The 230686-nt window shown below is 68.0% G+C and carries 188 protein-coding genes, 1 tRNA gene and 1 other RNA gene (1 of these 190 running past the window's edge); 85 read left to right on the plus strand and 105 right to left on the minus strand.

The genetic code is table 11. The features are described 5' to 3' along the window. Window positions 1-112: 112 nt before the first annotated feature. The 4 genes from I2487_RS09745 to I2487_RS09760 all read left to right on the plus strand — a co-directional run bounded on the left by I2487_RS09745 (window position 113) and on the right by I2487_RS09760 (window position 3300). Window positions 113-547 carry an Hsp20/alpha crystallin family protein gene (locus I2487_RS09745; protein ID WP_207171898.1) on the plus strand — a complete coding sequence of 145 codons (435 nt, stop codon included), beginning with the start codon at window positions 113-115 and terminating at the stop codon, window positions 545-547. Then, on the plus strand, window positions 537-1538 hold the full coding sequence (locus tag I2487_RS09750) for a universal stress protein (RefSeq protein WP_207171896.1): 1002 nt from the start codon (window positions 537-539) through the stop codon (window positions 1536-1538). The genes I2487_RS09745 and I2487_RS09750 overlap by 11 nt, the downstream gene beginning before the upstream one ends. Before the next feature lie 290 nt (window positions 1539-1828). After that, a complete protein-coding gene (locus I2487_RS09755) occupies window positions 1829-2515 on the plus strand; it encodes a BON domain-containing protein (RefSeq protein ID WP_207171895.1) in 687 nt (228 codons plus the stop codon). 113 nt (window positions 2516-2628) lie between these two features. Beyond that, the gene (locus I2487_RS09760; RefSeq protein WP_345941392.1) at window positions 2629-3300 is read left to right on the plus strand and encodes a BON domain-containing protein; all 672 of its coding nucleotides are present in this window, start codon (window positions 2629-2631) and stop codon (window positions 3298-3300) included. A gap of 19 nt (window positions 3301-3319) precedes the next feature. On the opposite strand, the gene ppsA is transcribed toward I2487_RS09760, so the two are convergent. Together ppsA and I2487_RS09770 are read right to left on the minus strand one after the other, a co-directional pair. Next, window positions 3320-5698 carry a phosphoenolpyruvate synthase gene (gene ppsA / locus I2487_RS09765; RefSeq protein WP_207171893.1) on the minus strand — a complete coding sequence of 793 codons (2379 nt, stop codon included), beginning with the start codon at window positions 5696-5698 and terminating at the stop codon, window positions 3320-3322. Between the two features lie 172 nt (window positions 5699-5870). Further along, window positions 5871-6353 (minus strand): pyridoxamine 5'-phosphate oxidase family protein, encoded by a 483-nt coding sequence (locus I2487_RS09770; protein WP_207171891.1) that lies wholly within the window; start codon window positions 6351-6353, stop codon window positions 5871-5873. Window positions 6354-6642: 289 nt separating this feature from the next. Between I2487_RS09770 and I2487_RS09775 the strand changes: the two genes are divergently transcribed. From I2487_RS09775 to I2487_RS09810, 8 genes are all read left to right on the plus strand, one after another. Then, a complete protein-coding gene (locus tag I2487_RS09775; protein WP_207171889.1) occupies window positions 6643-7275 on the plus strand; it encodes an AmiS/UreI family transporter in 633 nt (210 codons plus the stop codon). Between the two features lie 9 nt (window positions 7276-7284). Then, window positions 7285-7575 carry an FmdB family zinc ribbon protein gene (locus I2487_RS09780; RefSeq protein ID WP_207171887.1) on the plus strand — a complete coding sequence of 97 codons (291 nt, stop codon included), beginning with the start codon at window positions 7285-7287 and terminating at the stop codon, window positions 7573-7575. A 55-nt stretch (window positions 7576-7630) separates the two neighbouring features. Further along, on the plus strand, window positions 7631-8887 hold the full coding sequence (fmdA, locus tag I2487_RS09785; protein WP_207171885.1) for a formamidase: 1257 nt from the start codon (window positions 7631-7633) through the stop codon (window positions 8885-8887). Window positions 8888-9059: 172 nt separating this feature from the next. Continuing rightward, on the plus strand, window positions 9060-11417 hold the full coding sequence (locus tag I2487_RS09790; RefSeq protein ID WP_207171883.1) for an FdhF/YdeP family oxidoreductase: 2358 nt from the start codon (window positions 9060-9062) through the stop codon (window positions 11415-11417). Between the two features lie 54 nt (window positions 11418-11471). Then, window positions 11472-12362: a putative RNA methyltransferase gene (locus I2487_RS09795; protein WP_207171881.1), complete on the plus strand. Its 891-nt coding sequence runs from the start codon at window positions 11472-11474 to the stop codon at window positions 12360-12362. A gap of 38 nt (window positions 12363-12400) precedes the next feature. Continuing rightward, complete coding sequence (locus tag I2487_RS09800) at window positions 12401-12916, plus strand: NfeD family protein (RefSeq protein ID WP_207171879.1); 516 nt, start codon at window positions 12401-12403, stop codon at window positions 12914-12916. A 38-nt stretch (window positions 12917-12954) separates the two neighbouring features. Then, window positions 12955-14187 (plus strand): SPFH domain-containing protein, encoded by a 1233-nt coding sequence (locus I2487_RS09805; protein WP_207171878.1) that lies wholly within the window; start codon window positions 12955-12957, stop codon window positions 14185-14187. 77 nt (window positions 14188-14264) lie between these two features. Next, the gene (locus tag I2487_RS09810) at window positions 14265-14606 is read left to right on the plus strand and encodes an RNA polymerase-binding protein RbpA (RefSeq protein WP_106121456.1); all 342 of its coding nucleotides are present in this window, start codon (window positions 14265-14267) and stop codon (window positions 14604-14606) included. Between the two features lie 168 nt (window positions 14607-14774). On the opposite strand, the gene I2487_RS09815 is transcribed toward I2487_RS09810, so the two are convergent. The 3 genes from I2487_RS09815 to I2487_RS09825 all read right to left on the minus strand — a co-directional run bounded on the left by I2487_RS09815 (window position 14775) and on the right by I2487_RS09825 (window position 19905). Continuing rightward, on the minus strand, window positions 14775-15509 hold the full coding sequence (locus tag I2487_RS09815) for a glycosyltransferase (RefSeq protein ID WP_207171877.1): 735 nt from the start codon (window positions 15507-15509) through the stop codon (window positions 14775-14777). Window positions 15510-15587: 78 nt separating this feature from the next. Continuing rightward, a complete protein-coding gene (locus tag I2487_RS09820; RefSeq protein WP_207171876.1) occupies window positions 15588-16862 on the minus strand; it encodes a hypothetical protein in 1275 nt (424 codons plus the stop codon). Beyond that, window positions 16855-19905 (minus strand): DEAD/DEAH box helicase, encoded by a 3051-nt coding sequence (locus I2487_RS09825; protein WP_207171875.1) that lies wholly within the window; start codon window positions 19903-19905, stop codon window positions 16855-16857. The genes I2487_RS09820 and I2487_RS09825 overlap by 8 nt, the downstream gene beginning before the upstream one ends. A gap of 174 nt (window positions 19906-20079) precedes the next feature. On the opposite strand from I2487_RS09825, the gene I2487_RS09830 reads away from it, so the two are divergent. Next, window positions 20080-21294, plus strand: a complete 1215-nt coding sequence (locus I2487_RS09830; protein WP_345941393.1) for an MFS transporter — start codon at window positions 20080-20082, stop codon at window positions 21292-21294. A gap of 62 nt (window positions 21295-21356) precedes the next feature. On the opposite strand, the gene I2487_RS09835 is transcribed toward I2487_RS09830, so the two are convergent. Further along, window positions 21357-22379, minus strand: coding sequence for a LacI family DNA-binding transcriptional regulator (locus tag I2487_RS09835; RefSeq protein ID WP_207171874.1), 1023 nt, complete (start codon window positions 22377-22379; stop codon window positions 21357-21359). Then, window positions 22379-24106, minus strand: coding sequence for a glycoside hydrolase family 13 protein (locus I2487_RS09840; protein ID WP_207171873.1), 1728 nt, complete (start codon window positions 24104-24106; stop codon window positions 22379-22381). The genes I2487_RS09835 and I2487_RS09840 overlap by 1 nt, the downstream gene beginning before the upstream one ends. Before the next feature lie 254 nt (window positions 24107-24360). Between I2487_RS09840 and I2487_RS09845 the strand changes: the two genes are divergently transcribed. The 4 genes from I2487_RS09845 to gdhA all read left to right on the plus strand — a co-directional run bounded on the left by I2487_RS09845 (window position 24361) and on the right by gdhA (window position 29681). Continuing rightward, on the plus strand, window positions 24361-25659 hold the full coding sequence (locus tag I2487_RS09845; RefSeq protein WP_207171871.1) for a sugar ABC transporter substrate-binding protein: 1299 nt from the start codon (window positions 24361-24363) through the stop codon (window positions 25657-25659). A 3-nt stretch (window positions 25660-25662) separates the two neighbouring features. Next, window positions 25663-27270, plus strand: coding sequence for an ABC transporter permease subunit (locus I2487_RS09850; RefSeq protein WP_207171870.1), 1608 nt, complete (start codon window positions 25663-25665; stop codon window positions 27268-27270). A 94-nt stretch (window positions 27271-27364) separates the two neighbouring features. Continuing rightward, a complete protein-coding gene (locus I2487_RS09855) occupies window positions 27365-28234 on the plus strand; it encodes a sugar ABC transporter permease (RefSeq protein ID WP_207171925.1) in 870 nt (289 codons plus the stop codon). Window positions 28235-28322: 88 nt separating this feature from the next. Further along, window positions 28323-29681: an NADP-specific glutamate dehydrogenase gene (gdhA, locus tag I2487_RS09860; RefSeq protein WP_207171868.1), complete on the plus strand. Its 1359-nt coding sequence runs from the start codon at window positions 28323-28325 to the stop codon at window positions 29679-29681. A gap of 92 nt (window positions 29682-29773) precedes the next feature. On the opposite strand, the gene I2487_RS09865 is transcribed toward gdhA, so the two are convergent. Both I2487_RS09865 and adh read right to left on the minus strand, forming a co-directional pair. After that, a complete protein-coding gene (locus I2487_RS09865; RefSeq protein ID WP_207171864.1) occupies window positions 29774-30163 on the minus strand; it encodes a DUF779 domain-containing protein in 390 nt (129 codons plus the stop codon). 37 nt (window positions 30164-30200) lie between these two features. Beyond that, window positions 30201-31724, minus strand: a complete 1524-nt coding sequence (adh, locus tag I2487_RS09870) for an aldehyde dehydrogenase (RefSeq protein WP_207171862.1) — start codon at window positions 31722-31724, stop codon at window positions 30201-30203. 213 nt (window positions 31725-31937) lie between these two features. Here adh and I2487_RS09875 point away from each other — a divergent pair, with 213 nt between their 5' ends. Together I2487_RS09875 and I2487_RS09880 are read left to right on the plus strand one after the other, a co-directional pair. After that, a complete protein-coding gene (locus I2487_RS09875) occupies window positions 31938-33128 on the plus strand; it encodes a sigma-54-dependent transcriptional regulator family protein (RefSeq protein ID WP_207171860.1) in 1191 nt (396 codons plus the stop codon). A 92-nt stretch (window positions 33129-33220) separates the two neighbouring features. Continuing rightward, entirely contained in the window at window positions 33221-33946 is a 726-nt protein-coding gene (locus I2487_RS09880; RefSeq protein ID WP_207171858.1) for an IMPACT family protein, read from the plus strand. 1 nt (window position 33947) lies between these two features. Here the strand turns inward: I2487_RS09880 and I2487_RS09885 are convergent, their stop codons facing one another. Further along, window positions 33948-34757 carry a GAF and ANTAR domain-containing protein gene (locus tag I2487_RS09885; RefSeq protein WP_207171856.1) on the minus strand — a complete coding sequence of 270 codons (810 nt, stop codon included), beginning with the start codon at window positions 34755-34757 and terminating at the stop codon, window positions 33948-33950. Window positions 34758-35057: 300 nt separating this feature from the next. On the opposite strand from I2487_RS09885, the gene I2487_RS09890 reads away from it, so the two are divergent. After that, window positions 35058-35477, plus strand: coding sequence for a hypothetical protein (locus I2487_RS09890; RefSeq protein WP_207171854.1), 420 nt, complete (start codon window positions 35058-35060; stop codon window positions 35475-35477). Here the strand turns inward: I2487_RS09890 and I2487_RS09895 are convergent. Together I2487_RS09895 and I2487_RS09900 are read right to left on the minus strand one after the other, a co-directional pair. Further along, window positions 35452-36435 (minus strand): heme o synthase, encoded by a 984-nt coding sequence (locus I2487_RS09895; protein WP_207171852.1) that lies wholly within the window; start codon window positions 36433-36435, stop codon window positions 35452-35454. The two genes, I2487_RS09890 and I2487_RS09895, sit on opposite strands and share 26 nt — an antisense overlap. A gap of 177 nt (window positions 36436-36612) precedes the next feature. Next, window positions 36613-38694: a DNA gyrase subunit B gene (locus I2487_RS09900; RefSeq protein ID WP_207171850.1), complete on the minus strand. Its 2082-nt coding sequence runs from the start codon at window positions 38692-38694 to the stop codon at window positions 36613-36615. A 230-nt stretch (window positions 38695-38924) separates the two neighbouring features. On the opposite strand from I2487_RS09900, the gene I2487_RS09905 reads away from it, so the two are divergent. After that, window positions 38925-39140: a DUF7455 domain-containing protein gene (locus I2487_RS09905; RefSeq protein ID WP_207171848.1), complete on the plus strand. Its 216-nt coding sequence runs from the start codon at window positions 38925-38927 to the stop codon at window positions 39138-39140. Window positions 39141-39313: 173 nt separating this feature from the next. Here the strand turns inward: I2487_RS09905 and I2487_RS15525 are convergent, their stop codons facing one another. The 3 genes from I2487_RS15525 to I2487_RS09920 form a co-directional block, all read right to left on the minus strand. After that, a complete protein-coding gene (locus I2487_RS15525) occupies window positions 39314-40822 on the minus strand; it encodes an RNA polymerase sigma factor (protein ID WP_345941406.1) in 1509 nt (502 codons plus the stop codon). Between the two features lie 180 nt (window positions 40823-41002). Next, window positions 41003-42313 (minus strand): DUF4192 family protein, encoded by a 1311-nt coding sequence (locus tag I2487_RS09915; RefSeq protein ID WP_207171844.1) that lies wholly within the window; start codon window positions 42311-42313, stop codon window positions 41003-41005. A 210-nt stretch (window positions 42314-42523) separates the two neighbouring features. Then, entirely contained in the window at window positions 42524-43765 is a 1242-nt protein-coding gene (locus I2487_RS09920) for a PAC2 family protein (RefSeq protein ID WP_207171842.1), read from the minus strand. A 197-nt stretch (window positions 43766-43962) separates the two neighbouring features. Here I2487_RS09920 and I2487_RS09925 point away from each other — a divergent pair, with 197 nt between their 5' ends. From I2487_RS09925 to sucB, 3 genes are all read left to right on the plus strand, one after another. Then, a complete protein-coding gene (locus I2487_RS09925; RefSeq protein WP_207171840.1) occupies window positions 43963-45552 on the plus strand; it encodes a leucyl aminopeptidase in 1590 nt (529 codons plus the stop codon). Window positions 45553-45702: 150 nt separating this feature from the next. Next, window positions 45703-47076, plus strand: coding sequence for a dihydrolipoyl dehydrogenase (gene lpdA, locus I2487_RS09930; protein ID WP_207171838.1), 1374 nt, complete (start codon window positions 45703-45705; stop codon window positions 47074-47076). Between the two features lie 104 nt (window positions 47077-47180). Continuing rightward, window positions 47181-49094, plus strand: coding sequence for a 2-oxoglutarate dehydrogenase, E2 component, dihydrolipoamide succinyltransferase (gene sucB / locus I2487_RS09935; RefSeq protein ID WP_207171836.1), 1914 nt, complete (start codon window positions 47181-47183; stop codon window positions 49092-49094). A gap of 48 nt (window positions 49095-49142) precedes the next feature. Here sucB and I2487_RS09940 read toward each other — a convergent pair whose 3' ends face one another. Then, window positions 49143-50993 carry a protein kinase domain-containing protein gene (locus I2487_RS09940; RefSeq protein WP_207171834.1) on the minus strand — a complete coding sequence of 617 codons (1851 nt, stop codon included), beginning with the start codon at window positions 50991-50993 and terminating at the stop codon, window positions 49143-49145. A gap of 102 nt (window positions 50994-51095) precedes the next feature. Between I2487_RS09940 and lipB the strand changes: the two genes are divergently transcribed. The 7 genes from lipB (at window position 51096) to I2487_RS09975 (ending at window position 58973) form a co-directional block, all read left to right on the plus strand. Continuing rightward, on the plus strand, window positions 51096-51839 hold the full coding sequence (gene lipB, locus I2487_RS09945) for a lipoyl(octanoyl) transferase LipB (protein WP_207171832.1): 744 nt from the start codon (window positions 51096-51098) through the stop codon (window positions 51837-51839). Continuing rightward, window positions 51836-52843, plus strand: a complete 1008-nt coding sequence (gene lipA, locus I2487_RS09950) for a lipoyl synthase (RefSeq protein WP_207171830.1) — start codon at window positions 51836-51838, stop codon at window positions 52841-52843. Before lipB ends, lipA begins: the two co-directional genes overlap by 4 nt. Window positions 52844-52866: 23 nt before the next feature. After that, entirely contained in the window at window positions 52867-53667 is an 801-nt protein-coding gene (locus I2487_RS09955) for a DUF4191 domain-containing protein (protein WP_207171828.1), read from the plus strand. A 309-nt stretch (window positions 53668-53976) separates the two neighbouring features. Next, window positions 53977-54609, plus strand: coding sequence for a 30S ribosomal protein S4 (rpsD, locus tag I2487_RS09960; RefSeq protein WP_133726351.1), 633 nt, complete (start codon window positions 53977-53979; stop codon window positions 54607-54609). Between the two features lie 183 nt (window positions 54610-54792). Beyond that, window positions 54793-57492 carry an alanine--tRNA ligase gene (gene alaS / locus I2487_RS09965; protein WP_207171826.1) on the plus strand — a complete coding sequence of 900 codons (2700 nt, stop codon included), beginning with the start codon at window positions 54793-54795 and terminating at the stop codon, window positions 57490-57492. Beyond that, on the plus strand, window positions 57485-58099 hold the full coding sequence (ruvX, locus tag I2487_RS09970) for a Holliday junction resolvase RuvX (protein WP_345941394.1): 615 nt from the start codon (window positions 57485-57487) through the stop codon (window positions 58097-58099). The genes alaS and ruvX overlap by 8 nt, the downstream gene beginning before the upstream one ends. A 142-nt stretch (window positions 58100-58241) precedes the next feature. Beyond that, the gene (locus I2487_RS09975) at window positions 58242-58973 is read left to right on the plus strand and encodes a hypothetical protein (protein WP_207171822.1); all 732 of its coding nucleotides are present in this window, start codon (window positions 58242-58244) and stop codon (window positions 58971-58973) included. 30 nt (window positions 58974-59003) lie between these two features. On the opposite strand, the gene I2487_RS09980 is transcribed toward I2487_RS09975, so the two are convergent. From I2487_RS09980 to I2487_RS10015, 8 genes are all read right to left on the minus strand, one after another. Beyond that, the gene (locus I2487_RS09980) at window positions 59004-61295 is read right to left on the minus strand and encodes a RelA/SpoT family protein (RefSeq protein WP_345941407.1); all 2292 of its coding nucleotides are present in this window, start codon (window positions 61293-61295) and stop codon (window positions 59004-59006) included. A gap of 158 nt (window positions 61296-61453) precedes the next feature. Continuing rightward, entirely contained in the window at window positions 61454-62581 is a 1128-nt protein-coding gene (secF, locus tag I2487_RS09985) for a protein translocase subunit SecF (RefSeq protein ID WP_207171818.1), read from the minus strand. After that, on the minus strand, window positions 62581-64551 hold the full coding sequence (secD, locus tag I2487_RS09990) for a protein translocase subunit SecD (RefSeq protein WP_207171817.1): 1971 nt from the start codon (window positions 64549-64551) through the stop codon (window positions 62581-62583). The genes secF and secD overlap by 1 nt, the downstream gene beginning before the upstream one ends. Window positions 64552-64561: 10 nt before the next feature. Beyond that, window positions 64562-64903, minus strand: a complete 342-nt coding sequence (locus I2487_RS09995) for a preprotein translocase subunit YajC (RefSeq protein WP_207171816.1) — start codon at window positions 64901-64903, stop codon at window positions 64562-64564. Window positions 64904-64980: 77 nt separating this feature from the next. Further along, window positions 64981-65973, minus strand: a complete 993-nt coding sequence (ruvB, locus tag I2487_RS10000) for a Holliday junction branch migration DNA helicase RuvB (RefSeq protein ID WP_207171866.1) — start codon at window positions 65971-65973, stop codon at window positions 64981-64983. A gap of 38 nt (window positions 65974-66011) precedes the next feature. Continuing rightward, entirely contained in the window at window positions 66012-66617 is a 606-nt protein-coding gene (gene ruvA / locus I2487_RS10005) for a Holliday junction branch migration protein RuvA (RefSeq protein WP_207171815.1), read from the minus strand. Window positions 66618-66697: 80 nt separating this feature from the next. Continuing rightward, entirely contained in the window at window positions 66698-67399 is a 702-nt protein-coding gene (gene ruvC, locus I2487_RS10010; RefSeq protein ID WP_207171813.1) for a crossover junction endodeoxyribonuclease RuvC, read from the minus strand. A gap of 48 nt (window positions 67400-67447) precedes the next feature. Further along, window positions 67448-68206, minus strand: coding sequence for a YebC/PmpR family DNA-binding transcriptional regulator (locus tag I2487_RS10015; protein ID WP_207171811.1), 759 nt, complete (start codon window positions 68204-68206; stop codon window positions 67448-67450). A gap of 103 nt (window positions 68207-68309) precedes the next feature. Here I2487_RS10015 and I2487_RS10020 point away from each other — a divergent pair, with 103 nt between their 5' ends. Beyond that, entirely contained in the window at window positions 68310-70454 is a 2145-nt protein-coding gene (locus I2487_RS10020) for a M3 family metallopeptidase (protein ID WP_207171809.1), read from the plus strand. Between the two features lie 130 nt (window positions 70455-70584). Here I2487_RS10020 and I2487_RS10025 read toward each other — a convergent pair whose 3' ends face one another. From I2487_RS10025 to I2487_RS10070, 10 genes are all read right to left on the minus strand, one after another. Continuing rightward, the gene (locus I2487_RS10025) at window positions 70585-71664 is read right to left on the minus strand and encodes a zinc-binding dehydrogenase (RefSeq protein WP_207171793.1); all 1080 of its coding nucleotides are present in this window, start codon (window positions 71662-71664) and stop codon (window positions 70585-70587) included. 3 nt (window positions 71665-71667) lie between these two features. Next, the gene (locus I2487_RS10030; RefSeq protein ID WP_207171792.1) at window positions 71668-72462 is read right to left on the minus strand and encodes an SDR family oxidoreductase; all 795 of its coding nucleotides are present in this window, start codon (window positions 72460-72462) and stop codon (window positions 71668-71670) included. Window positions 72463-72475: 13 nt separating this feature from the next. Beyond that, window positions 72476-73864 carry a GntP family permease gene (locus I2487_RS10035; protein WP_207171789.1) on the minus strand — a complete coding sequence of 463 codons (1389 nt, stop codon included), beginning with the start codon at window positions 73862-73864 and terminating at the stop codon, window positions 72476-72478. A 186-nt stretch (window positions 73865-74050) separates the two neighbouring features. Then, window positions 74051-75373 carry an MFS transporter gene (locus I2487_RS10040; protein WP_207171787.1) on the minus strand — a complete coding sequence of 441 codons (1323 nt, stop codon included), beginning with the start codon at window positions 75371-75373 and terminating at the stop codon, window positions 74051-74053. Continuing rightward, the gene (locus I2487_RS10045) at window positions 75370-76134 is read right to left on the minus strand and encodes a DUF429 domain-containing protein (protein ID WP_255546166.1); all 765 of its coding nucleotides are present in this window, start codon (window positions 76132-76134) and stop codon (window positions 75370-75372) included. The genes I2487_RS10040 and I2487_RS10045 overlap by 4 nt, the downstream gene beginning before the upstream one ends. A gap of 22 nt (window positions 76135-76156) precedes the next feature. Beyond that, entirely contained in the window at window positions 76157-76771 is a 615-nt protein-coding gene (pgsA, locus tag I2487_RS10050) for a phosphatidylinositol phosphate synthase (protein WP_207171786.1), read from the minus strand. Further along, on the minus strand, window positions 76772-77314 hold the full coding sequence (locus tag I2487_RS10055; RefSeq protein ID WP_345941395.1) for an HIT family protein: 543 nt from the start codon (window positions 77312-77314) through the stop codon (window positions 76772-76774). Between the two features lie 5 nt (window positions 77315-77319). Further along, window positions 77320-79407 carry a threonine--tRNA ligase gene (thrS, locus tag I2487_RS10060; RefSeq protein WP_207171784.1) on the minus strand — a complete coding sequence of 696 codons (2088 nt, stop codon included), beginning with the start codon at window positions 79405-79407 and terminating at the stop codon, window positions 77320-77322. Window positions 79408-79464: 57 nt separating this feature from the next. After that, a complete protein-coding gene (locus I2487_RS10065) occupies window positions 79465-80343 on the minus strand; it encodes an Fpg/Nei family DNA glycosylase (RefSeq protein ID WP_207171782.1) in 879 nt (292 codons plus the stop codon). 3 nt (window positions 80344-80346) lie between these two features. After that, window positions 80347-80820, minus strand: coding sequence for a ribose-5-phosphate isomerase (locus I2487_RS10070; protein ID WP_207171781.1), 474 nt, complete (start codon window positions 80818-80820; stop codon window positions 80347-80349). A gap of 365 nt (window positions 80821-81185) precedes the next feature. On the opposite strand from I2487_RS10070, the gene I2487_RS10075 reads away from it, so the two are divergent. Further along, window positions 81186-81611, plus strand: coding sequence for a globin (locus I2487_RS10075; protein ID WP_255546252.1), 426 nt, complete (start codon window positions 81186-81188; stop codon window positions 81609-81611). Window positions 81612-81675: 64 nt separating this feature from the next. Here the strand turns inward: I2487_RS10075 and I2487_RS10080 are convergent, their stop codons facing one another. Continuing rightward, window positions 81676-82389, minus strand: coding sequence for a DUF8185 domain-containing protein (locus I2487_RS10080; protein WP_255546168.1), 714 nt, complete (start codon window positions 82387-82389; stop codon window positions 81676-81678). A 5-nt stretch (window positions 82390-82394) separates the two neighbouring features. Next, a complete protein-coding gene (locus tag I2487_RS10085; protein WP_345941397.1) occupies window positions 82395-83093 on the minus strand; it encodes a FadR/GntR family transcriptional regulator in 699 nt (232 codons plus the stop codon). Window positions 83094-83218: 125 nt separating this feature from the next. Here I2487_RS10085 and I2487_RS10090 point away from each other — a divergent pair, with 125 nt between their 5' ends. Together I2487_RS10090 and I2487_RS10095 are read left to right on the plus strand one after the other, a co-directional pair. After that, on the plus strand, window positions 83219-83797 hold the full coding sequence (locus I2487_RS10090) for a gluconokinase (protein ID WP_207171774.1): 579 nt from the start codon (window positions 83219-83221) through the stop codon (window positions 83795-83797). 91 nt (window positions 83798-83888) lie between these two features. Then, on the plus strand, window positions 83889-84926 hold the full coding sequence (locus I2487_RS10095) for an acyl-CoA thioesterase (protein ID WP_207171773.1): 1038 nt from the start codon (window positions 83889-83891) through the stop codon (window positions 84924-84926). 11 nt (window positions 84927-84937) lie between these two features. On the opposite strand, the gene I2487_RS10100 is transcribed toward I2487_RS10095, so the two are convergent. The 3 genes from I2487_RS10100 to I2487_RS10110 all read right to left on the minus strand — a co-directional run bounded on the left by I2487_RS10100 (window position 84938) and on the right by I2487_RS10110 (window position 87828). Continuing rightward, on the minus strand, window positions 84938-86224 hold the full coding sequence (locus I2487_RS10100) for a glycosyltransferase (RefSeq protein WP_207171771.1): 1287 nt from the start codon (window positions 86222-86224) through the stop codon (window positions 84938-84940). A 72-nt stretch (window positions 86225-86296) separates the two neighbouring features. Beyond that, window positions 86297-87718 (minus strand): DUF2079 domain-containing protein, encoded by a 1422-nt coding sequence (locus I2487_RS10105; protein ID WP_207171769.1) that lies wholly within the window; start codon window positions 87716-87718, stop codon window positions 86297-86299. A gap of 37 nt (window positions 87719-87755) precedes the next feature. After that, window positions 87756-87828 (minus strand) — tRNA-Arg (locus I2487_RS10110). Window positions 87829-88081: 253 nt separating this feature from the next. On the opposite strand from I2487_RS10110, the gene I2487_RS10115 reads away from it, so the two are divergent. Continuing rightward, complete coding sequence (locus I2487_RS10115; RefSeq protein WP_207171767.1) at window positions 88082-88594, plus strand: single-stranded DNA-binding protein; 513 nt, start codon at window positions 88082-88084, stop codon at window positions 88592-88594. 233 nt (window positions 88595-88827) lie between these two features. Here I2487_RS10115 and ettA read toward each other — a convergent pair whose 3' ends face one another. Both ettA and I2487_RS10125 read right to left on the minus strand, forming a co-directional pair. Further along, entirely contained in the window at window positions 88828-90510 is a 1683-nt protein-coding gene (gene ettA, locus I2487_RS10120) for an energy-dependent translational throttle protein EttA (RefSeq protein WP_207171765.1), read from the minus strand. 78 nt (window positions 90511-90588) lie between these two features. Next, complete coding sequence (locus I2487_RS10125) at window positions 90589-91398, minus strand: peroxide stress protein YaaA (protein ID WP_207171763.1); 810 nt, start codon at window positions 91396-91398, stop codon at window positions 90589-90591. A gap of 154 nt (window positions 91399-91552) precedes the next feature. Between I2487_RS10125 and rnpB the strand changes: the two genes are divergently transcribed. Then, window positions 91553-91958: RNase P RNA component class A (rnpB, locus tag I2487_RS10130), an RNA gene on the plus strand. A 146-nt stretch (window positions 91959-92104) separates the two neighbouring features. Further along, window positions 92105-93634 (plus strand): glyceraldehyde-3-phosphate dehydrogenase, encoded by a 1530-nt coding sequence (locus I2487_RS10135; protein WP_207171762.1) that lies wholly within the window; start codon window positions 92105-92107, stop codon window positions 93632-93634. 309 nt (window positions 93635-93943) lie between these two features. Here the strand turns inward: I2487_RS10135 and I2487_RS10140 are convergent, their stop codons facing one another. The 3 genes from I2487_RS10140 to I2487_RS10150 form a co-directional block, all read right to left on the minus strand. Beyond that, window positions 93944-94168, minus strand: a complete 225-nt coding sequence (locus I2487_RS10140; protein ID WP_345941398.1) for a TM2 domain-containing protein — start codon at window positions 94166-94168, stop codon at window positions 93944-93946. A 395-nt stretch (window positions 94169-94563) separates the two neighbouring features. Further along, on the minus strand, window positions 94564-95016 hold the full coding sequence (locus tag I2487_RS10145) for a reverse transcriptase-like protein (protein ID WP_255546170.1): 453 nt from the start codon (window positions 95014-95016) through the stop codon (window positions 94564-94566). Between the two features lie 62 nt (window positions 95017-95078). Beyond that, window positions 95079-95966: a Nif3-like dinuclear metal center hexameric protein gene (locus I2487_RS10150; RefSeq protein WP_207171761.1), complete on the minus strand. Its 888-nt coding sequence runs from the start codon at window positions 95964-95966 to the stop codon at window positions 95079-95081. Window positions 95967-96028: 62 nt separating this feature from the next. Here I2487_RS10150 and msrA point away from each other — a divergent pair, with 62 nt between their 5' ends. From msrA to epsC, 3 genes are read left to right on the plus strand one after another with little or no spacing between them, the layout of a single operon-like run. Then, entirely contained in the window at window positions 96029-96583 is a 555-nt protein-coding gene (msrA, locus tag I2487_RS10155) for a peptide-methionine (S)-S-oxide reductase MsrA (RefSeq protein WP_207171756.1), read from the plus strand. A gap of 1 nt (window position 96584) precedes the next feature. Then, window positions 96585-97520, plus strand: coding sequence for a cysteine synthase A (gene cysK / locus I2487_RS10160; RefSeq protein WP_207171754.1), 936 nt, complete (start codon window positions 96585-96587; stop codon window positions 97518-97520). Window positions 97521-97569: 49 nt separating this feature from the next. Then, on the plus strand, window positions 97570-98157 hold the full coding sequence (gene epsC, locus I2487_RS10165) for a serine O-acetyltransferase EpsC (RefSeq protein WP_207171752.1): 588 nt from the start codon (window positions 97570-97572) through the stop codon (window positions 98155-98157). A gap of 30 nt (window positions 98158-98187) precedes the next feature. Here epsC and I2487_RS10170 read toward each other — a convergent pair whose 3' ends face one another. The 4 genes from I2487_RS10170 to zapE form a co-directional block, all read right to left on the minus strand. Next, the gene (locus tag I2487_RS10170; RefSeq protein ID WP_207171749.1) at window positions 98188-99336 is read right to left on the minus strand and encodes a nitronate monooxygenase; all 1149 of its coding nucleotides are present in this window, start codon (window positions 99334-99336) and stop codon (window positions 98188-98190) included. Between the two features lie 44 nt (window positions 99337-99380). Further along, window positions 99381-100841 carry an NADP-dependent phosphogluconate dehydrogenase gene (gnd, locus tag I2487_RS10175; RefSeq protein WP_207171747.1) on the minus strand — a complete coding sequence of 487 codons (1461 nt, stop codon included), beginning with the start codon at window positions 100839-100841 and terminating at the stop codon, window positions 99381-99383. 305 nt (window positions 100842-101146) lie between these two features. Beyond that, window positions 101147-102070 (minus strand): polyphosphate kinase 2, encoded by a 924-nt coding sequence (ppk2, locus tag I2487_RS10180; protein ID WP_207171745.1) that lies wholly within the window; start codon window positions 102068-102070, stop codon window positions 101147-101149. A 110-nt stretch (window positions 102071-102180) separates the two neighbouring features. Then, a complete protein-coding gene (gene zapE / locus I2487_RS10185) occupies window positions 102181-103236 on the minus strand; it encodes a cell division protein ZapE (RefSeq protein ID WP_207171743.1) in 1056 nt (351 codons plus the stop codon). Between the two features lie 88 nt (window positions 103237-103324). Between zapE and I2487_RS10190 the strand changes: the two genes are divergently transcribed. After that, a complete protein-coding gene (locus tag I2487_RS10190; RefSeq protein WP_207171741.1) occupies window positions 103325-104215 on the plus strand; it encodes a sulfurtransferase in 891 nt (296 codons plus the stop codon). Continuing rightward, the gene (locus I2487_RS10195) at window positions 104212-104685 is read left to right on the plus strand and encodes a SufE family protein (RefSeq protein ID WP_207171739.1); all 474 of its coding nucleotides are present in this window, start codon (window positions 104212-104214) and stop codon (window positions 104683-104685) included. The genes I2487_RS10190 and I2487_RS10195 overlap by 4 nt, the downstream gene beginning before the upstream one ends. Here the strand turns inward: I2487_RS10195 and I2487_RS10200 are convergent. Beyond that, complete coding sequence (locus I2487_RS10200; protein ID WP_207171737.1) at window positions 104630-106048, minus strand: alpha/beta hydrolase family protein; 1419 nt, start codon at window positions 106046-106048, stop codon at window positions 104630-104632. The two genes, I2487_RS10195 and I2487_RS10200, sit on opposite strands and share 56 nt — an antisense overlap. 45 nt (window positions 106049-106093) lie before the next feature. Between I2487_RS10200 and msrB the strand changes: the two genes are divergently transcribed. From msrB to I2487_RS10230, 6 genes are all read left to right on the plus strand, one after another. Continuing rightward, a complete protein-coding gene (gene msrB, locus I2487_RS10205; protein WP_207171735.1) occupies window positions 106094-106510 on the plus strand; it encodes a peptide-methionine (R)-S-oxide reductase MsrB in 417 nt (138 codons plus the stop codon). 3 nt (window positions 106511-106513) lie between these two features. Next, window positions 106514-107572, plus strand: a complete 1059-nt coding sequence (locus I2487_RS10210; RefSeq protein WP_345941399.1) for a threonine aldolase family protein — start codon at window positions 106514-106516, stop codon at window positions 107570-107572. Between the two features lie 128 nt (window positions 107573-107700). Beyond that, window positions 107701-108309, plus strand: a complete 609-nt coding sequence (locus tag I2487_RS10215) for a DUF3000 domain-containing protein (protein ID WP_207171797.1) — start codon at window positions 107701-107703, stop codon at window positions 108307-108309. A gap of 19 nt (window positions 108310-108328) precedes the next feature. Then, the gene (locus tag I2487_RS10220; RefSeq protein WP_207171795.1) at window positions 108329-109558 is read left to right on the plus strand and encodes a ribonuclease D; all 1230 of its coding nucleotides are present in this window, start codon (window positions 108329-108331) and stop codon (window positions 109556-109558) included. A gap of 107 nt (window positions 109559-109665) precedes the next feature. After that, a complete protein-coding gene (locus I2487_RS10225; protein WP_207171733.1) occupies window positions 109666-111837 on the plus strand; it encodes a 3-hydroxyacyl-CoA dehydrogenase NAD-binding domain-containing protein in 2172 nt (723 codons plus the stop codon). 116 nt (window positions 111838-111953) lie between these two features. Next, window positions 111954-112385 carry a Rieske (2Fe-2S) protein gene (locus tag I2487_RS10230; protein ID WP_207171731.1) on the plus strand — a complete coding sequence of 144 codons (432 nt, stop codon included), beginning with the start codon at window positions 111954-111956 and terminating at the stop codon, window positions 112383-112385. A gap of 7 nt (window positions 112386-112392) precedes the next feature. Here the strand turns inward: I2487_RS10230 and I2487_RS10235 are convergent, their stop codons facing one another. From I2487_RS10235 to dut, 7 genes are all read right to left on the minus strand, one after another. Further along, window positions 112393-112884 (minus strand): hypothetical protein, encoded by a 492-nt coding sequence (locus I2487_RS10235; protein ID WP_207171728.1) that lies wholly within the window; start codon window positions 112882-112884, stop codon window positions 112393-112395. Window positions 112885-112886: 2 nt separating this feature from the next. Next, window positions 112887-114890: a 1-deoxy-D-xylulose-5-phosphate synthase gene (gene dxs / locus I2487_RS10240; protein WP_207171726.1), complete on the minus strand. Its 2004-nt coding sequence runs from the start codon at window positions 114888-114890 to the stop codon at window positions 112887-112889. 166 nt (window positions 114891-115056) lie between these two features. Continuing rightward, a complete protein-coding gene (locus I2487_RS10245) occupies window positions 115057-117876 on the minus strand; it encodes an aconitate hydratase AcnA (protein ID WP_207171724.1) in 2820 nt (939 codons plus the stop codon). Window positions 117877-118003: 127 nt separating this feature from the next. After that, window positions 118004-119530: a class I SAM-dependent RNA methyltransferase gene (locus I2487_RS10250; protein ID WP_207171722.1), complete on the minus strand. Its 1527-nt coding sequence runs from the start codon at window positions 119528-119530 to the stop codon at window positions 118004-118006. Window positions 119531-119537: 7 nt separating this feature from the next. Beyond that, on the minus strand, window positions 119538-120344 hold the full coding sequence (locus tag I2487_RS10255) for a DUF3159 domain-containing protein (protein WP_207171720.1): 807 nt from the start codon (window positions 120342-120344) through the stop codon (window positions 119538-119540). Continuing rightward, window positions 120334-121230 carry a DUF3710 domain-containing protein gene (locus I2487_RS10260; RefSeq protein WP_207171718.1) on the minus strand — a complete coding sequence of 299 codons (897 nt, stop codon included), beginning with the start codon at window positions 121228-121230 and terminating at the stop codon, window positions 120334-120336. The genes I2487_RS10255 and I2487_RS10260 overlap by 11 nt, the downstream gene beginning before the upstream one ends. 31 nt (window positions 121231-121261) lie before the next feature. Continuing rightward, window positions 121262-121702, minus strand: coding sequence for a dUTP diphosphatase (gene dut / locus I2487_RS10265; protein ID WP_345941400.1), 441 nt, complete (start codon window positions 121700-121702; stop codon window positions 121262-121264). Between the two features lie 61 nt (window positions 121703-121763). Between dut and I2487_RS10270 the strand changes: the two genes are divergently transcribed. Further along, entirely contained in the window at window positions 121764-122291 is a 528-nt protein-coding gene (locus I2487_RS10270; protein WP_207171714.1) for a DUF3093 domain-containing protein, read from the plus strand. Window positions 122292-122400: 109 nt separating this feature from the next. Here the strand turns inward: I2487_RS10270 and I2487_RS10275 are convergent, their stop codons facing one another. Then, the gene (locus I2487_RS10275; protein WP_182494956.1) at window positions 122401-122700 is read right to left on the minus strand and encodes a DUF4193 domain-containing protein; all 300 of its coding nucleotides are present in this window, start codon (window positions 122698-122700) and stop codon (window positions 122401-122403) included. Window positions 122701-123087: 387 nt separating this feature from the next. Here I2487_RS10275 and sepH point away from each other — a divergent pair, with 387 nt between their 5' ends. Next, a complete protein-coding gene (gene sepH / locus I2487_RS10280; protein WP_207171712.1) occupies window positions 123088-124638 on the plus strand; it encodes a septation protein SepH in 1551 nt (516 codons plus the stop codon). 91 nt (window positions 124639-124729) lie between these two features. Here sepH and I2487_RS10285 read toward each other — a convergent pair whose 3' ends face one another. Both I2487_RS10285 and I2487_RS10290 read right to left on the minus strand, forming a co-directional pair. Continuing rightward, on the minus strand, window positions 124730-125926 hold the full coding sequence (locus I2487_RS10285) for an alkaline phosphatase family protein (protein WP_207171710.1): 1197 nt from the start codon (window positions 125924-125926) through the stop codon (window positions 124730-124732). A 13-nt stretch (window positions 125927-125939) separates the two neighbouring features. After that, a complete protein-coding gene (locus I2487_RS10290) occupies window positions 125940-126599 on the minus strand; it encodes a DUF5998 family protein (protein ID WP_207171708.1) in 660 nt (219 codons plus the stop codon). A 62-nt stretch (window positions 126600-126661) separates the two neighbouring features. Here I2487_RS10290 and I2487_RS10295 point away from each other — a divergent pair, with 62 nt between their 5' ends. From I2487_RS10295 to I2487_RS10310, 4 genes are all read left to right on the plus strand, one after another. Continuing rightward, entirely contained in the window at window positions 126662-127690 is a 1029-nt protein-coding gene (locus I2487_RS10295; RefSeq protein ID WP_207171706.1) for a 3-oxoacyl-ACP synthase III, read from the plus strand. Beyond that, window positions 127684-130470 carry an alpha/beta fold hydrolase gene (locus I2487_RS10300; protein WP_207171704.1) on the plus strand — a complete coding sequence of 929 codons (2787 nt, stop codon included), beginning with the start codon at window positions 127684-127686 and terminating at the stop codon, window positions 130468-130470. The genes I2487_RS10295 and I2487_RS10300 overlap by 7 nt, the downstream gene beginning before the upstream one ends. Then, window positions 130467-131489 (plus strand): NAD-dependent epimerase/dehydratase family protein, encoded by a 1023-nt coding sequence (locus I2487_RS10305; RefSeq protein WP_207171702.1) that lies wholly within the window; start codon window positions 130467-130469, stop codon window positions 131487-131489. Before I2487_RS10300 ends, I2487_RS10305 begins: the two co-directional genes overlap by 4 nt. Before the next feature lie 137 nt (window positions 131490-131626). Beyond that, window positions 131627-132931, plus strand: a complete 1305-nt coding sequence (locus I2487_RS10310) for a hypothetical protein (protein WP_207171700.1) — start codon at window positions 131627-131629, stop codon at window positions 132929-132931. Here the strand turns inward: I2487_RS10310 and I2487_RS10315 are convergent. Continuing rightward, window positions 132918-135653 carry a bifunctional GNAT family N-acetyltransferase/acetate--CoA ligase family protein gene (locus tag I2487_RS10315; RefSeq protein WP_207171698.1) on the minus strand — a complete coding sequence of 912 codons (2736 nt, stop codon included), beginning with the start codon at window positions 135651-135653 and terminating at the stop codon, window positions 132918-132920. The two genes, I2487_RS10310 and I2487_RS10315, sit on opposite strands and share 14 nt — an antisense overlap. A gap of 161 nt (window positions 135654-135814) precedes the next feature. On the opposite strand from I2487_RS10315, the gene I2487_RS10320 reads away from it, so the two are divergent. From I2487_RS10320 to I2487_RS10330, 3 genes are all read left to right on the plus strand, one after another. Next, window positions 135815-138355: a DNA gyrase/topoisomerase IV subunit A gene (locus I2487_RS10320; protein ID WP_207171696.1), complete on the plus strand. Its 2541-nt coding sequence runs from the start codon at window positions 135815-135817 to the stop codon at window positions 138353-138355. A 135-nt stretch (window positions 138356-138490) separates the two neighbouring features. Continuing rightward, a complete protein-coding gene (locus I2487_RS10325; RefSeq protein ID WP_036476298.1) occupies window positions 138491-138832 on the plus strand; it encodes a BlaI/MecI/CopY family transcriptional regulator in 342 nt (113 codons plus the stop codon). 92 nt (window positions 138833-138924) lie between these two features. Next, window positions 138925-139950, plus strand: a complete 1026-nt coding sequence (locus I2487_RS10330) for a M48 family metalloprotease (RefSeq protein WP_207171694.1) — start codon at window positions 138925-138927, stop codon at window positions 139948-139950. Between the two features lie 39 nt (window positions 139951-139989). Here I2487_RS10330 and I2487_RS10335 read toward each other — a convergent pair whose 3' ends face one another. Both I2487_RS10335 and I2487_RS10340 read right to left on the minus strand, forming a co-directional pair. Then, the gene (locus I2487_RS10335) at window positions 139990-140751 is read right to left on the minus strand and encodes an SDR family oxidoreductase (protein ID WP_207171692.1); all 762 of its coding nucleotides are present in this window, start codon (window positions 140749-140751) and stop codon (window positions 139990-139992) included. A 75-nt stretch (window positions 140752-140826) separates the two neighbouring features. Further along, on the minus strand, window positions 140827-141534 hold the full coding sequence (locus I2487_RS10340; RefSeq protein ID WP_207171690.1) for a beta-ketoacyl-ACP reductase: 708 nt from the start codon (window positions 141532-141534) through the stop codon (window positions 140827-140829). Between the two features lie 157 nt (window positions 141535-141691). On the opposite strand from I2487_RS10340, the gene I2487_RS10345 reads away from it, so the two are divergent. From I2487_RS10345 to I2487_RS10355, 3 genes are read left to right on the plus strand one after another with little or no spacing between them, the layout of a single operon-like run. Then, the gene (locus I2487_RS10345; RefSeq protein ID WP_207171688.1) at window positions 141692-142198 is read left to right on the plus strand and encodes a DUF3099 domain-containing protein; all 507 of its coding nucleotides are present in this window, start codon (window positions 141692-141694) and stop codon (window positions 142196-142198) included. Beyond that, on the plus strand, window positions 142198-142485 hold the full coding sequence (locus I2487_RS10350) for an acetone carboxylase (protein WP_207171686.1): 288 nt from the start codon (window positions 142198-142200) through the stop codon (window positions 142483-142485). Before I2487_RS10345 ends, I2487_RS10350 begins: the two co-directional genes overlap by 1 nt. Then, window positions 142482-143414, plus strand: coding sequence for an SURF1 family cytochrome oxidase biogenesis protein (locus I2487_RS10355; protein ID WP_207171684.1), 933 nt, complete (start codon window positions 142482-142484; stop codon window positions 143412-143414). Before I2487_RS10350 ends, I2487_RS10355 begins: the two co-directional genes overlap by 4 nt. A 3-nt stretch (window positions 143415-143417) precedes the next feature. Here I2487_RS10355 and I2487_RS10360 read toward each other — a convergent pair whose 3' ends face one another. Continuing rightward, complete coding sequence (locus I2487_RS10360; RefSeq protein ID WP_207173038.1) at window positions 143418-144596, minus strand: hypothetical protein; 1179 nt, start codon at window positions 144594-144596, stop codon at window positions 143418-143420. 115 nt (window positions 144597-144711) lie between these two features. Continuing rightward, the gene (locus I2487_RS10365) at window positions 144712-146310 is read right to left on the minus strand and encodes an ABC-F family ATP-binding cassette domain-containing protein (protein ID WP_207171676.1); all 1599 of its coding nucleotides are present in this window, start codon (window positions 146308-146310) and stop codon (window positions 144712-144714) included. A gap of 65 nt (window positions 146311-146375) precedes the next feature. Between I2487_RS10365 and I2487_RS10370 the strand changes: the two genes are divergently transcribed. Next, window positions 146376-147065, plus strand: coding sequence for an ATP-binding cassette domain-containing protein (locus tag I2487_RS10370; RefSeq protein ID WP_207171674.1), 690 nt, complete (start codon window positions 146376-146378; stop codon window positions 147063-147065). Window positions 147066-147153: 88 nt separating this feature from the next. On the opposite strand, the gene I2487_RS10375 is transcribed toward I2487_RS10370, so the two are convergent. The 15 genes from I2487_RS10375 to I2487_RS10445 all read right to left on the minus strand — a co-directional run bounded on the left by I2487_RS10375 (window position 147154) and on the right by I2487_RS10445 (window position 165970). Continuing rightward, a complete protein-coding gene (locus tag I2487_RS10375) occupies window positions 147154-148614 on the minus strand; it encodes a sugar transferase (protein WP_255546175.1) in 1461 nt (486 codons plus the stop codon). Further along, window positions 148611-149570, minus strand: a complete 960-nt coding sequence (locus tag I2487_RS10380) for an ATP-grasp fold amidoligase family protein (protein WP_207171672.1) — start codon at window positions 149568-149570, stop codon at window positions 148611-148613. The genes I2487_RS10375 and I2487_RS10380 overlap by 4 nt, the downstream gene beginning before the upstream one ends. Window positions 149571-149575: 5 nt before the next feature. Further along, on the minus strand, window positions 149576-150673 hold the full coding sequence (locus I2487_RS10385) for an ATP-grasp fold amidoligase family protein (protein ID WP_207171670.1): 1098 nt from the start codon (window positions 150671-150673) through the stop codon (window positions 149576-149578). Between the two features lie 5 nt (window positions 150674-150678). Further along, entirely contained in the window at window positions 150679-152301 is a 1623-nt protein-coding gene (locus tag I2487_RS10390; protein ID WP_207173039.1) for an oligosaccharide flippase family protein, read from the minus strand. Beyond that, the gene (locus I2487_RS10395) at window positions 152294-153250 is read right to left on the minus strand and encodes a glycosyltransferase family 2 protein (RefSeq protein ID WP_207171660.1); all 957 of its coding nucleotides are present in this window, start codon (window positions 153248-153250) and stop codon (window positions 152294-152296) included. Before I2487_RS10395 ends, I2487_RS10390 begins: the two co-directional genes overlap by 8 nt. After that, window positions 153250-153993, minus strand: a complete 744-nt coding sequence (locus I2487_RS10400) for a WecB/TagA/CpsF family glycosyltransferase (RefSeq protein WP_207171658.1) — start codon at window positions 153991-153993, stop codon at window positions 153250-153252. The genes I2487_RS10395 and I2487_RS10400 overlap by 1 nt, the downstream gene beginning before the upstream one ends. Window positions 153994-154140: 147 nt before the next feature. Continuing rightward, on the minus strand, window positions 154141-155709 hold the full coding sequence (locus tag I2487_RS10405) for a tyrosine-protein kinase domain-containing protein (protein WP_207171656.1): 1569 nt from the start codon (window positions 155707-155709) through the stop codon (window positions 154141-154143). 257 nt (window positions 155710-155966) lie between these two features. Further along, window positions 155967-158909 (minus strand): helix-turn-helix transcriptional regulator, encoded by a 2943-nt coding sequence (locus I2487_RS10410; protein ID WP_207171654.1) that lies wholly within the window; start codon window positions 158907-158909, stop codon window positions 155967-155969. Between the two features lie 127 nt (window positions 158910-159036). Continuing rightward, the gene (locus I2487_RS10415; RefSeq protein WP_036476317.1) at window positions 159037-159369 is read right to left on the minus strand and encodes a metal-sulfur cluster assembly factor; all 333 of its coding nucleotides are present in this window, start codon (window positions 159367-159369) and stop codon (window positions 159037-159039) included. Between the two features lie 88 nt (window positions 159370-159457). Beyond that, a complete protein-coding gene (sufU, locus tag I2487_RS10420) occupies window positions 159458-159916 on the minus strand; it encodes a Fe-S cluster assembly sulfur transfer protein SufU (RefSeq protein WP_207171652.1) in 459 nt (152 codons plus the stop codon). Then, window positions 159916-161232, minus strand: a complete 1317-nt coding sequence (locus I2487_RS10425; protein WP_207171650.1) for a SufS family cysteine desulfurase — start codon at window positions 161230-161232, stop codon at window positions 159916-159918. The genes sufU and I2487_RS10425 overlap by 1 nt, the downstream gene beginning before the upstream one ends. A gap of 7 nt (window positions 161233-161239) precedes the next feature. Then, window positions 161240-162001: a Fe-S cluster assembly ATPase SufC gene (gene sufC, locus I2487_RS10430; RefSeq protein WP_207171648.1), complete on the minus strand. Its 762-nt coding sequence runs from the start codon at window positions 161999-162001 to the stop codon at window positions 161240-161242. Between the two features lie 108 nt (window positions 162002-162109). Next, window positions 162110-163399, minus strand: coding sequence for a Fe-S cluster assembly protein SufD (gene sufD / locus I2487_RS10435; protein ID WP_207171646.1), 1290 nt, complete (start codon window positions 163397-163399; stop codon window positions 162110-162112). Window positions 163400-163553: 154 nt separating this feature from the next. Then, window positions 163554-165011, minus strand: a complete 1458-nt coding sequence (sufB, locus tag I2487_RS10440; RefSeq protein ID WP_255546177.1) for a Fe-S cluster assembly protein SufB — start codon at window positions 165009-165011, stop codon at window positions 163554-163556. Beyond that, the gene (locus tag I2487_RS10445; RefSeq protein WP_207171644.1) at window positions 165008-165970 is read right to left on the minus strand and encodes a helix-turn-helix transcriptional regulator; all 963 of its coding nucleotides are present in this window, start codon (window positions 165968-165970) and stop codon (window positions 165008-165010) included. Before I2487_RS10445 ends, sufB begins: the two co-directional genes overlap by 4 nt. 203 nt (window positions 165971-166173) lie before the next feature. Between I2487_RS10445 and I2487_RS10450 the strand changes: the two genes are divergently transcribed. From I2487_RS10450 to I2487_RS10460, 3 genes are read left to right on the plus strand one after another with little or no spacing between them, the layout of a single operon-like run. Continuing rightward, window positions 166174-167148, plus strand: a complete 975-nt coding sequence (locus I2487_RS10450) for an ABC transporter ATP-binding protein (RefSeq protein WP_345941401.1) — start codon at window positions 166174-166176, stop codon at window positions 167146-167148. Further along, a complete protein-coding gene (locus I2487_RS10455) occupies window positions 167145-167906 on the plus strand; it encodes an ABC transporter permease (RefSeq protein ID WP_207171642.1) in 762 nt (253 codons plus the stop codon). Before I2487_RS10450 ends, I2487_RS10455 begins: the two co-directional genes overlap by 4 nt. A gap of 8 nt (window positions 167907-167914) precedes the next feature. Next, the gene (locus tag I2487_RS10460; protein ID WP_255546179.1) at window positions 167915-169006 is read left to right on the plus strand and encodes a COX15/CtaA family protein; all 1092 of its coding nucleotides are present in this window, start codon (window positions 167915-167917) and stop codon (window positions 169004-169006) included. A 9-nt stretch (window positions 169007-169015) separates the two neighbouring features. Here the strand turns inward: I2487_RS10460 and I2487_RS10465 are convergent, their stop codons facing one another. Together I2487_RS10465 and I2487_RS10470 are read right to left on the minus strand one after the other, a co-directional pair. Beyond that, complete coding sequence (locus tag I2487_RS10465; RefSeq protein ID WP_207171638.1) at window positions 169016-169516, minus strand: redoxin domain-containing protein; 501 nt, start codon at window positions 169514-169516, stop codon at window positions 169016-169018. After that, entirely contained in the window at window positions 169513-169989 is a 477-nt protein-coding gene (locus I2487_RS10470) for a DUF3052 family protein (protein ID WP_345941402.1), read from the minus strand. The genes I2487_RS10465 and I2487_RS10470 overlap by 4 nt, the downstream gene beginning before the upstream one ends. 244 nt (window positions 169990-170233) lie before the next feature. Here I2487_RS10470 and aceE point away from each other — a divergent pair, with 244 nt between their 5' ends. The 6 genes from aceE (at window position 170234) to fabF (ending at window position 178209) form a co-directional block, all read left to right on the plus strand. Then, the gene (aceE, locus tag I2487_RS10475) at window positions 170234-172975 is read left to right on the plus strand and encodes a pyruvate dehydrogenase (acetyl-transferring), homodimeric type (protein WP_207171634.1); all 2742 of its coding nucleotides are present in this window, start codon (window positions 170234-170236) and stop codon (window positions 172973-172975) included. A gap of 194 nt (window positions 172976-173169) precedes the next feature. Then, window positions 173170-174345 carry a PucR family transcriptional regulator gene (locus I2487_RS10480; protein WP_207171633.1) on the plus strand — a complete coding sequence of 392 codons (1176 nt, stop codon included), beginning with the start codon at window positions 173170-173172 and terminating at the stop codon, window positions 174343-174345. Window positions 174346-174436: 91 nt separating this feature from the next. Continuing rightward, entirely contained in the window at window positions 174437-175360 is a 924-nt protein-coding gene (locus I2487_RS10485) for an acyltransferase domain-containing protein (protein ID WP_207171631.1), read from the plus strand. 143 nt (window positions 175361-175503) lie between these two features. After that, window positions 175504-176508 (plus strand): beta-ketoacyl-ACP synthase III, encoded by a 1005-nt coding sequence (locus I2487_RS10490; RefSeq protein ID WP_051501329.1) that lies wholly within the window; start codon window positions 175504-175506, stop codon window positions 176506-176508. A gap of 101 nt (window positions 176509-176609) precedes the next feature. Next, window positions 176610-176855: an acyl carrier protein gene (locus tag I2487_RS10495; protein ID WP_207171629.1), complete on the plus strand. Its 246-nt coding sequence runs from the start codon at window positions 176610-176612 to the stop codon at window positions 176853-176855. Window positions 176856-176949: 94 nt separating this feature from the next. After that, a complete protein-coding gene (fabF, locus tag I2487_RS10500) occupies window positions 176950-178209 on the plus strand; it encodes a beta-ketoacyl-ACP synthase II (RefSeq protein WP_207171627.1) in 1260 nt (419 codons plus the stop codon). Between the two features lie 239 nt (window positions 178210-178448). On the opposite strand, the gene I2487_RS10505 is transcribed toward fabF, so the two are convergent. The 14 genes from I2487_RS10505 to ffh all read right to left on the minus strand — a co-directional run bounded on the left by I2487_RS10505 (window position 178449) and on the right by ffh (window position 190405). Beyond that, window positions 178449-178955, minus strand: a complete 507-nt coding sequence (locus I2487_RS10505; RefSeq protein WP_207171625.1) for a DUF3145 domain-containing protein — start codon at window positions 178953-178955, stop codon at window positions 178449-178451. A 148-nt stretch (window positions 178956-179103) separates the two neighbouring features. After that, window positions 179104-180105 (minus strand): tyrosine recombinase XerC, encoded by a 1002-nt coding sequence (locus I2487_RS10510; protein ID WP_207173040.1) that lies wholly within the window; start codon window positions 180103-180105, stop codon window positions 179104-179106. Between the two features lie 48 nt (window positions 180106-180153). Continuing rightward, window positions 180154-181554, minus strand: coding sequence for a DNA-processing protein DprA (locus tag I2487_RS10515; RefSeq protein WP_207171617.1), 1401 nt, complete (start codon window positions 181552-181554; stop codon window positions 180154-180156). A gap of 32 nt (window positions 181555-181586) precedes the next feature. Beyond that, window positions 181587-183173 carry a YifB family Mg chelatase-like AAA ATPase gene (locus I2487_RS10520; RefSeq protein ID WP_207171615.1) on the minus strand — a complete coding sequence of 529 codons (1587 nt, stop codon included), beginning with the start codon at window positions 183171-183173 and terminating at the stop codon, window positions 181587-181589. Beyond that, complete coding sequence (locus I2487_RS10525) at window positions 183173-183553, minus strand: YraN family protein (RefSeq protein ID WP_207171613.1); 381 nt, start codon at window positions 183551-183553, stop codon at window positions 183173-183175. The genes I2487_RS10520 and I2487_RS10525 overlap by 1 nt, the downstream gene beginning before the upstream one ends. Window positions 183554-183721: 168 nt before the next feature. Then, window positions 183722-184390, minus strand: coding sequence for a ribonuclease HII (gene rnhB / locus I2487_RS10530; protein ID WP_207171611.1), 669 nt, complete (start codon window positions 184388-184390; stop codon window positions 183722-183724). Between the two features lie 73 nt (window positions 184391-184463). Next, the gene (gene lepB, locus I2487_RS10535) at window positions 184464-185228 is read right to left on the minus strand and encodes a signal peptidase I (protein WP_207171609.1); all 765 of its coding nucleotides are present in this window, start codon (window positions 185226-185228) and stop codon (window positions 184464-184466) included. Continuing rightward, on the minus strand, window positions 185185-185829 hold the full coding sequence (gene lepB / locus I2487_RS10540; RefSeq protein ID WP_207171607.1) for a signal peptidase I: 645 nt from the start codon (window positions 185827-185829) through the stop codon (window positions 185185-185187). The genes lepB (I2487_RS10535) and lepB (I2487_RS10540) overlap by 44 nt, the downstream gene beginning before the upstream one ends. Window positions 185830-185954: 125 nt before the next feature. Then, window positions 185955-186350: a 50S ribosomal protein L19 gene (gene rplS, locus I2487_RS10545; protein ID WP_036476351.1), complete on the minus strand. Its 396-nt coding sequence runs from the start codon at window positions 186348-186350 to the stop codon at window positions 185955-185957. A gap of 206 nt (window positions 186351-186556) precedes the next feature. Further along, window positions 186557-187300, minus strand: a complete 744-nt coding sequence (gene trmD / locus I2487_RS10550; protein ID WP_207171605.1) for a tRNA (guanosine(37)-N1)-methyltransferase TrmD — start codon at window positions 187298-187300, stop codon at window positions 186557-186559. 14 nt (window positions 187301-187314) lie between these two features. Beyond that, window positions 187315-187899 carry a ribosome maturation factor RimM gene (gene rimM, locus I2487_RS10555; protein ID WP_207171603.1) on the minus strand — a complete coding sequence of 195 codons (585 nt, stop codon included), beginning with the start codon at window positions 187897-187899 and terminating at the stop codon, window positions 187315-187317. Between the two features lie 19 nt (window positions 187900-187918). Continuing rightward, window positions 187919-188161: an RNA-binding protein gene (locus I2487_RS10560; protein ID WP_207171621.1), complete on the minus strand. Its 243-nt coding sequence runs from the start codon at window positions 188159-188161 to the stop codon at window positions 187919-187921. Between the two features lie 20 nt (window positions 188162-188181). After that, on the minus strand, window positions 188182-188586 hold the full coding sequence (gene rpsP / locus I2487_RS10565; RefSeq protein ID WP_207171601.1) for a 30S ribosomal protein S16: 405 nt from the start codon (window positions 188584-188586) through the stop codon (window positions 188182-188184). A 214-nt stretch (window positions 188587-188800) separates the two neighbouring features. Further along, window positions 188801-190405: a signal recognition particle protein gene (gene ffh, locus I2487_RS10570; protein WP_207171599.1), complete on the minus strand. Its 1605-nt coding sequence runs from the start codon at window positions 190403-190405 to the stop codon at window positions 188801-188803. 97 nt (window positions 190406-190502) lie between these two features. Between ffh and I2487_RS15745 the strand changes: the two genes are divergently transcribed. Genes I2487_RS15745 through I2487_RS15750 form a run of 3 tightly spaced genes read left to right on the plus strand, consistent with a single transcriptional unit; the run spans window position 190503 to window position 196857 of the window. After that, a complete protein-coding gene (locus tag I2487_RS15745) occupies window positions 190503-193439 on the plus strand; it encodes a glycosyltransferase (RefSeq protein ID WP_207171597.1) in 2937 nt (978 codons plus the stop codon). Next, window positions 193436-193966 carry a hypothetical protein gene (locus I2487_RS10580; RefSeq protein ID WP_207171595.1) on the plus strand — a complete coding sequence of 177 codons (531 nt, stop codon included), beginning with the start codon at window positions 193436-193438 and terminating at the stop codon, window positions 193964-193966. Before I2487_RS15745 ends, I2487_RS10580 begins: the two co-directional genes overlap by 4 nt. Then, window positions 193963-196857, plus strand: a complete 2895-nt coding sequence (locus I2487_RS15750) for a glycosyltransferase (protein ID WP_207171593.1) — start codon at window positions 193963-193965, stop codon at window positions 196855-196857. Before I2487_RS10580 ends, I2487_RS15750 begins: the two co-directional genes overlap by 4 nt. Before the next feature lie 37 nt (window positions 196858-196894). Here the strand turns inward: I2487_RS15750 and I2487_RS10590 are convergent, their stop codons facing one another. Beyond that, window positions 196895-199090: an acyltransferase family protein gene (locus tag I2487_RS10590; RefSeq protein WP_207171591.1), complete on the minus strand. Its 2196-nt coding sequence runs from the start codon at window positions 199088-199090 to the stop codon at window positions 196895-196897. Between the two features lie 201 nt (window positions 199091-199291). Between I2487_RS10590 and wecC the strand changes: the two genes are divergently transcribed. Continuing rightward, window positions 199292-200527 (plus strand): UDP-N-acetyl-D-mannosamine dehydrogenase, encoded by a 1236-nt coding sequence (wecC, locus tag I2487_RS10595; RefSeq protein WP_207171589.1) that lies wholly within the window; start codon window positions 199292-199294, stop codon window positions 200525-200527. 67 nt (window positions 200528-200594) lie between these two features. On the opposite strand, the gene I2487_RS10600 is transcribed toward wecC, so the two are convergent. Next, window positions 200595-202766 (minus strand): acyltransferase family protein, encoded by a 2172-nt coding sequence (locus I2487_RS10600; protein WP_207171587.1) that lies wholly within the window; start codon window positions 202764-202766, stop codon window positions 200595-200597. 201 nt (window positions 202767-202967) lie between these two features. On the opposite strand from I2487_RS10600, the gene ftsY reads away from it, so the two are divergent. Beyond that, window positions 202968-204167 (plus strand): signal recognition particle-docking protein FtsY, encoded by a 1200-nt coding sequence (ftsY, locus tag I2487_RS10605; RefSeq protein ID WP_207171585.1) that lies wholly within the window; start codon window positions 202968-202970, stop codon window positions 204165-204167. A 132-nt stretch (window positions 204168-204299) separates the two neighbouring features. Here ftsY and I2487_RS10610 read toward each other — a convergent pair whose 3' ends face one another. Continuing rightward, window positions 204300-205016, minus strand: coding sequence for a FadR/GntR family transcriptional regulator (locus I2487_RS10610; RefSeq protein ID WP_207171583.1), 717 nt, complete (start codon window positions 205014-205016; stop codon window positions 204300-204302). Between the two features lie 175 nt (window positions 205017-205191). Between I2487_RS10610 and eat the strand changes: the two genes are divergently transcribed. From eat to I2487_RS10640, 6 genes are all read left to right on the plus strand, one after another. After that, complete coding sequence (gene eat, locus I2487_RS10615; protein WP_207171581.1) at window positions 205192-206625, plus strand: ethanolamine permease; 1434 nt, start codon at window positions 205192-205194, stop codon at window positions 206623-206625. 136 nt (window positions 206626-206761) lie between these two features. Continuing rightward, the gene (locus I2487_RS10620) at window positions 206762-208108 is read left to right on the plus strand and encodes a glutamine synthetase family protein (RefSeq protein WP_207171579.1); all 1347 of its coding nucleotides are present in this window, start codon (window positions 206762-206764) and stop codon (window positions 208106-208108) included. Next, window positions 208089-208928, plus strand: a complete 840-nt coding sequence (locus I2487_RS10625) for a gamma-glutamyl-gamma-aminobutyrate hydrolase family protein (protein ID WP_345941403.1) — start codon at window positions 208089-208091, stop codon at window positions 208926-208928. The genes I2487_RS10620 and I2487_RS10625 overlap by 20 nt, the downstream gene beginning before the upstream one ends. Beyond that, the gene (locus I2487_RS10630) at window positions 208925-210283 is read left to right on the plus strand and encodes an aldehyde dehydrogenase family protein (protein WP_207171575.1); all 1359 of its coding nucleotides are present in this window, start codon (window positions 208925-208927) and stop codon (window positions 210281-210283) included. Before I2487_RS10625 ends, I2487_RS10630 begins: the two co-directional genes overlap by 4 nt. A gap of 48 nt (window positions 210284-210331) precedes the next feature. After that, complete coding sequence (locus tag I2487_RS10635; RefSeq protein ID WP_207171573.1) at window positions 210332-211108, plus strand: 3-oxoacyl-ACP reductase; 777 nt, start codon at window positions 210332-210334, stop codon at window positions 211106-211108. A gap of 169 nt (window positions 211109-211277) precedes the next feature. After that, entirely contained in the window at window positions 211278-212558 is a 1281-nt protein-coding gene (locus tag I2487_RS10640; protein ID WP_207171571.1) for an ammonium transporter, read from the plus strand. 107 nt (window positions 212559-212665) lie between these two features. Here the strand turns inward: I2487_RS10640 and I2487_RS10645 are convergent, their stop codons facing one another. Continuing rightward, window positions 212666-213898, minus strand: coding sequence for an MFS transporter (locus I2487_RS10645; RefSeq protein WP_207171569.1), 1233 nt, complete (start codon window positions 213896-213898; stop codon window positions 212666-212668). Window positions 213899-214028: 130 nt separating this feature from the next. Here I2487_RS10645 and I2487_RS10650 point away from each other — a divergent pair, with 130 nt between their 5' ends. Beyond that, window positions 214029-214421 (plus strand): DUF1801 domain-containing protein, encoded by a 393-nt coding sequence (locus I2487_RS10650; protein WP_207171567.1) that lies wholly within the window; start codon window positions 214029-214031, stop codon window positions 214419-214421. Here I2487_RS10650 and smc read toward each other — a convergent pair. Beyond that, a complete protein-coding gene (gene smc / locus I2487_RS10655) occupies window positions 214408-218070 on the minus strand; it encodes a chromosome segregation protein SMC (RefSeq protein WP_207171565.1) in 3663 nt (1220 codons plus the stop codon). The genes I2487_RS10650 and smc overlap by 14 nt on opposite strands. A 10-nt stretch (window positions 218071-218080) precedes the next feature. Beyond that, window positions 218081-219247: a non-hydrolyzing UDP-N-acetylglucosamine 2-epimerase gene (gene wecB, locus I2487_RS10660; protein ID WP_207173041.1), complete on the minus strand. Its 1167-nt coding sequence runs from the start codon at window positions 219245-219247 to the stop codon at window positions 218081-218083. Between the two features lie 193 nt (window positions 219248-219440). Here wecB and I2487_RS10665 point away from each other — a divergent pair, with 193 nt between their 5' ends. Then, entirely contained in the window at window positions 219441-222260 is a 2820-nt protein-coding gene (locus tag I2487_RS10665) for a glycosyltransferase (RefSeq protein ID WP_207171561.1), read from the plus strand. A gap of 25 nt (window positions 222261-222285) precedes the next feature. Next, window positions 222286-224361 carry an acyltransferase family protein gene (locus tag I2487_RS10670; protein WP_255546265.1) on the plus strand — a complete coding sequence of 692 codons (2076 nt, stop codon included), beginning with the start codon at window positions 222286-222288 and terminating at the stop codon, window positions 224359-224361. 288 nt (window positions 224362-224649) lie between these two features. Here I2487_RS10670 and I2487_RS10675 read toward each other — a convergent pair whose 3' ends face one another. The 4 genes from I2487_RS10675 to I2487_RS10690 form a co-directional block, all read right to left on the minus strand. After that, window positions 224650-225756 (minus strand): O-methyltransferase, encoded by a 1107-nt coding sequence (locus I2487_RS10675; RefSeq protein WP_207173042.1) that lies wholly within the window; start codon window positions 225754-225756, stop codon window positions 224650-224652. Further along, window positions 225749-228238: a glycosyltransferase family 2 protein gene (locus tag I2487_RS10680; RefSeq protein WP_207171555.1), complete on the minus strand. Its 2490-nt coding sequence runs from the start codon at window positions 228236-228238 to the stop codon at window positions 225749-225751. Before I2487_RS10680 ends, I2487_RS10675 begins: the two co-directional genes overlap by 8 nt. A gap of 97 nt (window positions 228239-228335) precedes the next feature. Then, a complete protein-coding gene (locus tag I2487_RS10685) occupies window positions 228336-229613 on the minus strand; it encodes a nucleotide sugar dehydrogenase (RefSeq protein ID WP_207171553.1) in 1278 nt (425 codons plus the stop codon). A gap of 135 nt (window positions 229614-229748) precedes the next feature. After that, window positions 229749-230686: the 3' portion of an ATP-grasp fold amidoligase family protein gene (locus tag I2487_RS10690; protein ID WP_207171551.1), read on the minus strand. 316 nt of this gene lie beyond the right edge of the window; the window shows 938 of its 1254 coding nt (coding positions 317-1254); its start codon lies beyond the right edge, outside the window; the stop codon is at window positions 229749-229751.

The raw sequence follows: 230686 nt of genomic DNA on the forward strand, positions 1-230686 counted from the left end.
GCGGTTCACGCCGGCGCATCCACCAACCGGCCAAGCATGCATCGGGCCCACCAGCTTGGCGCTCGTCCAAGACGGTGGAGATCGTCCCACTGTGAAGACTAAGGAAACCTCCATGGCAGAGACACTCGTGCGACGTGATCCCATCACGGGCGCCGAAGTACCGCGCTGCGACCTACCAGAAGACGTCATTCTCCGTGCCCTGCGCGGAAAGCTGCACAGCATTCACATCCACGAGGAACCCGGTGAAGGACTCGTCATTGAGGCGATGCTGCCCAACTTCGACTCCCCCGACATCACCATCGACGTCCACCAGGGAGATCTTCTGATCCGAGCAGAACACCATGCCGACGGCGAGGACACGCAGTACCTGGTCCGGGGCAGCAGCAGTTTCTACCGCAGGGTCACCTTGCCCGCCGGCGCCCAGCAAGACTTCATCTGCGCGGACTTCCATGACGGGACTCTGCGAGTGACCATCCCCTTGGGCGAGCCCGACAGCGTCACCCCTCGCCCATCACCCGCCGCTCTGGAGGAATTCTATGAACATTGATCCGCACGCCCCACCCCGCCCCATCGTCTTCGACCCGGCAGCCCGGGACCTGGATGTGATCGTCGGCTTCGACGGATCCGCCCAATCTATGCAGGCACTGGACTATGGCGCGCTGGAGGCGCAACGAAGCGGACGCGTGCTGACCGTGGTCACCGCATCAGGCACCTCGCTCCCGGTCTCCACCGCTCCCCTGCCGCCGAAGCTCAAAGACGAGGTCCCCGGCGATGCGGCCAAGAAGGTTCTCAGCGATGCCCGGGATCACTTACAGGGCTATCCAGGACGAGTGAACTTCCGAATCGAGCGCGGAGACGCCACTGTCGTGTTGCGGGAGCTGTCCACCGTGGCGCAGCTGGTGATCGTCGGAGCCCGCGGACGGGGCGGGTTTCTCGGCAAGATCAGAGGGTCGGTGGCCACAGGGCTGCCCGCCCATGCCCAGTGCCCCGTCATCGTGGTCTCCGGAGAGTCCGCGCCGAACGACACGGAGGGGGCCGCGCGTTTCACCCCCCGGGAAGACCCACGACCGGTAGTGGTCGGCATCGATGGCTCTGAGCACAGCAGAGTCGCCGCCCTGCACGCGGCCCGAGCGGCGCAGGACCGTGATGCGACGCTGCATCTGCTCATGACGCTGCCCTCACTGGAGGGCTGGTTGGACTGGTACCCAGAGCTGGACCCCATCGACCAGGGGGTGATCAACCGCAGGCAGTCCCAGCTGGAGCAGTCTCTCCGTGCAGAGGTTGCATGGTTGCTTGGCCACTACCCCCGATTGGATGTCACCGCCGCGGTGAAGCCCGGTGACGCCGTGGCGCAGCTGACCAAGGCCACCAACGACGCCCAGCTTGTGGTGGTCGGCACCAGAGGGCACGGCGTGTTCACCGGCGTGCTCTTGGGGTCCGTCTCCCGCGGGGTGCTCCTGCGGGCCGCCGGTCCGGTCATGGTTGTTCCGGACCTCCAGGACGACCGGCTCAGCGACCAGCCAGAACCCATCCGGTAGACCTGCCAGCACCTGACCGATCTCACGCTGATCACCTGGGTTCTCGGAATCCACGAGAGGGGTGCGAGGACTGTATGTGAAGAGGAGGCAGAATTCCGAACCACTGGTCGACCCTGCGTGCCGCCTCGGTCGTCCTGGCTCTCGCCTCCCCTGTCCCGACCCGTCCTGACCCGTCCGGGAAACACAGCCCACCAGACGTGAGTGAGACCTGTGGCCCTACCCGGCTCGGAGGTCCCCGCCCACACTGAAGTTTGCTTCGCCCCAGCGACACAGATTCGAGGAGTTCGTCCATGCAACGCGTTTCACCCATATCGGCCATGAAGGTTCCCACAGACCGCGCGCTGAAACCTGCGGTACAAGCGGAACTTTCGTGGTCCCCGGACCTGGATGCCTCGGGGATAGAGATCCACGTAGAACACTCAGCGGTGACGGCCTCGGGAGTCGTCGGTTCCTACGCCGAATTGCTCGCCGTGGGCCGTGCCATGACGCGCGTCCGCGGAGTCACCTCGGCGATCAACAAAGTGATGGTGCAAGCCGAGAACTCCCGTTGGGTGACCGATGCCGACATCCGAAGAATTGTGGATCACGCTCTGACGTGGTCCACAACCGTCCCGAGAACGGTCAGGTCTCGGGTGCTGAACCGTCACGTCACCCTCACGGGAGAGGTGGACTGGGATTTCCAGCGTCGAGCAGCCCATCGAGCGGTCCAGGACCTCAGGGGCGTGGAATCGGTGGAGAACCTAATCCACCTCACCACACGCACTCCGGTCGAGAACGCTGAGCAGCAGCTGCGGGACGCCATGGAGCGTCATCCACAGCTCGACGCAGGCCGCATCACCGCGACGGTCATCGACCATACGGCGGTGCTCACGGGTTATGTCTCCTCCCTGGCCGCATCGGAGCAAGCTGGTTCAGCGACCTGGGGATGCCCAAGCGTGACACAGGTCGATAACCGCCTGGTGGTTCGTCCCTCCTGACTGAAGCATCAGCCAGAGCAGCGGCCGCCTCGCTCACAACACATCCCTGCACCACCGGGGTTGCTGGACCTTCGACATGGTGCAATTCTCGGTTTCACGAAAGGACTGCTCCCGTGCGCATCGCCAAGACTCCGGACCGCGATCTGGACCTGCAGAACGCCGTTCGAGAAGAACTCCAGTGGACTCGCGATCTTGACGCCGCCGGCATCGGGGTCGCCGTCCAGGATGGGACCGTCACGCTGTCCGGAGAAGTCGACACCTACTCGGAGTTCCTCGCCGCGAAACGGGCCGCTCTGCGGGTCCACAGCGTGACAACCCTGGTCGACGAGCTCACCGTACGCTCTCAGGCGCCCCTGGATCTCACCGAGACAGATCTCGCTCGGGACATCGAACGCGCCCTGTCCTGGTCCAGCAATGTGCCTAACGCCGTGAAGGCTGAGATCAAGGGGGCCAACGTCACCCTCACGGGGGAAGTCGACTGGCACTTCCAGCGCGAAGCCGCCCAAAGGTCGATCCAGTACCTTCGAGGCGTGGAACACGTGGAGAACCGCGTCAGACTGGCCGCACGGCCTTCCTCGGAAGACGCAGCCGAACGCATCCAACGAGCGCTGGTGCGCAATGCTCAACTCGACGCGCAACACATCACGGTCACCGTTCAGGGCAACACGGTCACACTGACCGGAAAGGTGCGGTCCTGGGCGGAGAAGAAGCAGGCTCTCGCAGCGGCATGGTCCTCTCCCCATGTGACTGAAGTCGAGAACTATCTCGAGGTCCACCCCTCCTGACCCCACTCCCGGTGACCGGCTATCGATCAGCCTTCCGGGTCAGATCGACCCAGGTCTGCACCACCGTGTCAGGTGTCAGCGATATCGACTCGATGCCTTGGGCGACCAGCCACCGCGCAAGGTCCGGATGGTCTGAGGGGCCCTGCCCACAGATCCCCACATACTTACCCTGCGACCGACATGCGTCGATCACGCTGGTGAGCATCTTGAGCACTGCTGGATCGCGCTCATCGAAGAGATAGGACACCAGATCCGAACCGCGGTCCACCCCGAGCACCAATTGAGTCAGATCATTCGACCCTATGGAGAACCCGTCAAAGTGTTCCAGGAACTCGTCGGCGAGCAGAACATTGCTGGGCACCTCGCACATCATCATGACCTCTAAGCCGTCTTCTCCACGACGAAGCCCGTGACTGGCCAGAAGCTCGACGACCCCTCGGGCCTCTTCGACGGTCCTGACGAAGGGAACCATGACGGCGACGTTCTGCAGGCCCATCTCTTCGCGAACGAACCGCAGCGCCTGGCACTCCATGGCGAAACATTCGCGGAAGTCCTCGGAGAGGTATCGGGAAGCACCGCGGTAACCCAGCATCGGGTTCTCCTCCTGCGGCTCATAGAGTTCACCGCCGAGGAGCCTGGCATACTCATTCGTCTTGAAGTCGCTGAAGCGCACGATGACCCGTTCCGGAGCGAAGCTTGCGGCGATGGTCGAAACCCCCTCGGCGACCCTGCGCACGAAGAACTCCCTGGGTGACCCATAGGCCTGGACCCGCCGATCAATCTCCTTGCCCAGCTGATCCGGTAAGGCGTCACGTGCCAGCAGGGCGCGTGGATGCACACCGATCTGGTGGTTGATGATGAACTCCATGCGAGCCAGTCCGACCCCGTGGTGCGGAAGCTGGGAGAATGAGAACGCCCTGTCGGGGGTCCCGACGTTCATCATGATCTTCACCGGAGGCACCGGAAGCTGGTCCAAGTCTGTGACGACCTCCTCGAAGGGAAGGGCCCCGGCGTAGACCATGCCGTTGTCTCCCTCCGTGCAGGAGACCGTCACATGATGACCATCGGCCAGGATCGTCGTGGCATCGCCGGTCCCGACCACGGCGGGCAGTCCCAGCTCGCGCGCGAGGATCGCTGCGTGGCAGGTGCGACCTCCACGTTCGGTGACGATCGCCGATGCTCGCTTCATGATGGGTTCCCAGTCGGGGTCTGTGACCTCGGCAACGAGCACCTCACCGGGTTGGAAGAGGTGCATGTCCGCAGGGGAACGGAGAACCCGCACCGGGCCGGCTCCGATGCGCTGTCCGATCGCGCGCCCGCTGGTCAGAACCTTCCCCCGGCCATGCAGGACAAAACGCCGCAGCTGCTGTCGCGTCGTGTGGGACACCACGGTCTCCGGGCGCGCCTGAAGAATGTAGATGCGTCCATCGACTCCATCGCGCGCCCACTCGACGTCCATGGGCCGACCGTAGTGATCCTCAATCGCCAGGGCGCAGCGGCCCAGCTCCATGACCTCCGCATCCGTGATCGAGAACCGGGAGCGATCGGCAGACGGCACGTCTTCGAGCACCGTGCTGCTCTCCAGGCTCAACCCCGAGGAATACCGCATGGCCACCGCCTTCTCGCCGAGTGTTCTGCTCAGAATGGCCTCGTCTCCGCGCCGCAGACCAGGCTTGTAGACGTAGAACTCATCAGGATTCACCACTCCCTGAACCACAGCTTCACCGAGTCCATAAGCGCTGGTGATGAACACCGCTTCCTCGAATCCGGTCTCGGTGTCCACAGTGAACATCACTCCGGAGGTTCCGATATCGGAACGGACCATGCGTTGGATCCCGGCCGAGAGTGCCACCTCGTGGTGGGCGAATCCGTGGTGCACCCTGTAGGCGATCGCGCGGTCGTTGTAGAGCGAGGCGAACACCCTCCGAATCGCGGAGAGCAGGTTCTCCACCCCACCGATGTTGAGATAGGTCTCCTGCTGGCCTGCGAAGGACGCGTCCGGCAGATCCTCTGCTGTCGCGCTGGAACGAATCGCCCAGGTCACACCCTCCGGGTCGGGATCTCGAGCGATCAGCCTGGTGTACGCCGCGCGGATGTCGTGCTCCAGCCCTTCCGAGAGAGGCTGGTCCTGGATCCACGCACCAATCTGGGCGCCGACGCGAGCAAGTTCTCCCACATCGTCGATCTCCAGTGCCTCCAGGGCAGACCAGATCCTCTGGTCGAGCCCGCCCTCAGCAAGAAAAGTCCGGTAGGCATCGGCTGTGGTGACGAAGCCTCCTGGCACCCGAACCCTCGCGGCAGAAAGATGACTCACCATCTCTCCCAATGAGGCATTCTTCCCGCCCACAGCGGCCATATCGGCGAGGGTGATGTCCTCGAACCAGAGAATATTGACCATCAGCTGCTCCCGCTTGAAGGTATGCCCGGCCTACGACGATCTTCCGCACTGCGGATGATCGCCTCCGAGAAGAGCCCCTCGACGACTCCACTCGCATGCTGGTGCAGCCGTCGACCGATGAAAGACCCTCAGATACCGGACGCCTCAGAGCCAGGGACAGCTGACCACCGGCTCAATCCAGGCCCGAACGGGTCGCGTCATCGAGTGAGATCTCCCAACCATGAGCAGGAACCACCGTGAACCGCCGACCTGTCACAACTTCTGGGGTGATGCGTACAAAGTGGTCCTTGGTCCCGGGTTGCCAGGAGATGAGTCTGTGCGCACGACTGCTACTGGACTCCAGAGGTGGCGGCATCGCGTCTGCTCTGCCTTGAACCATGACGCTCCAGGCCATATTAGTGCCGGCGTTGACGCCATCGATCTCGAAGGCCACCGGTGCAGACCCCAGCGCTGCATCTAGCTTCTTTCCTGGACCGGTGCGGAACAGGACGGTCTCTCCCTCCGTGACATATGTCAGTGGAAATATCTCGGGATGATCTACTGACCATACGGCCAACCGACCCATCGGGTTCTCTCGGAGCAACTCCCAGCAGTCGCGAGTCTCCAAGGCCTCTGTCCTCGGTGGCGGCGTAGTCCCTGACATGAAAGGGACCATACTCCGGTCGCTGGTCGGGCTCTAGTGTTGCCAGCAGCGTGAGGCGGCGTTTCGGTGAACAGCTCGACGCCCAGCCGAAGGGCCAGTGCCTGCCGCAGCAGCCAGGTCTCGTCATCGTCGGCTGCCTGACCACCGTCGAGACCGGACCGAGGATCGGGCGGCTTGGAACCGATGCTGACGCCCTGAGGCCGCGCGCCGCCAGGCGAGTAGGACCTTAGGCCCTACCGGCCCTCGCACCGCTGGACCATGGTGGGAAGAGGTCGAAGGCCACCTGGGAGGCGACCACATCATGGGCAACGTCGGACTTTTATACGTCGGTGCGGTTCTGTTCATCAACGGGCTCATGCTGATCGGGGTGATCCCCGGCAAGTCCGCCGCCATACTCAACTTCTTCGTCGGTGGCATGCAGGTGATCTTCCCGACCATCATCCTGATCCAGGCGAACAACGACCCGGGGATCATCCTTGGAGCCGCAGGCCTCTACCTCTTCGGGTTCACCTACCTCTACGTGGGCATTCTGCAGCTCACCGGTCTGAGCGGAGAGGGCCTCGGCTGGTTCTCGCTGTTCGTCTCGGTATGCGCAGTCGTGATCGGGTTCATCCAACTCACCCTCGATGACCCCGTGTTCGCCGTCATCTGGTGGATCTGGGCCGTCCTGTGGTTCCTCTTCTTCCTGCTGCTGGGACTGAACATGGACTCCCTGACCCTCACCACCGGCTGGTTCACGATCCTGATCAGCCACCTCACCGGCACGATCCCAGCCTTCGTGCTGCTGCTCGGCCGATACGAGTCCAACGCGACCCTCGCACTGGCCCTTGCGGCCCTTGGAGCTCTGGCGCTTGCCATCGCGGTGACCATCGGACGCCGCAGCAGGGCCGCAGCAGAGTCCGAGGAATCAACCACTGCCCCCGTCGTCACCTGAGAGCTGATCATGCCGACCTACGAGTTCAGATGTCCAGAATGCACCGACTTTGACCTGATCTTCGATATGCGTTCGGTGTCCGACACCGCGCGTTGCCCCAGCTGTGGGGGTTCCTCCAGGCGCCGGGTCAGCGCGCCCCGGCTCTCTCGGGGTGGTTCAGCGGCAGCTCGACTCATCGAAGCCACTCAGCGCAGTGCACATGAACCAGACGTCGTCGACTCTCCCGCTCCGGGCCGCCGCTCTGGGCCTGCCCAGAGGTACACCGCGAACCCGCTGCACCAGAAGCTCCCCCGCCCATGACTGCCCAGAACTGCCAGAACTGACGTATCCGAGGTACCCGACGAAGGAGAACACCATGCCCGAGCTGCTATTTCCACTCGATTCCTCCAAGAAGTTCGAGGATCAGGAGAAAGTAGGACACAACCGCTGGCACCCGGAGATTCCGCCGGTCGCCTCGGTGAAGCCTGGTACGTCATTCCGAGTGGACTGTCGCGAATGGTTCGACGGCGCCATCGTCAACGATGACTCCGCGGAGGACATCCTCAACGCTCCGCTGCTGACCGTCCACAAGCTCAGCGGTCCCTTCGCCGTGGAAGGCGCTCAGCCGGGGGACCTCCTGGTCGTGGACATCCTTGACGTGGGACCCATTCCCATGGAGGACTCCGGTCCCCTCGCTGGTCAAGGCTGGGGCTACACCGGGATCTTCTCGCGCAATAATGGTGGTGGTTTCCTGACAGATCAGTTCCCCGACGCCTACAAGGCGATCTGGGATTTCAGCGGTCAGACAGCCACGTCCCGCCATATCCCCCACGTGTCCTTCACCGGTCTCATCCATCCGGGGCTGATGGGCACAGCGCCGTCGGCGAAGCTCCTGGCTCGGTGGAACAAGCGAGAAGGCGACCTGATCGCCACCGACCCACACCGAGTACCTCCCCTGGCGCTGCCTCCAGAGGCCGATCACGCGGTTCTCGGTTCCCTGGCCGCGGAGGACTTCGATCGAGTCGCCCATGAGGCCGCCCGGACTGCACCACCCCGCGAGAACGGCGGAAACCAGGACATCAAGAACCTCTCGAAGGGCACTCGGATCTTCTACCCGGTATTCGTCGACGGCGCCAACCTCTCCCTTGGTGATCTGCACTTCTCTCAGGGTGACGGTGAGATCACGTTCTGTGGGGCGATCGAAATGGGTGGTTTCATCGACCTGCATGTCGATGTGATCAAGGGCGGCATGGAGACCTATGGGGTCAGTGAGAACGCCATCTTCATGCCCGGCAACGTGGAGCCCCAGTTCAGCCAGTGGCTGGCGTTCTCCGGAACCTCCGTGACCCTCGACGGCGAACAGCGCTACCTCGACTCGCACCTCTCCTACCAGCGAGCCTGCCTCCACGCCATCGACTACCTCGCCAAGTTCGGGTACTCCCCCGAACAGGCCTACCTGCTGCTGGGTGCGGCGCCGATTGAAGGCCGGCTCTCCGGAGTGGTGGACATTCCGAACTCCTGCTCGACGGTATACATTCCTACGTCGATCTTCGATTTCGACGTGCAGCCCTCCGCCGATGGCCCGTTCCAGATCACTCCTGGGATGGGTGCTCCGCGAGCCGCCAACCAGTGAACCGCGTCTGCCGAGGACCCTCACCGCGCTTCGCGGTGAGGGCGGCATCCCTGCGACGGCGTCCCTTCCCGTGGAGAGCAGGACGTCACCCAGGGACTCGGACGCGATTTGTGCGTCACAATGGCACGAGCAGGACCACTGAACACTGAGACGCGGTCTAGAAGGGATGCGCATGACTCGCTCCAACCCACCCGTCGAGGAAGCTGACGAGAACAACCTCGAAGTCGACAAGCCCAAGGACTGGGCGGCCGGCGTACCAGGGGTTTACCACTCGATGCAGCCAGCACTCAAACACATGGGGGCCACGCGAAGCGCACGGACTCTGCTTGCGATGAACCAGAAACAAGGGTTCGACTGCATGAGCTGCGCCTGGCCAGACCCATCCGGGCACCGGAGCAAGTTCGAGTACTGCGAGAACGGCGCCAAGGCAGTCACCTGGGAGGCCACCCCGGTGACGGTAGCCTCCGACTTCTGGGCCGAACACCCGATCAGCGAGCTGCGTGAGCGCTCCGAGTACTGGCTGGGGATGCAGGGCCGACTCACCGAACCCGTCTACAAGGCTGCCGGTGACGAACACTACCGACCCATCGACTGGGACACCGCCATCGCCATCGTGGCGGGCAAGCTCAAGGGCCTCTCATCGCCCGATGAAGCCGCGTTCTACACCAGCGGCCGCGCGTCGAACGAAGCGGCGTTCATCTACCAGCTGTTCATCCGTGGATTCGGCACCAACAACATGCCCGACTGCTCAAACATGTGCCACGAATCCTCCGGGGTGGCGATGGGCGAGACCATCGGGGTCGGCAAGGCCACGGTCGCATACGACGACTTCCTCAGCACGGACCTGATGATCGTGATCGGGCAGAATCCAGGAACCAACCATCCCCGCATGCTCAGCGCCATGGAGCAGCAGAAGGAGAACGGCGGCCAGATCGTCGCAGTCAACCCCCTGCCCGAGGCCGGACTGCGCAGATTCAAGAACCCCCAGAAGCCCAAGGGTGTCGTGGGCCGCGGAACCCAGCTCGCCGACCAGTTCCTCCAGATCCGCGCCGGAGGAGACATGGCCCTGCTCCAGGCAGTGTCCAAGCGCGTGCTCGACGCGGAGGACAGAAGCCCCGGCGCAGTGCTCGACCACGCCTTCATCGCCGAGCACTGTGACGGTCTGACAGAGCTGCGCGAACACCTCTCGCACCTGGATGAACAGACCGTGTTGGAAGCCACAGGTCTGCGATCGGAAGAGATCGACGAACTCACCGAGCGCTATATCAACGCTGAATCGGTCATCATCACCTGGGCGATGGGCGTCACCCAGCAGAAGAACGGCGTCGGCACCATCAAGGAGATCATCAACCTGCTCCTGCTGAGGGGAAACTTCGGCCGGCCAGGGGCTGGTGCCTCCCCGATCCGTGGACACTCCAATGTCCAAGGTGACCGCACGATGGGCATCTGGGAGCAGATGCCGGCGTCTTTCCTGGACGCGCTCGGCAAAGAGTTCGCGTTCGAACCTCCCCGTGAGCACGGTGTCGATTCGGTCGACGCGGTGCGAGGCATGCGCGACGGCAAGATCAAATTCTTCCTCGCCCTGGGGGGAAACTTCGTGGCCGCAATGTCTGACACCGCAGCCACCGAGGCGGCGATGCAGAACCTCGAGATGAACGTGCAGATCTCCACCAAGCTGAACCGATCCCACACCGTGGTGGGCCAGGAAGCACTCATCCTGCCGACCCTGGGCCGCACCGAGATCGATGTGCAGGCATCCGGGCCGCAGTTCGTCTCGGTGGAGGACACCGTCAGCGCCGTCCACTCCTCCGAAGGCCGGGTGGAACCGGTGGCGCCGAACCTGCTCTCCGAGATCGCCATCGTCAGCCGCATCGCCCACGCGACCCTGGGCAGTCGCATCGCAGCCGACTGGCAGGGGTTCGAGGGCGACTACGATCTGATCCGCGACCACATCTCGCACGTGGTCCCAGGGTGTGAGAACTATAACCAGCGCATCCGCGAGAAGGACGGCTTCCTGCTGGCAAACGGACCACGGGACTCCCGGACCTTCAACACCCCCAGCGGCAAGGCCAAGATGACCGTGAACGAGCTGGACCCCATGGACTGCCCGCCGGGTCGACTCATTCTGCAGACCATGCGCTCGCATGACCAGTTCAACACCACCATCTACGGCTATAACGACCGCTACCGAGGAATCAAGAAGGGTCGACACGTGCTCTTCGTGAACCCTGAGGACCTCGAGCAGCTCGGCTTCAGTGATGGTGACCTGGTGGACGTGCACGGAGAATACGCAGACGGCAAGGACCGCGTGCTGCGGAAGTTCCGCGCGGTGTCCTATCCCACCGCCCGCGGCTGCGCGGCGGTGTATTACCCGGAAGGAAACGTTCTGGTGCCGCTCGACGACACGGTTCAGGGCAGCAATACGCCGGTGTCCAAAGGCGTGATCATCAGACTCGAGCCGGCCGGAAATGGTCCCGCCGGGGGCAGCGGCGAGGAGAACAAGCAGGCGGACATGCCAGCGACCGTGTGACACCTCACCCGGTCGCGTCCGGGGGCACCGGTCCCGGGCGATAGCCTGGACCACGTGACCCCACCCTGGCCTCTGACCTGCCCCGCCTGCGCCGCACCGCTGGAGACGACCCCGCTGGAGACGACCCCGCGGCCGAGCGCAGCGTCACCCGTGGGGCTGCAGGCGCTGCGCTGCCCCTCCGGCCATCGCTTCGACGCCGCACGCCAGGGCTATGTCAACCTGCTCTCGGGCCGCGGCACCCGGTTCACCGCCGATTCTGCGCAGATGATCATGGCCCGGGAACGCGTGCAGGACGCCGGGGTCTTCGCTGCTCTCAGCGAGGAACTGGCACGGATCCTGATCCAGGACCTGCCCCAGCGCGGAACCGCCTGGGCCGCTGAATCTGCGCTGCTGCTGGACTGCGGTGCCGGCACCGGACACTATCTGCACCAGCTGCTCGAGGTCATCCCCTCAGCCCACGGGATAGCCCTGGATCTCTCCACCGCTGGACTCAAGCGCGCGGCCCGCCACCCGCGAACCCTCGCGCTGGCCTGGGACCTGTGGCAGCCACTCCCCCTGGCCTCGGATTCGGTGGACCTGTTGCTCGACGTCTTCGCCCCCCGCAACGTGGCCGAGTACGCACGCGTGCTTCGCCCGGGCGGCCTCGCTGTGGTGGTCACCCCCGGTGACTCACACCTGATCGAGCTGCGCTCAGCCGGGATGCTCGAGGTGCAGGGCCAGAAGCTGCATCAGCTGCAGGAACAGATGGCACCGTCCTTCGGGGCCCCCGAGCAGAGCACACAGGTGACCACGGCGGTCCCCGTGGACGCCGGACTCGCCGCTGACCTGGTCTTCATGGGTCCCGCCGGACATCACCACGACCATGACACGCTGCGTGAGAGTCTTCTGGCGCGGGAGGTGTCACAAGTCACCGTCCACCTCGACGTGAGCCTGTGGCGCGGATAGGCTGAAGGCACGCGAATATGGGTTGATGAGGAGCTGAGATGATCGAATGGTTCGGCGACAACCTCTGGGCGCCCTGGTTGGCACTGGCCCTGGGGCTCCTGGTGCTGGAAGCCATCACGCTCGATCTGCTCTTCCTGATGCTCGCCGTCGGAGCCGGCGCGGCCACCACGGTGGCCCTCGCCGGAGGCGAACCCTGGCTGCAGGTGCTGGTCGGCTGCGCCACCGCGCTGCTGATGCTCGGCGCGGTCCGGCCCATCGCGCTCAAACATCTCAAGAAGGGTCCGGCGAACCAGCTGACCAACATCGACCGGATGGCCGGCATGGAAGCACGCGCCCTGGAGGCCATCACGGGAGACTCCGGACTCGCCGAGGTCGACGGCGACACCTGGACGGCCCGCACCCTCGACGACGTGCGCATCGAACCCGGAATGACCGCCGTCGTCGACTCGGTGGACGGCGCGACCGTCTACCTTCGGCCGGCGCGAGACATCAAATGGGATGACGCGGGACCTGACACCCTCGGGCCCCGCACTCCCCGACCGGAAGGCGCCTGAGCGATCATCAGGCGCTCCACTGAAAAGAACGGAACGTCATGGAAGTCACTGCACTTGTAGTTCTCCTGGTCCTGGTCGCTCTGGTGGTGATCGTCATCGCCCGCAGCGTGCGCATCGTGCCGCAGGCTCGCGCGGGCCTGATCGAGCGTCTGGGCAAGTACCAGCGCACCCAGGGACCGGGACTGACCCTGCTCGTCCCCTTCGTCGATCGGCTGCTGCCGATGCTGGACATGCGCGAGCAGGTCGTGTCCTTCCCTCCCCAGCCGGTGATCACCGAAGACAACCTGGTGGTCTCCATCGACACCGTGGTGTACTTCCAGATCACCGACCCGAAGGCTGCGACCTACGAGATCCAGAACTACATCATCGCGGTGGAACAGCTCACCACGACCACCCTGCGCAACGTGGTCGGCGGACTGAACCTGGAAGAGGCGCTGACCTCGCGAGACCGGATCAACGGACAGCTCCGCGGAGAACTGGACAAGGTCACCGGACGCTGGGGCATCCGCGTGGCCCGAGTGGAGCTCAAGGCCATCGAGCCGCCGCACTCCATCCAGGACTCGATGGAGAAGCAGATGCGCGCCGAGCGTGAACGTCGCGCCGCGATCCTCACCGCGGAGGGCACCAAGCAGGCCGCGATCCTCACCGCAGAAGGTGAGCGCCAGGCCTCGATCCTCGCCGCCGAGGGTGACGCGCAGGCACGAATCCTGGGCGCCAACGCCGAGGCGCAGGCTATCGAGACCGTGTTCAACGCGGTCCACGACTCCGAGCCCGGCCCAGAGCTGCTCTCCTACCAGTACCTGCAGATCCTCCCGGAGATCGCCAAGTCCGAGTCCAACACCATGTGGATGATCCCCGGCGAGTTCAGCGACGCGCTGAAGAACCTCTCCGGCGCGTTCGGCGGCCCCGAGTCAGCTCAGCAGTCCGGAATCAGCCTCGAGGACCGGGAAGCCGAACGCGCGGCCCGCACGGAGCGGCTGAAGCAGCGTCGCCAGGAGAAGGCCAAGGAGAACGCACAGAACCAGGGCAAGCCCTCCATCTCCTCGGCCATCGCGGATATGGCCGAGTCGGCCCGCAGCACCTCGGTCACCGATGAGAATCCGCACTACACGAGCCGCCAGGAGATCGAGCAGGAGGCCCGCAAGGCGCAGGTCGGCAACGCCACGGTGGCCGACACCCGCACCGAGGCCCCCGCCGAGGAGGCCACCGAGCTCACCGAGCAGCCGGTCTTCCAGCAGCAGCCGGAGCCCATGGAGGACCCCCAACGCTGACCAAGATGGGAATAACACCGCGGTGCTCTAGAGTTATAGGTAAGAATGACTCTGCCCATCACACTGGAGGATAATCGATGAGTGATCGCAGTCTGCGCGGAATGCGCCTCGGTGCGCAGTCCATGGAAACCGAGCAGGGCGTCGAGCCGGCGCCCCGCCAGGAGATCGAGTACCTCACGGAGGACGGCGAGCGGATGCGGGTGATGTTCTCCGCTGAGGCCGATGTCCCGGCCACCTGGGTCTCCCCCACCGGCAAGGAAGGTCTGCGCGTTGATGTGGACCGGCCCGAGGCCGAGCCGGTGAAGCCGGTCAGGTCCCACTGGGACATGCTGCTGGAAAGACGTTCTACAGAGGACCTCGAGGTGATCCTGCAGGACCGCCTGAAGCTGCTCAAGGAGCGTCGCGGCGAGGCCGCCTGAGACTCTCGAAGCGGATCCCCGGCTGAGCTGAGAAGCTTGCCGAGCATACAGCGACGGCGTCCCTCCCGAATTCTCGGGACGGACGCCGTCGCTGTATGCATCTGCTGTTCCGGAGTCCTTCTTCCGGTCCGTCTTCCATGGTCACGGCTGGCTGCCAGGGGCGGATCCTCAGCGCTGGCGCAGCTTCTGCCCCAGCGTCCTCGCCCGAGCACGCAGCCCCCAGCGCGTGACGTTGACCATCGCCTCGACCACGATGTTGGAACTCATCTTGGATTCACCCTGGGTGCGCTCGACGAAGGTGATGGGCACCTCGGCAATGGTCTTGCCCATGCTCGCCACCCGGAAGGTCATATCGACCTGGAAGCCATAGCCCACCGACTCGATGCTGCCCAGATCGATCTCTTCGAGCACCGAACGCCGGAACACCCGGAATCCGGCCGTGATGTCTCGGACCTTCAGACCCAGCAGGGTCCGGGAGTAGAGGCTCCCCGCCCGGGAGATCGCCACCCGGTGCAGCGGCCAGTTGACCACCGAACCTCCCGGCACCCAGCGCGACCCGATGACCAGGTCAGCCTCATCGATCTTGGCCAGCAGCTTCGGCAGCTGTTCGGGCTGGTGTGAGCCGTCGGCGTCGAGCTCCACGAGCACGTCGTAGCCGCGTTCGAGTCCCCAGTGGAATCCCGCGATATAGGCGCCGCCGAGCCCGTTCTTGGCCTTGCGGTGCAGCACATTGATCTGCGGGTCCTGGTCGGCGAGCTCCTCGGCGAAGTCCCCCGTCCCGTCGGGGCTGTTGTCATCGACGATGAGCACATCTGAGGTCGGCACTGCCGCCCGCAGACGTTCCACCGTGCCCGGCAGGGCATCGATCTCGTCATAGGTCGGGATGATCGTCAGGATCTTCACGAGTCGCTTCGCGTCCTTCTGGGGGTCGTGGGGCTGGGTGCAGTGGGTCGGGGACAGTCTACGGTCACCTGCTGGCAGCTACGTCTGGGAGGCCCTCGCGGAGCCGGCGCCCGATCCAGCGGTCACCTCGACGCCGTCGATCACCGTGGCGATCAGCGTGGGCAGCGTCTCCCCGTCGAGGTAGGGCAGCAGCGGCGTGCGGGCCCGCACGTCGGTGCTCCACGCGGCGGTGCGCGAATCCGGCGTCTGGACTGCCAGGGAATCCACCTCCCAGACCGCGTAGGTCGCACGGGCGCCCGGATCCAGCTGGGCTGAGGTGGCCGGGGTCCCGCTGGACTCGGGCAGAGAGCGGTAGGCGCCGCGGGTCTGGGCGTTGAAGGCCGCCCGCACCGACACCGGATCGTCCTGATGATGGACATGCGCACTCACCGCGGCCCAGGGACTGTGCCCGGCCTCCGCCACGGCGCTGACCGGCACACCCACGCTCAGCGCAGTGGCCAGGTGACCTCGACCGCGCAGGACCACCTGCACACCGGTGTTCAGCAGCGATTCCCAGTCCTCGCGGGCGGCGGAATCGAAGCCGTGGAGCACCGTGGGCAGCCCGCCGGGTGAACTCTGACGTTTGGCCCGCATCTCGGCGGTGGACTCCACCAGGGCGGCGACCACGAGGCCAGGCTCGCTGGGCTGCTCCACATGCAGGATGAGCTGACGCTGCGCCAGTGCCGCCGCGAGCCGGATGCTCAGCAGGTGTTCCAGCACATCCCCGGCGGGGAGCTGAAGGGCCGCCGGGCGGCCGATGATCGCGTCCACGGTGCGAAGCAGCTCGGCGGCGCCCCGCACCGCGTCGAGCCGGTCTGCCACGCCTGAGTCGCCGAGACCGATCAGCGTGAGCACCGGATAGGCCCGCACCCGGTGACCGGCGGCGGCGCGGAACGCGGCGTTCAGCGTGGCCTGCACCGCCTCGGCATCGCTAAGCGCACTCACCGGCAGCTCGATGTTCAGCCGCGCCGCGCCACATCCCTGCGCCGCGACCCCGTCCAGCTCGGCGGTGATCCGGTCCTCCCAGGAGCGGGTCTCCCCAGCGTCGGAGCTGGGCTCCTGTGTTCCGGAGCCCTCCTGCGCATGGGGGGCAGCCACATCCTCCCAGCCCACGAAGGCCGGCGCCACCAGGGCGCGGTCCAGATCCTGGATCACCAGGTCGGGGTCTCTGCGCTCCGCGGCGGTCTCATCCGAGCCGACCCAGGCGATGAGCCCGTCCTCGAGCAGCATCGCGTCGGCGTAGGGCTCGGACGGGGAATGGATCGTGCCGTTGGTCAGCATCCGCGGCGGGTGCGCGGCACCGGTGCTAGTCATCAGCGGGTTCCTCCAGGTTCTGATAGGCCACCGAGGAGTATGCCACCACTCCCCTGCCGATCAGCTGCACCGCTTCATGACAGCGCGCCGAGAGCTTGGCCGGGGTGTGCGGGATCTTGCTCAGCTGGTCCAAGGTGTCGATGCACTGCTTGGTCCACCGCACGAAGTCCCCTGCGGCGAGCGGCGAGTCGTCCAGGGCGCTGCGCAGGCTCTGGCCCCCTGCCCAGGCGTACATGGGCAGCACCAGGCCCAGCTCGGGTGCCGCAGTAGGCTCCAGGTGGTGCCGCTTCTCCAGACCCTCGAGCTCGGCGTGGATCTCGATCCCGGTGCGCGTCGCCTGGGCCAGGCGCTTGGTCGGCATCACCGGCATGGCCCCCTCATCCTCACGCTTGGCCTGGTAGACCAGCACGGTGACGAACGCGGCGAGCTCCTGCGCCGTGAGCCCGGAGAGGACCCCGCGCTCCATGAGCAGCCCGGTGAACAGGTCTCGTTCCCCGTAGATGCGGCGCAGCTGCTGTCCGCGATCGGTCACCGCGAATTCAGTGGCGAACCACTCCTCTGCGGTGAATCCCGGACGCTGCGCCGCCGGTTCAGCGGCGCTGAGCTGCTGCGGGTCGGCAGGTGGGACGTGGGGCATCAGCTCCGGATCCACCGCTTCCAGATGTCCGAGTTCATGCAGCACCCCGCAGACCCGGTCGAAGATCTTCGCGATCGAGCCGGTGCGCCGGTCGATCTTGAGCTTGAGCTGGTCGATCTCACGCTGGAGCTTCCAGGCGCGTTCGGCCCAGCGCGCGTGATCCTCCCGCTCGCTGCAGCCGTGACAGGGGTGGCGCTGCAGGGCGTTCTGCAGCTGCTCCAGCGACTCCGACTCGGTGTCCTCCTCGCGGAATCCGAATCCGGCGGTCGGTGCCCCGGCTCGGGGAGGCACCCGCTCATGCATCGCGGCGCGCATCGAGGACGCGAGATCTCGGCGAATCTTGGGCACCTTGACCTGGGGCTTGCGCGGGAGCCGGATGCTCGCGATCACCTCCGGGGGCTGCGCGAAGTCTTCGGCGGTGATATTGCGGAACTTGCCGTCGGCGGTGATCACTCCGGGCCGAGGATCATGCTCTGGCGCACTGTGCACCACCAGGGACTCGCCGAAGCCACGCTTGCCACCGACCTCGATGACGTCGCCGGGCTGCAGCGCCGCCAGGACTCGGATGATCTCGCGGCGGCGCTGCCGGTGGCGCGCCTTGGCCTGGTCCTTCTCGGCCTCGTTGAGCCTCCGGCGCAGCGCCGCGTACTCGCGGAAGTCCCCGAGATGACAGGCCATCGCCTCCTCGTAGCCGGCCATGGAGGACTCGCGCTTCGCCACATCCCGAGCGACGCCGACCACCGAACGGTCGGCCTGGAACTGCGCGAAGGAAGATTCCAGGATGGTGCGCGCGCGTCGTCGTCCGAACTGCGCGGTGAGGTTGACCGCCATGTTGTAGGAGGGCTTGAAGCTGGAGTTCAACGGATAGGTCCGCTTGGAGGCCAGCCCCGCGACCTGGCGCGGGTCCATTCCGGGCTGCCAGACGACGACGGCGTGGCCCTCAACGTCGATGCCTCGCCGGCCAGCCCGCCCGGTGAGCTGGGTGTACTCCCCCGGCGTGATGTCCACGTGGGACTCGCCGTTGAACTTGTCCAGCTTCTCCAGCACCACGGTGCGCGCGGGCATGTTGATCCCCAGCGCGAGGGTCTCGGTGGCGAAGACCACCTTGAGCAGCCCCTCGGCGTAGAGCTGCTCGACGAGCTCCTTGAACGGCGGGAGCATGCCCGCGTGATGTGCCGCGACCCCGTTGATCAGAGCCTCGCGGAAGCTCTCGAAGCCCAGGATTGCGAGGTCCTCGGCCGGAAGATCCCAGCCCACCTGCTCGACCCGGGAGGTGATCTCGGCAGCCTCCTCGCGGGTGGTCAGCACGATGCCGGCCTGCAGGCACTGCTCCACCGCGGCCTCGCAGCCGACGCGGGAGAAGATGAAGCCGATGCAGGGCAGCAGCCCGTCGCGGTCCAGGGCGCGGATCATCTTGGGCCGATTCAGTCGTGGTCGTCCTGCCCCGGACCCGGAGATCCCAGAGGCGCCGGAGGGTCCGGCTCCCCTGCGCCCGCCCGCGCCGCCCCGGCTGGAGGAGGCGCTGCTGCGCAGCTCCTGGCGGGGGCCGCCCTGGCCTGGGCCACCCCTGCCCGGGCCTCCCCTGCCGGGGCCACGGCCCCGACCGGGTCCTCGCCCGTTGCCGCGTGATCGGTTGCCGCCGCTGCGCCGGGACCCAGGCGCCTCGCCCTGGTGCGCCAGACGCTGCAGCTCCGGGTTGACCAGGGTCGGGGCGTCATCGTCCTCCTCGTAGATGAAGAGGTCGTGCAGCTCGTTCTCGACGAACATGTGCTGCCACAGCGGCACGGGGCGGTGCTCCGAGACCACCACGGAGGTCTCCCCGCGCACCGTGTCCAGCCAGGCGCCGAACTCCTCGGCATTGGAGACCGTGGCGGAGAGCGCGGCGACCTGGACATGTTCCGGGAGGTGGATGATCACCTCTTCCCAGACGGCCCCGCGGAACCGGTCGGCCAGGTAGTGGACCTCGTCCATCACCACGTAGCCCAGGTCGCGCAGCGTCGCGGAGTCCTGGTAGAGCATGTTGCGCAGCACCTCGGTGGTCATCACCACGACCTGCGCTTCGGAGTTGATCGAGGTGTCCCCGGTGAGCAGGCCCACCTTGTCCGTGCCGTGGACCTCGACCAGTTCCTGGTACTTCTGGTTCGACAAGGCTTTGATCGGGGTGGTGTAGAACGTCTTCGTCCCGAAGGCCAGGCCGAGGTGGACGGCGAACTCACCGACGATGGTCTTGCCCGCGCCGGTGGGTGCCGCGACCAGAACGGCCCGTCCCGCTTCCAGATGCTGACAGGCCTCGACCTGGAAGTCATCGAGGTCGAAGGCCTGAGCCTTGCGGAAGACCCCGAGCTGAGTCTTGGCCTCCGCCGCTCGTCGACGTGACTGTGCGTAGCGCTCGGCCGGTGAACTCATGCTTCCAGCCTATGACATCCCCGCCGGAGGGATCTCACCGGGCGATCCTGCTCGGCCCGGGGTCTTGATGACCCAGGCCATCCTGCCGCCTCCTGCCAGGCCGACCTGGAGGCGAGCGTGCTGACCTGGAGGCGTGCGTGCTGACCTGGGATCGGAGCTGGTTAGACTGCAGCGGTGACCACGGCTCCCTCCCCCCGACGACAGATCCTGCTCGGGGCGCTGCTGCCGGCGTTCATCTTCAGCCTCGGTGCCGGGGCCATGATCCCGATTCTGGCTCCCTTCGCCGTGGAGCGCGGTGCCACGCTGGCGGTGGCCGGCATAATCGCCGCGATGCTCCCGCTGGGTCAGATCCTCGCGGATCTGCCCGCCGGAGCTCTGGCGGCACGTGTGGGTGACCGTCGGGCGATGCTGTTCGCCGCCGGTGCCGCTGCGCTCGGCTTCCTCGCCGCGGGGCTGGCGCCTTCGTTGATCACGCTGGGGGCCGCCGTCGCCCTGGTCGGTGCCGCGAATGCGGTCTTCCATCTGGCACGGCACTCCTATCTGACCGAGGTGACCCCGGTGCATCAGCGTGCTCGCGTGCTCTCCACGCTGGGCGGGGTGCATCGGATCGGGCAGTTCATCGGACCGTTCCTCGGCGCCGGAGTGATCGTGCTGGGGGACCTGCGCGCGGTGTTCCTGCTGGCGCTGCTGACTGCGATCGCCGCGGGTGTCACGGTGCTGCTGGCCCCGGAGATCGACACTCGCCCAGCGCGAGCACCGGGCATCGCCCAGGCCGGGTTTGCCCAGGTGATCGCCACCCACCGGAGGCTGCTGCTGACCTTGGGCGTGGCCTCGATGCTGGTCGGCACGATCCGTGGGGCACGTCAGCAGGTGCTGCCGCTCTGGGGCGAGCACATCGGGCTGGACCCCACCACCATCTCGCTGCTCTTCGGCCTCGCCGGAGGCATCGACATGCTGCTGTTCTATCCGGCCGGCAAGATCATGGACCATCTCGGCCGGCTCTGGATCGGAGTGCCCTCCATGGTCTGCCTCGGCGTGGCGATGGCGCTGGTGCCCCTGGCCCACTCGGTGCCCGTGCTCGCCGGAGTGGCGGTGCTGCTGGGCATCAGCAACGGTCTGGGCTCGGGGGTCATGATGACCATCGCCTCAGACATCGCCCCGGCCGATGCGCGCCCGCAGTTCCTCGGGGCATGGCGGCTGATGCAGGATCTCGGGATCGCCGCCGGACCGCTGACCCTGGCCGCCGGCGCCGCTCTGGGCTCCCTGGCGGGAGGCATCTGGGTGGCCTCGGCCATGGGCCCGCTGGCCAGTGCAGGGCTGCTGCGCTGGCTCCCGCGCTACTCGGTCCACGCCAGTCGTCGGACCCGCAGGGCCGCCGGGCTGGACTGACCCGCAGGGCCGCCGGGCTGGACTGACCCGCAGGGCCGGGAGTGCCAGCAGGCGCGAGGCGTTCAGGCGGATGACTCCCGGGGAACCCGGGCGGTGCTGCGCCGGACCAGCAGGTCGAAGCTGCGCTGCAGGCTCTTCGGGTGCGTTCCATCGGACTCCACGGTGGCGAGGATGAGCTTCGCCGCCGTCGCCCCCTGGTTCTGGGCGTGCTGGTCGACCGTGGTGAGCTCGAAGAGGGCACCGAGCTCGTGACCATCGACCCCGACCACCGAGAGGTCCTCCGGGACCCTGATCCCGAGCTCCCGCGCGGCGAGGATCGCGCCGATCGCCATCTCGTCCGAGGCTGCGACCAGTCCGGTCATCCCGGTTCCCGGGGTGCCCAGCAGCTGTCGCGCCGCATGGAAGCCTCCAGGGATGGTGAAGTCTGCCTCCCCGATCAGGGCCGGCTCGGAGGCGATGTGGCGGTCGCGCAGCGCTCGGTCGAAGCCGGCTCGTCGCTGACTCGGCACCTTATAGTCGGCGTCGAACTGTTCGGCGCCTCCGATGAAGCCCACTACCTCGTGGCCGAGCTCGAGCAGGTGCGCGGTGGCGAGCTCGGTGACGGCTGCATCATCCATGGAGACCCCCGGCAGGGTGCCGGAGCTGCCGCCGATGATGACCACCGGGATGCCGAGCCGCGCCAGCTCCAGCTCCTCCCAGTCGCTGAGCTCCAGCGCCACGACGATGACGGCGTCGACCCGGCGTCGTCGAAGGAAGGCGGTGAAGATCTCCTGCCGGACCTCCGGGTCCGCGGTGACGTTGTAAAGCGTCACGTCATACCCGGCGCGGGTCGCTTCGGCTGAGATCCCGGTGAGCACGGTGTTGAAGAACCATCGGTGCAGCTCAGGCATGATCACCCCGAGGTTGCGCATCCGACCGGACGCCAGGCTGGAGGCCGCGGAGGAGGCCACGTAATCGAGCTCCGCGGCGACCTCCAGGATCTTCGCCCGCGTGGCCTTCGAGACGTTGCCTCGGCCGCTCAGGGCGCGGGAGACCGTGGCGGCGGACACCCCTGCGGCCTTGGCGACATCATCGAGGCTGGTCATCAGCCCGCCTGCCTCCGCAGCCACACGGTGCAGTCAGCGGGCACCTGGGAGCCTTCCAGCGGCGCGGTGGCGAGGAGCACCTGGTGCCCCGCGGGCAGCGCCGCCGGCTTCGTGCCGGTGTTGGCGAGAACGGTCAGGTCCTGGTTGCTGAACATCAGCACAGCCTCCTCGGCTCCCGGGAGCCAGCGCAGCTCTCCGAGGCCCAGGTCGTGTTCGGCGCGCAGAGCAAGCATCTGCCGGTAGAGGCTCAGTGTGGAGTCGGGATCGCCGCGCTGCACATCCCGGGAGAGGTCCTTCCAGCGTTCGGGCTGCGGCAGCCATGGTGTCGCGCCTGAGCTGAAGCCGAAGTTCTCGGACTCCCCCGCCCAGGGAAGCGGCACCCGACATCCGTCGCGACCGAATCGCTCGCCAGCGGTGCGGAACCAGGTGGGGTCCTGACGGGCCGTATCGGGCAGGTCGTGGACCTCGTCCAGACCAAGCTCCTCGCCCTGGTAGATATACGCGGAGCCCGGCAGCGCCAACATCAGGGCGGTCGCGGCGCGGGCACGTGCCAGGCCGGTCTCGCGGTCGGGCAGACCCGGATGCGCGGGGCCGATCCCGGTCCCCTGCGGGTTCTCCCCGGTGAGCGAGAGCCTGGTGGCGTGCCGCACCACGTCGTGGTTGGACAGGACCCAGGTGCTCGGAGCGCCCACGGCGTTGAAGGCATGCAGGGAATCGTCGATGACTCCGCGCAGCGCTTCCGCCTCCCAGGGGGCCTCCAGGTACTGGAAGTTGAAGGTCTGGTGCATCTCGTCCGGGCGCACCCAGAGCGCCGCCTTCGCCACGGAGGACACCCAGGCCTCACCACACAGCGCCCGATCCCCCGCGTACTCTTCCAGGACGAGCCGCCAGTCGCGGTAGATCTCGTGGACGGCGGTCTGTTCGAAGTAGGGCGCCGGAGTCTCCTCCCCGCCCATCGAGGCGGCGTCGACATCCGGGGTGTAGTCCGGGAAGTCCTGGTCTTTGACCAGACCGTGGGCAACATCGACGCGGAAGCCGTCGACCCCGCGGTCGAGCCAGAAGCGCAGGATGCGCCGGAACTCCTCCTTGACCTCCTCCTTTGACCAGTCGAAGTCCGGCTGGCTCGAGTCGAAGAGGTGCAGGTACCACTGACCCGGGGTGCCGTCGGGCTCGGTGATGCGGGTCCAGGCGGGGCCGCCGAAGATCGACTGCCAGTTGTTCGGCGGCTGTTCTCCCTGCTCCCCGCGGCCCTCGCGGAAGATGTACCGGGCGCGCTCGGGGCTGCCCGGTGCGGCGGCCAAGGCCTGCTGGAACCACGCGTGCTGGTCCGAGGAGTGATTGGGCACCAGGTCCACGATGACCCGGATGCCGAACTCGTGGGCCCGCTGCAGGAGGGTGTCGAAGTCGGCCAGCGTGCCGAAGAGCGGGTCCACATCGCAGTAGTCCGCCACGTCATAGCCGGCGTCCTTCTGCGGTGAGGTCATGAAGGGGCTCAACCAGATCGCGTCCACGCCGAGCTCCTGGAGCGCCTCGAGCCGGGCCGTGATCCCCGGCAGGTCTCCGACGCCGTCGCCGGTGGAGTCCTGGAAGGAGCGGGGGTAGATCTGGTAGATCACCGCGCTGCGCCACCACTGGGCCGGCATCCCCGGCCTCGGGGGCGTGCCGGCTTCGCGAGGGACGACGTCGGAGGTGTCGGTGGAACTGCGCAGGTCCTGTTGAGCGGTCATGTCACCAGCATATATGCAAGCGCTTCCACGTAAAGCGCCCACCGGCACAACCGCTTGCACCGCACCACGCGAGCAGCGATCCGTTGAATAACGCCCTACCGGAAGGCATTAATACTGGTCAGCGGGCACACGGTCACCCGCGACACTGCCAGACTCCAAGAGTTGCGTGGATCACATTCTGTCTCCATACTGGAAGCGCTTGCACTCAGGATGGCGGGGCGATCGCCTCCGCTTCTTCACAGAGAGGGACACCGATGACGGTGAACACCGGAAGACTCACGACGATGACCGCGCTCCTGGGACTGGGAGCACTGGCGCTGACCTCCTGCGGCTCGGGAGACGGTTCCGGCGACGCAGGCGCCGCCGAACCTGCCGGTTCGGAGACCACAGAGTCAGAGACCACAGAGTCCGAAGGCGGCGAAGATGCCGCCTCCGGCAGTCTGACCATCTGGGCCGACGCCAACCGGGCCGAGGTGCTCACCGATGTGGCGGAGGACTTCGAGTCCGACACCGGCATCACGGTGGAGATCGTCCAGCAGGACTTCGAGGAGATCCGCGACCAGTTCGTCTCTCAGGTCCCCACGGGCGAGGGCCCGGACATCGCCGTCGGTGCTCATGACTGGCTGGGGGTCCTGGTGAACAACGGCGTGGTCGCCCCGGTCGAGCTCGGGGACGCTGCGGCGGAGTTCGAGGAGATCGCGGTGGACGCCTGGACCTATGAGGGCCAGACCTACGGGCTGCCCTACTCGATCGAGAACATCGCGCTGCTGCGCAACACCGAGCTGGCCCCCGAGGCTCCTGCGGACTTCGAGGAGATGATCCAGATGGGCGAGGAGGCCGGGACCGAGTATCCGTTCCTGGTCGGCCTGGACCCCAACGAGAGCGACCCCTACCACCTCTACCCGTTCCAGACCTCCTTCGGCGCCCCAGTCTTCGGCACCGCCGAGGACGGCAGCTACGACCCCTCGCAGCTGGCCATGGCCGAGGCCGGCGGGGAAGAGTTCGCCGGCTGGCTGGCGGAACAGGGCGAGGCCGGCGTGCTGAACCTCAACATCGACGGTGACCTGGCCCTGGAGAGCTTCAACGACGGCAATTCGCCGTTCTTCCTCACCGGCCCGTGGAACGTGACCGGTGCCCAGGACGCGGGGATCGACGTCGCCGTGGATCCGATCCCGGCCGCAGGAGATCAGGACGCGCAGCCCTTCGCCGGAGTCCAGGGGTTCTTCCTCTCCTCGCAGAGCGAGAACGTCCTGGCCGCCAGCAACTTCCTGATCAACTACGTCGGCACCGCTGAGGTCCAGACCGCGCTCTATGAGACCGGTGGACGCGCCCCTGCGCTGACCGAGTCCTTCGAGCAGGCCCTGAGCGAGGACGAGATCGTCGCCGGGTTCGGCGAGGTCGGGGCAGAGGCCGTGCCGATGCCCGCCATCCCGGAGATGGGCGCGGTCTGGGACGACTGGGGTTCCAGCCAGGCCGCCATCATCAAGGGCGACGGCGATCCGGCGGAACTCTGGCAGAAGATGTCCCAGGACATCTCCTCGGCGATCGACTGATCCATGCGCCCACTGACCACCACCAGAACCGAAGACCGCACCGCCGACCGACGTCGCGCCCGGCGCACCGCCGAGACCGCCGGCATCGGGTGGAAGCTGCTGCTGCTGAAGATCACCGTGCTGGGGCTGCTCAACGCCGTCTGCGTATATGCCGCCATGGTGCTCTTCTTCAACGAACAGTGGCTCATCGGCACTCTGGTGGTGGTCAGCGGCGCCCTCCTGACCTGGATCTACTTTCAGCGCGGAGCACTGCCGGCGAAGTATCTGGCCCCGGGAGTGGTGTTCCTGCTGATCTTCCAGGTCTTCGTCATCTTCTACTCCGGCTACGTGGCGTTCACCAACTACGGGACCGGGCACAACAGCACCAAGGATCACGCGATCCACGCGATCATGCTCCAGACCCAGGACCGGGTGCCGGATTCACCGACGTACCAGCTCACCGTGATCGAACGCTCCGGGGAGCTGGGATTCGCGGTCACCACGGAGGCCGGCGAGGTGCTTCTCGGATCCGCCGAGGAACCTCTGGAGGCTGCGCCGGGTGCGGTCGTGGAGGACGGTCGCGTCACCGAGGTGCCCGATCATGAGGTGCTGAGCTTCGCGGAACTGGTGGAGCGTCAGCAAGAGCTGACCACCCTGGCGGTGCCGCTCTCGGAGGACCCCAATGCCGGAGCCCTGCGCACCCAGGACGGGCAGCGGGCCTACGTCTACACCTCGCGCTTCGTCTACGACGAGTCCGCCGACACCTTGACCAACTCCGCGAGCGGGGAGATCTACACCGACGGCGGCGAGGGCGCCTTCGTCACCGCCGAGGGCGAGGAGGTGATGCCCGGCTGGCGGGTCAACGTGGGGCTGGAGAACTTCGTGCGCGCCATCACCGAGGAATCCATCCGCGGCCCGCTGCTCTACGTCACGGCCTGGACCTTCGGGTTCGCGTTCCTCTCGGTGGCGACCACCTTCATCCTGGGTCTGTTCCTGGCCGTGGTCTTCAACGATGCTCGGATGAAGTCCCGCAAGTACTACCGGCTGGTCATGATCCTTCCCTACGCCTTCCCGGGGTTCCTCTCCGCGCTGGTCTGGGCCGGGATGATGAACCAGGAGTTCGGGTTCATCAACAACGTGCTCTTCGGCGGGGCCTCGATCCCCTGGCTCAGCGACCCCTGGCTGGCGAAGCTGAGCATCCTGATCGTGAATCTCTGGCTGGGCTTCCCCTACATGTTCCTGGTCTGCACCGGAGCGCTACAGTCGATCCCCGAGGAGCTCACCGAGGCCGCTCAGATGGACGGGGCCAGACCGTTCCAGGCCTTCCGACAGATCAAGTTCCCGCTGCTGCTGGTCTCGATCGCTCCGCTGCTGATCTCCTCCTTCGCCTTCAACTTCAACAACTTCAACCTGGTGTACATGCTCACCGGAGGCGGACCGCGAGACATCGAGGCCGGGATCAATGTGGGGTCCACCGACATCCTGATCTCCATGGTCTACAAGGTGGCGTTCGTGGGATCCCAGAGCGACTACGGCCTGGCCAGCGCGTTCTCGATCCTGATCTTCTTCATCGTCGGCACCATCTCGGTGATCGCCTTCCGGCGCACTCGAGCTCTAGAGGAGTTGAACTGAGATGGCCCAGTCCCTGCGCCCCGCCGTGCACCGCACCGCCACGCACCGCACACCCCACCCAGGCGCGGCCGAGCCCCGCTCGGACTCCGCTCGCATGCCCACCCGTCGTCGGCCCTTCCGCCGCTGGTTCTCCCAGACCGGCTGGCGTCACCTGGTCGGCATCGCCGTGGTCATCTTCGCCGCCTTCCCGCTGGTCTACGTGTTCTCCGCCTCGCTGAACCCCGGTGGGACGCTGATCACGGCCAACACGCTGTTCGGGAATCTGAGCCTGAGCAGCTACGTGGACCTGTTCAACCTGCCGCGACAGCCCTTCGCCGCCTGGTACGTCAACACCTTGTTCATCGGGTTCAGCGCCTCCGCCGGCAGCGTGATGCTGGGCGCGCTGGCCGCCTATGCGTTCTCCCGGATGCGGTTCACCGGACGCCGGTTCGGTCTGATCACCATCCTGCTGGTGCAGATGTTCCCGCAGCTGCTCGCCATGGTGGCGATCTTCCTGCTGATGCTCTCGATCGGGGAGATCTTCCCGGCGATCGGACTCAACAGCCAGATCGGCCTCATCATGGTCTACCTCGGGGGTGCCCTCGGCGTGAACACCTACCTGATGTACGGGTTCTTCAACACCATCCCGGTCTCCATCGATGAGGCGGCCAGGATCGACGGGGCCGGCCACGCCCGAATCTTCTTCACCATCATCCTGCCGCTGGTCTCCCCGATCCTCGCCGTGGTCGCGCTGCTGTCCCTGGTGGCGACGCTGAGCGAGTTCGTCATCGCCTCGGTGCTGCTGCGGGATCCGGAGAAGCAGACGCTGGCCGTCGGGCTCTACCAGTTCATCTCCCAGGAGACCTCACAGAACTGGTCGATCTTCGCCGCCGGCGCAGTCCTCGCCGCGATCATCCCGGTGGCCCTGTTCCTGGGGCTGCAGCGCTACATCGTCTCGGGTCTGGTCGCCGGCAGCGTGAAGTGAGGCCCTTGGCTGCGGGGTCGCACATCGCCGTCCACTAGGCTGGGCTGCGCCGTCCGGACCGGACGCGTGAGTATTCGAGGAGTCGACCATGAGCCCTAGCAGCCAGCGCATCGCCACGGTGTATGACCAGGTCATCGCGCGAAATCCTGGGGAGCATGAGTTTCACCAGGCCGTCAAGGAGGTCTTCGACTCGCTGGACCGGGTGCTCACGAAGTTCCCGGAATACGTGGAGGAATCGATCCTGGAACGGATCTGTGAGCCCGAGCGGCAGATCATCTTCCGGATCCCGTGGACCGATGACACCGGTCGGGTGCATATCAATCGCGGCTTCCGGGTCCAGTTCAACTCGGCACTGGGCCCCTATAAGGGCGGACTGCGCTTTGATCCCACGGTCATGCTCGGCACCGTGAAGTTCCTGGGATTCGAACAGATCTTCAAGAACGCGCTCACCGGGCTGCCCATCGGCGGCGGCAAGGGCGGCAGCGACTTCGACCCCAAGGGCCGCAGCGACGGCGAGGTCATGCGGTTCTGCCAGTCCTTCATGACCGAGGCCTACCGGCATATCGGGTCCTCGGTGGACGTGCCGGCCGGAGACATCGGCGTGGGGCGCCGGGAGATCGGCTATCTCTTCGGCCAGTACAAGCGCATCGCGAACCGCTATGAGGCCGGGGTCATCACCGGGAAGGGAACCTCCTGGGGCGGATCCCTGGTGCGCACCGAGGCCACCGGCTATGGGGCGGCATTCTTCACCGAGCACATGCTCGGCGCCACCGGCCGCACCCTGGACGGATCCAGGGTGCTGGTCTCGGGCTCCGGCAACGTCGCGTTCTACGCGATCGAGAAGATCCACGCGCTGGGCGGCCTCGTCGTCGGCGCCTCCGACTCCTCCGGCGCCGTGCATGACCCTGAAGGCATCGACCTGGAACTGATGCGCGAGATCAAGCAGGTCCAGCGCGGACGGATCAGCGAGTACGCCGAGCAGCGCGGCTCCGCCGAGTTCATCGAGGCCCGACCGGTCTGGGCGGTGGCGGAGAAGCACGACATCGACGTCGCCCTGCCCTGCGCCACCCAGAACGAGCTCGACGACGACGACGCACGGATCCTGCTCAAGGCCGGGGTCAAGGCGGTGGTCGAGGGCGCGAACATGCCCACCACTCCGGCAGCCATCGATCGGCTCCGCGACGCGGGGGCGCTCTTCGGACCCGGCAAGGCAGCCAACGCCGGGGGTGTGGCGACCTCGGCTCTGGAGATGCAGCAGAACTCGATCCGCGACTCCTGGAGCTTCGAATACACCGAGGCCCGGCTTGCCGAGATCATGGAGAACATCCACGCCCGCTGCGCCGGCACCGCCGAGGAGTACGGGGTCCCCGGGGACTATGTCGCCGGCGCGAACATCGCAGGGTTCACCCAGGTCGCGGACGCGATGATCGCCCAGGGCGTCATCTGAGTCAGCCCGGAACGGGAAAGCTCGGGTCCGATCGGTGACCACCGCCGGTGCGGCAGGTGGTCACCGATCGAGCCCGAGGCCCCGAGCGAGGTTCAGCCGGTGGTCACCGGCGCGAGCGCCTCGGTCTCTGCGTCGGTGAACAGCCGGGAGCGGATGATGAACCGCTGACCGGTCGGACCCTCGATGCTGAAACCGGCTCCGCGGCCCGGCGCCACATCTATGGTGATGTGGGTATGGGACCAGTACTGGAACTGCACCTGGGAGATCCAGACCGGCACCGGCTCCGGGGTCCCGGGCTCCAGCTGACCCAGCAGCACGTCGGAGGGCCCGGTGATGAAGGTTCCCTGCGTGAAGCACATCGGCGCCGATCCGTCGCAGCAGCCTCCCGACTGGTGAAACATCAGCGGCTGCCCGTGACTCTCTCGCAGCTGGACCAGAAACGCTGCGGCCGCATCGGAGACCGCGATCCGTGAAATGCTCATACCTTGATCATGCTCCTCTCCGCCCGAGGCATCCAGCCTAGAAGAACCCGAGCTTGTCCTCGCTGTAGCTGACCAGCATGTTCTTGGTCTGCTGGTAGTGCGAGAGCATCATCAGGTGGTTCTCCCGGCCGATGCCGGAATTCTTGTAGCCGCCGAACGCGGCATGTGCCGGGTACTGGTGGTAGCAGTTGGTCCAGACCCGTCCGGCCTGGATGTCCCGACCGGCGCGATACGCGATGTTCGCCTCGCGGGACCAGACTCCGGCGCCCAGACCGTAGAGCGTGTCGTTGGCGATCTCGATGCCCTCGGCGTAGTCCTTGAACTCGGTGACCGAGACGACCGGACCGAAGATCTCCTCCTGGAAGATTCGCATCGAGTTCTGGCCCTTGAAGATGGTGGGCTCCACGTAGTAGCCCTCCGCGAGATCTCCACCGAGGTCCACCCGGCTACCACCGGTGAGCACCTCGGCGCCCTCCTGCTTGCCGATGTCGATGTAGCTCAGGATCTTCTCCAGCTGATCGTTGCTGGCCTGGGCCCCGACCTGAGTATCGGTGTCCAGCGGGTTGCCCTGCTTGACCAGCTTGGTCCGCGCCACGGCCTTCTCGAGGAACTCCTCGTAGATGCTGGACTGGATCAGAGCACGCGAGGGACAGGTGCAGACCTCGCCCTGATTCAGCGCGAACATCGTGAAGCCCTCGAGCGCCTTGTCATAGAAGGCGTCGTCGGCCCGGGCAACGTCTTCGAAGAAGAGGTTCGGGCTCTTGCCGCCGAGCTCCAGGGTCATCGGAATGAGGTTCTGCGAGGCGTACTGCATGATCAGTCGCCCGGTGGTGGTCTCCCCGGTGAAGGCGATCTTGCGGATCCGCGGACTGGAGGCCAGCGGGGCGCCGGCCTCAGCACCGAAGCCGTTGACCACGTTGAGCACCCCGGCCGGCAGCAGGTCCCCGATGACCTCCATGAGCATCAGGATCGAGGCAGGGGTCTGTTCTGCGGGCTTGAGCACCACGGCGTTGCCTGCCGAGAGCGCCGGCGCGAGCTTCCACACCGCCATCAGAATCGGGAAGTTCCACGGAATGATCTGTCCGACCACGCCGAGCGGCTCGTTGAAGTGGTAGGCCACCGTGTCACCGTCGATCTCGCTGATTCCGCCCTCCTGGGCCCGGATGGCTCCGGCGAAGTAGCGGAAGTGATCCACCGCCAGGGGCAGATCCGCGGCGAGGGTCTCCCGGACCGGCTTGCCGTTCTCCCAGGTCTCGGCCACGGCCAGCATCTCGAGGTTCTCCTCGATCCGGTCCGCGATCTTGTTCAGCACCACGGCGCGCTCGGCCACCGAGGTCTTGCCCCAGGCCGGCGCGGCGCGGTGGGCGGCGTCGAGCGCCAGTTCGATGTCAGCGGCCTTGGAGCGAGGGATCTCGGTGAAGCTCTTGCCGGTGACCGGCGAGGGATTCTCGAAGTACTCGCCGTCTACCGGCGCGACCCACTCCCCGCCGATGTAGTTCTCGTAGCGGGACTTGTAGCTCACCAGTGCGCCGTCGGTACCGGGCTGGGCGTAGATGGTCATATTGGGCTCCTTCTCTTGGCCTTGCGCCGGACGATGCTCCCGAATTGCGAGAGTCCACGCTCGGTGCTGTGATGTGCCTCACATAAAAGAATCCTAGATCTCTTCAGGTTGCAGCACCGTTGCATGGCTAGACTGTGAGCAAGCACACACGCAGTTGTGGTGCGCTGCAGCAGCACGCAGCTCCCGGGCACCTCAAAGCGTCGAAGGAGTGTCATGGAGGCTTTCTCCACCGAGCCGAAGACCTGGGCCGCACTGCCCCACGCGCTGCGGGAGTCCTGGCTGCGTTCCGCCGGAGATGTGCGAGACCCGATGAGCGCGCTGCCGCCCATCGAGCTCGACGAGCTCCAGCTGCGGGAGTACCGGAGGAACCACCCGCTGCGGCTGGTGCTGCCGGTGCTGCAGCGCCTGCTGATCGAACCCGCCGCCGAGGCGGGACTCATCGTGGCGATCGGTGACGCCGCCGGGCGGCTGCTCTGGGTCGAGGGAGCGCGTGAGACGCTGCGCCAGGCGGAGCGCTCTGCCTTCCAGCCGGGGGCGAACTGGTCCGAGCGGGCCATCGGCACCTCGGCCCCGGGCCTCGCCCTGGCCACCGGACGCGGCGCACAGGTGCACCGGGAGCAGCATTTCTCCTACACCGCACACCGTTTCTCCTGTTCGGCGGTGCCGGTGCGCGACCCTGCCACCGGAACGCTGCTGGGCGTGGTGGACCTGACCGGAGATGCTCAGGCCGTGGCAGTCCATTCGCTGCCGCTGCTACGCGCCGCGGTATCCGCCGCGGAGGCGGAGCTCAGGCTGGTTCCCGCCGTGCCGGCGCAGGCCACGCTGACCACGCTCGGGGCCGGTCCGGCCGTGCTGGGCACCTTGGATGCGCACCAGCCGCTCGGTCTGCGGCACGCGGAGATCCTGTTCCTGCTGGGGTGGCACTCGGACCCCGGATCGGAGCGCGGGCTCACCGCTGAGGAACTGGCCGTGCTGCTCTATGGCGAAGCTGACCATGAGGTGACGGTCCGCGCCGAGCTGGTCCGGCTGCGCCGCCTGCTGGCAGAGCACCACTCCCCCAGCATCGACCTGCTCTCGCGCCCCTACCGGCTCAGCGCCCCGCTGCGAGTGGACGCCCGAGACGCCCACGCTGCTCTCACCGCGGGTGACCGGCAGGGTGCGCTGGACCTCTATCGGGGTGAGCTGCTGCCCGGCAGCGAGGCGCCGGGAGTCTTGAGGGTGCGCCGGGAACTCTCGGCGCTGCTGCGTGAGGCGGTCCTCTCCGACGGCTCCGCCGAGGAGCTGTGGCGTTATCTGCAGCTCACCGAGGCCGCCGATGACCAGGACGCCGTGCGGACCGCGCTGCGCGTGATGCCGGCCTACTCGCCGCGCCGGGCGGTCCTGGTGGCGCGCAGCACGCCTTAGGCTTCACCCCCGCTCCGGCCACCCCTGCTGGTGAGCCGGTGAGCGAGCGAGCGACCCACGAGCCGGCGGGCGGCATCGTAGACTGCTCAGTCATGTCCGCATTCTCCGCCGATCCCACCGGGGCAGATCTCCCGCAGCCCGCTCGGCCCTACACCGTGATGAGCTCCGCCGCGGAGATCTCCCACGAGATCGAGCGTCGACGCTCGAGGTTCCGGGCCCTGATCCGCCGGGTCGAGCACGACGCCGAGGCACAGTCCTGGGTCGAGCAGCTGCGCCGGGCCCACCCCGACGCGCGGCACCACTGCAGCGCCTGGGTCATCGGCCCGGACCGGCGGATCCAGCGGTCCCACGACGACGGCGAGCCCTCCGGCACCGCAGGCGCACCGATCCTGGCTGCGCTGCAGAAGACCGAGATGCCCGGCGGAGAAGCCGACCTCAGTGATGTCGTGGCCGTGGTGCTGCGCTGGTTCGGTGGAACGCTGCTCGGTCCCGGCGGATTGGTGAGCGCCTATTCAGATGCGGTGACCGGCGCGCTGAACCTCGCCCGGGAACAGGGTCAGCTCCGGAGCCGGACCTCCATGCGGGTCTTCGACGTTCAGGCACCCATCGTTGAGGCAGGCCGCTGGGAGAACGAGCTCCGCGCCGCCGGGGTGGTGGTGACCGCGACCCAGTACAGCACCGACGGTGCACTGGCCCAGATCCGGCTCTCGGTGCCAGACACCGAGGCGCAGACCCAGGAGCTGCATCGCAGGGTCGCTGCGCTCAGTGCCGGAACGGCGATTCCGAGGCCGGCGGGCCAGAGCTGGGTGGACCGGTGACTCAGGTGTCGAAGACCGTCGAGGCCGACTGGCGTCCCACCGTGGCCACCAGCTCTTCGGCGAGCGTGCGCAGCTTGATGTTGCGGTGGCTCGAGGCCTTGCGCAGAATCGCGAAGGCCTCCTCCTGAGTGCAGCGGTTCTGCGCCATGACCACGCCGATGGCGATGTCGATCGCGGTGCGTGATTCCATCGCGGCGCGCAGGTGCTCGACGTTCTCGGAGTAGGCCGCCAGCCGCAGCGCGATCACACCCACCTTGGAGGCGAGCTCCGCGTAACGTCGGGCCGCCTCGATCTCGGCGGGGCCGAACGCCTCCGGCGTGCTGGTGTAGAGGTTCATCGCGGCGGCGGATTCCGACTGCAGAGTCAGCGGCAGCGCAAGCACGCTGCGCATGCCGAACTCCCGCACCGCGGCCATATACCCGGGCCAGCGTCGCTCGGAGCGCACGTCGGACACGCTGATCACGGTGTTGGTGCGCTGGGCCTCCAGGCAGGGTCCCTCATCGAAGCCTGCCTGGACCTCGTCCAGCCGTGCCGCCTCCGGACTGCTGGCGGCGACCACGACGTTGCGCTTAGTCCGGTCGAGGATGATGCTGCACAGCACCGGCTGGGTTCCGCTGAACCGCTCGGAGGAGACCTGGGCCAGACCCTGCAGGAAGCTGGAGATGTCGGTGTCCTGTTCGAGCAGAACCTGCAGGTCCGCTGAGGCGTCGAGGCCCGCGGCCTCGGTGTCGATGGCATCCAGGACCGCGTCGTCCACGGTCTGGGTGTCGGTCTCCAGAATGTGATCGCTCAGCTTTGACTCTGTGCTCATGGTGATCTCCGCTCCGAACGTATGCGCCGCCCTCGGCGACGGCATAAGTTTACTTGAATCCTTGAGCGTCATCCGCTGTGTCCAGAGGTCATTCTCCACGGGTTCCCGGCGGGGAGGTCCGTGGTTAGACTGGGAAACGAGTTCAGCAGTGGGCTCAGCTCATCACTCATAGGAGCAGATATGATCCGCCCACTGCTAGGCGCGCCGCAAGACGTCGCGGCTTCCGCATCGAACGCTCTGCGCACGCCGGTTGCGTCGGGGTCAGACAGGGCACGCCGCAACCCCGAGAGGACGGTGGGCATGACCGCCATCGAAGACATCATGGCACCCCTGGGTGCCACCATTCTCGGCACAAGGTCGATGGCGGACGCGGCGCAGGTCCTCGAAGAGTCTGACCCGGTCGTGGTGTTGAACCTCTCCTACCGAGCCATCGGACTCATCACCCGCGCAGATCTCGAGGCCCTGCGAGAGCGGCAGCCGCACGGCTGGTCCAAGCGCCGCTGCGCGGGTCTGGTCCGGACCACCGATCAGGCACTGCAGCGCAGCACCCCGATCCGTGAGCTGCTGGTCAGCCCGATTCTGGACACCACCCGGCCCCTGCTGGTCCTGGATCAGGACCAGGCCGCCGGCATCCTGCTGCCCGGGAGCATCAGCGCCTGGCGTCGAGACCAGGAGTCCACCGGAGCTGCGAGCATCAGCCCATCAAGGGAGTCCCGATGAACGGGTCGATCCAGAGCCCGATGAAGAGCAGGGTGAGGTAGAGGATCGAGAGATGGAAGACCTTCATGGCCTTCTTGTCCGTGAGGGTGCCGTTCTCCGCCTGCCGGTGCAGCACATGGGCCTCGTAGATGAACCATGCACCCGAGGCCAGGGCGAACGCCGTGTAGGTGATGCCGGCCCATCCCATGGGGATCAGCAGCAGCGAGCACATCACGGTGGCCCAGGCGTAGAGCACCACCTGGACTGAGACGGTGCGTGCCGTGGCGATGGCGCCGAGCATCGGCACGTGCGCCGTCTGGTAGTCGGTCCGGTACTTCATCGACAACGGCCAGTAGTGCGGCGGAGTCCACAGGAAGATGATCACGAACAGCACCACTGCGGGCCATTCCAGCGTCTCGCGCACCGCGGCCCAGGCGATCACCACCGGGAAGCACCCGGCGATGCCGCCCCAGATGATGTTCTGCTCGGTGCGGCGCTTGAGGATCATCGTGTAGACCACGACGTAGAAGAAGATCGCGGCCGCGCCGAGACCCGCGGCCAGCGGGTTGGTTCCGAACCAGAGGACCGCGATCGCGGCGGCGCCCAGCACCGAGGCGAAGATCAGCGCCTCACGGGGACTGAGCTCCCCGGTGACCAGCGGACGCTTCTTGGTCCGGTTCATCAGCTTGTCCATATCGCGATCGATATAGCAGTTGAAGGCTCCCGCGGATCCAGCGGCCATGGCCCCACCGACCAGCGTGGCCAGTGCCAGCCAGAAGTCAGGCACACCCCGCTGCGCGAAGAACATGGTGGGCAGCGTGGTGACCAGGAGCAGCTCGATGACGCGCGGCTTGGTCAGGGACCAGTAGGCGGCCACCTTGCGTCGCCATCGAGGCGGCGCAGCCTCCGCACCGGGGGCAGCGGAAGCTGCTCGGGATGCGGAATCGCCGGTCGGGGCGACAGAAGTCTGTTGGGTCACGTCTCAGCTCACAGGGGGTCGAGGTGCACTCGTCGTCGTCGTTCAGTGTACCGGTCACGCGTGGCCTCGGGAGAGCCGACCGGCCTGTGCACTGAATTATTTCTACAGGTCGTAGAAATAGCGCGGTGCTGGTCGGCGCCGGCCAGGGCCGGTCGGCCTTGGCCCTCCGACGTCGGCTCAGGCGTCGATCCGGTCGCGGTCCAGCGCCTGGGATCCCTCGATGATGAACTCCTTGCGGGGCGCGACCACCGAACCCATGAGCAGGTCGAAGACCCGTTCGGCGGCTTCGGCGTCCTGCACCCTGATCCGGCGCAGCGCCCGGTGCTGCGGGTCCATGGTGGTCTCGGAGAGCTGATCGGCATCCATCTCACCCAGACCCTTGTAGCGCTGGATCGGCTCTTTATAGTTCAGCCCGTCCTGCTCCAGCTGGGCCAGGAGCTGGTTGAGCTCCGCCTCGGAGTAGGTGTACCTGACCTCGTTCGCCCGGCGGCCCTGGTGGATGATCTCCACCCGGTGCAGCGGAGGCACGGCGGCGAAGACGCGGCCCGCCTCGATCAGTGGGCGCATGTAGCGGAAGAACAGGGTCAGCAGCAGGGTGCGGATGTGAGCGCCGTCGACGTCGGCATCGGTCATCAGCACCACCTTGCCATAGCGGGCGGCGTCGAGGTCGAAGGAGCGGCCGGAGCCGGCCCCGATGACCTGCAGCAGAGCCGCGCACTCGGTGTTGGAGAGCATGTCGGCCACCGAGGCCTTCTGGACGTTGAGAATCTTTCCGCGGATCGGCAACAGCGCCTGGAAGTCCGAAGAGCGGGCGAGCTTCGCGGTGCCCAGCGCGGAGTCGCCCTCGACGATGAACAGCTCGGTCTCGGCCACGCCCTTGGAGCGGCACTCCACCAGCTTGGCCGGCATCGAGGAGGTCTCCAGGGCGTTCTTGCGCCGCTGGGTCTCCTTGTGCATCCGGGCGGAGATGCGTGACTTCATCTCCGCGACGACCTTCTCCAGCACCGCGGTGGCCTGCTGCTTATCGCCCCGCTTGGTGGAGCTCAGCCGGGTCTCGAGCTCCTTGCTGACCACCTTGGAGACGATCTGGCGAGCTGCGGGTGTACCCAGGATCTCCTTGGTCTGCCCCTCGAACTGGGGCTCGGCGATGCGCACGGTGACCACAGCGGTGAGCCCGGCCAGCACGTCATCCTTTTCAAGCTTGTCGCTCCCGGCCTTGAGCTTGCGCGCGTTGGCCTCCACCGTCTTGCGCAGGGACTTCAACAGGGCCTGTTCAAAGCCGGTCAGGTGGGTGCCGCCCTTGGGAGTGGCGATGATGTTCACGAAGCTGCGCACGGTGGTCTCGTAGCCGATCCCCCAGCGCAGCGCGATGTCCACCTCGCAGTCGCGCTCCACGTCCTCCATATGGCTGCGTCCGTCGGCCGCGAGCACCGGGATCCGTTCGGTGAACTTCCCGTGGCCCTGGATGCGCCAGATATCGGTGACCGAGGTGTCCGCAGAGAGGTGCTCGGCGAACTCGCTGATGCCGCCGTCGTATTGGAAGACCTCCTCGAGGGGCTCCGGGCCGCGTTCGTCGCGCACGGTGATGCGCAGCCCCGGCACCAGGAACGCCGTCTGCCGGGCGCGGTTGGCGATCTCGATATCGTTGAAACCGGCGTCGGAGGTGAAGATCTGTCGATCCGACCAGTAGCGGATCGTCGTTCCGGTGACCCCCCGCTTGGCCTTGCCGATGATGTCGAGCGGCGAGCCGTCCAGGGCCGGGGTGAACGCCGCGTCGGGGTCGGGCCGGGGGCCGGAGAAGACGCCGGGTTCGCCGCGGCGGAAGGAGAGCTGATGGACCTTCCCACCCCGGGTGACCTGGGCGTCGAGTCGGGCCGAGAGCGCGTTGACCACCGAGGCGCCCACTCCGTGGAGCCCGCCCACGGCGTTGTAGGAGCCGCCGCCGAACTTTCCGCCGGCGTGGAGCTTGGTGAAGACCACTTCCAGGCCGGAGAGTCCGGTGCGGGGCTCGATGTCCACCGGGATTCCGCGACCGTCGTCACTGACCTCCACGGAATCATCCCGGTGCAGGGTGATGCTGATGGTGGAGGCATGGCCAGCCAGTGCCTCGTCCACGGAGTTGTCGATGATCTCCCAGAGGCAGTGCATGAGCCCGCGAGAGTCTGTGGAACCGATATACATCCCGGGACGCTTGCGAACAGCTTCCAGACCTTCGAGCACCGACAGATGCCGGGCGTCATACTCCGAGCGCTTGGCCACGCAGTGTCCTCCTGTGGTGGTGGTGAATCATTGCCATCGTAGTGCGCGGCGACCCCGGGGCCCCGCAGAAGCGCCGCAGTCGGTACGCGCACAGCGAAAGCACGGCGGTTTATGGCTGCCGCTGCGAATGAAACCGCCGAGTCCGTGGTTCTATGGAACACCAAGAGATCCTGAGTCAGGCCTTCCCGGCTGCAGGATCTCTGGAGCATTGACCTGAGGAGGCGAAGAGCATGACCGGCACAACTGGCACCGTGGAAAACCAGCCCACTACCTTGACTGCCCTTGACCGTTGCGACCGCTGTGGAGCGCAGGCGTACGTGCGAGCAGCGCTCACATCCGGTGTTCTGCTCTTCTGCAATCACCACGGCCGGCAGGTCGAGGATTCGCTGCGGCCCAAGACCGTCGAGTGGATCGACGAGTCGGATCGCCTCGCGACCGCCAAGTAGCAGCAGCACCACACAGAAGCAAGTGGCGCAGCACCATACAGAAGAAGGGTGCGGACCAGAGAAATCCGGTCCGCACCCTTCTTCTGTGTCCGCTGAGCTACAGCGGGGGCTGAGCTTCAGCGGGAGCCCGCCAGGCTCAGCTCCCGCGGGTCTGAGCCTGGCGGAGCTGAAACTCAGTCGAGGTAGTCGCGCAGGACCTGCGAGCGGCTCGGGTGACGCAGCTTCGACATGGTCTTGGACTCTATCTGCCGGATCCGCTCGCGCGTGACGCCGTAGACCTTGCCGATCTCATCGAGGGTCTTCGGCTGACCGTCGGTGAGGCCGAAGCGCATCGCGACCACGCCGGCTTCGCGCTCGGCGAGCGTGTCCAGCACCGAGTGGAGCTGCTCCTGGAGCAGGGTGAAGCTCACTGCGTCGGAGGGCACCACGGCTTCGGAGTCCTCGATGAGGTCGCCGAACTCGGAGTCACCGTCCTCACCCAGCGGGGTATGCAGCGAGATCGGCTCGCGGCCGTATTTCTGGACTTCGACGACCTTCTCCGGGGTCATGTCGAGTTCCTGTGCCAGCTCCTCCGGTGTGGGCTCGCGGCCCAGATCCTGGAGCATCTGCCGCTGGACCCGGGCCAGCTTGTTGATGACCTCCACCATGTGCACCGGGATGCGGATGGTGCGTGCCTGGTCCGCCATCGCGCGGGTGATCGCCTGGCGGATCCACCAGGTGGCATAGGTCGAGAACTTGAAGCCCTTGGTGTAGTCGAACTTCTCGACCGCGCGGATCAGTCCCAGGTTGCCTTCCTGGATCAGGTCCAGGAAGAGCATGCCGCGCCCGGTGTACCGCTTGGCCAGCGAGACCACCAGGCGGAGGTTCGCCTCCAGCAGGTGGTTCTTGGCGCGCTTGCCATCGGCGACCACGAGCTCGAGATCGCGCCGGAGCCGGCGGTCGGTGATCTTCTGCTTGTTCAGCTTGTGCTCGGCGAAGAGTCCGGCCTCGATGCGCAGCGCGAGGTCCACCTCCTGCTCGGCGTTCAGGAGGGCGACCTTGCCGATCTGCTTGAGGTAGTCCTTGACCGGGTCCGCGGTGGCACCGGCGGAGACCACCTGGATCGCGGGGGCGTCGTCCTCATCGGCGTTGGAGATGACGAAGCCGCGACCCTTGGACTCCTCCTCCTCACCCTCCTTGGCCTTGACCGAGGCCTCAGTGATGGCTTCAGGGTCCTCCCCGTCGGCCACGGCCTTCGCGACGGCCTTCTCCAGGGCCGCGGTGGGGGCTGCCTTCTCCTCGGCGTCCGCCTCGGCCAGGACCTCGTCCACCGGATCCGCGGCGCGCTTGCGGCCTCCGGTCTTCTTGGCGGGAGCCTTGGCCGAGGAAGCGGCGGCGCTCTTCGTCTCCGCAGCGGACTTCGCGGCGCCAGTCTTGGCCGCAGTCGACTTGGCCGCAGTGGACTTCGCGGTGGTTGACTTGGCGGCGCTGGACTTCGCGGCGGGCGCCTTGGCGCTGGACTTCGCGGCTGAGGAGGCCGGGCTCTTCTTCGCCGCAGTGGACTTCGCGGCGGTGCTGCGAGCTGCAGTGCTCTTCTTGGCGGGCGTCTTCTTCTCAGCCTCTGCAGCGGCCGCGTTCTCTTCGGTGGACTTGGACGCAGTAGTGGGCACGGTGACCTTCCGACTTAGACATAGGGTGCAGATGCGATGAACTTGTCGGTCAACACACCTATGACCCTGTCAAGGCCATTATAAGAACCGCACTCCTCTGAGGAGCTGTCAACAGCCCCTCAGGTGGGTGGGATCCTACGATGGTTGCAGGGTCTCAATGGTTGACAACATAGCGTGTTCCGCCCGCATTCCCAATCTGAGAGTTTTTCCGGGCTAATCCGGGCTCGGCGCGGTGGTCCTGGTCCAGGACCAGCTGTGCTGCTTGGTCCGGGCCCAGAGGCACACACCCTTGAGCTGCATCAGCCGCTCGATGATCCGGCTCAGCTCGTTGTCCGGGAACTCGCTCAAGCATTGGTCGATGAAGGATCCGGCAGCGGTGCCTCGGCCTCTGGCCCATTCGATCCACGCCATCAGGCAGAGCAGGTGCTCGCGTTCGACGCCTCGGGCGTAGGGCACCAGAGTGTTGAGCACATCCTCGAGCCCGTCGACTCGTTCCCAGTCTGGCCGTGACCGGGTCTCGCCGAGGAACGACGCCGCATAGAGCTGCAGCATCGCCGCCTCCGCGCGTTCAGGCGGTGACCCGGTGAGGCACTCCCTGTGGCGCACCCCCGCCATGGCGTGATCAAGCCCCAAGGTGGCCAGCGGAATGAGCAGATCCCGGTCGAACCCGGTGCGAAGCTGGGTCAGGAGCTCGATGAGGTTCCGAGCCTGAGCGAATGGCTCCTCGGAAGTGGCTCGCTGATCTTCGCTGCGCGGGGCCACGGCATCGATGCGGCGCCCCTGCTGCGGCGCGGCGGCCCGAGCCAGTGCGAGGTTCCAGGCGTGGAGCCGACGTCGCAGCTGGCGCGTCTCGGGCAGCGGGTGTGTGGCGCTGCCCGTGCGCAGGTCGGCCAGGAGCGCCTCGATCCTGGGGTCCGCGACCGGGGCTCGTTGAAGAAATGCGGCGGCGGCCTTCTCCAGCGGCGCCGGATCACCGCCGGGGAGCCCGTTCTGGAGGCCTCCCAGGGTGGGGATTCGAAGTTCGCCGATGCCCAGGCCCGGCAGCCCGCAACAGGCCGGGTCCGCGCAGAGCGGGTCGCGCACGTTCTCGGCAGCGAGGAACCAGGTCTGGACGATGCGCACGCAGTACTCGGCCTCGAGCACGATCCGCAGCGCCTCCAGGCAGCATCTCCAGGTCTCGTGCTGGCTCGGCGAAGCAGCCTCGTCTCCGATCAGCATCACCATGGCCGCCTCGGGAGCCGGGGAGGACCCCTCCCCAGCCAGGCAGTCCGCGACCATCCGGGCGCAGGTGAACGGCTCCTGCAGCGCCGGCTTCAGGTCGAGCCGCATATGGCCTCCGGTGCAGCCGTCGAGCAGCCCTATGACGATGAGTGACTCCGGCGGGAGCCGCCCGAAGGTGTGCCGCACCAGGGCGAGGCAGTCTGCGGGGTTCGTGATGTCCAGCGGCCCCGGAGGAGGATCCGAGGCGTAGCGCCTGTGGGCCGGGCTGGGAAGCCGGTGCCGTGCGTGCGGGTGTGCGTCCATAGAGCCAGAGTGCGTCAAGTCCAGGGAACCCCGGCGCTGCCGGGGTGGACTGTGGACAACTCCGCGGACGGGCTCCACCGCGCGGCGCTGTGGAGAACCCCACGGCCCCCAGCAGGGCCGTGGGAGGGCTCCGGGGCGGCAGCAGCTGCTCGGGGCGTCGGCTACTCGGGACGGTCGGCTGCCCGGCACGGCGGCTACCCGGGGCGGCGGCTACTCGGGACGGTCGTGATCCTCTGGCTCGGCGTCCGGGCCGTGCCGGTCCTCCCCCGAGGTCGTGCCGGGATTCTCCCGTGCCGCATCGTCGTCCTTCGGGCCAGGCTTCGCCGGGCCAGGCTCCTCTGGGCGAGGTTCCGCCGGGCCGGCATCTCCGGGGGCAGGCGTCCTGCGATCCGGCGACGCCTCGTCGAGCAGGCCCTCGATCGAGCCCGCGCGGGCTGCTTCGGCGTCGGCGGCTGGATCGTGGTGGCGCAGATAGGCCTCCACCGCCGCGCCCAGCTCCTCGGCGTCGGGCACTGCGTCGTCGTCCTTGACCAGCAGCGAGCGCTGCTGCGGGGTGGCGTACTCGTCGAAGTTGCGCTCGAGTCGGTCCACCATCCCCTGGATCTCGGAGTTCTGCGCCACCTGCCGAGAGATGTCCTGCTCCACCATCCGCGAGGACTCGCGCAGCTCATCGGTGGGCAGCATCAGCTCGAGCGCCGCACCGGCGTATTCCAGGGCGGCCACCGCCACATGCGGGAAGCGCCCACCGGCGAGGTAGTGCGGGACATGCAGCGTGTAACCCACCACATCCCGGTCCGCCTCGGCGACCCGCAGCTCCAGGAACTGACTCAGCCCGGCCTCGATCTGCGCACTGGGCCCCCAGGTGGAGATGCCGTCGATGAGATCTGGACGGTTGCCGTGGGCCGTGACACCGATCGGGCGGGTGTGCGGGGTCGGCAGACCCAGCGCGTCCACCAGCACGACGAGCTTCACATCGAGCCGGTCCACCAGTGCAAGCACCGCCTGGGACACGCGGTCCCACTGATAGTCAGGCTCGTCGCCGGTCAGGAAGAGAAACGGCCGACCGAGGGCGTCGCGCACCTCGTAGAGCTCCAGCGAGGGCGCCTCGAAGTTGCTGAACCGGTTGTCGGTGAAGGTGATCTGTGGCCGGCGCGACCGGTAGTCGAAGAGTTCATCCACCTCGAAGCTGGCGAGCCGCCGGTGGGGCAGCGTGCCGAGCAGGGATTCCGAGAGCTGCTCGCTGAGGCTGCCGGCGTCGGTGTGGCCGGACCAGGAGACCAGCAGGCTCAGTCGATCGGCGGGCGGCGCAGCCTCGCGCAGCACCAGAGCGCCGCCCTCGGCGCTCACGCTGGACTCGTGCCCGTCCTGGGCACCGAGGTTGATGGAGGAGTCCGACTCCTCTTCTCCATCGGCTGCGGGATGGACATGCAGCAGATCCAGGGGGTCCTTCACCTGAGGGGTCCTCTTTCCGGTATGGGGTTCGAGCGGGGCCCGGCGTATGAAACGCCGCCGGTCCGACTCCTAGGGTCGTCAGTACAACAGGATGCCAGCTGCGGGCATTCCCGCCTGGAAGTTGGTTAGGATCGAACACAGGAAGAACCACGACGACATAACCGATTCCAACACCCCAGGAATCAGACAGGACCACAGTGATCCACGATTTCCAGCCCAGCCTTTCCGCCGTCTCCACCTCTGTTGAGAAGACCGACACCGATGCTCTGGTGCTCGGCGTCGCCAAGGGGCCGCAGGGTCCGATCCTGCTGCCCAACCCGCTGGCCGACGACGCCGCCAAGGGTGTCGCAGACTCGCTGAAGGCCCTCGGGGCCACCGGCGCGGCGGATCAGCTGCTGCGTCTGCCCGGGATGGACGGCTTCGCCTCTGAGACGCTCGTGCTCATCGGTGTGGGACCGCTGACCGGTGAGGTCACCGGGGGAATCAGCCTGGAGGCGCTGCGTCGTGCGGCCGGCTCCGCGGTGCGTCAGCTCGGCAGCATCGGGTCCGTGGCGCTGGCGCTGCCCGCGTCCTCGGTGGAACAGGTCGGGGCCATCGCGGAGGGTGCCGCGATCGGCGCCTACTCCTTCAACCACTTCCGCAGCTCCGAGGAAGCCCGCACCTCCAGCCCGGTCAGCAACATCCAGGTGCTGACCGCGCTCAAGGAGAAGCAGACCCGGCCCGCGATCGACCGGGCCGCCGTCGTCGGCTCTGCGGTGCGCGCCACCCGTGACCTGGTGAACACTCCGCCGAGCCACCTCTACCCCGAGAGCTTCGCCGAGCTGGTCTCCACGCTCGGTGAGCGCACCAAGGCCCCGGCCCAGCAGGGCGGCACCGCGCGGGCGGCCAAGCTCAAGATCAAGGTCTGGGGCGAGAAGGAACTCGCCCGCGACGGCTTCGGCGGCATCCTCGGCGTGGGCGGCGGCTCCTCCCGGAAGCCCCGGCTGGTCCGCATGGAGCACTCCCCTGCCAAGCCGGTGGCGCATATCGCGCTGGTCGGCAAGGGCATCACCTTTGACTCCGGCGGGCTCTCACTCAAGCCCGCCGCCGCGATGACCACGATGAAGCTGGACATGGGCGGCGCCGCCACGGTGGCCGCCGTCGTCCGGGCGGTCGCGGACCTGAACCTGCCGGTCAAGGTCACCGGCTGGCTGTGCCTGGCCGAGAACATGCCCTCCGACACCGCGCAGCGACCCGAGGATGTCATCACCATCCATGGCGGGAAGACCGTGGAGGTGCTCAACACCGACGCCGAGGGTCGACTGGTCCTGGCCGACGGTCTCGTCGCGGCCTCGGCCGAGCAGCCCGACGCGATCATCGACGTGGCCACGCTCACCGGGGCGCAGATGATCGCCCTGGGCACGCGCACCTCCGGCGTGATGGGCAATGAGGAGCTGCGCGAAGCACTGGTGATGGCCTCGAAGGCCGCCGGGGAGAGCCTCTGGCCGATGCCGATCCTCGAGGAGGGACGCTCCGGGTTCGACTCCGAGGTCGCCGATCTCACGAACCTCGGCGACCGCTTCGGCGGCATGCTGAACGCCGCCGCCTTCCTGCGCGAGTTCGTCGGCGACCGCACCGGCGCCGCGGCTGACCCGCTGGACCCCGAGACCTCCCGCATCCCGTGGGCGCACCTGGACATCGCCGGTCCGGCGTTCAACGAGAAGGGCGCCTACGGCTACACCCCGAAATCGGGCACCGGCGTGATGGTCCGCACCCTGATCAGCTACCTCGAGGGCCTGAGCCGCTGATCCAGTGGCTGATGCCTGCGCACAAGCGATAGGCTGGCCGCAGGAAACACCCTGGGAACGGCTCCCCGACGCGCCCCACGGCCCGCCGGGGAGCCGACTCAGACCGAATCATGATCTTCACGTCTCACCCAATGCAAGGGAGCAACGACCGTGGCCGACCAGCCTCAGGAATTCGACGTACTCGTCCTTGGAGGGGGCAGCGCCGGCTATGCCGCAGCGCTTCGCTCAGTCCAGCACGGACTGACCGTGGGCCTCATCGAGAAGGACAAGCTGGGCGGGACCTGCCTGCACTGGGGCTGCATCCCGACCAAGGCGTACCTGCACTCCGCCGAGCTCGCCGATGAGGCACGGACCTCTGAGAAGTACGGCGTGAAGATGAACTTCGAAGGCGTGGACATGGCCAAGGTCCGCGAGTACAAGGACGGGATTGTCGCCGGCAAGTACAAGGGTCTGACCGGTCTGCTGAAGATGCGCAAGGTCACCGTGATCTCCGGGGAGGGCAAGCTGGTCTCGGAGAACGAGATCGAGGTCGACGGCACCCGCTACACCGGCAAGAACATCGTGCTCGCCACCGGCTCGACCTCGAAGACCTTCGGTTTGCCGCTGAGCAAGAAGATCATCACCTCCACCGAAGCCCTCGAGCTGGACTACACCCCGAAGTCGGCCATCGTGCTCGGCGGCGGCGTGATCGGCTGCGAGTTCGCCTCGGCGTGGACCTCCTTCGGCACCGAGGTCACCATCATCGAGGGGCTCCCCTCGCTGGTGCCCAACGAGGACCCGGCGATCATCAAGCAGCTGGAGCGCACCTTCAAGAAGCGCGGCATCACCTTCAACACCGGCACCTTCTTCAACGAGGTCAAGGAGACCGAGGACGGCGTCAAGGTCACCCTCGAAGACGGCAAGACCTTCGAGGCGGAGATCTGCCTGGTCGCCGTCGGCCGCGGACCCGTCACCGAGGGCTTCGGCTTCGAGGACGCCGGGATCACCCTGGACCGCGGGTTCGTCATCACCGACGAGCGGCTGCACACCGGGGTCGGCAACATCTTCGCGATCGGCGACATCGTCCCAGGTCTGCAGCTGGCACACCGCGGCTACCAGCAGGGCATCTTCGTCGCCGAGGAGATCGCAGGCAACAACCCGGTCGTCGTGGAGGACATCAACATCCCCAAGGTCACCTACTGTGAGCCGGAGATCATGTCCGTGGGCTACACCCAGCCCGCTGCCGAGGAGAAGTACGGCAAGGACCAGATCGAGATCACCGAGTACAACCTCGCGGGCAACGGCAAGTCCTCCATCCTGGGCACCGGCGGCCTGATCAAGATGGTCGGCGTCAAGGGTGGCCCGATCGTCGGAGTCCACGGCATCGGCACCCGCATCGGCGAGCAGGTGGGCGAGGCCCAGCTGATCGTGAACTGGGAGGCCTACCCCGAGGACGTCGCGACCCTGCTCCACGCGCACCCCACGCAGAACGAAGCCATGGGCGAGGCCGCGATGGCGCTCTTCGGCCACCCGCTGCACGGCTGACCCGCATATCCCGGATTCCCGGGGCCACTTTCCAGAACTGCCCGTTGAGATAAATGTTCCAGCCGTGAGGCTGCGTCGAACTTTGAGAGTAGGAGTCGGACACCATGTCTGAAACCGTGAACCTTCCAGCCCTAGGTGAGTCAGTCACCGAAGGCACCGTGACCCGCTGGCTCGTTGAGGTCGGTGACACCGTCGAGGTCGACCAGCCGCTGCTGGAGGTCTCCACCGACAAGGTCGACACCGAGGTCCCCTCCCCGGCCGCCGGCACCATCGAAGAGCTCCTGGTCGCCGAGGACGAGACCATCGAAGTTGGCGCCCCGCTGGTGCGGATCGGCGACGGCTCCGGCGGCGATGACTCCGGATCCTCGGAGGACTCGGCTGATTCGGAAGAGTCCGCCGAGCCCGAACAGTCCGACGACGAGTCCGGCACCTCCACCGAAGAGGCCGAGGATGCGGCCACCGAGGCGGCCCAGCCCGAGGCCACCGAGCAGGCCGCAGAGGAGAACACCTCCGATGAGGGCTCCTCTGAATCCTCGGACGAGTCCTCCCAGGGCGGCGAGTCCGGTGGCGGCGAGACCCAGGAGATCACCCTTCCGGCGCTCGGCGAGTCCGTCACCGAGGGCACCGTAACCCGCTGGCTGGTCGAAGTCGGCGACACCGTCGAGGTCGACCAGCCCCTTCTGGAGGTCTCCACCGACAAGGTCGACACCGAGGTCCCCTCCCCCGTGGCCGGCACCATCCAGGAGATCAAGGTCTCCGAGGATGAGACCATCGAGGTCGGCGCGGTCCTGGCCCTCGTCGGTTCCGGCTCAGGCTCAGGCTCGAGCGGGTCCAGCGAGTCTGCCGATTCCGAACAGGAGTCGGACGCCGAGGCCGAGCAGGCACCCGAGCCCGCCACCGAGGAGTCGGCGCCGGAGCAGTCCGAGCCCGAGCAGTCCGAGCCCGAGCGGTCCGAGCCCGAGCAGTCGGAGCCGGAGCGGGAGCCCGCTCCGCAGGAGCGGACCAAGCAGGAGGCCCCGGCTCAGAGCGAGCAGAAGTCCGAGTCCAAGCGCGAGACTAAGAGCGAGTCCTCGGATTCCTCCGCCGAGGGTTATGTGACTCCGCTGGTGCGCCGTCTGGCCAAGAACGAGGGTGTGGACCTGGCCGACGTCAAGGGCACCGGGGTCGGTGGACGCATCCGCAAGCAGGACGTCGTCGACGCCGCTGAGGCGAGCAAGTCCCAGTCCCGGTCCGAGGCCCCCGCCGAGGCTCCTGCGGCCGCGAAGTCCGCACCCAAGGTCGAGGTGGACAAGACCAAGCGCGGCTCCACGGAGAAGGCTCCACGGATCCGTCAGGTGATCGCTCAGCGGATGAACGAGTCGCTGGACATCTCCGCGCAGCTGACCCAGGTCCACGAGATCGACATGACCCGGATCGTGAACCTGCGTGCGAAGGCCAAGGCCTCCTTCAAGGAGCAGAACGGGGTGAACCTCACCTACCTGCCCTTCATCGGCACCGCCGTCACCGAGGCGCTGAAGCAGCACCCGAAGCTCAACGCCGAGTACGACGAGGCCAACCAGCAGATCACCTACCACGACAGCGAGCATCTCGCGCTGGCCGTGGACACCGAGAAGGGCCTGCTGGTTCCGGTGATCAACGACGCCGGAGATCTCAGCATCGCCGGGCTCTCGAAGAAGATTGCCGATGTGGCCGAGCGGACCCGCCAGTCCAAGATCGGTCCGGGAGAGCTCTCCGGAGGCACCTTCACGATCACGAACTTCGGCTCGGTCGGGGCCCTGTTCGACACCCCGATCATCAACCAGCCGCAGGTCGCGATCCTGGGCACCGGCACCATCGTCAAGCGCCCGATGGTCGTGACCGACGGCGACGGCAACGAGTCCATCGGCATCAGGCACATGATGTACCTCTCGCTGACCTACGATCACCGACTGGTCGACGGCGCCGACGCCGGTCGCTTCATGCAGACCCTGAAGGCTCGTCTGGAAGAGGGCAACTTCGAGGCGCAGCTGGGCCTCTAGACCCGGCCGAGGCGTCCAGCCTCGACACACAGAGCAGGGCCCGTCCGTTCATTCGGACGGGCCCTGCTCTGCGTCTGCGCCCGGCACGAGGGCGCCCTGTTCGACAGCTGTGCCAGGCTCACGCACGCGATAGAGCAGCCACTGTCCCTCCTGCCGGTGCATCACCAGCACCACGTCCTGGGACTCAGCCACCCCGGTGTCCAGCCCGCCAGCGATCACCGAGGCGTGCAGCTCAGCAGTCGTGGGCGACCCGGCCCCTGGCTCCCAGGGCGGCGTCCTCCCCGGAACTGACTCCGTGGGCGAGGGCACGTCCTGGCCCGGATCGGTCACCCGGATCTTGAGAGTCTCACCCTGGTAGCTCGTGCCACCATCGATGAGTCGCTGGATCAGCGCAGCATCTGCCACCTGGGCCGGGCTCTCAGGCACCGTATAGCGGCCGACCGCCTCCTGGGAGGTCTCTCGCAGCGCCTGCGTCCGCAGCGCTGCGAGCCCCTGCACCGCTCGCACCGGGTCCCGATCCCGCAGCTGTTCCCCGGGACTGGGTGGCCTGGGGCTGGCTGCGCCAGTGCTGGGTGCGCCGGACCGGTCGGCGTCGGATGCTGGCGGCTCCTGGCTGACCTGCGCACCTCCGGGGTCGCTGCCCTCTTCCGTCTCCGCCTGCCCCGCTTCCGCCTGCCCCGCTTCCGCCTGCCCCGTCTCCGCCTGCCCCACCTCCGCATGCTGCACGGCCGGCCCGAGCGGCGTCGTCGGGCCGGGGGTCAGGATCTCGGAGGAGAACCAGAGCCCCGCGAGCACCACGGCAGCCACGGCGAACGCCCTGAGGCGAGGGACCCAGCGCCGGACGCCCGTGCCGGGACCGGTCAGGGTCGGCAGTTCCGGCACCACCTCCTCGTGGACATGCGGGGTCAGATCCAACGCCCTGGGAGCGGCGCAGCGGAAGAGCTGCACGGCGAAGTCCTGAGCGTCGGGCCGCAGCGCGGGATCGTCGTGCAGTCCCGACTCCAGCAGCCGGGTGATGGAGAGCGGCAGCTCCGGGCGCAGACTCTGCAGCGGTGCCCGGTGGCGGTCTCGGGCCGGCATCGACCCGGTCAGTGCGAACCAGGCGACTGCAGCCAGGGAATAGACGTCGGCCTCAGGGGCCAGTCCCGCGCGGGCGGCTCTTCGGGTGGCCGAATCCGCACCGGAAGGAAGGCGCCCCTCCAACTCCCGTTCCGGGGCGGCAAACCCGGGAGTGCCGGTGTCTGAACGCGGGGTCCCGAGGATCGGGGCGTCCGCGAGATCTCCCAGCGCAGGTTTTCCATCTGCGGCGAGCAGGATGTTGCCTGGCGAGACGTCCCCGTGGGCGACCCCGCCCTGATGCAGCGCCCCCAGTGCGGTGGCGATGGGAGTCAGCACCGTGACCACCTCACCCAGCCCGAGCCGGCCCACGCCGCGCAGCAGCTGGGCCAGAGATCCCGCGCTGTAGGGCTCCAGCATCAGCCCGATGCCCTGGGAGGTCTCCAGCGCCCCGTAGGCCCGGACCAGGTGTTCATGACGCAACATGTCCAGCGCCTGAAGTTCCGCGGTGACGTGGTGCAGCGGGGGCCGGCCCGCGAGGTGGGCGCGCGGAACCTTCAGCGCGAACGCCGCGGGCGGGCAGCCGTCGACAAGGTGCCAGTCCGGTTCCGCGGGGGAATCCCACCACACCAGCCAGACCAGTGCGCTGCTGCCACCGCCCAGCAGCCGCTCCACCGTGATGCCGGGGGCCTCCGGGGGCTCCCAGCCCTGGTGACCCGCAGCGTCGAAGCTCCGCATGACCCGCTCCAGCGGGGTCGCCCGGTCCGTGCGCTCTGCAGTCAGATCCTCCCGGATGGGCGCTGCCCGGGCTCCGGTGGTGCCTGCGGTGATGTCACCGTCCATGACCTCCATTCTGCTCGCCCGATTCCCGCCCGCGGGGTTATCCACAGGTCATCATCTGTCCGCGGTTCTCAGCGCAGGACCAACTCGGTCTAGGCTGGTGTCATGGAGCTCACCTTCACGAAGCTGGGATTCGATCCGCAGCTCCTCGACTACTCCGAGGGTCTCCGCGTCCAGCGGCGGCTGCATGACGCGGTGCAGCAGGGTTCGGCACCCTCCACCGTGCTGCTGCTCGAACATGCCGACGTCTACACCGCAGGGCGTCGGACCGAGCCCGCAGACCTCCCCGAGGACGGCACCCCCGTGGTGGAGGTGGATCGCGGCGGAAAGCTCACCTGGCACGGACGCGGCCAACTCGTCGGCTACCCGATCCTTCACCTGCGCGACCGATCCCTGGTCAAGGACTACGTCTGCGTGCTGGAAAAGACGCTGATCCGGATACTCGTCGCCGACTTCGGCATCACCGGCACCCAGGTGCCGGGACGCTCCGGCGTCTGGATCACCGGGGACGGCCCCGACCGCAAGATCGCCGCCATCGGGCTGCGCGTGCACCACTCGGTCACCATGCACGGGTTCGCCCTGAACTGCTCGAACGACCTGGCGCCCTTCGAGAACATCATCGCGTGCGGGATCACGGACGCGAAGACCACCAGCATCAGCGCCGAGCTGGGCCGTGAGGTCACCCCGGAGGCGGTGGCCGACCGGGTCGCGGAAGAGCTGCGCCAGGCGCTGCCTCCGCTGCTGCACCACGCCGACGACGACGCGCCCGCCACACCCGTGGCTTCCGGGCTCGGCGCAGACCAGGGCACCTGTGAGATGTCCCGAACTACAGAAGGAGCACCACAGTGACTGTGGCACCTGAAGGCCGACGCATGCTGCGCGTCGAAGCACGCAACGCCTCGATCCCCGTGGAGCGCAAGCCCGAGTGGATGCGCACCAAGGTCAAGATCGGCACCGAGTTCACCGAGATGAAGAAGCGGGTCGGCGAGAAGGGCCTGCACACCGTCTGCGAAGAGGCCGGCTGCCCCAACATCTTCGAATGCTGGGAGGACCGGGAGGCCACGTTCCTCATCGGCGGCTCCGCCTGCACCCGACGGTGTGACTTCTGCGAGATCGACACCGGCCGGCCGGGCGCCGTGGACGAGTCTGAGCCGCTGCAGGTCGCCCAGTCGGTCCAAGAGATGCAGCTGCGCTATGCGACCGTCACCGGTGTGGCTCGCGACGACCTCCCCGATGAGGGCGTGTGGCTCTACGCCGAGACCATCCGCAAGATCCATGAGCTCAACCCCGGGACCGGGGTCGAGATCCTGATCCCCGACTTCTCCGGCCGCGAGGAGAACATCGCCGGGATCTGCGAGGCCGCGCCCGAGGTGTTCGCGCACAACGTCGAGACGGTCCCGAGGATCTTCCGCCGGATCCGCCCGGCGTTCCGCTACGAACGCTCCCTGGACGTGCTGACCCAGGGACGCAGCCACGGCATGATCACCAAGTCCAACCTGATCCTCGGAATGGGTGAGACCCGCGAGGAGGTCTCGGAGGCGCTGCGCGACCTCCACGACGCCGGCTGCGACCTGCTTACGATCACCCAGTACCTGCGGCCCACCCCGCGGCACCTCCCGGTGGACCGCTGGGTCAAGCCCCAGGAGTTCCTCGACATCTCCCAGGAGGCCGAAGGGATCGGATTCCTCGGCGTCATGTCCGGGCCGCTGGTCCGCTCCTCCTACCGGGCCGGATCCCTGTGGGCCAAGGCGATGCAGAAGAAGGGCTGGGAGATCCCCGCCGCACTGGCACACATCGAACCCTCGGGTGCGACCAAGCAGGAGGCCTCCACGCTGGTCGCCGCGGGCTTCTGAGCCTGCGGTAGACTGGGCGCACTATGGCACCAGCAGACTCCACTCCTCCCAAGGCTTCCTCCAAGGCAGAGGCAAAGGCCGCGCTCAAGAACCTCAAGGCCGAGCAGAAGGCCGAGCAGCGCAACCGCAAGGCCCGCAAGAAGGCCAATAAGCAGGAAGGGTTCTTCTCGCGGATCAAGCAGGTCTTCACGATGACCCGCTCCTATGATCCCAACATCGGGTGGTGGATGGCACTGGCCTTCTTCGCCACCTTCGGCGTGTTCTTCCTGCTGTTCACCCTGCTGATGAACTGGGTCACCGGCCTGCTGATCGGTCTGCCCTTCGGCCTGCTCGCCGCGATGATCGTGATGAACCGGCGCGCCGAGAAGGCCGCGTTCTCAAGGATCGAGGGGCGCCCGGGCGCCGCCGCCGCGGCGTTGAGCACGCTCAAGCGCGGCTGGATCGTCACCGAGGAACCGGTGGCCATGGACCCCAAGACCCAGGACGCGATCTTCCGGGTGCTCGGCAAGCCGGGCCTGGTGCTGGTCACCGAGGGACCCGCCGGCCGGGTGAACAAGCTGGTGGAGAAGACCCGCAAGCGGTTCAGCCCGATCCTGCGCGACACCGGAGTGCCGATCCACGTGATCCAGTCCGGCCGCGGGGATCAGCAGGTCCCGCTGCAGAAGCTGGCCAAGACCATCAAGAAGCTCGACAAGAAGCTCACCAAGCACGAGGTCAACGCGGTGGACCGCAGGCTCACGGCGCTTCCGATCTCCCGGCCGCCGATCCCCAAGGGCGTGGATCCCTACCGCACCCGCCCCGACCGCAAGGCGCTGCGCGGCTGATCCTGACCCGCCGCTGAACCACCTGCCTGACCGAACCCCGATCATCCACGAGATGATTGGGGTTCTGTCATCCCCGATGCTAGGCTGTTGTGCTGTCTGGCAGGCTTCGCATCTCTACCGAAGATCCCCTGCACACCGGCTTCCCGCAGATCACTCTGACGGGGTATCCGTGTGCCGGTGCGAAGTCGCAGTGCCGTGAGCCTTCGGCGGCTCACACTCTCCGAACCACGGATCTCGGAGGCCAGGTACCTGAACGTTTGTCGCGGTCAGGAATAAACATCATTCGCCGACAAGACAGAAAGGCATTCAATGCCCACATCACCATTGCGCAGTCGTCGTACTGTGAAGGCCTCGCGAGCCCTTGGCATCGCGCTGACCCCCAAGGCCCAGAAGTACCTGGATCGCCGCCCCTACGGCCCGGGCCAGCACGGCCGGACCCGCCGTCGCACCGACTCGGACTACGCGGTGCGCCTGAAGGAGAAGCAGCGTCTCCGCGCTCAGTACGGCATCCGCGAGGCGCAGATGCTGCGCTACTACGAAGAGGCCAAGCGCATGCACGAGGGCCTGACCGGTGAGAACCTGGTCGAGCTGCTCGAGTCCCGGCTTGACGCCCTGGTTCTGCGTTCGGGCTTCGCCCGCACCATCGCCCAGGCCCGCCAGTTCGTGGTCCACCGCCACATCATGGTCAACGGCAAGCGCGTGGACCGCCCGTCCTTCCGCGTGAAGCCCGGCCAGATGATCCACGTGCACGAGCGCTCCGAGGTCTTCGAGCCCTTCCAGGTGGCCGCCGCAGGCACCCACCAGGATGCGCTCCCCACGGTTCCCGGCTACCTCACCGTCGAGATCGAGAAGCTTCAGGCGACTCTGTCCCGCAAGCCCAAGCGCGAAGAGGTCCCGGTCACCTGCGAAGAGCAGCTCGTGGTCGAGTTCTACGCACGCTGATCCCCAGAGGATCTCTCAGAACCTCGTTCTGAAACCCACAGAGCCCGCTGCCCTCCCCACCGGAGGCCGCAGCGGGCTCTGTGTTTCCACTAAGCTGGTCCCGGCGCAGATCCGGAGGGGTCGCAGATATGAGACCTCCCCGGCCGACTCGCAGCGACCATCAGCAGGAGGACCCGAAAGCCCATGAAGACCGAGGACATCGCCCGGACGTGGTACGACTACTTCGCCGCCAAGGGGCATGAGCGCGTCCCCTCAGCATCACTGATCTCACCGGATCCCTCGGTGCTGTTCACCATCGCCGGCATGGTGCCGTTCATCCCCTACTTCATGGGCACCGAGACACCCCCCTACTCCCGCGCGGTCTCCGTGCAGAAGTGCATCCGCACCGCCGACATCGAAGAGGTCGGCAAGACCGCCCGCCACGGCACCTTCTTCCAGATGTGCGGGAACTTCTCCTTCGGCGACTACTTCAAGGAGACCGCCATCCCGATGGCCTGGGAGCTGCTGACCCACCCGCGGGAGGCCGACCCGGTCACGGGTCTGCGCGGCTACGGGCTGGACCCGGAGCGGCTCTGGATCACCGTCTACCAGGACGACGACGAGGCGTACGCGATCTGGCGCGATCAGGTCGGTGTCCCCGAGGCCCGGATCCAGCGCTTCGGCCCCGAGGACAACTACTGGAACACCGGACAGCCCGGCCCGGGCGGTCCCTGCTCCGAGATCTACTACGACCGCGGCCCCGCCTACGGCATTGAGGGCGGACCCGCCGCCGACGAGACCCGTTACGTGGAGATCTGGAACCTGGTCTTCATGCAGTACCGGCTCTCTGCGGTGCATTCCAAGACCGAGTTCGAGGTGGCGGGCCCGCTGCAGAACAAGAGCATCGACACCGGCTTGGGCCTCGAGCGTCTCGCCATGGTGCTCCAGGGCGTGGAGAACATGTACGAGACCGATCAGGTCCGCCCGGTGCTCGACCGCGCCGCCGAACTCGCCGGCATCGAATACACCTCCACCGAGGATCCCGCCGACCCGCACCACGCCAATGATGTGCGGCTGCGGATGATCGCCGACCACGTGCGCAGCTCGCTGATGCTGATCTCCGACGGCGTCCGCCCCTCCAACGAGGGCGGCGGCTTCGTGCTGCGCCGCCTGATCCGCCGGGTGATCCTCGCGATGCGCCTCATGGGTGTGGAGCAGCCGGTGTTCGGCGAACTCGTCGGCGTGTCCAAGGAGGCCATGAAGGGCACCTACCCCGAGGTCGAGTCCGGCTTCGAGAAGATCCACCAGGTCGCGGTCAAGGAGGAGCAGGCCTTCCTGCGGACCATCTCCGCCGGCACCGCCAAGCTGCGCTCCGCAGTGAGCTCCGCGCAGAGCGCCGGGGCTGCGGTCACCGGCGCCGACGCGTTCGCGCTGCACGACACCTACGGCTTCCCAATCGACCTGACCCTGGAGATGGCCGCCGAGGCCGGGGTCGGGGTCGACGAGACCCAATTCCGGGCCTTGATGACCGAGCAGCGCGAACGCGCCCGGGCCGACGCGAAGGGCAAGAAGTCCGGCCACGCCGATACCCAGGTGTATCAGGAGCTGCGCGCCGACTCCCCCACCCATTTCACCGGCTACACCGAGCACACCACCGAATCTCGGATCCGCGGTCTGCTGGTGGGCGGAGAGGCCCGCAGCAGCGCCTCCGCCGGGGAGGACATCGAGCTGGTCCTCGACGCCACCCCGTTCTACGCCGAGGCCGGCGGTCAGGCTCCGGACACCGGTCGGATCACCGGTGACGGCTTCGAGCTCGAGGTCCTCGACGTGCAGTCACCGATCAAGGGACTCTCGGTCCACCGCGCCCGGGTCCTCTCCGGCGAGGTGCCCGCCGGCGCCGAGGCGCTGGGCGCCATCGATGTGCGCCGCCGGCTCGACGCCGAGAAGGCCCACACCGGCACACACCTGATCCATGCCGCGCTGCACGACGTGCTGGGCCCGGAGGCCGTGCAGGCCGGCTCCTTCAACAAGGAGGGCTACCTGCGCTTCGACTTCACCTCCGAGGCCGCGATGAGCACCGCCGCCCGGCAGGAGCTCGAGGCCGTCGCCAACCTTGCGATCCGGGACAACTACGAGGTCCTGACCCGGGTGACCTCGTTGGAAGAGGCACAGGCGCAGGGTGCGATGATGCTCTTCGGTGAGAAGTACGGCAACGAGGTCCGCATGGTCGAGATCAACGGGGCCTGGTCCCGCGAACTCTGCGGCGGCACCCACGTGGACGCCACCGCCGAGATCGGCACCCTGGCCCTGATGTCTGAGGCCTCCGTGGGATCCGGCAACCGGCGCGTCGAGGCCCTGGTCGGCCTCGACGCCTTCCACCACTTCGCCGCTGAGCGGACCCTGGTCAACCAGCTCACCGAGATGCTCAAGGTCCCCGCCGATCAGGTCCCGGACCGCATCGCCGCGACCCTGGCCAAGCTCAAGGAGGTCGAGCGTGAGCTGGAGAAGCTGCGCAGCGCCGCGCTGCGGGCCAAGGCCGGCGAGCTGCTCTCGCAGGCGGTGGACGCCGGTGGCGTCGAGGTGCTGGCACACAACGCCGGGGCCGTGGACGGCGCCGATGATCTCCGAGCCCTCGCACTGGACCTGCGCGGACGCTTCGGCTCCCGTGCGGCAGCAGTCGCGGTGGCCGGTGAATCCAAGGGCCGACCGGTGATCGTGGTGGCGACCACCGAGACCGCCCGGGACCAGGGTGTCTCCGCGGGAGACCTGGTCAAGCGCGCCTGCGCGGTGCTCGGCGGCGGAGGCGGCGGCAAGCCCGACCTCGCCCAGGGCGGCGGCCAGGATGCCTCGAAGATCCCCGCTGCCCTGCAGGAAGTCACCTCTGCGGTGGGCCAGCGTGGCTGATCACTCCGAGCAGCCCGCTCCGGGCGCCGCTGACGCTTCGGGTGCCGCAGACGCGGCGAGTGCTGCGGGTGCCGCGAACGCTGCGGGTGCCGCGGCCACCCCCGCCACCGGCGACACCCCGGCACCGAACGTGCGGGCCGGGGTGCGCCTGGGCATCGACGTGGGTGAGGCCCGCGTCGGACTCGCCGCATCAGATCCCGACGCGCTGATCGCCACCCCGGTGATGACCCTGCGCCGAGACGCCAACCGGTTCTCCGATCTGTCCATGCTGATCACCATCATCCGGGACCGGCAGGCCCGCGCGGTCTATGTCGGTCTGCCGCTATCGCTCTCGGGACGCGAGACCCCCTCGACTCAGAAGGCCCGCGACTACGCGGGGCAGCTCGCCGGGATGATCGCGACCGCCGGTCTGCAGACCGAGGTGTACCTCATCGATGAGCGGCTCTCCACGGTCTCGGCCGCGACCAAGATGCGCGCCTCCGGGGTTGCATCGAAGGATCAGCGGACTCGCATCGACCAGGCGGCGGCCGTGGAGATCCTCACCCACGCCCTGGACCTGCGGCAGTCCTGGGGCCGGGAACCCGGAGCGCCAGTCTCCGCAGCGTAGAGACAGGCGGCGCAAGAGCGCTCGAACCTCCCGGAGTACGGCTCTCTCCACAGCGGCGCGCCGCGCCCGGTCTGGTGCCACGCTCCTCCACAGCCGTGACCGGGGCCCTGGCAATACGGTGATGATCGGGCAGGCTGGAGGTATGCCACCCCAGACCGCGCCGAGCCTTCCTCCGGGCCTCTACCGCTCCGGCTCCGGCTTCTCCGCGGGAGAGCTCCAGGTCATGGTCCACGAGGGCGCCGTGCGTCCGCTGTTGGGCGACCTCTACGCCTGCAGCGCCCTGCCCGACGCCCCCTCGCTGCGCGCCCAAGCCTGCCGAGCACTGCTCAGCGGCTCCCTGCACGCCCACGCGGTGCTCTGCGGGCAGTCCGCCGCCTGGGTGCACCTGGGCGTCGGGTCAGCCCCGGAGCGGATCACCGTGATCACCGCCGGGGTATACCGGCGCCGCACCGCAGGGGCGATCCCCTGGCAGGTCCATCAGGTGCCGCTGGGAGCACACGAGCAGCTTCAGCTCCAAGGAGTCCCGGTCACCACCGCGCTGCGCACCGCAACGGACCTGTTCCTGGGCATCGGCACGGTTCAGAGCCGCCGGGCCCTGGATGCACCGTCCATCGCACGCAGCACGGAACCCACGCCGCACCCAGGACCAGTGCAGCGAGCGGGTTCGGCGCAGCTGCCCGGCGCACCCGAGAGTGCCGGCTGCGCGGAACGGTGGGCGCTGATCCGGGAACTGCGCCGCGCGGCTCCGGAGCAGATCCAGCTGATCACCCTGCTCCGGGCGATCGACACTCGGCGCGGCGGCCGAGACACCGGCCGACGCCGAGGCCAGGAGCAGCTCGAGGCGCTGCTCCAGGCCCGGATCTTCGACCGGTGAACGCTTCAGGTGCGCGGGTCCGCGCCAGGCTCAGTGTTCCCGGCGTTTGCCCACCGTGCGGTAGACGTCGTAGACCCCGTCGATCCGGCGCACGGAGTTCAGCACGTGGTTCAGATAGCGGGGGTCGCCCATCTCGAAGGAGAACCGGGAGATCGCCACCCGGTCCCGCGAGGTCTGCACGCTCGCGGAGAGGATGTTGACCTGGGATTCGGCGAGGACCCGCGTGACGTCCGAGAGCAGCGACTTGCGGTCCAGCGCTTCGACCTGGATCTCGACCAGGAACACCGAGGACTTCGTGGGGGCCCACTCGACCTCCACCAGGCGTCCGGGCTGTTCGCGCAGCTGCTGGACGTTGCGGCAGTCTCCACGGTGCACCGAGACCCCCTGGCCGCGCGTGACGAAGCCTTCGATCTCATCCGGCGGCACCGGGGTGCAGCAGCGGGCCAGCTTCACCAGCACGTTCCCGGCACCCTTGACGATCACCCCGGCGTCGGAATACTGGTTGGCCGGAGTGCCTGGGGAGGTGATCGGGGTGGTGTCGTGTTCCTCGGACTCCTCCTCCTCGGGCTCGAAGAGCGCGGTCAGGTGGTCGATGACGTTCTGGGTGGAGACGTGCTCCTCCCCCACTCCGGCGTAGAGCCCGGCGACCTCGGTGTAGTGCAGCTGCTTGGCGACGGTGTCGAGCACCTCGGGGTTCATCACCTTCTGCAGCGGCAGCGCGGACTTCCGGATGGCCTTGGTGAGACTCTCCTTGCCGCGCTCGATGGACTCCTCGCGGCGCTCCTTGGAGAACCAGTGCCGGATCTTGTTCCGGGCCCGCGGGCTCTTGACGAACATCAGCCAGTCGTTGCTGGGCCCGGCGGTCTCGGACTTGGAGGTGAAGATCTCCACCCAGTCCCCGTGCTGGAGCTCGGAGTTCAGCGGCACCAGCTTCCCGTTGACCCGAGCCCCGATGGTCTTGTGCCCGACGTCGGTATGGATCGCATAGGCGAAGTCCACCGGGGTGGAGCCCGCCGGCAGCGCCATGACCTCACCCTTGGGGGTGTAGACGAAGACTTCCTTGGCGTTGATCTCGAAGCGCAGCGAATCCAGGAACTCGTCGGGGTCCTTGGTCTCGGACTGCCAGTCCACCAGGGAGCGCAGCCAGCCGATGTCCTCGGTGGCCTGGGACTGCTGGGTCGCGGTCCCGGCCAGGGATCCGCCGGTGGGCTGGTTCACCGCAGAGTGCGGCGCGGTGGCGGAGGAGTCCTGCTTGTACTTCCAGTGCGCGGCCACGCCATACTCGGCGCGTCGGTGCATCTCATGGGTGCGGATCTGGATCTCGACGGGCTTGCCGGCCGGACCGAGCACCGTGGTGTGCAGCGACTGGTACATGTTGTACTTCGGCATCGCGATGTAGTCCTTGAACCGACCGGGCAGCGGGTTCCAGCGGGCATGCAGCGCGCCGAGGACCGCGTAGCAGTCCCGGATGGTGTCCACCAGCACCCGGACGCCCATCAGGTCATGGATGTCGTCGAACTCTTTGCCGCGCACGATCATCTTCTGATAGATCGAGTAGTAGTGCTTGGGCCGCCCCGTGATGGTCGCTGAGATGGCCGACTCGTTGAGGTCATCGGCGATGGTCTCGCGCACCTCGGAGAGGAACTTCTCGCGCTGCGGAGTGCGATCCCCGACCAGCCGGACGATCTCCTCGTAGACCTTGGGGTACAGGGCAGCGAAGGAGAGGTCCTCGAGCTCCCATTTGATGGTGTTCATCCCCAGCCGATGGGCCAGCGGGGAGAAGATCTCCAGGGTCTCCTTGGCCTTGCGGGCACTGGACTCGGCGGCCACATAGCGCCAGGTGCGTGCGTTGTGCAGCCGGTCGGCGAGCTTGATCATCAGCACCCGGATGTCCTTGGCCATGGCCAGGACCATCTTGCGCACGGTCTCGGCCTGCGCGGCGTCGCCGAACTTGAGCTTGTCCAGCTTGGTGACCCCGTCGACCAGCAGCGCGATCTCAGCGCCGAACTCCTCGGTGAGCTGTTCCAGCGAATAGCTGGTGTCCTCGACCGTGTCGTGCAGCAGCGCGGCGGCGAGGGTCGATCCGGTCAGGCCCAGTTCCGCCAGGATGGTGGCGACTGCCACCGGGTGGGTGATGTAGGGATCACCGCTCTTGCGCTTCTGGTCCCGGTGGTGATGGTTCGCCACCTCGAAGGCGCGCTGCACCAGGGGAAAGTCCTGCTGCGAATCATTGGCCCGCATGGCGCGCAGGAGCGGCTCGAGCAGCGGCGAGGAGGCCGCCTCATCACTGACCACCCCGACGGCGCGAGCCCGTCGAACCACGGGCGGTGAGGCTGCGCTCGCTGCGGCGAGCTGCGTGGTGCCCTCGACTGCCGGGCGTTCCTCGTTCACCAGTGCGGACCTGCTTTCCCTAGGACTGAGCCGGGATGCTGAAGACGGCGTGTCGGCAATTGTAGCCCCATTTCAGCCGCTGCTGAGACTCAGTGCTCGTGCGGGGTCTGAATGATGACCTGGTACTCGTCTTCGGCTTCCAGGTCCTCCTCCGGCTCCGGCTCTGGAAGCGGCGGGAACTTCACCGGTCGTCCGGATTCATCCAGCGCCGTGCCGGACCAGGTGACCGCGTGCACCCCACGGAGCTCGCGCAGCCGCAGGACCTCTTCGGTGTGAGCCTTGATCTCGGCGTCGTTTCGGCGCATCCGGGCGTAGAGCGGGGCCTGGATGAAGATCGTGGCCAGTGTGCCCACGATGATGCCCACGAAGAGCGAGAGTGAGATGTCGCGCAGCGTGCCGGCGCCGAGCAGCAGCGAGCCGATGAACAGGATCGAGCCCACCGGCAGGATGCCCACCACCGAGGTGTTCAGCGAACGGACCAGGGTCTGATTCACCGCCAGGTTAACCCGTTCGGTGAACGTCTGGTCCTTCTGCTCCCTCAGCGGCTCCAGGTTCTCGCGGATCTTGTCGAAGACCACCATGGTGTCGTAGAGCGCATAGGAGAGGATCGTGAGGAATCCGATGATCGCACTGGGGGTCACCTCGAATCCGGTCAGCGAATAGATGCCGACCGTGGTGATCACCACGAAGCCCAGCCCCAGCATGGCCGCCAGGGACATGGTCCAGGTGCGGAAGTAGAACGCCATGTACAGCGCCACGAGCACCACGAAGATCACCAGGCCGAGCAGCATCTGTTGCGAGATCTGCTCGCCCCAGACCGGGCCGATGAAGGTGGAGCTGACCTGTTCCCCGGTCACACCGTAGCCCTGCTGGAGCGCCTCGGCGACCTCCAGGGTCTCGGTGTCGCTGAGCTCAGCGGTCTGCACGCGCACCGTGTTGGGTGCCACGTTGGTGACCACAGCCTCCTGCCCGGAGATCTCCGACACGGCGTCCTCACCGACCGCGATGTCGGTGTTCTCGGTCTGCGAGACCGTGAACTCCGAACCGCCGGTGAACTCGATCCCGAGGTTGAAGCCGCCACGGAAGAACGGCAGGGCGATCGAGGCGAGCACCAGGATCCCGGCGATCAGGAACCAGAGGTTGGATCGCTGGATGAACGGGTAGGACCGTTCACCGGTGTAGAGCTGGTTGCCGGTCTTGGCGAATCCTGCAGCCATCAGCGGTCCTCCTCGATCTCACTAGTTCTCAGGCGCCGTTCCGAGGCCTCTGCGTCATGCGGTGCGTCCTCGGAGCTGCGCTGACGGGCCGCAGCGGCCCGCGCGCGGCGCCGTTCGGCGATCGTCATCTGGCTCCATTCGAGATCTGAGATCTCGGGAAGCTCCTGGATCCGGGCCTCCCGCGCGTCGTCGGGGGTTCCCGCCGAGCGTGGCAGCGGACTGCTCGGCGGCCGGGGGTCCCCGCCGGGGTCTGCGGTGGAGTCGCTCGGCGTCATCGGCCCCGCCGGTCCTTCGGCGACCACGGTGCTGCGTGCGAACCGCCCGCGACCGCGGTAGAGCACATCGACCCCAAGCTCCTTCTCGGAGAGCCCGGAGAAGGGCTTGCCGGCGGCGAAGAACTTCCGACGGGCGATCAGCTGCATCAACGGGTGGGTGAAGAGGAACACCAGGATGATGTCGATGATGGCGGTCAGGCCCAGGGTGAACGCGAATCCGCGCACATTGCCCACGGCCACGAGGTAGAGCACCACAGAGGCGATGATGTTCACGGCCTTGGAGGCCAGGATGGTGCGCCGGGCTCGGGCCCAGCCGGCCTCCACCGCTCCGGGCAGGGATCTCCCCTCGCGCAGCTCGTCCTTGACGCGTTCGAAGTACACGATGAAGGAGTCTGCGGTCAGACCGATCGAGACGATCAGCCCGGCGATGCCGGCGAGCGAAAGCCGGTAGCCGTCGCTCCAGCCCAGCAGGGCGATGGCCCACCAGGTCATCACGCCGGCGACCACCAGCGAGGCGATGGTGACCAGGCCCAGGGCGCGGTATTGGAACATCGCGTAGCCGGCGACCAGGACCAGGCCGATGATGCCGGCGATCAGGCCGAGCCGCAGCTGCTCCTCGCCCAGGGTGGCGGAGATCTGCTGCTCGGACTCGATCTCGAAGCTGATCGGCAGCGAGCCATAGCGCAGCTGCTCGGAGAGCCCGCGGGCCTCGTCCTCGGTGAAGTCACCGGTGATCTGCGGGCGCCCGTCCACGATCGCTGCCTGTGTGGTCGGTGCCGAGATGACCTGGCCGTCGAGCATGATGGCGAACTGGTTGCGCGGGGCCTCCAGGTTGACCAGGCGGGTGGTGGTGTCGCGGAACGCCTCGGTTCCCTCGCCGTCGAAGTTGATGGTCACCGCCCAGCGTCCGGTGGACTGCCCACTGGGAGACTGCTCCATGCCGAAGCTGGAGTCGGCGATGTTGGTGCCGGGGACCTCCACGGGTCCCAGCAGGTACTTCACACCAGAGTTGGGGTCGCAGGAGATCAGCGGCTCCTCATCCGAGGCTTCGGCGCGCTCTTCGAGACTGATCTCGGTGCTGCAGGTGAAGTTCGCGAACTCCGCGGCCAGCTCAGGGGTGATCCAGTTCGGGTCGGAGCCGTTCTCCGGCTCCGCCGTGGGCTCCTCGAAGTCCTCGGGCTCCGCCGCGGGGGTCTCCTCGTCCTCCTCCGCGGTGGCCGCGAGCTCCTCCTCGAGCGCCTCGGCCTCCTCCTCGGAGAGGTCCTCGTCCTCGAGCAGCGTCTGCTGCAGGAAGTCCAGGTCCTGCTCCACCTGGATGACCGGGCGGAACTCCATGTTCGCCGACGCCTGGATCAGTTCTCGGGTCTCTGCGTCGGGCACGCCGGGCATGCCGACGACGACGTTCTCCCCACCCTGAGTGGCGATCTCCGATTCGGTGACGCCGGAGCCGTCGACGCGCTGGCGGATGATCTCCACCGCCTGCTCAAGCTGTTCGGCGTCGATCTGTTCGTCGCCCTCGACCTGGGGCGAGAGGACCATCTGGGTGCCGCCTTCGAGGTCCAGGGCAAGCAGCGGCGCCCACTGGGCGCGGCCGTCCTGGACCGCGAATGCAAGAAGTCCGCCCATGCCCAGGAGCAGCACGAGCAGACCGATCAGGGCGCCGCGGGCACTCGCGACGGGGGTGCGTGGAGCCATAGGAGGCGGATCAGTCCTCGGTGGTGGCGGCGGGTTCAACCACCTGCTGGATGGCGCCGATCAGGAAGTCCACGCGGTCCCCGGAGCTGAACTCCAGGGTCACCCGCTGGGCCTCCTCGTCGCGGGACACCACGGTGCCGACCATGCCGCCCGCGGTGACCACCTGGGCGCCGACCACGGCACCGCCGCGGGCCTTGGTCTGCTCATCGCGCATCTTCTTGCCGCGGCGGAAGGTCAGCACCATGAAGATCACCAGGATGGCGATCATGATCAGCAGGAACGGGTCCAGCGCGGGACCGGTCCCGCCGCCTTCAGTGGCTAGAAGCTGGGCGTGGTAGAGCGAAGCGTTCACAGATCGGGCCAATCTCTCGTCGCGGGATGTTCGAGGCCAGCGGGCGGATCTTCACCCGAAAGAAGCTGGCCGGGCATTCAACCCGACAGACTATCAGGGTGACGCTCCGGTGGAGTCAGCCCCAGGTGCCGCCAGGCCTGGTCAGTGGCGACGCGCCCTCGAGGGGTCCGGGCGAGCAGGCCCTCTCGGACCAGGTAGGGCTCGGCGACCGTCTCCACGGTCTCGGTCTCCTCCCCCACCAGCACGGCCAGTGTGGAGAGTCCGACCGGGCCGCCGTTGAACTTCAGGCACAGCGCCTCGAGCACGGACCGGTCCAACCGGTCCAGACCACGCTCGTCGACCTCGTACATCTCCAGCGCCGCAGCGGCGGTCGCCCGGTCCACCTGCGGCACCCTATGCACCAGTGCCCAGTCCCGGACCCGGCGCAGCAGCCGGTTGGCGATCCGCGGGGTGCCGCGGGAGCGCGTGGCGATCTCCGCGAAGCCCTGCCCGGCGACGTCCATGTCCAGCATCGCCGAGGAGCGGCGCAGCACCAGCTCCAGCTCGTCGGTGCTGTAGAACTCGAGCTGAGCGGTGAAGCCGAACCGATCGCGCAGCGGCCCGGGCAGCAGGCCCGCGCGGGTGGTCGCCCCCACCAGGGTGAAGGGTGGCAGCTCCAGGGGGATCGACGTCGCCCCGGCACCCTTGCCCACGATCACATCGACCCGGAAGTCCTCCATCGCCATGTAGAGCAGCTCCTCCGCGGGCCGGGACATCCGGTGGATCTCATCGACGAAGAGCACCTCGCCCTCGGTCAGCGAGGACAGGATCGCCGCGAGGTCCCCGGCATGCTGGATCGCGGGCCCGGAGCTGATCCGCAGCGGGGCGTTCATCTCGGCGGCGATGATCATCGCCAGCGTGGTCTTGCCCAGCCCGGGAGGCCCGGAGAGCAGCACGTGGTCCGAGGCGGTGCCGCGGATCCGGGAGGACTCCAGCACCAGGGAGAGCTGACGGCGGACCGTCTGCTGCCCGACGAAGTCGCTCAGCGCCTTCGGTCGCAGCGCCGCCTCCATGGCGCGCTCCTCGGTCATCGAGTTCCCGCCCACCAGCTCGCGGGGAGCCTCTGCGCTCACCGGGCACCTCCGAGGCTGCGCAGCGCCTGGCGCAGCACGGTGGAGACATCGGCGGTGAGCAGCTCCGGCTGGGCGGCCAGCAGCTTCTCCACGGCGGTGCGGGCGTCCTTCTCGGTCCAGCCCAGAGAGACCAGGGCCTCGCGGACCTGGACGGCGACCTCGGGCTCGGCCGGGGCGGCGGCGGTCGGTGTCGGCGGATCGATCACGAGTTTGCCGGCGAGTTCCAGCAGGATCCGCTGCGCGGTCTTCTTCCCGATGCCCGGAACCCGGGTGAATGCGTCGGTGTCAGACTCGGCGATGGCCTGGTGGACCTCGTGCGGGGTGTGCACCGCGAGCACCGCCAGCGCCATCTTCGGCCCGATCCCGGAGATCGAGACCAGGGTGGTGAAGATGACCCGCTCGGAGAGTTCGGAGAAGCCGAAGAGCAGCGGCGCATCGTCCTGGCGCGGCACGAAGCTGGTGTGCAGCCGCGCCTCGGTGCCGCGGTGCAGATCTGCCAGGGTCTTCGGAGTGGCCGAGACATGCAGCCCGAAGCCGGAGACCTCGACCACCGCATGGTCGATGCCGACGTGGAGCACGTCGCCACGGATGGAAGAGATCATTCCTCACCTCACCGTCGCCGCTGGCGACTGGTCGCGGACCAGGGATGCCCCGGCGCCATTAGAACATGTATTCGAACACTCTAGCGCGCCCGCTTCGCGGCTTCCATCCAGGCGCGCTGTGCGGGGGTCAGCCCGGCTCCGGACGCCGCTCGTGTCGATCCACCAGGCGTGGAGCCTGCCGCCTGCTGAGCCCGCTGCAGCCCGGTCGTGGCGCCCTGGTGGGTCTGCGTGGATCCCGACATGTTGAATCGCGCACCGATCCCGGAGCGCCAGCCATGACAGATCGCCACCGCATAGGCATCGGTGGCGTCTACCGGAGTCGGCAGGCCCGGCAGCTTCAGGATCCGCTGCACCATCCGGGCCACCGCCTGCTTATCGGCGTTTCCATCGTCGGTCACCGCGGCCTTGACCTCCGAGGGGGTGTGCCAGGCCACCGGAATGCCGCGGGCGGCCGCGGCCGCGATGATCACTCCCGAGGCCTGGGCGGTGGCCACCACCGTGGGTGCGTTGTTCTGCGCGAAGACCCGTTCGATGGCCAGCACATCCGGGGCGAATCGATCCAGCAGCGCCTCGGCAGCGCGCTGGATGCTGAGGATCCGCTCGGCCAGGTCCTGCGCCGCCTTGGTGCCGGTGACCTCCACGTGCAGGGACTCCCCCGTGCGATTGAGGTTCATCTCCACCACCGCGAACCCGCAGCGGGTCAGCCCGGGGTCGACCCCCAGGATCCGCTGTGCGGTCCGCGAAGTCCCGGCGGTGCCGGAGACGACTCCCGCCGGGCTCATCGCGACACCGGGCTCATCGTGTGCTGCGGCATCGGGACTGCGCCTGCCTCAGTCCTCGGCCTCGAGGGCCGCCAGCGTCTCGGCGCTGAGGTCGGCGTTGGTGTGCACGTTCTGCACGTCGTCGAGGTCCTCCAGGGCGTCGTGCAGCTTGAAGAACTTCTTGGCGGCGTCCACATCGAGATCCACGGTGACATCGGAGACGAACTCCACCTCATCGCTGTCCCAGCTCAGGCCAGCTTCCTCCAGGCCCTTGAGCACCGCGTGCAGGTCCTGCGGCTCGGCGCGGATCTCGAAGCTGGCTTCGTGTTCGATGAGGTCCTCGACCCCGGCCTCGAGCACTGCGGCCAGCACATCGTCCTCGCTCAGCTCGGCCTTGGGCAGCTGCACCACGGCCTTGCGCTGGAACATATAGGCCACGGAACCGGGATCCGCGACAGTGCCGCCGGATCGGGTCACCGCGATGCGGACCTCCGAGGCGGCACGGTTGCGGTTGTCCGTGAGGCACTCCACCAGAAGCGCCGAGCCCTGCGGGCCGCGCACCTCATAGGTGATCTCCTCGTACTCCACGCTGTCGCCGGAGAGTCCGGCGCCGCGCTTGATGGCGCGGTCGATGTTGTCGTTGGGCACGGAGTTCTTCTTCGCCTTGGAGACCGCGAGCTCGAGCCCGGGGTTGCCGGCGAGGTCGGGGCCTCCGTTGCGCGCGGCCACTTCGATCTGTTTGATGTAGCGCCCGTTGAGCTTGGCGCGCTTGGCATCCACAGCAGCCTTGCGGTGCTTGGTGTTGGCCCATTTGGAATGGCCGGCCATGGTTCTCCTCGTGAATGACGTCCGGATGATCACAATCAACAGTTGCATGAAGCAACCGTCCTATAGTCTTGCCACCAGCCTATCGGAGAGGACCTTGAGTCTCATGGAGCACACCGAGCGCCCGGGCGCCACAGAGCGCCCGACGACGCACCAGCCGCCCTCGCAGAATCCGCTGCTGGAAGACGGCCCCCTGGACTATGGGCTGGTCGACCTTTCGCGCATCCACGATGAGCACTGGCTCCCCGCGCTTCACGCCGGGATCACCGCTCAGCGCGAAGCGGTGGAGGTGATCGCCGCCGATGACTCCCCCGCGAGCGTCGCCACCGTGCTGCACCCGCTGGGACTCTCCCACCGGCTGCTCTCCCGGGTGGAGCGGGCGTTCTCCTGCATGTCATCGGTGCACGCCACCCCGCAGCGGCAGCAGGTCCAGCAGGAGCTGGCCCAAGAACTGGCCGGGCACCGAGATTGGCTCACCCTGCACCCGGGGCTCTTCCGCCGACTCTCTGCGCTGGAGTCTGCGCTGGCGCAGGGCCAGACCAGCGCCACCCCGGAACAGCTGCGGATGCTGCACAAGACGCTGGACGCCGCCCGCGCCGCCGGGGCTGGACTCGCGGAGACCACCCAGGCGCAGCTGCGCGCGATCAACCTTGAGCTCACCGCCGCCGAGACTGCCTATGAGCAGCTGCAGCGGCGCGAGGCGGCCGCCCACGCGGTCCACTTCACCGACCTCTCGGAGCTGGCCGGACTCGGTGAGCAGGAGCTGGCCGCTGCGGAGGCGGCGGCCCGGGAGGCCGGGCACGGCGGCGGAGCGCTGCTGCCCCTGAATCTGCCCGTCCAGCAGGGCCCTCTGGAGCGGATGACCCTCCGCGAGTCCCGGCGCCGGCTGCACCAGGCCTCCACGGCGCGCGGCACCCTGACCGACGAGGCGGGCAGGACCACCGGTGCGATCGGAGCGCAGATCGCCCTGCTGCGTGCCCGTCGCGCGCGGATGTTGGGCTTCGAGCATCACCTAGACACGGTGCTGCCTTCGCGCACGGCCGAGGACCGCGCCAGCATCGAGACGATGCTGCGCACCATCGCCGACGGCGCCTCGGCCCGGCTCGAGGCCGAGATCCAGACGCTGCGGGAGGCCGGGGTCGTTGCGAACGGCGCGTCTGGCCCCGGTGCCTCGAGCAGCAGCGCAGAGCTTGACCCCTGGGACATCAGCTTCGGCTTCGCAGCGGTGGCGAAGCAGCGGTCCACCGATGAGGCCCCGGGCGAGGGCCAGGACGTGCCCCTGCAGGAGGCGCTGGACCGGGTCTTCGCCGCGGCGTCCCGGCTCTACGGGATCACGGTGGTCGAACGTGATGACCTGCCCGGTTTCGCCCCCGGAGCTCGCAGCTTCGAGGTCTTCGAGGACTCCGCCGAGCAGCGGCCGGGTGCGGGCATCGGTCTGTTCCTGCTCGATCTCTTCGCCCGGCCGAGCAAGTCCGGCGGGGCATGGATGAACTCCTTCTCGGTGGCCTCCACGTTGACCGGATCCTCACCGGTGGTGATCAACGCGTTGAACATCACCGCCCCGGCGCCGGGGGAAGAGCCGGCGTTGACGCCCTCGGCGATGCGCACGCTCTTCCACGAGTTCGGCCACGCCCTGCATGGCCTGCTGGCCGAGGCGGAGTTCGAGGAGCTCTCCGCCACTGCGGTGCCTCGGGACAACGTCGAGTTCCCCTCCCAGGTCAATGAGATCTTCCAGGAGCTGTTCACCGGAGGCCTCGCCGAAGCCGGTCAGGCGCCCGCGGCGGAGCAGCTCTGGGGCAAGGGATTGAGCACCTTCGAACACATCGCCGCCGTCGTCCTGGACCTGGCCTGGCACACGCTCTCCGTCGAGGAGGCCGAGGCCGCCGCGGAGGATCCTGAGGCGTTCTCCGCCCAGGCGCTGGCTGCATGGGGGCTGGATCACCCGTTGGTGCCGCCGCGGTATGGCACCGGATTCTTCAAGCACATCTTCGCCGGATCCGGCTACGCCGCCGGGTACTACTCCTACCTGTGGGCCCAGGTGCTCGCCGCCGACGCCTCACAGTGGTACCGCGAACAGCTGGGTACCCTCGAGGACACCGAGCAGCTGGACCGGGCCCTCGCCGCGGCGGGGTTTCAGGTGCGCCGCGAGCTGCTGGCCCGCGGGAACACCCGGGATCCGCTGGAGTCCTACCGAATCACCTTCGGCCGGGACCCCGCCATGGGGGCCCTGCTGCACCAGCTGGGACTCTAGGACGGTCGGATCGGCGGCACGCCGGGGGAATCAGATTCACCCGGCGTGCCGCCGATCCGCCTGTGGGGTGAGAGCGCACCCCACAGCGCAATCCGCAGTGCACCCCACGGCGCACCCCACAGCGCACCCTTCAGAGCCGTGGCGTACCAGTGACTCCGACGATGACCTTCCCGGAGAGTCTGGGATCCGCCGCGGTCGCGAACAAGGTCGCCGGATCTTCGGGGTCGAGCTCATGGGTGATGACGTCTTCGATCTCCGAGTGCGACTCGAGGAGCCTGATGGCGTCATCGATCTCGTGGACGAAGCGGAATGCCCCGACGATGCGTATCTCCCCGGAGATGACGCGCGAGAGTCCGATGGGGCTCGACGTCGGCGCGACCATCCCCACCTGGACGTGGACGCCTCCTGACCGTAGAGCGCGCGAGGTCGACGAAGCGATGGCCGCATCGACTCCCGAACACTCGAAGACCAGGTCGTAGGAGTGCTCCGGGACGCTGTCCTTGGACACATCCAGGCACACGGTGGCCCCTTGGCGCTCAGCGCGTTCCAGAGCCTGAGGAACCACATCTGTCGCGGTGATGTGGGCCGCTCCGGCAGCCTTCAGGGCCGCCACGGTCAGCAGCCCGATGGGGCCCACACCTGAGACGAGAATCCGTGCGGTTTCCGGATGAGCACCGACCGAGCGGGCCTGCTCAACCGCGTGAAGCGCGACCGCGAGTGGTTCGGCGAGGACCGCGCGACGGATCGGCAGCTGTCCCGGCAGAACCCGCACCATGGTGCGGTCGACCACGATGAATTCTGCCAAGGCCCCCTGCGTATGCGGCCAGGTCGAGGCGCTGCCGAGGTAGGACCCGCCAGGCCAGAGGTTCGGGGCATCCTCCAGGCCGGGCTGAGGCGTGCCCCATCGCGCTGGATGCACGGTCACCGGGGTCCCCGCAGGCAGCTCACCCGTTGGATCCTCAGCCACCGTGCCTGAGAGCTCATGGCCCGGGATCAAGGGTTCACGGACCTTGAAGTCGCCGTTGGCGCCATCCTGGTAGTAGTGCAGATCCGAGCCGCAGATCCCGACGTAGGCCACCCGAAGCAGCACCTGGTGCTCTTCCGGGACCGGCATGGGCACTGGCTCCCAGTAACAGCTCTGCGCGCCATGGATCACCAGTGCGTGATTCGTCTCCTGCGGGGCTGCCGAGGGGCTGTTCACGGTATCCATGCGTCACACCACCGAGGTCATGCCGCCGTCGACGAACAGGTTCTGTCCGGAGACGAAGCTGGACGCCGAGGAGCTGAAGAAGAGCAGTGCACCCGAGAGCTCGTCGAGCGAGCCCCATCGTCCCGCCGGGGTGCGCTTGCAGACCCATTGGTTGAAATCTTCGTCTGCCACCAGGGCTCGATTCATGTCGGTGGCGAAGTATCCGGGCGAAATGGTGTTCACCTGGATCCCGTGACGGGCCAGATCTGCGGCCATCCCCTTGGAGAGCTGAGCGACCGCGCCCTTGGTGGCGGAGTACGGCGCGATCGTCTCCCGAGCCAGCATCGATTGCACCGACCCGATATTGATGATCTTGCCGGAGCCGCGCTGGATCATGCTCGGCACCAGCGCGCGAGAGACGTAGAAGACGCTGCTGAGGTTCGAGCCGACGACGTCGTCCCAGTCCTGGGTCTCGAAGTCCTGGAAAGGCGCCCGGCGCTGGAGGCCTGCGTTGTTGACCAGAATGTCGGGAGTCCCGCGTTCTTCGACCAGCCGGTCCAACTCTCGACGGACCTGATCTGCATCCGTCACGTCGAAGGTGACGCTGTGGGCGGGCCGGCCGGAGACGGACTCCACCTCCAGCCGAGCCTCTTCCAGCGCCGCGGCATCGCGACCATGCAGGGTGACCTCAGCGCCAGCCCCCGCCAGGGCCAGGGCCAGTTGCCGCCCCAGCCCTCGCGAGGAACCGGTGATCAGCGCATGGTGACCGGTGATGTCGAAGAGATTCTGTGCGCGGCTCTCGGTGTTGCTGTGTGTCACGGTGCGGTTCCTTTCAGAGCAGCGAGGCGGCCAGGTAGACGATGACCACCAGGATGAACCCGAGCATCGACTGCAGCGCCTGCTGCACGGTCCAGGTCTTCAGCGTCTCCTTGACATCCATGCCCATGAGTCGGCCGACGAGCCAGAAGCCCGAGTCGTTGACGTGTCCGGCGAACACCGAGCCAGCGGCGGTCGCCAGGACGATGGCCGCGACCTGGATCGAGTTGAAGTCTCCCGCCAGCACCGCCGGCGCGGCCAGACCTGCGGCGGTGACCAGGGCGACCGTCGCCGAACCCTGAGCCAGGCGAATCGCCACTGCGATGAGGTACGCGGCAGCGATCACCGGCAGCCCGAGGTCACTGAGCGAATCGGCCAGTGCATCGCCGATGCCGGAGGCGCGCAGCACGCCGCCGAACATGCCGCCGGCGCCGGTGATCAGGATGACCGAGCAGACCGGGCCCAGAGCGGAGTCCAGGAGCTTCTCCAGGGCTGTGCCGGATTCACCGCGACGGTAGCCCAGCACGATGGACGCGACGATGACCGTGATCAACAGCGCCATCATGGTGGTGCCGAGGAAGGACAGCGCCTGGACCCAGGTGCTCTCCGCGTCGAAGATCCCCACCGAGGTCAGGCTGCTGAGGCCGGTGTTGAAGAGGATGAGCGTCATGGGCAGGAGCAGCAGGAAGATGATGGTGCTGACCCGGGGCGGATTCGTCGGCTGATCGTCGTCGATCTCACCGAAGATCGTGGGAACCGGGACCATCAGGCGCTGCCCGACGAAGAGACCCCACAGGTAACCGGAGACGTACCAGAGGGGGTACGCGATGATGAGTCCGACGAGCAGCACGATGCCGAGGTTGGCCTCATAGAGTTCAGAGGCTGCCACTGGGCCCGGATGTGGCGGCAGGAACACGTGCATGACGGAGAACGCCGCCGCCGTGGGCAGACCGAACAGCAGAACGTTCTTGCCGGAGACCCGTCGTGCCACCGCGAAGACGATCGGGAGCATCATCACGAGGCCCGCGTCGAAGAACATCGGGAAGCCCAGGATCAGCGAAGCGATGCCGAGGGCGAACGGAGCTCGGCGTTCACCGAAGCGGGAGATCAGAGCCTCGGCGAGGGCCTTGGCGCCGCCTGAGTGCTCCACGAGGCGGCCCAACATGGCGCCGAGGGCGACCAGAATCGCGACACTGGCGAGCGTGGCTCCGAATCCGTCCGTCAAGGTCTCAGAGAGGGCCGAGAGTGGAACGCCCGCAACGACGGCGGTGAGGGTCGAGACCACGATCAACGTGATGAACGCGTGGACCTTGAATCGAATGATGAGCAGCAGGATCAGCGCGATCGCGCCGACCGCAATGGACAACAAGGGGCCTGTGCCCAGTGTCTGAGTCCAATCTTCCATGGGTGTCTCCGTTGCAAAGTCTGAGTGGGAGCGCGCGGTCTGGGGCGTCAACGTCGAAGCCTCATCGTGACCGCACAGAGTCACTGGGATGTGTTTCCAGTCACATGGTGGCAGACAGGTAGTACTTTTGGCAAAAAAGGTAGTACCTGTGGGTTTCTGGGCTCCGGGGCCCGCGGTGGAGGTCCCTCAGGCAAGCGCCTCGTCGTCGGTGAGTTGGTCCTGTTCGACCGTCGCGTCGCGGAATCCCGAGCTGACCAGCGCCAGGACTGCCAGCAGCATGACCCCGGCGGCAGAGAGCAGCGCGATGGATGAGCTGGTGGCGATGGCCAGGGCGCCCCCGAGCGGCGCGCCGAGCACGATCATTCCTCGGTTGATCGATCGCCGGGTGGCGCTCATGCGTGCCAGGAGCCGGTCTGGGGTCACGGCCTGCCAGTACCCCATCTCCAGCGGCCCCTCGATCCCCATCGCCACCCAGAACACGAATTGACCTGCGGCGATCACCGCGAAGGCCGACCAGTGCGCGGCCGGCCAGTCTGCCGGGGACGCATAGGTGCCCTCGACCAGCGGGGTCCCCAGCGCCGCCGCGGCCGCAAGTGGGGCGAGAGCCACCAGCGCCAACGCCGCCGGCTGGATGAACCTGGCGATCACCATGGTCCGGCCAGTCCCCCACCGTGCCCCGAGCCGGACCGAGAGCAGCGAGCCGAGGACCGAGCCGATGCCGGCGGCGGTGAGCACCAGCCCCAGTCCCAGTGATCCAAGTCCCAGATCGTTGAGGACCAGGGCGGGCAGCACGGCGCCCATCATCGCTGAGCCGATGAACCAGGCGTGGCTGGACCAGGCCAGGGGCCCGAGCCGTGGGTGCCGGTAGATCCAGCGCAGACCCTCCCGCACCTTCCGGCTCAGCGGTTCCGGGGCGGGCACGGGCGGCTTCTCGGTGGCGACATGCCTGAGCGTGAGCAGGACGGCCGCAGAGATGAAGTGGGTGATCGCGCCGAGCAGCAGCGCGAAGGGGGCCGTGACCAGGGCGACCAGGCCGCCCGCCACGGCGCTTCCGGTGGTCTGGGCCACGGTGTCGCTCTGCTGGAGCCGGGCGTTGGCCCGCGTGAGCAGAGGTCGCGGGACGAGCTTCGGCAGGAGAGACTGATAGGCCGCGTCGCTCATCAGCGCCAGGGTCCCGAAGCAGAAGATCAACACCATCACGGTTGCCACGTCCAGGAGCCCCAGCACGCCCAGCAGGCATAGGGACGCCAGCACCAGCCCCCGGCCGAGATCGCTCGCGATGAGCACCGTGCGTCGCCTCAATCGGTCGACCCAGATGCCGGCGAGCAGCCCGAAGAGCAGGTACGGCGCCCAGCGTGCCGCGTTGACCAGCCCCTGATCAAGCGCTGTGCCGCTCAGAGTCACCAGGACCAGCACCGAGAGCGCCACCGTGGTGATGTAGGTGCCGAAGTCGGAGACGGTCGAGGCGAACCAGAACCGCAGGAAGGCCGAGTTGTGTCGCAGCTTCATGGCTGAGCAGGACCGAGATCTGCGAGCGAACAAGACGGCAGCACGATCCAGCCCTCCCGCTCGGCTCGCGCCTGGTGCTCGGCAGGCGGCGGCTCATACCGACCCAGGGCGGCGGCCCGCGCGGCAAGGGCCGCCACCACGGCGTCGAAGGCATCGGTGGAGGCCACCATGAGCGGCGCATGCGGTCCCAGAGCCAACCAGGGGGCGTCGCGCTGCATCCGCTGCACCAGTGCCCGGCGCACCTGCGGGTCCGTCCGGTATCCACGAACCTCCCACTCCCAGGTTCGCAGCGTGGCGCCGGGGTAGACCTCCACGACGACGCCGGTCCGGCCGGACCGGTCGACCAGAAGCCCGCTGGCGGCGAGTCTGCCGAGGAGACCGGCGCAGCGCATGGCGGTCAGACCGATCCGATCCGTCGAGACGCTCAACGGCCAGCGTCCGATCTTCTCGCGGATCCACCGATCGGTCTCCCGGTAGGCCAGGGTCCGGCGCCATGGCATGCGCCCATCCGGTCGCTGCTGGGCTGCGAGGTTCGCGTGTTCGGCGAGGAAGCTGACGAACTCATCGGGCCAGCCGAAGGCGCAATCGATGCCGATCCTGGTGATCCCTGCGGCGGCCTCGATGATCTCCGCGTCCTCGACGCCAAGACTCAGCCGTTCCAGGTGGGCGCCGCCGGGTCCCCACTCGATGGTGGCCAGGGCTGTTCCCTTGCTCTCGGCGGCCAGGTCGACCCCGGCGGTGCGCATCGGGACATCAGTCATGACCCTGACGCTACCTAATGAGTCAGTCGGTGGCGGCGGCGGTCTGGGCGATCACGGTGCGGAAGCGCTGGACGATGGTGACCACCGAGGCGATCCCGAGCAGGGTCAGCACCACCAGCAGCACCGAGGAGTGCAGACCCAGGCCCGTGAATCCGGTGAACACCAGGGTCAGCACCATGCGCTCGGAGCGTTCGGCGATCCCGACGTCGGCGGTGTAGCCCAGCGCCTCAGCCTTGGCCCGCACATAGGAGACCAGGTTGCCCGCCAGCAGGCAGAACGCCGAGGCGATCCCGAGCCAGATGTGGTCTCCCCCGGTGAAGAACCAGATCAGCAGGCCCAGGAACACCGCGCCGTCCTGGACCCGGTCCAGGCAGGAGTCCAGGAAGCCGCCCAGCACCGACCCCTGACCGCTGATCCTGGCCATCAGCCCATCGACGAGATCGGAGAAGACGAAGACGGTGATGAACACCGTGCCCCAGAACAGCTCTCCCATCGGATAGAACACCAGCGCACCCAGGCAGACACCGATCGTGCCGATCACCGTGACCATGTTCGGGGTCATCCCGATCCCCAGCAGCGCCTTGGCGATCGGGGTGAACAGCCCGCCGAAGAAGGCGCGCGCGTAGCGGTTGAGCATCTAGCGGTTCGCCTCCCAGGCCTCGGCCACCAGGGCGCGGGTCTCGCCCAGGGTCTGTGAGAGGTTCTTCGTCTGCGCGATGATCGGCATGAAGTTGGTGTCCCCGTTCCAGCGCGGGATCACGTGCTGGTGCAGGTGCACGGCGATGCCCGCCCCGCCGACCTTGCCCTGGTTCACCCCGAGATTGAACCCTCCCGGGTTCGCCGTGGCGCGCAGCACGCGCATGCACTCCTGGGTCAGCGTGATGAACTCCGAGGCCTCCTCGGCGTCGAGATCGGTGAGGTCCGGGACGTGCCGGTAGGGGCAGACCATCAGGTGGCCGGGGTTATAGGGGTAGAGGTTCAGCAGCACGAAGCAGCGTTCACCGCGGTGCACGATCAGCGACTCCTCGTCGCTGCGCTTCGGCCCCTGGCAGAACGGGCAGTCGCTTGACCCTCTGACCTGGTCCTGGCCGCGCTGGTGGTAGGCAGCACGGTGTGGGGTCCAGAGGCGCTGGAAGGCATCGGGCACGCCTGCCAGTTCAAACTCGTCGCCGGACCCCACTCGGCTCAGCCTTCCTTGGATTCGATGGCCGCGAGGATCCGGGCCACCGCCGCGTCCACCGGCACCTGGTTGTCCTGGCTGCCGTCGCGGAACCGGAAGGAGACCGCTCCGGCGTCGACGTCGTCGCCCCCGGCGATCAGCACGAACGGGATCTTGTCCTTCGACGCCGTGCGGATCTTCTTCGGGAAGCGGTCGCTGCTGTCCTCGAGCTCGGCACGCACACCGGCGGCCTGCAGCTTCGCGACGACCTCGGTGAGGTAGTCGTTGAATGGCTCGGCGACCGGGATCGCGCGGACCTGGACCGGTGAGAGCCAGACCGGGAACGCACCTGCATAGTGTTCGGTGAGCACGCCGAGGAAGCGTTCGATGGAGCCGAACTTCGCGGCGTGGATCATCACCGGTTCCTGGCGGGTGCCGTCGGCGGCCTGGTATTCCAGGCCGAAGCGCGCGGGCTGGTTGAAGTCGTACTGCACCGTGGACATCTGCCAGGTCCGCCCGATGGCGTCGCGGGCCTGCACGGAGATCTTCGGTCCGTAGTAGGCCGCGCCGCCGGGATCGGCGACCAGCTCCAGGCCGGTCTCGTTGGCGACGTCCTCGAGCACCTTGGTGGCCTCGGCCCACTGCTCGGCGCTGCCGATGAACTTCTCGGAGTCCTCATCCCGGGTGGAGAGCTCCAGGTAGAAGTCATCGAGTCCGAAGTCACGCAGCAGCGAGAGCACGAAGCTGAGCAGGTGGCGGACCTCGTCGGGGGCCTGTTCCTTGGTGACATAGGAGTGCGAGTCGTCCTGGGCGAAGCCGCGCACCCGGGTCAGGCCGTGGATCACGCCGGACTTCTCGTAGCGGTAGACCGAGCCGAACTCGAAGAGTCGCATCGGCAGCTCCCGGTAGGAGCGTCCGCGGGAGCGGTAGATCAGGTTGTGCATCGGGCAGTTCATCGCCTTGAGCCGGTAGTCCTGGCCCTGTTTGGTGATGTTGCCCTCGGCGTCGCGCTCCTCATCCACGTGCAGCGGCGGGAACATGGTGTCGGCGTAGTAGGGCAGGTGTCCCGAGGTGTGGAACAGGCCGTCCTTGGAGATGTGCGGGGTGCCCACGTACTGGAATCCGGCCTCGATGTGCCGGGTCCGGACGTAGTCCTCCATCTCGCGCTTGATGATGCCGCCCTTGGGGTGGAACAGCGGCAGACCCGATCCCAGCTCGTCGGGGAAGCTGAAGAGGTCCAGCTCGGAGCCCAGCCGGCGGTGGTCGCGGCGCTCGGCCTCGGCCAGCCGCTCCTTATAGGCCTTGAGGTCCTCCTTGGTGGGCCAGGCGGTGCCGTAGAGCCGCTGCAGCTGAGGGTTGGTCTCCTTGCCGCGCCAGTAGGCGGCGGCGGAGCGCATCACGGCGTAGGCGTTGGCGATCAGCTTGGTGTTGGGCAGGTGCGGGCCGCGGCACAGGTCGGACCAGATTCGCTCGCCGTGGCGATCGACGTTGTGGTAGATCGTGATCTCCCCGCCACCGACCTCGATGTTGGCGCCCTCGGCGGCCTCTGCGGCACCGTTGGATCCCGCGGCGGCGCTGGCGACGCCGAGCAGCTCGAGCTTATACGGCTCATCCGCCATCGCGGCCTTGGCCTGCTCCTCGCTGACCACCTCGCGCTCGAACTGCTGGGTCTGGTTGATCAGCTTCTGCATGGCCTTCTCGATCTTCTTGAGATCCTCAGGCGTGAAGGGCTCGGCGACGTCGAAGTCGAAGTAGAACCCGTCGGTGATGTAGGGGCCGATGCCGAGCTTGGCCTCGGGGTAGAGCTGCTGGACCGCCTGGGCCATCACGTGGGCGGTGGAGTGGCGCAGCACGTTGAGCCCGTCGGGGCTGGAGATGTCCACAGCCTCGACGACGGCGCCGGCCGGGATCTCGCGGGAGAGGTCCCAGAGCTCGCCGTCCACCCGCATGACCACGGTGGTCTTCTGCGCGGCGAAGAGCGTGGTGCCCGTGGTGCCGCGTTCGATGCTCGCCGTCTCGCCGTCGCGGGTGATGCTGATGGATTCAGCCGGCGCTGACGCCTGGGACGGGGCTTCCGATGCTGCGTTTTCGGACACGTGGGATGTACTCCTCATCAATGATCTGCGGACCCAGGTGATTCTACGGGAACCCCGGCGGAACTGACGCGGGGCTCAGTCGCGCTGGCACCCTGGACACCAGTAGAGCCGTCGGCCCTGCAGCTCGGCGGCCTCGATGAGCGTCGCGCAGCGTGGACAGGCGGTGCCCTGGTGCTTATAGACCCAGTGCCGACGCGAGCCGCCGGAGCGCACGGTACGGATCCGACCCTCCGCGACCCCGTCGCGCAGCTGCTCGGTGAGCCGATCCCACAGCCTCGCCGCACGATCCGGGTCCAGCTGGTTGCTGGGAGTGTGCGGGTCGAGACGCTCGAGGAAGAGCGACTCCGCGCGGTAGATGTTGCCCACCCCGGCGATGACCGCCTGGTCCATCAGGGCCGCGGCGATGCTGATCCGACGTCGGCGCAGGTTGTGCAGGAAGCGCTCACGCAGCTGCGCATCGGCCCGGGCGTCCTGGCTGAGCCCCTGGCGCAGCGGATCCGGCCCCAGCCGATCCACGACGGCCTGGTACTCGGAGAGGTCCAACACCGCGCAGGTGGTCGGGCCGCGCAGGTCCGCCCAGCCGTGCCGGGCGCTCACCCGGGCGCGCACCGCCCCCTTGGGCGGCTCGGGGATCAGCCAGCCGTCCTCGGCGTAGCGCGGTTCGAGGGTGCCCACCGCGGCGCGCGGGGCACCGACCGTGGCCTCCGCCGCGAACTCCGCGTCGCCGCGGAAGCTGAACGCGCCGTAGAGGCCCAGGTGGACCTGCCACACCTCGGGGCCGAGGTGCACGAACAGGTGCTTGCCCCAGGCCTCGGCATGCTCGGGCACCTGCCCGTCCAGACGCTGCGCACCAGCGCTGAACCGGCCCTGCGGGGAGCTGACCCGCCACGGATGACCGGCGAAGACCGTGTTGATCTGCGCGGCGAGCCGGTGGAGGGTGTGGCCTTCAGGCATGGATCAGTCGAGGATCTCGCCGGTGAGCTCATAGTGGGAGATCTTCCCGATCCGGCGGGCGTGGCGCTCATCCCCGGTGAACTCGGCACCCAGGAAGGCCTCCACGATCCCAGTGGCCTCCGCGAGGCTGTGCTGACGACCGCCGAGGGCGACGACGTTGGCGTCGTTGTGCTCCCGGGCGAGGACCGCGGTGTCGTGGTTCCAGGCCAGCGCGGCCCGGACCCCGGTGACCTTGTTCGCCGCGATCTGCTCGCCGTTGCCGGACCCGCCCAGCACGATCCCCAGCGCACGCCGTCCCGCACCCTGGGCGGCGACCACCGCCTCGGCGGCACGGATGCAGAACGCGGGGTAGTCATCCAGCGCGTCGTATTCCCGCGGTCCGTGATCGATGAGGGTATGGCCGAGGCCGCGCAGATGATCCACCAGGTGGGCCGAGAGCTCCATCCCGGCGTGATCGGTGGCGATGTGGACTTCCATGCTGTCTACCATGATCTCTTCTCAGACCTTTCGGGACGAGGGCGCGGGTGGCCCGAGGGCCGGGTCAATCCTACGCCGCGCGGGGAGGTGTCGGCGCTGGCGGCCGGGCAGCGCGGCCGACGGGAACAGGGGCTGAGCGAGTATCGTTGCACCCTGCACCGCGCAACAGGAGGAACATGTCCGAGAAAGAGTCCCAGCCCGCCCGCGAGCTTCCGAAGTTCTCGAACCGCCTGGGGGCACCGATCGCCACCGTGCGTCCGGTCGGCAAGCCTCCCTCGCAGGTCTCGGGCCTGCCCGGCCGCCCCGCCGCAGACCAGTCCGTCCAGCCAGGCGATGCACGGCCGAGCCCGGCCGAGGGAATCCCGCTGAGCCCCGCGCTCCCCCATCCCGGGCAGTCGGGCGCCGAGCAGTCCGGCGCCGAGCAGCAGAGCTTCTACGACGCCGTCGGAGGCCGCAAGACCTTCGAGACCATCGTCGAGGTCTTCTACGCGCATGTGGCCGAGGATGAGGACTTCCGGGAGATGTACCCGGAGGCGGACTTGGAACCTGCCAAGGAGCGCCTGCTGACGTTCCTGGAGCAGTACTGGGGCGGACCGCGCACCTACCAGGAGCAGCGCGGGCACCCCCGGCTCCGGATGCGGCACATGCCCTTCGCCGTGGACGCGCAGGCCCGGGACAAGTGGCTGAGGTTCATGCGCGCCGGAGTCGACGCCGCGGAGCTCTCCCCGCTGCACGATCAGATCCTCTGGGACTACCTGGAGCGCGCCGCGCACTCGATGGTCAACAGCTGAGCCGGAGCGGGTCACCCCGCTTCAGCGTGAGACATCGTCCGGGCCGGGCCTGAGGGCGCGCGGCTCAGAGACTCGGCTCCCGGGTGCTGCGGCACAGGATGTGGCCGCCCTGCGAGCTGAGCCGGACCCAGCGGCCCCGACGGTGGATCGCGGTGGAGCCGCCGGCGCCCTCGGAGGCGAGGAAGTTCAGCGCGTGGGCCCCGAAGGCCGCGCCCGCCGGGATGGCGGCCTCGCTCAACGTCTGCGTCTGGGCTTGTTGCCCAGCGTCGGCTGAAGCATCGGTCTCCAGATCCCGGCCCCAGACCTGCTCCCGAACCTGCTCGACGACGGCGGCGCCCGCGGTGGTCGGCACCGCTTCGGTGATCTGGGCGATGCCTGATGCGGCCTGGGATCGCAGCTGGTCATCGGGAACGCTTCCCAGCGGCTCCCACCCCGAGCGTGGTGGCGTCACGGCCGCCCAGGGCACGCTGAGCCGGCTCGGCGGCAGCGAGAGCTCGGTCTCGGCCGGGTTCATCCGGGCGATGCGCTCGCTGATCGAGCTGAGCTCCGCGGTGACATCGGCCCGGGACTCCTCGGCCAGGGCGACGGTGCGCAGTCCCAGCACCGCCGGCAATTGACTGGTCAGCGATCCCGGGGTCATCACCGGCACCCAGGCGGCGAGCACCCGGCCCACGGCCTGGAGCCGGATCCCCTGTTCCTGGATCCGCCGGGCTCGTTTGATGTAGGTGGAGAGGTCCTGGAGCGAGACGGCTTCAGCGAATCGCAGCGAGTCAGTCATGGCGCTCATTCTTCCAGAGCAGAGCGCACCTCAGCGACCAGCACCTCCATATAGCGCCGCGCCTCGCGGGGGTCCTGGTCCGCGATCGCTCGGGCCACGCCGTCGTGGGCGTCCAGCGCCTCGGGCATCGGTCGGGTCGGCATCAGGCCATGCTTGGTGCGTCCGGTGAGGACCTCGGCGACGACGTCGGCCAGGGCCGCGAACATCGAGTTCCCGCCCGCTTCGAGCATCAGCCGGTGAAAGGCGATGTCCGCCGTGATGAACTCCGTGAGCTGTTCGGACTCCCCCAGCCGGCGCATGGTGGCGGCCAGATCCAGCATCTGATGCGCCTGGACCTCGGTCCTTCGTGCAGCCGCCAGCGCGGCGGCCTCGGTCTCGACGGCGATGCGCAGCTGGGTCAGCTCGAAGAACGCGCCGCGCGCGTCGGCTGAGGCCAGGCGCCAGGCGATCACCGAGGGCGACATCACGTCCCAGTGCTTCGCGGCGGTCACCACGAGCCCGATGCGTCGCTTGGAGTAGAGCAGACCATGGGACTCCAGGACCTTGACGCTGTCTCGGGCCACGGTGCGCGAGACCCCGAAGCGCTGCTGCAGTGACTCCAGGGTCAGCACGGCCCCAGGTTGATGCACCCCATCGACGATCTCGCGTCCGAGGGTCTCGGAGATCGTGTCACGGCCCACTCGGGCCACGGCAGGGTTCGCCACGGAGTCTCCTTTCGTCGATGCAGAGCCAAACATCACACCTTTAGTCCTTAAAGGTGCTATCTTAATTGACACGTGGTCCCCGTCACAGGGGGCTCGAGAACCAGCCCTCAGCACAAAGGAATTCGATGTCGAATCCCCCCGCACAGCCTAGCCCGGCTGAACCCGCACCCCCTCGTCACCTTGTGGTGATGGGCGTCTCCGGCTCCGGAAAGTCCACGCTGGCAGCCGCGCTTGCGGCAGATCTCGGCCTGCCGATGGCTGAAGCCGATGAGTTCCATCCGCCAGAGAACATCGCGAAGATGGCCTCCCAGACGCCGCTCACCGACGAGGATCGCTGGCCCTGGCTGGAGTCTCTGCGCGATTGGATGTCCACCCAGGCGACCACCGGCAGCGTGATCACCTGCTCGGCGCTGCGGCGCAGCTACCGCGATGTGCTGCGCACGGCCGCCGGACGGGTGGTGTTCCTCCACGTGGATGTCGAGATTCCGCGACTGAACACCCGGCTGGCCCACCGCAGCGGACATTTCATGCCCCCGGCGCTCTTGGAGTCCCAGCTGAGCACCCTGGAAGCCCTCGACCCTGAAGAGGACGGCGTGGTGCTCGCAAATGACACCACGGTCGAGGACCTGCTGGAGTCGGCCCGAGCCTGGCTCCGCAGCAATGTCTGTGCTTCTGACTCCACCGAGGAGCAGAATCCCTCGTGACACCCGAAGCGTGATCCCCTCCCCCGGAACGGGGCAGAAGGGCCGTTAGAGTGGAGGCACCTGACTCCGTCCACGCTCGAAAGGACCTCGCATGCCTGATCGCCGTTATGAGGTGCCCGACGCCGCCGATTCGGTGCAGCAGCTCGTGGACATGCTGCAGCTGAAGCACCTGGATCCCAGCGATGATGAGGCGGCCGCCGGACGCGGCGGGGAGGACCATTTCCTCGGGCCGGTGTTCAAGCAGGCCTATTGGCGGGTCTTCGGCGGGCAGGTGCTCGCCCAGGCCGCGACCGCGGCGATGACCACGGTGGACCCCGACCGGCTGATCCATTCGGTGCACGGCTACTTCCTTCGCCCCGGTGACGCGAGCAAGCCGATCCAGGTCTCGGTGGAGCGGCTGCGCGACGGCGGCTCCTTCTCTGCGCGCCGCAGCCAGGCCTATCAGGACGGGACCCCGATCCTGTCCATGATCGCGTCCTTCCAGCGGCCCTCGGCCGGGGTGTCGCATCAGCGCACGATGCCCGAAGGGGTCCCGGACCCTGAGGATCTGGCGCCTCCCCAGGAGCTGGTCGGCCACGTGAAGCACCCGATCGTGCATGAGTGGGCGCATGGCCGCCCGTTCGACATCCGCCACGTGGACCGTCCGATCTACCTCGAGGCCGACCAGAACCCGCATGCCACCAGCGCGGTATGGCTCAAGACCAAGGCCGCGCTGCCCGATGATCCCAATCTCCACCGGGCCGCGATCCTCTACGCCTCGGACTACACGCTGCTGGAACCGGTGCTGCGCCGGCACGGTCTGTACTGGGCCAAGCCGGAGATGAAGGTCGCCTCGCTGGACCACGCCATGTGGTGGCACCGCGAGGCCCGGGCCGACGAGTGGCTGCTCTATGTCCAGCAGAGCCCGAGCGCGCAGAACGCCCGCGGGCTTGCCCAGGGATCCATCTACAGCCGCAACGGCGCGCTGGTCGCCTCGGTGGCCCAGGAGGGCATGGTGCGGCCTCCGGAGGGTCTGCGCCCGATGCTTTCCGAAAAGATGCAGCAGACCCTGGTCAACAGCTCGCGCGCCACCCGGGCGATCAACAAGAAGTACTCCCAGACCTGGTCCTCGCGCTACCTGGAGACCTGAGCCGCGCGGGTTCAGCGACTCGTGATCAGCGCCACGCTGCGGTATGCCTGCAGCGACGCGGTCGCCGTCGCCTCCCAGGAGTAGGAGCGCGCCAGCGTGGCCGCGGTCGCGCTGTAGCGGCTCCAGGCCCTGCGGTGCAGCACCAGCCAGCGCAGCTGCTCGGCCCACAGCTCAGGGTCCAGGCTGGGGATCAGCCGGCCACTGCGCCGGTGAGTGATCAGCGAGGACAGCCCGCCGACGTCGTGGGCGATCACCGGGGTGCCGCAGGCCATGGCTTCGAGCGCGACCAGCCCGAAGGATTCGCTGAACGAGGGCACCAGGACCGCGTCGCTGCCTCGAAAGAGCTCCGCCAGCTCCTCATGCGGCAGCGGGGGCAGCTCCTGGACCGAATCGGCGACGCCGGCTCGGGCTGCGAGGGTCTGCAGGTCCAGCACGTCGTCCCCGCTCTGGCTGCCGGCGACCACGAGCTGCACCGGCACCTCGGGCATCATCCGGCGCAGCGCGCCGAGGGCCTCCACGGCGACCTGAGGACCCTTATGTGGCTGCAGCCGCCCGGCGAAGGCCAGGCGCAACGCGCGCCCGGCCAGAGGGCCGGAGCGCGGGTCCCTGCCCGCCGGCGGGTGGAAGATCTCCAGGTCCACCCCGGGCCGGACCAGCGCGATAGAGGAGTCGGCGAGGCCGAAGAGCCGTTTCAGGTCGGCGACCTCGCGCTCGGTGTTGGCGGTGACCAGATCCGCGGCGCGGGCGATCTCGGCCTCGGCCAGGCTGCGCCGCGGGCTCGCTGAGGCCGTGGGGTCCAGCTCCTGCTTCACCGCAGCGATCGTGTGCATGGTGTGCACCAGGGGCGCCGAGAGCGCCCGGGCCAGCTGGATCCCGGCCAGCCCGGAGATCCAATAGTGCGAATGGACCGTGGTGACCGGGCTGATGTCGGTGGATTCCAGGCTGCGCAGCGCCCGGGCGGCGAGCATGTCGACGCGTTCGGGCAGCAGTGACTTCTCGGCGCGCGCCTGCTCGCCCACGGCGAGGGTGTGGATCCGCCTGCCGTCGTCGAGGACTGTGACGCTGTCCGTGCCAGCGGAGGTCTCGGCGTCGACGTCGCTGGTGACGATGTCCACGGTGAGACCCGCCTGGGCGAGCGCCGCGCTGAGCGCGTTGACGTAGACGTTGAGCCCTCCGGCGTCCCGGTTCCCGGCCTGCGCCAAGGGTGAGGTGTGCAGGCTGACCATGACCACGCGGGCCGATTCCGGGTCGGTCTGCGAGGCTCGGCAGACCCCCGCAGGGACGCAGTCGGTGGACATGTGGCTCTCCATGACGCCGCGCGGCGGCGCGGCTGAGGGGTGTGGTGGTTCGGTCCTTATGCTACAGCGCGGTCATCGCCGGAGGTATTCCGCGCAGTCGCTCGCCGCCTCGGGGTCCCCGGGGGTCTCCCGGTGGAAGAGCCACAGCCCCTCAGCATCCTCGATGACCGGTTCGAAGCCGAGCCGCTCGGCCCGCTCGAAGGCCTCCTCGGGGCTCAACGGGTTCGAGCCGCCCAGCTCCTCCACGGTGTCGTCGATGATGAGCCAGGTCAGCGCGTCCTCGTCGGTGGTGCCGTGCAGTCCCACCGAGGTGCGGTCCACCAGGTGCGGCACTGCGGTGTCCGCGGCCTCCACGCAGACGTCGTCGGGAACGGCCTCGGTGACCTGCTGATGCGCCAGCGCCCGCTCCCCCATGCTCCAGTTGTCCGCGGTCACGGTGCGCTGCAGCGGAAAGACTCCCGGGAACGCCAGGGTGCCGACCAGTCCGACGGCGATGACGGTGCCGGGCAGGCCGACGGCGAGGGGTTTGAGCCGAGGCCAGCGTGCGATGAGCCGACGGGCGACGTCGAAGCCGGCGAGCAGGAAGATCGGGGCGAGGATCGCGTCGTACTGATAGATCACCGACCAGACGTTTGCTCGGTCGTTGAACAGCCGCGAGAGCAGGATCGGGGCGCCGAGGAGCACATAGGGCGAGGCGAAGGGCAGCAGCAGCAGCGGCAGGAAGTGCAGCGCCCAGAGTCCAACCTTGGTCGGGTGATCGAAGAGGATCACCACGGCGTTCCAGGGCTGGGTGAGCAGGAAGACGATGGCGGCACCAGCGCTGGGCCCCAGTGCGGTGAACTCCCAGTAGCCGAATTCCCCGGCGGCGGAGAAGTGCGGGATCACCAGCTCCACGGCGAACCAGTAGCCGAAGACCCCGAGGGCGGCGGTCACCAGGGCGGGCAGCCAGGCGCGCTTGATCGCGAGGACCATCGCGAGGGCGATGAGGGTGACTCCCATATCCTCGCGCACCAGCAGCAGCGCCGCGCCGAGCCCCACGGCGAGCCACATCCGGCGCCGCTCGATGGCCCAGATCACCCAGGCGATCAGCGGGACGCCGAAGGCGATCTCGTGGAAGTCCCAGTTCACCAGGGCTTGGAAAGGCCAGAAGAGCAGCAGCGCGACGGCGGCCAGCAGGGCCGGAAGGTGGCTGAACCAGCCGCGCACCACCAGATAGACCGGGATCGCCGTGGAGACCAGCAGCGCGATCATGCCGATGTTGAGCACCCGGGGGTCGTCCCAGATCCAATACAGCGGGGCGAAGGCGGCGATGATCGGGTGGAAGTGGTCCCCCAGCAGGTGGAAGTCCTCGCCCTTGATCGGCACGATCGGCGCCTTGAACAGCGAGTATTGGCGCACCGCCTGGTCGAAGATGCCCAGATCGTAGCCCTTGGCCTCGAAGTTGCGGAACCGCAGCAGGGAGTGGGCGAGATACAGCAGAGCGGCCGCCGTCATGACGGCGGCCAGCTGGAGTCTATGCGATATGGACAAGTGCCCCGGGAGGGATTCGAACCCCCGACCGGCGGATTAGAAGGCCGCTGCTCTATCCCCTGAGCTACCGAGGCGTGGACACGCAGAGGCTCAGCATCCTGAGCAGGTCCAGGCAGAGAGTCTACCTGCTTCGCACCGCACCGGTTTTCCCCAGCCTCCCTCCCGTGCCGCCGAGGCGCCGGTCATCCACACACGCCGCACATGACCGCGTCACGCCGGCAGGACCGCGAACACTGGGTGGACCCCGTCTCCGACTGCCACGGCCTGCGGCGGGGCCAGGCACACCGTGCCGTTCCTTGGCGGCCGTGACAGAGATGGAGGAGAGCAATGAGCGAAACGATCACCGTCCGCGGTTTCTTAGGCGGCGAGGTGGAGGAGTTCACCACGCTCCAAGGGCTGCCGATCTCGAACTTCCGGCTCGGCTGCACGCCACGGCGCTTCGACCGCAAGACCGAGCAGTGGGTCAACGGGGAGACGAACTGGTACACCGTCTCGGCCTTCCGCCAGCTCGCGCAGAACGTCAAGAGCAGCCTGCACAAGGGCGACCCGGTGTTGGTCACCGGACGGCTGCGGGTGCGTCAGTGGGAGAACGAGAAGGGTCAGCGCGGGACCTCGGTGGAGATCGACGCCGAGGCCATCGGCTATGACCTCACCTTCGGCTCGGGGTCCTTCACCCGGCTCGGCGGTGCAGGCTCCGGGGAAGACAGCGCGCGCAGCATGACGGAGTCGAACTCGCAGTCCTTCAACGGTGCTTCCAGCTCCGCCGCGGAGTCTGCCTGGGGCACGGAGAATGCTGAGGCCCAGGAGTCGGCCGAGGAGAAGGAGGCGGCCCCCTTCTGATCGGCACGACGCCGATCGAGGGGCGATGCTGACCGGGGGACTATGTCGAGCGAGGGGCAGTGTCGAGCGAGGGGCAGTGTCGAGCGAAGGACAGTGTCGAGCGAGGGAGAACATGGGGACATGACTCGGCCCGCCCGCGGTCACCGAGGTGGTGAGAGCGGGCGGGCCGGGTCAGCCTCGCAGGTTCCTCTGCGGGTTGATCGAGCAGATCAGTCGGTGACTGGGCTTCTGGATCAGTCGCGGGTGAGCCTGCGGTGGGTCACGCGGTGCGGACGGGCCGCATCGGCGCCGAGTCGCTCCACCTTGTTCTGCTCGTAGGACTCGAAGTTGCCCTCGAACCAGTACCAGTCGGCAGGCTTCTCGTCGGTGCCCTCCCAGGCCAGGATGTGGGTCGCCACTCGGTCCAGGAACCAACGGTCGTGCGAGATAACCACGGCGCAGCCGGGGAAGTCCAGCAGAGCGTTCTCCAGGGAACCGAGGGTCTCCACGTCGAGGTCGTTCGTGGGCTCATCGAGCAGCAACAGGTTACCGCCCTGCTTCAGCGTCAGAGCCAGGTTCAGACGGTTGCGCTCACCGCCGGAGAGCACACCTGCCTTCTTCTGCTGGTCCGGGCCCTTGAAGCCGAAGGCCGAGACATAGGCGCGCGAGGACATCTCGACGGCACCCACGTGGATGAAGTCCAGCCCATCGGAGACGACCTCCCAGAGGCTCTTCTCCGAATCGATGCCGGCGCGCGACTGGTCGACGTAGGAGAGCTTCACGGAGTCGCCCACGGCGAGCTTGCCGCCGTCGAGCTCTTCCATGCCCACGATGGTCTTGAACAGCGTGGACTTGCCGACACCGTTGGGACCGATGACCCCGACGATGCCGTTGCGCGGCAGCGAGAAGGAGAGCCCTTCGATGAGCTGGCGGTCGCCGAAGCCCTTCTGAAGGTTCTCGGCCTCGATGACCTGGGTGCCCAGGCGCGGGCCCGGCGGGATCTGGATCTCGTCCATGTCGAGCTTCTTGGTGCGCTCGGCCTCGGCGGCCATCTCCTCGTAGCGGTTCAGACGGGCCTTGGACTTGGTCTGGCGCCCCTTGGCGTTGGAGCGCACCCACTCCAGCTCGTCGGAGAGTCGCTTGGCCATCTTGACGTCTTTCTTGCCCTGAACCTTCAGGCGGGCCTGCTTCTTCTCCAGGTAGGTGGAGTAGTTGCCCTCGTAGGGGTATAGCCGACCGCGGTCGACCTCACAGATCCACTGGGCGACGTGGTCGAGGAAGTAGCGATCGTGCGTCACGGCCAGCACGGCGCCCTCGTAGGCGGCCAGGTGCTGCTCGAGCCAGAGCACGGACTCGGCGTCGAGGTGGTTCGTGGGCTCATCGAGCAGCAGCAGGTCCGGCTTGGAGAGCAGCAGCTTGCACAGTGCCACGCGGCGGCGCTCACCGCCGGAGAGCACGCTGACGTCCGCCTCGGGTGGCGGGCAGCGCAGCGCGTCCATGGCCTGCTCCAGCTGGGAGTCGAGGTCCCAGGCGTTGGCGGCGTCGATAGCCTCCTGCAGGGTGCCCATCTCGGCCATCAGAGCGTCGAAGTCCGCGTCGGGGTTGGACATCTCCTCGGAGATCTGGTTGAACCGCTGCAGCTGCTGGTAGATCTCGCCGACGCCCTCTTGGACGTTGCCGAGCACGGTCTTGTCCTCGTTGAGCGCGGGCTCCTGCATCAGGATGCCCACGGAGTATCCCGGGGAGAGACGTGCCTCGCCATTGGAGGGCTCATCGAGGCCCGCCATGATCTTGAGGATGGTGGACTTGCCCGAACCGTTGGGTCCGACCACGCCGATCTTGGCACCGGGGTAGAAGGACATGGTGACGTCATCGAGGATGACCTTGTCGCCCACTTTTTTGCGGGCGCTGATCATGGTGTAAATAAACTCTGCCATGCTCCCCAGGCTAGTCGGCGGGGCAGAGAATCTGCTAATGACCCGCTGGGGCGGCCAGCTTGGCAGGGACGGCGCGACTCAGTCGATCAGGTCCAGCTGATGCGGAGTCCTCGCGGTGGCCGGGCGCAGCTCCACCCGCCACTGCTGGGAGGCCAGCTCGGCGACGTCGTCAATGGTTTCAGGCGCTGCGCCCTCGGCGCGCAGCAGCATCCCCGCGAGCAGTCCGCGGGCGTGCTTGGCGAAGTGCGTGACCACCTTCCGCTGCCCGTCACGCTCGGTGAAGCTGTTGACCATCAGGGTCTGTTCCGGTGCCGGGCGGTGGGCTTGGGCGTAGGAGCTGGAGCGGCAGTCCACAACCAGCTGATCCCCGATGTGCTCGGTGAGCGGCTCGGCCAGTGCGGTCTTCCAGAAGCTGCCCAGTCGCCCGGGAGCCGTCTGAGCCCGCGCCGCACCGGGGCCCTGCCCGGTGCCCGGGGCGCTGAGGCGCACGCCCATGGAGAGGCGGTAGGCCGGGATCCGATCGGTGAGTGACGTCACGCCGAAGAGTCCGGAGAAGATCAGCACCTGCCGAGCGGCACGATCCAGCTGCTCGGGGGTCAGGGATGCGGGGTCCAGGGCTTCGAAGAGCACCCCGGTGTAGATCTCGTGCGCCGGCGCTGTGGGGGCGGTGCCGAGCTGGGCGTTGGCGCGCACCTCGGGCATCACGGTCTTGCCCACATTGAGGATCTGCTGCGCGTCTTCCTGCGCACTGACCTGGACCAGCGCCTCCATCACGGTGCTGCGTGCCTGGTCCAGCTCGGGCAGGGTCAGGCTGCGCAGGTCCACCGCGGGTGCACTGGGGTCGGTCGGGGGTGTCTTGCCCTCGGAGGGCGGCAGGAAGATCAGCACCGGGCAAGGCTAGCAAGCCGCCCGGGGACGGATCGCGTCAGCGCTCCTCCGGCCTCGGGTCCGGCAGTGTGCCCGACCTCGGGCCCGGCAGTGTGCCCGGCCTCACCGTCGAACCGGGGGTGGTGGCTGGATCCCGTAGCATGGTGAGCCGGGACGGGTCGGTCAGACCATCGCGGCTCGAGACTGAGGCCCGCCGGAGACGGCGGATAACTGCCTCGGGCCGAGGAAAGTCCGGGCTCCACAGGGCAGGATGGTGGGTAACGCCCACTCGGGGAGACCCGCAGGCCAGTGCCACAGAAAACAGACCGCCCGCGGCGCTCGTCGTCGCAGGTAAGGGTGAAACGGTGGTGTAAGAGACCACCAGCGCCCCAGGTGACTGGGGCGGCTAGGCAAACCCCATCCGGTGCAAGGTCGAACAGGATGTGCTTGAGGGCTGCCCGCCCGAGCATCCGGGTTGACCGCTTGAGGTCCGTGGCAACACGAGGCCCAGATGGATGATGGTCCGCTTCGGTGAGCAATCACCGCGGCGACAGAACCCGGCTTATCGACCGACCCGTCCCCCACCCGCTCCCCCGCGCCCTCGGGCGCCGGGCCAACCGGGTTCGGCTAGACTCACCTACGGACACATCGCGGTGTTCGCCAGAACCGAGCACCCGATGGGTCCACGTAGACAATGACGTCTAGACGAGTGAGGACACGTCCAATAATGACCACTGAAGCAGACGAACAACTGCGCAGCTGGATCGACCGAGAGTCCCAGGCCGAGGCCATGATCCCTCTGCTGGGCAAGCTCTACCGTGAGAATAACGTGGTCACCGGGATCTACGGCCGCCGACTGGTCAACCGGTCCGCCATCGAGATCCTGAAGGCGCACCGCTTCGCCCGCCAGGTCGACGAGACCGAGCTTCCGGTCTCCCAGACCCTGCCCCTGGTGCAGGCGCTGACCACCCTGGATCTCGGTGCCGCGAGCATCGACGTCGCCCGGCTGAACTCCCGCTACCGAGCTTCTGCGTACGCGGCCTCCGAGGACATGGACGGCTTCCTGCGAGAGGAGCTGGCCGAGGTCATCGGCCGCGGCGGCGAGGGCATGATCGAGCCCCGCAACGTGGTGCTCTACGGCTTCGGCAGGATCGGCCGGCTGCTGGCCCGGATCATCGTGGGCAATGCCTCCTCGGCCTCGGGGCTGCGGCTGCGCGCCATCGTGGTGCGCCAGGGCGCCGAGCACGATCTCGCCAAGCGCGCCTCGCTGCTGCGCCGCGATTCGGTCCACGGGCCCTTCGAAGGCTCCATCCGGGTGGACCAGGAGAACCAGGCGATCATCGCCAACGGCACCTTCATCAAGGTCATCTACGCCTCGGACCCCGCAGCGGTGGACTACACCGCCCACGGGATCAGCAATGCGGTGGTGGTGGACAACACCGGCCGCTGGCGCGACGAGGCGGGGCTCAGCCAGCACCTCAAGGCCAAGGGCGTCTCCCGGGTGCTGCTGACCGCGCCGGGCAAGGGGGACCTGAAGAACATCGTCTTCGGGGTCAACCACGAGCAGATCACCGACGAGGACACGATCATCTCCGCGGCGTCCTGCACCACCAACGCGATCACCCCGGTGGCCAAGCTCATGGATGAGGCTTACGGGATCGACCACGGGCACGTGGAGACGGTGCACTCCTACACCAACGACCAGAACCTAATCGATAACTTCCATCCCGGTGAGCGGCGCGGCCGCTCGGCGGCGCTGAACATGGTGATCAGCGAGACCGGTGCCGCGAAGGCGGTGGCCAAGGCGCTGCCCCAGCTTGCTGGGAAGCTCTCCGGCAACGCCATCCGCGTCCCGACACCGGACGTCTCGATGGCAATCCTGAACCTGGAGCTGGAGCGGGAGACCACCAAGGAGGAGCTCAACCGCTTCCTCCGCCGTGAATCCCTGGAGGGCCCGCTGCACAAGCAGGTCGACTACATCGACTCCGCGGAGGTGGTCTCCACCGACTTCGTGGGCACCCGGGCGGCAGGGATCGTGGACGGTCTCGCGACTATCGTCAACGGCAAGCAGGCGATCCTCTACGTCTGGTACGACAACGAGTTCGGCTACTCCGCCCAGGTGGTCCGGGTGCTGGAGCACATGACGGGCAGCGCCCCGGTGAAGTACCCCAAGGTGCAACCGCGCGATGCCTCCCGCCACGGGGCGGCAGAGGTATCTTCGGCCTACGAGACCAGGTCTGCGGTGCCCACGAGCTGAACCGCGGAGACATTCGAGGCTTCACCCAAAGACGACTGCGGCGGCTCCTTCCCTGGAGGCCGGCCGCCGTAGTCGTGCAGGTGCACTGCGGCATACAGGATCCCACCCAGTCGGCAACTCGGGCGCCCGGCAGTGAACCGCTCGTCGACGAGTCTCGCCTGACCGGTCGCGTGCTGAACCCATCAGATAGCACGTGGGTTCCGCATCGCACGTGGGTTCAGAACGGGCCGGCGGAGGTCGTCCAAGACTCCACCGCAGGACCAAGCCAAGACTGACAAGGTAACTGGATCAGCGGCAATCGGGAAACATTTAGCGCCTGGCACGATCAACAGGAAGACCATGTCTCCGGTAGACGCTGACAAAGATATCTTCGTTCACCTTTCGCAGTCTTGACGGCAGGAAGAATCCGTCGATCAAGGCCCATACGCCGAGGCCGCCCAAGGTCAACACCATGGCGATCCCCACGCCCCTTTGGCCCAGGTAGAACCGATGGGCTCCGAAGAGGCCGAGACAAAGCCATAGGACGAAGGCCACCCTCGGAGACCTGGACTCGTTGTCGTAGCGATGCTGTGCACGGGCAATGGCCGCTTGGTCAGGTTGCGAAGGTGTTGTGATATTTTCCCCTCAGAAAGTGAACACCGATAAAGTGTAACTCACAGATGGTACTTATCTATTATTTGTTTGCACTTAATTTTCAAATTTCTGAAAGACTATTTTCGCTGAGCGATCGAAGCTTCTGCCCCATGCGGCGGATTCACGCAATCCTCCGGCGGGAACACCGCGATCTGAGGGAACGTCTAGGTCCAAGTCGACCAGACCCTCCCGAGCTCAACCCGGCGAGGACTCGTGGCACCCAAGAGCAGCCGTGCCGGCGTCATTCATGCGTGCACCACCTGGATCCACTCTGCTTCGAACCCAGACCCGGAGGTTTAGCCCACCGGGCGGATGCGGCTGCGGCTCGGATCCCAGGGAGTCCCAGCCGCGGAGGCGTCCATGGCCTCGTTGCTCAGCGCGTCGGCGTCGCCGTTGTCCTTGCGCGGGATCCACGTGTAGCGAACCTGCATCGGCGGCAGGATGGTGGAGGCCTCTGCCGCAAGGCGCTTCATGTCCTCGTGCTTGATCTTCCAGCGCCCGCTCATCTGCTCCACCACCAGCTTGGAGTCCAGCTTGACCTCTACGAAAGCCTCCGGGTCCAGGTCGCGGGCCAGCCGCAGACCCTCGATGAGCCCGGTGTACTCGGCGACGTTGTTACTCGCCTTCCCCAGCGGGGTGGCCTTGGTGGCGAGGATCTGACCCGCCTCGTTGCGGACCAGGGCGCCGGAGCCGGCGATTCCAGGATTGCCGCGGCTTCCGCCGTCGGCCTCGACGAACAGAGTGGTCATGGCTCACGCACCTTCAGGTCAGTACAGGTCTTGAATCAGGGACGTCGGGAGCCATGGCCGGCTCAGTGTCCGGGTGTCAGCACGAAGTCCCAGGGGTCGGTGTTGATGCCGCTCACGGCAACCTCCACATCGTAGCCGCGATCGGTCAGCGCCTGGTGGAGCGCCTGCGCCGCGGTGGGCAGCCAGAGCCACTCCGAGGCGAAGTGCGAGACATCGATCAGACCCGGGCGTCCCCCCACGGCCGCCTCACGGGCCTCCGAGGCTGGATGGTGGCGCAGATCCGCGGTGAGGAACACGTCGGCCCCCGCCTCGGCAGCGGCGCCCAACAGAGAATCACCAGCACCACCGCACAGCGCCACGCGCTGCACCAACCCGTCCCGGTCACCGGCTACCCGCACACCACCCGCGACAGCAGGCAGCACCGAGAACACCCGGGCGGCGAACTCCCCGAGCGTCATAGGCTCGGGGAGCATGCCGATCCGGCCGAGGCCTTCCTCGACCAGTCCCTCTGCGGAAGGAGCCAGCGGCGCGGTGTCCTCGAGCCCCAGCGCACCGGCGAGGACATCATTGACCCCGCCGATCGCGGAATCCCCATTGGTGTGCGCGGTCAGCAGGGCGCAGCCGGATTCGATCAGCCGGTGGACCATCTCCCCCTTGAACTGCCCCGCCTCCACCGAGGTGACCCCGCGCAGCAGCAGCGGGTGATGGGTGATCAGCAGATCGGTCCCGGAGCTCGCCGCCTCCTCGATGACCGCTCGCACCGGGTCCACCGCGAAGTGGATCCGGCGCACCAGTGCCTCGCGCCGCCCGGTGACCAGCCCGACGGCGTCCCAGGACTCAGCCAGGGAGCGCGGCCAGAGCTCCTCGGCGGCATCGAGCACCTCATCGAGGGTCGGGACCTGGGAGTCGGTGGTGGTCTCATCCGGGCGCGGAGCGGGGCTGGGCGACATGTCTCTTTTCTACAGGCCATAGATCAGGAATACAGTCCGGGACACGAACGGTTGTGCAGGGCATGGACAACTCTCTCAAGACCGTGGTGCTCGCGGCCGGCTGTTTCTGGTGCTTGGATTCCCTCGCACGGCGCCTGCGCGGGGTGCATCACGTGCGCAGCGTCTACACCGGCGGCTCCGGCCCCGCCATCTACGAAGCGGTCGCCTCCGGCGGCACGGGACACGCAGAAGCCGTGGAGATCGGCTACGACCCGAACGTGCTCCCGGACCAGGTGCTCTACAACGTGTTCTTTTCCAGCCACGACCCGACCACGCTGAACCGGCAGGGCTACGACGTCGGCACCCAGTACCGCTCCGCCATGTTCTACACCGACGAGGCCCAGCACGATGAGTTCGCCGCCGCGATCGCCCACGCGCAGAACTCCTTCGACCGGCCCATCGTGACCACCCTGGAACCCCTGGGCCGGGTCTTCGAGGCCGAGGCGGTCCACCAGGACTTCCACGCCCAGCGTCCCGATGTCGGATACTGTCAGGTCATCATCGACCCCAAGGTCGCCAAGCTCCGCAGAGACTATGCTTCATGGTTGAAACCCGAGGAAGAAAGGTCCACACACTGACATGGCCAAGATTCTTGACAACATCACTCAGGCAGTCGGAAACACCCCCCTGGTCCGGCTGAATCGTCTGGGTGCGGACCTTCCGGGCAACATCGCGATGAAGCTGGAGTTCTACTCCCCCGCCAGCTCGATCAAGGACCGCATCGGCGCCGCCATTGTCGACGCCGCCGAAGAGTCCGGGATGCTCAAGCCCGGCGGAACCATCGTGGAGGGCACCTCGGGCAACACCGGGATCGCGCTGGCCATGGTCGGTGCCGCCCGCGGCTACCGGGTGGTGCTGACCATGCCGGAGACCATGTCCACCGAGCGTCGCGTGATGCTGCGTGCCTACGGCGCCGAGATCGTGCTGACCCCCGGAGCCGAAGGCATGCGCGGCGCCGTGGAGCGGGCCAAGGCCATCGTGGCGGACACCGAGAACTCCATCTGGGCCCGGCAGTTCGCTAACGAGGCCAACCCCGCCGCCCACTACCGGACCACCGGCGAAGAGGTCTGGCGCGACACCGACGGAGAGGTCGACATCTTCATCGCCGGCATCGGCACCGGAGGCACCATCACCGGCGCCGGACGCCGACTCAAGGAATACAAGCCCAGCATCCACCTGGTCGCCGTGGAACCCGAGGACTCCCCGATCCTCTCCGGCGGCACCGCAGGTCCGCACAAGATCCAGGGCATCGGGCCGAACTTCATCCCCGACATCCTGGACCAGGAGATCTACGACGAGGTCTACCAGGCCAACCTCGAGAAGGCCGTGAGCTGCGCCCGCGACCTCGGCATCCAGGAGGGCATCCTCGGCGGCATCTCCACCGGAGCCAACGTCGCCGCCGCCCTGGAGCTGGCCTCCCGCGAGGAGAACCGTGACAAGCTCATCGTGACCTTCGCGTGTGACTTCGGAGAGCGCTACATCTCCACGCTGCTCTACGAAGACATCCGCGGCTGATCCGCCCACCAGCCGTGAAGTTCAATCCCTGTGAAAGGTGGGTTCCCCGTTGGGACCTCTGAAGCGTCTGCGCGAGGACATCAAGGCCGCGCGTGAACATGATCCGGCCGCGCGCAGCACCGCGGAGGTGGTGCTGGTCTACTCCGGTCTGCACGCGGTCTGGTCCTACCGGGTCGCCCACAAGATGTGGCAGCGCCGGCCGCTGAAGACCCCGGCCCGGGCGCTGTCCCAGCTGACCCGCGGGCTCACCGGGATCGAGATCCACCCGGGGGCCGAGATCGGGCGTCGGTTCTTCATCGATCACGGCATGGGCGTGGTGATCGGCGAGACCGCCGAGATCGGTGACGACTGCATGCTCTATCAGGGCGTCACCCTGGGCGGACGATCCCTGGAACAGACCAAGCGCCACCCGACCCTGCGCGACGGCGTCGTCGTGGGCGCCGGGGCGAAGGTGATCGGGCCCGTGGAGATCGGCGCCGGCTCAGCCGTGGGCGCCAACGCCGTGGTGGTGAAGTCCTCGCCGCCCAACTCGATCCTCACCGGAGTTCCGGCCAAGGCGCGTCAGCGCGGAGTCGCCGAGCGGAAGCCTCACGTGGATCCGGCGGAGTACGCGTTGGATCCTGCGATCTTCATCTAGAGGCTGTGTGCGCCTAGAGGCCGTGTGCGTCTAGAGGCTGCTCGACTCAAGCCGGTGGCTTCCCGCCAGGCGGCGTATGACCTCGACGGCGGGGTCCTGGGTCGCCGCGGCGAATCCGGTGCCGGCCCAGAGGTTCAGCCCGTGCGGGTCGCAGGCGGCGCCGGCTGCTCGGCGCAGTCCCGCGCTGAGCTGATGCAGTGCCGGGAATCCCGACGGCGCAGACGCGGTCAGCGCCTCGGTGAAGCTGTTGCCCAGCGCCCGCGCCGGCCGACCGGAGAACGCGGTGGTCACGATGGTCTCGGGCACTCCTGGTGGAGCGGCCAGGGCCTGCTGATGGGCCGGATGCGTTCCGCTCTCGGGACAGCGCAGCAGCGCGGTGCCCAGCACTGCGGCCTCCGCACCTGCTTTCAGTGCGGCGCTGACTCCGGCGTCGTCGGCGATCCCGCCGGCGGCCCAGAGCGGCAGTTCGGTGCGGCCCGAGATGGCCTCAAGCAGCTCGAAGAGCTCGATCTCCTCGGGCGGATCCAGCGGAGTCCAGGTCCCGGAGTGACCCCCGGCGGAGGAGCCCTGGACGATCAGCCCGTCGATGCCGGCGGCGGTGGCGCTCACAGCCTCCGCGACGGAGGTCACGGTCTGCAGCACCTTGGCCCCGGTGGCCTGCATCCGCTCGATGTCCTGGGTGGCGGGCAGCCCGAAGGTCAGGCTGATCAGCGGCACCGGGTCCGCCTCGAGCACCTCGAGCTTCTGTTCCCAGAAGTCGTCCCAGGCCTCGCCGGGCGCTGGGGTGACTCCTGGCCCCCCGGTGACTCCCGTGACTCCTGCGAGGCTGCTGATCTCCGGCAGCTCCACATCCGCCGCCCACTCTGCCCCAGCCCGGGCATGATCGCCCAGCCACGCCTGCAGCGCAGCGCGGTGCCCCTCGAGCTCCTCCGGCCGGATCGGGACCGGGTTCGGCACGAAGAGGTTCACGCCGAAGCGCGCCGTGGAGCGCCGCACCTGGGCGATCTGGATGGCCAGGTCTTGGGGGCTCTTGTACCCGGCGGCGAGGAAGCCGACTCCCCCGGCTGCGGCGGCGGCCAGAACGAGCTCAGGACGGCTCGGACCGCCGGCCATCGGGGCGGCCACCACGGGAAGGGTGGCGCCCGATGAGGCCAGCAGACCGGCCGTCCTGGTGCTCATGCGTTCAGCTCCGCACGTTCGGAGTCAGTCCTTGGACCCGAGGGTCAGGCGTCGATCTCGTTGCGGTCCCCGGACCACAGGGTGTGGAAGGTGCCTTCCTTGTCCACGCGCTGGTAGGTGTGCGCGCCGAAGTAGTCGCGCAGTCCCTGGGTCAGCGCAGCGGGGAGCCGGTCCCGGCGCAGGCTGTCGTAGTAGGACAGCGAGGAGGAGAACACCGGTGCGGGCACGCCGTAGGTCGCGGCGGCCGCGACCACGCGGCGCCAGGCCGGGAGGCATTCGTTGATGGCCTCGTTGAACTCCGGAGCCAGCAGCAGGTTCTTCGGCTGCTGGTCGCGGGGGGCGTCGTAGGCCTTCATGATGGTGTCCAGCAGGTCGGCCCGGATGATGCAGCCGGCGCGCCACAGCGAGGCGATGGCCTTGAGGTCCAGCTCCCAGCCGTACTCCTCGCCGGCGGCGACAAGCATGTCCAGGCCCTGGGCGTAGGCGACGAGCTTGGAGGCGTAGAGCGCCTTGCGCACGTCCTCGACGAAGTCTTGACGGTCCTCGGGGCTGCCGTACTTCTCGGTGGCGGAGAGGGTCTCGTCGATGCCGGCGTGGAAGGTGGCGTTGGTGACGGCGCGCAGCTCACGCTGGGAGGAGATCGAGCGGGCGAAGACGGACTCGGCGATCGCGGTGACCGGTGAGCCGACCTCGAGGCCTGAGATCGCGGTCCAGCGGCCGGTGCCCTTCTGGCCGGCGGAGTCCACGACCACGTCCACCAGCGGACGGCCGGTGGTCTCGTCCTCCTGCTCGAGCACCTCGGAGGTGATCTCGATCAGGTAGGAGGCCAGGTCTGTGGTGTTCCACTCGCGGAACACTCCGGCCTGCTCGCGGGGTTCGATGCCGGCCAGGGAGCGCATCAGGTCGAAGGCCTCGCCGATGACCTGCATGTCGGCGTACTCGATGCCGTTGTGGACCATCTTGACGTAGTGGCCGGCGCCGTCGGTGCCGACCCAGGCGCAGCAGGGCTCGCCGTTGTACTTCGCGGAGATCTTCTCCAGCATCGGGCCCAGCGAGTCGTAGGACTCCTTGGAGCCGCCGGGCATGATCGAGGGGCCGTTGAGCGCTCCCTCTTCGCCGCCGGAGACGCCGACCCCGACGAAGTGCAGGTTCTGCGCGCGCAGGCTCTCTTCCCGGCGTCGGGTCTCCTCGTAGAAGGAGTTGCCGCCGTCTATGATGATGTCGCCCTCGTCCAGCAGCGGCACCAGGTCCGCGATCACGGAGTCCACCGGGGCTCCGGCCTGGACCATGATCAGCACGCGACGGGGGCGCTCCAGAGATTCCACGAGCTCGGCCAGAGTCTCGGTGCGCACGAAGTCGCCGTCGCCGCCGTGGGCTGCCAGAAGGGCGTCCGTGCGGGCGACCGAGCGGTTGTGCAGCGCGACCGTGTAGCCGTTGCGCGCCAGGTTGCGAGCCAGATTGGCTCCCATGACGGCCAGGCCGGTCACTCCGATATGGGCACTCATGCATTCTCCTTCGTCGAGGTCAGTCAGACATTCTCACAGCGCAGCATCTTCTCCGTCTGCACGCGCGGACCGCGGTGGCGGGCCGGGATCACCGTGCACACAGCAGCCGCCCTGGAGGTCGGACATGGGATCCCGCCGTCGTGAACCTCGGTGTCCCCGGGGCGAGCACTGCAACTCTACCGCTTCGCCTCGCGCACCGGCCCAGGAGCCCTGAGCCCGCGTGGCCCGCCCGGGCTCAGCGAGGGTCAGCCGTCCGCGGCGTCGCTCAGTCCCCCGCAGCGACGCTCAGTCACCCGCAGCGATGCTCAGTCACCCACGGCGTCGCGGCCGCGCTGCACGATCAGCGGATCGGGCTCCCCGACGATCTCATGGTCCTTGCCCTCGTATTCGAACTGGGCCAGGAAGCACTTCATCGCGTTGAGCCTGGCTCGCTTCTTATCGTTGGACTTGATCGTCATCCACGGCGCGTGGTCGGTGTCGGTGCGCAGGAACATCTCTTCCTTGGCCTCGGTGTAGGCCTCCCAGCGGTCCAGGGACTCCAAGTCCATGGGTGAGAGCTTCCACTGCCGGACCGGATCGATCTGGCGGATCGCGAAGCGGGTGCGCTGCTCCTGCTGGGTCACGGAGAACCAGAACTTGGTCAGGTGGATCCCGGCGTCGACCAGCATCTGCTCAAACTGCGGGGCCTGGCGCATGAAGAGCTCGTACTCCTGATCGGAGGAGAACCCCATCACCCGTTCGACCCCGGCCCGGTTGTACCAGGAGCGGTCGAAGAGCACCATCTCTCCGGCGGTGGGCAGGTGGTCCACATACCGCTGGAAGTACCACTGGCCCAGCTCACGGTCTGAGGGCCGGTTCAGCGCCACCACCCGCGCGGTGCGTGGGTTCAGGTGTTCGGTGAACCGCTTGATGGTGCCGCCCTTGCCGGCGGCGTCGCGGCCCTCGAAGACGATCACGTGCTTGAGCCCGTAGTCCTCGGCCCAGTACTGGAACTTCAGCAGCTCCACCTGCAGGTGATATTTCTCGATCTCGTAGACGTCTCGGGAGAGACGGTTCTCATACGGGTAGTTCTCGTGCCAGGTCTCCACGGCGCGGCCCTGCGGGTCGATCAGGTCCGGGTCAGGGGTATGACCGTCCAAGACCGTGTATCCGCCCTCGCGGAGCTCGTCGATGAACTCACGGAGGTTCTTGCGGGCGGTGCCGTCGACCTGGAAGATCGGGTCATTCATCAGATCAGCCTTTCTCGGGTTGCGGCTGCTGCCAGCTCATCAGATGTCCATGGACACATTGTCGACCGTCTCGGCCCGATCGGGAAGCATCGCGGCCGACTACAGCTGGGTCAGAGCGCGACCTCACCCATCTGCCCGGCGCGGGCGAGCGCGGTGAGCCGGGAGACCGTGCGGTGATACTTCTTCATATACCCGCCAGCCATCATCTCTTCGGTGAAGAGCTGATCGAAGGGCTTCCCGGAGGCCACGATCTTGATGTCCTGATCGTAGAGCCGGTCGGCGAGCACCACGAAGCGCAGCGCCAGCGCCTGGGCCTCGATGGTCTCGACATCTTTGAGCACCAGCACGTCCATATCGGTGACCAGCTGCCGGTAGCGGCTGGGATGGACCCCGGTGATGTGGTTGCAGAGCGCGTCGAAGTCGTCCACCGCGATGCGCGCCTCGGGGTACTGCCGGGTGGCGAAGTCCTCGATCTCCTCGGAGCCCAGCGGCGCGGGCGCCTCGGGAAGCCCACGGTGGCGATAGTCCTCGCCGTCGACCTTGATCACGGTGAACTGATCCGAGAGCACCTGGATCTCGCGCTGGAAGTCCGCGGCGGCGAAGCGTCCCTCGCCCAGCGAGCCGGGAATGGTGTTCGAGGTCGCGGCGAGCTTGACCCCGGCGTCGGCCAGTTCCCGCATCAGCCGGGACATCAGCACGGTGTCCCCCGGGTCGTCGAGCTCGAACTCGTCGATGCAGACCAGCGCGTAGTCACTGAGCACGTCCACGGTGCGGCGGAAGGACAGCGCGCCGACCAGGTTGGTGTATTCCACGAAGGTGCCGAAGGCCCGCTGGCCTTCGACCGAGTGGTAGAGCGAGGCCAGCAGGTGGGTCTTGCCCACTCCGAAGCCGCCGTCGAGGTAGATCCCGGCGGGCACCTTGGGGCGGGCCGGGGCCCGGCCGAAGAGCTTGCCGAGGAAGCCGCCGCCGCCCTGACTCGCGCCCACGCTCGCGGAGAACTCGCGCAGCGCGGTGACCGCCTTCTCCTGGGAGGGGTGCGCGGGGTCCGGGATATAGGAGTCGAAGGAGACCTCGGCGAAACGGAAGGACGGCCGCAGGCCTTCCAACAGCTGACCGACTCCGAGCTGAGGGGTCCGCTGGCTCAGCGGAGTGGCGTTGGACGGCATATGACCACTCTACCCACGACTGCGCGTTTCACCGGCGGATTCCCTATCCTGGAAGGTGACCCAGTGACGACGGAAGGTTCTGTTCACCATGACCGAAGACAAAGACTTCTCCCAGTACGCCCACCCCGACGCCCTGGTCTCCACCGATTGGGTGGCCCAGCACCAGGACGACCCCTCCGTGGTGCTGCTGGAATCGAACGAAGATGTGCTGCTCTACGAGGTCGGGCACATCCCGGGCGCGCAGAAGATCGACTGGCACACCGACCTCAATGACCCGGTGACCCGAGACTTCCTGGGCCCGGAGCAGTTCGCGGCCTTCGCCGCCGCGAAGGGGATCACCCCTGAGACCACCGTGGTCTTCTACGGAGACAAGTCGAACTGGTGGGCCGCCTACGCCCTCTGGGTCTTCACGCTCTTCGGCCATGCGGACCTGCGCCTGATGGACGGTGGCCGGCAGAAGTGGGCCGCCGAGGGCCGCGAGCTGGTCACCGAGGTGCAGGCCCCGGCCGCCGCGGAGTACCCCACCCCGGCGCAGCGCGACGATTTCACCTTCCGTGCCTTCCGCGAGGATGTCCTCGCCCACTTCGGCAAGCCGATGATCGATGTGCGCTCCCCCCTGGAGTACTCCGGTGAGCGCACCCACATGGAGGGCTACGAGCAGGAGGGCGCCCTGCGCGGCGGCCACATCCCCTCCGCCGCCTCGGTCCCGTGGGCCAAGGCCGCCAACGAGGACGGCACCTTCCGCTCCCGCGCCGAGCTGGAGGCGATCTACACCGAACAGGCGGGGCTCGGGACCGCCGAGGAGGTCATCGCCTACTGCCGGATCGGTGAGCGCTCCTCGCACACCTGGTTCGTGCTGCAGCACCTGCTCGGCTACGACAACGTCCGCAACTACGACGGCTCCTGGACCGAGTGGGGCAATGCGGTCCGGCTGCCGATCGCCACCGGTGATCAGCCCGGTGCGGTGCCCGGCGCATGAGCCAGACCCCGAACCCCACGCTGCCCGCGCAGCTGACCGAGGTCATCGAGGAGTTCGCCGAACTCGAAGACCGGCAGAAGCTGGAGCTGCTGCTGGAGTTCTCCCGAGAACTCCCGGAGCTGCCCGAGCGCTACCGCAACAGCTACGACCAGATGGAGGAGGTGGTGGAGTGTCAGTCTCCGCTGTTTCTGACCCTGGAGTACGACGACGCCGCCGGGACCGCTGCGATCTTCTTCGCCGCTCCCCCGGAGGCGCCCACCACACGGGGCTTCGCGGCGATCCTGCATGAGGGCCTCAGCGGTCTGCGCTTCGAGGAGATCCTCGCGGTGCCGGAGGACCTCTCGGAGCGCCTGGGCCTGTCCAAGGCGATCACACCGCTGCGGCTGCGCGGGATGACCGCGATGCTGGGCCGGATCAAGCGGAATATCCGGGTTCACCAGGCCGGGTCTGCCCCGGGGCAGCCCGGCTGAACAGGTCGGTGACCCAGTCGATGACCGTCTCGTCCCAGCGCTGCGGATCGTGGTTCCACTCCTTGACGTGGCGTGCCTGGGCGAAGGAGACATAGGTGACCTTCGGGTTCTTCCGGGCGAGATCCCGGGAGGGCCCGTAGGGCACGATGTTGTCATCGACGCTGTGCATGATCAGCACGTGGTCGCGCAGCTGATCGGCCCGGTCGATCCAGTTCATCGCCTGCAGGTCCACCGGGGCGGCGAGCCCGGTGACCCGACGGCCGCCCGGGTTGGAGATGAACCACTGGCCCATCCGGCCCACCACGTCGGGGATCCGGTTGGCCTTGGCCTGGTGGGCCAACACGTCCATCCAGTCGATCACCGGGCCGGTGAGCACCAGGCCGCGGATATAGGCGGCGTAGCGGGACCGGTCGGCGGTCTGCAGGCTGATCGCCCCACCCATGGACCAGCCGAAGAGCAGGATGTCCTGCGCCCCGCGCTCCAGCGCGAACTCGATGGCGGCCTCCACGTCCTCCCATTCGGTGACTCCCAGGCCGTAGCGACCGTCGGCGGCGGCCGGGGCCTCGCCGTCGTTGCGGTAGGAGATCAGCAGCGTCTCGGCTCCCAGTGCCGAGGTGGCCGCCAGCGCCCGGATGCCCTCGGTGCGGTTGCTGCCCCGGCCGTGGACCCCGATGGCCCAGACGTTGCGCCCGGTCAGCGGGCCCTGATGATCTGCGGGCAGGCCGGCGGGGTTCGGCTGCGGCGCCACGTGCCAGGCCGGTGAGGGCCCGCCGGGCAGCGTGATGACCACCTCCTCGCTGGCGAAGCCGGCGTCGGCCGGGTTCAGGTAGACCACCGAGGTCCACCAGCCGCGCACCGCGGTGCGCAGGTCACCGCCGTAGACCTTCTGCACCGGGCGGGTCACCGTCCCGCCCTTGGGCTCCAGCGCGATGATCGGCCCGATCCGGGCCAGGGAGCGCCCGCCGTGGAAGAACAATCCGTAGGTGCCCTCCACCACGGTCTCCGCGGTGATCGGCAGAATCACCTCATCGCCCTCGGGACCGCGGGTGACCGCGAGGATCTGGAGGTCCTCGGCACGCTCGCGCACCGGGGTGACCACGGCGCGGGCGAAATACCCGGCGAGCCCGGAGGCCGCGGCGGCCAGGGTCATCCCGGCTGCGAGCCCGGTGCCCACCCCCAGGGTCGTGGCGCGGATCCATGGGGTGTGCGCCCGGCTGTGCGCCGGCGTGCGCTCCGGGAGGCGCTTCGGGGTGTGCCCCACCGCCCCGCGCCGAATCCGACTGGTCGCGGCGCGTGCCGCCCGTGGGACCAGCGCCTTCGCCTGAGTCGCTGCAGCACCGGGTTCATTCAACCGTGACGTCATGCGGCTCAGCTTACGCGGGCGCGCGGAACGTGATGAGATAGAGGCATGAGTGAGAACCAGAACACCGGAACCAGCGCCGATCAGTGGCGCGAGAAGCTCAGCCCGGAGGAGTTCCAGGTGCTGCGTCAGGGCGGCACCGAACGCGCCTATACCGGGGAGTACTGGGACAACAAGGCGGCGGGAACCTACTCCTGCCGAGCCTGCGGGGCGGCGCTGTTCGCCTCCACCGAGAAGTTCGACTCGCGCTGCGGCTGGCCCAGCTTCTTCGAGCCCGCCGCCGACGCGAACATCCGGTACCTCAGCGACACCTCCATGGGCATGGAGCGCACCGAGGTGCGCTGCGGCTCCTGCGACTCCCACCTCGGACATCTCTTCACCGGTGAGGGCTTCGACACCCCCACCGACCAGCGCTACTGCATCAACTCCATCTCGATGGACTTCACCGAAGCCACCGAGAGCTGAGCGGTGACGGCCACCGAGACGCAGCCGCGGCTGCTGGATGCCTCCTTCGCCTCGGACAACGTCGCCGGGGTCTCCCCTGAGATCCTGCAGGCGCTGAGCCGGGTCAACGAGGACGCGGCGCTGCCCTACGGCGCCGACCCGGTGACCGCGCAGCTGCGCGAGGTGATCAAGGAGACCTTCGGGGCGCGCGCGGAGATCCTGCCGGTCTTCAACGGCACCGGAGCCAACGTGGTGGCGCTGCAGGCGCTGCTGCCCCGCTGGGGCGCCGCGATCTGCTCCGCGCAGGCCCACGTGAACAACGACGAGGGCGCCGCACCGGAGCGCCTCGGCGCGCTCAAGCTGCTGCCCCGCCCGACGACGACCGGGAAGCTCACACCGGCCGACATCTCCGCAGAGGCCAAGGCTCTGGGCTTCGTCCACGCCGCGCAGCCGCTGGCCGTCACGCTGACCCAGTCCACCGAGCTCGGCACGGTCTACACCGCGCAGGAGATCGCCGCGGTCGCCGAGGCGGCCCACGCCCAGGGCCTCGGGGTCCACCTCGACGGTGCCCGGATCTCCAATGCCGCCGCCGCCCTGGGATGCTCGCTGGCCGAGATCACCACCGCGGCCGGGGTGGATGTGCTCAGCCTCGGCGGGACCAAGAACGGCGCCATGGCGGCCGAGGCCGTGGTGGTGATCGACCCGGACCGGGTGGCGGGCACCGATTTCATCCAGAAGTTCTCGATGCAGCTGGCCAGCAAGCAGCGCTTCGTCTCGGCGCAGCTGCTGGAGCTCTTCGGCACCGACCTCTGGCGGCGCAACGCGACCCACGCCAATGCACAGGCCGCAAAGCTCGACGAGGCGCTGGCCCAGGTGCCGGGGGTCACGCTGTCACGGCCCACCGAGGTCAACGCCACCTTCCCGGAGGTGCCGGTCCGGGTGGCCGAGGCGCTGCGTGAGCGATACCTGATCCACGTCTGGGACACCGCGGCCAGCGGTGACCCGGTGCTGCGGATCATGTGCTCCTTCCAGACCACCGACGCGCAGATCGAGGCACTGGTGGAGTGTGCGCGGCGCGCCTAGCACGGCAGGCTGATGGTTGTTCCTAATCTGGGGGCGTGACAGCTTTCGGTCCTATCGGAGGACCCGACCAGCAGAGCGCAGCCGGTGGCTCCCCCCAGCCGCCCCATGGTGCCACCGGCATCGAGGGTCTGCCGGAGGCATTCCTGCGAGCACTGGGCAGTCTGCGCCACGCCTCACCGCGCCTGGAGGCGCTGGTCCAAGAGGTTCCGGCGCCCTCCAGGCTGGCGCCCTTCGCCGTGGCGCTGCGCGCCGAGGTCCATTCCGACGGCGGCGTCGCACTGAGCTCCCACCCGGTCACCCGGCTGCGCCCGCAGCCCGAGGACACCGAGGTGCTGGCCACCGGTCGCTTCATCCTGCTCCATGACCCGGCAGGCCAGCAGGCCTGGGGCGGGACCTTCCGGGTGGTGATCTATATCCGCGCCGAACTCGACGCCGAGATGGGCAACGATCCGCTGCTGGCCTCCGTGGCCTGGACCTGGCTCTGCGATTCCCTGGCCCAGCACGGGGTGGAGTACAGTCATGCGGGCGGCACGGCCACCCGGATCCTCTCCGAGAGCTTCGGCAGCATGGAGAACCGGCTGCCGAGCAACGATGTTGAGCTCCGCGCCTCGTGGAGCCCCACCGGACACGGGTTCGGGTCCCACCTGCAGGCGTGGGCCGATATGGTCTGTTCCTTCGCGGGACTGCCGCCGCTGCCCGATGGAGTGATCGCCCTGCCACATATCAGGAGGAACTGACGCAGTGCCGGAGACCTCGATGGAGTCCCCCGACGAGGGGCCGCCGCCGCTGCTGACCGAGCCCGAGGACGGGGTCCCCTTCGTCATCGACACCGACCGAGGCCTGCAGCGCTGCGCCGATGCGCTGGCCGCCGGCACCGGCCCGGTCGCGGTGGACGCCGAACGCGCCTCGGGCTTCCGCTACGGCCAGCGCGCCTTCCTGGTGCAGCTCAAACGCGAAGGCTCCGGGCTCTGGCTGATCGACCCGGAACCGTTCACCACCCTGGCCCCGGTGCAGGAGGCCCTCGACGGCGTGGAGTGGATCCTGCATGCCGCCACCCAGGACCTCCCCTGCCTCGCCGAGCTGGGCATGCACCCGCACAGCCTCTTCGACACAGAGCTCGCCGCCCGGCTGGGCGGACTGCCAAGGGTCAGCCTCGGCGCCGTGGTGGAATCACTGCTCGGCGTCCGCCTGGCCAAGGAACACTCGGCGGCAGACTGGTCGCGACGTCCGCTGCCGCAGGACTGGCTGCGCTACGCCGCCCTCGACGTGGAGCTGCTGATCCCGCTGCGCGCGAGCCTCACCGAGCTGCTGGACGAGCAGGACAAGCTGGACTGGGCCGAGCAGGAGTTCGAACACCTGCGCACCCACCGGCCGGTCACGGTCCCGCGCAGCGAACGCTGGCGCAAGGCCACCGGGGTCAACCGGCTGAAGTCCCCGCGCAAGCTCTCGGTGCTGCGCGAGCTCTGGGCCGCCCGGGAGAACATGGCCGAGTCCAAGGACATCGCCCCCGGACATATCCTGCCCGACTCCGCGCTGGTCGCCGCGGCCGACGCGGTGCCGCGCACCGTGCCCCAGCTGCTCTCGATCAAGGGCTTCTACGGCAGGGCGGCCAAGCGCGAGGCGCCCAAATGGCTGCGCGCCATCGAATCCGGGACCAAGAACCCCGAGGCCCCGGAGTCCAAGCGCCGTGCCGCCGGCCCGCCGCCGCCGCGAACCTGGAAGGACCGCAACCCGCTGGCCTTCCGGCGCTACCGCACCGCCCGGGACTGGTTGAACCACCGCGCCGAGGAGCTCGACCTCATGCCCGAGACCCTGCTGACCCCCGCGGTGCTCAAGCAGCTCTGCTGGACCCCGCCGAAGGTCCTGGACCTCGACGGCGTCAGCGCCGCGCTGGCCGAACTCGGCGCCAGGCCCTGGCAGATCGAGCAGTGCGCCGCCATCGTCACGGTGGCCCTGCTGGACCCGGAGCCGCTGGAGAGCTTCTGAACGCCGCGGCGTGGGTTTCCCCGTTGGTTACTCATGGGTAGGATGTGAGCTGAGACTCACCCCGAGGCGCGGTTGCCCCGCGCCGACCCACGTCACGGAGGCAACACATGACATCAGCGCACCCACCCGAGGCACCGGCCGAGATCCCCGCAGCGGCGCTGGAATTCTCCCGCTTCGCAGACCTCGCGGAGGCCTTCAGCGATGAGGTGATCACCCACTCCCGCGCCGAGGACGTCGCCCTGCCCGAAGGCGCCGGAACGCTGGTGCTGATCCGTCTGGACAACGACCACCCGAAACGCCCCTCCACCCTGGGCCCGAGCAGCCTGATCCAGTTCGGTGAGGTCCTCGCCGCACAGCTGCCGCGAGCTCGGGCCGGAGAGATCGCCGGCATCGCGGTGATCGGCAAGCCCGGGGTGCTCGCCGCCGGAGCCGACCTGGGTGCCGCCGAACGCGTGGAGTCTCGGGACCACTCCACCGCGATGGCTGATCTGGGCCATCACGCCTACCGGCTCCTGGAGGACTTCCCGGTGCCCAGCTTCGCGTTCATCAACGGGACCGCGCTGGGCGGTGGACTCGAGATCGCGCTGGCCGCGCAGCATCGCACGGTCTCCACCGCGGCCAAGGGCATCGGCCTGCCCGAGGCGTTCTTGGGCCTGGTGCCAGGCTGGGGCGGGATCTACCGTCTCCCCCGGCTGATCGGCCCCGAGGCCGCCGCGGAGGTCATCTTCAGCAACGCGTTGAACAACAACCGCACGCTCACCGGGGACAAGGTCCACGCTCTGGGCATCGCCGATGCGCTCTTCGAGGCAGAGGACTTCGAGGCGCAGAGCCTCGACTATGCCGCACGGATCATCAGCGGCGACCCCGCCACCGCACAGCAGCTCACCGCGCACCGCAACCACGACTTCTCCGCCGAAGCCTGGGCCCGCGCCGTCGACGCGGCCGAGCGCACCGTGGCCACCAAGCTGGGCCCCTCCGCGCCGGCTCCGCGCCGCGCACTGGACCTGTTCATCCAGGTGCCCGAGCGCACACGGGAGCAGAGCCGGGCCGCCGAGTGCGAGGCGCTGGGCGATCTGATGCTCACCGATGAGTTCCGCAACACCGTCTACGCCTTCCTGAACCTGCTCCAGAAGCGCGCCAAGCGTCCGGCCGGGGTGCCCGAGGTCGCGCCGCGCAGCGTGACCAAGGTCGGCGTCGTGGGGGCCGGACTCATGGCGTCGCAGCTGGCCATGGTCTTCGCGGCCCAGCTGCAGGTCCCGGTGGTGCTCACCGACATCGATCAGTCCCGGGTGGACAAGGGGCTGGCCCATATCGCGGCCCAGCTCGAGAAGCAGGCGAGCCGGGGCCGGCTCACCCAGGAGCAGGCCGCAGGGCTGCGCGGGCTGATCACCGGCTCCACGGACAAGTCCGTCTACGCCGACGCCGACTTCGTCATCGAGGCGGTGTTCGAGGAGATCGGTGTCAAGAAGCAGGTCTTCGCCGAGCTGGAGGCGATCGTGCCGGCCGAGACCATATTGGCGACCAACACCTCCTCGCTCTCGGTCACCGAGATGGCCGCTGACCTGCAGCACCCGGAGCGGGTGATCGGCTTCCACTTCTTCAACCCGGTGGCCGCCATGCCGCTGATCGAGATCGCCCGGGCCCCGCAGACCGCCGATGAGCCGATCGCCACGGCCTTCGCCCTCGCCGCGGGGCTGCGCAAGACCCCGGTGCTGACCAGCGACTCCACCGCATTCGTGGTCAACCGGGTGCTGCTGCGGCTGATGAGCGAGGTGCAGCGAGCCTTCGACGAGGGCACCGATGCCGCCACCGCGGACGCCGCGCTGAAACCAATCGGGCTGCCGATGAGCCCGTTCACCCTGCTGGCGATGGTGGGCATCCCGGTAGCCCAGCACGTCACCGAATCGCTGCACACCAGCTTCGGGGATCGCTTCCACGTCTCGGCCAACCTGCAGCATCTCATCGACGCGGGAGTCACCGAGATCTGGAGCACCGACGACGCCGGCCGGCCCTTCATCAAGGACAGCACCCTCGCGCTGATGAGCTTCGGAAGCTCCGCGCGCAGCTCGGAGCAGCTGCTGCGCACCGTGGAAGATGCACTGGCCGAGGAGATCGGGATGATGCTCGAGGAGGGCGTCGTCGCCTCCCGTCAGGACGTGGACCTCTGCATGATCCTGGGCGCCGGCTGGCCGCTGCACCGCGGTGGGATCACTCCCTACCTGGACCAGGTGGGCGCCAGCGAACGGGTCAACGGCCGGGCGTTCAACACCCGGGACTGATCCCCCGCCGGCCTCCGGGCTCAGGCCCGGCTCCGGGCTCAGGCCCTGGGTCAGTCCCCGCACAGGGGGCTGACCCAGGGCCCGGCCCGGGTCCGATTCCTCATAGACTTGGCACCATGACTTCGCCCTGCTGTGATCGCCGTCGTTTCCTGCGCGCCTCGGCCCTGACCGCGGGCTCTGCGGCGCTGCTGAGCGCCTGTGGCGCGGATCAGGCGCCAGATCCCGCGGCGCCGAGCGTCGCCGAGGGCGGCACCTGGACCGAGGTCATGGCGCTTGCCGAGCTTCAGGTGGGGACGAGCAGCACCGCCGAGGTCGGCGAGACCCAGCTGCTGCTGCACCGCAGCGACGAGACCACGGTCCACGCGTTCTCTGCGGTGTGCACCCACCAGGGATGCGCGGTGGGCACCGAGCCGGAACGCTTTGCCTGCCCCTGCCACGGCTCGATCTTCAACCTGGAGACCGGCGCCGCCGAGGGCGGGCCGGCACGGCAGCCGCTGACCCGCTACCCCGCCGAGATCGACGGAGAGTCCATCCGGGTCCAGGTCTGAGCAGGGCTCAGCCGACGCGCAGCTCGATCTTTGAGGCCGGGACGTCTCCGGCGCGGATCGCGGCCTTGACCGCCTCGCGGGCCTTGCCCTGGTGCAGGGTCTGGATCCGCATCACCGAGGCGTGGCCGCCGTGGTGCGGTTCGATCACCGGGTCACTGAGCAGGCCCAGGCCGCGCCAGGCCAGGGTGGCGAGCACCTCGCGGTGCACCGCGCCGATGTTGCGCTGCTCCGAGGCGCTGGGCTGCTCTCCCTTGAGCGGGTAGAGCAGGCGCAGCTCGATCTGGTCCTCGGGGGCGGGTTCGGCGAAGCCGTCTTCCCGGCACTGGGCGGTGAAGCTCTCGAGCAGCTGCTCGGCCTCGGGTGCGCTGACCTTCTCGGAGGTGAGCTTGCCGTTGGCGCCCAGCGCCCCGTGGTGGATCACAAACTCTCCGGTTGCTTCGTCGTACCAGGCTTCACGGTAGTGCCAGGCCTGCTCGTCGCGGCGGTAGAGAGTGATCAATGTCAGACCTTTCGGGTACGGAGACTGGGGATCTGGCCGGTGGGAGCCGGTTCACCGGGCAAAGGACGGGCGTAGGGCACCTTGGTGCCGAGCACCTGTCCGACGGCGTCCTGGGTGATCTTCTGGGCGGTGAGGCCCACACGTTCGAGGACCTCGCCGCGGGTGCCGTGGGCGAGAAACTCCACCGGGAGTCCCACCTCGTTGAGGCCGGTGTCCACACCGGCCTCGCGCATGCTCTGCCGGATGCGTGAGCCGACGCCGCCGGCCTTGACGCCGTCCTCGATGCAGATGACGGTACGGTGCCGCGCGGCCAGGGAGATCACCGAGTCCGGCACCGGGAGCACCCAGCGCGGGTCCACCACGGTGGCGCTGATCCCCTGATCCGCGAGCCGCTGCGCGACGTCGAGCGAGAGCTCGGCCATGGTGCCCACGGAGACGATCAGCACGTCATGCGCGTAGGGCTTCGGCGTCTTGGAGGTCGCGGCGGAGCTCCAGAGCACGTCCACGCCGTCCTCGAGGCGTTCGAGCGCGTCGATCTCACCGTTGACCGAGCCCTTGGAGAAGCGCAGCACGGTCGGGGCGTCGTCCACGGCCACGGCCTCGCGCAGCTCCTCGCGCAGCCGGGTGGAGTCTCGTGGGGCCGCGATCCGCAGCCCCGGGACGATCTGCAGCAGCGAGAGGTCCCACATGCCGTGGTGGCTGGGGCCGTCGGGTCCGGTGACGCCGGCCCGGTCCAGGACCACGGTGACCCCGGCGCGGTGCAGCGCGACATCCATCAGCAGCTGGTCGAAGGCCCGGTTGAGGAAGGTCGCGTAGATCGCCACCACCGGGTGCAGGCCGCCGTAGGCGAGACCGGCGGCGGAGGTGAGCGCGTGCTGTTCGGCGATGCCGACGTCGAAGACTCGCTCCGGGTGCTTCTGCGCGAAGCTGCGCAGCCCCACCGGGATCATCATCGCCCCGGTGAGCGCAACGATGTCCTCGCGCTCATCGGCGATGGCGGTGATCTCCTCCTCGAACACCGAGGTCCAGGAGCGGGCGCCGCCGCGGTGCACCGGTTCCCCGGTCTCCGGGTCGATGACGCCCACGGCGTGGAACTGGTCGTTCTCATCGGCACGGGCGGGGGCGTATCCCTTGCCCTTCTCGGTGAGTGCATGCACGATCACCGGTCCGCCGTAGTTCTTGGCGTCGGTGAGCGCTTCTTCCAGGGCGCGCTGGTCGTGGCCGTCCACCGGCCCGATGTACTTCATGCCGAGGTCCTCGAAGAGTCCCTGGGGTGCCCAGAAGTCCTTGGCGCCCTTCTTCGCGGCGTGCAGGCTGCGGTAGACCATCTGGCCCATCGGTCCGCCGTTCTGCAGCTTCTGCTTGGTGCCGTCCATGACGCGCTCGTAGGTGCGGTGGGTGCGGACCTTGTCCAGGAAGTTCCGCCGCAGCCGCCCCAGCTGCTCGGCGAGTCCCCCGACGGTGGGCGCGTAGGAGCGGCCGTTGTCGTTGACCACGATGATCACGCGGCGGTCCTTGTCGGCGGCGATGTTGTTCAGCGCCTCCCAGGCCATGCCGCCGGTGAGCGCGCCGTCGCCGATCACCGGGATCACACAGCGGTCGGATTCCCCGGCGAGCACACGGGCCTTGGAGATGCCGTCCGCCCAGGAGAGCGAGGAGGAGGCGTGGGAGGATTCCACGATGTCGTGCACCGATTCGGCCCGATCCGGGTATCCGGCGATGCCGCCGGTCTGGCGCAGCGTGGAGAAGTCCTGACGCCCGGTGACCAGCTTGTGCACATAGGACTGGTGGCCGGTGTCGAAGATGATGGAGTCCCGCGGGGAGTCGAAGACCCGGTGGATCGCCAGGGTCAGCTCCACCACCCCGAGGTTGGGCCCCATATGACCGCCGGTCTTGGAGACGTTGGCGATGAGGAACTGCCGGATCTCCGCCGACAGCCGCTCCATCTGCTCTTCGCTGAGCTTGGACAGCTCCTGCGGAGACGTGATTGTCTGCAGAATACTCATTGCCGCAGTCTACCTGTCACGGCCTGCGCGGGCGGACTTTGACGGGGCCCTGACACGTTTGAAGACATGTGCCGCAGAACGAAGGAGGGGCGCCCGATCCGAAGATCGAAGCGCCCCTCCTGCTATTCACCGATCGCAGCCGCTCGGCGGTCTGGGATCAGGCTGTTTACTTCTTCACCAGCTGACGCAGCACGTACTGCAGGATGCCGCCGTTGCGGTAGTAGTCGGCCTCGCCGGGGGTGTCGATGCGCAGCACGGCGTCGAAGCTGACCTCTGCGCCGTCCTCCTTCACGGCAGTGACCTTCAGCGTCTTCGGGGTGGTGCCGTTGTTCAGCTCGGTCACTCCCGAGATGGAGAAGGTCTCCAGGCCCGTCAGGCCGAGCGTGTCGGCGGACTCGCCCTCGGGGAACTGCAGGGGCAGCACGCCCATCCCGATCAGGTTGGAGCGGTGGATCCGCTCGAAGGACTGCGTGATGACCGCCCGGACGCCCAGCAGGCTGGTGCCCTTGGCCGCCCAGTCACGCGAGGACCCGGAGCCGTATTCCTTGCCGCCGAGGACCACCAGCGGTGTGCCGGCCGCCTGGTAGTTGACCGCCGCGTCGTAGACCGCGGCCTGCGGACCGCCCTCCTGGGTGAAGTCGCGGGTGTAACCGCCCTCCACGCCGTCGAGCAGCTCGTTCTTGATCCGGATGTTCGCGAAGGTGCCGCGGATCATGACCTCGTGGTTGCCGCGCCGGGAGCCGTAGGAGTTGAAGTCCTTCCGGGCCACGCCGTTCTCCAGCAGGTAGCGACCGGCCGGGGTGTCGGACTTGAAGGAGCCCGCCGGGGAGATGTGGTCGGTGGTGACCGAGTCGCCCAGCTTCAGCAGCACCCGGGCGCCCTCGATGTCGGTGACCGCCGAAGGCTCGAGCTTCATGCCCTCGAAGTACGGGGGCTTCCGCACGTAGGTGGAGTCCTCGTCCCAGGCGAAGGTGGAGCCCTCAGGGGTCTCCAGCTCCTGCCAGCGGTGATCGCCGTCGAAGACGGTGGCGTACTTGGAGGTGAACATCTCGGTGTCGATGGACGCGTCGATGATCTCCTGGACCTCCACCGGGTCCGGCCAGATGTCTCCAAGGAAGATCGCCTTGCCGGACTCATCGTGGCCCAGCGGCTCGTTCTCGAAGTCGAAGTCCATGGAACCGGCCAGGGCGTAGGCGACCACCAGCGGCGGGGAGGCCAGGTAGTTCATCTTCACGTCCGGGTTGATCCGGCCCTCGAAGTTGCGGTTGCCCGAGAGCACCGAGGTCACGGCGAGGTCCTGCTCCTGGATCTTCTGTGAGATCTCCTCCTCCAGCGGACCGGAGTTGCCGATGCAGGTGGTGCAGCCGTAGCCGACCAGGTAGAAGCCGATCTTCTCCAGGTATTCGGTCAGGCCCGACTTCTCGTAGTAGTCGGTGACCACCTTGGAGCCCGGCGCCAGCGAGGTCTTGACCCAGGGCTTGCTGGTCAGGCCCTTCTCGGAGGCGTTGCGGGCCAGCACACCGGCGGCCATCATGACGTTCGGGTTCGAGGTGTTGGTGCAGGAGGTGATCGAGGCGATCGAGACCGCGCCGTGGTCGAGGTGGAACTCGCGACCGTCGGGCATGGTGACCGGGGTCGGATTCGAGGGCCGTCCCTCCACCGGGGCACCGGAGGTGTCGCGGGGCTTGTCGGCCGCGGTCTGCTCATCGGTGGCATCGTGGGAGGGCGCGTCGGAGGCCGGGAAGGACTCCTCGGAGGCGTCGTCGACGACTCCGTTGGTGACCGAGCCGTCCTTGGCGTAGTTGTGGATGTCCTTGCGGAACTGCTCCTTGGCGTCGGTGAGCTCGATCCGGTCCTGCGGGCGCTTCGGCCCGGCGATGGAGGGGACCACGGTGGAGAGATCCAGCTCGAGGAACTCCGAGAAGCGCAGCTCCCGGGAGGGGTCGTGCCACATGCCCTGTTCCTTGGCGTAGGCCTCGACCAGCTTCAGCTGCTCCTCGGTGCGTCCGGTCAGCCGCAGGTAGCCCATGGTGACCTCGTCGATCGGGAACATCGCCGCGGTGGAGCCGAACTCCGGGGACATGTTGCCGATGGTGGCGCGGTTGGCCAGCGGCACTGCCGCCACACCTTCGCCGTAGAACTCCACGAACTTGCCCACCACACCGTGCTGGCGCAGCATCTGGGTGATGGTGAGCACCACGTCTGTGGCGGTGGCGCCGGCGGGGATGGACCCGCTGAGCTTGAAGCCGACCACGCGCGGGATCAGCATGGAGATCGGCTGGCCGAGCATCGCTGCCTCGGCCTCGATGCCGCCCACGCCCCAGCCGAGCACGCCCAGGCCGTTCTCCATGGTGGTGTGCGAGTCGGTGCCGACACAGGTGTCGGGGTAGGCGCGCAGGGTGCCCTCGACCTCGCGGGTCATCACGGTGCGGGCCAGGTTCTCGATGTTGACCTGGTGCACGATGCCCATGCCCGGGGGGACGACCTTGAAGTCGTCGAACGCGGTCTGGCCCCAGCGCAGGAACTGGTAACGCTCGCCGTTGCGCTGGTACTCCATGTCCATGTTGCGTTCCATGGCGTCGGCGTTGCCGAAGGAGTCGATCTGGACGGAGTGATCGATCACCATCTCGGCGGGAGCCAGCGGGTTGATCTGCTCGGGCTTGCCGCCGAGCTCCTTGACTGCCTCACGCATGGTCGCCAGGTCCACCACGCAGGGCACACCGGTGAAGTCCTGCATCAGGACTCGGGCGGGGGTGAACTGGATCTCGGTGTCGGGCTGCGCGTTCTCGTCCCACTGCGCCAGCGCCTTGATGTGATCGGCGGTGACGTTGGCACCATCTTCGGTGCGCAGGAGATTCTCGAGCAGGACCTTCAGGCTGTAGGGCAGGGTGTCGTATCCCTCCACAGCGTTGAGTCGGAAGATTTCGTAGTCGGTGCCGTCGACGTTGAGGACGCCTTTGGCCCCATAGCTGTCCGCATTATTCACTCGGGACTCCTTGTTAGTTGCCAGTCGTGCCAGCCCGCGCAGAGGAAAAGCGGGGCCGATGGATCGATGTTCAGTCTACTCTTTCAGATTTCTTCAGACGCCCGTCATAGGGCCTCTGGCGCGCCGTTCACCTGCGACGCGGTGCGCGGAACAACGCCACTGATTCCATGTGGTGGGTGTTGGGATAGAGGTCGAAGACCTTCAGGTCCGCGAGCTCCCAGCCCCGGCTCAGCAGCGACTTCGCGTCCCGGGCGAAGGAGGAGGGCTCGCAGGAGACGTAGAGGACCTCGCGCGCCGCGGCGGCGTCGATCCCGGCGATCACGCGCTCCCCCGCTCCGGTGCGCGGGGGATCCAGCAGGATCAGATCGCGCCGGGTGAGCCGGTCGAGGACCGCCTCCACCGGGGCCTGAAGCACCTCCACCTGAGGGGTGTCCGCGAAGAGCTGTGCCGCGCTGGCGCTGGAGCCGGGCGCGCCCTCGACGCTGAGCACCGATCCCTCGGCACCCGCGAGCTGGGCGGCCCAGGCGGTGAAGAGACCCGCACCGGCGTAGAGGTCCGCCACCGAGGCGCCCGGGGGCACCTGGGTCATCGTGTTGACCGCCTCGATGAGGCAGGAGGGAGCATTGCGGTGGATCTGCCAGAAGTCCTCGGGCTGGACCTCCACCGTGGTGAGCCTCGGCGCAGCCGCGTCGGCGCCTGCTCCGGTGAGCGCCGGCAGCGGGAGCGGTTCGGTGATGGTGCGGGAGCCGGCGAGCACGGTGTAGCTGATCCGCTCCGGACGCGGCGCGGACTGGTTCGCGCCGCGCGAGCCCGGACCGGAACGCTGGGTGCGGCCCTGTCTTGCGGCGCCGCGGGCGCCCCCACGACCACGACTCGGGGCCGGTTCCGGCTGCGAGGTGGCCAGAACGATATTGCCGACCTCGGGCGCACGCTGGTGCAGCTGCAGCAGCCGCTCGGTGAGCGCCTCCTGCTCGGGCGCCGGCAGCCCGGCCCGGGTGTGCACCACGAGCGTGACCTCGGCGCCGGCGCCGGCGGCCACCGCGTCCACCCGTTCGGCGCCCTTGAAGCTGTAGCCGAAGATGCCGCTCTCGTGGATCGATGACACCGCCAGCGGCATCCCGCGCAGTTCGATGAGTTCGTTGCTGCGGTGCGGCTTCATGCTCAGGGCACCCTCTGCCCCGACGGCGAAGCTCGCCCGGGTCCGCCAGTGCAGCCCGTGATACGGCCCGTCGGAGAGCACATCGTGGACGTGGACCTCCCCGTCCCCGGAGGCCAGCGGCAGCCGCTGATCGTGGATCGAGAATCCGCCGATCCGCTGCATGGTGTCGCGGAAGACCTGACCCTTGAGTCGACGCTGGTGCTGGTCGGTGATGTGGCCGAACTCCGCGCCGCCCACCGGAAGCCGGTCATTCTCATGGGCGCGCAGCGAATCGGCGAGCTTCCAGATGTGTCGGCGCCGGTAGTCCGAGGCGTTGAGCACCTCGACGACGTCGGCCCGCCAGTATTTCGCACCGGGCTCTCCCTCGGTGACCCGGGCCCGCACGGTCTCCCCGGGGATGGCGTGGCGCACGAAGACGACACGACCCTCGTGGCGGGCCACGCAGTGGCCACCGTGGGCCATCGGGCCGATGTCCAGCGTCAGGGTCTGCGTCATCGCAGAATCACCCTCTCTCGTCGTGGTCGGGCTCAGCGGCAGGCTTCTCTGGTGACAGCTCGAGCGGGCTCTGGGCGGGTCGTGAGATCAACCAGCCCACCCACAGGGCCAGCGCGTAGAGCGGGATCCCCATGACCAGGCGGGCGGTGCCCAGCCCGGCCACGTCGTCGGCCAGGTAGAGCGGCACCTGAATGATCAGGCGAAGCGCCGGCACGGCGAGCAGCAGCCAGGTGGCCAGGGAATATCGACGACGGCGCACCGGATCCCGGCGCCAGTCCAGACCTTCCCCGCGCACGATGCCGAAGAGCAGGCCGAGGAACGGCCACTTGACCAGGATCGAGACCAGGAACGCCAGCAGATAGCCGGCGTTGATCAAAAAGCCCCAGGCGTAGAAGTCGCGAGCGTCACCGGTCCGGTAGGCGACCAGGGCGCAGATCAGGATGCCGGCGAGTCCCGCCAGGGACTGCACCAGGGAGCCCTTCTGGACCAGCCGCAGCACTGCGAATCCGACGCCGATCGCCACCGAGATGATGAGCGCGGTCATCAGGTCCTCGGTCACCAGGAAGGCGATCAGGAACGCGGCGGCGGGCAGCGAGGACTCCACGAGCCCGCGCACACCTCCCACCGAGGCCAGCACATCGATCGAACCGTCCTCGCCCGTGCGCACCCGCGAGCCGGCCGCGGTGGAGAACTGCGCCGCGGCATGGGGCCCGGAGTCCGCCGGCGGGCCCTGCACCGGATCTTGGAGGGAGCCTTGAACGGGGTCCTGCTTCGGGTCCTGCTCTGGGCGTGGCTGGGCTGGGTCAGCGGACATCGCTCACCGGAGCCGCGGCGGGGTTGGGGCCGGGGGAATCATCGCGGCGCTGCGCTCGATTGCGGGGGACCACCACGCGCTTGGCCCCCTCGGGAGGCTGCAGCCGCAGCAGCTCGCGCGGAGGCAGCGGGTCATCGCCGCGGACCACGACGATCTTGGCGAACAGGTCCTCCACCGCGCGGGCCGCCGAGGCGTCGATGGCGCCGCGACCGCCGACCACTCCGCGCAGGAACCAGCGGGGACCCTCGAAGCCGATGAAGCGGGCCACGCGCCAGCCCTTGCGGCCATCCTGCAGGACGGTGGGCACGCGTGCCGCAAGCTCCTTGCCGAAACGACCGTCGACCCGCTTGACCTTGCCGCTCTGCTTGATCACCGATTCCTCGATCTGATCCAGCACCTCACCCCAGGTGCCCCCTGACTTGGGGGCGGAGAACGGCTGGACCTGGATGCTCGCCTGATCGACCATGATGGTCAGCGCGACGACGCGCTTGGTCTTCTGGTCGATGTCCAGCCGGACCTGCTGGTTCTTCGCCGCGGGGATCAGCAGCGCGCCGAAGTCCAGGTAGCCCTTCTTGGACTCCAGCTCACGGGAGTCCCGGGGCACAGCCAGCGGGGTGGCCTCGGTGACCGGCTGCGCCACGGAGGTGACGGGCGCCGAGGAGGCCGGCACCGAGGCGGCGGCGGTTGCAGGATCAGCGGGTACGGGGTCGGCGGGTGCGGCGTCGGCGGCGGCGTCGGTGGCGGCGGCGTCGGCGGCCGGTTCTGTCTGGGCGGGTTCCGCTGCTGGCGCCTCTGCTGGCGAGGTCTGGGCCGGTGATGTCCGTGCCGGGGCAGCGTCTGTCTCGTGTGCCTGCGTCGCTGGGGTCTTCTTCTTGCCGAAGAGCATGCCTGTCCTCCTGGTCGGTTCTGCGCTGTTGCTATCGCCCGGTGGAGCCGAAGCCGCCCGCGCCGCGATCGCTGGTCTCGAGATCGTCCACCAGGGTGAACTCGGCCTGCTCCACCTTCTGCAGAAGCAGCTGAGCGATCCGATCCCCACGGGCGAAGTGGACCGTCTCACTGCGGTCCGTGTTGAGCAGGCACACCTTGATCTCTCCACGATACCCAGCGTCCACGGTCCCTGGGGCATTGACCACCGTGATTCCGTGGCGCACGGCGAGCCCGCTGCGCGGATGCACCAGGCCCACCCAGCCCTGGGGCAGCGCCAATGCGATCCCGGTGGGGACCAGCCGGCGCTCCCCCGGTTCGAGGGTGAAGTCCTCGGCGGTCAGCAGATCCGCTCCTGCGTCACCGGGATGGGCGTAGCGCGGAGGGTCGAGGCCGGGGTCAAGCTGCTTGAGTGGTACTGAGATGCGATTCACAGCCTTGAGTGTACCGTCGCGTTCCCGACGATTCCCCAGCCGGACATGCGACGATGGTGCCATGAATGACGAGAGTGCCAAGAGCGGCGAAGCATCCTCCCCTCGCGCGGACGTGGAGGCCGCCCCGATCTATACCGAGAAGCTGTGGCCGGCCTGGTGGCTGTGGGTCGCCGGGGTCATGCTGGGCGCGTCGATCTCGTTGATCTTCTTCCCGATCAGCGTCACCTTCGGGGTGCTGACCGTGTTCATCGGCATCGGCCTGGTGATCTTCGGGCTGGTCATCACCACCCCGACCCTGGAGGTCACTCCGGGGTGGCTGCGGGTGGGCCGGGCGCGGATCCAGACGGTGCATCTGGGACGGATCGTGGCGCACACCGGAGATGCTGCGCGGGAACAGCTGGGACCGGGCTTCGATGCGAGCTCCTACCAGTGCATCCGAGGCTGGATCGATCCGGTCATCACCGCGCAGATCATCGACCCCAAGGACGCCACTCCGTATTGGATCTTCTCCACCAGAAAGCCGAACGCCGTGCTCTCCGCGTTGGGCTCCGCAGAGCCCGTGCAGGAGCACGGCGTCAGTTTCGAGTGACCTGTGGTTTTAGTGACCTGTGGTTTTAGTGACCTGTGGTTCTAAAGGACCAGGCGCCCTCAGTCCGTCGACGGCTGAGGGTCTCCAGGTCTTACGTGTTGCGGAGCGCTCAGCCCTCGCAGTCCTTGCAGAAGAACATGCCGTTCTCCTCGCGAGCCACCTGGGAGCGGTGACGCACCAGGAAGCAGGATGAGCAGGTGAACTCATCCGACTGGGCGGGCAGCACGCGGACCTGCAGCTCCTCCTCGGAGAGATCCGCGCCGGGGAGCTCGAACCCTTCAGCGGCCTCGGTCTCGTCCTCGTCCACCACTGAGGACTGCCGCGAGGTGTTCCGGTTCTTCAGCTCCTCGATGGAATCTTCACTGGTTTCGTCGTCGTTCTTCCGCGGGGCGTCGTAATCGGTTGCCATGAGAGGTGCTCCACACTCCGAATTCTTGAGATCGAAGCGCTCGTTGACCGGCTTCGGGTTGAAGCTGATTGAGCGCGATTTCCCTGTGGCGTGGCCCCCTGCCGGACCAGGCTGATGCCCGGCCCGCAGAACACGTGGGAAATTCTGGTCGGACAGATTGTGTCCCATCCGGATCACAGGACCAAATCCTGATCAACCGTTGAGCCCTGGGCTGACACGGAGGGGCTCGGAACACAGCTGGCAGGTGCGGATGAGGACCAAAGAATGTCACGGGCCGACCGATTGAGCAATCCTTCCAGGAGTGGTTGAGCACCCCGAGAGTTTTTGAACCGCCCCGCGATACAGTGGCCGCAATAGCTACCAGCTCGTTCTTCGGAGGAAGCCTAAATGCAGCACCTGCGCATCGTCGGGGTCAATGACGAGGAGAACATGGCGCAGCTCATCCTCTCCGACGACTCAGGGCAGGAGTTCTCGCTGCCGATCGATGAGGCCCTGCGTCACGCCGTGACCCGGCCTCCCGTCCGGCCTTCTCAGCCCAGACCCGCCACAAGTCCGCTGACGCCCCGTGAGATCCAGGCGCGGCTGCGCGCCGGAGCCACCGTGGACCAGGTGGTGGCCGCCTCGGGACTGACCTCCGCGCATGTCGAGCGGTATGCCGGCCCGGTCCACGCAGAGCGCTCCTACATCGCCCAACGAGCCCGTACGACTCAGGTGGCACCCGCCTCGGCCGCCGAGGCGCATCGCCTGGCCTTCGGCGATGAACCCGCAGATCTCGAGAACATGGTGAACGTCCGGCTGCGCGCCATGGACGTGGACCTGAGCACTCTGAGCTGGGACTCCTGGCGCCGGGAAGACGGTCTCTGGCAGGTCACCTGTGTCTTCGACGTCGACTCCTCGGCCACTCACGGTGCCGGCATCGGTCTCAAGCCCCCTGCGGAATGGAGCTTCCAGCCGGACACGCGCCAGCTGCGCGCGATCAACCGGTGGGCCGAGTCGCTCAGCGCACTCTCCGCGACGGTGCCGACCCCGCGGAAATCCGAGTCGGAGCCTCAGGGCGCCACCTCGGGCACCGGAAGACGGCTGAGCGCCGTGGACGCGGTGTTCAACGTGGAGGAGACCGCCGATCCGCGCGGACTCGGCGCGACCGCCGGTCCGGCTGCTGGGCGACCACAGCCCGAGGCAGGCACCCGAGGCGCGCGCACCTCCGTGCCACGGTCCGGCGCCCGTGGCGAGACCGCACAGCGAGGTGACGCCGGGGCTCGTGGCGACGCGGCACGTCGCGGTGGAACCGGATCTCGCGGTGACTCAGGAGCTCGCGGTGAAGGCCACGAGCATGAGGACCTGCTCGACGTGCTGCGCGCCCGGCGCGGGCAGCGCCTGGGCGCCGACGCCGAGGCCGATGATCGGCTCGCTCTGATGCTCAACAAACAGGACCCACAGGACCGTGACAGCGCGGCCACGCCTGCGGACCCGGGCAGGACCCCGACGGAGTCAGAGGACGAGGAACACTCCACGGTTCCGATCCCTCGGCTGCGCCCGGTGCAGAACCGCGCAGCTGATGACACCGAGACCGCAGACTCCGACGTCGCTGCGACCGAGACGCGCGGCGCAGAGGCCGGCGAAGGGTCCAAGGGGTCCGAAGGGCCCGAGGAGTCCCCTTGGGGCGCCCCGACGGCGGACGCACCGCAGGGCACCAGCGAGTCCGACACCGGTCCCCACGACGGCCGGCTCGACGCCTGGGGCTTCGCCTACGAGGGTGAGCCCGAGGACCGCAGCGCCGATGCCGGAGAGGCGGCTGTAGGTGACGCGCCCGCGGATCGCGCCACCGAGCCCACCGAGCCGGAGGATCCTGCGGAGAAGCCGCGGAAACGAACACCTGCCCGGCGCGCGAGCATGCCTAAATGGGACGACATCCTCTTCGGCTCCAAGAACGACTGAGCGCCGGCCGGCTCCTCGCTCCCGGGAGGTCTGCCCGGCGCAGACCGGAGTCGAGGTCTCGTCCCGGTAACTCCCCCGCGGTGTGGCGGCCTCAGGCCCCCAGACGCAGCAGCGGCACCCGACGTTCGGCCTCGGTGAGCGAGCCATGCTGGCCCACCATGTCCATCGGCGCCTGGCCCACCCGGTCACAGTGGTAGAGCGCGATATCGCTGTGCGCGGCCACCAGCACGTCACCGATGCGCCCCGCGACCCGGTCCTCCACCGCTCCGAACCACCCCGCAGCGATGGCCTGCTCGCGGGTCAGGACCCAGGCGCGGTCGCCATACTCGCTGTCCCAGGCGGCGGCGATGGTCTCGGGAGCGGTGCCGGGTTCGGCGTAGAGCTGCACCAGGCGCGGCTCGCCGCCGGTATGGCGCACCCCGTCCAGCAGCGGGGACTGCCCGGAGAAGTCGAGCCGGTTCTCGGCCGCGATGTCGATCATCCCGTGGTCTGCGGTCAGCAGCACCGAGACCTGGTCGCCGTAGCGCCGGCGCAGCCCGGCGGTGAAGCGCTCCGCCTCGGCGTCGAGGGTCTCCAGCATCTGCAGCCACTGCGCAGAGTCCACCCCGTAGCGGTGACCGGTCTTGTCAAGCTCATCGACGTAGAGGTACACCAGCTGGCGCGGGGCGGGCCCCTGCCGCACACCGCTGCTGGTGCGCTGCTGCTGGATCCACTCGGCGGTGAGGCTGAAGCGGGCGTCCATCCGTGCGGCACCGCGGAACTCGCCGCCGCCCAGCACCGCCTGGGTCAGCCCGGAGTCGACGAACTTCGGCCGTGAGGCGGTCAGCACGGCGGCGCCGGCGGCCTGGGCCCGGTGCAGCACCGAGGGGTGCCGCTGCCACTGCGCCGGGTCGATCTCGGCGTCCCAGCCGCCCAGCATGTTGACCGTGCGATCCAGCTCCGGGGCAAGGACGTCGTAGCCGACCAGCCCGTGCTGCCCCGGTGTGGTGCCGGTGCCCAGCGAGGCCAGGGAGGCCGCCGTCGTCGTGGGCACCCCGACGTCGAGGATCTCCGCGCTGGAGCTGCGCCAGGCGGAGGCGAGGAAGCGGGCGTGCCCGGAGTAGCGGGCGAGCAGCGCGTCGCCGAGACCATCGACCATGAGCACCACCGTGGCGGAGGCCTCGGGCAGGCGCAGCCGGTTCTGGAATCCCGTGAGACCCAGCGAGGCGGCCGCTGACGTCATCACATGGCGCAGGTGGGCGCCGTCGTAGTCCGGGGCGGCCGGCAGCGGGCGAGGCGTCGAGGTCATCGCGGCAGGCGCCTCAGCGGGCGTGGGTGATGCAGGCTCGGCGCAGCGCCCGGACGAACCCGCGGGCCTCATCCACGGCGGTGTCACCCTCCGCGGTGGCCGCGATCCGCAGCGCGATGTCCTCGGGCACCCAGTTTCCGGTGTCGCCGTGGTCGGCCACGCACTCCGGGTTTCCGCACTCGGCCGGATAGGTGTCGAACCGGGCTCCCCCGGTCCAGGTCAGGTTCAGCGAGACCTCGGCGAGCGACCGATCCGGGGTGAAGTCCTCCGGGCTGCGGTGGACCTCGGAGAGGATCAGCGAGCGGACCCGGCTGACCGGGACCACCTCGGTGGAGATCCGCGCCACGGTGTCGGCTCGGCGCGGATGGGGCGAGTCGCCGTGGCCGAAGGCGGGGCCGTCGTCGGCCTCCAGATCATGGTCATCGAGGTGTGCGACGACGATGATGTCCTCGGCCAGCGCCAGCACCGTGATGTGCCGATGGACTTCTTCCATGTCGAAATGGGTGTCCACATGCACGATCTGATGGCTGGCCTCACGCTCGTCGAGCGCCTCGCTGAGCGTGTGCAGCACCAGGGAGGGATAGAAGCCTCCCCGCTCGACTGCTTCCTTGAGACTGGAGGTGGAGGCGGCGCTTCGGTGGTGCTCCCCGGACCCGTGCTGGCTGAACGTCATGGAACTCATGCTATCCGGTAGCGGGATTCGCCGGTGCGCTTCACATACGGGATACTAGACCGGTGCCAGGAAACGCTACTTTTCATCACCGCAACGCCGCCCTCCTCTCCGTGACGGAGGTGCAGGCCCCGGAGGTCCTCACGTCGAAGGACCTTGACCGGCGTCTGGCGGATGCGCTCAAACGACTCAAGCTGCCCACCGGGCTGCTCCAACGGGTGGCAGGGGTCAAGACTCGCCGCCACTGGTCAGGACCGGGTGACGTGCGTGCCGGGACCGCGGAGGCCGGGCGACGGGCGCTGGCCGCTGCCGGGATCGCCCCGGAGGACGTCTCGATGATGATCAACACCTCGGTGTCCCGCGAGCACCTGGAGCCCTCCGTGGCGGTGGGGATCCACCACGACCTCGGGCTGCCCACCTCGGCGATGAACTTCGACATCACCAACGCCTGCCTGGGCTTCGTGAACGCCATCACACTGGCCAGCTCGATGATCGACGCCGGTCAGGCCAAGTACGTGCTGATCGTCAACGGCGAGGACACCCGGAAGGTCCACGACGCGACCATCGAGCGGATCAACTCGCTCGAGAAGATGGCCTCCCGGGAGGACTTCATGGCGGAGTTCGCCTCGCTCACCCTCGGCTGCGGCGCCGCCGCGGCGGTGATCGGTCCGGCCGATCAGCACCCGGAGGGTCACCGGATCATCGGCGGGGTCACCCGTGCGGCGACCCAGCACCACGGACTCTGCGTGGGCGACCACAACGGCATGTTCACCGACGCCCGCGGTCTGCTCGACGGCGGCCTGGAGCTGGTGATGGACGCCTTCAACGAGGCTCGCGAGCACTTCGACTGGGACTCGATGGACGCCTACATCACCCACCAGGTCTCCCAGCTGCACACCTCCTCGATCGTGAAGGCCGCCAAGCTGGACAAGAAGCGCGTCCCGATCACGTACCCGGAGCTGGGCAACGTGGGTCCCGCCTCGCTGCCGATCACCCTGGCCCGGGAGACCGAGCGGCTCCAGTCCGGAGACCGGGTGCTGTGCATGGGCGTCGGCTCCGGGCTCAACACCGCGATGCTGGAGATCGAATGGTGAGCCTGAGAGACCTTTCCGGGCGTTTCGCGCCGATCCCGGCCGCGGGCGCCCGGCTGCCGACCGAGCACGCCCCCGGCACCAGCTTCCCGGGCCTGGACCCGGCATGGTCCCGGCTGGTCACGGCCAAGACCGAGGACGGTCCGCGCAGCTTCCACGTGCTGGACACCGGACCGCTGCTCGAGGCCCGCGGGATCACTCCCACCGGCACGATCCTGGCGGTCCACGGAAACCCCACCTGGTCCTACCTGTGGCGCCAGGTGATCGCAGGCTCGCTGGAACGCGCCCGCAGCGGCGACGCCTGGCGGGTGATCGCCCCGGACCAGCTGGACATGGGCTTCTCGGACCGGCTCGCCCATCCGGTGCCGCCCGCCGCCGAAGCGCCCAGCTACCGCCGGCTCCCGCAGCGCCTGGGCGATCTCGATGCGCTCATGGACGCCCTGGATGTGGACACCGGCTCCCGGCTGGTCACCCTGGGCCACGACTGGGGCGGGATCATCTCGCTGGGCTGGGCGGTGCGCCACGCCGGCCGGGTCGATGCGGCGATCTCGCTGAACACCGCGGTGGACCACCCGACGCAGGAAAAGGTCCCCTCCGCGCTGCGCGCCGCGATGGCCCCTGCCGTGCTGCCCGCCGCGACCATCGCCAGCGAGGCCTTCCTGAAGGTGACGCTGAGCCTCACCGAGGAGCCGCTGCCCGAGGCGGTCCGCGAGGCCTACCGGGCGCCCTACACCTCACGCCTGGGACGCGGCGGGATCGGCGGGTTCGTCGCCGACATTCCGGCCGAGGCCAGCCACGTCTCGCGTCCCGCGCTGAACGATGTCTCCTCCGGGCTGAGCGCCTGGGACAAGCCCCTGCTGCTGCTCTGGGGGCCGAAGGACCCGGTCTTCCAGGATCGTTACCTCGCGGACCTGCAGGCCCGGGTGCCGCACGCGGACCTGCACCGCTTCGAAGGCACCGGCCACATGCTCGCCGAGGATCGGGATCTGAGCGCACCGATCTTCACCTGGCTCGATGACCACTTCGGCGCCGGCGCCTCGCGGGCGGAGCTGAAATCCCCCGCCCCGGCGGGCCGGGTGCTGGGCATGCATGAGCAGCTGGACACACTCGCCGGCTCCGAGCACCGGGACAGCCCCGCCGTCGTCGACATGACCGCCGAGCCAGAGGCCTGGAGCAGCGCCGAGGACGCCGGCACCGGAGACCGGGCGCTGAGCTGGGAAGAGCTCTCCGCCCAGGTGGACGCGCTGGCCGTGGGTCTGACCTACACCGGGGTCCGTCCCGGTGACCGGGTCTCGCTGCTGGTCCAGCCCGGCGCCTCGTTGACCGTGATCCTCTACGCCTGCCTGCGCCTGGGCGCGGTGGCCGTGGTCGCCGACGCCGGCCTGGGGGTGCGTGGGATGACCCGCGCCGTGCGCGCCGCCCGGCCCGACTGGGTCATCGGCGCCCTTCCCGGGCTCACCCTCGCGCGCAGCCTCGGCTGGCCAGGCCAGCGGATCAGCGCCCAGGCGCTCTCCGCGCGCCAAGCCCGGCTGCTGGGCACCGTCGCCTCAGTGGAATCGCTGCTGAGCCGCCACGAGGGCGCCTCCCCGGACCAGGTGGCGACACCCGGCGCGCAGGACCCCGCGGCGATCCTGTTCACCTCCGGCTCCACCGGACCGGCCAAGGGCGTCATGTACACCCACGGACGGCTCGGAGCCCTTGTGGCGCTGCTGGTGGAGCACCTCGACATCCGCCCCGGCGCCTCACTGATCGCCGGCTTCGCGCCCTTCGCGCTGCTGGGACCCGCCATCGGCGCCACCTCGGTGACCCCGGACATGTCGGTGACCCGACCGGCCACACTCACCGCCACCGCCGTGGCCGACGCCGCCCTGGCCGGCAGCGCCACCATGTTCTTCGGCTCCCCGGCCGCGCTGCGCAATGTCGTGGCCACCGCCGGCGAGCTGAGCGCGCTGCAGCGCCGGGGTCTCTCCGAGATCACCCTGGTGCTCTCGGCCGGAGCCCCGGTGCACCCGGACCTGCTGGACGCGGTCCAGGAGATCTTCCCGGCTGCGCAGATCCACACCCCCTATGGCATGACCGAGGGTCTGCTGCAGGCCGACATCGAGCGCCGCCAGGTGATCGAGGCGGTCGCCACCGGCCAGTCCGGGGTCTGCGTTGGCACCGCGGTCGCGGGCGTCCGCTTCGCGCTGGCCCCGCTGGACGGGCTGGGACGGCCTGCCGAGGAGCTGCGCGACCCCGCCGAGGCCGTGGGCGTGCTGGGCGAGATCGTGGTCTCCGCGGCGCACCTGAAGGCCGGCTATGACCGACTCTGGCAGACCGAGCGGACCTCCCGCCGGGACACCCTGGACGGGCTGATCTGGCACCGGACCAATGACATCGGACACTTCGACGCCGAGAACCGGCTCTGGATCGAGGGGCGGCTGCAGCATGTGCTGAGCACCCCGGCCGGACCGCTGGGCCCCGGCGCCGTGGAGACCCCGGTGGATGCGCTCGAAGAGGTGGCCCGCAGCGCCGCCGTGCCGGTGGGCCCCCAGGGCACCCAGGCCGTGGTGGTGATCGTGGAACCGGCCCCGGATCGCAGCCTGCGCACCGGGCGCTCCCCGGTGGCCGAGACCAGCTTCGCCGCCCGGGTCCGTGAGGCCGCCGGTGGGGTTCCGGTCTCCGCGGTGCTGGTGCTCGATGAGCTGCCCACCGACGTGCGGCACAACTCCAAGATCGACCGCACCCGACTGGCCGCCTGGGCCGAGCAGGTGCTCTCCGGCGAGAAGGTGGGCGCCCCATGAGCCGGTTGATCGAACCCGGCGCCCGGGTGCTGGTCACCGGCGCCTCCGGGCTGCTGGGCGGCAGCGTCGCGCAGCGGCTCTCGGAGCAGGGCTACCAGGTCACGGTGCTCCAGCGCGGCGCCTCCGGGCTGGCGGGCGTGCACGAGGTGCGCGGATCGCTCAGCGACCCCGCAGCACTGGCTCGAGCGGTCCAGGACCAGGACGCGGTGATCCACATGGCCGCGAAGGTCTCGGTCTCGGGCCGCCATGAGGACTTCGTGGAGGTCAATGTGCGCGGCACCCAGCGGCTGCTCGACGCCGCGGCGGCCGCGGGGGTGACCGATTTCCTGCATGTCTCCTCCCCCTCGGTGGCCCACGCCGGGGCCTCGCTCATCGGCGCCGGTGCCGGTCCGGCGGATCCGCAGCACGCCGTCGGCAGCTACGCCAGGACCAAGGCCGAGGCCGAGCTCCTCGTCGAGGCCCGCGGGGCGGCGGATCTGAACGTGCTGATCCTGCGACCGCACCTGGTCTGGGGCCCCGGGGACGGACAGCTCACCAGCCGGATCATCGACCGCGCCCGCTCCGGACGGATGCCGATCCTGGGCTCCGGCGCCGCGCTGGTGGATACGCTCTACATCGACAACGCCGTGGACGCCTTCGTCGCCGGGCTGCGCCGGCTGCCGCAGATCGCCGGGCGACGCCTGGTGCTCACCAATGGCGAACCCCGCCCGATCGGTGAGCTGATCACCGGGATCGCCGCCGCCGGCGGGGCGCCGGCGCCCCGGCTGCGACTGGCCCCGGGGCTCGCCAAGGGGCTCGGCGCCGTCGTCGAACGCGTCTGGGCGCTCAGCGAGAAGCTCGCCGGCCCGCGCGCCGACGAGCCCCCCATGACGAAGTTCCTCGCCGAGCAGCTCTCCACCGCCCACTGGTTCGACCAGCGCGAGACCCAGCATGCCCTGGACTGGACCCCGCGGGTGAGCCTGGACCAGGGACTCGCGCTGCTGCGCGAACACATCGAAGCCACCGGAAGCGTCCGCTGACCCTCCCCCTCCTGGGCAGTTGAGTTCTCCGGTCGAGACGTATCCATCGGAGAACTCAACTGTTCCGGAGGAGCCGGGTTCTCCACAGTTCCAGCATCGGCGTGGTGAGCCGGAGAGCGCTGCGGCACGGTGGTGCCATGACTCTTCCAGCGCTGACTTCCCCGATTCCGTTCCAGCTGATCCGTTCCGCCTGGCAGCCCGATGACCTGCACAGCGCCACCCGACTCTCTGCGCGGGTGGCGGCCGCAGAGCTGCTGCGGGTGCGGCGCGGGATCTACCTCGACGCGGAGGCCTGGATGAGCTCCCCGCCCTGGATCCGGGCGCAGATCGTCGTGGCCGCCATGGCGCACCGCCGGCCCGGCTCGCTGTTCTGCCGCGAGTCAGCCCTGCTGCTGCACGGTCTGCCACTGACCACGACGCCGCCGCACGTAACGCTGCGCACCGACGACGCCAGCCGGGTCGGGATCGGCCGGCGCGAACCGATGACCGGGACCACCAGCGCCGAGGCCTGGCTCGCCGGCTACCGGTCCAGGTGTCCACAGGCCGGTCCGACCTCGACGGCCGCGCTGCTCAACGTCCCCACGCGGCGCTTCGAGACGGTGCTCCCGCGGGGCATGACCCGCGGCGCGCTCCGTGAGGCTCGGCGCCGGGGTCAGCGCGTCCAGGCACAGCTGCGGCTTCCGGCCTCGGCCCTGCCCGCGGTCACCGGACCCGAGTCCGGGTACTGGGTGGAGCCGCTGGAGCTCGCGCTGCCCGACACCGTCTCGCGCCTGCCGTTTCCGGAGGCCGTGACGGTGCTGGATGCATTCCTCACCCGGGGCGCCCAGCCGGATCGCTCCACACCCCCATCCTCCGACGCCGACCCAGCGACCTGGGGCGAGGGCTTCCTCTCGCACCGGCTCGCCACGCGGTGGAAAGCCGCCCTGGCATTCGCGGATCCCCTGTCCGAGTCCCCCGGTGAGTCCATCTCGCGGGCGTTGTTCCACCAGCTGGGCTTCGCGGCCCCGGCGCTGCAGGTGTGGGTCACCACCGACGTCGGAGACGAGCGCACGGACTTCGAGTGGATCGTGCAGGACCCGTCCCGCACGGCGCCGGAACGGGTCCACCGGATCGTCGGTGAGTTCGACGGTCGCGGGAAGTACTTCGAGGAGGCCCTGATGGAGGGCCGCTCGGCGAAGGACGTGCACTACGCGGAGAAGCGGCGCGAGGATGCGATCCGGCGGACCGGTCGCGGCATGGTGCGCTGGGACTGGAGCGACCTGGACCGCCCGAACCTGTTGGCAGCGAAGCTCCTCCAGGCCGGGGTGCCGCGCACCCACCCGGCGCCCCGACCCACGGTTATCGTGACCCCAACCGCCCCACCCTCGTGGTTGAGTTCTCCGGTCGAAACGTCGGGACCGGAGAACTCAACCACCCAGGAGGGGTGGGTCAGTAGCGGCTGATCGCGCGGCGGGCCGAGTCGGTGCGCTGTTCCGGGTTGGCGATCTTGATCGCGGCATGCAGCACCTGGACGCCCTCCGGGGAGGCCAGCACCGGGGTCAGCTCCAGGGAGGCCACCTGCGGATGGTTGTCCTTCAGCGTCGCCACCCGCTGCAGCGTGTCCTCCAGTGCGGCGATGTCCACCGCCGGGACGCCCTTATAGCCGAAGAGCCGCTTCGCCGCGCGGGGCCGGCGCAGCAGCCCACGCACGTCCTGGTCGGTCAGCGGGGGCACCGCATGGGCCCAGTCGTCGAGCAGCTCCACCGCGTCCCCGGAGAGCCCGAAGGAGACCACCGGGCCCATCAGCGGGTCCTCGATCGCGCGGATCACGCAGCCCTGCCCGGTCGGGGCCATGGACTGAAGCTCCAGACCCGCCGGCTCGTAGTCGGCCAGCGTCCGGCGCATCTCGCCGATCGCCCGGCGCAGCGCCTCGGGGTCCTCGATGTTCAGCTGCACCCCGCCGAGGTCCAGGCGGTGGCGCAGATAGGTGTTGGTCGACTTCACCGCCACCGGATAGCCCAGCGTCTGTGCGGCGGCCAGCGCCTCCTCCTCGGTGGAGAAGGCCACCGAGCGCAGCATCGAGAGCCCGTAGACCTCCAGCAGCTCGGCGCAGCGCTCCGGCTCGAGCTGGCGCAGCGTCGCACCCTCCAGGCCCTCAAGCCAGCCGTCGAGCAGCTCGTCACCGCGCCGGGAGGCCGTGGTGCCCTCCAGACCGGCGGGCACATAGGGCTCCCCGATGCCCTGCGAGCGCCACCGCTGATAGCGCACGATCTTCGACAACGCGGTCAGTGAACGCTCCGGGGAGGAGAACACCGGGAACCCCTGCTGCAGGGACCCCTTCTCGATCACCGGCGCCGCGTTGCCGATGTGGTTCAGCGGCACGCTGGTGTCGAGCACCCCGATCCAGGAGGCGACCATCGGCTTGGTGTGCTGGCGCGCGGTCTGCGAGATCAGCCGACTGTGGTCATAGTGCTCCCCGGTGACCGCAGGCTGCAGGCACAGCGCGACGGCGTCGACGTCCTCGGCGGTGAACAGCTCCTGCAGCGCTCCGGCCAGCGCGGCGTCGGCCTCGGCGCGCGGCAGATCCAGGTCCAGATCCCCGACGACGTGGGTCGCGGTCAGGTCCAGGGTGCCGGCGGTGTCCGCCAGGATCCGGCTCATCGAGGGCGAGTTCGACAGGATCCCGACCCGCCCGCCGCCGGGCAGCGGCTGGGTGGCGAGCACCTGCAGCACGTCCATGAGCGAATCGTGGTTGCCCACCTGGATCACCCCGGAATGCTCCAACATCGAGTCCACCGCGCCCATCGGCGCCCGGGTGGTGCGGACCTCATGGCCCGGGGGCAGGCTGCGCCCCATCACGTCGGACTTCGCCACGACCACCGGCTTGGTGCGCGAGAGTCGACGCGCGATCCGGGAGAACTTGCGCGGATTGCCGAAGCTCTCCAGATAGACCCCGACGGCGCGGGTCGAGTCGTCGTCCTCGAAGTACTGCATCGCGTCATTGCCGGAGAGGTCGGCGCGGTTGCCCGCGGAGATCACCGAGGAGAGCCCCAGCTCGCGCCGGTTGGCCTGGGCGAAGAGCGAGACCCCGATCGAGGCGGACTGGCTGAACAGTCCCACCCCGCCGCGCAGCGGCATGGTCGGCGAGAGCGAGGCGTTCAACGAGACGTCCGGGTCGGTGTTGAGCAGCCCCACCGACGCCGGCCCGATCACGCGCATCCCCCAGCGGCGGGCCAGGCGGACCAGCTCGCGCTGATCCAGCCGCTGGTGGTCCGCCGCCTCGGAGTCCCGGCCCAGGTCAGGCGCGGTGATCACCAGGATCCCCTTGACTCCGTTGCGTCCGCAGTCCGCCACCACCTCGCTCAGGCGCTCCGGCGGCACCGCGACGACGGCGAGGTCCACCACCTGCTTGATGTGGGCCAGCGAGGCGTAGGCCTCCACCCCGCCGACCTCGAAGGCCTCCGGATTCACCGAGTGCACTCCCCCGGTGAAGTGGCCCTCGATCAGGTTCTGCACCAGGTGGTAGCCCACCGAGCCGTATTCGCGCGAGGCCCCGATCACCGCGACCTGCTCCGGCGCGAGCAGCTCGGCGATGCTGCGGGACTCGGCGCGGTGCTCGCGGGCCTCCATCACCGCCCGGGAGCGTTCGGTCGGGTCGATGGGGAACTCCACCATCACCACGCCGTCCTCGAAGCTGCGCTGGGTCTCGTAGCCGGCCTCGGAGAAGACCCCGAGCATCTTGCGGTTCTCCGGCAGCACCTCGGCGGAGAATCGCTCGAGTCCGCGCTCGCGTCCGGCCGCGGCCAGGTGCTCCAGCAGGATCGAGCCGAGTCCGCGGCCCTGGTGGCGGTCGGAGATGTTGAACGAGACCTCGGCCTCCCGGGTGCCTTCGATCCGGTCATAGCCGCCCACCCCGATGATCTCCTCGTCGAGCAGGATCACCATCGCCACCCGGTCGACGTGGTCCACGCGGGTGAACCGGGCGAGCTCCTTCTCGGTCAGCGCGGACTTGAACGTGAAATAGCGCAGGTAGATCGAGGACTCGGACTGGGAGGAATGCAGGCGCTGCAGCCGCTCCGCGTCCTCCGGGCTGATCGGGCGCAGATGGGCTGCGGCCCCATCGCGCAGCACGACATCAGCTTCCCAGTGGGCCGGATATCCGCCGGTTCGGGGTGTCTCACCCATAGGATCAAGACTAACCACCCCCGCCCGGAGATGGATACCCACCCTCCGAGCTGCACCTGATCACCGCATTCTGAGCCCGCTCGGCATCCTGAGCCTGCTCGAGAGCCCGCGGCTGACACCTGCACCTGCCCACCGAGAGATACAGGACCAGCACCCTCGCTATGGCCCGCCGTTCCAAGAGCGCCGACACTCCCCCGGTCACCCCGGAGCAGAACATCATCGACATCGACGTCTCCGCGGAGATGGAGACCTCCTTCCTGGAGTACGCGTATTCGGTGATCTACTCGCGAGCCCTGCCGGACGCCCGGGACGGTCTGAAGCCGGTGCAGCGCCGGATCCTCTACATGATGTCCGATATGGGCCTGCGCCCGGAGAAGGGCCATGTGAAGTCCGCGCGCGTCGTCGGCGAGGTGATGGGCAAGCTGCACCCGCATGGCGACGCCGCGATCTATGACGCGCTGGTGCGCATGGCGCAGTCCTTCGCGCTGCGGCTGCCGCTGGTCGACGGGCACGGCAACTTCGGCTCGCTCGACGACGGGCCGGCCGCCCCGCGCTACACCGAGGCCCGGATGACCGCCCCGGCGCTGTCGATGACCGCAGACCTCGACGAGGACGTCGTGGACTTCGAGCCCAACTACGACAACCAGCTGACCCAGCCCGGCGTGCTGCCCAGCGCCTTCCCCAACCTGTTGGTCAACGGGGCCTCCGGCATCGCGGTGGGCATGGCGACGAACATGCCGCCGCACAATATGCGCGAGGTGATCAACGGGGCCAAACACCTGATCCTGCACCCGGAGTCCACCCTCGAGGACCTGATCCATCACATCCCCGGCCCCGACCTGCCCTCGGGCGGGCGGATCGTGGGACTCGAGGGGATCCGGGACGCGTACCGCACCGGCCGCGGCACCTTCAAGACCCGGGCGAAGGTCTCCATCGAGCAGGTCTCGGCCCGCAAGACCGGGATCGTGGTGACCCAGCTGCCCTATATGGTCGGCCCGGAGAAGGTCATCGAGAAGATCAAGGACGCGGTTCAGGCCAAGAAGCTCACCGGCATCTCCGACGTCCTGGACCTCACCGACCGCAAGCACGGGCTGCGCATGATCATCGAGCTCAAGGCGGGCTTCAACCCGCAGGCCGTGCTCGGCCAGCTCTACCGGTACACCCCGCTGGAGGATTCCTTCGGGATCAACAATGTCGCGCTGGTCGACGGTCAGCCGCGCACCCTGGGCCTGCTGGAGATGCTGCAGGTCTACGTCGACCACCGGCTGAACGTGGTGCGCCGGCGCAGCGCCTATCGGTTGCGCAAGCGCCAGGCTCGGCTGCACCTGGTCGAGGGGCTGCTCATCGCGATCCTCGACATCGACGAGGTGATCCAGATCATCCGCGCCGCCGAGGACACCGCCGCGGCCCGGGCCCGGCTGATGACGATCTTCGATCTGAGCCAGGCTCAGGCCGATCACATCCTCGAGCTGCGGCTGCGCCAGCTCACCCGCTACTCCGCCCTGGAGCTGGAGCAGGAGAAGGAACGCCTGGAGGCGGAGATCGCCGAGCTCGAAGCGATCCTCGGCTCGGAGGACCGGCTGCGCAACCTGGTCGCCGCGGAGCTCGACGAGGTGGCGGCGAAGTACGGCGATGACCGGCGCACCGAGCTGCTCGACGCCGAGGCCGCCCCGGCAGTCTCCGCGCAGCCGGACCCCGCCGCGCCAGCCGCCGGGTCCAGCCTGCAGATCCCCGACGCGCCCTGCTGGGCGGTGCTCTCCAGCTCGGGTCAGCTGGCCCGGACCACCAACCGCTCCAGCCTGGTCCACCCCACCCGGCGCGCCCGCCATGACGCGCTGAGCTCCGTGGTGCCCACCAGCTCTCGCGGCGAGATCGGCGCGGTCACCTCGGCCGGCCGGATGATCCGGGTTCCCGTGGTGGACATGCCGGCCGTGGAGATGTCCTCCGGGACGGTCAATCTCAACCAGGGCGTGAAGGCCAAGGAGTTCCTGCACCTGGAGAAGGCCGAGGAGCTCCTGGCCTTCGTGCCCCTGGATGCGGTGATCGCCCTGGGCACCGCGCAGGGCCGGGTCAAACGGGTCAACCCGGACTATCCGCTGAATCGTGATGACTGGGAGGTGATCTCGCTCAAGGGCGAGGGCCGCGCCCAGGACCGGGTCATCGGGGCCGCCGTGGCCGCCGACGACGCCGACCAGCTCTGCTTCATCACCGCCGGCGCGCAGCTGCTGCGCTTCGAGGCCGCGCTGGTCCGAGCCCAGGGGCGCACCGCGGCCGGGATGCTCGGGATCAAGCTGGCTCCTGAGGACACCGTGATCGGCTTCTCGGTGGTCCCCGCCGCCGGAGCCCCGGAGGACGCCGAGGCAAGCACCACCGCGCTGGTGGTGACCCTCGCCGCCGGGGACACCCCGCTGGAGGGCTTCGAGGCCGGAAGCATCAAGCTCACCGACTTCGCCGAGTTCCCCGCGAAGGGTCGCGGGACCGCCGGGGTGCGGGCTCACCGGTTCATGCGCGGAGAGGACCATCTGAAGCTGGGCTGGGCCGGGATCGGGCCGGCCCTGGGGGCGGCGCGCAACGGCGTCGCACGGAATCTTCCCTCCGAGATGGTGCGCCGCGACGGGTCCGGGATCCCGCTGGAACGCGGCGTCGACGCGGTCGCACCGAGCCCCGAGGCGCTTGCCGCCGCGGCGGTCGGGGCCACATGACCGACCATTACTACAGCGTGTAGAAATCGACGGTCGGCAGGAGTATCCTAGGTACATCACCTGTCCTCGAGGACGCTTCGACGAGCGCTCTCACCAGGATTTTCGACGTGTCACCGCGATAAGGAGCACCTGCAGATGGCCACTCTCGGAGGACTTGAGCGCTCGGTCATGAGCCTGCTCTGGGACGGCGGCGAATCGCTCAGCGCCAATGATGTGCGCGACCGGCTCGGCGAGGACCTTGCGGTGACCACGGTGCTGACCGTGCTCTCCCGTCTGGAGCGCAAGGACATGGTCCGGCGTGAACGTTCCACCCGCCCGCACCGTTACACCGCCGTGGCCTCCCGCGAGGAGCACACCGTGGAGATGCTCAACGAGGTGCTGGGCACCGCGGGAGACCGCGAGGCAGTGCTCGCCCGGTTCATCGGGGGCATCCCGGATTCCGAGGCCGCGGCGCTGCGCCGGCTGCTGCAGAAATAGCCGCGACGGCGTGTGATCCCTGCGCCTGAAGCATCTGCCTGAAGGATCTGCAGCGTCCGAAGCCCTCACGCCTCGCAGACTAAACTGAGTCGGTGACCTTTCTCGCCGTCTGTCTCGCCGCGCTGGCCCTCGCCCTGGCGGTCCCGGTGCCCCGGGTGCTCAGCCAGGCGACGTTCCGTGCCCGCTCCCCCTGGGCGGCGATGCTGCTGTGGCAGGCCATCGCCCTGGCCGGAGGGCTCTCCATGGTGGGGGCCCCGATCGTCTATGGCCTGGGACCCTTCGGAGAGTCGGTGCCGGGAGCGGCCATGCACGTGCTGCGCCTCTCAGCGGCGGCCGACTTCGCGGCGCTGACCGAGCTCGAGGTGCACCCCGGCCACATCTTCGCACTGTGCCTGGGAGTGCTGCTGGGATGCCACCTGCTGGCCACGCTGCTGCTGACCTACGTGCGGGTTCTGGGCCAGCGCCGGCGGCACCGCGATGTGGTCCGGCTGCTCTCCACTCCGGTTCAGGGGGACCAGGCCGCCACCCTGGGGCGACACCTGAATCTCTCTCCGGAGCTGCTCCACGCCCACGTCTTGGAACATGACGCGCCGCTGGCCTACTGTCTGCCCGGTCGGACCAACTCCGGCTCGGTCACGGTGCTCTCCCGGGGGCTGCTGGATCAGCTCTCCGAGGGCGAGCTCGCCGCCGTCGTCGCGCACGAGCAGACGCACCTGCAGCAGCGACATCACTTCCTGACCATGGCGTTCGAGGCCTGGTACCGGGCGCTGCCCTGGCTGCCGACCACCCGGCACGGGCGCGCCGCGGTCACCGAGCTCACCGAGATGCTGGCCGACGACGGCGCCCTGCGCGCCCATCGGCGTGAGGACCTGGTGCGCGCCCTGGCCCTGAGCTCCTCCGGGCTGGAACACCGCGACGTGCGCCGCGAGGCGACGGTCGCCGAGACGTTCACCGAAAATGCCACAGCGCAGGACCAGTCTGGGCTGATCACCACGGCGCGGCTGCGCAGGCTGCTGGTCCCGCCCGAGCCGCTGGGTCGAGCCGCGCTGGGCGGGATCCTGGCCATCGTCGCGGCCCTGATCCTGGTGCCCACCGCCGCGCTGCTGCTGGGGCCGTGACCGGGCGCTGAGCGCCCGGCCTTGTTCAGCCCGGCCCGATCAGCCGTTGGCCGCCAGGAAGTCCTCGGCGCCGCCGACCAGTTCGGTGTGGCCCTGCGCGAGATCCTTGCGCCCGATGAGCGAGGCGATCTCCACCGCGAACTCCTCCACGCTGTACAGCCTTCCGGCGGCCGCGCGGCGAGTCGCCAGGGCGCCGGGCTCGGCACGCTCGAGCAGGGTCGCGGTGATCGTGCCCTCGATCATGTCTCCGGAGACGATGCTCAGCGTGATGCCCTTGGCGTCGAGCTCAGGGATCAGCTCCAGCAGCGCGTCCTCCCCGGCACGCTTCGAGCGCGCCACCGGCTCATAGGCGTCCATCGTGGCGGTCTGGTGGATGAAGTGCGCCTGGTGGCTGGTCACGAAGACGATCTGCGAGCCGGCCGGCATCACCTCGATCGCGGTGCGCGCCATCTGCACCTGGGCATCGCGGTTGAGCTTCAGCGCGTAGTCCTCACCGCGGCCGGACTCCATGCCTCCGGAGGCGTTGAGCACCAGCAGATTCAGTGCACCGAAGTTCTCCACCGCCGCGTCCACCAGCGCCTGGGCCCCGGCGGCCTCGGTGAGGTCTGCGCCCACGGCGACCGCTCGTCCACCCGATTCCTCGATCCCCGCGACGACCTTCTTGGCGCGGGGGGCCTTCTGCCGGTAGTTGACCACGACGCCGGCGCCGCGAGCCCCGATCAGGGCCGCGGTGGCGGCACCGATGCCGCGCGATGAACCGGTGATGATGGCGCCGATGCCGGCGAGATCCTGCTCTGTCATGACTGTGTCCTCAGTTCTGCTGGTACGTGATGCTTGCTGGGGTGCGCGCCGGGATGGCCCGCCCGGAGGTCGGGCTCAGTGGCCCATGCCCAGGCCGCCGTCGACCGGGATCACGGCGCCGGAGATGTAGCCGGCCTCTGCGGAGGCGAGCCAGCGCACCACCGAGGCCACCTCGGTGGGCTCAGCGAAGCGCCCGGCGGGGATGTTCTGCAGGTACTTGGCCTGGGTGGCGTCGTCCAGCTCATCGGTCATGTCCGATCGCACGAACCCCGGGGCGACGACGTTGGCGGTGATCCCCCGGCCGCCGAGCTCTCGGGTCAGTGAGCGGGCCATGCCGATCAGACCAGACTTCGAGGAGGCGTAGTTGATCTGGCCCGGAGAGCCGTAGAGCCCGACCACCGACGAGATCAGCACCACCCGGCCCTTCTTCATCCGGATCATGCCCTTGGACGCGCGCTTGAGCACCCGGAAGGCCCCGGTGAGGTTGGTGTCGAGCACATCGGTGAAGTCCTCCTCGCTCATCCGCATCAGCAGGGTGTCGCGGGTGATCCCGGCGTTGGCGACCAGGATCTCCACCGGGCCATGGGCCTGCTCGACCTCGGTGAAGGCCGCGTCCACCGAGGCGGCGTCGGTGACGTCGGCGGCGACGCCGAGTGCACCCTCAGGGGCGTCTCCGTTGCGCGTGGTGACGGCGACCTTGTCCCCGTTGGCGATGAACGCCTCGGCGATGGCGCGGCCGATGCCGCGATTTCCACCGGTGATGAGTACGCTGCGTGCGGTCATGAGTCTCCTTGTTACGTCTCTGCGGCCGATCCGGCGCACGCTGGTGAAGTGGCGCCCACGGCCCGGTAGGGCTTCCCGGCCCAGCCTATGCCAGCGGGTATGTGACCGTCGCGTCACATCGCCGTCCGGCACCAGGTTGGCACCCTAGAATGAACCGGTGAGCGACCAGGTCCACTCGATCACTGATGCTCCTCAGAAGCACAGTGACGAGCAGCACTCAAGGATGGTGCGCTATGCGGTGTCTATGGGCATCCGCATGGTGTGCTTCATCCTTGCGGTGATCCTGCAGAACTGGATGACCTGGGTGCTGCTGGCCGCCGCGGTGATCCTGCCCTACGTGGCAGTCACCACCGCCAATGTCGGTGCCGACCGCTACATGGGGCGTCGGGAGTCCGAGGACCTGGACTCCCCCGCGATGCTGGCCACCGCCCACGAAGAGGGCGAGCCGGAAGCTGACCAGCAGTGGTGGGAAGAGGATGAGTCTGACTCCGAGAATGGCTTCTCCAACGGAGTCTCCGAGTCCCAGGTGATCCCCGGCGAGCTGGTGGGGCCCGAGCACTCGAACGATCAGGACCCGATCGATCAGGATCCGGCGACCAGAGACGACGCCCAGCCGCAGGACAGATCGAACCAGCCCCTCGATGATCAGGACATGCACCGCTGATGGACCTCTTGAACACCCTGGGCGGCGCCGGCGCGCAGCCCGGACCGCAGACTCCACAGTGCTCGCGCAAGGACTGTCGACTCGACGCGACCTGGCAGGTGCTGTGGAACAACCCGAAGGTCCATACGCCCGAACGACGCAAGATCTGGCTGGCCTGCGACGAACACCGGCCCTGGCTGGAGAACTATCTGACTCAGAGGCTGTTCTGGCGCAGCACCGAACCGCTCGACGCCGGCCCAGCCGCTCCCCGCGCCACCCCCGATGAGCCGCAGCAGGCGGACCCGTGAGGCGCTACCGGTTCCTGCTGACCCCCACCTGGCTGGGCTGGCTGGGCATCTGCGTGCTCTTCGCGGTGGCCTGCGTGTTCCTGGGCCAGTGGCAGATCGACCGCCGCGAGGTCGCGCTGGAGGAGATCAACCGGATCGTGGAGAACTACGACCAGGATCCGATCCCCTATGCCGAGGCACGGGAGCTCTTCGAGGCCGCCGACGAGCAGGATGAGTGGACCGTCGTGGAGCTCAGCGGCGAGTACCTGACCCAGGATTCCCGGCTGGTCCGCAACCGTGGACACAGCGGCTCGGTGGGCTACGAGTCTGTGGTCCCCTTCGCGGTGGCGGGCACCGAGGACGTGGTGATCATCGATCGCGGCTGGCTTCCCACCGACAGCACCGACGGATCCCAGCCCGCACTGAACCCCGCTCCGCCCGAGGGCGAGGTGGACCTGGTGGCCCGGATCCGGCCCGTCGAGCCGGAGATCAACCGGGGGGCACCCGAGGGCCAGCTGGCCTCGATCGACCTGGTCGAATACCAGGACCAGCTCGGCTACGACGTGCTGACCGGTGGCTATGGACTCATGGCCGAGGAATCCCCGGCGCCGGAGATCGCACCCCGGCAGCTCATCCGGCCCTCCCAGGATGAAGGCCCACACCTGTCGTATTCGATGCAGTGGATCACCTTCGGGCTGCTCGGCTTCATCGGCTGGGGCTATGCGGCCCGGATCCATGCCCGAAACCGGGACTACGAGGAGGCCGAGGCGCTGATCTCGGGAGAGCCACACCATGCCGAAGGCCAAGACGGGGCTCCGGTGCATGCGGCCTCCTCGGCCCCTGCCCAGGACAGGATCCGAGAGGTCAAGCGCCGAGCGCGGATCAAGACCGGCAAGCTCTCCGATGAAGACCTCGAGGACGCCTGGGTGGACCAGCGGCTGCACCGCTGAGCATCATTCCGCCGGCGGGTACTCGTCTTGGGCGCAGGACCCCACCTGCCGCCAGTGCAGCGAATTCTCGAGCTGCCAATGGGTCAGTTCCGTGCCCAGTCCCGGGCCTGCCGTGAGCCACCAGGTCTCACCCGGATTCCATCCGGCGATCACGCTGGCGGTGCCGGTATCGGTCGCAGGGCCGGTATCGCTCGCAGGGCCGGTATCGACGTGGAGGGCCCGGCCCGCCGCAGTGAGGTATCCCGCGACGCTGAGGTGCACCGCGTCATACTCCTGGGCCACCGCCGACCAATCAGGCATCACCCAGCGTCCTGCGCGGCCGGTGGTGCGATACCAGTCGTGGCGCTTCTCACCGGTGACCTCGAGCGGGAACTCTCGACACAGCTGAGCCCAGTCCTCGCTCGTGTGGATCTCGTAGACCCGCGGAGACCCCGGGATCCACAGTCTCCGGGTATGGGCGGTCTCCCAGCCGAAGCCGTCCTCCACCAGGTAGAGCACCGTAGGGGCCTGATCTGAGAAGCGGGGACTGCTCCGCAGCAGCATCCCCGGCGGACGCGACCACCATTCGCCGCTCCAGTTCGAGGTGGGATCCGCGCGACGCTCGCCCAGCGCCCGGAGCTCCATCAGCTCCTGGTCCTCGCGCCAGCTGCGCAGCACCGCAGGAGGCTCGCCCGCCCGCTCGAAGCCCGGAATGTCGGGAAACTGCACACAGGCCTGGTCGCTGAGATCCACGTCGTCCACCCACCAGGCCGCTGCGTCGGCCTCGAGTATGTGAGCGGCCACGCGGCGCAGCGAGTTCCGCAGCGGCGCAGCGGCGATCAGCTGGTCATGACCCTCCGGCTCCTGCCAATACCATGCGAGGTCGGTGGCATCACCGAGGACGAGCCGGAGCAGGTATTCCGTGGGATCCGCCAGAGCGGTGTCATCCAGCACCGCGGCGACGTCAGTCGGGGTCCGCTGCGCGACTGGTGGACGAGGCGGTTTCCGCCGTCCGAATACGGCCCTCCGCAGATAGCGACGACCCTTGAGGTCCGCGGGATACAAGGGGCCTGATGCCTCCTGGACCATCTCGGCGAGCCGGAACCACTCAGAGCCGAGCTGCTGCTCAGAGGCCAGCGCGAACTCCAGGCACAGCCGGCGACCGCGCGGGCCGGTCAGCAGCGCGTCAGGTGTCAGGGTCATCCGGTGAGCCTAGCGCTGGCAGCCCGCACGGACCAGACCGAGAATGCACACGAGACCTGCGGAGCTGCAGCTCAGACCGGGCAAGCCCGCCACCTCACGCGGGCAGGCCCACGTCTCAGGCGAGCGTGATCAGGTCCTCGTAGTCCTTGGTGTAGATATCTTCCTCACCGTCAGGCAGCAGCAGCACCCGGTCCGGGCTCAGCGCCTCGACCGCGCCCGGGTCGTGGCTGACCAGCACGACTGCACCCTCGTAGGTGCGCAGCGCGGCGAGGATCTCCTCGCGGCTGGCTGGGTCCAGGTTGTTCGTGGGCTCATCGAGCAGCAGCACGTTCGCGCTGGAGGCGACCAGCGAGGCGAGCGCCAGGCGGGTCTTCTCACCGCCGGAGAGCACCGAGGCAGGCTTGCTGACATCGTCGCCGGAGAACAGGAAGGAGCCGAGGATCTTGCGCTGATCGGTGTCATTGAGGAACGGCGCGGCGGTCTTCATGTTCTCCAGCACCGAGCTCTCGGTGTCCAAGGTGTCGTGCTCCTGCGCGAAGTAGCCCAGCTTGAGCCCGTGACCGCTGATCACGCGGCCCGAATCGGCATCGGCAGCACCGGCGAGCAGGCGCAGCAGCGTGGTCTTGCCCGCGCCGTTATAGCCCAGGATCACCACACGAGAGCCGCGGTCGATGGCGAGGTCGAGTCCGTTGAAGATCTCCAGGGAGCCGTAGGACTTCGACAGGCCCTCCGCCATGAGCGGGGTCTTGCCGCAGGAGGCCGGCGCAGGGAATCGGATGTTGGCCACGCGCTCGGCGGCGCGCTCGCCCTCGAGCCCGGCCATCATCCGGTCCGCGCGCTTGAGCATGGACTGCGCCGCGACGGCCTTGGTGGCCTTGGCGCGCATCTTCTCGGCCTGGAAGCGCAGCTGGGTGGCCTTCTTGTCCGCGTTGGCGAATTCGCGTTTGCGCCGGGCGGCGTCCTGCTCGCGCTGGACCAGGTACTTCTTCCACCCCATGTTGTAGACGTCGAGGGTGGTGCGGTTGCCGTCGAGGTAGAAGACCTTGTTCACGGTGGACTCGATGAGCTCCACGTCGTGGGAGATCATCAGGACTCCCCCGGCGTAGCTCTGCAGGTGATCGCGCAGCCACACGATGGAGTCGGCGTCGAGGTGGTTGGTGGGCTCATCGAGCAGCAGCGTGTCGGCGTCGGAGAACAGGATCCTCGCCAGCTCCACGCGGCGCCGCTGTCCACCCGAGAGGGTCTTCAGCGGCTGGGTGAGGATCCGTTCCGGAAGGTCCAGGTTGTTGCAGATCATCGCGGCCTCGGCCTCGGCGGAGTAGCCTCCGGCGGCGTCGAACCGGGTCTGGACCTTTCCGTACTGGGCCATGGCCTGGTCCCGGACGGCGTCGTCGGTGCTCATCATGTCCTGCTCGGCCTGGCGCAGCTTTGCGGTGATCACGTCGAGCTCGCGTGCCGAGAGGATCCGGTCGCGGGAGAGCTGCTCCATATCGTCGATCTTGGGGTCCTGCGGCAGGTAGCCGATGCTGCCGCGGCGCTCCACATGACCGGCGGCGGGCTGGGTCAGCCCGGCCAGCACCTTGGTCATCGTCGTCTTGCCCGCACCGTTGCGACCGACGAGCCCGACCTTGTCGCCGGAGTCGATCCGGAAGTTGACCTCGTCCATCAGCAGGCGCGCGCCGGCGCGGAGTTCAAGATTGGATACGCTGATCAACGGTGCAGCTTCCCTTCGGGCCGAACACGGTTCGCCGGCCTGACAATTTCAGATGGGTGGGTTTGGTGGACAACCTCTCTAGTGTAACGACGACGCTCGATGCCGTCGCATTCGACGTCGACACCGCCCAGGCCGGACGACGCCGAATCCTGCACCCGCTGACCCTGACGCTGGAGCAGCACCGGATCGCGGTGATCGGCGCCAACGGCTCGGGCAAGTCCACGCTGCTGCGCCTGATCGCGGGCCTGGTGGCGCCCACAGAGGGATCGCTCCAGCTCAGACCCGCGGGCGTGCGGCCGGGTTTCATCTTCGCAAATCCACAGGCGCAGCTGATCATGCCGGTGGTCGGTGAGGACATCGCGTTCTCGCTGCGCCGCAGCATCGGCTCGGCCGCAGGGCGGCGGGAGCGCAGTCGTGAGATCTTGGACACCATGGGTCTCGGGGACCGCGAGGACTCCAGCATCTACGAGCTGTCCTCCGGGGAGCGGCAGAAGGTCGCGCTGGCCGGGGTCCTGGCCGCGGAGCCGGGACTGGTCCTGGCCGACGAGCCCACCACGCTGCTGGATCTGCGCAGCACCGTGGAGTTTACCGAGCTGCTGATGGGGCTTCAGGCCCCGATGATCGTGGCCACCCATGACCTTGCGCTCGCCGCGCGCGCCGAGCGGGTGCTGGTGTTCGAGCAGGGTCGGCTCATCGCCGACGACGCTCCGGGCCCGGCGATCGCGTGCTACCGCGAGATCGCCGGCGCCGCCTGACCGAAGCCCCGACGCCACCCCCGGCCGGGTCAGGCCGGGCAGGTCAGGCCGGGTCAGGTCAGGTCAGGTCGGGTCGGATCCGGTCGGGTCAGTATGCCCCGGCCCCGCCGAAGACCGCCCGCGCGGTGCGCAGCACGATCTGGATGTCGCCCAGCAGCGTCCAGTTCTCCACGTAATAGAGGTCCAGCCGGACGCTCTCCTCCCAGGAGAGGTCAGAACGTCCGGTCACCTGCCAGAGCCCGGTGATCCCGGGTTTCACCAGCAGCCGTCGGTGGGCGTGCTCGTCATAGGTCTCCACCTCCACGGGCAGCGGCGGACGCGGTCCCACCACCGACATCTCCCCGCGCAGCACGTTGAAGAACTGCGGGAGCTCATCCAGGCTCAGTCGGCGCAGCACCGCACCGATGCGGGTCACCCGGGGGTCCTGGTGCATCTTGAACAGCACCCCGTTGCCCTCCGACCGTTCCTGGAGCAGCGAGAGATACTCTTCGGCGTTGACCACCATGGATCGGAACTTCAGCATCGAGAACCGGGAGTGGTGGATCCCCACGCGCTCTTGGCGAAAGAGCACCGGCCCGGGGCTGTCCAGACGCACCCAGAGGGCGATGCTGAGCATCAGCGGCCCCAGCATCAGCAGCGCCAGGGCGGAGAAGACGAGGTCGAAGGTGCGCTTGGTCAGCCGGGCGATCCCGGTAAGCCGGGGATAGGCCACATGCAGCAGCGGCACACCGGCGATCATATGCGAGCTGATCCGCGACCCGGCGGTCTCGGTGAGCGAGGGCACCACCACCAGGTTCACATCCAGCGCATCCAGCGCCCAGCCCAGCTCCCGCACCCCCTGTGCCGAGAGTGAATCCGTCTCGGTGAGCAGCACCAGGTCGGCCGCACTGCGCGTCACGACGTCCAGGATCTGGACGACGGCGCGCTCGCGGGTCCCTGCGTCGTCGCCGGTGTGGTCACCTGCCAGAGGGTGGGTGGCGGTCACGATCGTGCCGGTCACGGTCTTGGACCCCTGCACCGCGGAGACCACGTGACGGACCTTCCCGGGATGTCCCACCACCACCGCGCGGTGGGTCCAGAGGCCGCGGCGCCACTGGGCGTGCAGTCGGCGGCGCCAGAGGAATCGACCCAGCATCAGGCCCAGTGCGCCCACCGGCAGGGACCAGATCAGGTGCTCACGCGCGATGGGGGTCTCCAGGGCCACCAGCACCGCGAAGAACAGTCCGAAGCTCGCGGCGGTGGCGATCAGCACCCTGCGGTACTCGGTGACCCCGGCACCGATGTGCCGCCAATCCCGGGACCTGCTGACCCCCAGCGCCGTGATCCATAGCGCAGCCAGCAGCCCGGTGCTCACCGCGTCCACTCCCGGCAGGCCCAGCTGATGCCCCAGGGCGAGTGAGCCGGCGATGACGGCGAGGTCCGTGACGACCAGGCGTCTGGCGTAGCCGGTCTGCCAGCGTCGGGCCGAGGCTGGGCCTGCCGGGGCACTCATCCAGTCGAGCTGCCGCTGGGTGCTGGTGACGCCCACCGGGTTGGGCTGGGCGCTCATGGCAGGGCCCGTTCCCGCTGGGTTCGGACGGGGCTGTGGTCCGTATCCGGCAGGGATTGAGCATCGAGGGACGCATCCGCGAGGATCAGCCGGGGCAGTCCTGCGGGGTAGTCCTTCACGGCGTCGAACCCCGCCCACCAGGCCCCCAGCTGGAGGTCCACCGCGTCGGGGGTGAAGGGGTCCATCCCGCCGGAGGGGTAGGGCGTGAGCTCGCCGAACCACAGCTCACCGTCGAGGTTGTACAGATCGACCCGCATGAAGTCATAGCCGGCACCCAGTGCCTCTGCGGCGCGGACCATGTCCCGGAAGTTCTCCGGCGGTGGAGCGACCACCCCTCGTGGCGCCTCATTGGTGATGTTCAGGGCCTCCCAGTCGCGGTTGTAGAACACCTCCTCGAAGTCATCGGTGAAGCGACCGTGGTCGGTGTGCAGGATCTGGACCCGTCCGTGGAAGACGAAGATCTTGAAGTCGGTCAACGGGACCCCGGAGCCGATCCGGGCCTCGATGATGAGTTCACGCCGAGCCTGCGTGTAGGCCCACTCCCCCACGGCGATCCGGTCATAGGGACGCAGCCATCCCTTGGTCACGCTGCGAAGCTCCTCCACGGTGGTGCCGCGGTCCCCGAAGTGGACCGCCTTGCTGCGGTGGTTGGGCTTGATGATCCAGTGATCCGGCAGGCTTGCCAGGTCCAGCTGGTCCAGATCGGTGCCATGCCAGAGCGTCTCAGGTACCTGGATCCAGGGCGCGTGCTCTGCGGCGTAGTCCTTCATCGCGCGCTTGTCGCAGGTCCAGGCGATCTCGGCGCTGCGGTCCTGCAGCATTCGCTGGGTCAGGAACTCCGTGAATCGAGCCGGCCTCCTGAAGTCGCCCCAGCGTCCGAATCGGCGGCGATACATGACATGGCGCAGCAGCGGATCGGGTATCGGAGTCAGCAGTCGACGGAACGACGGGTGCATGGTGGTCACCTTTCAAGGGGAACGGCCTGTGGAGCAGGCGTCTGTGCGGGTGCAAGATCTGAGAAGTCATGGGCGGAGCGGGAGGTCGGCACCTCCGGTGAGTCCGGGGTCGAGCCAGGGGTCGAGCCAGGAGTCGCCCCAGACGTGGTTGCTGTGATCGGGCAGGTCACTTTCGGGGACCCTTCATGGCCGACGACGGCCCCTCGGTCCGACTCCTCGGGGTCTGCGACGAGCAGCCGCGGGAGACCCTCCGGGAGCTCCTCGATGGCCCCGGCCCCGGCCCACCAGGCGCCCAACTGGCGGTCCACCGACTCGGGCGTGAACGGGTCCAGTCCGCCGCCGTGATAGGGGGTCAGTTCGCTGAACCAGAGGTCGCCGTCGAGGTTATAGAAGTCGACTCGCATGGAGGCATAGCCCGCCCCGAGCGTCTCAGCCGCGCGGACCATCTCCTCGAAGTTCTGGGGTCTCGGCGAGACCGTCCCGCGGGGCGCCCCATTCCTGATGTCGAGCGGCTCCCACTCCCGGTTGTAGAAGACCGCGCGGAGACCATCGGTGAATCGTCCCTGATAGGTGAGCACGAGCTTCAGCTCTCCATGGAAGACAAACATCTTGAAGTCAGCCAGCGGCCGCCCGGCCCCGATACGAGGTTCTACGATCAGTTCTCGTCTGGCGGCGGTGTAGGCCCACTCCCCCACGGCGATCCGGTCAAACGGACGCAGCCACCCTCGCGTCACTTCTTGCAGCTCCCCCAGGGTGGTGCTGGGGTCCCCGAAGTGCACGCTGTTGCTGCCGTGATTCGGCTTGATGACCCAACGCTCCGGCAGGCTCGAGAGGTCGAGCTGGCTCAGGTCGGTGCCTCGCCAGAGGGTCTCCGGAACGTTGATCCATGGGGCGTGCGCAGCGGCGTATTCCTTCATGGCGCGCTTGTCGCAGGTCCACGCGATCTCTGGACTGCGGTCTTGGAGCATCCGCTGGGTCAGGAATTCGCTGAACCGAGTGGGGTTGTTGAAGTCGCCCCGGCGCCGGTAGCACCGCAGGTACATCGTGTGCCGCAGGAGGGTGTCCGGCAAGGGGCTCAGCAGGCGGCGAAGTGAGGGGCGCATCGTGATTACCTTTCGAGAGTGACGGGCTGCTGGGCAGACACCGGTGCCGAGGTGAGGTCGAAGGAGTCGGAATCAGGTGCGGAGGCGGCTGCGCCGTGTCCGGAGGGGTCTGCGCCGTGTCCGGAGTCGGCTGCGCCGTGTCCGGAGAGGGCTGCGCAGTGTCCGGAGGGGGACGGCGAGCTCGATGGTGTCTCGGGCTCGCGGAGCATGCGGGAGGCCATCAGAAGGCCGGGAATCACCTGGGCGATCACCACGCCCACCGCCATCGAGAGGCCCGGGGCGGCGGCTCCGAGTCCCAGCCGGATGCCCAGCAGGGTTCCCGGCACCACGAACGCGAGCAGGCACAGCGACATCGCCGCCTGGCGCCAGAATCCGCTGCGGTCGGTGAACAGGTTCACCTGGGTCAGGTGTGCGGCCTGTGCCGCCAGCGCCGCTCCGAGTCCGAGCACCACTCCCCAGGAGGGCACCAGACTGCCGCCGGTCACCAGACCTGCCACCGGGCGGGCGAAGACGATGTAGCCCACGGCCGCCCCCACGCCCAGCCCGGTGAGCATCAGGTTGGCTCGGCGCCACAGCTCGGGTGAAGGGTCCACCGCGAACCGCGGCCACAGGACCGTGGCGGCCATGTAGAAGACCGAGTAGATCGGCATATACAGCTGCAGAGCGATGGCGTACTGACTCAGCTCCAGCGGGGACGCGGCGGCGGCGAGGAGCAGTCGACCGTGCTGCTCGGAGAGCACCATGCCGGCCGTGGCCAGCAGCACCGGGAGTCCGCCGAAGAGGATGACTCTGATGGAGGTGCTCTCGGCGAGCGCCCGGCGGCGCCGACGAGACTCCAACGGCTCGGCGGGACCGGCGGGATCGAGGAGCTCGGCGGCTGTGTGGTCCTCCGGCTGGGGGGCGGGGGCAGGGATCCCGCGGATCCCGATGCGGGGGTGCAGGAAGGCCAGATAGCCGCAGACACCGAGGAAGCTCAGCGTGCTCAGCGGCAGCCCGAGCGCCAGCCAGGCCACGGGCACCCCCAGCTGGCCGAGCGTGAAGACCGCCAACAGGTTTCCCACCGAGGGCAGCAGTCCCAGCAGCACCAGCACATCCGACCGGTCCCGGCCCACCAGCACCCGCTCGGCGAGGCCCAGCGGGAGGCTCAGGAAGAACACCCCGAGCACCAGGCTCATGACCAGATCCACCTCGGGCGCCAGCGTCTCGGGGACGTCGAAGACGCTGGACCAGAACCCATAGATCCCGCTCAGCGCCGCGGCCGCGGCACCGAGGAGTCCCACCGCGAGCAGCACCAGGGCGGTGCGCCGGATCAGGGCCCGAAGGCCCTGCCGCGCCTGGGTCGAACCATCGGCCCGGGCCGTCGCCCGGGCGACGGCGGCGCCCATGCCGAGGTCTGCGAACGGAAGCGCCAGCTGCAGCTGCGCGACCAGGGTGATGAACCCGAAGGCGAGCACCCCCGCGTAGTGCACGGTGAGACCCGCCGTGGTCAGGGCGCACAGTGCGCTGATCGGCAGCACCGCGACGCGCAGACCCGCGGTGCGCACGAACATCGCGGTCCAGCTTCGCTGCAACCCCGGGTGGGACACCGCTGAACCCCGGGACTCTCGGACAGCCTTGTCTTCAGCCATGCCCGCCGACCTGCAGCATCCCGGACATGGCCACCACGACGGCGGCCGCGTGTGGGCGAGCGCGCAGACATCTCACCAGCTGACGCACTCCCTGGTTCCATGCCCCGGAGGCGAAGGCGTCGCGCGCGACCACCGAGGCCCGGAAGTCCGCACCGGAGCGTTGCGAGACGGTGGTGCCGATCGAGTCGATCCAGCGCGAGCTGGCCTTCCAGTCGGCGCTGCGCGAGATCGAGCCCACGCTGCCCTGATGCACCCTGACCAGGACTTCGGGCAGCATCGTGAGGGACTTGCCGGCTGCGTCCAGCCGAGCCAGCCAGTCCCAGTCCTGGTGCCTGGTGAGCTCCTCGTTCCAAGGAATCTGCAGTGCGGTCTCCCGGCTGCACAGCAGCGAGGAGGTCTGCATGAAGGTGCGCCGGAGTCGCAGCGTGGAGCGGTCCAGGATGTAGTCCACCACGGCCTCCGCGTCCTGCCCCTGGCCCTGATACAGCCGCTCCGGGACCACCCGGCTCGAGGTCCCGACGAGCAGCGCACGGGAGGTGACCACGGTGTCCTCCTCGACCATCGCCATCTGCAGGGCCGCCTTCTCGGAGACCCACTCGTCGTCGTCGTCGAGGAAGGCCACATGCGTCGTGCCGGATCTGCGCACCCCGAGGTTGCGCGCACCCGCGGCCCCGAGCCCTCCTGTGGTGAGGACCAGGGTGTGCGGCAGGCCGTCGAGCAGCTTCTCGACGCGCCCGGCGTTCTCGGGCCGATCCAGGACCACCAGAGCCGTGGTGTCGAAGGACTGACGCAGCACCGAGGCGACGGCGCGCTTGAGGGAACGTCGCCCCACGGTGGGAATGACAGCCGTCAGTGACGGGGCGTGCGCAGGGGCCGGGTCTGCTGCCAGCTCCGCGTCGAAGGTCGCGACCTTCCCGGTCTGAACCCGGGCGGGGGTGTCGATGCTCATCAGGCCCTCCACATCAGCAGCGCGGCGAGCTTCATGGGCTCCAACAGGTAGCGTCCGGCGAGCCTCCGCGGGTCTGTGGCCAGGCGCCACGCCCACTCCAGTCCCATCGCGCCGAGCCGGCGAGGGGCGAGGGACTGCGTGCCGCCCAGCTGGTCCAGCGCGCCGCCCACGGTGGCGATGACCGGAACGTCCACGCGTGAGGCGAGCTCGTCGGCGATCCGCTCCTGCAACGGCATGCCCATGCCGATCAGCAGCACCTGCGGGTCGTGCTCCCGGATGGTGTCCGCGACCTCTTCGAGGTTCTCCGCGCGCCAGGGGTCACCGGGGATGGCCTGCCAGTCGACCTCGCCGTCCAGGGAGCGCAGATGCTTCAGCACCGCGGCGCTCGCGGAAGGCGTGCCCCCGAGCAGAGAGACGCGGTGGATCCCCTCAAGGTCCGCCAGGCCCTCCACCCAGTCGGTGGAGCCGATCCGATGTTCGGTGCGCAGCGGCACCCGGAGCCCGATCCGCATCAGGGCCAGCAGCGGCATGCCGTCGACGACGACGGCGCCGGCCCGGTCGTAGAAGTCGCGGAACTCCGGCAGGTTGTGCCAGAGGTAGACGGAGTGCAGGTTGTGCCCGGCGACGAGCATCCGGCGGTGCTCCTGGGCGGCGTCGCGGATGTGGGCCAGCAGCTCCTCCCTGCGCAGCGGAGTGACGTCGACGTTGAGCAGCGGAACGATCAAGGACGGGATGACAGTCATCTCAGGTCTCCTCAGGGATGGATCGATGGTGCAGGGGGCGAGGCCGGTGAAGCCCTGCTGGGTCACCTGGCCGGGGGTGCGGCAGCCTGGCTCGGCCGACAGGAAGGCGGCGGCGGGGCCTGGGGTCGGAGCAGCCATGAGGACAGATCACGTCCTGTCCTGAGGCAGCGAGAAGATATGCGGGCTGCGCGGGGCGGCCTCGGAGAGCGTCAAGGTGCCGTCGGGGAGCCGACGTCGTCGCGCCCAGGGGAGTCCGGAGTCCTGGGCACTCAGGTTCCGCCCGGAGTTGTGGGGACCTGCATCGGGTCCGGGTCCGGCATCACGACGTCGTCGGCGTGAGCGCGAGGACCGAGGGTCTCGCAGGCTGTCCGGTCCGCGCAGCGGAACCCCGGTGAAGACCACCCCCACGAGTCGAGCGCGGGCGCGGGTCAGCAGCTCGAGGCCGGTGCCCAGCTGGGCCCGGGTGACCTCGCCGTAGCGCGCCACCATGATCACACCGGTGGTGATCTGAGCCAGCAGTGCCGCATCGGATTCGTTCAGCAGCGCCGGCGTGTCGATCACGGTGACGTCGTAGGTCTCGGCGCAGCCCTCGAGCAGTGCCGCCATGGCGTCGAGGTTGGCGGGTTCCAGGCCCTGGACCGTCCCCCGGCCGGCCGGGAGGACGTCGAGACCGGGTTCGGCGTCGGTGATGACCACGTCTTCGAGGTACGCCCGTCCGGCAAGCACCTCGCTCAGCCCGGCCGGGGTCAGATCGGTGAGCCGGCCTGCTCCCGAGGTCGTGGCGCGAAACCAGGACACCAGGTCCGGGTTCGTGAAGTCCGCCCCGATCAGCAGGGTGCGGCGGTCCCCGTCCACCAGGGCTCGGGCCAGGTTCACCGCCACGCTGGTGCGACCCTCCTGCTCCACGGCGCTGGTGATCACATAGGAGCTCGGGGTCCCTGGTGGCTTGCCGAACATCAGGCGTCGGCGCATCTCCCGGAAGGGTCCCGTGGCGTCTACAGACCTGGGATCCCGGCGCCGCTTCTGCCCCGCAGGTGCGCGCCGGATGACGCCGATCAGCGGCGCTGCGGTGAGGTCCTTGAGATCCTGTGGAGTCCTGACCGAGGTGTCTCGGGCTTCCCGCAGAAATGCCAGGGCAAGGCCCAGGAGGAGACCGAGTGCCAGGCCCGTGCCCAGCGTGATCTCCGGCCGCGGGCTCTGTGGACGCGCCGGTGCTTCGGCTTCCTGGACCACGGCGAGTTCGACGCCGGCCTCGCCCTCGGTGGCCGGGGCATCGCCTGGAGTCTCGATCTCGGTGACCAGCGCTTGAAGGCTGGTGACCGTCGCGTCGGCGATCTCGGCGGCCGCCTGGGCCTCCCCGGCCGATACGGTGATCCTCACCAGCGAGGTGCCGCGGGGAACCGTGGCCTCGATGTCCTGCGCAAGCGCGGCGCTGGAGGTTGGCAGCCGCAGGGCCTCGATGACAGGTTCCAGCACGGCCGGTGTTGTGACCAGGTCCGCATAGGTCTGGGTCCGCTGTCCCGCGAGGGCGCTGCCCTGGGGGAGCTCCTCTGAGTTCTCCCCCGTGGCGGCCGAGACATAGATCGTGGTGGTGGCGGCGTAGATGGTCGGCTGCCAGGCGTAGACGCCGACCGAGACGGCCACGGCGAGGAGCACCGTGAGCAGGATGGAGGCCCATCGACGGCGGCAGGTCCGCACAGAGTCGTGCATGGTCATGAGCGACAACTTCCCGGTGCAAGGTCAGTGGTCACCGGGCAGACGCCCCTGGAACGGAGGGGCGCCTGTCACGGTGCACTGCTCACGCTAGGCCGGCAGGTCGGTCCCGCATCACAGTGGTGGGCGAACCCCCGCAGGGACTACGTGGGAACCCCCGTGATTCCCCGTGGTGGGGTTCGCGCCCAGGTCAGCCGGGGCATGGCACAGCAGCCCAGGCGCCGCGGCGGCACCAGGCCAACCGCTGGTGCGGCACTCGCTCAGGCGGTGCGGAGACCGTCCTCGGCCTCGTCCTGGAGCATCCGACGCAGCGCGTGGCGCGAGTCCAGCGCGAGCTTCCCCAGCGCGTTCGCCACGTGGTACTCCACGGTGCGCACCGAGAGGACGAGCTCCTCGGCCACGTCCTTATTGGACAGACCGTGGCCGACCATCAGTGCGATCTCCCGCTCGCGGGCGGTGAGTGCGGCCAGCGCGAACCGCGCCTTGGAGCTGAGTCCTGCGGGCAGGTCGATCATCCGCGCGCGTCCCACGGCATCTGGCAGGGCGCCGCCTTTGCGCAGCGTTCGGAAGACCTCATCGGCCTGATGGAAGAGCCCCTCCGCGCCGCATCCCTGGAACATGGACCCGGCCCAGAGCACCCATTCGGAGCTCTGCTCGACCTTCTCCTGCAGCGAATCCATGCCGAGCACCACGCACTGCGCCAGATCCAGCGCGAGGAGTCCGCGGTAGATGCTCAGCGCTCCGCCGTCACCGGAGACCTGACTGGATTTCAACGCCGGGATCCCGGAGATCGTGGTCATCGCCGCGCTGAGGTGCTCATACGCTGTGACATGTTTTCCGGCCCCCATGGCGGCCAGTCCGCGCAGGTGCCGCAGCACATACTCGCGCTGCGCGGCGGAGGAGTGCTCATCAGCACGGACCTTGGTGATCAGTGCTGGCAGCGCCTGGGCCCGGCCGCTGTGGAACAGTGATCGGCCCAGCAGCACTGCCGGGGTGATCGCCCGGGACCAGATGTTGAGCTCGGCCTGCAGCCCGAGGACGCTGCTGATCACACGCTCATGATCCTGTGCGCAGGTGGCACCCCAGGCCTCGACGAATCCTCGGCCCGCGCGCCCGAGGCTGGTGTCGGTCATGCGGTGGATGTGTGCGCGCAGGTCGAAGGGCCAGTTCTGCCCCTCCCGCTCCCCGCGGGCCGCGGGCACCAGGTGGGCAGCGTTGAACGCCACCGGGGCCAGGTTGTCCTCGCTGATGTCCAGCACCTCGGCGGCGGCCGATTCGGCGAACCCCTGGGCCTCGCTCCACATCCCGGCCTCGAAGAGCAGGTAGGTGAGATGGATCTCGGCGTGCGCCAGCGCGCGACGATTTCGTCCGGGCCAGTTCTCGACGGCGGAGATCAGGTCCGAGTAGGCCTGGGAGAGGTGGCCGGTGGTGCGCAGCAGCGCGCCGCGCGCCACCAGCAGCACCAGCTGGGCAGACTCCGTGCCTGGAATCTGACGAACCTCCTCGAGGAGCCCCTCGACCTCCTGGGAGAACAGCTCGGGCTCAGCGGCATCCATGCCTTCCAACAGTCGCCAGAGCTGAAGGCTGACCCGCAGCCCGCGTGCCTCCGCCAGCAGCTGCTCGGTCGTGGCCATTCGGATGTGCAGGGTGGGATCCTCGGCTTCGAGACGTGCTTCGAGCAGCTGGAGCACCTCGACGGTTCGTTCAGCGACCTTGAAGAGCTGCCAATAGGAGCCGCGGAGACCCGTGGTGCGCGAGGCGCTCAGGACCGTGTCGGCATAGCACAGCAGTGCCTTCGGCGAGGCCTCCTCCAGACCGACGCCCCCGGCCAGAAAGCCCAGTGTGCTCTGCAGATCTCCGCGGATCAGACTCTCCCGGGCCAGGATCCCCCGGCGCAGCACCGGATGGACGTTCTCGTGGCTCTGCGCCCAGCTGATCGTCGAGTCGATGGCGAACCGGGTGCCGGCGCGCATCGCGGCGAAGGTCAGGGCCTCCAGAGTGTCCCCGGATCGGTCCACCTCGAAGGCGAGTCGGCTCAGCTCGAGGGTCTCGGCATGATCGCTGGTCCGGCTCGCGGTGCGCGCCGCCTCCGTGAGCGCCGCAACGATCGCCGGGCGGTCTCCCACGGAGGGATCCAGCAGCGCCGCCTCCGCACGGTGACGCGCCGAGGAGGGCCCCGCATCCAGGCGCGCCAGGCGCAGGTGCAGATCCGCCCGCTGCTCGCGCGGGAGACCGGCCACGAGGCCCTGTCGGAAGATGTGGTGGGTGAGGAAGAACCGACCGGACCTGACCGATTCCTGGACCAGGCCGGAGTCTCGCAGCGCGGCGGCGTCCACCGCCTCGATGCCGAGCAGGTCACGGATCTCGTGGATCGCCAGCGGATAGCTGGAGAGGCCCAGCAGCGCCAGGACCTCCTGCAGCTGCGCAGGAGTCTCCTCGAAGACCTGACGGATGCGCTGCCGCTGAGACTCGGCCGGCCCTTCGCCCCGGTCCAGCTGCTCCAGCGCCTCGTCCAGCGCCGCGGCGGTGATCGCCTCGTCGCGCGCGGTGAGCTTCTCGATGACGTGATCCAGGAACGCCGGGAACCCACCGGTGGCGTCGTGGATCCGCGCCGTGACATTGCTGCTGATCGGCAGCCCGGTCTCTTCCTGCAGCAGAGCGCGGACCTCGGCTCGGCTGAACGGCTCCACCCCGATGCGCAGCGCCTCCCCGGCGGTGGCGGTGTATCGCGCCAGGCGCTGCAGCTCCGGTCGGGTGCTGGGGCGGCTGGTCACCAGCGAGAGCAGCGGGACGTCTTCGACCTCGCGGATCGTCTGATAGATCACCGCGGCCGAGAGCGGGTCCATCCACTGCAGGTCCTCAATGACCAGCACCACGGGTTCGGTGATGCCGTCGACCTGTTCCTGGACCAGCGCGGCCAGCTCCTGCGGATCTGCGGGCGCATGGTAGCGCTGCGGCTTGCGCAGCAGATGCGCGGCCGCGTAGCCCGGCGTCGCCCGATCGGCGACATCGAGGTAGACATTCGCACGGGACCAGCCCGTCAGTCGGGCCACGGCCTCGTTGAGCAAGGACGTCTTGCCGACGCCCGGAGGGCCGTCGATCAGGATGAATCTCGGGTCGGAGGAGGAGTGAACGGACTCCGCAGCCGCCGCTATGAGTTCCAGCTCTGATTCTCGGCCCAGAAACCTGTGCAATCGTGACATATGAGCTCCCTGGCACAGGCGGCATCCTGAATGCTTCAGGGTACATACATGGATGCCACCTGCTGCGAGACAGCCTATGTCACGGTTGCTCCCAGAAACAGAGCTGGCAGGGAATTGTTCAAATTTATTAGATGTTGAAACCCAGGGCGCGCATCTGCTCGCGGCCGTCGTCGGTGATCTTCTCCGGGCCCCACGGCGGCATCCAGACCCAGTTGAGCCGCCACTCGTCGACCAGGCTGCCCACATGCTGTCCGACCTGCTCTTCGAGCACGTCGGTGAGCGGACAGGCCGCGGTGGTCAGCGTCATGTCGATGAGCAGCGCACCGTCCTCGGCGTAGTGCAGGCCGTAGAGCAGACCGAGGTCCACGATATTGATCCCGAGCTCGGGATCGATGACGTCCTTGAGTGCTTCCTCGACATCTTCAAGCGGCGTCTGAGCCGCGGTGACAGCGTCACTCATGGCGCTCTCCTCTCCTTCGACGTTCTGTATGTACGTGCTGTGGTCTGTATCTGATCATCTGCAGGGTCCAACGTTTCAAGTCAAGGGTCTATGCCCGGCCGCGCGCCTGGACCAGTGCGTCACGCAGTGCCATCCACCCCAGCAGAGCACATTTGATCCGTGCGGGATAGCGTGCCACACCGGTGAAGGCCGAGGCGTCCTCGAGCGCCTCCAGGCGTGCCGAGTCCAGTTCCTTGCCCCGTGCCGCCATCAGCTCCCGGAAGTGCGCCCCGAGCTCCTCGGCGCGCGCGACCGGCTGGTCCAGGACGAGCTCATGCATGACCGAGAGCGAGGCCTGAGAGATCGAGCAGCCCTGACCGGTCCAGCCCAGCGCCTGGATCCGCTCCCCCTTCGGGTCCAGCCGGACCCGGAGCGTGACCTGGTCTCCGCAGGTGGGATTGATCTGGAAGGACTCTCCGCCGTATTCGGTGAGCTCGCCCTCGCCCTGCCGCACCCGGGCATGATCAAGGATCACCTGCTGGTAGAGCTGTTCCATCGCATCAGCCATCAGTGGCCTCCTGTGTCCGAGGGTGCCGCGAAGAACCGGCGCACCTCGTGGAGCCCGGCGATGAACGCATCGACGTCCGCGGCGGTGGTATAGACACCCGCCGAGGCGCGCGCGGAGGCATGGACGCCGAGCCGTCGGTGGATCGGCTGGGCGCAGTGGTGGCCCACCCGTACGGCCACCCCCGCGTCGTCGAGCACCTGGCCGACGTCGTGCGGGTGCACCCCGTCCACTTCGAAGGCGACGACGGCGAGCCGATCGGTGGCATCCTCGGGTCCCAGCACCCGGACTCCGGGCACCAAGCTGATGCCCTCGAGCAGCCGTTGGGTCATCTGCGACTCGTGGGCGGCCACCTGGTCCATGCCCAGCTCGCGCAGGTACTTCACCGCGGCCGCGAAGCCGACGACCTGGGCGACCATCTGCGTGCCGGCCTCGAAGCGCTGCGGCGGCGGCATGAAGCTTGTGGTCTCCATCGTGACGACTTCGACCATGGAGCCGCCGGTGAGGAAGGGCGGGAGGTCCTCGAGCAGCGCATGTCTGCCGTAGAGCGCGCCCACACCCGTGGGGCCGACCATCTTATGTGCGGAGAACGCCGCGAAGTCGACGTCGAGCGCGTGCAGGTCCACCGGCATGTGGGCCGCGGTCTGGCAGGCGTCGAGCACCACATAGGCGCCGACCTTCCGGGCTCGCGCCACCAGGGCCTCCACGTCGGTGATCGCACCGGTGACGTTGGAGGCGTGGGTGATGGCCAGGATCCTGGTCCGCTCCCCGATCACGGAGAAGGTCTCGGGGTCCAGGCGGCCCTGCGCCGTGACCGAGATCCAGCGCAGGGTCGCGCCGGTCTTCTGCGCAAGCTGCTGCCAGGGCACCAGGTTGGCGTGGTGCTCGGCCTCGCTGAGGACGATCTCGTCACCGGGGACCAGCGCATAGCGCTGGATGGCCTCGGGCGTCACCGCGGCTGCCGCGGCGCTTCCCGGGGCTGCCGCGGCGGCGAGGCTGGCGTTGAGGAACCCGTAGGCCACGAGGTTCAGCGCCTCGGTGGCGTTCTTGGTCCAGACGATCTCCGCAGCGTCGGCGCCGACGAACTCGGCGACGACATCGCGCGAGGTCTCGTAGGCCTCGGTGGCCTCCTCGGCGATCTGGTGTGCGCCGCGGTGCACCGCCGCGTTGGTCTCGGCGTAGAACCTCAGCTCCGCGTCGATGACCTGCTGCGGCTTCTGCGCGGTGGCCCCGGAGTCCAGGTACACCAGCGGCTTCCCGCCGCGGACCGTGCGGCCCAGCAGCGGGAAGTCAGCCTTGACGGTGTCTGGATTCAGCATGGGGCGCTCAGGCCTGGGCGGGTGCGAGGAAGCGATCGTAGCCGTTGGCCTCGAGCTCGTCGGCCAGTTCCGGGCCACCCTGCTCGGCGACCCGGCCGTCGACGAAGACGTGGACGAACTGCGGGGTGATGTAGTTCAGGATCCGCGTGTAGTGGGTGATCAGCAGGGTGCCCATGTCGTTCTCGGAGTGGGCACGGTTCACGCCGTCGGAGACCACGCGCAGCGCGTCGATGTCCAGGCCGGAGTCGGTCTCGTCGAGGACCGCGAACTTGGGCTTGAACAGCTCCATCTGCAGGATCTCCACGCGCTTCTTCTCACCGCCGGAGAAGCCTTCGTTGACGTTGCGGTTGGCGAAGTCGGCGTCGATCTTCAGCTTCTCCATGGCTCCGCGGACGTCCTTGGCCCAGGTGCGCAGCTTGGGGGCCTCGCCGTCGATGGCGGTCTTGGCGGTGCGCAGGAAGTTGGTCATGGTGACGCCGGGAACCTCCACGGGGTACTGCATGGCCAGGAACAGCCCGGCGCGGGCGCGCTCGTCCACGGACATCTCCAGCACGTCTTCATCGTCGAGCGTGATGGTGCCGGAGGTGACCTTGTAACGGGGGTGCCCGGCGATGGTGGAGGCCAGGGTGGACTTGCCGGAGCCGTTGGGGCCCATGATGGCGTGGATCTCACCGGACTTGATGGTCAGGGTGACGCCCTTGAGGATCTCTTTGGAACCCTGCTCGGTCTCGATGGAGACGTGCAGGTCCTTGATCGCGAGAGTAGACATTCTTTGCGTGTCCTTTGCTTGATTCGTAGAAGTGCTGGTGATGGAGCGAACGAGCCGCGGCGGCCGGCGGGGCTGCCTGCGGGCGGTGCCTCTGAAGGACCGGGGTCCCTAGAAGCCGGCGATCTTCAGTTCGTTCTCCAGGTCCTGCTGGACCGTGTCCTCGATCGACTCCACGCCGATGGCCTGGACGATCTCGTTGAGGAAGCCGCGGACCACGAGCTGGCGGGCCTCCTTCTCCGGGATGCCGCGCGCCATCAGGTAGAACAGGTGGTTCTCATCGAAGCGCCCGGTGGAGGAGGCGTGTCCGGCACCCTCGATCAGTCCGGTCTCGATCTCGAGGTTCGGGATCGAATCGGCGCGGGCGCCGTCGGTGAGGATCAGGTTCTGGTTCTTCTCATAGGAGTCGGTGCCCTCGGCCGCCTTGCGGATCAGCACGTCCCCGACCCAGACGGTGCGAGCGTCCTGGCCCTGCAGCGCCCCCTTGTAGAGCACGTTGGAGCTGTTGCGTGGGGAGTTGTGGTCCACGAAGCTGCGGTGCTCCAGGTGCTGGCCCGCATCGGCGAAGTAGAGCCCGTACATCGCGGCCTCCCCGCCCTCGGCGGAGTAACGCACGTTGGAGTTCAGCCGGACGACCTCGCCGCCCAGGGTGATCGAGACGTGCTTGTACTTCGCGTCGCGCCCGACCTCGGCGTCCTGCTGGCCCACGTGGACGGCGTCGTCGTCCCAGCGCTGCAGCGAGACCACGGTGACATCGGCGCCGTCGCGCACGATGACCTCCACGTTGAGGTTGGCATCGGCGGAGCCGCGGTGCTCCATGACGAAGACCGCCTTGGAGTGATTTCCGGCCTCCAGCACGATGTGCCCGTTGGCGCGGTGACCGGCGGCTTCACCGGTGATGTCGAGGAACACCGGCTCGCTGAGCTCGGTGTTCGCCGCAACCTTGATGTGATCGGCCGTCTGGGTCTGGGTGTAGCCGACGACGGCGGCGCGGTCGGCGGCGAGGAAGACGGTGCCGCGCGGCGCCTGGGCCAGCGCGAGCTCGCCGTGGGTGACGCCGGTGGCGGTGTTGCGCACCTTCAGCGTGACCGGGGTCTGGGTAGCGGCGTCGGAGAGGACGCGGCCAAGCTTCTTCAGCGGCGAGAAGCGCCACTCCTCTTCGCGCCCGGTGGGCACGGCGAAGTCAGCCACATTCAGGCTGGTGGTGCGGTCGGCTCGGGAGCCGCCGGACTTGGCCTTCACGGTGGACTCCCCGAGGCCGCCGTGGCTGTGTTCGGTCTCCTCATGCGCGGTGGCGAGGTTCTCGCCCTCTTCGCTCATGCCTGGAATCGTGATGCGGGCTTCGCCCACCTCGACTCCTGCGACCTGTTCCGCCTGATCGGCGGACGCGGAATTCGTCATGTGTTTCTCTTCCCTTGGTTCTGATGCGCGTGTCTCTTCTGCGCGCGGTGCTGATGCGCGGGGCAGCCGGGGCTGCTCGGTGGCCGGCAGGCCCCAGTCGCCCGGAGTCGTGGTGACCCCGGGCGACTGGGTGTCCTGCGACGATCAGGCTGGGTCAGCCGACCGAGCCTTCCATCTGCAGCTCGATCAGACGGTTGAGCTCGAGGGCGTACTCCATGGGCAGCTCGCGGGCGATCGGCTCGATGAAGCCGCGCACGATCATGGCCATGGCCTCGTCTTCGGCGAGTCCGCGGGCCATCAGGTAGAAGAGCTGATCCTCGGAGACCTTCGAGACCGTGGCCTCGTGGCCCAGCGTCACATCGTCCTCACGGATGTCGATGTAGGGGTAGGTGTCCGAGCGGGAGATCGTGTCCACCAGCAGGGCATCACAGACCACCGAGTTCGCGGAGTTCTTCGCGCCCTCATTGATCTGGACCAGGCCGCGATAGGCGGCGCGGCCGCCGTTGCGGGCCACCGACTTCGACACGATGGTCGAGGAGGTGTTCGGCGCCATGTGGACCATCTTGGATCCGGTGTCCTGGTGCTGGCCCTCGCCGGCGAAGGCGACCGAGAGCGTCTCGCCCTTGGCGTGCTCACCGGTGAGGTAGACGGCCGGGTACTTCATGGTGACCTTGGAGCCGATGTTGCCATCGATCCACTCCATGGTGCCGCCGGCGTCGACCACGGCCCGCTTGGTGACCAGGTTGTAGACGTTGGTGGACCAGTTCTGGATGGTGGTGTACCGCACACGAGCGTTCTTCTTCACCACGATCTCCACCACGGCGGAGTGCAGCGAGTCGGAGTCATAGATCGGCGCGGTGCAGCCTTCGATGTAGTGGACGTAGGAGTCCTCGTCGGCGATGATCAGCGTGCGCTCGAACTGACCCATGTTCTCGGTGTTGATCCGGAAGTAGGCCTGCAGCGGGATCTCCACGTGGACGCCCTTGGGGACGTAGACGAAGGAGCCGCCGGACCAGACCGAGGTGTTCAGCGCGGCGAACTTGTTGTCGCCCACCGGGATGACCGAGCCGAAGTACTCCTCGAAGAACTCGGGGTGCTCCTTCAGCGCGGTGTCGGTGTCCATGAAGATGACACCCTGCTCCTCCAGGTCCTCGCGGATCTGGTGGTAGACCACCTCGGACTCGTACTGTGCGGCCACGCCGGAGACCAGGCGCTCGCGCTCGGCCTCGGGGATGCCGAGCCGCTCGTAGGTGTTGCGGATATCCTCGGGGAGGTCTTCCCAGGTCTTCGCCTGCTTCTCGGTGGAGCGCACGAAGTACTTGATGTTGTCGAAGTCGATGCCGGAGAGGTCTGCGCCCCACATCGGCATGGGCTTGCGCTGGAAGTACTTCAGGCCCTTCTTGCGCAGCTTGAGCATCCACTCGGGTTCGCTCTTCTTCGAGGAGATGTCCTCCACGACCGCCTCATCGATGCCACGCTTGGCGTTGGCTCCGGCGGAGTCGGAATCCGACCAGCCGTACTCGTAGGAACCGATGCCGTGGAGCTCGGGGTTGCGCTCCAGAATATCGGAGGTGACCCCCTGGTCCTTTTCGCGCTGGATCTGCTCGGTCATGACAACCTCTCTTGTTGACGGGGGGAGATGACGATTCGTTTTCGTCCGCCACTGACCTTGCGCGACGAATGTGTCGCACCGGCCGTGGCGCTGATCTGTAGTTCTGCCTCTGCGCTTGCTGCGGCGCGTTCCCGCTGCTCAGCGGCGAGCCTCTCGCGACCCACCGGCACGTGAGTGGTGCAGACATGGGCACCGGCCGCCTGGGTGGAGAGCCGCCTGACATCGACGTCGAGCAGGCGGGAGATCATATCGGTCTCCTCCTCACAGAACACCGGATGAGCCGCAGCTATTTCCCGGATCGGGCAGTGACCCTGGCACAGCTGGGTGGACTGCATGGCCAGCAGCGGGTTGTCCCGCCCCACCAGGCGGGTGAAGCCGGCGAATCCCTCCTCGTTGAAGAGCTCGGAGAGCCGCTCGGTGCGCGCATCCAGGTCTCTGATCTCGGAGAGCTCCGTCTCCCAGCGCTGCTCGAAGCCGGCGAAGTATCCGCGCGCCAGGGCGGCGGCGGCCACCTGGGTGGACTCCGGCTGGGCCGCGGCGCCTGCTTCGAGGGAGGAGTCGCGGTCGCCCTCGAGCAGCGACAGTGCGGTCTTGACCAGGCCGAGGTAATCATCGCCCATAGTGCGCTGCCCGCGCTGGGACACCACGTAGCGTCGGGAGGGTCGGCCCGCGCCGCGACGGCGCGTGGTGACGTTCTTGACCTCGAGGATGCCCTGTTCGGTCATCGCGTCGAGGTGGCGACGCACGGCGGCGGCCGTCAGCTGCAACGCGGTGCCCAGCGCGGCCGCGCTGATCGGGCCTTCTTCGACCACCAGCTGCAGGACCCGCTGACGGGTCGTGCTCTCGGCCTCGCGGACCGTCTCCCCTGCAGCCTCGGGATCGGCGACCTGAGCCGCCGGGGTGTCCACGTCGCGTGACTGCGCATCGGCTGCAGCAGACTCGGAAGCGGTGGAATACATGACCCTATTCTGACCTATTCAGAACAAAGCCGCCAGCAAGGTGCACCTAAGTTCCCGGAGACCTTCCCCACGGCGCTGCGCCATCCGCCTTGTGCCATCCGCGTTGCGCCATCCGCCCGATGCCCCGCCATCCGCCTGAGCTCGAACTGCACCTCCGCTGACTCGGCGCTCTTCTACGGGGTGTAGAAATGTAGACTGGTGCAGTGCCCCAGCATCCACCCTGCCTGACCCTGCGCCATGTGCGCTACGCCGTCGGCTCCGCTCGCAGTCCTCAGGGCCTCAAGGAGATCCTGCGGAGCGTGGACCTCACCGCGCGATCCGGCGAGGTCACGGTCCTGCTCGGCCCCAATGGCGCCGGCAAGACGACCACGCTGAGCTGCGCCCAGGGACTGCTGCGCCCCTCCCAGGGAAGCGTCACGCTGCTGGGTGAGAACCCGTTCCGGGCCGGCGCCGAGCTTCGGGCACGGGTCGGAGTGATGCTTCAAGATGGCGGCATGCCCCAGTCGGTCCAGCCCCGCGCGCTGCTGCACCACGTGGCCTCGCTGCACCAGAATCCCTGGCCGGTGGATGACCTGGTCGCTCGCCTGGACATGGGCGATTTCCTCCGCACTTCGATCCGTCGGCTCTCCGGCGGACAGAAGCAGCGGGTCGCACTCGCGGCGAGCCTGCTCGGACGCCCCGAGGTGGTCTTCCTCGACGAGCCCACCGCCGGGCTGGACCCGCAGTCCCGGCAGACCGTCTTCGAGCTCATCGGCGAGCTGCGCGAGATGGGCATGGGGATCATCCTCACCACGCACCTGCTGGAGGAGGCCCAGAAGCTCGCTGATTCGGTGTTCATCCTCAAGGACGGTGAGGTGGTTCGCCACGGGTCCGTCGCGGAACTGACCGGGGCCAGCGGCACAGGGTCCGGGGCCTCCCCCGGCGCCGCCCGCCGGATGCTGTTCACCGCCTCCAGGACCCTGACCCACCGAGAGATCAGCAGCGCCCCGGTGAGCATCGAGCTCGACGGCGGCACCGACAACGCCCCGGGAGCGGCATGGATGACCCCCAGCCTCACCGGACCGGCCCAGCTGCGCGAGCTGGCGGCCTGGTGGGAGCTGATCGACATGATGCCGGTGGAGGTCCGCATGGAAGCCCGCACGCTGGAAGACGTCTTCTGGGAGGTCTCCGTCTCATGAGCACGACCCATGCCCCGCTGGCCCCGGCGCCGCGTCCGGCGGCACGCCGGATCCTCTCGCACGGGCTCTATGAGACCCGCAATGTGCTGCGCAACGGCGAACAGCTGCTGGTCTCGCTGATCCTGCCGCTGCTGGTGCTCTTCGGCGCCCACCGCCTGGAGCTGATCACCTCCGCCGCGACCCCGAGCATCGACGTGATCACCCCGGGTGTGCTCGCGCTGGCCGTGATGGCCTCGGCCTTCACGGGTCAGGGCATCGCGACCGGATTCGAACGGCAGTACGGGGTGCTGGCATATCTGGCCACCACGCCGCTGGGGGCCACCGGCCTGATCCTCGGCAAGGCCATCGCCGTGCTGGCCGTGGTGATCGTGCAGGTGGTGGTGATCGGCACCGCCGGGATGGTCCTGGGCTGGAGCCCGGAGCCCGTGGGCCTGTTGTGGCTGGGCGTCGTCGTCGTCCTGGGTGCCACCGCGTTCACCGCGCTGGGGCTGCTGCTGGCCGGCACGGTCCGCGCCGAGGCGACCCTGGCGCTGACCAATGTCATCTGGGTGCTGCTCGGTGCCGCCGGCGGTTCGGTGTTCCCGCTCGACCACGAGGGCGCCGGGGCGCTGCTGCTGCTCCTGCCCTCCGCCGCCCTGGGTGAAGGTCTGCGCACCGCCTCTCTGGAGGGATCGTTCCCGATCCTGGAAGCTCTGATTCTCGCCGGGTGGGCCGCGCTGGCCGTCCTGGCCGCACGAAGGTGGTTCAACTGGCGATGAAATTTCCGATGAATGTGCTCGAAGTCTTCCGCACCAACCTGCCCACCCGGATCACCCGGGTCACCAAGGTGATCGCCTGGGCGACGCTGGTCAGCAATATCGCCATCATCCTCACCGGCGGGGCGGTCCGGCTGACCGCCTCGGGGCTGGGCTGCCCGGAGTGGCCGCGCTGCACCCCGGATTCCTGGGTCGCCACCCAGGAGATGGGACTGCACGGGGCCATCGAGTTCGGCAACCGGCTGCTGACCTACGTGCTCGTGCTGATCTGCGCGCTGATGTTCTTCGCGCTGCTGCGGCTGCGGCGCAGCCACCGGTCGCTGTTCCGGATGAGCCTGATCATCCTCGCCGGGATCCCGCTGCAGGCGGTCATCGGCGGGATCACCGTGTGGACCAACCTGAACCCCTGGATCGTGGCGCTGCACTTCCTGCTCTCCGCGGCACTGGTCATGGTCTCCACGATGCTGCTGAACCGGATCCGACTGGAGCTGCGAGCTGCCCGCGAGGCCGGCCAGGAGTCGAGACATGACTCGAGGCAGGACTCCCCCGCAGCACCTGGTGCGCAGCTTCAGGGCGTGGCCGGGGTCCGGATGAGCCACGGCGCCTCCGATGCCGTGACCTCCGCGATGGCCCCGGTGATCCTCGTCGCGACCTGGGTCTCGGTGTTCCTGGGCACCGTGGTGACCGGCACCGGTCCGCATGCGGGAGATCCCGGATCGCCGCGACACCTCTTCGACCCGGATCTGGTGACCCGGATGCACGTGGTCCCGGTCTATGTCCTGTGCTTCGCGGCGATCGCGCTGCTGGTGCGCCAGTACCGGATCAGCACCGCACCGAATCAGCGACGCTCGGCCTGGTCGCTGATGATCGTGATCATCGCCCAGGGGGTCATCGGCTACGTCCAGCACTTCACCGGACTGCCGGTCATCCTGGTCGGGCTGCACATGCTCGGCTCGGCGCTGCTGGTCGTCACGGCCACCGCGGTCTTCGACAGCTACCGCGCCCGGTATGTCACCCGCGGGCTCGGCGGCGACGAGGCTGTGGCGCCTGCACTCAGCACGCAGAGCGCGAGTGGGCAGAGCGCGAGCACGCAGGCCTCCTGAGCGAGCGGCTCAGCGCAGCAGCCCCAGCAGCCGCAGCGCCTCATCGAGGTCGCGCGCCGTTCCGGCCGGCACGGACTGCACATGCGCCAGCCGCAGCGAGGAATCCAGCAGGAAGCTGCTGCGCTGCGCCGCACCCTTGACCGGATCAAAGGACCCGTAGCGCCGCGCGATCTCCCCGTGCGGCCAGAAGTCGCTGACCAGGTCGAAAGGCAGCTCGCTGGACTCGGCCCCGGAGAAGTCAGCGGTGAGCGTCTGCGCATAGGCACGCAGACTATGCATCGGGTCGCAGCTGATCGCCAGCACTCTCGCCCCAGTGGAGCGAATCCGGTCCCGGCGCGCCACCAGGGCCTGCAGCTCGGAATCGCAGACCCGGCTGAAGGCAAAGGGATAGAACATCAGCAGCACCGGAGACCCGGCGAGCCGATCCAGTTCAAGCACCTCGCCATGGTGGCTGCGCCCGGAGAAGCCGGGCGCCTGCTCCCCGAGCTCGGGGAGCGGCGAGGGGGTCACTGCTTCTTGCGCCCCATCAGGCGGGTCGCGGCCCAATGGGTGCTCACACCCGCCGAGGAGGTCACATGCAGACCCGCGTTGGGCGCCGCGTCCTGGATCTCCACCGGTGCCACATAGCCGTCCCGGCCCGAACGCGGGGTCAGCAGCCACAGCACGCCGCCCTCGTCGAGGGTGGCCAGCGCGTCCACGAGGGCGTCCGTGAGATCGTCATCACCGTCTCTGAACCAGACCAGCACGGCGTCGACGACCTCCTGGACGTCTTCGTCGAGCAGGTCCTCGTCGAGCAGGTCCTCCAGACGGTCGCGGAAGTCGTCATCGACATCCTCATCCACACCGATCTCCTGGACCAGGGAATCGGGCTTGAGCCCGAGCTCCTGGAGCAGGTCGCCGAGCGAGACGACATTGGTTCCGGCGTCGTTCTTGTGGTCCGTCGAGGTGCTCGACGGATCCTCGGCTGCAGAAGCCTGACTCACCTGAGGTTCCCTTCCCATTCATTAGCGTCTGAAGCGCAGCTCCCACCCGAGGATGGGGCTGCCACCAGCAACGTTACGCGGATCCCTGTCGGTTGGGGAAGTGCGACACCACCCGAGCGGGTAGAGTTGAGCTGAAATTCGGCCCTCGAACAACCGCTGGCCGATGCCCTCGTGGGTCCCGCCCGTGGAACATCCCTGTCCATGGACGCATGACCCGCCACCCGTACCCCTTGAGAGGTGACCCGTGAGCGCTGGTGAAGAGAACTCCCATATCCGCAGCGGACTGACGAACCAACTTCCGGATCTGGATCCGGAGGAGACCCAGGAATGGCTGGAGTCTTTTGACCAGCTCGTGGAGTTCCACGGCACCGAGCGCGCGGAGTACATCATCCGCTCGCTGCTGCAGCGAGCCGGCGCGAAGTCCATCGAAGTCCCGATGGTCACCACCACCGACTACGTGAACACGATCCCGGTGGATCAGGAGCCTGACTTCCCCGGCGACGAGGAGATGGAGCGCCGCGTGCGCCGCATCCTGCGCTGGAACGCCGCGGTCATGGTGCACCGCGCCCAGCGCAGTGACATCTCCGTGGGCGGACACATCTCCTCCTACGCCGGCGTGGCCACGCTCTACGAAGTGGGTCTGAACCACTTCTTCCGCGGCGCCGACCACCCCGGCGGCGGCGACCAGATCTTCTTCCAGGGCCACTCCTCCCCCGGCAACTATGCCCGGGCCTACCTCGAGGGCCGCCTGAACGAGACCCAGCTCAACGGTTTCCGCCAGGAGCACTCCAAGGCCCCCGACGGACTGAGCTCCTACCCGCACCCGCGGCTGATGCCGGAGTTCTGGCAGTTCCCGACCGTGTCCATGGGCATCGGTCCGATGAACGCCATCTACCAGGCGCAGTTCAACCGCTACCTGCACAACCGCGGCATCAAGGACACCTCGGAGCAGCAGGTCTGGGCGTTCCTGGGCGACGGTGAGATGGATGAGCCCGAGTCCCGCGGTCTGCTTCAGCTCGCGGCCAACGAGAAGCTCGACAACCTGAACTTCGTGGTCAACTGCAACCTGCAGCGCCTCGACGGCCCGGTGCGCGGCAACGGCAAGATCGTCCAGGAGCTGGAAGCCTTCTTCCGCGGCGCCGGCTGGAACGTCATCAAGGTCCTGTGGGGCCGCGAGTGGGACCAGCTGCTGGATCAGGACGACGACGGCGAGCTCGTCCGGGTCATGAACGAGACCCTCGACGGTGATTACCAGACGTACAAGGCCGAATCCGGATCCTTCGTCCGCGAGCACTTCTTCGGCCGCTCCGCCAAGACCAAGGAGCTCGTCGCGGACATGTCCGACGACGACATCTGGAACCTCAAGCGCGGCGGACACGACTATAAGAAGGTCTACTCCGCCTATAAGGCCGCCTCGGAGTCCACCGGCAAGCCCACCGTGATCCTGGCCCAGACGGTCAAGGGCTACGGTCTGGGACCGAGCTTCGAGGGTCGCAACGCGACCCACCAGATGAAGAAGCTCACCGTGGATGACCTCAAGCGCTTCCGCGACACGCTGCGGATCCCGGTCAGCGATGAGCAGATCGAAGCCGATCCGTACAACGTGCCGTACTACCACCCCGGCAAGGACTCGGAGGAGGTCAAGTACACCCTCGAGCGTCGCGAACGCCTCGGCGGGCCCGTGCCGGAGCGTCGGACCGCCGGCGAGGGACTGACCCTGCCCGAGGCCAAGACCTACGCGCAGGCCAAGAAGGGCTCCGGCAAGCAGAAGGCCGCCACCACGATGGCTCTGGTGCGGCTGCTCAAGGACCTGATGCGGGACAAGAACATCGGTCACCGGATCGTGCCGATCATCCCGGATGAGGCCCGCACCTTCGGGATGGACTCGTTCTTCCCCACCGCGAAGATCTACAACCCCAAGGGGCAGAACTACATCTCGGTGGACCGCGAGCTGATGCTGGCCTATAAGGAGTCCCCGCAGGGCCAGATGATCCACCCCGGCATCAACGAGGCCGGCGCCACCGCGGCGTTCACCGCGGCCGGCACCTCCTACGCCACCCACGGCGAGACGATGATCCCGTTCTACATCTTCTACTCGATGTTTGGGTTCCAGCGCACCGGTGATTCCTTCTGGGCCGCCGCAGACCAGCTGGCCCGAGGCTTCATCATCGGTGCCACGGCGGGTCGCACCACGCTGGCCGGTGAGGGTCTGCAGCACCTCGACGGCCACTCCCCGCTGCTCGCCGCGACCAACCCCGCGGTGAAGCACTTCGACCCGGCCTTCGGCTACGAGATCGCCCACATCATGGAGAACGGGCTCTTCGAGATGTACGGCGATCACGACGGCGACCACAACGTGATGTACTACCTCACCGTCTACAACGAGCCGGTGCAGCACCTGCCCGAGCCCGAGGGCCTGGACATCGAGGGCGTCAAGCGCGGCATCTACCGGCTCTCCCGCTCCGAGCAGGACGGCCCGAAGGTCCAGCTCCTGGCCTCCGGCGTCGGGGTGCCGTGGGCCAAGGAGGCCGCAGAGATCCTCGCCGAGGACTGGGGCGTCTCGGCCGACGTGTGGTCGGTGACCTCCTGGAACGAGCTGCGCCGCCAGGCGCTGCATGTGGAGCAGTCGGCCCTGCTGGACCCGGAGCGCGAGCCCGAGGTTCCCTTCGTGACCCAGCAGATGGAGGGCGCCGAGGGGCCGGTCATCGCGACCACCGACTTCGCCACCCAGGTCCCGGATCAGATCCGGCAGTTCCTGCCGAACCGCTTCGCGACCCTGGGAGCCGACGACTTCGGCTTCTCCGACACGCGAGCCGCGGCGCGGCGGCACTTCAGGATCGACGCCCACTCGATGGTGGTGCGCGCCCTGCAGATGCTCGCCGACGACGGCGCCGTGGATGCCTCGGCTCCGGCCGATGCGTTCAAGAAGTACGACCTCAGCAACGTCCGTGCCGGCACCTCGGGCGAGGCGGGCGGCGACGCCTGATCCTGCCCGCCCCTTCGCAGGGGCCAGCACGATGAGCACCCAGCGGGGGCCCGGAGCATCAGCTCCGGGCCCCCGCTTCGTGTGTCCGCCGCCAGCGGCGTCCGCCACCGGGTCCGGAGGCAGAGACCGTTCGATGCGGTTTGTAGGGATCACACAACTGGCGGGCGAACTCCGCAGGCTCTAGGCTCCTGAACATGACTGCATCTGCTCCGACGACGCCAGGGCCCGTCCCGGTCTCCTGGGAGGCCCTCGAGGTGCTCCGCTCCGACGCCGGAAACCTCACCCACGAGGTCAACTGCTACCTGGAGGAGACCCTCACCTGGTACCGCCACCTGAGCACCGATGAGCGGGCCTCGCTGCGCCTGATCGCGCAGCGTGGCATCGGGGGCCTGATCAGCTGGTTGGAGAACCCGTCCTCGAGGTCCCTGCCGCTGGTCAACGAGCTGCTCGGCAACGCCCCCACCGATCTGATGCGCACCATCTCGCTGCAGCGCGCGCTGCAGCTCATCCGCAGCATCGTCGAAGCGGTGGAGCAGCGACTGCCCGGTCTGGTCGCTCCGCAGGACCAGCAGCTGATGCTCGAAGCGGTGTTGCGCTACTCCCGGGAGGTGGCCTTCGCGATCGCCGACGTCTATGCCCGGGCCGCGGAGTCCCGCGGGGCCTGGGACTCCCGTCTGGAGGCGCTGCTGGTGGACGCGGTGCTGCGCGGCGAGCCCGCCGAGCAGATCGCCTCCCGCGCCGCGGCCGTCGGGTGGCGCAGCCACGAAGGGGTGGTCGTCGTCGTCGGTGACGCCCCGGAGCAGGCCGATGCGGTGTTCATGTCGCAGCTGCGACGCCAGTGCATCCGCTTCTCCGCCGATGCGGTGGTGGGGGTCCACGGTGACCGTCTGATCCTGCTGCTGGGCCGGGTCACCGACCTCGCCGATGGCCTGGAGCGGATCCTGCCCCGCTTCGGCCCCGGGCAGGTGGTCTTCTCCAGCTTCGAGGGATCGATCAGCCAGGCGCACGGCAGCGCGCAGTCGGCCTTCACCGGGTTCACCGCCGTCGGGGCCTGGACCTCGGCACCACGACCGGTGGCCGCCGAGGATCTGCTTCCGGAGCGCGCGCTCTGTGGGGATGAAACCGCGAAGACCGTGCTGCGCGAGCGCATCTTCGAGGTGCTGCGCGCCGCCGGCAACGGGCTGCTCGAGACGGTCACCGCCTATCTGGAGGCCGGTCACTCGCTGGAGGCCACGGCGCGTGAGCTCTTCGTGCACACCAACACCGTGCGCTACCGGCTGCGCCGGGTCACCGACGTCACCGGATGGGACCCCGTGACCCCGCGCGACGCCTATGTGCTGCAGACCGCGCTGGCCGTGGGGCGTCTCTGACCCAGCGTTGTAGGGTACCTACAAAGGCCACGGTGGAGCTTGGTGAGCCCATGACCCTCGAAAACCCGCCGCACTATGGGAGGTTGGACTTGTGCTTGCCATAGTTTGCCCCGGACAGGGCTCCCAGACACCAGGATTCCTCTCGGAATGGATCAGCGACGAGGCCACCCGCGCGACGCTGGAGGCCTATTCCGAGCATTCCGGCACCGATCTGCGCACCCACGGGACGATCTCCGATGCCGAGACGATCCGGGACACCGCGGTGGCACAGCCGCTGATCGTGGCCGCCTCCCTGCTCAGCGCTTCCACGCTGGATCTCGCAGCGCTGGATCCTCAGCGGGTGCTCTACGCCGGCCACTCGGTTGGCGAGGTCCCTGCCGCCGTGCTCGCCGGGGTGCTCACCCCCGCGCAGGCCCTGGAGTTCATCAAGGTCCGGGCCACCTCCATGGCCGCAGCCGCCGCCGCAACGCCCACCTCCATGGCCGCCGTGGTCGGAGGTGTGGAGCAGGAGGTCCGGCAGGCCATCGCCGACGCCGGGCTGACTCCGGCCAACGCCAACGGGCCTGGCCAGATCGTGGCCGCAGGAGAGTTGGAGAAGCTTGCCGCACTGGAGGCCAGCCCTCCGGCTCGGGCCCGCGTGATCCCGCTGACCGTGGCCGGTGCCTTCCACACGGAGTTCATGGACCCGGCCCGGCAGACCCTGGCCGCCGCGGCCGAGGGCCTCGAGGTCAACGACCCCCGCCAGAGGCTGATCTCCAACCGGGACGGTGGCTACGTCTCCACCGGCGCCGAGGTGCTGGAGCGACTCGTGGATCAGGTGACCCGTCCGGTCCGCTGGGATCTCTGCATGGAGACCATGGCGCAGGCCCAGGTCACCGGCGTGCTCGAGCTGCTCCCGGGGGGCACGCTGACCGGCCTGGCCAAGCGCGGGCTCAAGGGAGTGAAGTCGCTGGCCATCAAGACTCCCGCCGACATCCCGCTCGCCCAGGAATTCATCGCCGAGCATGCGGGTTGAGCTGAGCGGGCCGAGGTCCATGGCCGTCGACATACTCTGCGCAGGCGGCACCGCCGCGCAGCTCCCCCCAACGATCCACGAAGGACGTTCCTGACGTGACTGTCGCATTGAACCAGCCCACCGCCGTGGCGGGCACCCGTGTCATGGGCCTGGGTGCCTACCGACCTGAACTCGTGATCGACAATGAGCAGATCTGCCAGTGGATCGACTCCTCCGACGAGTGGATCCAGAAGCGCACCGGCATCAAGACCCGGCGCCGCGCGCCCCGAGACGTCTCGGTGGTGGACATGGCCGAAGGCGCCGCCCGCGAGGCGCTGGAGCACGCCGGGATCTCCGGAGATCAGCTCGGCGGCGTCATCCTCGCCACCGTGACCCACCCCTACGCGACCCCCTCGGCCGCCGCGGACCTGGCGCACCGGCTGGGCGCCACCCCAGCAGCGGCCTTCGACATCTCCGCCGCCTGCGCCGGCTACTGCTACGGAATCGGCCAGGCCGACGCCATGGTGCGCTCCGGGCTGTCCTCCTATGTGCTGGTCGTCGGGGTGGAGAAGCTCTCGGACTTCATCGACAACCACGAGCGCACCATCTCCTTCCTGCTCGGCGACGGCGCCGGGGCTGCGATCATCGGTCCCGCCGAGGCTCCCGGGATCTCACCCTCGATCCTGGGCTCCAACGGCGAGAAGTGGGAGGCCGTGGCGATGGACAGCACGCTGCTGAACTTCCGGGACGCGCTCGCCCGAGCCCGCGAGACCCAGGACGCCACCGAGCTGCTCGACGCCGAGAACCGCTACTGGCCCACGCTGCGCCAGGACGGTCCCACGGTGTTCCGCTGGGCCGTCTGGGAGATGGCCAAGGTCGCCCAGCAGGCTCTCGATGCCGCCGGGATCACCGCAGAGGATCTCGTGGCGTTCGTCCCGCATCAGGCGAACATGCGGATCATCGACGAGATGGTCAAACAATTGAAGCTTCCTGAGCACGTGATGGTCGGACGCGACATCGTGGACGCGGGCAACACCTCCGCCGCCTCGATCCCGCTGGCCATGCACCGCCTGCTCAAGGAGAACCCAGAACTCTCCGGCGGTCTTGCTCTGCAGATCGGTTTCGGAGCCGGACTGGTCTACGGCGCGCAGGTCATCCGGCTGCCGTAGCCCCGGGACCGGGGCCGCCACGCGGCCGCGGGACAGATTCACCACATAACCCTGGAACCACCCAACGAACTGGAACCACCCAAAGAAAAGGAGTCGCCGATATGGCTGACAAGAACGAGATCCTCGCAGGCCTGGCCGAGATCGTGAACGAGGAGACCGGCCTGGAGGTCGAAGAGGTCCAGTCGGAGAAGTCCTTCACCGAGGACCTCGACATCGACTCGATCTCGATGATGACCATCGTGGTCAACGCCGAAGAGAAGTTCGACGTGAAGATCCCCGATGAAGAGGTCAAGAACCTGACCACCGTCGGCGACGCCGTGGACTTCATCGCCAACGCACAGGGCTGATCCAGCCCCGCATCGGGCGGGAGGGCCCCAGCGCACCGCTGGGCCCTCCCCTCCTTTCCCCCACCTGCTGTCCCACTTTCATTGAGGTAGATCCATGACACGTCGTCTTGTCATCACCGGTCTCGGCGCCACGACTCCCATCGGCGGCGACGTGAAGACGCTCTGGACCAACGCCCTGGCCGGCACGCCCGGCGCCAAGACCCTCGAGCACGACTGGGTCGAGAAGTACGAGCTGCCGGTCACTTTCGCCGCCGAGGTCACCATCGAACCCTCCGAGGTGCTGGCCCGTCCTGAGCTGCGCCGGATGGATCGCTCCACCCAGCTGGGCATGGTCGCCGCCCGGCAGGCCTGGGACGACGCCGGACTCAGCCGCCCCGGCGACGAGGGCTACGACCTGGATCCCGAGCGGGTCGCGGTGTCCTTCGCCACCGGCATCGGCGGGGTCTGGACGCTGCTCGACAGCTGGGACACCCTGCGTGAGCGTGGCCCGCGCCGCGTGATGCCCATGACCGTGCCGATGCTGATGCCCAACGGCGCGGCCGGCGCGATCAGCCTGGACCTCGGCGCTCAGGGCGGGGCCCGCACGGCGGTCTCGGCCTGCGCCTCCGGCGTCGAGGCGCTGGACGTCGCGCTGGAGATGCTGCGCAAGGGTGACGCCGACGTCGTCCTGGCCGGCGGCACCGAGGCGGCGATCCACCCGCTGCCCATGGCCGCGTTCAGCTCGCTGCAGGCGCTCTCCAAGCGCAACGACGACCCCGCCGCCGCCTCGCGGCCCTATGACCGAGACCGCGACGGATTCGTCATGGGCGAGGGCGCCGGCGCTCTGGTCGTGGAGACCGAGGAGCACGCCAAGGCCCGCGGCGCCACCATCTATGCCGAGCTCGCGGGTTCCGCGATCACCTCGGACGCGCACCACATCACCGCCCCGGACCCCGAGGCGCTGGGTGCATCCCGCGCGCTGCGCCGGGCGCTGGAGTCTGCCGGCGCGCAGCTGAGCGAGGTCACCCACATCAACGCCCACGCCACCTCCACCCCGGTGGGCGACAAGCCGGAGTATGCGGCGCTGAAGTCGGTGTTCGGAGATCACCTCGAGAACGTCTGCATCTCCGCCACGAAGTCCCAGACCGGTCATCTGCTCGGCGCCGCCGGTGCCGTGGAGTCGGTGCTCACCGTGAAGGCCCTGCATGAGCGCCGCGCGCCGGTCACGATCAACCTGGATCATCAGGATCCGGAGATGCCGCTCGACGTGGTCACCGGCTCGCCTCGCGAGCTCGGGGACCAGCAGCAGGTGGCGCTGTGCAACTCCTTCGGCTTCGGCGGGCACAATGCCGTGGCGGCGTTCCGCACCTACTGAGCACTGGGGCGGGCTCAGCCGAGGCATCCGCGCAGAAGAAGACCCCCGATCGGGATCCTGAGGGATCCCCGCCGGGGGTCTTCTGCTGCTTCACGTGGAAGCTGCCGCGCTGGGAAGCGATGGCCCGCGTGAGCGGGCTCTGTGCGGCAGGACTGTGGTGGTGCTGGTAGGACGATCGCTGCTGGTGGGCGTCTAAGCGAAGCGGCGGCGGTGGAGGGCGCCGCGCGGTCCGCCTAGGCTCAGCTGACCACCTGGTGCAGCCAGTGCACCGGGGCGCCCTCTGCAGCGTGGCGGAAGGACTCGAGCTCCTCGTCCCAGGCCTCGCCGAGCGCCAGTGAGAGCTCCTGGTAGACCACCGAGGGGTCACCGGCGCCCATCTCGTAGGCGTAGCGGATCCGCTCTTCGGAGACCACGATATTGCCGTGCACATCGGTGGTGGCATGGAAGATGCCCAGTTCGGGCGTGTGGGACCAGCGACCGCCGTCACAGCCTGGAGAGGGGTCCTCGGTCACCTCGAACCGGAGGTGGCTCACCGCGCGCAGCGCGGAGGCCAGGGTGGCGCCCAGGCCGGCGGGGCCCTCCCAGGAGAGCTCGGCTCGGAAGTCTCCGGGCGCGGCAGGTTGAGGGTGCCATGTGAAGTCCACGCGCGCGTCGACCGCCGAGGACACCGCCCATTCAACGTGTGGGCAGAGCGCGGCGGGCGCCGAATGGATGTGAAGCACACCTCGGGCCGTATTTTGGGACATATCCATCCTCCACTGTGCTGTTGGTACGTCTTCCCCTACGACCAGACAGCAGCCAGGTGGCTGATGGTTTTGATGCTCCCCCAAAGGTTAACACCTTGAGCGGTGAGCACTACTACCGATGTTAACAGATCCAGGTCAGATCGGTTTCTCAGGCGCGAGGATGAGCCTGTCCGTAGGCATCGCGCAGCCTGTCGATGGTGACGTGGGTGTAGAGCTGGGTGGTGCTCAGCGAGGCGTGCCCGAGCAGCTCCTGGACGGTTCGCAGATCGGCACCTCCTTCCAACAGATGCGTGGCGGCGGTGTGACGCAGCGCGTGGGGGCCTCGGGCTGCCGTGGTCCCGAGCCGGGCCAGGGAAGCGTCGACGGTGCGGCGCACCGTGCGCACATCGATGCGGCCTCCTCGGCGACCCAGGAAGCAGGCGTTGCCCGAGGTGCTCGTGACGAGTGCGGAGCGGCCGTGGTCCAACCAGCTGCGCAGGGCGGTCTCTGCCGGGACACCATAGGGGACGATGCGTTCCTTATTGCCCTTGCCGAGGAGCCGGACCATCCGCCGTCCGGTCTCGAAGGAGGTCAGGTTCAGGCCGCTGAGCTCGGAGACGCGCATACCGGTGGCGTAGAGCAGCTCCACCATCGCGGCGTCGCGCAGGCTCAGCGCATGCGCGATCGGGTCTACCTGCTCGCCCTGGCCGTCCTGTTCGCCGGCCTGCTGGGCGGCCCGCTGGGCGGCACCCGCCAGCTGCGAGGTGAGCTGTTCGATGTGCTGGTGCTGCAGCACATCGGGCAGGTGACTGCTCTTCCTGGCGGTGCGCAGCCGCACGGAAGGGTCCTCGGGCAGATGCCCCCGGCGGTGCGCCCATGCGGTGAAGGCACGCACCGAGGCGGTCTTGCGGTTCAGGGTGTTCCGGGAGAGCCCAGCTTCGTGCATCTCGCCCAGCCAGCTGCGAATCTCGGCGAGGCCGAGCTCCTCCAGCGGGCCACGCTGCTGGGCAAGCTGGCGCAGGTCGCCGCGATAGGCGCGGATCGTCTGCACCGAGAGCCCGCGTTCGTGCCGGAGGTGGTCGATGAACGCGGTGACCAGCTCGGGTTCCACCGCAGCGTCGGGGCCCGGAGGTACATCCGGGTCTGTGGATCGATCCTGCGCGGGGGCCATGAGGGAAGTCTACGACCGCGCACATCGGGCTCATGTGCTCCGCGCCGATCATGCCCGGCCCCAATGGCCGTTGACCATGCGGGCGTGGCCTGAACGCTGAAGCCGGGTCAGCTCGGCGAGCACCGTGGGCAGCGGGAGCCCCGCGACCTGGGAGAGCTTGCCCGGAGCGCTCAGACCACGTCTGGGCAGCGCGTCGAAGAGCAGCCGCTGGGCCTCGTCGAGTCCATCCTGCGGGTGCTCTCGGCCCAGCGGAAGCTCGGGCTGGACCGCCGGTCGCGACGCTGAGTCCCTGCGACCGGCCATGGAGCCGATGGCCAGCGACCCCTGGCCGGGTGCCGGCGGCTGTGCGGCTTCTGAGCCTGCGCCTTCAGCGGCCAGGTTCAGGATGTCGGTCGCGTCCTGGACCAGCTGAGCCGGCGTCTCGCGCAACAGACGGTGACACCCGGCCGAGGCGGCGGAGAAGACGCTTCCGGGGATCACGCCCACCTCGCGGCCGAGGTTCAGCGCATGGTGGGCGGTGGACTGGGATCCGCTGCGCCAGCGCGCCTCGGTGATCACGGTGACCAGGCCCAGTGCCGCGATGAGGCGGTTCCGCTGCAGGAACCGGTGCCGGGTCGGCGCCGAGCCGGGGGCCATCTCGCTGAGCAGCAGACCCTGTTCTGCGACTTCGCGGAGCAGGCGTTCGTTGCCGGCCGGGTAGAACCGGTCCAGTCCACCGGCCAAGATCGCCAGCGTCGGCGCGCACCGGTCTGCTCCGGTGAGCCCGCCGGATGGGTCTCTGCCCACGGCGTCCTGCGGGCTGCGCGGACCTGAGTCCTGGTCCGAGCACGCGCGCAGCGCGGCCCGATGCGCCGCGGCATCGACCCCGTAGGCTCCGCCGGAGACCACACAGAGGCCGGCATGGACCAGGTCCTCGGTGAGCTGGGCGGTGATCCGGATGCCGTAGTCCGTGACCTCCCGGGACCCGACGATCGCCACCGTCCGAGCCGGGTCGGGAAGTCGGCCCAGAGCCTGGGACGCGGACTCCTCCCGACTCCCGCGGAACCAGATCGCCACCGGGGCCAGCGGCCCGAGATCTCCCAGCTGGGCGGGCCAGGCGGGGTCCTGCGGGATCAACAGGCCCCCGCCGAGCCGGCGGATCCTGGCGAGGTCTGACGCGCCATGCAGCTGCCCGCACCGGGTGCGCCAGCGGGCGAGCCCGGTGCGCAGGTCCTGCTGCCGGGGTCCGAGCCCCGCCGAGTCAGCGACCTGGGCCATCCGGTCACGCTCCGAGACGGAGGGTGCACGCTCCGAGGTGATCAGTGCGTGCAGGCGCTGAGCTCCGAAAGTCTCCAGAGCGAGTCCGGCGAGCAGGTCTCCGGGTTCGATCAGCCGGGACAGCTCGGCACGAAGGACCCGTTCCTGCTCGATCTCCACCCCGGGGGCGTCGGGACCAGAGTCGTGTCTCATAGCTGCTCCTCGATTCAGGTCGTCTGGTCGATTCAGTTCGTCTGGGCCCGCTGGCGCAGCTGCAGGGCAGCATCGACCTCGTCGGGCCCTGGCTGGTCCCCCCATTGCGCGAGATCCGCGATGGTCCAGGCCAGGCGCAGGACCCGCAGATAACCGCGCAGCGAGATCGCGGCTCGATCCAGTGCGGCGTCGATGTGCCGGGTGGAGCCGGCGGGCAGGCGCAGCTCTCCGGTCAAGAGCTGCATCGGAGCCTGGGCGTTGGTGCGCAGGCCCCACCGGCGGAGACGTTCGCTCTGGACCGCGCGTGCGTCGAGCACCCTGGCGCGGACGGCCGCGGAGCTCTCCCCCGGTGGTCCCAGGGCGGCGGCCGCCGATCGGGGACGTTCGACCTGGATCTGCAGGTCGATGCGATCGAGCAGCGGACCGGAGAGGCGTGACATGTAGTGCCGCCGCTGGGTCACCGAGCATCGGCAGTCTGCACCGGTGCCCACGTTGAGTCCACAGGGACAGGGATTCGCGGCGAGCACCAGTTGGAAGCGCGCCGGGTAGGTCACGCTCCCGGCCGAGCGGTGCAGCGAGATCCGGCCGGTCTCCATCGGTTGACGCAGCGCGTCCAACGCGGGGCGGGGGAACTCCGGAGCCTCATCGAGGAAGAGCACTCCCTGGTGTGCCCGGGTCACGGCGCCGGGCCGCGCGATCCGGGCGCCGCCGCCCACGATGGCCGCCATCGAGGCGCTGTGGTGCGGGGCCTGGAACGGCGGGGTGCGGCGCAGCCGAATCACGCTTCGTGGGTCCGCCGAGAGGGATTCGATCGCCGTGGCCTCCATCGCCGCCTGATCATCCAGCGGCGGCAGGATCCCCGACATCCGCTCGGCCAGCATCGTCTTGCCGGCACCCGGGGCACCGATGAGCAGCAGATGGTGGCCACCGGCGGCCGCCAGCTCCAGCGCGAACCTGGCCTCCTGCTGGCCCCGCACCTCCGCGAGATCCACCGCAGCAGCGCCGGATTCCTCCGCGGCGGCAGCATCTTCGCCCACCCTTGGGGCCGCGACACCATGGCCTGCCGACCACCGCTGGACCCCGGACCCCTCGCGCACCAGCGGTTCAAGCTCGGCAGTGCCGAAGGAGGCCGCCACCTGGGACACATGGGCGGCCGCGAGGATCTCCATCCCGGGCACCAGGGCCGCCTCCTGGGCGTTCTCCATGGCCACGACCACCGTCTGGACCCCAGCGGCCTGGGCTGCCGCCACTGCGGGGAGCACACCGCGGACCGGGCGCAGCCTCCCGTCCAGGCCCAGCTCCGCGAGGAAGACGATCTCTGCCGTGCCCTCCACCCTGCCGTCGGCTGCCCAGGCGCTCATCAGGATGGCGAGGTCCAGGACGGAGCCCGATTTCGGCAGCGAGGCCGGGAGCAGGTTCACGGTCAGCCGCCGGGCCGGCAGATCGATCCCGGTGTTCTTCGCCGCGGATCGGATCCGGTCCTGGCTCTCACGCAGCGAGGCGTCGGGCAGGCCCAGCAGGATGAACGCCGGAAGCGCCCGGCCGATATCGGCCTCGACCTCGATCAGGTGTCCGTCCATGCCGAAGAGGACCACGCCGCGGGCCCGTCCCATGCTCATCAGCTCACGTCCCGGAGATGTTCCAGCCGCTGCACCAGGTGCTCCTGCGCATGCGCCGCGGCCGCTCCGCTCAGCAGCACCGCGATGACGTCGACCCGTCGCTGCATATGGAGCCAATGCTGGGCGACGCAATAGTCCAGCAGAAGCCGGTGCAGCCGGGCCAGCTTGGCTGTGCCGATCGCCTCGAAGGGATGGCCGTATCCCTCGCCCCGCCGGGTCTTGACCTCCACCGCCACCAGTTGTGCCCCATCCCTGGTGATCAGGTCCAACTCTCCACGCGGCCCGCGCCAGCGGCGCTCCAAGATCTGGTGCCCCTGGCGGCTCAGATACTCGGCCGCGATCTCTTCTCCGATGATGCCGGTGACGTCCTTGGCTCGCATCTGCGCTCCTTCCTCGCAGACACCACGATCCGGCACCGGGCGAGACCACGGTCGCGGTATCGAGGCGCTGTGGAGGGCTCGCGCCAAGTGGACCGGCTGAACGGGCCTGGGGAGGACGCGGGACGCAGGGTCTTCAGAGGGGGCCCAGGCGCAGATCAGGCGTTGCGCTCAGACCCCGAGGTTCCAGCTGAGCCGATGCTGCGCGGTGACGCCGAGCTCCAGCAGTGCGCTCCGGTGTCCCTGGGAGCCGTACCCGCGGTTGGAGTCCCAGCCGTAGCCGGGGTGGGCTGCTGCGAGCTCCTCCATCAGCCGGTCCCGTTCCAGCTTCGCCAGAACCGAGGCGCAGGCCACCGAGAGCGCCCTGATATCGGCCTTGACCATGGTCTGCACCCGCGGTGAGGCACCGTGGGTGAGCCAGTCGTAGGAGCCGTCGAGGATGACGGCATCCAGCGGCCTCCCGAGCTGAACCTCTACCGCGTTGAGCCCGGCGAGACCGGCGGCGCGCAACGCCCCGTTGATGCCCAGCGCGTCGATCTCTCGAGGGGCACGGTGTTGCACGCTGTAGGCGGCGGCGTGTTCGCAGATGTGCGGGTGCCAACGCTGTCGGGCTTTGGTGCTGAGCAGCTTGGAGTCGCGCACGCCGTCGAGCTGGGAGCAGATCCCGCTCGCCGTCGGCGTCTCGGCGAAGACCGGGGCGGCGAGGTCGAAGACGACCACCCCGATGCTGACCGGTCCGGCCAGTGCGCCCCGACCGACCTCGTCGATCCCCGCGATGAAACGGACATTGCGCTGCGCGGCGATGGCCAGCTCAGGCAGCAGCGTGGCGTTCTCGGGCATCAGCGGGCGGCACCCGCGGATCCGGTGCTGGAGGATCCGACGCTGACGGATCCGGTGCTGAGGGATCGGGTGCTCACGGTGCCGGGACCGCCTCGAAGGGATCCCGCTCGGTGCCGCCGCCGCCGAAGTTCTCAAACGGCCAGATCACCGCCGAGGACCGACCGATGACGTCCTCCAGGGGCACCGCGCCCATATCGGGTTCGTCCACATGGGAGCGCGAGTCGGCGGAGTTCCCGCGGTGGTCCCCGAGCAGCCAGACGCTGTCCTCGGGAACGGTCACGGAGAACTCGCCCTCGCTGGGGGCGTTGCCGGGGAAGATATAGGGCTCATCGATGGGTTCGCCGTTGACCAGGATCCGTCCGGAGTCGTCGCAGCACTCCACCTCGTCGCCGCCCAGGCCCACCACGCGTTTGACCACGAAGTGGGAGGAGGTGTCGGGCATCAGCCCGACGAAGATCATGGCGTCTTGGAAGGCGTTCGTCGGGACCCCGCTTCCGGCGCCCCACCACGCCCGGGTGTCTTCGAACACGACGACGTCACCACGCTGGAGCTCCATGACCTCCGGGGCGAGCAGGTTCACGATGATCCGGTCATCGACCTCCAGGGTCGGCTCCATGGACTCCGAAGGGATGTAGAAGGCCCGGAAGAAGAAGGTCTTGACGACGAAGGAGATCACGAGCGCGAAGACCAGAATCGTGGCGATCTCAATCAGGAAGCTTGCCACCGGGTGCCGGGCCGCCCGGGCCTGACGACGGCGTTCGCGCCGGCTCTCGGGCGGTGGGGTCGAAGGCCCGTCACTGCTGCTGATGATCGGCCTCCGGGAGCTCTCGTCGTTCATCCCAGGGCCAGAACACGCCGGTGACGCGGCCCAGGATGCGGTCCTGGCTGATCATACCCCCGCCGGGGGCGCCCAGCAGCGCCCTCGAATCCAAGGACTGTTCCCGATTGTCCCCCATGACCCAGAGCCGGCCGGGCGGCACCTCCGCCTCGAAGGACAGCGCTGAGGCGGGATTCTCGGAGGTGATGGGGCGGCCCAGGTAGGGCTCTGCGAGGGGTTCTCCATTGACGCTGAGCTCCCCGGTGTCCCCGCAGCAGGCCACCGTGTCGCCCTCGGTGCCGAGCACCCGCTTGACGTAGGTCGCGGGAGGAGTGGCGAGCCCGAACCAGTGACCCACCCGGGCGCCGAGCTGCTCCAGGCTGGAGCCGCCGCCCACGTACGGGGTGAAGGAGCCCTCCCCGTCGAAGACGATCACGTCCCCGCGCTGCGCCCCCTGGTCCTCGGGGTAGCTCTTCTCGACCAAGATCCGCTCGGAGTCGGCCAATGTGGGTGCCATGGAGACCTGGGAGACGGTGTAGACGTCGACGACGAACAGGCGCAGCCCGGTGGCGACCAGCACGGCGAGGACCGCGGTGACCAGCACCGCGGCCCAGAGCCGCACGCGGTGAGGACGCCTCAGACGCCGAGAACCCTGAGTCTCCGAGTCAGACTCGGAGGGCTCAGGGTTCTCGGGATTCTTCATAAGACGTACAAGCTCTCAGCGCAGGGCCGAAGCCGATCCGCGGATCAGGCCTCGGTGACCTCTTCGACCTTCTCGCCCTGCTGGCGAGCAATGGTGGACTCACGCTTCTCTTTGATGCGTGCAGCCTTGCCGTGGCGATCGCGCATGTAGTAGAGCTTCGCGCGGCGGACGTCACCGCGGGCCAGGACCTCGATCTTCTCGGTCACTGGGGAGTGCACCGGGAAGGTGCGCTCCACGCCGACGCCGAAGGACACCTTGCGGACCGTGAAGGTCTCGCCGATGCCGTGGCCCTGGCGGCCCAGGACGTAGCCCTTGAAGACCTGAACACGGGTGTTCTTGCCCTCGATGATGTTGACGTGCACGTTGACCGTGTCGCCGGGGCCGAACTCCGGGATGTCGGTGCGCAGGCTGGCGGAATCAACGAAATCAAGCTTATGCATATGCTTCTCCTTGGACGACTGCCACAGGTCACTCGCCCGGGTTGCGACCTCTTCACGGACCGCACGCGAGGCGGCGGTCACGCCGATTCATGGCGCAGGTCAAAGCGTGAGCGACCGGATCGGGAGGAGTTCCCTTTCCGGCGGCCTGTCTGTTGACGGTCATCCCCTATGGCAGATGGGCCGTCCAGCAGGCACGGTGGTCAATTCTATGCCAGATTCTGTTCCCGTGCGACCACGTGCTTGGCCCACAGATCGGGGCGCAGCTTCCGAGTCCGGATGTCCTGCTGCTGTGCCCGCCATGCGCCGATCTTTGCGTGATCACCGGAGAGCAGAATCTCGGGCACCTCGAGGCCGCGCCAGCGTGCAGGCTTGGTGTAGACCGGGTATTCCAGGAGCCCGTCGGCATGGGATTCCTCCGCGAGCGACTCCGGGTTGCCCAGCACCCCGGGGATCAGCCGGGTGATGGCTTCGACCATGACGACGACGGCGGACTCGCCGCCGTTGAGCACGTAGTCCCCGATGGACATGGGGCGCACCTGGAAGTGCTCCGGCGCCCAGTCCATGAGTCGCTGATCGATCCCCTCGAAGCGGCCCGGAGCGAAGACCAGGTGCTGTGCCTGGGCGAGCTCCTGGGCGGTCCGCTGGGTGAGCACCTCCCCGGCCGGGGTGGGGATGATCAGGGTCGACGGCTGGTCTGCCGCGGAAGCCTCAGGGGCCTGCCGCTGGGTGAGCACGTGTTCCAGCGCCAGCGCCCACGGTTCGGGCTTCATCACCATCCCGGCGCCTCCACCGGTGGGGGTGTCATCGACGCTGCGGTGCTTGTCGAAGCTGAAGTCCCGCAGCTGGTGCCGGTGCAGGCTGAGGAGTCCCTCGCGCTGGGCCTTGCCGATCAGGGAGAGGTCCAGGACGTCGAAGAACTCGGGGAAGATGGAGATGAGGTCGATCCGCATGGCGGGCGGCTCGCTCAGAAGAGGCCGGGCGGCGGGGTCAGCACGATGCGCTGATTCTCCACGTCCACCTCGGGCACGAGCTCTTCGACGAAGGGCACCATCACGTCCTCGCCGTTGACCGCGGTGACCACGAGCAGGTCCTGCGCGGTTCCGGTGATGAGCTCCTTCAGCGTGCCCAGGGGCTTGCCTTCGGCGTCCACGCAGGCGAAACCGGCGAGCTCGTGGCTGTACCAGCCGTCGGAGTCGGACTCTTCCTCCGTGGCGACCTCGACATAGAGCGTGGATCCGCGCAGCGCCTCGGCGCCGTCGCGGTCGGTGATCTCACGGAAGCTCAGCAGGGCGATGCTCTTGTTCCAGCGCTGCCGGGTCACGGTGAGCAGCGTGGTGATCCGGTCGGCGGTCTTTTCCCCGGCGATGCGGATGACCACCGAACCGGGGGCGAGCCGCTGTTCCGGCTCGTCGGTGAAGAGTTGGGCAGTGACCTCGCCACGGATTCCGTGGGGTTTGCCGATGCGAGCGACCCGCAGGCGCTCTGCCGTTTCCGGCTGCGCCTGCGGGTCGGTCTCATGTGCTTCCTGGCCGTTGATGCCAGCAGTCATGGTGCAGTCCCTCGGTCCGTCAGCGGCCGCGGTCGGTGTCGACCACGTCCACGCGGACATCGCCCCCACCGGGGAGGGCGGAGACCACGGTGCGCAGTGCCTTCGCGGTGCGCCCGGCCCGGCCGATCACTCGGCCGAGATCATCCGGATGAACTCGCACCTGAAGCACGTCGTAGCGACGTCCGCCCTTACGGCGGACATCGACGTCGTCGGGTGCATCCACGATTCCGCGGACCAGGTGTTCGAGCGCGTCACTCAGCACTGCATCAGCTCCCATGATTACTATGCATTCTCCTGCGAGGCAGACTCAGCTGCATCCTCGGCAGGAGCCGGAGCCTTGGTCTTCTTCTCCTGGATGACTGAACCCTTGTTGGGAGCGACGAACGCTTCCTTCGGGGCCTTGGTCCGCAGAGTGCCCTCGGAGCCTTCGAGGCCCTTGAACTTCTGCCAGTCACCGGTGACCTTCAGCAGTGCATTGACCTGCTCGGTGGGCTGGGCGCCCACGGAGAGCCAGTACTGAGCGCGCTCGGAATCGATCTCGATCAGCGAGGGCTCCTGCGTCGGGTCATACTTGCCGATCTGCTCGATGGCGGCGCCATCCCGCTTGGTGCGGGAGTCGGCGACGACAACGCGGTAGAACGGTGCACGGATCTTGCCCATGCGCTTGAGACGAATTTTAACTGCCACTTGAGTGGTCCACTCCCGTTTCTTGTTTCAGGGGCGCGGTCAGGCACCGGATTGCGTGGGGACGTGCTGCACAATCGATGCGACCACTTCAGAACATTGTCCCTACGGCGGGTTTAGAGGGTGCCCTCCGTCGAACAAAGTACCTGCCTATTGTGCCAGAGATCGGCCGAACACGCGATCTGAACGGATCACCTCACCGGATGTCGGGGGCTGCTCAGCGCAGGTACTTCTCGAACCCCTTGGGCAGGTTCAGGTCCTCGGGCTTGAGGTCCTTGGTGCCTGCGCCGAAGCTGGAGCCGTCCATCCGCTTGGCCGCACCCTGGGTCCGCTTGAGTTCGGCCTCCCGGGCCTCCTGTGCGGCCTTGGCCGGGTTGCCAGACTTCTTCTTGGGCTTCGGCTGGGGCTTGCGCTTCTTCGAGGCGCCTCCACCGGCGCCCATTCCAGGCATGCCACCCATCCCCGGCATTCCGCCGCCGCCTGGCATCTGAGGCATTCCCCCGCCGCCGGCCATCTTCTTCATCATCTTCTGCGCCTGGGTGAAGCGTTCCAGGAGCTGGTTGACCTCGGAGACGTGCACCCCGGAGCCCTTGGCGATACGTGCCCGGCGGGAGCCGTTGATCACCTTGGGCACATTGCGCTCATAGGGGGTCATCGAATAAATGATGGCCTCGACCCGGCCGATGGAGGATTCGTCGAACTGCTCGAGCTGCTGACGCATGCCCTGCGCGCCGGGCATCATGCCCAGCAGCTTCTTCATCGAGCCCATCTTCTTGAGCTGCTGCATCTGGCCCAGGAAGTCATCGAGGGTGAAGTCCTCCTGGTCGGCGAACTTCTGCGCCATCTTCTCGGCTTCGCCGCGATCCCAGTTGGCCTCGGCCTGCTCGACCAGGGACAGGATGTCGCCCATGTCGAGGATCCGGCGGGCCATCCGGTCCGGGTGGAAGACCTCGAAGTCCTTCAGTCCCTCACCGGTGGAGGCGTACATGACCGGCTTGCCGGTGACCGAGGCGACCGAGAGCGCGGCACCGCCGCGGGCGTCGCCGTCGAGCTTGGTGAGCACCACGCCGGTGAAGTTCACGCCCTCGTTGAACGCCTGCGCGGTGGTGACCGCGTCCTGACCGATCATCGCGTCGATCACGAAGAGCGTCTCGTGGGCGCCCACGGCGGCCTTGATGTCCGCGGCCTGGCGCATCAGCTCGGCGTCGACGCCGAGCCGGCCGGCGGTATCGATGATGATCACGTCGTGGAGCTTGTTGCGTGCCTCGGCCAGACCATCCGTGGCCACCTTGACCGGATCGCCGGTGGCGGACTCGAACTCGGAGGAGACGCCCGGGTGCGGAGCGTAGACCGGGACCCCGGCGCGCTTTCCGCCGACCTGCAGCTGGGTGACCGCGTTGGGCCGCTGCAGGTCACAGGCGATCAGCATCGGGGTGTGACCCTGATTCTTCAGGTGGTGCGCGAGCTTCCCGGCGAGCGTGGTCTTGCCCGCGCCCTGGAGTCCGGCGAGCATGATCACCGTCGGTGGGTTCTTGGCGAAGGCGAGCTCACGGGTCGCCCCGCCGAGGATCCCGACGAGCTCCTCGTTGACGATCTTCACGACCTGCTGACCCGGGTTCAGCGCCTGCGCGACCTCGGACCCCAGGGCGCGCGCCTTGACCTTGGCGATGAACTCACGGACCACCGGCACCGCGACGTCGGCGTCGAGCAGCGCCCGGCGGATCTCCCGAGCGGTGCCGTCGATGTCTGCCTCGGAGAGCCTCCCCTTGCCGCGGAGGTTCTTGAAGGTGGCGCTCAGGCGATCGGAGAGGGAGTTGAACACGTCTGGGATGTCCCTTGGGTCGTGGGTGAGGGCTGCGCAGCGCGACGCCGAGGGCGTCCACCGCGCAGTGGATGTACCGAGGCTCTAGAGTATCAATGTGCGATGGATAGACCTTCACCCCAGTGCCAACGACTCCGAGACCTCAGCCGTCACGGAGCGGGTCTCCATCACCGACGCGGATGTTGTGCATGCCGCCGCCGCAGCGCACGGCTCCGCACTGTCGGCCGCCGAGCAGGCGCATCGAGCCGCGGCACGCAGCTGGTCGGGACCGACCCAGCACTCCGTGGCGGGCAGCCTCTACGCACACCACGCCTCGGCTCATCTGCAGCGCGCCGAGACCCTCGCGGAGGCCGCCTCCAGGGTCACCGCCGACCCTGCGCCGCAGGAGAAGCTCCCAGCGCGCGCGGAGACGCCGACGGCGCAGTGGATCCAGGCCCTCAGCGACGCCCGGCAGCTGCCGCCCGCCGAGGCGGGAATCTCCCGCCCGGTGCTGCAGCTGCGCATCGGCCTGCTCGCCGGGCCGCGCCTGCGCGCCGGCTTCCACGGCCTGGCGCAGCTGCCCGAGATCACCGCGGAGAACTGGCAGACCGAGCTGGAGCACCTCGATCTGCTGCTGATCGGCTCCGAGACCGAGGTCTCCCCGGATTTCCTCCTGGAGACCTTGATCCCGGCCGCGCGCGGCGCCGGGCTGCCTGTGGTGCTGGTGGTGACCTCCGGACCCGCGCTGGGCCCGTTCACGGCGCTGGCGGACAGCTGCACCCAGATCTTCGCCACAGACCCGGAGGCCGCGGCCCTGCTGCGCAGCCACGGCCCCGAGCACCTCGAGGTGGAGGTGATCGCGCACCCGGTGAGTCCGTTGCTGCACACGCCCCTCGGGACCCGCCCCGCACGGACCCCGCTGATCGCGCTGCTGGGAACCGAACAGCTCCACCCTGCCCCGCACCTGGAGGAGCCTCAATTCATCCCGCCGCTCTTCGACGGGGCGCTGGGCTCCGGGCGCCCGACGGCGCTGGTTCCGCCTCAGCTCACACCGGCCTTCAGTCCGAGCTTCACCCCAGGCTCCGCATCGGGTTCCGCACGGGCCGGGACGCCGGAGCCCCACCCGCATCACTTCTCGATCCCCACTGACTACGCGCCATGGACCCTGAGCCGCACCGAGGCGGCCCAGCTGGGAACCGCCGTCGAGGCGGCCCAGATGCAGCGAGCGATGGACGTGGGACTCGCGGTCAACGCCGTGATGGATTCCCAGGCCGTGTTCGATCCGCAGATCCTGCAGCTGCAGGCCAGCGGCACGATGGTGCTCTGCACCTATAACCAGGGAGTCAACTCCTACTATCCGCAGGTGCACATCGCGAACTCCGCGGAGGACGTCTCCAAGACCCTCGAGACGATGACGCTGGAAGAGCTGCGCCGGGCCCAGGGAGACGGGATCAGGAAGCTCTTCACCGATCACCACGGCACCGATGTGCTCAGCGGCATCGCGCGCGCGGCCGGGCTCGAGGTCGAGACGCCCCGCGACCGGGTCCTGGTGGTGGCCGATGAGCTCACCGAGGGCCTGCGAGTCGATATCGAGTCCCAGACCCACCCGGCGGCGGAGGTCACCACCTGGGCCGCGCTGGCCGCAAACGGCACCGGCGCCGGCCCCCGGGCGGAGTCCGCACTGCCCGACCCTGGAAGCTTCGAGGTCCTGGTCCCGCTGAGTGCCGCCCGGCGCTACAGCCCGGAGTACCTGGCGGATCATGTCGCGGCGTTCCGCTATCAGGGCGCCGCGGTGACCACGAAGCTCGAGGGCAGAGCCGAGACCACCGACGACGCCGCCCACCAGCGCCGCGCAGGGGTCACCGATCTGGGCCTCTCTGCCTGGTGGCGACCCTCCCCGGAGACCCTGAGCTCCCCCGAGTCGCTGCTGGCCACCCTCGAGACGGGCTCCGCCGGCTCGGACTCGACCGTGCCGGTCTACGCCATCGATCATCTCGGACACCGGCCCGCCGGCACCCGCCGCGAGATCGACCGCGCCCAGGGCTCCGATCTCGCCCAGGCCCGAGAGGAGTTCCGCCGCACCGCAGCGGAGCTGGGACTCGAGCTCGCCGTCGTCGTGCCGATCTACAACAACGGCGATCATCTGCGCCATAAGGCCTTCGCCTCGCTGCGTCGATCAGGGATCTTCGAGAAGATGCATATCCTGCTGATCAACGACGGCTCCACAGATGCCTCCACCGTGGACACCATCGAGGAGCTCGCGCATGCCTGGCCGAACGTCTCGGCCTTCCACCACTCCCTGGGCGGTTCCGGCTCCGCCTCCCGGCCGCGCAACACCGGGCTGGCGCTGAGCTGCACCGAGTTCGTCACCTACCTGGACCCGGACGACGAAGAGCTCGAGGACGGCTACTGGGAGCTGCTGGAGCGGCTGCGCGCGGAGCCGGAGGCCGACTACGCCCTGGGGACGATGGCCGTCTGGACCCGCAGATACGGCGTCCACGACTACCACCAGTGGTTCCAGCCCGGCGTCGAGCACCGCGATGGCCTGCACTGGCCGACTGCGGATGCGCTGGTGACGCTGAACTTCCGGCCGGCCTCGATCGAGGCCCTGGTCGCGCGCACCGCGTGGCTCCAGGGCCTGGGACTCGTGCAGCCGGTGGGTGCGGTCGGGCAGGACAGCTACTTCTTCCAGCAGATGTTCTTCCACACCCGGGCCTATGTTCCGGTGTACCGACCGGTGTATACCTACTATGGCGCGGTGGAGACTTCCATCGTCAATGTGATCTCACCGAACTACTTCCGCAAGTACCTGATCCTGGAGCAGGACCGGGCCGCCTGGCTGCGAGAGGTCGGCCTCTTCGAGGTCTACCTCGAGCAGCGCTTCGAGGCGTTCTTCGTCTCCTGGTACCTGCAGAAGTACAAGCGGGTGCTGCCGCAGGATCGCGACGAGGCGGCCGGGGTGCTCCGCGAGCTCATCGCCGCCTACGGGGAGGTGCGCTGGAGAGATCCCCGCGGACTGGAGTTCTTCCGCAGTCCCGAGGGACGACCTCGATGACACAGGCGAACACCCCGGGCTCCGAGGGCGGATCCGCGGACCACAACGCAGCAGCCGGCACCGGCCGCGGCAGAATCGATGCGAAGGACGATCAGGCGATGACCGACACCACTCAGACCAGCGGCCGAGCCACAGCACCGGCCGAGACCGATCTCGGTGGCGCGGCCGAGACCAGAGGCGCAGCAGAGGACAGCGGCACGGCCGATCTCAGCGAGAACACCCGCGAGGTCGTCGTGGAGCTGCTCCGACAGCACCAGGCCCTGCTCACGGAGCTGCGGTGGGCCTACGATCAGCTCGAACGCGTCCAGGAGGTCGATATCGCGGCGCTCAAGCAGCGAGTCTCCGAGCTGGAGCAGCGAAGCTCCTCGCGGAAATCGGCCAGGGCGGCGTCCGCGACGGCGACCTCGAAGCTGCGCAAGCGCGTGGAGTTCACCCTGCACCATCCCGACAAGGCCGTGCGGGTCGCGGGACGCAAGCTGGCCAGACCCTTTGAACAGGTGGCCCGCAGAGCAGGGTTCGAGCGGTGACCCACCACCTGGACCACTCCGGTCCACACCCGCGCCAGCACCGCCTGGACGCCGGCATCACCCGGATCACCCAGCTGCTGGCCAGCCCCGATCCGCTCCTCGCACTGACCTCGGAGGGTACCCTGGAGCTGCTGGGGACGGTGCCGGGCAGCCCGTTCTCCCGGGGTGTCAGCGACGCCTCCGACCTGCTCGAGCAGCTGGCCCCGGCGATGTCGGCCCTGCCGGATCCGGAGCCGGGCATCTCCCGGCCCGCACTGGAGCTGCGCGTGGCCGTCATCGATGACCCGCAGACCCACCAGGTGCTGCGCGGCGCAGCGCAGGTGATCGGTCTCCGCGCGACCGCGCTGGCCGCGGACCCTTCGGCACTCGATGATCTCGACCTGGTGGTGCTGACCCCGACCAGCGTCGGTGCCCGCCACAGCATCGCTCCGGAGGGAGCTCTCGAGTCCACCGAGGACCAGCTGCGCGCCTGGTCCGGGCTGCTGCTCACCGAGGTTCTCCCGGCCTGCCGCCGCCGGGGCATCCCTGTGGTGTTCTGGGATCGCACCACCCGCAGCACCACCTCCACGGGCCGCGAGCTGGCCAGCGCCTGCGATGCGGTGTTCGCCGTCTCCGCGGAAGCGGTGCAGCGGTACGCCGAGACGAACCGGACCGACGCAGCCGTCGTCCAGGTGCCGATGGTGGTCAACCCGCTGCAGAATTCACCGCTGGGCACCCGCAGCGCCTCCTCGGCGGTCATCGCGATGGCCGAAGCCCAGGTGGCCCAGAGCCCCCGTGATCTGCGGCTCATGGCGGAATGGATCCTCGACGGCATCGAGGCCCAGGGACTGCCCTCGGTGCTGCTGCGCCGGGGCGAGCCAGGCACGTTCCCCGCCGGATACGGTGCCGGATTCGCGGCGCGGCACTGGCCGCTGCTCCTCGACCACCGCGGACCTGAGACGGTGGCTGCTCTGGACCGGGTCACCGATATCGGCATCGTGCTCAATGAGGTGATCAGCTCACAGACGCTCTATGACCGCAGGAGCCTGGAACTGCAGGCCGCCGGCTCCATGGTGCTCAGCGCCTACAACCAGGGCGTGAACTCCTACCTGCCGCATGTCAGGATCCCGCAGTCTGCCATGGACGTCGCGGAGACGCTCGGGTCACTGACCCTCGGTGAGCTCAGACGCATCCAGGGCGACGGGATCCGGACCGCCTTCGGCCAGCACCACGTCTCCGATGTCCTGGCGAGCATCGGTGCGGCGGTGGGCCTGTGTGCGCCGCGCGCGGCGGAACGCGTGCTCGCGGTCAGCGAACCCGATGAACAGCGGGATCCGTCGTTGCGCCTGGAGCTGGCGTCCCAGACCCACGCCGCGGTCCCCCTGGTCTCCTGGGACCAGGTCTCCGCCCGGGCGGGCAGCTATGACATCCTCCTGCCGGTCTCTGCCCACAGGCACTACTCCCCCACCTACGTGGCAGACATGGTCGCCTCCTTCCGCTACCAGAGCGCCCGGGTGGTCTCGAAGCTGGACGGTGCTGCGGAGCAGTGCGATCACGCCGCTATGCGCCATCAGCCGCCCGACTCAGCTTCCGGGACCGCATCGGGAACCGACTCCGCATCCACCGCCTCACCGCGGCCTGGTGCCGGGGAGAGCGCTGGCCCCGGGGTGAGCGCTGGCCCCGGGACGAGGACGGCGGAGCCGCTGGCGCTGGACCTCACCGCCTGGTGGCTTCCCGCCCCAGAGGTGACTGCCAGCGCGGAGGCCCTGCGCGCGCAGGCCAGGGATGAGCGGATCTTCTTCTCGGATCGCCTCGGTCATCATCTCCGCGGCGGATCCTCCGGGCGTCGAGATCGCCCGAGTCTGCTGGCCGATGAGGACCTCGCCGCGAGCGCCGCGCGCGCCGCCGCCACTGTGAGGGCGCTGAACCTGGAGCTGAGCGTGATCGTGCCGGTCTACAACAACGGTGATCACCTGCGGCACAAGGCCTTCGCCTCGCTGCGCCGATCCTCGGTCTTCGAACGGATGCACGTGCTGCTGGTCAACGACGGGTCCACCGACCCGGTCACGGTGGACACCGTCGAGGAGCTGGCCCAGGAGTATCCGAACGTGACCGTCTACCACCATGGCGGGGGCGGTTCGGGATCGGCCTCCCGGCCGCGCAACACCGGCCTGGAGCTGACCCATACCGAGTTCGTGACCTATCTGGACCCTGACAACGAGGCGGTGGAGAACGGCTTCGCGCAGCTGCTCGCAGACATGGTCTCCCACCGCGACGTCGACTTCGTGCTCGGCGATATGACGCACTGGGCCAGCCGGTTCGGTCGACTGCGCTACAGCGACCTGCTCCGCGAGACACTCTCGGAACACCAGGACGGGTCCGGGACCATCAGCGTCCCGCAGGACGCCTTGGAGCGGCTGCATTTCCGACCCATGGGCATCCAGACGATCGTCGCGCGCGCCGACTGGCTCAAGGGCTGCGGACTCCTCCAACCCCTGGGCGCGGTGGGGCAGGACAGCTACTTCTTCCAGCAGATGCTCTACTACGCCCGCCGGATCCGGGTGCAGGACATCGCGGTCCATACCTACTACTCCGCGGTCAGTGACTCCACGGTGAACACGATCAACCCCGGTTACTTCGAGAAGTACCGGCCACTCGATGCCGCGCGCGCCGACTGGCTGCGTGAGGTGGGCAAGCTGGAGGCCTATCGAGACCTTCGGCTGGAGCCCTTCCTGGTGAGCTGGATGCTCCCGAAGCTGCGCCGGCTCGAGGCGGAGCCGGAGAACTGGCTCTTCGCCGCCGAGACCCTGGCGGACCTGCTCGGGTACTACGGCGAGCACGAGTGGAGCACCCCCGAGGCGGTCGAGTTCTTCGAGCACCTGCGGCGAGCACGAGGACGCGAAAGCCACTGATCGGGTCGGCACCGCCGAAGCGCCGCAGTCCCCTCGCCTAGCCCCGCAGGGCCGGCTCGATCCGTTCGGCCAGCTCGTCAGTGGCCGAACGGACGAAGTTCTGCGAGACGTGGCTGTTGTCGTTATAGGTGATCGCCCCGCCCAGCACCGCATAGCAGGTGTCCTCCTCCTGGGAGCACAGCAGATCCTCGGTGGAGACGAAGTGGTAGTTCTCCGCCTCGGTGAAGATCTCCGCGGACCGGGTCAGCCAGCGCTCGCTCACCCGGGTGTCCTGGAGGTCGTCGTGGCAGGCAGCAAGATCCTCCTCGTTCAGCGCCACACACTCGGGCAGCGTCTCGGTCGCATTGCGCTCGAGGTTGAGCCGAGGGACCTCGCCCAGCACGACCACCTCCTTCTCGGCCTCGAGCCAGACCTGGATCGGGGTGATCACGCTGCGCCCCTGGTCGGTCAGCTCCACCTCGGAGGCGGGCAGATCGACCTCGACGTCGGGGCCCTCGAAGCCGCCCATCATCTGGCTGGCCGCGATCACGATGGTCTCCACCTCTTCATCCGCGGCGAGCCGGTCCAGGATCTCCAGGTTGGCCTCCCCGCAGGGGTCCGGCGCCTCGACGAAGGTCGCGGCGCGCGGGGTGCAGCTGGAACGGGTCAGCACGAGCAGGCGCTTGCCCGCCTCCTGGGCGATCTCATCCAGCGCAGGAAGCCACATCGTGGCGTGGGAATCACCGAAGACCGCGACCACACCCTCGGCCTCGGACTCCTCGGCCCCGAGCCAACACTCAGGGACCCCGTCGTCGTCGGCCTCGGCCTGGCATCCGGGGTAGACCGGTTCCTGAGGCTGCTCGGCGACCTCGGCGGCAGCGGGGGCCAGCCCCAGGGAGCCCTCGAAGGGAGCACCGCACTGATCCGGATTCGCCAGCGCCCGGTAGCCGTAGCAGGGGTGGTCCTCGCTGAGATCCGACGCCGTGAACTCCCGCTCCACTCGCTCCACCGAGTAGTGGGCGATCCCTACCACCAGCGCCATACCGAGCCCGGCCGCGACCATGGTCCGCCAGGTCGGCAGCAACAGCTTCGCGCGGCGCAGCGGGGCCTCGTAGTACCGAGTGCTCAGCGCGGAGAGCAGCACGACGCCGAGGATCAGGGCCAGCTTGAGCTCCCACTGATCCGCGGTCTCCACCAGGTAGGGCGCGAAGATCACCACCGGCCAGTGCCAGAGGTAGATGGCGTAGGACCAGTCCCCGATCGCGGTGAACGGACGCAGCGAGAGCCACCAGTGGATCCCGGTCCCGGGTGCCTTGCCGCCGCAGGCCAGCAGCAAGGTCGCCCCGAGCGTCGGGATCAGGGCGGTCCAGCCCGGGAACGGCGTCAGCTCGCTATAGACCCAGGCCGAGCCGAGGATCATGATCAGCCCGACCCAGCCGAGCAGGTTCGCCCGCCGTCCGGTGAACTGGCTGGCACCCAGGACCAGGGCGAGCAGCGCGCCCAGCGCGAACTCCCAGATCCGGGTCGGGGTGACGAAATACGCCTGAGCGGCGGCATTGGCGGTGTAGTAGATCGAAAAGGCCAGGGAGCCCGCGCCGAGCAGCCCGATCACCCAGAGGAAGATCGCGCGGGTGTGCTCGCGCGGGACGCCGGCGCCCTCTGCGGGCCGCCGGACACGCCGGGTGAGGACCGCGAGGCCCAGCACGACGGCGAGCAGCACCGGCCACAGCACGTAGAACTGCTCCTCCACCGACAGCGACCAGAAGTGTTGGACCGCGGTGGCCCGCTCGTCGGCCTTGGAATAATCGATGGCGTCATCGGCCAGGACCCAGTTCTGCACGTAGAGCACCGAGGCCGTGATCTGACGGCGGGTGCTCTGCCATTCGGTGCTGGGCAGGATCATCACGGCGGCCACCGCGGTGACCCCCAGCACCAGCAGACTCAGCGGCAGCAGTCGCCGGATCCTGCGCGCCCAGAACTGGCCCAGCCGGATCCGACCGGTCCTCGCCGCCTCCCTGAACAGGTGCGCGGTGATCAGGTACCCGGAGATCACGAAGAAGACGTCCACGCCCACGTAGCCGCCGGTCAGGTGCTCCGGCCAGAAGTGGTATCCCACGACCAGCAGCACGGCCAGTGCACGCAGACCTTGGATCTCAGGCTGATGGCGCTCGCTGCGTGAGGACCGGCCAAGGGGCTGAGGCACGGTCGATGCGGCACTCGGCGGGGCCGGTGCGGACTCAGCGCGTGTGGTCATGGGCAGTTCGTGGTTTCCTTCGACGTGGGAATGCAACCGGTCCAAGATATCGCCGTTCTCCTGCGATCCCCGCCTCCACGCCGGACCGTGAACTGCGGTCCTCCGCAGGGTGGTGACCTCGGGAACCGGCTGGGATAGACTCGCCTGCTGTCACCCCTCGTGCTGCCAGTCTCACCGTGTCATCAGAGAAAGTGATCCACTTTGCCAAGGAACATCTCCAGCGTCGGTGTCATCGGACTCGGCTACATCGGTCTGCCCACCGCCGCGATTCTCGCGGACCACGGCGTCACCACGATCGGCATGGATGTCTCTGAGCGCAACGTCGCCGCGGTGAACAAGGGCGAGCTCCCCTTCGTGGAGCCGGGCCTGCGTGAGGTCCTTGAGCGCGCTGTCAGCCGCGGCACGCTGACCGCCACGACTCAGACGCCCGAGACCGATGCCTATATCGTGGCGGTGCCCACCCCCTTCACCGAGACCCACTCGGCGGACCTCTCGTATATCGAGGCGGCGGCGGACGGCATCGCGGCGAAGCTGACCGGCGGAGAACTGATCATCCTGGAATCGACCTCACCTCCGGGCGCGACCGAACACCTGGCGCATCGGATCCTCGCCGCCCGCCCCGATCTCGAAGCCGCGGACATCCTGGTGGCGCACTGCCCCGAGCGCGTGCTGCCCGGAAAGATCATGGAAGAGATGATCACCAACGACCGCATCATCGGCGGGCTCACGCCCGAGGCCGCCGAAGCCGCCCGAGATCTGTACTCCGCGTTCTGCAAGGGCGAGTTCCTGCTCACCGATGCCCGCACCGCCGAGATGGCCAAGCTCACCGAGAACAGCTTCCGGGACGTCAACATCGCCTTCGCCAACGAGCTCTCGGTCATCAGCCACAAGCTCGGGATCGATGTCTGGGAGCTCATCGAGCTCGCCAACCACCATCCGCGGGTCAACATTCTGCAGCCCGGGCCCGGTGTAGGCGGGCACTGCATCGCGGTGGACCCGTGGTTCATCGTCGATGCCGCGCCGGAAGAGGCAAACCTGATCCGGACCGCGCGGCAGACCAACGACGCGAAGCCCGAGTGGGTCCTGGGTCGGATCGAGCAGGCTCTGGAGACCGCCGGCACCTCACCCACCGTCGCGCTGCTGGGTCTGGCCTTCAAGGCCAACATCGATGATCTGCGCGAATCCCCGTCGCTGCACATCGCGGAGCAGCTCGCCCGTCGCGCCCCGGCAGCGCAGCTGCTCGCCGTGGAACCTCACATCCAGGCGCTGCCCGAGTCACTGGCGCAGCCCGGCAACGTCAGGCTCAGCGCCCTGCATGATGCCCTGGAGAGCGCTGACGTGGTGGTGCTGCTGGTGGACCACCAGGTGTTCAAGGACCTCGACGCGGCACGCCTGGGCGACGCCACGGTGATCGACACCCGCGGCATCTGGCGCTGAGGCACACCCTGCCGGACTGCCGGGCGGCGCCTCAGCGACCGTGCTTCAGGGCGACGCGTCAGCCGGACTAGGAGCTCCGGGTCAGCGCAGACTCCATCCGGTCCGTGAGCTCCGGGACCGTGGTCCGTACGAAGTCCTGGGCGAGATGGCTGTTGTCCGAGTACGTGATGGCACCGCCGAGCACCGCATAGCAGGTGTCCTCGCGGCAGACGAGGTCCTCCGTGGGCACGAAGTGGTAGTTCTCTGCGTCCTCGAAGACCTCCGCGGATCGGGTCAACCAACGGTCCCCCACCCGAGTGTCCTCCTGCGTCTCGTTGCACGCGGAAAGGTCATTCTCGTTCAGGGCCACACACTCAGGAAGCGTCTGCTCAGATTCCTCTTCGTTGCTCAGTCGTGGGGCTTCACCGAAGACCACCACCTCTTTATCGGCCTCAAGCCAAGTCATGATCGGCTCGTACATGGCCAGCGCGGAATCGTCGAGGTCATACTCCTCTTCGTCCAGGCCCAGGTCTCGGCTCGGTCCCCCGAATTCGCCGTGCCGCTGACTGGCTGCCAGGACCACGGTCTCGATGCTCTCGTCCTCCGAGACCTGATCGATGATCTCCGTGTTGGTCTTGAGGCATTCGCTGGAGTCTTCGCCGACCTCGCCGCCGCGGGGCGTGCAGGCGGAACGGGTCATGACCAGGAGTCGCTTGTCCTGCTCCTGGGCGATCTCATCGAGCGCCGGAAGCCACATCGTGGCGTGGGAGTCGCCGAAGACGGCGATCGTGCCCTCCGCCTCGGACTCTTCAGCTCCGAGCCAGCACTCCTGCACGCCAGGCGTGTCCTCGTCAGCCTGACAGCCGGGGAAGGCCTCTTCCTGATATTGCTCCGCCACGACCGCCGGGGAGGGCCACAGACCGAGCTCACCCTCGAAGGGATCGCCGCATTCCTCGGGGTTCGCCAGCGCCCGGTAGCCATAGCAGGGGTGGTCTTCGGTGAGTGTCGCGTCCGCAGAGCTGGTCTGCATGGTCGAGACCGCCACGATCCCTGAGACGATCACCAGCACCATGCCGGTGCCGGCCGCGGCCATGGTCCGCCAGGTGGGAAGCAGGATCTTGGCGCGTCGGATCGGGGTCTCGAAGAATCGGGTGCTCAGCGCGGAGAGCCCGATGATGCCCAGGATCAGCAGGACCTTGATGTACCAGAACCGGGCGGCCTCACTGATATAGGGCGAGAAGATCACCACGGGCCAGTGCCAGAGGTAGATCGCATAGGACCAGTCCCCGATGGCGGTGGCGGGGCGAAGCGAGAGCCACCAGTGCACTCCGGTGCCTGGCTCGCGGCCGCCGCAGACCAGCACCAGGACGGTGCCCAGGGTCGGGACCAGCGCGGTCCAGCCGGGGAACGGGGTGGCATCGGTGTAGAAGACGGCGGCGCCGGCGATCATGAGGAAGCCCACCCAGCCGAGCAGGTTGCCCAGCCGGCCGTTGAACTGGCGGGACCCCAGCACCAGGGCCGCGATCGCACCCAGGGTGAATTCCCAGATCCGGGTCGGGGTGACGAAGTAGGCCTGTGCCGGCGCAACGGCGGTGTAGTAGATGGAGAACGCCAACGAGAAGGCACCCAGCAGCCCGACCACCCAGAGGAACGCGGCCCGGATCTGAGCCCGCTCCAACCCTGGGGCCCCCGATCGGCGCTGCCGCAGCGCCAAGAACATCAGCGTGAGCGCCAGCAGCACCGGCCATAGGACGTAGAACTGTTCCTCCACCGAGAGCGTCCAGAAGTGCTGGACCGCGGTGGCCCGTTCGTCGGCCTTGGAATATTCCACCGCGTCGGCGGCAAGGATCCAGTTCTGCACGTAGAGCGTGGACGCGATGATCTGGCGCAGCGTGGCCTGCCAGGCGGTGCTGGGCAGGATCAGCACGGCCGAGATCGCGGTCAGCAGCAGCACCAGCAGGCTCAGCGGCAGCAGCCGGCGGATCCTGCGCGCCCAGAACTGGCCCAGCCGGACGCCCCCGGTCTTCACCGCCTCCTTGAACAGATGCGCGGTGATCAGGTAGCCGGAGATCACGAAGAACACATCCACGCCCACATAGCCGCCGGTGAGCCGGTCCGGCCAGAAGTGGTAGAGCAGCACGACCAGCACCGCCAGCGCCCGCAGCCCCTGGATCTCAGGCTGGAAGCGCGGCGCCGCCCCACCGGCGGCCGGCAGCGGCCGCCCGGACGGGGTAGCCGCCGCCGAAGAGATCGAAGTCATGCTCACGTGGGTCTCTCATCTTCTCGTCGTCGACGCCGGGGCGTCGGTGGGTCAGATCTGGGGTGCGGCAGTCGGCGTTCCAGGATGGATGCCGAGGGCTCCGTTGCCGCACGATACTCCAAGGTGCTGAAGGTTCACCGGAGGTGGTGCTCCAAGTGGGTCCTGGCCGCCCACGGCGCAGGTCTGTGACAGACTGAACGGGTGGATTTTGACGTACTGATTCTGTTCATCGTTCTTGCTGTGATCCTGCTCAGCACCCTGGGGTTCTTCCTGGTGCAGGGCGGAAAGCTGCTGCCCAAGGCCAAGCGTGAGCAATACCTGACCCAGCGGGACCCCGACGATCTGCCCTCCGGGGGCGTCGACACTCTCCCGGCGCCCACCGAGGACCGCCCGGAGACCGCCGAGCCGACCCTCGGGGACGGCGTGGACGTTCTCGAGGAGCCGACGGTCCTTGAACCGACCGTCGAGACCCCGGAACCTGTGGCGGGGCGTCTGGCGCGGCTTCGCGCCCGGCTGGTCAAGTCCAACAACATCTTCGGCAAGTCGCTGCTTGCGCTGCTCTCACGGGACGAGATCGACGAAGACGTCTGGGAGGAGATCGAAGAGGTCCTGCTGATGGCGGACCTCGGCACCGATCCCACCATGGAGCTCGTGGATCGGCTCCGCGAGCGGGTCAAGGTCGAGGGCACCAGAGATCCCGCCGTGGTCAAGGCGATGCTCACCGAAGAGCTCACCGCCCTGGTGGACCCGACCCTGGATCGTCGACTGACCGTCACGGCCGAGGGCCGCCCCGCCGTCATCATGGTCGTCGGCGTCAACGGCGTCGGCAAGACCACCACGGTCGGCAAGCTGGCCCGGATGCTGGTCGCCGAGGACAAGGACGTCCTGCTCGGTGCGGCCGACACCTTCCGCGCCGCCGCCGCCGAGCAGCTGAGCACCTGGGGTCACCGCGTGGGGGTGCCCACGGTGAAGTCCGACGTCGAGGGCGCTGACCCGGCCTCTGTGGCCTATGAGGCCGTGGACAAGGGCATCGAGCTCGAAGCCGACGTCGTCATGATCGACACCGCGGGCCGGCTGCAGAACAAGTCCAACCTGATGGACGAACTCGGCAAGGTCAAGCGCGTGGTGGAGAAGAAGTCCGCCGTGGACGAGGTCCTGCTGGTCCTCGACGCGACCACCGGTCAGAACGGCCTGAACCAGGCCAAGGTCTTCTCCGAGGTCGTCAACGTCACCGGCATCGTGCTGACCAAGCTCGACGGCACGGCTCGCGGCGGCATCGTGGTCGCGATCCAGCGCCAGCTGGGCGTCCCGGTGAAGCTGATCGGGCTCGGCGAGGGACCCGATGACCTCGCGCCCTTCGACGCCGCCGAGTTCGTCGCCGCGCTGCTCGAAGACCACTGAGCCTGAACGACCGCTGAATCTGAGCGGCCACTGACTGCGGGCCGCCACAGCTCTGAACGGCCCTGATCCTGAACGGCCCCTGACTGTGGGCCGCCACAGCCTCATTCCTCCCCGGGCAGGCAGCCCGGCGGCCTAGGTGAGGAAGCCGCGCAGCAGCGACGCAGTGCCCTCCAGGTGATCGATCATCAGCGACTTCGCCCGCGCACCCTCCCCGTGCAGGATCGCGGTGGTGATCTCCATGTGCTGGGCGTTGGAATGCTCCAGGTTCGCCGGCAGCAGCGGAATCTCATCCAGCAGCGCGCTGACCCGGGCCCGGGTGTCGGTCACCGCGGTGATCAGCGACGGGGACCCACTCAGCTCCGCGATCGCGATATGGAACCGCGCATCCCGGGCCCGATAACTCGACCGATCCGCGCCTTCCAGGTCTGAGAGGCAGCCCTGCAGGTGCTCCCGGGCCGAGGCGGAGAGGTCTGCCTGGGCGGCCAGCTCCGCGGCGGCGGGCTCGAGCACCGCGCGGAAGACCAGCACGTCGCGCCGCTGGAGCGGATCCATACGCTGCACCCCCTGGGGGGCGGCGTTCGGAGCTTCCAGGATGTAGGTCCCGCCATAACGTCCTCGCCGGATCTCGAGGAACCCCGCCTTCTGCAGCTCGGCCAGGGCCTCGCGCAGGGTCGCACGCGAGACCCCCAGGTGCTCCGCCAGGTCCCGCTCCGGGGGCAGCTTCTGCCCCGGCGGGAAGAGCCCGACCCGGATCGCCTGCAGCAGATGCTCGATCGTCTCCTCGAAGGTGTTGCCCGAGCGCACCGGACGCAGCACCGCATAGGGGTCCCCGAACTCTGCCGCCGTCATCTGATCCTCCGCTCTGGCTCTGGCCACAGCCTACGTGTTCCCAACGCGTGCCGAACGGGAGTCCGCCTATTGACGCCTCAGATCAGAGCTGGCAGGCTTCCGCACAACACCATGGACTGAAATCAGTCCTTTGACGGTGTTCCCATCGGTTCGATTCCACAAGAGGTGGACAGCCATGCCGCATCACAAGACCGGCCCATTCGTCGCTGATTCCAGCTATATGGCCCACCGCCGGCTCAAGACCGGCGCTGCGGGGTGGATCCTGCTCGCAGGACTCGGGGTCTCCTACGTCATCTCCGGGGACTTCGCAGGGTGGAACCTCGGTCTGGCAGAGGGCGGCTGGGGCGGCCTGCTGATCGCCTTCGTGCTCATGGGCGTGATGTACACCTGCATGGTCTTCGGACTCGCCGAGATGTCGTCCTCGCTGCCCACCGCCGGAGCCGGCTACGGCTTCGCTCGGCGAGCCCTGGGTCCGCTGGGAGGCTACGCGACCGGCGTCGCGGTGCTCATCGAATACGCGGTCGCGCCGGCGGCCATCGCCACATTCATCGGCGGCTACATCGAGGCGCTGGGGCTGTTCGGCATGACCAACTCCTGGCCGGTCTACCTGGCGGCCTACGTGATCTTCGTGGGCATCCATCTCTACGGCGTGGGTGAGGCGCTGCGGCTGATGTTCGGCATCACCGCGGTCGCCGTGCTCGCCCTGGTGGTCACGGTCATCGCGCTGGTCCCGCACTTCGACGCCGCGAACCTCTTCGACATCGTCCCGAACGACGCCGTGGGCGCCAGCGCCTTCCTGCCGATGGGCTATGCCGGGGCGATGGCCGCGCTGGTCTACGGCATCTGGTTCTTCCTGGCGATCGAGGGCGTCCCGCTGGCCGCCGAGGAGACCACCGATCCCCAACGCGACATGCCGCGCGGCATCATCGTGGCGATGCTCATCCTGCTGGTCACCGGAGCCCTGATGCTGGTCCTGGTCCCCGGCGCCGCGGGCTCCGAGTCGATGAGCACCTCCGACAACCCGCTCCCCGAAGCGATCCGCGCCGTCGCCGGCCCCGACAGCGTGATGGCCAGCATCGTCAACTACGCCGGGCTCGCGGGCCTGATCGCCAGCTTCTTCTCGATCATCTACGCCTATTCACGGCAGCTCTTCGCACTCTCCCGCGCGGGCTACCTGCCGCGCTGGCTCTCGCTGACCGGGCGCCGCAGGACCCCCTGGGTGGCCCTGATCGTGCCCGGCACCATCGGCTTCGTGCTCGCGGCGGCGACCCGGGACGGGGGCCTGCTGATCAACATCGCGGTGTTCGGCGCCACGGTGTCCTATGTGCTGCTCAACCTCTCCCACATCGTGCTGCGACTGCGTGAACCCGACCTTCCGCGGGCCTACCGCACTCCCGGCGGAGTGGTCACCACCGGCATCGCACTCGTGCTGGCGGTGGTGGCGGTGATCGCGACCTTCCTGGTCGATGTGTTCGCCGCCTCGATCACCGCCGCGGTGTTCCTGGCCTTCCTCGGCTACTTCTGGTTCTTCAGCCGCCACCGTGTGGTCGCCAACGCGCCAGAGGAGGAGTTCGCCCGGGTCAAGGACGCAGACTCCACGCTGAACTGAACCGAGCCTGAACCAGGCCCACCCTGAACTGAACCCGCCCCGGCATCACCGCCCCAGCCTCGACCCCGTCCCTGCCCCTCCACCCCAAGGAACAGATCCCGTGACGACATCGCCCAAACACCCCCGGAATGATCGAATGCTCACCGTTGAAGCCCTGCGTCTGGAGATCGTCGAGGGGCGCATCGACACCGTGGTCCTCGCCTTCACCGATATGCAGGGTCGGCTGCAGGGCAAGCTGTGCCACGCGCAGTTCTTCCTGGACTCGATGCTCGAGGAGGGCGCCGAGGGCTGCAACTACCTGCTGGCCGTGGACACCGAGATGAACACCCCGGGCGGCTACGCGATCAGCAGCTGGGAGGCCGGCTACGGCGATATGAGCTTCGCCATGGATCTGGACACCATCCGGCTGATGCCGCACAACCCGGGGCAGGTGATGATCCAGTGCGATCTCACCGCCCATGACGGCACGCTGATACCGATGTCGCCTCGGGCGATGCTGAGCGCTCAGCTCGACCGCGCTCGGGAGATGGGGTATCAGATGCTCACCGGCACGGAGCTCGAGTTCTGCGTCTACAACACCAGCTACGAGGACGCCTGGGACTCCAACTACCAGAGCCTGGTCCCGGCGAACCGCTACAACGTCGACTACAACATCCTCGGCTCCCAACGGGTGGAGCCGCTGCTGCGCGAGATCCGCAATGCCATGTACACCGCCGGGATGACCGTGGAGAGCGCCAAGGGCGAATGCAACTTCGGCCAACATGAGATCGCCTTCCGCTTCGATGAGGGCCTGGTCACGGCGGACAACCACGTGGTCTACAAGCTAGCCTCGAAACAGATCGCCCAGCAGCAGGGGAAGTCCATCACCTTCATGGCCAAGCCCAACGAGCGTGAGGGCAGCTCCTGCCACATCCACATGTCCCTGCGCGGACTCGACGGTGAGCTGAGCTTCTGGGACGAGGAGACGAACACCCGCAGCGCCACCTACGACCACTTCATCGCCGGGGTGCTCAAGGGAATGCGGGAACTCTCCATCTTCTACGCCCCGAACATCAACTCCTATAAGCGATTCGCCAAGGGCAGCTTCGCCCCCACCGCGGTGGCCTGGGGCATCGACAACCGGTCCTGTGCGGTGCGGCTGGTCGGTCACGGCGGCTCCGCCCGGATGGAGAACCGGCTTCCCGGCGGTGACGTCAATCCCTACCTGGCGCTCTCCGCCATGCTGGCCTCGGGTCTCTACGGCATCGAGCATCAGCTGGAGCTGGAACCCATGATGGAGGGCAACGCGTATGAGTCCGACGCGCAGGTCGTGCCCTCGGCGATGCGCGAGGCCCGCGACCTCCTCGAAGGCTCAGCACTGGCCCGCGAGGTCTTCGGCGAGGACGTGATCGAGCACTACGTCCACTACGCCGATGTGGAGCTGGAGGCCTTCGAGGCCGCCGTCACCGACTGGGAGCTGCACCGTGGTTTCGAGCGGCTCTGAGGAGTCCACGTCCGCGCCGGGAGGTCCGCCCCGGATCGCGCTGACCACGTACTACCAGGAGGGGTCCTGGGGCGACTGGAGGTCGATCGCGGCGATCGTGCCCGGGACCTATGTGGAAGGCGTGGCGGCAGCTGGAGGAACTCCGGTGCTGCTGCCTCCGGTGGGCACCGACCCCTCGGTGCTGGAGCTGATGGACGGGCTGATCGTGATCGGCGGGGTCGACGTGGACCCCCGGTTCTACGGCGCCGCCCGGCACGAACGCACCTCCTCCCAGCCGAGCCGGGATGAGCACGACATCGCGCTGACCCGGGCGGCCCTGGATCGAGGCCTGCCGCTGTTTGCGATCTGCCGCGGCGCCCAGATCCTCAACGTCGCGCTGGGCGGAACCCTGATCCAACATCTGCCCGACGTTAATCCCGACGCCGCGCAGTACCAGCCCGCACCCGGGCGCTACGGAACCGTCCGGTTCACCACCGAACCGGGCAGCCGATGCGCGCAGCTGCTCGGGGAGAGCGCCGAGTCACCCTGCTACCACCACCAGGCGCTGGACACGGTGGCGGAAGGGCTCATCGTCACCGCCCGCGCCGCCGACGGGACCATCGAGGCCGTGGAGACCACCACGGAGCCCTGGGCCCTGGGCGTCCAGTTCCACCCCGAGGAGAACCGCAAGGATGCCCGGCTCTTCGAGGGCTTCGTCGACGTCGCCCGGCACTTCGCCCAGCGGCGAGACGCCGCAGCAGACACCACCCGCCAGCAGAGCCCGCCCCGAGGATCCGAGGCACCGGCTGAGCATGACCGAGAGGACGCAACGCACCCATGACCGCGACCGAGATCATCGATCCGAGCACCGAAGAGGTCATCGAGACCATCGAGCTGGCCTCGCTGCAGGAGACCGACACCGCCATCGCCCGCGCTCAGCGCGCCTTCACCTCCTGGCGCGCAGTGGACCCGGCGGACCGGGCGCGTCTGCTGCGTCGCTTCGCCCAGGCGGTGGACGCTGATCTGGAGCATCTCGCGGCCCTGGAGGTGCGCAACGCCGGGCACACCATCAGCAATGCCCGCTGGGAGGCCGGCAACGTCCGCGACGTGCTGGACTACTACTCCGGAACTCCCGAGCGGCTCTCCGGTCGGCAGATCCCGGCCCCGGGAGGAGTGAACCTGACCTTCCACGAGCCGCTGGGCGTGATCGGGGTGATCGTGCCCTGGAACTTCCCGATGCCGATCGCCGGGTGGGGCTTCGCGCCTGCCCTGGCTGCGGGAAACACCGTGGTGCTCAAGCCGGCGGAGATCACCCCGCTGACCGCCATCCGGCTGGGCGAGCTCGCGCTGCAGGCCGGACTGCCCGAGGGCGTCTTCACCGTGCTGCCCGGCAAGGGCTCGGTGGTCGGCGAGCGCTTCGTGACCCACCCGGGGGTGCGCAAGGTGGTCTTCACCGGCTCCACGGCGGTGGGCAAGCGGATCATGGCCGGTTGCGCGGACCAGGTCAAGCGACTCACCCTGGAGCTGGGCGGGAAGAACTCCAACATCATCTTCGCCGACGCCGACCTGGAGCAGGCCGCCGCCGCCACCCCGGGCGGCGCCTTCGACAATGCCGGACAGGACTGCTGCGCCCGGTCCCGGGTCCTGGTGCAGCGCAAGGTCCTGGACCGGTACCTGGAGCTGCTGGAACCTGCCGTGCGCGGCTTCCGCTGCGGGGACCCCCGGCAGGAGCAGACCGACATGGGACCCCTGGTCTCCGCGGCCCATCGCGACTCCGTGGCCGCCTACCTCGAGGACGACGCCCCGATCGCCTTCCAGGGGTCCGCACCCTCCGGTCCCGGATTCTGGTTCCCGCCGACCGTCCTCACCCCCTCCCCCGACTCCCGAGCGTTCCACGAGGAGATCTTCGGGCCGGTCCTGGCCGTGGTCCCCTTCGAGGATGAGGCCGAGGCGATCCGACTGGCCAATGACACCGACTATGGCCTCTCGGGCTCCATCTGGACCCGGGATGTGGGACGCGCACTGCGGGTCTCGCGAGGGGTCGAGGCCGGAAACCTCTCGGTCAACACCCACGCCTCGGTGCGCTACTGGACCCCCTTCGGCGGGTTCAAGGAATCCGGCTTCGGCCGGGAGCTGGGCCCCGACGCCGCCGAGGCCTTCACCGAGACCAAGAACGTCTTCATCTCCAGCAGCTGAGCGGCTGCACGGATCATCCCACCCGCTGTCCATCGACCAAGGAGTCCCATGCAGATCAACGCCCGCCGTCTCGTCGACCGAAGCGCCGTCATCACCGGAGGTGCCAGCGGCATCGGTCTCGCCAGCGCCCGCCGGATGGCCGCCGAAGGAGCCCGCGTGGTCATCGCCGACGTCGACGCGGTCGCCGGCGAGCAGGCCGCCGCGGAACTGGGCGGGCTCTTCGTCAAGGTCGACGTCACCGACCCGGAGCAGGTCGAGGACCTGTACGCACAGACCCAGGAGGCCTACGGCAGCGTAGACATCGCGTTCAACAATGCCGGAATCGCCCCGCCCGAGGACGCCTCGATCTTGGACACCGATATCGACGCCTGGCGCCGGGTCCAGGACGTCAACCTCACCTCGGTCTACCTCTGCTGCAAGCACGCCATCCCGTATATGCAGCAGCAGGGCAAGGGATCGATCATCAACACGGCCTCCTTCGTCGCGGTGATGGGCGCCGCGACCTCCCAGATCTCCTACAGCGCCTCCAAGGGGGGCGTGCTCTCGATGAGCCGAGAGCTGGGCGTGGAGTTCGCCCGCCAGGGCATCCGGGTCAACGCGCTGTGCCCGGGACCGGTGAACACCCCCCTGCTCAAGGAGCTCTTCGCCAAGGACCTGGAGAAGGCGGCCCGCCGACTGGTCCACGTACCGCTGGGCCGCTTCGCGGAGCCCGAGGAGCTCGCCGCCGCCGTGGCCTTCCTCGCCAGCGACGACTCCTCCTTCATGACCGCCTCCACCTTCCTGGTCGACGGCGGCATCTCCGGCGCCTACGTCACCCCGTTCTGAGCCCGCCGGCGGCGGAGAACGGCGGAGCAGAGCGGATCCCGCCCTGCAGGGAAAGGTTTAACCTCCCCGAAACATCACGGCGCGCCGGGTGAAACACGAGGCGGTCACCATGGAGATCAGCTCGTCTCGGTGAAGTTCACCGATGAATTGATGTTTCTTGGAGGGACACATGGAACTTGGATCACTAGACGTCTGGGTGCTTGTGGCAAGCGGCCTCGTGCTGCTCATGACACCCGGACTGGCCTTCTTCTACGGCGGTCTGTCTCAGGCCAAGTCCGCCATCAACATGATGATGATGAGCTTCGCGGCCATGGGGCTGGTCGCCGTGGTCTGGGCCCTCTGGGGCTCCGCCATCGCAGGCGGCGAGTCCGTCGGTGGCCTGTTCGGCAATCCCGGCACCGATCTCGGTCTCTACAACACCCTGGCCGAGGCCCCCGAGGACCTGATCGGCATCGGCTTCGGTGCCACCTTCGCCATCATCACCACGGCACTGATCTCCGGCGCGATCGCGGACCGCGCCAAGTTCTCCGCCTGGATGGTCTTCGTGCCCATCTGGGTCACCCTGGTCTACTGCCCGCTGGCCTTCATGGTCTGGGGCGATGGTGGACTCCTCGTCGAGGGCGGCGCCGTGGGCGACGCTGTCGGTGAGGCAGTCGACTACGCCGGCGGCCTCGTGGTCCACATGTGTGCCGGTCTCGCTGCTCTGGTTCTTGCACTGATCCTGGGCAAGCGTCGCAACTTCACCGAACGCGCCTCACACCGCCCGCACAACACACCGTTCGTGCTGCTGGGCGCCTCACTCCTCTGGTTCGGCTGGTTCGGCTTCAACGGCGGCGCAGCTGCCGAGGCCGGCGAAGCCGGGCTCATCTGGGTCAACACCCTGCTGGCCCCCGCGTCGGCTCTGGTCGTCTGGCTCATCACCCAGCGCATCCGCGGCGAGAAGCCGACCGCCCTCGGCGCCGCCTCAGGCATCGTGGCCGGACTCGTGGCCATCACCCCGGCCTGTGCACACGTGGACCCCGTCGGTGCCATCATCATCGGCGCCATCTCCGGCTTCGTCTGCTACCTGGCAGTCGGCCTGAAGTACAAGCTCGGCTTCGATGACACGCTCGACGTGGTCGGCCTGCACTTCGTCGCCGGACTCTGGGGCACCGTGGCGATCGGCCTGCTGGGCCGCGCCGAGCTGATCGACGGCGAACGCGCCGGTCTGTTCTACGGCGGCGGTCTGGGCCTGATGGGCTCACAGGTCGTGGCCGTGCTGGTGACCCTGGTCTTCACCGTGGTGATGACCGCGATCATCGCCTACGCCATCCACGCCACCATCGGCTTCCGCGTCACCTCCGATGTCGAGACCCTCGGCATCGACCGCTCCGAGCACGACGAGGATGCCTACATCTTCGAGACCGTCAACGCTGAGCGCAAGACCAGCGTCGGCGCACCCCGCGAGTGACCCCCTTCTAGGTCCCCGCGACGCATCAAGAGCCTGGGTCCGGTTCATCGAGCATCTCGCTCGGTGGACCGGACCCAGGCTCTTTGCGCAAGATCAGCGGTGGCGGCTCAGGGCCGTGTCGCGTCGGCGGACTCCGTTTCGGCTTCCAAGGTCTCCGGAGCCTGGGTCCAGGCCAGGGCACCGAACATCAGGATCACTCCGGTCACGCCGAAGGCCCAGGCGTAGCCGAGCTGATCGACCAGGAACCCCGCCAGCAGCGGTCCGATGATCGCCCCGAGGTCCTGGGTCATCTGGAAGGTGGAAACCACCGATCCCCCGTTCCGGCCCGAACCGACGATGTCCGCGATCGCCGCCTGCTGCGCCGGATTCATCAGGCCGGTGCCCGCCCCGGCGATCACGCTGAGCAGCAGCAGCACCAGCGGGCTCGGTGCGAGACCAAGCAGTCCCGTGGCCAGCGCCGAGACGAGCAGTCCGAGGATGATCGGGCGTCGTCGTCCGAGCCGGTCTGACCGACGCGAGAACAGCAGCACCGCCGCCACGTTGCCGGCGGCGAAGGTGGCCAGCGCGACCCCGGCGAGCTGGCTGGAGTCCAACACCCAGCCGGAGCCGACGAAGGCCGTAGCCGCGAAGAGCGGCACCACGGAGTTGCGCAGCCCGAAGGTCGCCCATCCGTTCGCGAATCCGGCCGTGAGCGCGGCACGGTACCCGCGGTGCTGCCAGGCCTCGGCCAGGGTGGCGGTCTCGCGTTCTTCCTTGCGTCCCCGATCCTCCAGGCGAGACTGCCGAAGCATGACGAACACGATCGCGGCCGCCACCACCAGCGCCGCACCGTAGACCAGGAAGGGCACCCGCGGGCCGAAGACCAGGAGCCCCGAACCCACCAGCGGACCGGCGACGCTGCCGATCAGAAACGCCGAGGCATAGGCCCCGGAGACCCTGCCACGGATCGTAGGCGGTGATTTCCGGGCCAAAAACGTCATCGCCGAGACGGTGAAGAAGGTCGAGCCGATGCCTCCGAGGGCGCGGAAGAGCAGCAGCAGCTCATAGCTGGGGGCGTAGGCGGTGGCGATCATGGACACCGCCACGATCAGCAACCCGATCACATAGACCGGGGTCTCCCCCAGCCATTGGGTGAGCTTTCCCGATGCCGGGGCGAAGATCAGCCGGAAGAGGCCGAACGCCGAGACCACGGCGGAGACCGCCATGGCGGAGACGCCGAAGTCTGAGGCGTACTGCGGCAGGATCGGGGCCACGATGCCGAACCCGATGGCGATCACGAAGGCCGAGACGATCATCACCTTCAGCTCAGCAGGGATCCCGATCTTCGTGTCACGTGTCATGGGGCCACTCCTGTTTGTTCTGCCATCGGTCATCCTCGTTGCTCAACGCAACGAACCCCGGGACCATTCCCTCCCCCGGCTTCGAGATCTCATGGCAGGATAGGGGCACTTCACCACGAGAGGCGTTTCGATGGAACCCACTGCTGGCAGCCTGGACGTCTTCTTGAGCGCGATCACGCCGAAGGTGCGGCAGCGTGACGCCCGCAGCATGGTGGAGCTGATGCGGCGGATCACCGCCGAGGAGCCGCAGCTCTGGGGCAGCATCATCGGCTTCGGGTCCTACCACTACCGCTATGCCTCGGGCCGCGAGGGTGACGCCCCGGCGGCGGGCTTCGCCGCCCGGCGGCAGGCCACCACGATCTATCTGCCCGAGGGGGTCGAGGCGCACGCCGAGGCGCTGGACCGGCTCGGTCCGCACAGCACCGGCGTCGGGTGTCTCTACATCCCACGCCTGGATCAGGTGGATCTCGCGGTGCTCGAGGAGATCATCGCCGGCTCCTACCGCAAGGTCACGGCGTGGTGAGCTCTGCTGTGCTGGCCTCCTGCGCCGCGCCGAGGCGCTGCGAGACCACCCGGGTGGAGCCGTCCTGCCGCATCGACACCCCGTAGAGCGCGTCGGCGATCTCCATGGTGCGCTTCTGGTGGGTGATGATGATCAGCTGGGAGGATTCGCGGAGCTCCTCGAAGATCACCAGCAGTCGCGAGAGGTTCGTATCGTCGAGCGCCGCCTCCACCTCGTCCATCACATAGAACGGCGAAGGCCTGGCCTTGAAGATCGCGACCAGCAGCGCGACGGCGGTCAGTGAGCGCTCTCCCCCGGAGAGCAGCGAGAGCCGACGGATCCGTTTGCCGGGAGGCCGCGCCTGCACCTCGATGCCGGTGTTGAGCATGTCTTCGGGGTTGGTCAGCTCCAGCCGGCCCTCGCCGCCGGGGAAGAGCCGGGCGAAGACCCGTTCGAACTGCACCTTGGTGTCGAGCCAGGCCTGGGTGAACACCTTCTCCACGGTGGCATCCACGTCCGCGATGATCTCGAGCAGATCCTGCCGAGACCTCTTGAGGTCGGCCAGCTGATCCTGCAGGTAGGTATGGCGCTCTTCGAGGGCAGAATGTTCCTCCAGCGCCAGCGGGTTGACCTTGCCGAGTGCCTTCAGATCACGGCGCGCGCGGGTGAGCCGCTTCTCCTGCTCCGAGCGGTCGAAGGGCACTCCGCGCTCGGGCTCCGATGTCTCTCCAGGCTCCGATGTCTCTGCAGGCTCCGGCGGCTCGGTGACCTCCGGAGTCTCGGCATGCGGCACCAGCTGGTCCGGACCGTAGTGCTCGATGAGATACTCCGCGGTGAGGCTGAGCTCCTCGAGTCCGCGGGCCTCCGCGGCCTCCAGGCTCAGGCGCAGCTCGGTGCGGGTCAGCTCGGCCCGGTGCAGCGCTGCGGTGAGCGTCTCGAGCTCGGCGGCGTCGCTGCTGCGTGCGGCGCGCAGCGTGGTGGTGCGCTCCTGGGTGGCAGTCCCGGCGGCTTCGGCGACGCTGCGCGTGGTCTCCGAGCGGCGCAGGACCTCGTTCAGGGCGAGGATGGCGGTTTCGGCCTCGCCCTGGATGGACTCGGCCGCCTGGGCGCGGGAGCTGCGAGCCTGCGCGACCTTCTGGGCCTGTTCTCTGCGGGTCTCTTCGGCGGAGGCGCTGCGCCTCAGCGCGGCGGCGCGCTCCAGCATCTGCTTGTGCTGCTCCTCGGCGGCACGCAGCTCCAGGCGGGCGTCGACCTCTTCACGGCGCCGCGCCGCGGCGGCGGCCGAGAGGTGATCCCGCTCGGCGCTGGAGGGCTCCTCCTCGATGTCTTCGCTCTGCGCGGCCTCCAGCCGCGCCTGAGCCTCCTGGCACTGCTGCTGCGCCTCGGCGGCCGCAGACTGCGCCGCGTGGGCCTCCTGATCGGAGGTCTCGATCCGCTCGGCGGAGCGCGCCATCTCGGCGTGGAGCCGCGCGAGCTGTTCGGTCATGGCATGCAACTCGGCGTCGTTGGCGTGCAGCGCCTGCAGGGTCGACTCCACACGCAGCTCAGCAGCGTTGACCTCCGATTCTTCCGCGGCAGAGGCGGCGGCGAGCGCCTCGAGCTCGAGCTCGAGCTGGTCCACGGCCTCGGTGAGCTCGGCGATCTCGGCGGTGATCGCCACATCGGAGTTCTCCAGCACCGTGCCGCCGATCCGCTCACCGGCGCGCAGGATGATCCCTTCGCTGGTCACCGCGGCGCGCACCTCGGAGAGCTGGAGCAGCCGGGCGGCCTGCGGCTGGTCGGCGCAGAGCACGACCCCGGCAAGGGCTGCGTGCACCGGGAGCTGCTGGTCCTCGGCGACGCTGACCACCTGGTGGGCCCAGGCCGCGCCCTCGGGAAGCGCGGGAAGCCCAGCGTCGGGAAGCCCAGCGTCTGGCGGCCCGGCGGAGACCGGCTCGGAGCGGGGATCGGTCCCGGGGAGCACCGGGTGGATCAGGTGTGCCCGGCCGGCGTCCTCGGCGGCGAGCCAGCCCAGCGCCTGTGCGGCAGTCTCGGCGTCCTTCACGATGAGTGCCGCGTCCAGGCTGCCCAGGCATGCGGCGATCGCGGTCGCCCAGCCACGGGTGATGCGCAGCCGCTGCGCCAGCGGCGCCTCGATGTCCTCGGTCCGGTCTCGCAGCAGGGCTGCGGCGCCGTCGCGCGGGGTGCGGGCCGCGGAGAGCCCCGAGAGCCGGGCGCGGTGTTCATTGATCTGTGTGCGCAGCCGCTGCTGGGCGGCGAGCTGTTCGTCGTAGGCGGTGCGCAGCGTCTCGAGTCGCTGGTGCGCGGCCTCGTAGTCGGCGTCGAGATCCGCTTCGCCGGTCTCGACGCCGGCGAGGCGCTGCTCGAGCTCGGAGAACTCGCCGCGGGCGCGCTCCTGGGCCGCCCGGGCGGCGTCGCCCTGTTCCTGCGCACGCCGACCACGCGCCTGAGCCGCGTCGATCCGTCCCTGAGCGGTGTCCACCCGGCCACGCAGCGTGGCCAGACCGGCGCGACGGTCCGCCACGGCGCGCAGCTGCTCGGTCAGCCGGGTCTCCTCCAGCTTCCATGCCTCCTCGGCCTGCGCCCGCGCGGCCGAGCAGCGTTCCAGCCGTTCCCGGTCCGCGGTGACCTCGGCGTCGAGCTCGGCGGCGGCCTCGGCCACGGACTCCGCCTGGGCGCGCATCGCCTCCGGGTCGCGGCCGGACTCCTGCACCACGGCAGAGGCCCGAAGGCTCCGGGCACGTTCCTGAGCCAGGGAGGCCACCGAGCGCAGCCGCTCCTGGACCCGCTCGAGCCGGTGGTGTCCTGCCAGCAGCTTCTCGACGTGGGCCCGCTGATCTGCGGCCTGCTGCTCCAGCTGCGCGATCTCCACGTCCTGGGCCGCGAGCGAGGTCCGAAGCTGCTCGGCGGCGTCCCGGTCCTCCTGTTCGCCCTGGCTGGACTCGTGCAGGGCGGTGGCCGCACGGACCAGATCGTCGGCGATGATCCGGGAGAGCGAATCGCGCAGATCGTACTGGATGCGTTGGGCTCGGCGGGCCACCCGGGCCTGACGGCCCAGCGGCGCGAGCTGCCGGGAGATCTCGCCGATCAGGTCTTCGAGGCGGGAGAGGTTGGTCTGCATCGATTCGAGCTTGCGCACGCTGCGTTCCCGGCGGCGCCGGTGCTTCAGCACCCCGGCTGCCTCTTCGATGAACCCACGCCGCTGCTCAGGGGTGGCCTGGAGGATCTGGTCCAGCTGCCCCTGGCCGACGATCACATGCATCTCCCGGCCCAGCCCGGAGTCCGAGAGCAACTCCTGGATGTCGAGCAGCCGGCACTTCGCGCCGTTGATCGTGTAGTCGCTGCCCCCGGTGCGGAACATCGTCCGGGAGATCGTGACCTCGGAGTATTCGATCGGCAGCGCGCCGTCGGAATTGTCGATGGTCAGCGACACCGAGGCTCGGCCCAGCGGCTGGCGCTCGGTGGTGCCGGCGAAGATGACGTCCTCCATGGTGCCGCCCCGCAGGGACTTCGCGCCCTGTTCGCCCATCACCCAGGCCAGGGCGTCGACCACGTTGGACTTGCCCGACCCGTTGGGGCCCACCACGGCGGTGACCCCGGGTTCGAACTCGAAGGTCGTGGCCGAGGCGAAGGACTTGAATCCGCGGACGGTCAGGGTCTTCAGGTGCACGGGTGTGGACTCACACTCCGCCGGACTCGGCGGGGCTGGGCTGGAAGTCTTCCAACCGCTCCCCGAGCCCGAACATCGCCGCGATCGCCGCCACGGTGCGCTGCGCGGCGTGGCCGTCGCCGTAGGGGTTCACCGCATTGGCCATCGCGGAGTACGCCTCCGGGTCATCGAAGAGCGCGGCGACCTCTTCGACCACTCGTTCCTCGGCGGTGCCGATGAGCCGGACGGTGCCGGCGTCCACGGCTTCGGGGCGTTCGGTGTTGTCCCGCATCACCAGCACCGGCTTGCCCAGGGAGGGGGCCTCCTCCTGCACGCCCCCGGAGTCGGTGAGCACCACGGTGGCCAGATTCATCAGCCGGGTGAACTCGCCGTAGGGCAGCGGCTCGGTGACGATCACGTTCTCGTGCCCGGCCAGGGCGGGAAGGATCGCTTCGCGGACCACCGGGTTGCGGTGTGCCGGGAGCACGATCAGCTTCTCGGGGTACCGGTTGGCCAGGCGGGCCAGCGCGCGGCCCACGCCCTCCATGGCGGAGCCCTGGTTCTCGCGGCGGTGGGTGGTCACCAGCAGGACGTCCCGGCCCGAGGCCGCCGCGTCCTCGAGCTGAGCATCGGCGAACGGCACATGCTTGCTCGCGACCTCGAGCAGCGCGTCGATCACGGTGTTGCCGGTGACCACGATGTCCTGGGCCGGCAGCGCCTCGCGCAGCAGGTTGTCCCGGGACTGCCCGGTGGGAGCCAGGTGCAGCGCGGTGATCTGGCTGGTCATCTTGCGGTTCGCCTCTTCGGGGAACGGTGAGTAGAGGTTGAACGAGCGCAGCCCGGCCTCGGCGTGGATCACCGGAATCCCGGAGTAGAACGCAGCCATCGCGCCGGCGGTGGTGGTGGTCGTGTCTCCCTGGACGACGACGGCGTCGGGCTTGTTCCTCGCGAAGATCGCGTCCAGGCCGATGACCGTGCGGGTCAGCACCCCGTTGAGCGTCTGCCTCGGCTGGATGATGTTCAGGTCATGGTCCGGCACGATGCCGAAGAGCTCGTTGACCTGGTCCAGCATCTCGCGGTGCTGGCCGGTCACGGTGACCTCGCAGTCGAAGAGCTCGCTGGCCTGCAGCGCCTTGACGATCGGTGCCATCTTGATGGCCTCGGGACGTGTCCCGTAGATGGGCATGATTCGCTTCATCGGTGATGCCTGTCCCTTCGCGCGCCTGGTGTCTGGCCCCAAGCCTAGCTTCCCGTGCCGACATGGGGCCGGTCTAACACCCAGGCATCCGGGATCGGAGCGAGTATGCCGGTAAACTCGGGCATCGTGTCAGCACCGGAATCCGGATGGTGCAGGAAAGGGATTGATTTTGCGCTCAGGTTCGACGCGTTCGTTGCGTGGCCTTCGTCAACGACTCACGCGGACCCATTGGGTCGCGCTGGGGGTCTTCATCGCTGTTGCGGCGCTCAGCACCGTGGCCGCCGCGCTGCAGTGGTGGCCGGTCGTTGTCGTCGGGATCTCGGTGATGCTGCTGCTCTCGCTGGCGGTCTCGATCTACGGGTTCAGCAGCCTCTCCCGACGGCTGCTCGCCCAGACCGGGGACATCTCCCGGCAGCTGCGCAGAGAACGCAAGAACCAGACCCTCGGGACACCCGCCGGCGCTGTCGCAGCCGGACACGATTCCACCACGGCGTATTGGGCTCAGCAGGTCCGCTCGGTCAAGGGGCAGCTCTCCTGGTTCACCAACCTGGCGATCCGCAACCGGCTGACCGGTGCCCGCGACGTGCTCGCGCACGCTGCCACCAATGGCCGCCATGACTTCACCCAGCTCGGCGATCTCCTGGAGTCCTGGCGCATCCCGATGCACCGGGACAGTGCCGAGAAGGAGCTCATCGGCAGCACCTGGAAGCCTGGGCTGATCAATCTGGCGCGGGTGCTCTACTCCCAGCGTGTCACCGAGATGGACCTGCTGGATGCCTTGAGCATCTATGAGCTGCTGCATCGCGAGCACGGCCCGAAGGTGCTCTCCGGGGTGGACCGCTCGTACTTCGCTGACCTACTGACCTGGAAGAAGCGGTTCCCCGAAGCGATCGAGGTGCTCGAGTCCGCACCCGCGCAGGGCACCGATCGCAGCTACAGCCAGGGCTTCCTGAAGCTCAACGCCATCAACCCCAACGTGACCTCAGATGCGCGACGACGTCTCGAATGGCTCGAATCGATCAACGAGCTGCTGGCCGAGAGCGGCCTCAGCCCCGTCGGCGTCAAGAATCCCGAGGCGCCGTCCTTCTTCGAACTGACCGCCGAGACTCCTGATGCGGGAGTTCCGGTGGAGGAGCAGCCTCTGGTCAGCATCATCATGCCGATCTACGAGCCGGACGACTCCACAGACCTCGCCATCGAATCACTGCTGCGGCAGAGCTGGCGCAACCTGGAGGTCATCGTCATCGACGACTCCTCCCCCACCCATGACCGCGAGGGCGTTCCCACCGACTATCGCGCTCGGCTGCAGCGCTGGGCCGATCATGACGACCGTGTCCGGCTGGTGCTCTGCGAGGAGAACCGCGGCGCCTATGCGGTGCGCAACGACGGCTACGACCTGGCCCAGGGCCTCTTCGTGACGATCGCAGACAAAGACGACTGGCATCACCCGCAGAAGATCGAGCTGCAGGCCACCGAGCTTCTCCACGACAGCTCGGTGAAGGCGAACCTCGGCAACTGGGTCCGCGTCAGCGAGGATCTCGAATTCCTCGTGCGCTGGGGCCCTGACCGGGTGGTCCACCCCAGCTTCGCCTCCCTGATGTTCCGCCGCGAAGAGATCCAGCAGACCCTCGGGTACTGGGACACGGTGCGGAAGTCCGGCGACGGCGAGTTCAAGTTCCGGTTCCAGCTTGTCTACGGCGTGGAGCTGCAGCCGACGATCAAGGCGCCGCTCGCCTTCTCCTTGATGGGCGCCGGCAACCTCACCAGTTCAGACCTCGGTCTGGGGTACCGCCACGATGATCGCCACGCCTATCAGAGGGCGTACCGGGACTGGCACGGGCAGATCGAACGCGGTGAGGCCTCGGCGTACATGCCGAAGCACCCCGCCGTGCGGCCCTTCGTCGCGCCGCGGAGCTTCCTTCCGCAGAAGTCCGCAGAGCCTCCGGCCTATGACGTCATCTACCTCTCCGAATTCGGCTTCGAGGCCGGAAACTCCAGCGTCCTGCTCCAGGAGATCACCACCTGCCTGGACGCCGGGCTGCGGGTCGGTGTGATCCCGATCGAGAACGGCCTCATCGCGTCCGCCTCGAAGCGTCACTTCGTCCCGGCCCTGGAGCGTCTGGTCCTCGACGGACGGGTCGACCGGCTTTCCGTGGCGCAGTCTGCCCGCACGAAGCTGCTTCTCATCAGATGGCCCGCGTGCATGCAGCTGGCGCTGGGCACCCGATCCGAACTGGTCGCCGACCGGATTCTTGTGGTGGCCAACCACATGCCCTACGAGCTTGCCGGAGACCGCCGCAGCTACGATGTGCGGGCGGTCACCCGCAATGTCGCTGCCACCTTCGGCGCAGCCCCAGAGTGGGCCGCCGAGAGCGAACGGCTGCGCGAGTACATCCAGGACCTCGTGCCCTCCGGCCAGCTGGCCGACGGCGCATGGAAGGGCATCACCGTCCCGCTGAGCGCAGAGTCTCGCAGCACCCGGGTCCCTTCTGAGGACCGGATCCCGGTGATCGGGCGTCATGGGCGGGACCACCCCGGCAAGTGGCCCTCGACCAAGTCCGACTTCCTCAAGGCCTATCCGATCGACGGCTCGGTCGGGGTCACGATCCTGGGCGGGGCCAGCACACCGATCAAGGCCGGTTGGCTGCCTGAGGAGCTCCCGCAGAGCTGGACGGTGCACGCGTTCAACGGCATCGAGGTCTCGGACTACCTGCGCGGCCTCGACTTCTTCGTGTATTACCACAGCGATGAGCTCGTCGAAGCGTTCGGGATGGCGATCCTCGAGGCGATGAACCATGGTGTCGTCTGCGTGCTGCCGCCGCATTTCGAACCCGTCTTCGGTGAGGGTGCCGTCTACGCGACGCCGCGCAATGTGCAGGCGACGATCAGCGGACTCCGGGATCCCCAGCGCTACGAGGAACAGCGCCAGAAGGGGCTCGACTTCGTGCGCGCCGAATGCAGCCCTGCCGCGTACCTCGCCCGGCTTCGGCCATACGGGATCGGTCCTGCGTAGCTCGAGGGCGGAGCGTGTGTCTGAGATGCCCACAAGCGCCCAGGCACGCCCTGCCGTCACGGACCAGAGCCTGACGCACAACCTCCCCGAACGCCGGTTCCGTCCAGAGCTCCACGGGGTGCGTGGTCTGGCGATTCTTGGGGTGGTGCTGTTCCATCTCTTCGGAGCCGGCCGGGTCTCGGGCGGCATCGACATCTTCCTCGCGGTCTCGGGATTCCTCTTCACCGGTATGCTGCTGCGCGAGTCTGCTGCCGGTGCAGGCCCCATCGATATCGCGCGATACCTGGCTCGCATCGCGCGACGGCTCTTGCCCGCCGCTGCGATCGTCATCGCCACGACTCTGGCCGTCGGGCTCTTCCTTTTCCCCAGTACTCGACATGAACAGCTCTGGGCAGAGGCCCGGGCCTCGTTCCTGTATTTCGAGAACATCGAGCTGATCAACTCACAGCTGGCCTACGGCGCCGCAGGGCTTGGGACCAGCCCGTTCCAGCACTTCTGGTCGCTCAGTGTCCAGGGGCAGTTCTACCTGGTCTGGCCAGTTGTCGCCGTGATGTCCGTGCTGCTCGCCCGCAGGCTCAAGAGGCCTGCCGTACACGTGATGACCCTCCTGGTCGTGCTCATCATCGCCGCATCCTTCGTCTTCACGCTCTACATGCAGACGATGGATCAGGACCAGGCCTATCTCATGACGCGCACGCGCTTCTGGGAGCTGGCGTTCGGCGGGCTTCTGGCTCTCGTCGCCTCATCGATCGCGCTGCCCTCTCGACTGCGCTTCCTCGCGGGATGGCTAGGCGTCGGTTTGATCGTCACCTGTGGCTTCGTCCTCGATGGGGCCTCGCTGTTCCCGGGACCCTGGGCACTGTGGCCCCTGGCAGGGCTCACACTGGTGATGCTCTCGGCCAACGGCGGGCTGGGACTGGATGAGTCCAGAGCCAGCGCTGCGACGTTCCTCTCCAACGGCTTCTTCGCCTGGATCGGCAACGTGGCGTACGGGCTCTATCTCTGGCACTGGCCGCTGTTGATCTTCTATCTTGAGGCGCGAGACCGAGAAGCGATCGGCGTACGCGGCGCCGCAGCGGTCTTCGCCGTCTCGCTGCTGCTTGCCTGGGCGACCTACCGGTGGATCGAGCTGCCGATGGGCCGCACGAAGGTCCGGGAAAGGGCACAGCTCGGTGCCGCTGCAGTGGTCCTGGCTGCTGCGGGAGTTGCCTCCACGTTGGTTCTGAACCAGCTGACGCCTGCGATCCCAGAGGGCTATACCATGTCTGGAGTCGACCGCAGCGACTACCCCGGTGCCGCCGCCGTGGGTGACGCCCAGCGCGTCGATGCAAGCATCGACTTCTTCCCGGAACCTAACGAGCTGAGCGCGAGCGAACCAATGTTCGCGACCTGGGGCTGCGAACAGACGCACCTGGATGAACCTGGCTCGGATGAGGTGCTGGTCTGTGAGGATCCGGATCCACCGGCGGAACCTGCCGCGACGATCATGCTCACCGGAGGCTCCCACTCTGCCCACTGGTACAACGCACTCGCTCTCCTGGCCGAGGAGCACCGCTGGGAGCTCATCGTGGCAAACAAGTCTGGATGCAGACTTCGAGGAGCGGAGGATGAGGACAGGGACGACTGCGTGAGGTGGAACGAGAACCTGCTCTCCGTGGTGGAGGAGCGCCAACCTGACCTTGTGATCTCCACCGGAACCGCTCTGTACCGCAGTGGAAGCGAGGAGAAGATCACCCCAGGCGCGGAAGATCGCTGGAACCAGATCGTGGAGACCGGCGTTGAACTGCTTCTGATCCGGGGAACAGCACGTCCAGACGAGAACGTCCCCGACTGCCTCGCCGCTGGCGGAACTTCAGAGAGCTGCGGCGTCGATCACAGCATCTACGCCGAGCAAGATCTCCTCGCTGAGATCGCTCAGACCGAATCCATCTATTCGATCGACATGACGGAATACATCTGCCCTGAGGATGCGTGTCCCGCAGTCATCGGCAACGTCGGTGTCTACCGAGACGACAGCCACCTGAGCTCCCACTACGTGGAGACCCTTGCTCCCTATCTCGATGAGCGGATCAGGGCCGAGCTGCCTGAACTGTACCGCTGAATTTGAGCATCGCGCCGCGCCTTCTGGAGCCTCCGGATGCGCTACCTGCCGGTACCGACCGCTGGGGGACCACCCCTGGGGGACGACCACACGGGCCGCGTCAGCCCCCTCCGTGTCCGGGCCGTCCTGAGCGGGCTCTGGACCAGGAGTGCCCCGTTTCTGTTCCGCGCTCTCGGTAGAACGTGAAAAGGAGAGCTCCTAGACCGGGAGACCACTCGTGGTCACCGATCTAGGAGCTCTCCCTCCCGCTCTCCGGGGGCGACCGCGATTGTCCTCCCGAAGACTACGTCAGGATTCGTTCTTCCGGGTCAGCACGCCGAGCCGACTCAGACCCTTGTCCTCCTGGACGAGGTCCGTGAAGCGGCTCAGCCAGGATTTCAGGATCTTCACTTCACCCTCGCGGTGGGTGTCATCCAGGACCACCGAGGCGTGGCCTGAGAGCCTGTCCCACAGGACAGGAACTGCGGGGAACCGTGCACGTGGACCCGTGGACTCGGGCGGGCCGTCGATGATCAGGAAATCGATCTGGTCCAGGCTGGAGATTGCGTCTCTTGAGTACCACTCGAAGCTCTTTCCGTCGAGCTCGTAGGTCTCCAGGGGCGCCACTCGAAGATCCACAACATCCTCAAGTCCGTGCCGCTTCAGTCCTTCTCGTGTTCGCGATGCATACCCTTCCAGGTGATCAAGAGAGATCAGCTGTATTCCCAGTTCGCGGCAGAGATATGCCATCCAGATCGTTGAGGTGCCGCTTCCAAGTTCAAGGATTCGCCGGGGTCGCTTGGTTCGAATGAGGTGCAGCAGGTGCAGCAGAGCCTGAGCGTCGAGGGCAAAGTTCCCGGTCGGGGGCATCGGCGCTCGACGGTCGGCAGCGCCACTGGCGAATAACTGGAGCAGCGACTCAACCTGCAGCACGGTCTCCCTGCTCTCCCGCGTGGACTGGTTGGTCAGCTTCTTCGCCGAATCTTCCATCGAGAGCCGGGAGACCTCTGTGCCAGCCAGGATCCTACGTTCGGCCTCTTCGAGTCGCACCCGAAGCTGCCGAATCCGATCAACATCGCCGGCAGACTTCGCAATGCGCGCTTCGTTCTTGTTATGTGTCGTCTTCAAGTCCGTCCGCATCACGGCGAGCTTCTCTTCAATCGCTGCCTGTCGGGCCGAGACCTTGGAGAGTTCCCTGTGCGTCTTCTCATCCGCACGCTTCGTAGCGGTGGAAGCCCGACGCAGTTCTCGCAGAACTGCATACTGGACCCGCAGGACGAGCACGCTCAGGAGGCCCAGGGTGAGGAGAACCGTAACAGCCGCGACCCACAATCCGGTGTCCTCGACGGTCAAAAGGATGACGGCCACTCCTGCCACCAGCAGCGCTGCGGCGATGAGCGCCTGTTTTCTAGACATTCCCAGCAACGAATTCTCCACTCTTGTCCGAGGACGCTTCATTCGATAAGACGGATTGGATCAGCTGCACAAAATCGGCATTGCGTACGAGACGGCGACGAAGAAGCTCAGCGGCTGATCTCCGATGCAGATTCATGGCCTCTGGCGATCTCCACATCTCGTGGATTCGTTCGGAGACCTGAGACGGGGTCGCGTAGAGTGCCGCCTGGCCGAGCAGCGGCCGGAACGTCTCCGGAACAATAGCAATGCAGCCGCTCGCGATGGCCTCGAAGACCTCTCTGACCTCGTGCGGGGCGTTCCTCGTGAAGGTCGGCACGTAGAAGTCGACGGTATTCAAGAATGGCCGGACCGGCAGGTCCTGGTGCGGAAAGAGCACCCACGAGCTTGGCAGTTCGCCGGCGCCCAAGACCTGCAGAGCGTCATCGGCGTTGCCGCGGACCCACACATCGACAGCACCGTCAAGCGGCCAGAGCAACGCGAGCGTCTCCGAGTCTTTGGGCCAGGCTTGATCGAGGACTCGGGCGTGACGACCGACGACAGGTCGCTCCCGATGCCGCGCCCGGGGTCTGCTCAGCCACTGCTCATCCGAGAGGGCGTATGGGATGGTCTCCGGAAGCACCGAGATGCCTTCTCTGCGCACACCCTCGAGAACGGGCAGGCCTGCTTGCGTTGCTCCCCACATCGGCTCGACGCCGAAGAGCTGACGTGCGTTGTCAGTGCAGGATTCGACGTCGTAACCGTTGAACTCTCCAGCAGCGGGGCTCTCATCGGCGAGAATGATGAGTCGTCGAGTCTCAAGATGGGATGGCTCAGCAGGCAGGAACTGGACCGACCGAGGATCACGAACCACAAGAAGTCCTACTTCTGCTGCCTCATCGAGACGAAGCAGACTCCACTTGCGCTCGTTGATTCCATCCTGCAACCGCGCCAGAAACGGGCCCATCCGCTCACCGCAATACTTCCAGGTATCCATGTGGATCACCGCGACCCGGCGCCCGGCGGCGACCAGGAGGTCCAGCTCGTCCAGCGCCGCCCGTTGCACACCTTCGTCTCCCCGCCAGTCCGCAAGATACGCCACATCAAACTGCGAAGGCTCAGGCTGCTCGAGCTGGAACCGCCCGGGGATGACCACATCCAACTCGTCGACAGGTGTGCCCGGGGTGTAGTGGAGTCTCTCTTGGGGTGCGGTGGCGTGCCAGCGGGCATACGATCGCCGGAAGCCCATTCTGCTGGGGTGGGACCACCCTGGAAGGTAGTCCCCTCGGGAAAGGGAGTTCGGCAACAGACGAATCAGGTAGAGGGGTGCCACCAGCCTGCCGACCGGCTCAGAGGCTGCGGCGGAGACTCGCATGCGAAACTCCGAGTCTGCAGCCTTTCGAGCCGGCAGGTATCCCCCGACGAGGTCCACTGCAGTGCGGCGAACCATCAGGCTCACCTCACAGGGCCTTCTGGGGTCTCGTCCCCTCCACGTCATGACGAGGTCTTCGTCGGTTCTGAGCGCGGAAGTCATCACACCTGGAGTTTCGGGGTTCTCCGTGAGGTAGTCGACTTGAGCGCGGATCCTCTCGGGGTGGGACCAGTCATCCGAGTCCTGTCCCGCGATGAAACGGCCTGAAGCAACCCGCATACCTTCGTTCCGGGCGACGTACGTCCCCCCGTTCCTGGTCAGCCGGATGACACGAAGCCGTTCATCCAACGCCTCCACCTCGTCGAGAATGCCCTGGTACTCCTGGGGCGATGCATCGTCAACGATGATGAGCTCAAGATTGCGCCAGGTCTGCGTCAGAATGGAATTTACGGCAGCAAGCACTGTATGGCGTTCTGGCTTGTAGGTCGTCATGATGACCGACACCAGCGGAGATTTCGCGCCTGTTCCCTGAGGTTTCCCGTCATGGGCCGCCAGAAGCCGGTCAAAAGGCTGCGAAGAACCTTCAGCCACACTGAGCGGCAACCAACCACCTTTGATGAATGGCCGATTAAATTCCTCAATCCACGCACCATAGAGTTGCGGTTCAGCACGCAGGAAGGGATTTTTTAGGTCACACTGGATATAACCTTTAGTCACCCGGCGCAGGTCGAAATTCTCTTCGATCCGAAGTTCCGCCTCCTCGAACTCCCGCTGCTCCATCAGCAGCTGGATCTCGAGAACGTGGAACCTTCGGTACGGCTGGGACCTCCACAAGAGCCTGTTGGTATGGCGCAATGCCGTCAAGGCGAAGAGCGCATCACCTGCATAGAGATCCTGCAGTCCGCACACGCGAGCGAGCTTGGCGAGCCATAGCGGATCGAGCCCGCGGAAGTCGGCCTGCATGACTTGGCGCTGAACCTCCTCCCAGCCGGCTTTCCCGTCGCTGGCCGCGTAGGCGAAGATCTCCCGCATGTCTGGTGATCTCGCTTGAAGCGCCGCTACCTCTGCCGAGGCCCCAAGACCTCGTGCGTCGGCGGAGTACTCCTCGAGGAGGTGATCGGGGATCGTGCTCATCAGCTGGAGGCTCCATCGCCGGCATTCAGGGGGCTACGGGCCATGGATTCTCGGTGCACCACGGCATGGACGGCGCGTCCTGGCAGGCAGTGACTCATCAGAGCTTGTACACACCTTCCTGGCCGGTCACGGCGCCGCGGGTGTCGAAGAGCGTCTTCGACAGGCGAGCCACATGGTCCATGTCGTAGCTGGCGTGTGCCTGAAGCAGCAGCACCAGGTCAGCCTCCTCCAGCGCGGCGTCGAGGTCGGGGACTCGGGAGATGTGCTCGCCAGCAACATCCCACTCTTCGACCAGCGGGTCGTGGAAGGAAACCTCGGCGTTGCGCGCACGGAGGATCTCCACGAGCGGCAGTGCTGGAGACTCACGCTGGTCGGCAATGTTGGGCTTATAGGTGATTCCCAGGATGAGAATCTTGGACCCGTTCAGAGGCTTGCGCTGGTCGTTGAGCAGCTCAGACACTCGGCCCACGACGTACTGAGGCATGGAGTTGTTGATCTCCTGTGCCAGTTCCACGAAACGGAACTGGTAGCCCAGCGTCTTCTTGACCTGGAAGCTGAGGTAATTGGGATCGATGGGGATGCAGTGTCCGCCGACGCCAGGACCTGGTGTGAACTTCTGGAACCCGAAGGGCTTGCTGGCGGCTCCGCGGATGACCTCCCAGATGTCGATGTCCAGATCATGACAGAATCGGGCCATCTCATTGACCAACGCAATGTTGACGTGGCGGTAGGTGTTCTCGAGCAGCTTGGCAGTCTCAGCCTCTTTGGCTCCGGACAGCGGAACCACGGTGTCCACGAAGCCTTCGTAGAAGCGGGTGGCCTTTTCAGTCGCCTCGGGAGTGAGGCCCCCAACCAGCTTCGGGGTGTTCCTGATGCCGAACTCGGCGGACCCGGGGTCCACTCGTTCGGGTGAGAACGCGAGGAAGAAGTCTTTTCCATGCACGCGTCCTCCACTTTCGAGGATCGGCAACACGATGTCTTCAGTGGTGCCCGGGTAGGTGGTGGATTCCAGGACCACGGTCGCACCCGGCTTCAACTCCACCGCGAGTGCCCGCGCAGCGGACTCCACGGCGCGCAGATCGGGGCCTCCACCGTCATCGAGCGGGGTAGGGACTGCGATGATCGCGAAGTCGGCGGCGCGGAGGACCTCCGGGTCGGCAGATGCCTCGTAACCGGCTGCGAGCATCGCGTGCAGCTGGGCATCACTGAGGTCATCGATGTGTGAGTGACCGCCGTTGATCGACTCGACTCGGTCGAGGTTGATCTCGAAGCCATAGACCTTTGCTCCGCTTTCGACGACCGCCTCGGCCAGGGGCAGACCCACGTACCCCTGTCCCAGCACGACGACGACGTCGCGACCTTCTGTTGAATTCATTGCAGCTCTTCCCATTCGGGGTAGGTGTCGGATTCCAGTGCCGGGACCAAGGATCCGGCGACACCGCAGACTTGAAATTCTATAAAGAACTAACGCCATTCTCGGGCTGAAATCGCCGAGTCCTGCTGATCTCATTCATGAAACGTCGACATCGCCCGGTTTCCCACCGCTGGGAGCACCGGCGGCGCACCACTGGGAGCATCGCGCCATCCGTCTCGCCCAGTTGTCGGGATGATGCATGTTGGTCTTGTTCTGCGCCTCGGGATACATCCAGGTGAACTCAGCGTCACCGTATAGGGTCCCGAAAGGCCGTCCGAGCATCAAGTCTCGTTCCAGCTCCGCGTCGGCGTCGACCCAAGCCTGACCCATCAGTTGGTCATGGTCCTGCACGTAGCTCTGCTTGCCCCCACTGGGCACTGACGTCAACTCCCCCAGGACGGGCCCGGTGCGCGTTGCGTACATGTCCACACGGATGAACGGCAGACCGACGGCTCGAGAGAGATGCCGCGCGGCTTCGACCAGCTCGGGAAGCTGGCCCGGCGCTTCGATCCCGGTGTCATATCTGAGCCCCCGCCGGATCTCGTCGAAGGGCTCGCCCTGCGCGTCGAAGAAGCGGCTCGAGAAGCTCTCGCGTTCCATGTTTCCCTCGCTGGAGGACCGCATCACATAGACCTGCAGCACCTCTCCATAGGCGCAGTAGAGCTTCACATCCTCTGGGATAGCCCAGCCGCTCGGACTCTCCAGGAACTCTTCCGCGAAGAAGGGAGCCCTCGCTCTGCTCAGGGGGTCCAGTATCTCCGGCGGGGGAACATCCCCGGAGAATCGGATGGCACCGTCCAAGGACCGCCACCCCCCGCTGGTGCGTTCAAGAGGAAAGACCCCTTGCGCGCTGTGGCCGCCGTCGCCTTTGAGCACTATGCGTTCGGCAGTGACCTCACTGAGCGTGACCTCGCTCGCCGCGCTCCAGACGCCCGAGATCCGGGGCGTAGGGACTCCATGGCTCTGGGCCAGGGAGTAGTTGCGCAGCTTATAGGGAATCTGGGCCATCGGGCTGAGGCTTCGATCGCCAAGTC

It is taken from the genome of Nesterenkonia sp. E16_10, assembly GCF_017347085.1.
Lineage (GTDB): Bacteria > Actinomycetota > Actinomycetes > Actinomycetales > Micrococcaceae > Nesterenkonia.

What these genes read in the sequence shown, in the direction of transcription:
- I2487_RS09745 (WP_207171898.1), top strand. Translation starts at nt 113, where the DNA reads ATGGCAGAGACACTCGTGCGACGTGATCCCATCACGGGCGCCGAAGTA.
- I2487_RS09750 (WP_207171896.1), top strand. Translation starts at nt 537, where the DNA reads ATGAACATTGATCCGCACGCCCCACCCCGCCCCATCGTCTTCGACCCG.
- I2487_RS09755 (WP_207171895.1), top strand. Translation starts at nt 1,829, where the DNA reads ATGCAACGCGTTTCACCCATATCGGCCATGAAGGTTCCCACAGACCGC.
- ppsA (WP_207171893.1), bottom strand. Translation starts at nt 5,698, where the DNA reads ATGGTCAATATTCTCTGGTTCGAGGACATCACCCTCGCCGATATGGCC.
- I2487_RS09770 (WP_207171891.1), bottom strand. Translation starts at nt 6,353, where the DNA reads ATGGTCCCTTTCATGTCAGGGACTACGCCGCCACCGAGGACAGAGGCC.
- I2487_RS09775 (WP_207171889.1), top strand. Translation starts at nt 6,643, where the DNA reads ATGGGCAACGTCGGACTTTTATACGTCGGTGCGGTTCTGTTCATCAAC.
- I2487_RS09780 (WP_207171887.1), top strand. Translation starts at nt 7,285, where the DNA reads ATGCCGACCTACGAGTTCAGATGTCCAGAATGCACCGACTTTGACCTG.
- fmdA (WP_207171885.1), top strand. Translation starts at nt 7,631, where the DNA reads ATGCCCGAGCTGCTATTTCCACTCGATTCCTCCAAGAAGTTCGAGGAT.
- I2487_RS09790 (WP_207171883.1), top strand. Translation starts at nt 9,060, where the DNA reads ATGACTCGCTCCAACCCACCCGTCGAGGAAGCTGACGAGAACAACCTC.
- I2487_RS09800 (WP_207171879.1), top strand. Translation starts at nt 12,401, where the DNA reads ATGATCGAATGGTTCGGCGACAACCTCTGGGCGCCCTGGTTGGCACTG.
- I2487_RS09805 (WP_207171878.1), top strand. Translation starts at nt 12,955, where the DNA reads ATGGAAGTCACTGCACTTGTAGTTCTCCTGGTCCTGGTCGCTCTGGTG.
- I2487_RS09810 (WP_106121456.1), top strand. Translation starts at nt 14,265, where the DNA reads ATGAGTGATCGCAGTCTGCGCGGAATGCGCCTCGGTGCGCAGTCCATG.
- I2487_RS09820 (WP_207171876.1), bottom strand. Translation starts at nt 16,862, where the DNA reads ATGACTAGCACCGGTGCCGCGCACCCGCCGCGGATGCTGACCAACGGC.
- I2487_RS09825 (WP_207171875.1), bottom strand. Translation starts at nt 19,905, where the DNA reads ATGAGTTCACCGGCCGAGCGCTACGCACAGTCACGTCGACGAGCGGCG.
- I2487_RS09835 (WP_207171874.1), bottom strand. Translation starts at nt 22,379, where the DNA reads ATGACCAGCCTCGATGATGTCGCCAAGGCCGCAGGGGTGTCCGCCGCC.
- I2487_RS09840 (WP_207171873.1), bottom strand. Translation starts at nt 24,106, where the DNA reads ATGACCGCTCAACAGGACCTGCGCAGTTCCACCGACACCTCCGACGTC.
- I2487_RS09845 (WP_207171871.1), top strand. Translation starts at nt 24,361, where the DNA reads ATGACGGTGAACACCGGAAGACTCACGACGATGACCGCGCTCCTGGGA.
- I2487_RS09850 (WP_207171870.1), top strand. Translation starts at nt 25,663, where the DNA reads ATGCGCCCACTGACCACCACCAGAACCGAAGACCGCACCGCCGACCGA.
- I2487_RS09855 (WP_207171925.1), top strand. Translation starts at nt 27,365, where the DNA reads ATGCCCACCCGTCGTCGGCCCTTCCGCCGCTGGTTCTCCCAGACCGGC.
- gdhA (WP_207171868.1), top strand. Translation starts at nt 28,323, where the DNA reads ATGAGCCCTAGCAGCCAGCGCATCGCCACGGTGTATGACCAGGTCATC.
- I2487_RS09865 (WP_207171864.1), bottom strand. Translation starts at nt 30,163, where the DNA reads ATGAGCATTTCACGGATCGCGGTCTCCGATGCGGCCGCAGCGTTTCTG.
- adh (WP_207171862.1), bottom strand. Translation starts at nt 31,724, where the DNA reads ATGACCATCTACGCCCAGCCCGGTACCGACGGCGCACTGGTGAGCTAC.
- I2487_RS09875 (WP_207171860.1), top strand. Translation starts at nt 31,938, where the DNA reads ATGGAGGCTTTCTCCACCGAGCCGAAGACCTGGGCCGCACTGCCCCAC.
- I2487_RS09880 (WP_207171858.1), top strand. Translation starts at nt 33,221, where the DNA reads ATGTCCGCATTCTCCGCCGATCCCACCGGGGCAGATCTCCCGCAGCCC.
- I2487_RS09885 (WP_207171856.1), bottom strand. Translation starts at nt 34,757, where the DNA reads ATGAGCACAGAGTCAAAGCTGAGCGATCACATTCTGGAGACCGACACC.
- I2487_RS09890 (WP_207171854.1), top strand. Translation starts at nt 35,058, where the DNA reads ATGACCGCCATCGAAGACATCATGGCACCCCTGGGTGCCACCATTCTC.
- I2487_RS09905 (WP_207171848.1), top strand. Translation starts at nt 38,925, where the DNA reads ATGACCGGCACAACTGGCACCGTGGAAAACCAGCCCACTACCTTGACT.
- I2487_RS09915 (WP_207171844.1), bottom strand. Translation starts at nt 42,313, where the DNA reads ATGGACGCACACCCGCACGCACGGCACCGGCTTCCCAGCCCGGCCCAC.
- sucB (WP_207171836.1), top strand. Translation starts at nt 47,181, where the DNA reads ATGTCTGAAACCGTGAACCTTCCAGCCCTAGGTGAGTCAGTCACCGAA.
- I2487_RS09940 (WP_207171834.1), bottom strand. Translation starts at nt 50,993, where the DNA reads ATGGACGGTGACATCACCGCAGGCACCACCGGAGCCCGGGCAGCGCCC.
- lipB (WP_207171832.1), top strand. Translation starts at nt 51,096, where the DNA reads ATGGAGCTCACCTTCACGAAGCTGGGATTCGATCCGCAGCTCCTCGAC.
- I2487_RS09955 (WP_207171828.1), top strand. Translation starts at nt 52,867, where the DNA reads ATGGCACCAGCAGACTCCACTCCTCCCAAGGCTTCCTCCAAGGCAGAG.
- rpsD (WP_133726351.1), top strand. Translation starts at nt 53,977, where the DNA reads ATGCCCACATCACCATTGCGCAGTCGTCGTACTGTGAAGGCCTCGCGA.
- alaS (WP_207171826.1), top strand. Translation starts at nt 54,793, where the DNA reads ATGAAGACCGAGGACATCGCCCGGACGTGGTACGACTACTTCGCCGCC.
- I2487_RS09975 (WP_207171822.1), top strand. Translation starts at nt 58,242, where the DNA reads ATGCCACCCCAGACCGCGCCGAGCCTTCCTCCGGGCCTCTACCGCTCC.
- secF (WP_207171818.1), bottom strand. Translation starts at nt 62,581, where the DNA reads ATGGCTGCAGGATTCGCCAAGACCGGCAACCAGCTCTACACCGGTGAA.
- secD (WP_207171817.1), bottom strand. Translation starts at nt 64,551, where the DNA reads ATGGCTCCACGCACCCCCGTCGCGAGTGCCCGCGGCGCCCTGATCGGT.
- ruvB (WP_207171866.1), bottom strand. Translation starts at nt 65,973, where the DNA reads ATGACCGAGGAGCGCGCCATGGAGGCGGCGCTGCGACCGAAGGCGCTG.
- ruvA (WP_207171815.1), bottom strand. Translation starts at nt 66,617, where the DNA reads ATGATCTCTTCCATCCGTGGCGACGTGCTCCACGTCGGCATCGACCAT.
- ruvC (WP_207171813.1), bottom strand. Translation starts at nt 67,399, where the DNA reads ATGAGCCCGGCGGGAGTCGTCTCCGGCACCGCCGGGACTTCGCGGACC.
- I2487_RS10015 (WP_207171811.1), bottom strand. Translation starts at nt 68,206, where the DNA reads ATGGCCGGCCATTCCAAATGGGCCAACACCAAGCACCGCAAGGCTGCT.
- I2487_RS10020 (WP_207171809.1), top strand. Translation starts at nt 68,310, where the DNA reads ATGGAGCACACCGAGCGCCCGGGCGCCACAGAGCGCCCGACGACGCAC.
- I2487_RS10025 (WP_207171793.1), bottom strand. Translation starts at nt 71,664, where the DNA reads ATGGATACCGTGAACAGCCCCTCGGCAGCCCCGCAGGAGACGAATCAC.
- I2487_RS10035 (WP_207171789.1), bottom strand. Translation starts at nt 73,864, where the DNA reads ATGGAAGATTGGACTCAGACACTGGGCACAGGCCCCTTGTTGTCCATT.
- I2487_RS10040 (WP_207171787.1), bottom strand. Translation starts at nt 75,373, where the DNA reads ATGAAGCTGCGACACAACTCGGCCTTCCTGCGGTTCTGGTTCGCCTCG.
- I2487_RS10045 (WP_255546166.1), bottom strand. Translation starts at nt 76,134, where the DNA reads ATGACTGATGTCCCGATGCGCACCGCCGGGGTCGACCTGGCCGCCGAG.
- pgsA (WP_207171786.1), bottom strand. Translation starts at nt 76,771, where the DNA reads ATGCTCAACCGCTACGCGCGCGCCTTCTTCGGCGGGCTGTTCACCCCG.
- thrS (WP_207171784.1), bottom strand. Translation starts at nt 79,407, where the DNA reads ATGAGGAGTACATCCCACGTGTCCGAAAACGCAGCATCGGAAGCCCCG.
- I2487_RS10065 (WP_207171782.1), bottom strand. Translation starts at nt 80,343, where the DNA reads ATGCCTGAAGGCCACACCCTCCACCGGCTCGCCGCGCAGATCAACACG.
- I2487_RS10070 (WP_207171781.1), bottom strand. Translation starts at nt 80,820, where the DNA reads ATGGAAGTCCACATCGCCACCGATCACGCCGGGATGGAGCTCTCGGCC.
- I2487_RS10080 (WP_255546168.1), bottom strand. Translation starts at nt 82,389, where the DNA reads ATGACTGACTCGCTGCGATTCGCTGAAGCCGTCTCGCTCCAGGACCTC.
- I2487_RS10090 (WP_207171774.1), top strand. Translation starts at nt 83,219, where the DNA reads ATGTCGAATCCCCCCGCACAGCCTAGCCCGGCTGAACCCGCACCCCCT.
- I2487_RS10095 (WP_207171773.1), top strand. Translation starts at nt 83,889, where the DNA reads ATGCCTGATCGCCGTTATGAGGTGCCCGACGCCGCCGATTCGGTGCAG.
- I2487_RS10100 (WP_207171771.1), bottom strand. Translation starts at nt 86,224, where the DNA reads ATGTCCACCGACTGCGTCCCTGCGGGGGTCTGCCGAGCCTCGCAGACC.
- I2487_RS10105 (WP_207171769.1), bottom strand. Translation starts at nt 87,718, where the DNA reads ATGACGGCGGCCGCTCTGCTGTATCTCGCCCACTCCCTGCTGCGGTTC.
- I2487_RS10115 (WP_207171767.1), top strand. Translation starts at nt 88,082, where the DNA reads ATGAGCGAAACGATCACCGTCCGCGGTTTCTTAGGCGGCGAGGTGGAG.
- ettA (WP_207171765.1), bottom strand. Translation starts at nt 90,510, where the DNA reads ATGGCAGAGTTTATTTACACCATGATCAGCGCCCGCAAAAAAGTGGGC.
- I2487_RS10135 (WP_207171762.1), top strand. Translation starts at nt 92,105, where the DNA reads ATGACCACTGAAGCAGACGAACAACTGCGCAGCTGGATCGACCGAGAG.
- I2487_RS10145 (WP_255546170.1), bottom strand. Translation starts at nt 95,016, where the DNA reads ATGACCACTCTGTTCGTCGAGGCCGACGGCGGAAGCCGCGGCAATCCT.
- I2487_RS10150 (WP_207171761.1), bottom strand. Translation starts at nt 95,966, where the DNA reads ATGTCGCCCAGCCCCGCTCCGCGCCCGGATGAGACCACCACCGACTCC.
- msrA (WP_207171756.1), top strand. Translation starts at nt 96,029, where the DNA reads ATGGACAACTCTCTCAAGACCGTGGTGCTCGCGGCCGGCTGTTTCTGG.
- cysK (WP_207171754.1), top strand. Translation starts at nt 96,585, where the DNA reads ATGGCCAAGATTCTTGACAACATCACTCAGGCAGTCGGAAACACCCCC.
- I2487_RS10170 (WP_207171749.1), bottom strand. Translation starts at nt 99,336, where the DNA reads ATGAGCACCAGGACGGCCGGTCTGCTGGCCTCATCGGGCGCCACCCTT.
- gnd (WP_207171747.1), bottom strand. Translation starts at nt 100,841, where the DNA reads ATGAGTGCCCATATCGGAGTGACCGGCCTGGCCGTCATGGGAGCCAAT.
- ppk2 (WP_207171745.1), bottom strand. Translation starts at nt 102,070, where the DNA reads ATGAATGACCCGATCTTCCAGGTCGACGGCACCGCCCGCAAGAACCTC.
- zapE (WP_207171743.1), bottom strand. Translation starts at nt 103,236, where the DNA reads ATGCCGTCCAACGCCACTCCGCTGAGCCAGCGGACCCCTCAGCTCGGA.
- I2487_RS10190 (WP_207171741.1), top strand. Translation starts at nt 103,325, where the DNA reads ATGACCGAAGACAAAGACTTCTCCCAGTACGCCCACCCCGACGCCCTG.
- I2487_RS10195 (WP_207171739.1), top strand. Translation starts at nt 104,212, where the DNA reads ATGAGCCAGACCCCGAACCCCACGCTGCCCGCGCAGCTGACCGAGGTC.
- I2487_RS10200 (WP_207171737.1), bottom strand. Translation starts at nt 106,048, where the DNA reads ATGACGTCACGGTTGAATGAACCCGGTGCTGCAGCGACTCAGGCGAAG.
- msrB (WP_207171735.1), top strand. Translation starts at nt 106,094, where the DNA reads ATGAGTGAGAACCAGAACACCGGAACCAGCGCCGATCAGTGGCGCGAG.
- I2487_RS10220 (WP_207171795.1), top strand. Translation starts at nt 108,329, where the DNA reads ATGGAGTCCCCCGACGAGGGGCCGCCGCCGCTGCTGACCGAGCCCGAG.
- I2487_RS10225 (WP_207171733.1), top strand. Translation starts at nt 109,666, where the DNA reads ATGACATCAGCGCACCCACCCGAGGCACCGGCCGAGATCCCCGCAGCG.
- I2487_RS10230 (WP_207171731.1), top strand. Translation starts at nt 111,954, where the DNA reads ATGACTTCGCCCTGCTGTGATCGCCGTCGTTTCCTGCGCGCCTCGGCC.
- dxs (WP_207171726.1), bottom strand. Translation starts at nt 114,890, where the DNA reads ATGAGTATTCTGCAGACAATCACGTCTCCGCAGGAGCTGTCCAAGCTC.
- I2487_RS10250 (WP_207171722.1), bottom strand. Translation starts at nt 119,530, where the DNA reads ATGACGCAGACCCTGACGCTGGACATCGGCCCGATGGCCCACGGTGGC.
- I2487_RS10255 (WP_207171720.1), bottom strand. Translation starts at nt 120,344, where the DNA reads ATGTCCGCTGACCCAGCCCAGCCACGCCCAGAGCAGGACCCGAAGCAG.
- I2487_RS10260 (WP_207171718.1), bottom strand. Translation starts at nt 121,230, where the DNA reads ATGCTCTTCGGCAAGAAGAAGACCCCAGCGACGCAGGCACACGAGACA.
- I2487_RS10270 (WP_207171714.1), top strand. Translation starts at nt 121,764, where the DNA reads ATGAATGACGAGAGTGCCAAGAGCGGCGAAGCATCCTCCCCTCGCGCG.
- I2487_RS10275 (WP_182494956.1), bottom strand. Translation starts at nt 122,700, where the DNA reads ATGGCAACCGATTACGACGCCCCGCGGAAGAACGACGACGAAACCAGT.
- sepH (WP_207171712.1), top strand. Translation starts at nt 123,088, where the DNA reads ATGCAGCACCTGCGCATCGTCGGGGTCAATGACGAGGAGAACATGGCG.
- I2487_RS10285 (WP_207171710.1), bottom strand. Translation starts at nt 125,926, where the DNA reads ATGACCTCGACGCCTCGCCCGCTGCCGGCCGCCCCGGACTACGACGGC.
- I2487_RS10290 (WP_207171708.1), bottom strand. Translation starts at nt 126,599, where the DNA reads ATGACGTTCAGCCAGCACGGGTCCGGGGAGCACCACCGAAGCGCCGCC.
- I2487_RS10300 (WP_207171704.1), top strand. Translation starts at nt 127,684, where the DNA reads ATGGTGAGCCTGAGAGACCTTTCCGGGCGTTTCGCGCCGATCCCGGCC.
- I2487_RS10305 (WP_207171702.1), top strand. Translation starts at nt 130,467, where the DNA reads ATGAGCCGGTTGATCGAACCCGGCGCCCGGGTGCTGGTCACCGGCGCC.
- I2487_RS10310 (WP_207171700.1), top strand. Translation starts at nt 131,627, where the DNA reads ATGACTCTTCCAGCGCTGACTTCCCCGATTCCGTTCCAGCTGATCCGT.
- I2487_RS10315 (WP_207171698.1), bottom strand. Translation starts at nt 135,653, where the DNA reads ATGGGTGAGACACCCCGAACCGGCGGATATCCGGCCCACTGGGAAGCT.
- I2487_RS10320 (WP_207171696.1), top strand. Translation starts at nt 135,815, where the DNA reads ATGGCCCGCCGTTCCAAGAGCGCCGACACTCCCCCGGTCACCCCGGAG.
- I2487_RS10325 (WP_036476298.1), top strand. Translation starts at nt 138,491, where the DNA reads ATGGCCACTCTCGGAGGACTTGAGCGCTCGGTCATGAGCCTGCTCTGG.
- I2487_RS10335 (WP_207171692.1), bottom strand. Translation starts at nt 140,751, where the DNA reads ATGACAGAGCAGGATCTCGCCGGCATCGGCGCCATCATCACCGGTTCA.
- I2487_RS10340 (WP_207171690.1), bottom strand. Translation starts at nt 141,534, where the DNA reads ATGACCGCACGCAGCGTACTCATCACCGGTGGAAATCGCGGCATCGGC.
- I2487_RS10350 (WP_207171686.1), top strand. Translation starts at nt 142,198, where the DNA reads ATGGACCTCTTGAACACCCTGGGCGGCGCCGGCGCGCAGCCCGGACCG.
- I2487_RS10360 (WP_207173038.1), bottom strand. Translation starts at nt 144,596, where the DNA reads ATGACCCTGACACCTGACGCGCTGCTGACCGGCCCGCGCGGTCGCCGG.
- I2487_RS10375 (WP_255546175.1), bottom strand. Translation starts at nt 148,614, where the DNA reads ATGAGCGCCCAGCCCAACCCGGTGGGCGTCACCAGCACCCAGCGGCAG.
- I2487_RS10380 (WP_207171672.1), bottom strand. Translation starts at nt 149,570, where the DNA reads ATGCACCCGTCGTTCCGTCGACTGCTGACTCCGATACCCGATCCGCTG.
- I2487_RS10385 (WP_207171670.1), bottom strand. Translation starts at nt 150,673, where the DNA reads ATGCGCCCCTCACTTCGCCGCCTGCTGAGCCCCTTGCCGGACACCCTC.
- I2487_RS10390 (WP_207173039.1), bottom strand. Translation starts at nt 152,301, where the DNA reads ATGGCTGAAGACAAGGCTGTCCGAGAGTCCCGGGGTTCAGCGGTGTCC.
- I2487_RS10395 (WP_207171660.1), bottom strand. Translation starts at nt 153,250, where the DNA reads ATGAGCATCGACACCCCCGCCCGGGTTCAGACCGGGAAGGTCGCGACC.
- I2487_RS10400 (WP_207171658.1), bottom strand. Translation starts at nt 153,993, where the DNA reads ATGACTGTCATCCCGTCCTTGATCGTTCCGCTGCTCAACGTCGACGTC.
- I2487_RS10405 (WP_207171656.1), bottom strand. Translation starts at nt 155,709, where the DNA reads ATGACCATGCACGACTCTGTGCGGACCTGCCGCCGTCGATGGGCCTCC.
- I2487_RS10410 (WP_207171654.1), bottom strand. Translation starts at nt 158,909, where the DNA reads ATGTCACGATTGCACAGGTTTCTGGGCCGAGAATCAGAGCTGGAACTC.
- I2487_RS10415 (WP_036476317.1), bottom strand. Translation starts at nt 159,369, where the DNA reads ATGAGTGACGCTGTCACCGCGGCTCAGACGCCGCTTGAAGATGTCGAG.
- sufU (WP_207171652.1), bottom strand. Translation starts at nt 159,916, where the DNA reads ATGGCTGATGCGATGGAACAGCTCTACCAGCAGGTGATCCTTGATCAT.
- I2487_RS10425 (WP_207171650.1), bottom strand. Translation starts at nt 161,232, where the DNA reads ATGCTGAATCCAGACACCGTCAAGGCTGACTTCCCGCTGCTGGGCCGC.
- sufC (WP_207171648.1), bottom strand. Translation starts at nt 162,001, where the DNA reads ATGTCTACTCTCGCGATCAAGGACCTGCACGTCTCCATCGAGACCGAG.
- sufD (WP_207171646.1), bottom strand. Translation starts at nt 163,399, where the DNA reads ATGACGAATTCCGCGTCCGCCGATCAGGCGGAACAGGTCGCAGGAGTC.
- sufB (WP_255546177.1), bottom strand. Translation starts at nt 165,011, where the DNA reads ATGACCGAGCAGATCCAGCGCGAAAAGGACCAGGGGGTCACCTCCGAT.
- I2487_RS10445 (WP_207171644.1), bottom strand. Translation starts at nt 165,970, where the DNA reads ATGTATTCCACCGCTTCCGAGTCTGCTGCAGCCGATGCGCAGTCACGC.
- I2487_RS10455 (WP_207171642.1), top strand. Translation starts at nt 167,145, where the DNA reads ATGAGCACGACCCATGCCCCGCTGGCCCCGGCGCCGCGTCCGGCGGCA.
- I2487_RS10460 (WP_255546179.1), top strand. Translation starts at nt 167,915, where the DNA reads ATGAATGTGCTCGAAGTCTTCCGCACCAACCTGCCCACCCGGATCACC.
- I2487_RS10480 (WP_207171633.1), top strand. Translation starts at nt 173,170, where the DNA reads ATGACTGCATCTGCTCCGACGACGCCAGGGCCCGTCCCGGTCTCCTGG.
- I2487_RS10490 (WP_051501329.1), top strand. Translation starts at nt 175,504, where the DNA reads ATGGGCCTGGGTGCCTACCGACCTGAACTCGTGATCGACAATGAGCAG.
- I2487_RS10495 (WP_207171629.1), top strand. Translation starts at nt 176,610, where the DNA reads ATGGCTGACAAGAACGAGATCCTCGCAGGCCTGGCCGAGATCGTGAAC.
- fabF (WP_207171627.1), top strand. Translation starts at nt 176,950, where the DNA reads ATGACACGTCGTCTTGTCATCACCGGTCTCGGCGCCACGACTCCCATC.
- I2487_RS10505 (WP_207171625.1), bottom strand. Translation starts at nt 178,955, where the DNA reads ATGTCCCAAAATACGGCCCGAGGTGTGCTTCACATCCATTCGGCGCCC.
- I2487_RS10510 (WP_207173040.1), bottom strand. Translation starts at nt 180,105, where the DNA reads ATGGCCCCCGCGCAGGATCGATCCACAGACCCGGATGTACCTCCGGGC.
- I2487_RS10515 (WP_207171617.1), bottom strand. Translation starts at nt 181,554, where the DNA reads ATGAGACACGACTCTGGTCCCGACGCCCCCGGGGTGGAGATCGAGCAG.
- I2487_RS10520 (WP_207171615.1), bottom strand. Translation starts at nt 183,173, where the DNA reads ATGAGCATGGGACGGGCCCGCGGCGTGGTCCTCTTCGGCATGGACGGA.
- I2487_RS10525 (WP_207171613.1), bottom strand. Translation starts at nt 183,553, where the DNA reads ATGCGAGCCAAGGACGTCACCGGCATCATCGGAGAAGAGATCGCGGCC.
- rnhB (WP_207171611.1), bottom strand. Translation starts at nt 184,390, where the DNA reads ATGCCCGAGAACGCCACGCTGCTGCCTGAGCTGGCCATCGCCGCGCAG.
- lepB (WP_207171609.1), bottom strand. Translation starts at nt 185,228, where the DNA reads ATGAACGACGAGAGCTCCCGGAGGCCGATCATCAGCAGCAGTGACGGG.
- rplS (WP_036476351.1), bottom strand. Translation starts at nt 186,350, where the DNA reads ATGCATAAGCTTGATTTCGTTGATTCCGCCAGCCTGCGCACCGACATC.
- trmD (WP_207171605.1), bottom strand. Translation starts at nt 187,300, where the DNA reads ATGCGGATCGACCTCATCTCCATCTTCCCCGAGTTCTTCGACGTCCTG.
- rimM (WP_207171603.1), bottom strand. Translation starts at nt 187,899, where the DNA reads ATGACTGCTGGCATCAACGGCCAGGAAGCACATGAGACCGACCCGCAG.
- I2487_RS10580 (WP_207171595.1), top strand. Translation starts at nt 193,436, where the DNA reads ATGACACAGGCGAACACCCCGGGCTCCGAGGGCGGATCCGCGGACCAC.
- I2487_RS10590 (WP_207171591.1), bottom strand. Translation starts at nt 199,090, where the DNA reads ATGACCACACGCGCTGAGTCCGCACCGGCCCCGCCGAGTGCCGCATCG.
- I2487_RS10600 (WP_207171587.1), bottom strand. Translation starts at nt 202,766, where the DNA reads ATGACTTCGATCTCTTCGGCGGCGGCTACCCCGTCCGGGCGGCCGCTG.
- I2487_RS10610 (WP_207171583.1), bottom strand. Translation starts at nt 205,016, where the DNA reads ATGACGGCGGCAGAGTTCGGGGACCCCTATGCGGTGCTGCGTCCGGTG.
- eat (WP_207171581.1), top strand. Translation starts at nt 205,192, where the DNA reads ATGCCGCATCACAAGACCGGCCCATTCGTCGCTGATTCCAGCTATATG.
- I2487_RS10620 (WP_207171579.1), top strand. Translation starts at nt 206,762, where the DNA reads ATGCTCACCGTTGAAGCCCTGCGTCTGGAGATCGTCGAGGGGCGCATC.
- I2487_RS10630 (WP_207171575.1), top strand. Translation starts at nt 208,925, where the DNA reads ATGACCGCGACCGAGATCATCGATCCGAGCACCGAAGAGGTCATCGAG.
- I2487_RS10635 (WP_207171573.1), top strand. Translation starts at nt 210,332, where the DNA reads ATGCAGATCAACGCCCGCCGTCTCGTCGACCGAAGCGCCGTCATCACC.
- I2487_RS10640 (WP_207171571.1), top strand. Translation starts at nt 211,278, where the DNA reads ATGGAACTTGGATCACTAGACGTCTGGGTGCTTGTGGCAAGCGGCCTC.
- I2487_RS10645 (WP_207171569.1), bottom strand. Translation starts at nt 213,898, where the DNA reads ATGACACGTGACACGAAGATCGGGATCCCTGCTGAGCTGAAGGTGATG.
- I2487_RS10650 (WP_207171567.1), top strand. Translation starts at nt 214,029, where the DNA reads ATGGAACCCACTGCTGGCAGCCTGGACGTCTTCTTGAGCGCGATCACG.
- wecB (WP_207173041.1), bottom strand. Translation starts at nt 219,247, where the DNA reads ATGAAGCGAATCATGCCCATCTACGGGACACGTCCCGAGGCCATCAAG.
- I2487_RS10670 (WP_255546265.1), top strand. Translation starts at nt 222,286, where the DNA reads ATGCCCACAAGCGCCCAGGCACGCCCTGCCGTCACGGACCAGAGCCTG.
- I2487_RS10675 (WP_207173042.1), bottom strand. Translation starts at nt 225,756, where the DNA reads ATGTCTAGAAAACAGGCGCTCATCGCCGCAGCGCTGCTGGTGGCAGGA.
- I2487_RS10680 (WP_207171555.1), bottom strand. Translation starts at nt 228,238, where the DNA reads ATGAGCACGATCCCCGATCACCTCCTCGAGGAGTACTCCGCCGACGCA.
- I2487_RS10685 (WP_207171553.1), bottom strand. Translation starts at nt 229,613, where the DNA reads ATGAATTCAACAGAAGGTCGCGACGTCGTCGTCGTGCTGGGACAGGGG.